We start from the raw sequence: 223410 nt of genomic DNA, 5'->3' as shown, positions 1-223410 counted from the left end.
CGTGGCCATCGAGGTGCCGGACATCATGGCGTACCTCTCGCCCGGAAACGTCGAGAGCACGGCCACGCCGGGGCCGATGAAATCGGTCGACAGCCCGTAGTTGGAGAACTCGGCGACGAATTCCTTCTTGCGGCGGATCTCGCTCTCCTGAAAGCTCTCGGGGCAGTCCGCCGGAAACGTGCCGTCGCGCCCCAGCGCGCCGACTGCCATCGTGTGGCTGTAGCGAGCCGGATAGCGCAGCAGCGGCTGGCCATCGTTGCCGGTGGCGGCGAACACCACCACGCCGGCATCGCGTGCCCGCTGGAGCACGTCCGGCATCTCCGGCATCGGCTCCAGGCTGCCCATGCTGATGTTGACGATGTGGCAGCCGTCGGCGATCGCGCGCTCGAGCGCGCTGGCGATGTCGGTCGACTTCGCGCGGCCACGCTCGCCGGTTTTCGGACACACGCGGTAGGCCAGCAGCCGGCAGGCCGGCGCGAGGCCGTGGATGCCGGTGGCTTCGGCTTTCCTGCCCGCGATGATTCCTGCGACGTGGGTCCCGTGCCCGATGCCGTTGTCCAGGAAATCCGCGGCGTTCTCGCCAGTGACGAAACAGGCGCCGCCCGCCACGGCGATGTCCGCATGCGGCCCGACGCCGCTGTCGATCACGCCGACCGTCACGCCCGCGCCCGCCTCCGGGTCGTAGGGCGCGTAGTTCGCCAGCAGCTGGAAGCGGTCGGGCACCAGCGGCAGCGCCTGCACATTCAATCGTTTCGGTGCCGCGACGCGATCGAACCCCTTGACGAAGACCGACCAGTGCGTGTGCTCGGGCTCGACCAGGATCATTTCCACCCGCGGATAGAGCACAGGAATTCCCAGGTCCGCGATGCCCCGGCTGTCGGTCACCGCGGGCACGTGCGCGCCGTCCCAATTCACGAGCGCCTTGACCCGCACGCCCGCCACGGGTTTGCCCTGCGGGTCCGCAAGGTGCAGTTCAAAGCGCTTGACCTTGGCCCCGGGCGCCACCTGGATCGCACTGGAATCCAGCTCGTCGCCCAGCGGTCGGATGTACTGAAGGTAGGCCCATGCGGCGGGTGCGATCCGCAGCCCGGGCGTGTTCCGGCGCATCGCCAGCAGCGCAGACGAATTGGCCTTCATCACGGACACGTCGTCGATCTGCTTGACCAGCTTCATCCGCGGAACGCCGCGCCCCTCCACCCGCTGGCCGAGCGCCTCCGCCGAGTTGCCCAGGTTGATCGCGCTCAATGTCGCGAGCTCCGCACCGCCGGGCGCGGCACTCCGCGAAGGCCACACGATGACGTCGTCCGAGAACTTCGGCTCCGCCACCATGCGACGCAGACGCAGCATCTGCAGCAGACGCTCGACGTTCTCGCCGTCCGACTTCGAGATCTCGCCCCTCGCCTGCTGTTGCTGCGCGCGCCCGGTCTCACGCGCCATGGGGGTTCGCTTCGGTGCTTCCTGCCGCTTGCTCGCTGCTGCCATGGACTCTCCTTGTTGCCCGGTGGTTTATCGCACGGGCGGCATTTCAGGCCAATGAATGGCCCGCCCCGGTCAACCCACGATCCCGCGCGCATGCAGCGCGGCGATCTGCTCGGCGCTCAGGCCGATCTCCTTCAGCACCGCATCGGTGTCTGCCCCCAGCGCCGGTGCGTTGTGCCGGTGGCTGGCCGGCGTGAGCGACAGCTTGGGCACGAAACCGGGCACCGCGAGCGCGCCGCCGTCGGGCATCTGCACCTGCTGGAGCATGCCGCGCGCGGCGTAATGCGGGTCGGCCGCGATGTCGGCGATGGTGTAGATGCGGCCGGCCGGCACATGCGCCGCATCGAGCGCGGCGAGCACTTCGTCCACGGTGCGCGCGGCCGCCCAGTCACCAATGGCGGCATCGAGCATTTCCACCTGCGCCACGCGGCCCGCGTTGCCTGCCAGCGCGGGATCGGCGGCCAGGTCCGGGCGGCCGATGCATTCCATCAGGCGGCGGAAGATGCCGTCGCCATTGCCGGCAATGATCGCGTAGCCGCCATCCGCGCAGCGGTAGGCGTTGGTCGGCGCGATGCCGGGCAGCGCGCTGCCGGCGGCCTCGCGCACCGCACCGAATGCGCCGTACTCGGGCAGCAGGCTTTCCATGCAATTGAAGACCGCTTCATAAAGCGCCACGTCGATCACCTGTCCCCTGCCCTTCGGGTATTCGGCGCTCACCGTCGCGTGGCGGTGCTGCATCGCCATCAGCACGCCGATCACGCCGTGCAATGACGCCAGCGTGTCGCCGATCGACACGCCCACGCGCACCGGCACGCGGCCGGGCTCGCCTGTGAGGTGGCGCAGCCCGCCCATCGCTTCGGCCACCACGCCGAAGCCGGGGCGGTCGCGGTACGGGCCGGTCTGGCCGTAACCGCTGATGCGCAGCATCACGAGCGCGGGATTGGCGGCCAGCAGCGCGTCGGGGCCGAGGCCCCAGCCTTCCATCGCGCCGGGGCGGAAGTTCTCGATCAGCACGTCGGCCTCGGCCGCGAGCTGCCGCACGATCGCCTGCGCCTCGGGCTCGCGCAGGTCGAGTGCCAGCGAGCGCTTGTTGCGCGACTGCACCTGCCACCAGACCGAAGTGCCGTCCTTCAGCAGCCGCCAGGTGCGCAGCGGATCGCCCGCGCCGGGCGGCTCGATCTTCACCACCTCGGCGCCGAAATCGGCCAGCGTGCGTGCGGCGAAGGGGCCGGCGATCAACTGGCCGAGCTCGACGACCTTGAGACCGGCCAGCGGACCCGCCGCAGTCGGCTCGGCCTGGAAAGAAGAGGTTTTCGTCATGGCGCCAGAGTGTGCCGCGTCGCGGCGAGCGCTCGCCGGGGCGGGAAAACACCTATGAATTCTTGACATCGCATTTCCGGCACTTTCCGCACCGCAGCAATCCCCTGCCGGCAGCCCCTCTCTCCCGAGGAGAAAGGGGTTTGCTGCACCGCAATGCCTTCGCCAACCCGCTTGTGCAAAGGTCAAAAAAGTATCAATTTCGAGCCTCATCTCTGGTTGTTGGCATCCTGGGCGATTCGTACAGTCCGCCCCACGCTGCCACAGGCCACCCACAGAACAAAGAGACAAGGAAAAGGAACCGCTCATGCAACCCGATCTGGAAATCGTCGAAGTCCGTGGAGATGAATCGTTCACTGCCTGGGCGCACGGCTATCCGTACCGCACGGTGCGCTGGCACTTCCATCCCGAGTACGAGATCCAGCTGATCGTCGAGACCCGGGGCGTCTATTTCGTGGGCGACCACGTCGGGCACTTCGAGCCCGGCAACCTCGTGCTGATGGGACCCGACCTGCCGCACAACTGGATCAGCGACGTGCCCGCGGGACAGAGCGTGGAGCGGCGCGGCATCGTGATCCAGTTCCCGGCCGGGCTGATGAAGAACATGGCCGCGGCCTTTCCCGAGTTCGAGCGCATCGCGCCGCTGCTGGCCGAGTCAGGCTCGGGGCTGCTGTTCTCCGCCGAGACGGCCATTGCGGCCAAGCCGATCATGGAATCGCTGCTCGAAGCGCGTGGCCTGCGCCGCGTGATCCTGCTGCTCTCGCTGCTCGAGCTGCTGGTCGACAGCCACGACCGCCAGCGGCTCGCCAGCCCGGCCTTCAAGCCCGACCCGAAGGCATTCATGTCGCACGCCATCAACAACGTGCTCGCGCATATCTCGGCCAACCTCGGCGACGAGCTGCGCGAGCCCATGCTGGCCGAGCTGGTGGGCCAAAGCCCGAGCGCGTTCTCGCGGTCGTTTCGCAAGCACACGGGCCAGTCGTTCGTGCGCTATGTGAACCGGCTGCGCATCAGCCGCGCCTGCGAACTGCTCACCAGCAGCGAGAAGCCGGTGCTCGACGTCTGCATGGACGTGGGCTTCAACAACGTGTCGAACTTCAACCGGCAGTTCCTCCTGCACAAGCGCATGCCGCCGACCAAGTTCCGCAACTTCCATCGCATGCAGGCCGCGGCCTCGCGTGCCGCCAAGTCGCCGTAGCCGGCGCTCACCGTTCCCCCGCGTCATTACCGGCGCGGCGCATCGGGCGCCGCGTGGGGGGCGCCTTTGCCCGCGTTTTCTCGACAGTCAACAACCTCAGGAGACAGCCACCATGAAGAACCTTCTCAAAGCCACCGCCCTCACCGCCGCCCTCGCCTGCGGCGCGACCGCCGCGCAGGCCCAGGCGCCCAAGCAGCCGCTGCGCATCGGCATGACCTTCCAGGAGCTGAACAACCCCTACTTCGTGACGATGAAGCAGGCGCTGGAAGAAGCCGCGGCCACCATCGGCGCGACCGTGGTCACCACCGACGCGCGGCACGACGTGGCCAAGCAGATCGGCGACGTGGAAGACATGATCCAGAAGAAGGTCGACATCCTGCTGCTGAACCCGACCGACTCCACCGGTGTGCAGTCGGCCGTTCGCTCGGCCAAGAAGGCGGGCCTGATCGTGGTGGCCGTGGACGCGAATGCGCAAGGCCCGGTCGACTCCTTCGTCGGCTCCAAGAACACCGACGCCGGGCACCTCGCCTGCGAATACCTCGCCAAGAGCATCGGCGAGAAGGGCGACGTGGCGATCCTCGACGGCATTCCGGTCGTGCCGATCCTGGAGCGGGTGAAGGGCTGCCGCGAAGCGCTCGCCAAGTACCCCGGCGTCAAGGTGGTGAGCACGCAGAACGGCAAGCAGGAGCGCGCCACCGCGCTCACCGTGACCGAGAACATCCTGCAGGCCAACAAGAACCTGAAGGGCATCTTCAGCGTGAACGACGGCGGCTCGATGGGCGCCCTCGCGGCCATCGACGCGAGCGGCAAGGACGTGAAGCTCACCAGCGTGGACGGCGCGCCCGAAGCGATCAAGGCGATGCAGAAGCCCGGCTCCAAGTTCATCGCCACCACCGCGCAGTACCCGCGCGACCAGATCCGCCTGGCCATCGGCATCGCGCTCGCCAAGAAGTGGGGCGCCAACGTGCCCGCCGCCATTCCGGTCGATGTGAAGCTGATCGACGCCGAAGGCGCGAAGACCTTCACCTGGTAAGCCCCGGAACCGCGCCGTGACAACGAACAACACCGCCGAGATGCTGCGGCTCGAGGGCGTCTCCAAGCGCTTTCCGGGCGTGAAGGCACTCTCGGGCATCGACCTCTCGATCCGCAAGGGCGAGGTGCATGCGCTGCTCGGCGAGAACGGCGCGGGCAAGTCGACGCTGATGAAGATCCTCGGCGGCATCTACCAGGCCGACGAGGGCCGCATCTTCATCGAAGGCAGCGAGCGCCAGTTCGCGGGCTACAACGATGCGATCGCGGCGGGCATCGGCATCATCTTCCAGGAGTTCAGCCTCATCCCGTACCTGAACGCGGTGGAGAACATCTTCCTCGGCCGCTACCTGAAGAACCGCTTCGGGCTGATGGACAAGGCGGCGATGAAGCGCTCGGCGCAGCAGCTCTTCGACGAGCTGGGCGTGCAGATCGATCTCGATGTGCCGATCTGCCGGCTCTCGGTCGCGCAGCAGCAGTTCGTGGAGATCGGCAAGGCGCTGTCGCTGAAGGCGCGCCTGCTGGTGCTCGACGAGCCGACCGCCACGCTCACCCCGAACGAGGCCGGGCATCTCTTCAAGATCATGCGGGAGCTGCGCGCCAAGGGCGTCGCGATGATCTTCATCTCGCACCACCTGGACGAAATCTTCGAGGTGTGCGACCGCATCAGCGTGCTGCGCGACGGCGCCAATGCGGGGCACGCGGACGTGGGTGCGACCGATATCGATGCGCTGGTCCGGATGATGGTCGGCCGCAAGATCGAGCACAACTTTCCGCCCAAGCCCGTCCCCGCGCCGCGCGGACGCAAGGTGCTCGAAGTGCCGGAGATCCAGCTCGCCAAGGGCGGACCGGTCAACAGCTTCGACCTGCACGAAGGCGAGATCCTCGGCTTCGCAGGCCTCGTGGGATCGGGCCGCACCGAACTCGCGCTCGGGATGATGGGCGCCGACCGCGTGCACCGCAAGACGGTGCTGCGCAACGGCAAGCCCGTACGGCTGAACGACCCGACCGAGGCGCTCGCGAACGGCATCGGCCTCCTGCCCGAGAGCCGCAAGGTCGAGGGGCTGATCACCGATTTCACGATCCGCTTCAACATCTCGATGAACAACCTGGGCAAGCACAGGAGCGCCGGGCTCGTGAGTCAGAGGTCGGAGAAGCAATCGGCCGCAGAGTTGTCCAAGCGTGTCGGCGTGAAGGCTCCGAGCATCGAGACGCGCGTGGCCACGCTCTCGGGCGGCAACCAGCAGAAGGTGGTGATCGCGCGCTGGCTCGGACATGCGAGCGAGGTGCTGATCTTCGACGAGCCCACGCGCGGCATCGACGTCGGCGCCAAGGCCGAGATCTACAGCCTGATGCGCGAACTCACGCGCCAGGGAAAAGCCATCGTGATGATCTCGAGCGAGCTGCCCGAGATCGTCGGCATGTGCGACCGCGTCGCCGTGTTCTCGGGCGGGTCCATCGTGGCCACGCTGGAGGGCGACTCCATCAACTCGGGCGACATCATGCGCCACGCAACCACAGGGGGTTCGCAATGAATGCCACCGCCAGCCATCCCACGCCGCCGGTTCCCACGGGTGGGTTCTTCACCCAGCTGCGCCGCTCGACGGCCTTCCTGCCACTGGTCGGTCTCGTCGCGATCTCGGTCTTCATGATCGTCGCGACCGACAACTTTCTCTCCTGGGGCAACCTGCAGAACATCGCGCTGCAGTCGTCGATCAACGCGATCATCGCGGTCGGCATGACGGCCGCGATCCTCACCGGCGGCATCGACCTCTCGGTGGGCGCGGTGGTGGCGCTGTCGGGCACGCTGGCCTCGGGAATGATGGTGCAGTTCGGCCTGCCGCCGATGCTCGCCGTGCCGCTGGGCCTGGCTGTCGGCGTGGTGATCGGCCTCTTCAACGGCTACTGCGTGGCCTACCTACGCATGCCGCCGATCATCGTGACGCTGGCCACCATGGGCATCGCGCGCGGCATTGCGCTGATCTACACCGGCGGCTATCCGATCGACGGGCTGCCGGAATCGTTCGCCTTTCTCGGCGGCGGCGTGCTCGCGGGCATCAAGGTGCCGATCCTCATCATGCTGGCGACGTACCTCGTGGCGTATGTGCTACTGAACATGGCGCCGTTCGGGCGGTATGTGTATGCCATCGGCGGCAATGAAGAAGCGACGCGTTTGTCTGGCGTGCGCGTGTCGCGCTACAAGCTGCTCGTGTATGCACTGAGCGGCCTTACTGCAGCCATCGCCGGCATCGTGCAGGCGGCGCGCGTCACGAGCGGGCAGCCCGGTGTGGGCGTTGGCTTCGAGCTGGATGCCATCGCGGCAGTGGTGATGGGCGGCACGTCCATCGCCGGCGGGCGCGGCGCCATCGTTGGCACGCTGGTCGGTGCGCTGCTGCTTGGCGTGCTCAACAACGGTCTCAACATGATCGGCGTGTCGCCGTATCTGCAATTGATCATCAAGGGCGGCATCGTGCTCCTTGCGATCTTCATCAGCCGAGAAGCCAAGCGCTGACCCTTTCCCCGTCTTGCTCCTTCCCCCTCTGGGGGAAGGCTGGGATGGGGGCAGCCAGAGCGTGCCCAGTGGATACGCCGCTTGCCCCCACCCCTGCCCTCCCCCAGAGGGGGAGGGAGAAAAACCAATACCCAACACCCTCTCTGATCACAAGGAACCCATGTCTTATCAAAAGCTCCAGCCCGGCGCCTCGGGCGCCATCGGCGAACTCGCTGCCATGCAGGCTGTCGTGTGCCACGGCCCGAAGGACTACCGGCTCGAAACCGTCGCGATGCCCACCATCGGCCGCAACGAACTGCTGATCTCCATCGCCGCCTGCGGCATCTGCGCCTCCGACTGCAAATGCCACTCGGGCGCGAAGATGTTCTGGGGCGGCGACGGCCAGCCCTCGTGGGTCAAGGCGCCCGTCATCCCGGGCCATGAATTCTTCGGCTACGTCGAAGCACTCGGTGAAGGCGCGGCCGAGCACTTCGGCGTGGAGAAAGGCGACCGCGTGATCGCCGAGCAGATCGTGCCCTGCGGCAAGTGCCGCTTCTGCACCTCGGGCAAGTACTGGATGTGCGAGGTGCACAACATCTTCGGCTTCCAGCGCATCGTGGCCGATGGCGGCATGGCCGACTACATGCGACTGCCGCCGACCTCGCGCGTGCACAAGATCCCCGACGGCATCTCGCTGGAAGACGCGGCCATCATCGAGCCGCTCTCGTGCGCGATCCACACGGTGAACCGCGGCGACCTCCAGCTGGACGACGTGGTGGTGATCGCCGGCGCCGGCCCACTGGGCCTGATGATGGTGCAGGCCGCGCGCCTGAAGACACCGAAGAAGCTCATCGTGATCGACCTCGTGCCCGAGCGCCTCGCCCTGGCGAAGGAGTACGGCGCAGACGTGACGATCAATCCGAAGACCGAGAACGCCGACGCCGTCGTCAAGGGCTTGACCGAAGGCTACGGCTGCGACGTGTACATCGAGACCACCGGCGCGCCCATCGGCGTGACGCAGGGGCTGGAGATGATCCGCAAGCTCGGCCGCTTCGTCGAATTCAGCGTGTTCGGCGCGGAGACCAGTGCCGACTGGTCGATCATCGGCGACCGCAAGGAACTCGACGTGCGTGGCGCGCACCTGGGGCCGTACTGCTACCCGATTGCCATCGACCTGCTGGCGCGCGGTCTCGTCACCTCGAAGGGCATCGTGACACACGACTTCCCGCTGACCGAATGGGAGCGCGCGTTCGCGCTGGCAAACTCGCTGGATTCCATCAAGGTGCTGCTCAAGCCGCAGCCCCGATCCTGAGAGACGGCAACCATGAAATACGTGATCGGCGTCGACATCGGCACGCAGAGCACCAAATGCCTGCTGGTCGGCATCGACGGCAAGGTGCATGCGCAGGCGAGCGTGACCTACCAGCCCGAGACGCCGAAGCCGCTGTGGGCGCAGCAGGATTGCGCCGTGTGGTTCGACGCCGTGTGCGAGAGCGTGCGCGCCTGCGTGGCGAAGAGCGGCATCGCGCCCGCGAACATCGCCGCGATGTGCGTGAGCAGCCTCTACGGCGGCGCGGGCATTCCGGTCGATGAAGCCATGCAGCCGCTGCACCCATGCCTCATCTGGATGGACCGCCGCGCCACCGCCGAGGTCGATGTGGTGAACGCGAACGTCGATGTGGCGCGGCTGCAGGCGATCACCGGCAACGGCGTGGACAGCTACTACGGCTACACCAAGATCCTGTGGTTGCGCGAGCACCTGCCCGAGGTGTGGGCAAAGACGCGCTGGTTCCTGCCGCCCAACAGCTACATCAACTGGCGGCTCACCGGCGAGCTCGCGGTCGACCACAGCTCGGCCGGCAACATCGGCGGTGTGTACGACGCGGCAGAGCGCGGTTGGTCGGAGGAAGCGCTGGCCATGCTCGGCATCCCGGCGCGCATGATGCCGCCGCGCCTGGTCGAGTCGAGCGATGTGGTCGGCGGCTTGAGTGCCGAATGGGCCGCGAAGCTCGGCCTCGCCGAGGGCATGCCGCTGATGGCCGGTGGCGTCGATGCGGCGGTGGCCACCTTCTGCGCGGGCGTGACCGGCAGCGGCGACCACGTCGCGATGATCGGCACCAGCATGTGCTGGGGCTTCGTGAGCCCGACGGTCGATGCGCGCCACAAGCTCATCACGATGCCGCACGTCTACCGCGGCGCAGACCGCAGCTATGTGTTCGGCGGCGCGATCACCGCGGGTGCGGCCGTCACCTGGTTCCGCGACGTCTTCTGCCAGGCCGAGGTGGCCGAGGCGGCGCGCACCGGCGAAGACGCGCATGCGCTGATCGAGCGCAAGGCCGTCGACGTGCCGCCCGGCGCGGAGGGCCTGGTCTTCCTGCCGTACCTGATGGGCGAGCGCAGCCCGATCTGGGATGCGCAGGCCAAGGGCGCGTTCATCGGTCTCTCGCTCGCGCACAGCCGCGCGCATCTCTATCGCGCGGTGCTCGAAGGCGTGAGCTTCGCGCTGCAGCACAACATCGAAGCCGGCCGGCAAAGCGGGCAGCCGCTGGACGACCGCCTCATCGTGGTCGGCGGCGCAGCGCATTCGAACCTGTGGATGCAGATCGTCGCGGACATCACGGGCTACCCGGTGTTCACCATCGAGGAAGAGGTCGAGGCGGCCCTCGGTGCGGCCATGCTCGCGGCGCTCGGCGCGGGGCTGGTCGATGCGACGACGGCCGAGCGCGGCTGGGTCACGCTGGTGGAACGCGCGCGGCCCGAGCCCGCGGCGCAGGCTGTCTATCGCGAACGCTTCGATATCTACAAATCCCTCTACCCGGCATTGCGCGATGCGATGCATCGACTGACATGACGACCTCCTTCGATTTCTCCGGCCGGCGCGCCCTCGTGACCGGCGCGAGCAGCGGCATCGGCCGCGCGGTGGCGGTGCGGCTCGCGCAAGCGGGCGCAGCGGTGACGGCCGTGGGGCGCAACGCGGCGGCGCTCGATGCACTGCGCGCGGAAGCCGGCTGCACGCCATTGGTCACCGACGTCGGCGACGCAGCCGCATTGGGGCGCGCGCTTGCAGCGCTGCCAGCCTTCGACCTTGTGGTGAACTGCGCCGGCATCGCGCTGCTCGAATCCGCACTCGAACTGCAGGCCGAGAGCTTCGACGCCGTGATGGCCGTCAACGCGCGCGCCGCGGCACTGGTCGCCGCGCGCTGCGGCAAGGCGATGATCGCGGCCGGCGTGCGCGGCAGCATCGTCAACGTGTCGAGCCAGGCCGCGCTGGTCGCGCTCGATGCGCATCTTTGCTATTGCGCGTCGAAGGCGGCAATGGACGCGATCACGCGCTCGCTGTGCCTCGAATTCGGGCCGCATGGCATCCGCGTCAACAGCGTGAATCCGACCGTGACGCTCACGCCGATGGCCGAAGAGGCCTGGGCCGATCCGGCCAAGAGCGCGGCGGTCTTGAGGAACATTCCGATGGGACGGTTTGCGCAAGTCGAAGAGGTGGTCGCGCCGATCCTCTTTCTGCTGTCCGATGGCGCGTCGATGGTCAGCGGCGTGGCGCTGCCGGTCGACGGGGGCTACACGATCGTGTGAACCCGATCAGGCGAAACGGGTGCCGCCGTTCGGCGCGTCGAGCAGTTCGTCGAGATTGCGCGAGATCTTCTGCTCGATCTGCTCGCTGAAACTGCTGAACAGGAAACCCAGCGTGGCCTCCAACTTGAAAGTGTCGGCGGTCACCTCGACCGTGCCGTCGATGCCGGGGCGGCTGAACTGCGCGACATCGCAGTCCTTGCCCTCGGTGTAGGTGCACTCCAGGCCGTAGTCCTCTTCGACCTGCTGCACCCATTGGCGCGCGACTTCGCGGGCGCCGGCAATGCCCAGCGTGTGGTTTCTCTCGATATGGATGTCAGGCACCATGATCTCCGTTGTTGTTGTCGCTGGAATGGGTCTGCAGGATGCCCGTGGCGGTCTGCAAGGCACTCCGGCGTTCTTCCGTGGTCGGCAGCGCGGCGATGCGCCGGACCTCAGTGTAGAAGCGCGGCCAGTCGCGGCCCTCGCGCTCGAACAGCGCCTCGAAGGCCGGCACCAGGTCGTCGTACGCCCCCTGCGCACCGAAGGCCGCGTTGTTGGCGCGCGCCACCCAGCCATCGTAGGCGCCCTGGCGCGGGCCGGGCCATCCTTTCCTCAGCTCGGCATAGCGCGCGCGGAAGTCGGCCATCGCGGCCTTCTTCATCGCCTCGACGGCGGGCCAGTCCTTGGCCTTGGCCTTGGCCTCGGGCGACTCGTACACCTGCGTGAGCGCGCGGCGCGTGTTGAGGGCGAGCGCGCGGAATTCCTGGCGCTGGCCGTCGAACTGCGCGTATTCGCGACGCGCCGCCTCTCCGGCTTCGCGCTGCAGCCACATGCCGCCGCCGATGCGCTCGACCGCCGTGGCATAGGACTCGTTGAACACCGTGTCGCCCGGCACGTACAGCACCTGGTGCGCCAGCTCGTGGAACACGAGGCGCGCGAGTTCGCCTTCGGGGTAGCCGATGAAGGTGGAGAGCAGCGGATCGCCGCCGGCCCAGTTCATCCAGCCCAGCGTGGAGTACGCGGGCACGGGGTACACGGCCACTTCGAGATCGAGCGCGCGCTGCGCCTCGGCCTCGCTCCTGGCCGCCTGCTCGCTGTAGTAGCCGCGGTAACCCACGCAGCCGGCCACCGGGAAGCACCAGCTCTTGAGCGTGAGCGAATACGGCGGCGCGGCCACCACGTTCCATACGGCCGCGGGGCGGTGCAGGTCGGCGTACGACTTGTAGCTCGCGTTGTCGGGCAGGCCGAGCTCGGCCGAGGCGAAACGGCGGATGCGCTGGGTGAGTTCGAGCTTGGCCTTCAGAGGCGCCGAGGTGGCCGGGTCCGCGAGCCATTCGGGCACCGGCTTGGCAGCCCGCAGGATGCCGATGTGGCCGCTGGCGGACTGCCAGTAGTAGCCGAGGTCGGCGCAACCCGTGAGGAACAGGGCGCCGGCCAGTGTCAATACCGGGAGCGCCCTCACAAGCGTTCGACTTCGACGAGACAGTCGTAGAAGGTCGGGCCGCGGCCGATGTCGGTCAACCGCTGGCTCGTGAGCTGGTTGACGTTGGTGCCGTCGCCGCCGAACTTGCGCCACCAGATGCCCATGCCGTGCACCACGCCCTGGCGCGCGCGGCGCGACACCTCTGCGCGGCAGCGGTGCTCGCCGCGTTGGTTGAACACGCGCACCATCGCGCCGTCCTCGATGCCACGCGCGGCGGCGTCGGCCGCGTGGATTTCGAGCAGCGGCTCGACCTCGATGGCGCGCAGGCTCGTCACGTTGACGAAGGTGGAGTTGAGGAAGTTGCGCGCGGGCGGCGAGATCATCGCGAGCGGGAATTCGGTCGAGCTGCCGGCTGGCTCCCAATTGGGCACGTGGTCGGGCACGCCGTCCATGCCCATGGCTTCGAGGCGCGCGCTGAAGAACTCGCAACGGCCCGAGGGCGTGGGGAATTTGCCTTCGGCGAACGGCGCCTCGGGCAGCTTCACAGTCGTGAAGCCCTGGGTCAGCATCTGTGCGTAGTCGATGGCGTTCTCGGCGAACGCGGTGCGGCACAGCGCCTGGTCGTCGTCCGAGAAGCAGGGCTCGTCGAAGCCCATGCGGCGCGCCAGCTCGCGGAACACCCAGGCGTTGCTGCGGGCCTCGCCGCGCGGCGCGACCGCGGGGCGGTTCAGCAGCACGTCGGTGTGGCCGTAGCTGCAGTGGATGTCCCAATGCTCCAGCTGCGTGGTGGCGGGCAGCAGGTAGTCGGCGTAGTCGGCGGTGTCGGTGCGGAACTGCTCCAGCACCACGGTGAAGAGGTCTTCGCGCGCGAAGCCCGCCACCACCTTGGCCGAATCGGGCGCAACCGCGACCGGGTTGCTGTTGTAGACCACGATGGCCTTCACCGGCTTGGCCTCATCGAGCAGCGCGTCGCCGATGGTGCTCATGTTGATGGTGCGAGGGCGGCGTCCTTCGAGCAGGTCGGGGCGCTGCAGCGCGGCGCGGTCGACCGGGAAATGGCCCGAGCTGCTCAGCAGCACCCCGCCGGCGCGGTGGCGCCACGCGCCCACCAGCGCCGGCAGGCAGGCGACGGCGCGGGCCGCGTTGCCGCCGCCGCGCACGCGCTGCATGCCGTAGTTCAGGCGAATGGCCGCGGGCTTCGTCGTGCCGTAGGCCTCGGCCAGTGCCACGATCTGCGCCTCGGGAATGCCGCAGACCTCGGCCGCGCGCGAAGGCGGCCACTGCAGCGCGCGCTCGCGCAGCTGCTCCCAGCCCAGCGTGTGGTTCGCGATGTAGTCGTGGTCGAGCCAGTCGTGCACGATCAGTTCATGCATCAGCGCCAGGGCCAATGCGGCGTCGGTGCCGGGCAGCAGCGCGATGTGCTCGTCGCACTTGTCGGCGGTTTCGGTCTTGCGCGGATCGATGCACACCAGCCGTGCGCCCGCACGCTTGGCGGCCTGGGCGTGGCGCCAGAAATGCAGGTTGCTGGCGATGGAGTTGCTGCCCCAGATGAGGATCAGTTTCGCCTCGGCGAAGAACTCGATCCGCATGCCGACCTTGCCGCCCAGCGTGTGGACCATGGCCTCGCCCCCGGCCATCGAGCAGATCGTGCGGTCCAGCAGCGAAGCGCCCAGCTTGTGGAAGAAGCGCCGGTCCATCGATTCGCCCTGCACCAGCCCCATGGTGCCCGCATAAGAGTAGGGGAGAATTGCTTCCGGATCGGCGTGCAATGACCGAAGATGCGCGGCGATGTCGGCCAGTGCGGCATCCCACGAGACCGGCTCGAACTGGCCGCTGCCCTTGGGGCCGACGCGCTTCATGGGCTGCACCAGCCGCTCGGCATGGTCGTTGCGTTCGATGTAGCGCGACACCTTGGTGCAGAGCACGCCGCCGGTGTGCGAATGGGCGGCATTGCCCTGCAGCTTCACGGCCACGCCGTCCTTGACGGTGGTGACGAGCGCGCAGGTGTCGGGGCAGTCGTGCGGGCAGGCGCCCAGCACGGTGGTGGTCTGGGCAGGGGAAGTCGTTGCTTCCAGGGAGTCCGGTGCGTGGGGCATCGGGCAAGTCTAAATTGAGTGCGAGAAAAACGCGCAGCGGGCGCAGAGGGAGTTTTTCACAATGGTGAATCGCAGGCATTTTTCTCTGGCCATCGGGGCTGCCGCCACGCTGGGCAGCTTCCGTATCGCGCAGGCGCAGGCCGAAGCGCCGCTCGTGCTCGGCCAGTCCGCGCCTTTCACCGGTCCGGCCGCGCAGTTGGGCATCCAGTTTCACCAGGGCGCCAAGGTGTTCCTGGACCAGTACAACGCCCAGCCGGGTCGACGCAACGTGGTGATCAAGAACCTGGACGACGGCTACGAACCCGACCGCTGCGCCGCCAACACCCAAAAGCTGATCGAGGAGGACGTGTTCGCCCTCTTCGGCTACATCGGCACCCCGACCAGCCTGGCCGCGTTGCCGCTGGCGGTGAAGGACAAGATCCCGTTCATCGCGCCGTTCACGGGGGCGATGTCGCTGCGGGAGCCCTTCCACAAGAACGTGTTCCACCTGCGCGCCTCGTACAACGACGAGACGGCGCTGATGGTCAAGCAACTCACCCACCTGGGCCTGAAGAAGATCGCGGTCTTCTACCAGAACGACGCCTACGGCAAGGCCGGGCTCGACGGGGTGACGCTGGCGCTGTCGCAGCTGGACCTCAAGCCGGTCGCCATGGCCACGGTGGAGCGCAATTCAGCCGATGTGGCGCAGGCGGTGAAGGCCATCGTGGGCGCGCGGCCCGATGCGGTGGTGCAGGTGGGCGCGTACAAGGCCTGCGCGGCGTTCATCCGCGAGGCGCGCAAGGCGAGCTACGGCGGCACCTTCATCAACCTGTCGTTCGTCGGCACGCAGGCACTGGCCGACGAACTCGGCAAGGAAGCCGCGGGCGTGATGGTGACGCAGGTGGTGCCCTCGCCCTACAACCCGGCCAACGCGATCACGCGCGAATTCGTCGATGCGGTGCGCAAAGCAGGCGGCGGGGCCAGCGCGAACTTCTCGAGCATGGAGGGCTACCTCGCCGCGAAGGTGCTGACCGAGGGGCTGCGGAAGGCCTCGGGCAAGGTCACGCGCGACAGCCTTGTCGCGGGGCTGGAGAGCATCGACCGGCAGCAGTTCGGCGGGTTCGAGGTGTCGTTCTCGGCGAAGAACCACGTGGGATCGAAGTTCGTGGAACTGTCGATGCTGACGGGTGACGGGCGGGTTCGGACCTGAACAGGTCAGCCGCTCAGCCCATCCACCGCCTGGAACATCGCCTGCCGGGCCTGGCTGACGATCTGCCCGCGCCAGGCGTCGGTGTCCGTATAGAACGCCTCGACCATCCGCGCACGGATGCCGTCCGCCAGGTCGGCCGGTGCGTCGGGGTGCTTGTGCAGCCAGTGGTCGGCGCGCAGCGCGCCGGTCACCTCCAGGATCGGCAGCGTCCCGTATTCGAGCGCGATGCCGGTGTATTCGGCCTGCGGGCATTCTTCGTACACGGCGTCCCACATCAGCCCGCGCAGCAGCGCCGAAGTCGATGAGCCGTCGTAGATCGAGGTGACGGGCGCCGCGGGCGTGCCCCACCAGGCGTTCGCGCGGCCATAGGCGACCTTGTCGTCCTTGCCCGCATAGATGCGCTCGCCGAGACCGTTCGGGCCGAGCCCCGTGTGCAGGTCGATCCAGGCGATGCGCTTTGCGCTGCCGGCATGGCGGCGCAACACGCCGCGGATGGTCTTGTTGCTCCAGGTGGGCGCCTTGCCGCCGAAGAAGAGGCCATCGTCGAACTGGTATTGACCGCTGGTGACCGCTGCCTGGTAGGCGGTGGTGCCGTGCTTTTCGATCCACTTCTCGACGGCCGCCTGGTTTTCGGGGGTAGGCGGCCAGGTGTCGGGCAGCAGCAGCGGATGCAGCTTGGCATAGGCCTCGTTGACCGGCACCGGCTGCGAGAAGTCGATGAAGTTGCGGTTCAGGTCGACGTTCTCGTGCGTCACACGACGGCCGTACGAAAAACCGTGCGGGTTGAGCGCATGCACGTAGAGCACCGCCACGCCCTGCGCCTTGGCCTTGTCGCGCCACTCGGCATCGTGCAGCGCGAACACCTGCACGCCGCTGCCGCAATGGCCTTCGGCGCCGTGGCAGGCGCTGGAGACGATCAGCAGGCGCTCGGCGTTCGCATCGCCGTCGAGCGCCACGTCCATCGAGAGGTCTTCGCCGTCGCGCCCCTTGAGCGGGTGCGCATGCGGCTCCACGGTGAGGCCCGCGCTCACGCAGCCTTGCAGGAATTTCTGGCGCGCCTGGGCGTAGCGCGGCGAAAAGGCCTCGCCGATGCCGATCATGAGACGTTGCCGCCCGGCTTGTTCAGGAACTGCTCGGCGATCTGTACCCAGCAGGTGGCGCCGAGCGGGATCAGGTCGTCGTTGAAGTCGTAGCTCGCGTTGTGCAGCGTGCACGGGCCTTCGCCGTGGTGCACGTCGCGGTGCGCGCCGTCGCCGTTGCCGATGAAGGCATAGGCGCCGGGCTTGGCCTGCAGCATGAAGGCGAAGTCTTCCGAGGTCATGGCTGCTTCCTGCTTCAGCACGTTTTCCGCGCCGACGATGCCAGCCATCACGCCGCGCGCGAAGTTGGCTTCGGCCTCGGTGTTGATGGTGGGCGGGTAGTAGCGCTCGAAGCGGAAGTCGCAGGTCGCGTCGTGCGCCGCGCAGATGTGCTCGGCGATCTGCCGCATCTTGGCTTCGATCATGTCGAGCACCTCGATGGAGAAGGTGCGCACCGTGCCCGACAGCTCGCAGTTGTCGGGGATCACGTTGTTGGTTTCGCCTGCATGGATCGTGGTGACCGAGATCACCGCCGAATCCGTCGGCTTCATCTTGCGAGTGAGGATGGTCTGGAAGGCCTGCACGATCTCGCAGGCGATCGGCACCGGGTCGATGCCGGTCTGCGGCAGCGCGGCGTGGCCGCCCTTGCCGATCACGTTGACATGGAACTTGTTGCCCGACGCCATCACCGGGCCGGGGCTCACCGCGAACTGGCCGGCCTTCATGCCGGGCCAGTTGTGCATGCCGAACACGGCGTCCATGGGGAACTGCTCGAAGAGCCCTTCCTTGATCATTTCGCGGGCACCGCCGCCGCCCTCTTCGGCCGGCTGGAAGATCAGGTAGACAGTGCCGTCGAAATTGCGGTTTTTGGCCAGGTGCTGGGCGGCTGCGAGCAGCATCGCGGTGTGGCCGTCGTGGCCGCAGGCGTGCATCTTGCCGTGGTGCTTGCTGGCATGGGCGAAGGTGTTGAGCTCGGTGACGGGCAGTGCGTCCATGTCGGCGCGCAGGCCGACGGCGCGGTTGCTGGTGCCGTTCTTGACGATGCCGACGACGCCGGTGGTGCCAAGGCCCCGGTGAATGGGAATGCCCCATTCGGTGAGCTTGCCTGCCACCACATCGGCGGTGCGGACTTCTTCGAAACAGAGTTCAGGGTGGGCGTGGAGGTCACGTCGGACGGCGGCGATGCCGGCCGCCTGCGTGACGAGCGAATCGATGAGTTTCATGGGGCACAGTCTAGGCTTTGCAGAATGCGCCGCAAAGACCGTGCCGGGCAAACCCTCAGGCTGCGTTCAAGAACCCGGTCAGCGCCCCATGCTCTTGAGGTACTCGCTGCGTGCGGCCAGCGCGGTGTCGGTGAAGTCGGTGAAAACGCCGTCCACGCCGAGCTTGTAATAAATCGCGTACTCGTTCTTGCCGTCCTTGTTGTAGTCCGCTGCCAGGCGGCGCGACTCGTTGCGGAAGGTGAAGGGGTGCACGAAAAGGCCCGCCTTGTGGGCGTCGGCGATCAGCGTGGTGGGCGAGACCGAGGTGGCGTCGGCGTCGTTGATCTTGCCGTCGTTGTTCACGTCCAGCGGCTTGCCGTCGGCGCCGATGCTGCCCTTGATGGTGACGATGTAGCGCTTCCACGGGCCGATGCCGTCGGCATAGGTCTTGATCTCGGCCAGGCCCGCGGGCGTGACCATGACGTCGAAGTTGCGCTTGTCGCCGGCCTTGGTCCACTCGTAGGGGCGGTCGACCGGAATCGCATAGGTCATGGCGCCGGTCTTCATGTCGATGCCGTCACCGTCGATCAGCTGGATCAGCTTGGTGTTCAGGCCCTTGGCCTTCATGTACTTGAGGCTGCCCGGCTCGAACGACTGCACGTAGATGGGCGCGGTCTTGCTGTTCCAGCCGGCCGCGTTGATGGCGGCGATGACCTTGTCTTCCATCGGCAGGCCTAGGTCGCGGAAGTAGGTCGGGTTCTTGGTTTCCGGATAGATCGCGATGGTGCGGCCGGTTTCCTTCGACTTGGCCTTGGCGAAATCGATGATCTCCTGGAAGGTCACGATCTTGAACTTGCCGTTGAATTCCTGCGGGCGCTCGGCGTCGGTGGAGATGCCGCCCAGCGTCTTGATCTCGGCCAGCGTGAAGTCGTTGCTGAACCAGCCGGTCTGGGTTTCGCCGTCGACCTTGATCGTCTTCTTGCGCGAGGCGAAACGGGCGTGCCTGGCCACGTCGGTGCTGATGGCCAGGTTGGGGTCGTGGCGGGCGATGAGCACGCCGTCCTTGGTGGAGACCAGGTCCATCTCGATCACGTCGGCACCCAGTTCGATGGCCTTCGTGTAGGCCTCCAGCGTCTGCTCCGGCAGGTAGCCCGAGGCGCCGCGGTGGGCGATGACCAGCGGCGGGTTGCCGTCCAGCGTCAGGAGCTTGGCGGGGCCCGAGGGGCCGGTGCCGCTGCAAGCCGCAACGCACAGGGCGGCGGTGGCGGTCAGGGCGATCTGAAGGGTGCGCATGGTTTTTTTCTCCATCCAAAAGAGGCGCAGCGTACCCGCTCCGGGTGACAGCCAGAACAACCGCAGACGCCGGGCATCGACTTCTTGGACAATCTGTTGCATGCCCCACACGCTTTCCCCCCAAAGCCTCGCGCTGGCCCAGTCGCTGGTGCGCATGAACACCATCAGCGCGAACAGCAACCTCCAGCTGATCGACCTCGCGCAGAGCCACCTCGCCGCCCTCGGCGTGAAGAGCCGCATCACCTACAACGCCGAGCGCACCAAGGCGAACCTGTTCGCCACCTTGGGCGAAGGCAAGCCGGCCGGGGTGATCATCTCGGGGCACACCGACACGGTGCCCTGGGACGGCCAGGACTGGAGCGTCGACCCGCTCTCCGCCGTGGTGCAGAACGAGCGCCTCTACGGCCGCGGCTCGGCCGACATGAAAAGCTTCATCGCCATCGCCCTCTCCAACGCCAAGCGCTTCCTTGAAAGCGACTCGCCCTTCGCGGTGCATTTCGCCTTCAGCTACGAGGAAGAAATCGGCTGCTTCGGCGTGAAGGAACTCATCGCCGACATGCGCGATGCGGGCATCAAGCCGCTCGCCTGCATCGTGGGTGAGCCCACCAGCATGGTGCCGGCCATCGCGCACAAGGGCGTGTACCGCTACAAGTGCTGCGTGCGCGGCAAGGAGGCGCATTCGTCGCTCACGCCCAAGTCGGTCAATGCCATCGAGATGGCCGCGCGCGTGATCGGCAAGGTGCGCGACATGGCCGAGGACTTCGAGCGCAGCGAGCCCCGCTACGAGGGCTTCGACGTGCCCTTCAGCACCGCGAGCGTGGGCCAGTTCCATGGCGGCATCGCCGACAACGTGGTGCCGCGCGATGCCGAGTTCCGCTATGAATTCCGCGACCTGCCCACGGCCGATGCCAAGCGCATGCAGTCCGACGTGCTGGCCTATGCCGCGAGCATCGAGCCCGCGATGAAGAAGGTGGCGCCCGATGCGGGCTTCACGTTCGAAACGATCTGCGAGATCCCGAGCTTTCTCGGTGCAGCCAACGACCCCATCACGCTGCTCGCGCAGCGCCTCGCGGGCGAGGACCGCACCACCTTGGTGGCCTTCGGCACCGAAGCGGGCTTGTTCAAGAACGCGGGCATCCCCACGGTGGTGTGCGGCCCGGGCAGCATCGAGCAGGCGCACCAGCCCGACGAGTTCGTGAGCCTGGAGCAGTTGGCACGCTGCGAATTGTTCATGGAGCGGCTGGCAACCTCTCACACCATTGGCTGAAGACCAGAGCAGCACTGCGCTGCGGCGCATGAAGCGCGTCGCGCTCGGCCTGCTGTGCGCGGCGGCGCTGCTCTATGCGTTGGCCAGCGCGCTGCACGCGCAGCATCCGGCCTGGGGCTACGTGGCCGCCTTCGCCGAGGCCGCGATGGTCGGCGCGATTGCCGACTGGTTCGCGGTGGTGGCACTGTTCCGCCATCCGCTGGGCCTGCCGATTCCGCACACCGCGATCATCCCGAGCAACAAGGACCGGATCGGCGCCAAGCTCGCGGGCTTCATCTGCAACAACTTCCTGAGCACCGCGCAGGTGCTCGCGAAGCTGCGCGAGTTCGATACCGCCGGCCGCATCGCCGACTGGCTCGCACGGCCCGCGAGTGGCGAGAAGCTGGGCGCATGGGGCGTGGCCGCCACGCGCTATGGGCTCACCGCCTTCGACGACGAACGGGTACGCGACTTCATGGGCCGTGCCGCCGCAGCGGGCCTCGAGAAGATCGACCTCTCGCGCCTCACCGGCCAGGCGCTCGATGCGCTCACCGCGGGCGGGCGCCACCAGGCGCTGCTCGACGACGTGCTGCAGCAGGTGGCGGGCCTGCTCGAAGGCGATGAGGTGCAGGCACACATCACCGAGGCCATCGCGCGCGAGATCAAGACGCTGCGCTACGTGGGTCTCGATCAGGTCGCAGCCAAGCTCGCCACGCGCAAGATCGTCGCCGCCGTCGCGCACACCATCGGCGAACTGGCGGCCGAGCCGGACCACCCGATGCGCAAGCGCTTCGACCACTTCGTCGACGACTTCGTGGTGCGCCTGAAGCTGGACCCCGATTTCCAGCAGCGCGGCGAACAGATCCGCGCCGAGTTGATGGCGCACCCGGCCCTGGGCGACTATCTGCACGGGCTCTGGGGCGAACTGCTGGCGTGGCTGGACGACGACCTGCGCCGCAGCGATTCGACGATCCGCCAGCGCATCGCGTCGATGGCCGGCGCGCTGGGCACGCGGCTGCAGGCCGACGAGGCCATCCGCCACTGGATCAACGAACAGATCGAGGCCGCTGCGCCGCTGGCGATCGAGCGCTACCGCGAGGACATCCGCCGCTACATCGAGGAGCGGGTCGGCGAGTGGAACGCCGAGGAGATGACGGTGGAACTGGAGCGGCACATCGGGCGCGACCTGCAGTTCATCCGCATCAACGGCACGCTGGTGGGCGGGCTGGTGGGCCTCGTGATCCACACCGTCACGCAGCTGCTGCGCGGGTAATCCCGCGGCGGACGAAAGTCCGCATGTCACAGGAAAGACTGCACCACCCCCCCTTCCTCCTTCTAGACTGCGCGCGCACTCACAAGAAGGAGAAGAAGACATGCCCCGTCACCCGTTCCGCGCGACCACCGCGCTGATCGCCACGCTCGCCCTGCTGGGTGCCTGCAGCACGGTCGCACCGCCTGCGTCCACGTCCGTGCCAGCTCCCTCGTCGACACCCGCACCGGTGCTTCCACCGCTCACCACCCGACCCGCCTCGTGGGCCGCGCCCGAGGCGCTGGTACCGCCGTCGTCGTTCTCGGGCGTGCACGGCCTGGCCATCGATGCCAAGGGCCGGCTGCTCGCGGGCTCGGTGCTCGGCAACACGCTGTGGGAGGTCGACCGCACCACCGGCGTGGCCAAGGTGCTGATCGACGCACCCGAAGGCCAGGCCGACGACATCGCGGTCGGTCCCCAGGGCGAGCTGGCCTGGACCAACTACCTCATGGGCATGCTGCGCTACCGCGAGAGCGACACCGCGCCGCTGCGCGTGCTCGCCAAGGACCTGCCCGGCCTCAACTCGCTCGATTTCGACCGCCGGAGCGGCAAGCTCTACGCCTCGCAGGTGTTCCTGGGCGATGCGCTGTGGGAAATCGACCGCACCGGCCAGAAGCCGCCGCGGCTCATCAAGAAGGACATGGGCGGCTTCAACGGCTTCGAGGTCGGGCCCGACGGCCTGCTCTACGGGCCGCTGTGGTTCAAGGGCCAGGTCGTGAAGATCGATCCGGCCAACGGCAACATGACCGTGATCGCGGACGGCTTCAAGATCCCGGCCGCGGCCAATCTCGATGGCAAGGGCAACCTCTGGGTGGTGGATGCGCGCAGCGGCGAGCTGGTGCGGGTGGAGCTGGCCACCGGCAGGAAGACGGTCGCCAAGCAGCTGAGGCCTTCGCTGGACAACCTGGCCATCACCCCGGACGGCACGATCTACGTGTCGAACATGGCCAACAACGAGGTGCAGGCCTTCAACCCCGCCACCGGCGAACTGCGCACCCTCACCAGCGGCAAGTTGGCGGTGCCCGCGGGCCTGAAGATCGATGGCAACGACCTCTGGGTGGCCGACGTCTTCGGCTTCCGGCAGGTGGACGTGCGCACCGGCGAAGTGCGCGACGTGTTCCGCATGCAGCGCGAGCCGGAGCTCGACTATCCCTTCGCAGTCGGCCTCTCGCCCACGCGCTTCGCGCTGACCTCGTGGTTCACCGGCACGGTCCAGCTGGTCGACCGCCAGACGCTCAAGACCGTGGAAACCATCCACGGCCTGAAGGCGCCGTTCGATGCGATCCCCATGCCCGACGGCAGCGTGATCTACGCGGAACTCGCCAGCGGCAGCATCACGCGCGCCAGCGGGCCGAAGTTTGCAGACAAGTCAGTGCTTGCTAGCGGATTGAACGGCCCAGTGCAGATGGTCCTGGGCCAGGACGGTGCGCTCTACGTCACCGAGGCCGCCGGCAAGCTGCTGCGCATTCCGCTCGATGCCAGCGCGCCGCTGCGCACCATCGTCGACGGCCTCGCGCTGCCCGAGGGCGTGGCGCAGACGCCGTGGGGCAGCTTTGTCGTGGCCGAGAGCGCGGCGCGGCGGCTGGTGGAGATCGACCCGGCCAACGGCACCCGCCGGACCATCGCCGAGAACCTGCCGATCGGCCTCGCGCCCGGGCCCGGACTGCCGCCGCCCTACGTGGTGACGGGCGTGGCCGTGGGCACCGATGGCACGGTCTACGTAAGCGCCGACCGGAACAATGCGATATATCGAATCCGTGCCGTAAGGTAGGGTAACGATAAGTACAGATTTCGATTTACTTTTAAAAACAAATATTACAAACTGGCCGGGACGCCGTTTTGGTGCCCCGATCACATCCGGTTTCCGGGGCCCGCAGGCGTTTCTCTGAAAGGAAAAAACGCATGACTCCCCTCGTCGTAGGCCAGTTGCTGTCGCCCGAGTACTCGCTGGGGCTGGTGGCGCTTTCGTTCCTCATCTCGTTCGCGGGATCGCTGGTGGCGTTGATCTGCGCGGGTCGCATGGTCGGCGCGGACGGCAAACCCAACCTCGCCGTCGTGGCCTGCGCGGCGGTGGCGCTGGGCGGCATCGGCATCTGGTCGATGCACTTCATCGGCATGCTGGCGTACCGGCTGCCGGTGGCCATCTCGTACAACATGCCGCTGACGATCGTGTCGCTGGTGGCCGCCATCCTCATTTCCGGCATCGCCCTCTACCTGGCCGGGGGCCGGCGCAAGTTCAGCAAGCCCGGCTGGCTCGCCGGCAGCCTGCTGGCGGGGCTCGGCGTGTGCGTGATGCACTACATGGGCATGTTCGCGATGAACATGCGCGCCTCGATGGAGTTCGACATGGGTACCGTCGCGCTGTCGGTGGCGATCGCCATCACCGCCGCCGCGGCCGCCCTGTGGCTGGCCTTCAACCTGCGCAAGCTCAGCCACCAGATCGCGGCCGCCGCGGTGATGGGCGTGGCGGTCTGCACGATGCACTACGTGGGCATGAGCGCCGCCAGCATGGTCTGCACGGCCGCGGCACCCACGGATGCGCTTGCCATCGGCGGCAGCTACATGGGCCTGTCGGTGTTCGGCACGGCCGGCGCGGTGCTGATCTTCATCTTCTGGGTGGTCACCGGCAGCAGCCTGGACGCACCCACCGCACCGCAGCGCGCCCGCACCAGCTAGTTGGCGCAAGCGGGCGGGAGGCCCGGTCCCTACAGTCTGTGCAGAGCGAAAAAACCAGCGAGCTGCACAGACCCCATGCCCGTCATCGAATCCCGGCTGTCATCGGCCAGCGACACCTTCCAGGCCAACCGCACCGGCATGCTCGCGCTGCTCGGTCAGGTGCGCGCACACGAGGCCCGCGCCGCGGCGGCCTCGGGCGCCTCGGCCGAGCGCTTTGCCAAGCGCGGCCAGCTGCTGCCGCGCGAACGTGTCGCACTGCTGCTGGACACCGGCGCGCCCTTCCTGCCGCTGGCCTCGCTCGCGGGCCTCGGCCATGACAACCCCGATCTCTCGAAGAGCGTGCCCGGCGGCGGGCTGATCTCGGGCATCGGCCAGGTCGCGGGCGTGCGCTGCATGGTGAGCGCCTCCGACTCCGGCATCGACGCCGGCGCGCTTCAGCCCATGGGCCTGGAGAAGCAACTGCGCGTGCAGGAGATCGCACTCGAGAACAAGCTGCCCTACGTGCAGCTGGTCGAAAGCGCCGGTGCCAACCTCATGCAGTACCGCGTGCAGGACTTCGTGCGCGGCGGCAGCATCTTCCGCAACCTCGCGCGCCTCTCGGCCGCGGGGCTGCCGGTGGTGACGGTGACGCACGGCTCCTCCACCGCGGGCGGCGCCTACCAGACGGGCCTGTCGGACTACATCGTGATGGTGCGCGACCGCACGCGGGCCTTTCTCGCCGGACCGCCGCTGCTGAAAGCCGCCACTGGCGAGATCGCCACCGAAGAAGAACTCGGCGGCGCCGTGATGCACACCCACATCTCGGGCCTGGGCGACTACCTTGCCGAAGACGACCGCGACGCCATCCGCATCGCGCGCTCGATCCTCGGCGGCATCGACTGGGCCCGCGACGAAGCACCGCGCGCCTTCACGCCGCCGCGCTACGACGCCGAAGACCTGCTGGGCATCATGCCCAGCGACGGACGCCGGCCGGTCGACATGCGCGAAGTCATCGCGCGCATCGCAGACGGCTCCGAGTTCCTCGAGTTCAGCGAGCACTACGGCAGCGCCACCGTCTGCGGCCACATCCGGCTCGAAGGGCATGCGGTGGGCATTGTCACCAACAACGGCCCCATCGACGCAGGCGGTGCAACAAAGGCCACGCACTTCATCCAGGCGTGCTGCCAGTCGCGCACGCCCATCGTCTACCTGCAGAACATCACCGGCTACATGGTGGGCCGCGCGCACGAGGAGGCCGGCATCATCAAGCACGGCGCGAAAATGATCCAGGCCGTGACCAACGCCACGGTGCCGCAGATCACGCTGTACTGCGGCGCCTCCTACGGCGCGGGCAACTACGGCATGTGCGGGCGCGGCTTCGCGCCGCGCTTCTGCTTCTCGTGGCCCAACGCGCGCACCGCGGTGATGGGCGGCGAACAGGCTGCGAAGACCATGGCCATCGTCATGGAGGCCGGCATGGCGCGCAAGGGCGCGGTCGACACCGCGAAGATCGATGCGATGCAGCAGCAGATCGTCGAGCGCTTCGACCGGCAGATGAGCGTGTTCACCACCAGCGCGATGCTGCTGGACGACGGCGTGATCGATCCGCGCGACACGCGCGCGGTGCTGGCCGAAGTGCTGGCTGTGTGCCGCGATGCAGATGCGCGCGTGCCGCAGGCGATGCAGTTCTCGGTGGCGCGGCCATGAGCGGATTCAACAAGATCCTTGTCGCCAACCGCGGAGAAATCGCGGTCCGCGTGATGCGCACCGCACGCGCCATGGGCTATCGCACGGTGGCCGTGTATTCGAGCGCCGACGCCGATGCGGAGCATGTGCGGCAAGCCGACCAGTCGGTGTGGATCGGCGAATCGCTGCCCGCGCAGAGCTACCTGAACATCGCCGCCATCATCGACGCCGCGCGTTCGAGCGGCGCGCAGGCCGTGCATCCCGGCTACGGCTTTCTCGCCGAGAACGCCGGGTTCGCGCAGGCCTGCCGCGACGCGGGCCTGGTCTTCATCGGTCCCTCTCCCGAAGCCATCCGTGCGATGGGCGACAAGGCCGGCGCGAAGCGATTGATGCAAGCGGCCGGCGTGCCGTGCATTCCCGGCTACCAGGGCGAAGACCAGAGCCAGTCCACGCTGGCAACCGAAGCCGAGCGCATCGGCTGGCCCGTGATGATCAAGGCGACCGCCGGCGGCGGCGGGCGCGGCATGCGGCTCGTGCCATCGGCCCCGGCCTTTGCCGAGCTGCTGCAGAGCGCGCAGTCCGAAGCACTCAACGCCTTCGGCGATGCGACCGTGATCCTGGAGCGCGCGATCGTCGCGCCGCGCCACATCGAGATCCAGGTGTTCGCCGACCGGCACGGCAATGCCATCCACCTCGGCGAGCGCGACTGCTCGGTGCAGCGGCGGCATCAGAAGGTGATCGAAGAGTCGCCCTCGCCGGCCGTGTCGACTGAATTGCGCGAACGCATGGGAGCGACCGCCGTTGCAGCGGCAAAAGCCATCGCATACGAAGGCGCGGGCACGCTCGAATTCCTGCTCGATGCCGAGGGCCAGTACTGGTTCATGGAAATGAACACGCGGCTGCAGGTGGAGCATCCGGTGACCGAGGCGGTGACCGGGCTCGACCTGGTTGAACTGCAGTTGCGCGTCGCCGCCGGTGAATTGCTGCCGCTTGCGCAGCAAGACGTGCGCATGCGCGGCCACGCGATCGAAGTGCGCTTGTGCGCCGAAGACGCGCAGCAAGGCTTCATGCCACAGAGCGGCACGCTCGCAGCGTGGCGGCCGTCGCCGGCCCTGCGCACCGAGCATGCATTGCGCGATGGCGCAGCGGTGCCGCCGTTCTACGATTCGATGATCGCCAAGCTGGTGTCGCACGGCCGCACCCGCGACGAAGCAAGGCAGCGTCTCATCGCAGGCCTGCAGGACACCGTGGCGCTCGGCATCGCGACCAACCAGCAGTTTCTGCAGCGAGCGCTGTCACATCTGGTGTTCGCCGAAGGCGCGACGACGACAGCATTCATCGCGGAGCACGCCAATGCGCTGCTCGCGCTCGACACCGCCACGGAGCGCAGCGCCGCATTGCTCGCCACGCTGCTTTTGCAACTCGGCGAACGCGGCTGGCCTTCAACGCTCGCGCACGCGCTGCCCAATGCCCTGCGCTTCTCCCTCAACGGCAAGGTGCATGCGGCGCGCGTGACGCCGCAGGGCAGAGGCCGTTTCGATGTCGCACTCGATGCAGCTGCGCCTGAGCGCATCGAACTGCTTGCGCTGCCCGGTGACGGTGTTGTGCGCTTCTCGTGCAGCGGTGTTTCCGAGCAAGCCATGTCGGTGCGCGAGTCCGCCACTCGCCTCTGGATTCACTTCCGCGGCCAGTCCTTCGAACTCGAGAATCTCACGCATGTGGCAGTGCCGCGTGCCGGTGCCGCAGGCGGCGACGGCCTGCTGCGCGCCTCGATGAACGGCCGCGTCATCGCGCTGCTGGCCGCCGAGGGCGACACGGTCGCCGCCGGCCAGCCGCTCCTCACGCTCGAAGCGATGAAGATGGAGCACGTGCACTGCGCGCCGCGCGCCGGCCGTGTCGCCGCGCTGCATGTCGCAGTGGGCGCGCAGGTGGCAGCACGCCATGTGGTGGCGGAGATTGCCGACGCATGACGCGATCCACTGTCTTCCCGATTTTCTGAAAGCCTTTCGCATGAACGTCCCCTCTCGCTACCGTTCCGTGTTCTCGCCCGGCCTGTTCGACGGGCAGGTGATCGTCGTCACCGGCGGCGGTTCGGGCATCGGCCGCTGCACCGCGCATGAACTCGCATCGCTCGGCGCGCAGGTCGTGCTCGTCGGGCGCAACACCGAGAAGCTGCAGCAGGTGCAAGCCGAGATCGCAAAGGCCGGCGGCAAAGCGAGCATTCAAGCCTTCGACATCCGCCAGGAAGAAGCCGTGCGCGCGGCGATTGCCGAGGTCGTCGCCGCACACGGCCGCATCGACGGTCTCGTCAACAACGCCGGCGGCCAGTACATCACGCCGCTCGCCGCGATCTCGGCCAAGGGCTGGGAGGCGGTGATCCACACCAACCTCACGGGCGGCTTCCTCGTCGCGCGCGAATGCTTCGTGCAGAGCATGCAGGCCAACGGCGGTGCCATCGTCAACATCGTGGCCGACATGTGGGGCTCGATGCCCAACATGGGCCACAGCGGCGCCGCGCGCGCGGGCATGGTGAGTTTCACCGAGACGGCTGCGCTCGAATGGGCCGCGAGCGGCGTGCGGGTGAACGCCGTGGCGCCGGGCTACATCGCCTCGAGCGGCATGGACCACTACCCGCCCGAGGCCGGCGACATGCTGCGCGCCATGCGCAAGACCGTACCCGCGGGCCGCTTCGGCAACGAGGCCGAGACCTCCGCCGCCATCGCCTTCCTGCTGAGCCCCGCGGCGAGCTTCATCAGCGGCAGCGTGCTGCGCGTGGACGGCGCGCGGCCGCAGGTGCGCATGGGCTGGCCGATGGCGTTGCCGGATGCAGCGGCGCAACAGCGCCCGGCGGTGCGGCCTTTCGACGGCTTCCACCTGGCGCAGACGCCGCGCGTGTTCCAGGACAAAGAAACGAACGACTGATTGTTTGATCGGAGACAAGCGACATGCAGTACACCCATGAACACCTCGAAATCCAGAAGACGCTGCGCCGCTTCATCGACGAGGAAATCAACCCGCACGTCGACGAATGGGAAGAGGCCGAGATCTTCCCCGCGCACGAGGTCTTCAAGAAGCTCGGCAACCTCGGAATGCTGGGTCTGAACAAGCCCGAAGCCTTCGGCGGCGCCGGCCTCGACTACTCGTATGCGATGGCGATGGCCGAGGCGCTCGGCCACATCAGCTGCGGCGGCGTGCCGATGGCGATCGGCGTTCAGACCGACATGTGCACGCCCGCGCTCGCGCGCTTCGGCAGCGACGAACTGCGCCGTGAATTCCTCGCACCCGCCATCGCCGGCGACAGGGTCGGCTGCATCGGCGTGAGCGAGCCCGGCGCGGGCAGCGACGTGGCGGGCCTCAAGAGCCATGCGCGCAAGGACGGCGACGACTACCTCATCAGCGGCCAGAAGATGTGGATCACCAACAGCCTGCAGGCCGACTGGATGTGCATGCTCGTCAACACCAGCGACGGCCCGGTGCACCGCAACAAGTCGCTCGTGATGGTGCCGATGAACCTTCCGGGCATCGAGAAGGCCAAGAAGATCCGCAAGATCGGCATGAACTCGAGCGACACCGGGCTCATCTACTTCGACAACGTGCGCGTGCCGCAGCGCTTTCGCATCGGCGAGGAGGGCCAGGGCTTCGTCTACCAGATGCAGCAGTTCCAGGAAGAGCGCCTCTGGGCGGCCGCCAGCTCGCTCGAGCCGATGGAAGACTGCATCGCGCAGACCATCGAATGGGCGCAGCAGCGCCACATGTTCGGCGGCACGCTGGCCGACCAGCAATGGGTGCAGTTCAAGCTGGCCGAACTCAAGACCGAGGTGGAAGCGCTGCGCGCCCTCACCTACCGCGCTTGCGACCTGCATGTGCAGGGCGAGGACGTGCTCGAACTCGCCTCGATGGCCAAGCTCAAGACCGGGCGGCTCACGCGGCAGGTGTCCGACACCTGCCTCCAGTTCTGGGGCGGCATGGGCTTCACGCTGGAGAACCGCGTGTCGCGTCTGTACCGCGACGGGCGGCTCGGCTCGATCGGCGGCGGCGCGGACGAAGTGATGCTGGGCATCCTCGCGAAGACGATGGGCATCGCCAAGCGGCCGCCGCGCGGCTGAGGAAAGCGGCCTCGCATGGATGCAGAACTTCAAGCCGACCGCGCGGCACTCGCCGACACGGTGCGGCGCTTCGCCGAAAGCGAGATCGCGCCGAACGTGCAGGCGTGGGACGACACGGGCGAATTTCCGCGCGCGCTCTATGCACGCGCCGCCGAACTCGGCCTGCTCGGCCTCGGCTATCCCGAAGCATTTGGCGGCACGCCAGCCTCGTATTCGCTCAAGCTCCCCGCATGGATCGCGCTCGCGCGCCACGGCAAGAGCGGCGGCGTGCTCGCGAGCCTGTTCTCGCACAACATCGGCCTGCCGCCGGTGGTGCTGCATGCGAGCGATGACGTCCGCAACGAGGTCGTGCCCGCGGTGCTGCGCGGCGAGAAGATCGCGGCGCTCGCGATCACCGAGCCCGGCGGTGGCTCCGACGTGGCGGCGTTGCGTACGACAGCAAAACGCGATGGCGACCACTACGTGCTGAACGGCGAGAAGACCTTCATCACCTCGGGCATGCGCGCCGACTGGATCACCGTGGCCGTGCGCACCGGCGAAGGGCGCGGTGCGGGCGGCGTCTCGATGCTGCTCGTGCCCGGCAGTTCGGCCGGCCTCACGCGCACACGCCTCGCGAAGATGGGCTGGCTGTGCTCCGACACCGCGACGCTGCACTTCGACAACGTGCGCGTGCCGACGCGCTATCTGCTCGGGGATGAAGGTGCGGGCTTCCGCATCATCATGAGCAACTTCAACGGCGAGCGCATCGGCCTCGCGGCCGGTGCGCTCGGCTTCGCAGAGGCCTGCCTCGACGAGGCGCTGGCCTGGTCGCGCGAGCGCAAGGCCTTCGGCGCCGCGCTCATCGAGCACCAGGCGGTACGCCACAAGCTGGTGGACATGCAGATGCGCATCGCCTCCACCGAGGCGTGGCTCGAGGCCGTGTCCGCCGAAGGCGACGCGCACGAAGCGGCCGGCCGCTTCAACGCGCCCGAATGGGTCGCGCAGGTCTGCATGCTCAAGAACCATGCGACGCAGACCCTGCAGTTCTGCGCCGACCAGGCGGTGCAGATCCTCGGCGGCATGGGCTTCATGCGCGGCACGGTGAGTGAGCGCATCTACCGCGAGGTGAAGGTGATGATGATTGGCGGCGGGGCCGAGGAGATCATGAAAGAGCTGGCGGCGCGGCAGCTCGGTTGGCTGTAGAGCCCCGCCTTTCCGCCAACGGAAAACTGTTCTTCATCGGCGAGGTGCGCGAAGCATGGCCTTTCGCGCGGGGCCTGCTTACCATCGACCGCACACCGGGGCGGTCGTTCCGGCGCCCCTTCATCTGCATCCGGCAGGAGCCCGCGTGATCTTTGTTTTTCATCTCCTCGACAAGCCTGGTTCCGCCAAATGAGCGAGCGAGCACCATCCATGTTCAAGCACATCGTGATGTGGGACCTGCGCGGCGATTCGTCGGAAGAGAAGGCGAAGGCCACGCAGTTGCTCAAGCGCAAGTTCGAATCGCTGCGTGACCAGATTCCCGGGCTGCTGCACATCGAGGTGGGTGTCGATTCGAGCCGCATCGCCTACGCCTGCGACGTGGTGCTCTACAGCGAGTTCGACAGCCAGGCATCGCTCGACGGCTATGCGACGCATCCTGCGCATCTGCGTGTGCGCGAGGAGTTGGGCGACCTGCGGATCGCGCGGCACCAGGTCGACTACGCGACGGAGTAACTCGGTGGAGTGAAGCAGCGGAATGAGCAATTAGCCGCGGGCCGCTTCCGATTCAGCCTGCGCGAGACTCACGCAGAACGAACGCACCAGCTGCAGCGCAGGCGCTTCGGTTCGCCCTTGGAGCGTGACGAAAGCGAATTGCGCATTCAGCCCCGCGGCCGGCTCCACCTTCAGCTCCACCAGTTCGCCGCTGTCGAGCAGCGCACGCGTGGCGGCGAGCACACCGAGAAACACCGCATCGGTGTTGCGCACGGCTTCGATCAGCGCGCCGATTTCTTCCGACGACACATGCAGCCAGCGCTGCGGGCTCGCCTCGCTGCCGTAGCGCTCGACGAGGAGCCGCGCCACGTCGTCGCTCACCATCGTCGAGATCACCGGATACCGCGTGAGGTCGCCGAAGCGCACCACCGATGCGCCCTGCTGCAGCAACGGATGCCCGCGCCGGCAGACGAAGCCCGAGCGCATCGTCGGCAGCACATCGATGTGCAGGTCTTCCCTGGGTGACACCGCGCGGTAGGTGAGCACCACGGCGTCGATGGCCCGCGCGCGCAGCGCGGCGAGTTGAAGCTCCGGCCCGCCGCCGTGCAACTGCACGCCCACGCGCGGGTGGTTGCGCAGCATGTGGATCAGGAGCGGTGCCGAGAACAACGCGCTCGGCGCCGCGCCGAAACCCAGCCGCACCGAGCCGGCCTGCCCTTCGGCGAGCAGCGCCGCGGCGCGTTTGAGTTCATGCGCCTCTGCCGAGATGCGCTTGGCGCGCGCCAGCACCATCGCGCCGAACGGCGTGAGTTCGTTGCGCTTGCCGACGCGGTCGACCAGCTGCATGCCCAGCTCCTGCTCGAGCATCTGGATGCTGCGGCTCAGGGCCGGCTGCGTGAGGTGCACCCTCTCGGAGGCACGGCTGAATGAGCCCGTTTCGGCGAGCGCCAGCAAGTGGTCGAGTTGTTGGAGGTTCATGAGTCAACCTCATGGTAATGACAAAAACAATGCATTGGACAGATGAAACCCTCATTCCTAGCATCCACCGCGTACTACTTTTGAACCCAGGACACCCCATGAATCGGTTCGGTCAATGGCTCTGTGCAGGCTTTGCAGGGGCGGTTTTCTTCGGTGGCGGCACGGCCGCGATGGCGCAGGTGCCTTACCCCTCGAAGGTGATCGCGATGATGGTCCCCTACCCGGCGGGCGCCGCCAGTGACTTCACCGCGCGGGCGCTCAGCGACCTGGTCGGCAAGGAACTCGGCGGGCAGGTGATCGTGGAGAACCTCGGCGGCGCGAGCGGTGCCATCGCCGCCGGCAAGGTGCTGGCAGCGCCGGCCGACGGCTACTTCCTGTTCCAGGGCTCGCCCAGCGAGCTGATTCTTTCGGGGCTGGTCAACAAGGCCGTCCGGTACAAGCCGGAAGACTTCCAGTGGATCGCGCCGGTGGCCACCTCGCCGCTGGTGATCGTGGTCAGCAGCAAGCTGCCGGTTCATTCGCTCGACGAACTGGTCGAGCTCGCGCGTTCGCGCAAGGAGGCGCCGCTCACCTACGGCTCGACCGGCCCCGGCACGCTGTACCACCTGCTGGGCGAGCTGTTCTCCAAGCGCATCGGCGCACCGGCGACCCATGTGCCCTACAAGGGCGGCGCGCCGCTGATCCAGGACCTGATCGGCGGGCAGATCGACTTCGCCTTCATGCCCTACCAGGCCTTCTATGCGGACTACGCGCGGCAGGGCCGGCTGCGGGTCGTCGGCTCGCTGTCGGGCAAGAACAACCTGCCGCCGCCGTTCGACACGGTGCAGTCGAGCGCCGACAGCAAGGCGCTCAAGGGCTTCGAGTTCGGCATCTGGACCTCGTACATGGTCCGCAAGGGCACATCGCGGCCGATTGCGGAAAAGCTCAACGCTGCGATCGCCGCTTCGCTGCGGAATCCCCATGCGCGTGCGCAGCTCGAGTCGCAGGCCAAGACCGTGTTCGAGCCGATGAGCCTCGAGGCGGGAGAGAAGTTCTATGCGGCCGAAGTCGCCCGGTATCGCGAACTCGTCAAGTCCATCGGCTACGAGTCGCAGTGAACCGACGTTCGATCCCGACAAGAGGTGCATCCATGACAACGACACCATCCACGAGACATTGCCTCGCCCTACTCATCGCGCTGTCGCTGTCCGCCTGCGGCGGTGGTGGCGGCAGCAGCCCGGGCTTCACGCCATTGCCTCCGTCGGCGGCAGGCCCTGCGCCCGCAGCGACGCCGGACCCTGCCATCGCGACGACGACCGAAGGCAAGGTCGCGGGCAACGCCACGGCCGATTTCGTCTCCTTCCTCGGCATCCCCTATGCGCAGCCGCCGGTCGGCACATTGCGCTGGGCGCCGCCGCAAGCGCCATCCACCCATGCCGACACGCTGAAGGCCACGGCATTCGGCAGCGCCTGCGCACAGGCGCCCGGCGCGGAGCCGTCGTCGTCCGAAGACTGCCTCTACCTGAACGTGTGGAAGCCCGCGGGTGCGAAGCCCGGCGACAGGCTGCCGGTGGTCTTCTACATCCACGGCGGCGCCTTCACGCTCGGCTCGGGCGCCATGGGCCCGAGCCCGCTGGCGAAGCAGGGCGTGGTCGTCGTGAGCTTCAACTACCGGCTCGGCGCGCTCGGCTACCTCGCGAACAAGGCGCTGCGCACCGCGAACAGGGACGGCAGCCTCGGCAACTTCGCGGTGATGGACCAGCTCGCCGCGCTCGGCTGGGTGCAGCGGAACATCGCGGCCTTCGGCGGCGATGCCGGCAACGTCACGCTCTGGGGCACTTCGGCGGGCGCGACGCAGAGCTTCTCGTTGCTGCAGTCGCCCAAGGCCAAGGGACTGTTCCACAGGGCCGTGATGCAAAGCGGCGGCGGTGCGGAGTATTCGAACCCGAGCATGGAAAGCGCGCTCGCAGTGGGCGACACCGCCGTGGCGAACCTCGGCTGCAGCAACGCGGCCGACGTGGTCGCCTGCCTGCGGGCATTGCCGGTCTCGGCGTTGCTCGCTCAGGGCACGCTCAAGTGGCGGCCGACGGTGGACGCGCAGATCCTCACGCAAGTGCCATCGCGCGCCTTCCTCACCGGCAACTTCAACCAGGTGCCGGTGATGATTGGCGGCGTCTACGATGAAGGCACGCTCTTCGTCGACACGAAGCTGAGCGCGGCGGTCTACCCCTTCTACCTGCGCGGACTGGCACCGGCCGGCTTCGACACCAGCGCGATCGAAGCGGCGTATCCGATCTCCAATTACGCGGTGCCCGCGCAAGGCGTGGCGCGGGCCATCGGCGATGCGATGTACGCCTGCGGCAACAGCGCCCGCCGCGATGCGCTGTCGGCGTGGGTGCCGGTGTATGGCTGGGAGCTGACCGATCCGCAGCTGTCGTTTCCCGCGAATCCGACGGCCTTCTACTACGGCACCGCGCACGGCATGGACAGCTTCTACCTGACCGGCACGACCGATGCGCTCGACACGTATCCCTACTTCGATCAGGCAGGCGCAACGCCCGATGCGGAGACGGCCGCGCAGCGCAAGGCGCTCTCCACGCAGATGATCGCGTACCTCCTCAACTTCGCGAAGAACGGCGATCCGAATGGTGATGGCCGCAACATCGCGACGCGCTGGCCGCGCTTCATGGGCTCGGCCGACCGCGCCCTGATCGATTTCACCTACCCCGCGATCAAGACATCGAGCAACGCGTTCGAGCACACGCACAGGTGCGACACGCTGTGGGGACCGGACGTGTTCCCCCCGCAGTACTGATACGAGACACGACGGCATCCCATGAACGAATCACAAACAGTCATCGATCACCTCGCATCCCGCCAGGAAGAGATCGTGGCGTGGCTCAAGCGTTTCCTCTGCATTCCGAGCGTCAGCGCGGACGCGTCGTTCGCAGCCGGCATGCACGACGCGCGCAGCTTCCTGGTCGAGAGGCTGCAGCAGATCGGCCTCGCCGACGTTCGCCTGCTGGACGGCGACGGCGAGCCCGCCGTGTACGGCGAATGGCGCGGTGCGCCGGGCAAGCCCACGCTGATGGTCTACGGCCACTACGACGTGCAGCCCGCCGACCCCATCGACCAGTGGCACACGCCGCCCTTCGAGCCGACGGAGGTGGAGGGCCGGCTCTACGGGCGCGGCACCTCGGACGTGAAGGGCTCGACGACCATTGCGCTCGAAGTGGTCGCGGCCTTCCTCGCGGCGCAGGGCGGGTGCCCCGTCAACATCAAGGTGTTCCTCGAAGGGGAAGAGGAGACGGGCAGCCCCTCGCTCCGAACGCTCGTCGAACGCCATCGCGACCTGCTGCAGGCCGATGCGGTGCTGTCGGCCGACGGCGGCCGCGCGAGCGCCAGCGTGCCGACGATCAACACCGGCGCGCGCGGCAACGCGCAGCTCGAAGTGCGCCTGCGGACGGCCGCCAAGGACCTGCACTCCGGCCGCTACGGCGGTGGCGTGCGCAATGCGCTGCACGAGATGGCACGGCTGGTCGCATCGCTGCACCGCGCCGATGGCGGCGTGGCGGTGGAAGGTTTCTACGAGGGCGCGATGCCACTCAGCGCAAGGCAGCGTGCCGACACTGCCGCGTTTCCGTACGACGAAGCTGCGTTCTTTTCAGACGTCGGCGGCAGCGCGCACGGCGAGCCCGAATACACCGCGCGCGAGCGCATCACGCTGCGCCCGGCCCTCGACGTCAACGGCCTGTGGGGCGGCTACACGGGCGACGGCGGCAAGACCATCGTGCCTTGCGAGGCGACAGCCAAGCTCACGACGCGCGTGGTCGCGGGGCAGGATCCGGCCTCGGTCATCCGCGCGGTGCTGCGCCATCTGCAAGCGCAGTGCCCCGCGGGCTGTGCGCTGGACGTGGTGGCGATGAACGACGGCTCGCCTGCCTCGACCTTGGCACCCGGCCACCCGCTGGTGCGCGCTGCCGAAGCCGTGCTCGAACGCGAGACCGGCCGCCAGGCCATTCACGTGCGGCTCGGCGCGAGTGTGCCGATCACATCGATCTTCAAGGAGATGCTGGGCATCGACACGCTGATGTTCGGCTTCAACCTGCCCGATGAAGACGTGCATGCACCGAACGAGTTCTTCAGGCTGGCGTCGATCCAGCAAGGTGCGCGGGCCTGGACGCTGCTGCTGTGCGAGCTGGCGAAGCATCCGCCGGCGTCGTTTCACGGCAGCTAGCTTTCAGCGCTACTCGTCGCCGGCCGCGCCCTTGGCCTGCTGCGCGGCTGCGCGCAGCTTGTCCTTCTTGCTCGGCCGCTTGCCCTTGATGCCACCCGTGCCCGATGCATCGACGAGCGGCACGGCCACCTCGGTCGGCTCGAACCCTTCGATGCGCTCGCGCGGCAGGCTCAGGCCCTGGCGCTTTTCGATCAGGCGGAAGTGCGCCTCGGTCGATGCGCTCACGAAGCTGATCGCCAGTCCGCTCTCGCCCGCCCGGCCCGTTCGGCCGATGCGGTGGATGTAGTCGGTAGGCGAGCGCGGCAGGTCGTAGTTGATGACCACGGGGAGCTGCGCGATGTCGATGCCGCGCGCCGCGAGGTCGGTGGCGATCACCACGTCCCACCGGCTCTCCTTGAACTGCGCGAGGATGCCGGTGCGCGTGCCCTGCGCGATGTCACCGTGGAAGGGCACCGCGTAGACGCCGTTCTTGTAGAGCTTCTCGGCCACGATCTGCGCCGAATGCTGCGTGGCGACGAACACCAGCACGCGCTCCCACTCGTTCTCTTTCAAGAGATGGCGCAGGAGCTGCGTGCGGCGGTTCGCATCGACCTCGATCACGCGCTGCACGATGTTCGGCTCGGCACCCGGCTCACCCTGCACGTCGATGACGGCCGGGTCGCGCAGCATGCCGTCGGCCAGCGACTGGATGGCGGGCGGGAAGGTGGCGGAAAAAAGCAGGTTCTGGCGCTGGGCCGGCAGCAGCGCGAGGATGCGGCCGAGCTCTTCGGCAAAGCCGAGATCGAACAGGCGGTCGGCCTCGTCGAGCACCAGCATCGACACCGCGCCGAGCTTGAGCGCGTTGTGCTCGACCAGGTCGAGCAGCCGGCCGGGCGTGGCGACGACGATGTCGGCGCCGCCGCGCAGGCTCATCATCTGCGGGTTGATCGAGACGCCGCCGAAGGCGATGGCGATCTTGAGGCGTTCGAGCAGGTGCTGCGCGAGGCTACGCATCGTCTCGCCAACTTGCGCTGCGAGTTCGCGCGTGGGCACGAGCACCAAGGCGCGCACGCGGCGCGGCGATGACGCGGATTCGGCGGCCAGGCGCTGCAGCAGCGGCAGGGAAAATGCGGCGGTCTTGCCGGAGCCGGTCTGCGCCGAGCCGCGCACATCGCGGCCCTGCAAAATTGCGGGAATGGCCGCGGCCTGGATGGCGGTCGGCGCGGCATAGCCGCTTTCGGCGGCGGCCTGCACGAGCGCGGGGGCCAGGCCCAGTGAGTCGAATGGCATGTGAGCAGACAGAGAAAAGAGAAACCCGGATACGGAAGAGATGGATCGAATGGCGACGACGAAAAGCAATCAGGCCAGCGCGCTGGTGTATTCCACCGAGGCGGGCGGCCGCATGTGCCCCGATTGCCGTGCGCCGATGGCGCAATGCCGCTGCAAGGAACTCGAGAAGGCGCGTGCGCCGGCCACGGACGGCATTGTGCGTGTATCGCACGAGACCAAGGGCCGCAAAGGCAAGGGCGTGACCGTGGTGAAGGGCCTCGCCCTGGACGCCGCGGCGCTCGCGGCGGTGGGCAAGCAGCTGAAAACGGCCTGCGGCTCGGGTGGCACGGTGAAGGACGGCACCATCGAGATCCAGGGCGATCACCGCGAACTGGTGATCGCGGCCCTCGTGAAGCAGGGCCACACCGTCAAGCGCGCCGGGGGCTGAAGCAACCCATGAAACCCGAAGACCTGCAGCGCCTCGTCACCCTCGAAATGCCTTTTGGCAAGCACAAGGGCACGCTGATCGCCGATTTGCCCGGAAATTACCTGACTTGGTTCGCACGCGAGGGTTTTCCCTCGGGAGAAATCGGCCGGCTGCTCCATTTGATGCATGAAATAGACCACAACGGCCTCTCAGACCTGCTCAAACCGTTGCGAAACCGCCCGTCACGCCAGGATGTTTCTCAATAACACACGATTTCCCACGCTTTTTTGCAAAGGACCGGGATAATTCGCCCCACGTGTCTGTGAGCTTTGTTGTCTCCCGTGCACGTAATTCGGTGATCGGTCAGTTTCGCGCCACAGCGCACTTGTTTGTTGTGATTCTGGGACTCCATCGCTTTGTTTTGTTGGTTTGAATTAGGAGTCCCTCCATGGGCAAGAAACTCTACGTAGGCAACCTCGCCTACTCCGTGCGTGACAACGATCTGGAACAAGCTTTCGGCGAGTTCGGCTCGATCGTCAGCGCCAAGGTCATGATGGAACGCGACACCGGCCGTTCGAAGGGCTTCGGCTTTGTCGAAATGGGTTCGGATGCTGAAGCACTCGCAGCCATTGAAGCCATGAACGGCCATTCGCTCCAGGGCCGCGCCCTGACGGTGAACGAAGCCCGTCCGATGGAAGCTCGTCCTCCCCGCACCGGCGGTGGTGGCGGCTACGGCGGCGGCGCTGGTGGTGGCGGCGGCGGCTACGGTGGTGGTGGCGGCGGCGGTGGTTACGGCGGCGGCGGCGGTGGCCGTAGCGGCGGTGGCGGCGGCGGTTACGGCGGCGGCGGCGGTGGTCGCGGCGGCTACTAAGCCCTCATCCACACTCAGGGAGCCCCGGCTCTCTGAATGAATGAAAAGCTCCTTCGGGAGCTTTTTTCGTTTCCGGGGCACAGAAGAACCGGCTTCGCCGGGCCTCAGACATCGCTCCGGGGAGAACCCTAATCCTGGCGTAAGCATTTGTCCTTACCGAAGCGGTCAGCCAACGGTCAGCCGCGGACGACGACCCTCACTCCTCCAAAACAGAGGGTCGAGGCAATGAAGATCAAGAGTCAGGCGGACTTCTTTTCAGGAGTCATGTTCACCACCGTAGGGGGTGCCTTCGCGATAGGCGCCACCACCTACACCGTCGGGAACGGCGCCCGCATGGGGCCCGGGTACTTCCCGCTCATGCTGGGCATCCTGCTGGCCATCCTCGGGGTGGTCATCATGTTCCAGGCCATGGTGGTGGAAACCACCGATGGCGACAAGATCGGCAAATGGGCCTGGAAGCCGCTGGCCTTCGTGCTCGGTGCCAACCTCGCATTCGGCATCCTGCTGGGCGGCCTGCCCAGCATCGGCCTGCCGGCGATGGGAATGATCATCGCGATCTACGCGCTCACGATCATCTCCAGCATGGCCGGCGAGCAGTTCAAGCTGCGCGACGTGCTCGTGCTCTCCACCATCCTGGCGGCCGGCAGCTACGTGGCCTTCATCTGGGCGCTCAAGCTCCAGATCCAGGTCTGGCCCACTTTCATTTCGGGCTGAGGAGAGAACCCCATGGACCTGATCCACAACCTTTCCATCGGTTTCGGCGTTGCCTTCACCTTCACCAACCTGCTGTATTGCCTGCTGGGCTGCATATTGGGCACGCTGATCGGCGTGCTCCCGGGCATCGGCCCGGTCGCGACCATCGCGATGCTGCTGCCCGCCACGTACGCGCTGCCGCCCGTGTCGGCGCTGATCATGCTGGCCGGCATCTACTACGGCGCGCAGTACGGCGGCTCCACGACCGCCATTTTGGTGAACCTGCCCGGGGAGTCGTCCTCGGTGGTCACCTGCATCGACGGCTACCAGATGGCAAGGCAGGGCCGCGCAGGCCCCGCACTCGCGGCCGCGGGCCTGGGCTCGTTCTTCGCGGGCTGCATCGGCACGCTGATCCTGGCGGCCTTCGCGCCGCCGCTGACCGAACTGGCCTTCAAGTTCGGCCCGGCCGAGTACTTCTCGCTGATGACGCTCGGCCTGATCGGCGCCGTGGTGCTCGCTTCGGGTTCGCTCCTGAAGGCGGTGGCAATGATCGTGCTGGGCCTCCTGCTCGGCATCGTGGGTACCGACGTCAACTCGGGTGTCGCTCGCTTCAGCTTCGACATTCCCGAGCTCACCGACGGCATCGGCTTCGTGGTGATCGCCATGGGCGTGTTCGGCTACGGCGAAATCATCGGCAACCTCTCGCAGCCCGATGACGAGCGCGAAGTCTTCACGCACAAGGTCAAGGGCCTGTGGCCCACCAAGGACGACTTCAAGCGCATGACGCCCGCGGTGCTGCGCGGCACGGCGCTGGGCTCCGCGCTGGGCATCCTGCCCGGCGGCGGTGCGCTGCTGGCGGCCTTCGCGGCCTATGCGCTGGAGAAGAAGATCAAGATGCGCCCCGGCGAAGTGCCCTTCGGCAAGGGCAACATCCGCGGCGTGGCATCGCCCGAGTCGGCCAACAACGCCGGCGCGCAGACTTCCTTCATTCCGCTGCTGACGCTGGGCATTCCGCCCAACGCCGTGATGGCGCTGATGGTGGGCGCGATGACGATCCACAACATCCAGCCCGGCCCGCAGGTGATGACGAGCAATCCGGAGCTCTTCTGGGGCCTGATCGCCTCGATGTGGATCGGCAACGCGATGCTGATCATCCTGAACCTGCCGCTGATCGGCATGTGGATCAAGCTCTTGACGGTGCCCTACAAGTTCCTGTTCCCCGCCATCGTGCTGTTCTGCGCGATCGGCGTGTACTCGACCAACAACAACACCTTCGACGTGTGGATGGTCGCGATCTTCGGCTTCGTCGGCTACCTGTTCCTGAAGCTGCGCACCGAGCCGGCCCCGCTGCTCCTGGGCTTCATCCTCGGGCCGATGATGGAAGAGAACCTCCGGCGCGCGTTGCTGCTCTCGCGCGGTGCGTGGAGCGTGTTCGTCACGCGGCCGCTGTCGGCCGGGTTGCTGGTGGCTGCAGCACTGTTGTTGTGCATCGTGCTGCTGCCGTCCATCAAGGCAAAACGCGAGGAAGCCTTCGTCGAGGAATAGGCAACCGCCCACGTTCCCTGGAACGAGAAAGCCCCTGCATGAAAGTGCGGGGGCTTTTTTATCTGGTGCCGGCTTCCAGTGTCAGGTTGCTACCAAATAAGTAGCACCAATCATCCACTGGGCGTACGCAATCCGCGGATTCAGCCAGGTAGAAATCGACCTTCATCACCCGGCGAGCGGGCATAAAAAAGGCGCCGACCAGCGGCGCCTTTCAAGTTCGAAGTGGCATCTCGTACGGAGCCTTGAAGGATTTTTCTTTTTGAAGGGGAAGTTGTCTCCTCGGACCCTCGGCAGCACGAGCAGGGCCCGTTCGCGAGTGCGCAGACTTTATGTGCTGCACCGCACCAGTGCATTGGGAATTACCCGCTTTGCCTTACTGCGAATGGCCGATTCGCAAACGAAAGTGTTTCTGGTGGTTAACGATGTGGCACGACTCGTGCACGTGGCACCACACCCGACAACTCGAAGAAGCGCACTGCCATGGCCTTGGTCCCGCAAGCCTCCATCAACGCGGCCGACACCGCCTGGATGATGACGTCGACCGCACTGGTGCTGCTGATGACGCTGCCCGGCATCGCGCTCTTCTATGCCGGCATGGTGCGGCGCAAGAACGTGCTGGCCACCATGGCGGCCGTCGTGGCGATCGCCGCGGCGGTCTCGCTCACCTGGTTCGCGCTGGGCTACTCGCTGGCGTTCACTCCGGGCTGGCCGTGGCTCGGCGGCACCGAGCGCTTCTGGTTCTCGGGCTTCGAATACCTGAAGGAGGCCGGGCAGATCGCGGTGAGCCATGTCGCGCCCAACGTGCCCGAGTCGGTCTATGCGATGTTCCAGCTCACCTTCGCGATCATCACCACCGCGCTGGTGCTGGGCGCCTTCGTCGAGCGCATGCGCTTCTCGGCGATTCTGTGGTTCGCGCTGCTGTGGAGCGTGCTGGTCTATGCGCCCATCGCGCACTGGGTCTGGGAGCCGGGCGGCTGGCTCGCGCAGATGGGCGCGCTCGACTTCGCGGGCGGCTCGGTGGTGCACGTCAACGCGGGCATCGCGGGACTGGTGTGCGCCTATGCACTCGGCCCGCGCAAGGGCTATGGGCGAGAGGCCTTCGAGCCCTACAGCCTGGCGATGACGATGATGGGCGCCGGCCTCCTGTGGGTCGGTTGGTTCGGCTTCAATGCGGGCTCGGCGGTCGCGGCCGACGGGCGCGCGGGCCTCGCGATGCTGGTCACGCACATCGCCGCGGCGGCCGGTGCGATGAGCTGGATGATCGGCGAGTGGATCGTGCGGCGCAGCCCTTCGCTGCTGGGGCTCTGCTCGGGTCTCGTGGCCGGGCTGGTGGCGATCACGCCGGCCGCCGGCTTCGTCACGCCGCTCTCGGCGCTGGCCATCGGCGCCATCGCGGGCTTGGCCTGCTACTGGGGTGCCACGGGCCTGAAGCACATGCTGGGCGCGGACGATTCGCTCGACGTGTTCGGCGTGCATGGCATCGGCGGCATCGTGGGCGCGCTGCTCACGGGCGTGTTCGCCGATGCGCGCATCTCGGGCTCGGCCGGCAATGTGTTGACGCAGGCCATCGCCGTCGGCAGCGTGGCGATCTACAGCGCGGCGGGAACGGCGATCGTGCTGTTCCTGGTGCATGTGCTGGTCGGATTGCGCGTCGACCCCGAAAGCGAGCAGCTGGGCCTCGATCTTGCTCAGCATCGTGAACACCTGGGAGCCTGACCACCCGAGGGAGACATCATGCCATCCATGTCCGAAAGCGAACGCATCGCGCTTGCAGCCCGTCTTCACGTGGCACTGCGGCGAAAGCACGGGCGCGTGACCGACACCGAATGGATGGCCACCAATGCCGAGTACGCCGCCGAGATCGTGCGCATGACGCGCGCGCACGCGGCGGAAACGAAGGACGAGGAACTCGACCAGCTGGCCACGCGGCTCGAGCAGGCGATGGAGCCGCTGGCGCGCGCCGCGCGGCTGGCGGCGCGGCAACCCGATGGAACGCCGCCTACGCCGCCACCCCGCTACGTCGGCGGGTTGCGCTGACGCTCAGCCCGCCGCCAGCGCCGCCTTGCGGATCGACTGCAGCGTGCTGGCCGGCGTGATCGCCTCGGGGTCCAGCAGGCAATGCAGGATCGCCGGCTTGCCGCTGGCACGTGCACGCGCCAGCGCGGGGCCGAACTCCTCGGTTGTCGTCACCCGCTCGCCGTGCCCACCGAACACCTCGGCGTAGCCGCGGAAGTCGGGGTTCTTCAGCTGCGTGGCGCTGATGCGGCCGGGGTAGTGCTTTTCCTGGTGCATGCGGATCGTGCCGTACATGCCGTTGTCCAGCAGCACGACGAGGATCGGCAGGCCGTACTGCACGGCGGTGGCGAACTCCTGCCCGTGCATCATGAAATCGCCGTCGCCCGCGAACACGACCACCTCCCGCTCGGGCCACAGGCGCTTCGCACCGACGCCCGCCGGCAGGCCGTAGCCCATCGAGCCGCTGGTCGGCGCAAGCTGGCTCGCGAACGCACGGAACGGCCAGAAGCGGTGCACCCAGGTCGCGAAGTTGCCCGCGCCGTTGCAGAAGATGGTGTCGGCCGGCAGCACCTCGCGCAGGTGCTGCATGACCTCGCCCATCTGCAGCGGGCCGGGGATGCGGATCGGGGCCGGGTCGCTCCAGCGGAGGAAATCTTCGCGTGCGGTCTTCGTTTCGGCCTGCCACACGGGCGGCGACGCCGGACGCAGCGTGGTCACGGCTTCGGCGAAAGCCTGCGGCGTGGCGTGGATGGCCTGCGCCGGACGGTAGAGCTTGCCGAGCTCGTCGGCGTCGGCGTGCACATGCACCAGCGCCTGCTTCGGCTGCGGAATCGCGAACAGCTCATAGCCCTGCGACGGCACTTCCGACAGACGCCCGCCCACCAGCAGAACGAGGTCCGCATCGCGGATGCGCGCCAGCATGCGCGGGTTCGCGCCGAGCCCCAGGTCGCCTGCGTAGCAGGGGTGATCGGCGGACATCAGCATCTGGCGGCGGAACGAGCAGTACACCGGGAGCGCATACGCCTCGGCGAACTTCGCGAACTGCTGCGTCGCGGCTTCGGACCAGCGGCTGCCGCCCAGGATGACGACCGGCCGCTGCGCTTGCGACAGGCGCTGCTGCAGCTCGGCCAGTTGCGCCGCGCCGGGATGAGTTTCGGTCACGGCATAGGGCAGCGCATCGGCCACCACGGCGGCTTCCGTGAGCATGTCTTCCGGCAGCGCGATCACCACCGGACCGGGCCGGCCCGAGGTCGCGACATGGAAAGCGCGCGACACCAGCTCGGGCACGCGCGCCGGATCGTCGATCTGCACCACCCACTTGGCCATGGTGCCGAAGACCGCGCCGTAGTCCAGTTCCTGGAAGGCTTCGCGGCCGAGCGCGTCGCGCGCGACCTGCCCGACGAACAGCAGCAGCGGCGTCGAGTCCTGGTGCGCGATGTGCACGCCCGCCGCCGCGTTGGTGGCACCGGGGCCGCGCGTGACGAAGCAGACGCCCGGCTTGCCGGTGAGCTTGCCCTGCGCCTCGGCCATCATCGTCGCGCCGCCCTCCTGCCGGCACACCGTCACGTCGATCGATGCGTCGTGCAATGCATCGAGCACGGCCAGGAAGCTTTCGCCGGGCACGCAGAAAAGCTGCTGCACGCCGTGGGTGATGAGCTGGTCGACCAGGATCTGGCCGCCGGTGCGGGAGGAAGTCATGAGGGTTCCAGTGGAATGAAGAGGTTCAGGAGAGCGCGGCGCAGGCGGCGGCAATGCGCGCGCACGCCTCTTCGAGTTGCGCCATCGACGTCGCATACGAGATGCGGAAATACGGCGCGAGCCCGAACACGCTGCCCGGCACCACCGCCACGTCGAAGTCCTGCAGCAGGTAGCGGCAGAAGTCGCTGTCGGTCTGCAGCAGCGCGCCGCCGACGGTGCGCCTTCCGAGCACGCCGGCGCAGCTTGCGAATGTGTAGAAGGCGCCCTCGGGCACGCGGCAATGCAGGCCTTGGGTGCGGTTGAGCGCGGCCACGACGAAGTCGCGGCGCTGTTGAAACGATGCACAGCGCTCGGCCACGATGCCCTGCGGTCCGGTGAGCGCCTCGGTGGCTGCGGCCTGGCTCACCGACGACGGACACGAGGTCGACTGGCTCTGCACCACGGCCATCGCGGCGATCAGTGCACGCGGGCCCGCACCGTAGCCGACACGCCAGCCGGTCATCGCATAGGCCTTCGACACGCCGTTCACCGTCAACGTGCGTTCGCGCAGCCGCGGCTCCACGGCCACCGGCGTTGCGAACGCGAGGCCGTCGTAGAGGATATGTTCGTAGATGTCGTCCGCCAGCACCCAGACGCCCGGGTGATCGAGCAGCACGTCGGTGATCGGCTTGAGCTGCGCGGCGCTGTAGGCTGCGCCGCTCGGGTTCGACGGCGAGTTGAGAAACAGCCAGCGCGTGCGCGGCGTGATGGCCGCCTGCAGTTGCGCCGCGCCGATGCGGAAACCGTTCGCCTCGCTGCCCGTCAGATGCACCGGCACGCCGCCGCAGATCTGCACGATGTCCGCGTACGAAGTCCAGTACGGCGCGGGCAGGATCACTTCGTCGCCCGGGTTCAGGCTCGCCATCAGCGCGTTGAAGATCACCTGCTTGGCGCCCGCGCTCACGCTGATCTCGTCGAGCGCGAAGTCCAGCGCGTTGTCGCGCTTGAACTTCAACTGCACGGCAGCCTTCATCGCCGGGCTGCCGTCGAGCACCGTGTAGCGCGTGTCGCCGCGCGCAATCGCCTGCGAGGCCGCATGCCGGATGTTCTCTGGTGTGTCGAAGTCGGGCTCGCCCGCACCCAGCACGATCACCGGGCGGCCGGCGCGCTTGAGCGCCTGGGCATGGTCGGTAATGCGCAGGATCTCCGAGACATTGATGGCGCGCACACGTTGCGCCGGCGAGAACACGGCTGCGTCTGTCACTTGGCGTAGGCTTCCAGTGGCTTGTCGTTGGGTTCGAGGAGCAACTGCTTCAGGGCCGGGCTCATCGGCAGGTTGAGGCTGGTGTTCTTCGGCGGAATCGCGGCCACGAACCACTTGATGTAGATCTTCTCGAGCTCGCCGCTCTTCATGAGCTTGCGCAGCGACTCGTCCACCGCCGTCTTGAAGGCCGGGTCGTCCTTGCGGAACAGCAGCGCGATCGGCTCGGAGCCCAGAGCATCGCCAACGATGCGGTAGGCCGCCGGGTTCTTCGAGTTCGCGATGATCCCGGCGAGCAGGTTGTCGTCGAGCACGAAGGCATCGGCGCGGCCCGATTCCATGAGCAGGAAGCTCTCCAGGTGGTCCTTACCCAGCATCGTGTTGTACGAGACGTTCTGCGCGCGCTCGCGCTTGCGCAGCAGCTGCACGGCGGTGGTGCCGGTCGATGCCGACACGTTGCGGCCCGCGAGCTGGTCCAACGTGGTGATGCCCGAGTCGACCCGGGTCGCCATGCGCACTTCGCTCACGTACGTGGTGAGCGCGAAGGCCACCTGCTGCTGGCGCGCGGTGTTGTTGGTGGTGGGGCCGCAGCCGATGTCCAGCGTGCCGTTCTGCACCAGCGGAATCGTGTTCTGCGCGGTCACCGCCATGTATTCGAGCTTGGCGTTGGGCGTGATGTCTTTCAGCACGCGCTCGCAGAGTTCGACGTGGTAGCCCACGTACTTCTCGCCCGCGCCCAGCATGTAGGCCATGGGCGGCGAGGCTTCGCGCACGCCGAGCACGACCTTGCCGCTTGCCTTGATCTTGTCGAGCGTGCCGCCGGTGGGGGCCTGCTGCGCGGTGGCGTTGCCGAATGCGAGCGCGAGCAGCGCGGCGGTGGCGAGGGTCTTCAGTTGCTTCTTCATCTTCTCTGTCTCCTGGTGGTTTTTCTTGGATGCACGCGGCCGCCGCCTTGCCGCTGCAGCGAAATGCTGCGCGGCAGGAACAACGGGCCGGGGTCGATCAGTCGCCAATATCGAAGGTCACGCCCTGGGCGAGGGGCAATGCCGTCGAGTAGTTGATGGTGTTGGTGGCACGGCGCATGTACGCCTTCCAGCTGTCGGAGCCCGCTTCGCGCCCGCCGCCGGTTTCCTTCTCGCCACCGAAGGCGCCGCCGATCTCGGCACCGCTCGGGCCGATGTTGACGTTGGCAATGCCGCAGTCAGAGCCGGCGCTCGACATGAAGCGCTCGGCCTCGCGCACGTTGAGCGTGAAGATCGACGACGACAGGCCCGCGCCCACCGCGTTGTGCCATTCGATGGCTTCGTCGAGCGTGCTGTAGCGCACCACGTAGAGGATGGGCGCGAAGGTCTCGCGCAGCACCGGGCCATCGTGCGACTTCAGCTCCACCAGCGCGGGGCGCACGTAGTAGGCGTCCTGCGTGCCGATGCCGTCGACGCGGTTGCCACCGTGCACCTTGGCGCCGATCTCGCGGCTTTCGCTGAGCGCCTTCTGCATGCCATCGAAGGCCGCGCGGTCGATCAGCGGACCGACCAGCGTGCCGGCCTCGCGCGGATCGCCCACCTGCACATTGCCGTAGACCTTCGCGAGCTTGGGAACGAGCTGGTCGTACACGCTGTCGTGCACGAACAGGCGCCGCAGCGTGGTGCAGCGCTGGCCGGCCGTGCCCATGGCCGAGAACGCGATGCCGCGCAGCGTGAGGTCGAGGTCGGCCGAAGGCGTAACGATGGCGGCGTTGTTGCCGCCCAGTTCAAGAATCGCGCGGGCAAAGCGCGCAGCCAGCTTCGGCCCGACCTGCCGCCCCATCGCCGTGGAGCCGGTGGCCGAGAGGATCGGCACGCGGTGGTCGTCCACCAGCACCTCGCCGATGTCGCGCTGGCCCAGCAGCAGGCCGAGCAGGCCTTCGGGCGCGTCGCCGAAGCGGGCAATGGCGCGTTCGGCGATGGCATGCACGGCCAGCGCGGTCAGCGGCGTTTTTTCAGACGGCTTCCACACCACCGAGTCGCCGCACACCAGCGCGAGCGCTGCATTCCACGACCACACGGCCACCGGAAAGTTGAAGGCCGAGATCACGCCGCACACGCCCAGCGGATGCCAGGTTTCCATCATCCGGTGCTCGGCGCGCTCGGTGGCCAGCGTGAGGCCGTAGAGCTGGCGCGAGAGGCCGACCGCGAAGTCGCAGATGTCGATCATTTCCTGCACCTCGCCCGCGCCTTCGGACGGGATCTTGCCGGCCTCCAGCGTGACGAGACGGCCCAGGTCGCGCTTGGCGGCGCGCAACTCTTCGCCCAGAAGGCGCACCAGCTCGCCGCGGCGCGGCGCCGGCACATTGCGCCAGGCCTTGAAGGCCTCGTGCGCGCGGCCGATGGCGCCGGTGGCTTCCACCGCCGTGGTCTGCGGCACCTGCGCGATCACCTCGCCGGAAACCGGCGAGCGCACCGTCAGCTCGCCGCCGGTGTAGGCGGTGCGGGGCACGCCCAGGCGCTGCAGCAGTTGTTCGACTTCGGCGGGGAGGGAAACGGGGGATTGGGTTTCGGACATGGGCGCGCTCCGCAAAGGAGGGAAGAAGAAAGGCAACAGAGGGGCGGGAAACCCGGTCAATATCTGCGAATCCCGCGCGCTTGCCTAGTGAAAAAATGGAAGGACTTGATGCGTTTCAGGAAGGAAGTCGTCTGCTAACCATGCTGAAATCGCACGCATCTTGCCAACACCTTCGCTGGAGCCGTCATCCATGAGCTTCGAGTTTCAGAGCAAGCCCACGACTGGCTACACCGAACTCACCGCCGAGCATCAACTGCTTGCCGACTGGGTCGCGCTTCACCCCCGGAGAGGGGTGGCGGAATACCTCGACCACAGAATGGTCGACAGAGAGAACCGAGCCGCCGCCTACTACATCCACGGGGTGGGCATGGGCGATGGCAAGCGGTTTGCACTCGTCCAAGGGCGAGGCATCGTCATCTTCGACGCCGTGGAGTCGCTCACGCCGGAGCGTGAGCGGGTCGTACAGCTGTCGAGCGTCGAAATTCCAGAGATGTTCGATACGCTGCGCGACGATTGTCGAACGCTGATGGTGGAAGCATGCAGGTGCTACGCCCGTTGGGTCGATCGGGATTGGCCCCGCGCACCCATACTGCGATTCGAGTTCGACGAGCGGCCATGGCGCGTCGTTCCGACCAAATACTCCAGGCTTTACTGGCTGGAACAAGCAAAAAAATGGACGGCTGCGGCAAAACCGAAGGCACTTTCTGTCTGGCGCTCACTGACCAGCCCCTTGGCGAGCGCTGTCGCACTTGTCGTCCTCGTGGCGCTGTCGCTCGCGCAGGTGGGGGTCCCCCTCGTGGCTGTCTTGCTCGCTGCCTGCTGGTTTTGGTGGCGACTTTCAAGGTATGACGATGACCTTGTATTCGGTCATTGGCTGATCGGCAGGACAAAGCTAAAGGGCCCTTTCAGTCCTTACAAGACGATTTCGCGTTTGCTGGAGCCCCGGCCGCTGCACGCGTTCAAAGTCACGTTGACCCGCCCGCGATCCTCTCAACCAGATTGCTTCACCTTGAAGGTGCTGAACATCAGCTGGTACCCGGCTTTCTATTTTTCGATATCGGCCAAGGACGTCGCGGACCTTGTCGCGCCAGGATTCAGCGATACGCTGCGCGCTGCCAACAAGGGTGCGATCGACCCGAATGCACTCCACGCCGCCTTCTCCGATCTTCAACGTCGATGGCTGCTTCCCCGTCAAACGGTTGAGTGGCATGTAAAAGCGAAGATCGAATTTCCTATCGAGAAACCCGCGTCCCAAGTCGCGGCCATAGTCGCCATCTCACGACGTGTCTCAGGCGAACCGAAGCATGGGCCGCAGAGTTTTTTGTTGCCCGTGGAGGTCTTGGGCCATTAACGGCGCAGTGATATTTGCCCCAGCCCGACACCTTGGTGCGCATCGATCTTCCGCCCCGCCGACAACTCCACGAGCCTTCCGCGCGCGTTCGATCCGGAGTGTGGAGGTAGACATCTTCTCTGCAAGAACTCGGCCTGCACTCCCCGCGCGACGGCCTGCGCGCCTACGCACGAACCGCCGCATGGCGCCCAAGATTCCGCACCCTCATCACTGCGCACGCGCCATGAAGCTCATCCATTCCCTCTACGCCGCGATCCACGCGCTGATGGCGCTCGCATTCGCCATCGCATCGCTCGTGCTGGTCGTGATCGCGGCGCGGGCCGGCTGGGGCGCGGTGACGCAGGGTCTCGATCTTCCGGCCGCCGAGGCGATCATCGAAGCGGTGGGCCTGCTGGCTGCCGGCGTGGTGGCGCTGCAGATTTCGCAGACCGTGCTCGAAGAAGAAGTGGTGCGCGACGCCCACATCGGCGCGCCGACCCGCGTGCGCCGCTTCCTCTCGCGCTTCATGGTCGTCATCGTGGTGGCCGTCGCGGTCGAAGGGCTGGTGGCGACCTTCAAGGCGCGCGAAGCGCCCGAGCTGATGCTGCACGCCGCCGCCATGCTGGGCGCGGTCGGCCTGCTGATGGCGGGCTGGGGCATCTTCATCCGCCTGAACCGCTATGCCGAAGAGCTGGAGCCCGAGGCGATGGAAGAGGCGAAGAGCGAGGACAAGAAGCTGAAGTGATCAGCCCGGGCCGGGCGCGTCGGGCAACGAGATCCTCTGCCCGGCCGGCGACCCCGCCAGGCTCTGCGCCGGCCTCCTGAGCGTCGCATCGAACGGGTTGATCTTCGGCCCGATGGCCGCGGCCTCTCGCTTGAGCAGCTCCACCACCGTCGGCATGCGGTCCGCATTGAGCCGGTCGGCAATCGTGCCCACGCTCAGCGCGGCCACCGCGCGCCCTTCGCGATCGAGGATCGGCACCGCCACGCCCGCCATGCCTTCGAGCAGCCCGGTGTTGCGCCCCGCATAGCCCTGCTGGCGCACGCGCTCGATCTCGGTGCGCAGATAGACCTCGTCGTACACGCCGTACTCGCGCACGCGAGAGAGGTTGAAGCGGATCACCTCCTCGCGCTCCGCCTCCGGCAGGAAGGCCAGGATCGCGAGCGCCCCCTGTCCCACGCCCAGCGCGATGCGCCCGCCGATGTCGCCGGTGAACGAGCGGATCGGAAACGGCCCTTCGCTGCGGTCGAGGCACACCGCGTCGAAGCCGCTTCTCACCAGCAGGAAGATGCTGTCGCCCAGGCTCGCGCACAGGCGCAGCAGCACGGGCCGGCAGATGGCGCGCAGGTCACCGGGGTTGCCGGCGTTGGCCGCGAGCGCGAAGAAATCGATGCTCAAGCGATAGAGCTTGGTGCGCTCGTCCTGCTCGACCATGCCTTCGGCCATGAGCGCCTGCAGCAAACGGTGCGTGGTGGCTTGCGTGAGGCCCACGGAACGTGCGATCTGGGTCACGCGGCCGCCTTCGGCCTGCACCGCGCCGAGCGCGCGGATCACCGAAAAGACGCGCGGCACGCCGCCGCTGGCAGCGGACGACTGCGAAGACACCTCCGATGTGGTTTCCATACCTTGCTCCTGTGGAATTCTCTGATTCGATTTTATGACTCACATTCCGATGAATGGAATAAATCATAGAAAAATTCTGATTAATGGAATACCCGAGGCATTCTGGCGCAATCGTTGCAATAGAGTGAATCGAAAGTACCCAGCAGTCCATGGCATGCACCAAGGTGTCGCACGCCATCTTTCTGCTCCCACGAAAGGCGCTTCCATGTCATTCCTACGGCTTACCGACGTGACCAAGTTCTACGGCAGCACCCGCGCGGTGTCGGCGATGAACCTCAGCGTCGAGAAGGGCGAGTTCGTCTCGCTGCTCGGCCCCTCGGGCTGCGGCAAGACCACCACGCTGCAGATGATTGCGGGCTTCGAGGCGGTCTCCAGCGGCCGCATCGAACTCGCGGGCAAGGACATCACGAACGCCAAGGCCAACACGCGGGGCCTGGGCATCGTGTTCCAGAGCTACGCACTCTTTCCGCACATGACGGTGGCCGACAACGTGAGCTTCGGCCTCGAGATGCGCAAGATGCCCAAGGCCGAGCGCGCCGAACGCGTGAAGCAGGCGCTCGCGCTGGTGCACCTGGAGGCGCATGCCACGCGCTACCCGCGCGAGCTCTCGGGCGGCCAGCGGCAGCGCGTGGCGCTCGCCCGCGCACTGGTGATCGAGCCGCCGGTGCTGCTGCTCGACGAGCCGCTATCCAACCTCGACGCCAAGCTGCGCGAGGAAATGCAGTTCGAGCTACGCCAGATCCAGCGCAAGGTCGGCACCACCACGGTGATGGTCACGCACGACCAGAGCGAGGCCATGTCGATCAGCGACCGCGTGGTGGTGATGGAAGGCGGCTGCGCCACGCAGATCGACCATCCGCACCGCGTGTACGAGCATCCAAGCACGCGCTTCATCTCCACCTTCGTGGGCAAGGCCAACCTGCTGAACGGACGCGTCACCACCTGCAGCACCGGCAGCTGCAACGTCGAGGTCGGCCCGCTGGCGGTGCAGGTCGACGAAGACGGCTTCAAGGCCGGCGCCGCGGTGCTCATGAGCGTGCGGCCCGAAAAGCTCCAGCTGGTCATGGCCGGCCGCGGGCGGCTCGACGGCACGGTGCAGGAGCGCTTCTTCCTCGGCAGCCAGTGGCTCTACCGCATCGCCACGCCCGCCGGCGACCTGATGGTGCTGAGCCCCAACGACGGCCGCGAGGCGCTGGACGAAGGCAACGCCGTGGGCATCGACTGGCCCGCGCACTGCACGCGCTTGCTGCCGGCCGAGGAGGCGGTCGCGGCATGAGCGGCATCCGGAACAAGGCCGCGCCGTGGTGGCTCTCGGGCCCCGCGCTGCTTCTCTTCACCGCGCTGCTGCTGGTGCCGCTGCTGCTTACCGCGGTGCTGTCGTTCAACGTGTACGACCCGGCCACCGGGCCGAAGGCGGGCGAATTCACGCTCGCGCACTACGCGCACGTGTTCACCGACTCGTACTACCACGGCATCTTCTGGCGCACCTTCTGGATCTCGGCGCTGGTCACGCTGATCTGCGTGGTCATCGGCGCGCCCGAGGCTTACGTGCTCAGCCGCATGCGCAACCCGTGGCGCTCGATCCTGTTGCTGGTGGTGCTCGCGCCGCTCCTGGTGTCGGTGGTGGTGCGCGCCTTCGGCTGGAGCATGCTGCTCGGGCCTGAGGGCGCGGTGAATTCGCTGCTGGGCCTCGTGGGCATCGGGCCGGTGAAGATGCTCTACACCGAGATCGCCGTGATCATCGCGCTGGTCCACGTGATGCTGCCGTTCATGGTGATCCCGGTGTGGACCTCGCTGCAGAAGCTGGACCCCGGTGTCGAGAACGCAGCGCTCTCGCTCAAGGCCTCGCCCTTCACCACGCTGCGGCGCATCGTGCTGCCGCAGGTGATGCCCGGCATCCTCTCGGGCAGCCTGATCGTGTTCGGCCTGGCCGCGAGTTCGTTCGCGATTCCGGGGCTGCTCGGCGGGCGTCGTTTGAAGATGGTTGCGACGGTGGTCTACGACGAGTACCTGAGCGAACTGAACTGGCCCCTGGGCGCCGCCATCGCGCTCACGCTGCTCGCCGCGAACCTGATCGTGATGCTGAGCTACAACCGCCTCGTAGAAGGCCGCTACAAGAAAGCGCTCGGGTGACCCTATGAGCAAGAACGGCCCCTTCGCCCTCGCGTTCAACGCGCTCGTCATCACCTTCATGCTGGCGCCGCTGCTGGTGGTGTGCATCGTCGCGTTCACGCCCGAGAACACGCTGACCATTCCGACCACCAGCTTCTCGCTGCGCTGGTTTGCCGCGGTGTTCGCGCACCCGGACTTCATGCAGTCGTTCTGGAACAGCCTGTGGCTCGCGCTGGCCTCCGCCACCATCGCCACGCTGCTCGCGGTGCCGGCCGGCATGGCGATCACGCGCTACGAGTTTCCGGGGCGCGATTTCCTCAACGCCCTCTTTCTCTCGCCGCTGATCATTCCGCACCTGGTGCTGGGCGTGGCGCTGCTGCGGCTGTTCGCGCTGGTGGGCGGCACGGGCAGCTTCGGCTGGCTGGTGATGGCGCATGCGCTGATCGTCACGCCCTACACGCTGCGTCTTGTGGTGGCCGCGCTCGTGGGCTTCGACCGCAGCGCCGAGCAGGCGGCGCTCTCGCTCGGCGCGAGCCAGGCCACGGTGTTCCGGCGCATCACGCTGCCGATGATCCTGCCGGGCGTCACCGGCGGCTGGATGCTCGCCTTCATCAACAGCTTCGACGAGGTGACGATGTCGATCTTCGTGACCTCGCCGAGCACGGTGACGCTGCCGGTGCGCATGTACATGTATGCGACCGAGTCGATCGATCCGCTGATGGCGGCGGTGTCGGCGCTGATGGTGGCGGTGACCGCCATCGCGATGGTGATCCTCGACCGGCTCTACGGGCTGGATCGCGTGCTGGTGGGGCGCAAGTAGATGACGTCGAACGCATCCCACGCACTGCTGTATCGCGTGGCCGAGACCGGCCGTGCGGCGGTGGCCTTCACGCTCGATGGCGCGCCCGCATCAGCACTCGCCGGAGACACAGTGCTCACGGCCGTGCTCACACAGGGCAGCCAGCTGCGCCGCAATGAATTCAGCGACACGCCGCGCGCCGGCTTCTGCATGATGGGCGCCTGCCAGGACTGCTGGATCGCCACCGCCGAAGGCGAGCGCCTGCGCGCCTGCTCCACCTTCATCGCGCCGGGCATGGCGCTGGTCACCGGGCGGAGCGGCGCATGACGAATGCCGAGCTTCGACCCGTGATCGTCGGCGCCGGGCCGGCCGGCGTGCGTGCGGCACAAGCGCTGGTTGCACACGGACTGCGCCCCCTCGTGATCGACGAGGCCGCGCGTGCCGGCGGCCAGATCTACCGCCGCCCTCCCGCCAACTTCATCCAGCGCACCGCGGCCACGCTCTACGGCTTCGAGGCCTCGCGCGCGAACGCGGTGCACGAGACCTTCGACGCACTGCGCGATCGCATCGACTACCGCCCCGACAGTCTCGTGTGGAACGCGCAGGCCGGCGTGCTCGATGTGCTGCACAACCCGACGCGCACCACGACGCGCGTGCCGCATGGCGCGCTGATCGTCGCGACCGGCGCTACCGACCGCGTGCTGCCCGTGCAGGGCTGGACGCTGCCCGGCGTCTACACGCTCGGCGGCGCGCAGGTCGCGCTCAAGTTCCAAGGCTGCGCCATCGGAGAGCGCGTGGTGTTCATGGGCACGGGGCCGCTGCTGTACCTCGTGGCTTATCAATATGCAAAAGCCGGCGCGAAGATCGCGGCCGTGCTCGACACCGCACGGCTCGCCGATCAGATCGCCGCAACGCCCGCGATGCTGCGCCAACCCGCCGTGTTCGCGAAGGGCGTGTACTTCGTCGCGTGGCTGCGCGCGCACGGCGTGCCGCTGTACAGCGGTGTGCGTCCGCTGCGCGTGATCGGCGATGCCGACGCGCGCCGCGTCACCGGCGTCGCATGGCACGACGGCCGCGAAGAACGCACGCTCGACTGCGATGCGGTCGGCTTCGGCTACGCACTGCGTTCCGAGACCCAACTCGCCGACCTGCTCGGCTGCCGCTTCGAGTTCGCGCCGATGCACCGCGCCCACCTGCCGGTGCGCGATGCGGCGGGGCGCTCCAGCGCCCCGGGCGTGTACCTCGCGGGCGATGGCGCCGGCATCATGGGCGCCGATGCGGCCGAGTGGGCCGGCGAACGCGCCGCGCTCGCGCTGCTGGCGGACCGCGGCATCGCCATCGACACCGCGCGCGCCGAAACGCTGGAACGCAAGCTCGAAGGATTGACGGGTTTCCGTCGCGGGCTGGAGCGCGCCTTTCCGCTGCCGAACGATTGGGCTGCGAACGCGCCCGACGACCTTGTCGTCTGCCGCTGCGAAAACATCACCGCCGGCACGCTGCGCGAGGCCGTCCGCGTCAACGGCGCCGACGAGATGAACCGCCTCAAGGCCCTGTCGCGCATCGGCATGGGCCGCTGCCAGGGCCGCATGTGCGGCGTGGCCGCCGCCGAGATCCTCGCGCACGCGACGGGCCAGCCGCTTCAGCAGGTGGGCCGGCTGCGCGGGCAGGCGCCGATCAAGCCGATTCCGATTCATCTCGCCACGCACGCAGCCGGTGAAGGAGCGGGCGCATGAGCTCCATCCGGACCCTGCGCACCGACGTGGCCATCGTCGGCGGCGGCATCGTCGGCTCGTCGGCCGCGCTCGCGCTGCGGCAGATGGGCATCGGCGTGGTGCTGCTGGAGCGCGACCTCTGCGGCTCGCGATCCAGCGGCGTGAACTTCGGCGGCGTGCGGCGCCAGGGCCGGCCGCTGAGCCAGTTGCCGCTCGCGCAGCGCGCGCACCGGATCTGGGGCGGCCTGCCTTCGCTGATCGGCACCGATGGCGAATACCTGCGCTCGGGCCACTTCAAGATCGCACGCAGCGACTCGGACATGGCCTCGCTCGAACGCTACCGTGCGCAGAGCCTGGACTTCGATCTCGGGCTGGAGCTGATCTCTTCTGCCCGCCTGCGCGAGCGCTGCCCCTGGCTCGGCCCGCGCGCGGTCGGCGGTTCGCTGTGCGTGGAAGACGGGCAGGCCAACCCGCGGCTGGTGTCGCCCGCCTTCGCGCTCGCGGCGCAGCGCGCGGGCGCGCAGATCTTCGAGCGCCACCCAGTCGACGAGGTGATGCACGACGGCGCGATGTTCATGCTGCGCTCGGGCAATGCGCTCGAAGTGCATGCGCCGGTGCTGCTCAACTGCGCAGGCGCATGGGCCGCACCTTTCGCCGCTCAATTCGGGGAGGCGGTGCCGCTGCGCGCGAGCCACCCCGTGATGGCGGTGACCGAGCCGCTGCCGCACTTCATGGTCTGGAGCCTGGGCGTCGAGGGCGGCGGCATCTACGGCCGGCAGGTGGCGCGCGGCAACCTCGTGCTCGGCGGCGGGCGAGGCTATGCGCTCGATGCCGACCGCGCCCGCGTCGACCGCGACGCCATCGCCACGCTCGCGGTGCAGGCCATCGAGCTGCTGCCCGCGCTGCGCCATGCGCACTTCATCCGCACCTGGAGCGGCACCGAGGGCAACTTGCCCGACCGCCAGCCGGTGCTCGGGCCCAGCTGCACCACGCCCGGCCTCTTCCATGGCTTCGGCTTCTCGGGCGCGGGCTTCCAGATCGGCCCAGCCGCGGGCGAAGTGCTGGCCGAGCTGGTGCGCGACGGCCGCAGCAGCACGCCGATCGATGCGTTCGCTGTCGACCGCTCGTTCCCAGAAGAAGAGGGAGAAGCAGCGGATGAAGAACAAACCCTCTCCCCTCCCGATTCAGTCCCCACCCTCCCCTGAAAGGCAACCACCATGTCCCGTATCCAGAAGACCTTCTCCCTTCGCCGGACCCTGCTCGGGGCGGCGGCGGTTTCCCTGCTCGCGGCCACCGGCGCGGCGAGCGCGCAGACCAAGACGCTCTACATCGGCATGAACGGCGGCACCATGGAGAAGGCGTACACGCAGTACGTGTTCCCGGCCTTCGAGAAGCTCTACGGCGCGAAGGTGGTGGTGGTGCCTGGCACCTCGTCGGACATCCTCGCGAAGGCGCAGGCCAACAAGGACCGCCCGCAGATGCATGTGATGTTCCTGGACGACGGCATCATGGTGCGCGCCATCGGCATGGGCCTGTGCCAGAAGCAGAAGCCCAACCCGTCACTCGCCGAGATCTATCCCGCCGCGCGCTTCAAGGACGACATGGCCAGCGGAGTGAGCCTGGGCATGACCGGCCTCGCCTACAACGCCAAGATGTTCAAGGAAAAGGGCTGGGCCGCGCCCACCTCGTGGATGGACCTGGCCGAGCCGAAGTTCAAGGGCAAGGTGGTGTTCCAGTCGATGTCGTCCTCGTCGTTCGGGTTGCACGGCTTTTTGATGTTCAACCGCATCCAGGGCGGCAACGACAAGAACGTGGAGCCCGGCTTCAAGGCCTGGCCCACCACCATCGGCCCCAACGTGCTGGAGTACATCCCGAGTTCCGCCAAGCTCTCGGAGATGGTGCAGACGGGCGAAGCGGCCATCTTCCCGCTCACGCCCACGGCCGTGGCCGCGCTCAAGACCAAGGGCATTCCGGTCGAGTACGCACCGCCCAAGGAAGGCGCGGTGGTGCTGATGGTGGGCCAGTGCGTGATCGCCAACAACAGCGAGCCCGAGCTGTCGCAGAAGCTCGCCGAGTTTTTGCTGAGTCCGCTCGCGCAGGCCAACGTGCTTCAGTACGGCGCGCAGATCCCGACCAACCCGAAGGCACCGGCCGTGGGTGAAGGCGCGACGCAGGTGGCGGACATCAACAAGTGGATGAAGACGGCGATCACCATCGACTGGGAGAGCATCAACGCGAACCGGCCGGCGTGGAATTCGCGCTGGAATAAAACCATCGAGAAGTAATCAAGGCGCGGTCTTGCGTACCAGCACCGGCAGGCACAGCAGATAGAGCACCGCGCCGACCAGCCACACGATGCCCGGGAAGCGCGCGCGGAACGCGAAGTAGAGCGAGCTGATCAAGAGCGGCCCGACCACCGAGGCCAGGCTGGAGATGCTCGCGAGCACGCCTTGCAGCCGGCCCTGGTCGGCCTCGCCCACGCGCCGCGAGAGCATCGCCTGCAGCGCGGGCTGGCCGACGCCGCCCATGCACAGGAACGGCAGCAACGCAAGCGCCATCCAGCCCTGCGAGGCGAAGGCGATCAACGCGTAGGCCGTGCAGTCCGAGAGGGTGCCGACCGCGATCGCCACGCGCTCGCCCCAGCGCTCGACCAGCGGGCCCGCGAGGAAACCTTGCACCACTGCGTGGATCAGGCCGAAGCCCGCGAGCGAGAGGCCGACCGTGGTGCCGTTCCAGGCGTACCGGTCCTCGCCGTGGATCACCCAGGTCGTGCCCGCGACCTCGCCCACCAGCACCAGCACCAGGAACACGCCCAGGATCGGCAGCAGCGCGGGAACGCCCGCGGCCCAGCGCAGCGACGCGAGCGGATGCAGCACGCCGCGGTCGAAGGGCTGTGCCGCGAGCGCCGGCGGGCGCGACTCGCGCAACACCAGCAGGCCCACGAGGAAGGTCAGGCCGTTGAGCACCGCGGCCGCAATGAACGGCAGCCGCACGCCGTGGTCGCCGAGCACGCCGCCGATGGCCGGCCCGGCGATGAAGCCCAGGCCGAAGCAGGCGCCCATGCGGCCGAACCAGCGCGCGCGCTGGTCCTCGGGCGTGAGGTCGGCAATGGCCGCCGAGGCCACCGCGGTGCTCGCGCCCGTCATGCCCGCGATCGCGCGGCCCACGAACAGCATCCAAAGCGAGGGCGCGAAGGCCATGAAGAGCGCATCGATGGCCGCGCCCGCCACCGACACCAGCAGCACCGGCCGGCGACCGAAGCGGTCGCTGAGCGCGCCGAGCACGGGCGCGCAGAGGAACTGCATCAGCGCATACAGCGAGAGAAAGGCGCCGAAGCGCCAGCCGAGATCGCCGGTGTGGCCGACCTCGCGCAGCAGGCTCGGCACGATCGGCATGACCAGGCTGATGCCGATGGCATCGAGCGTGACGATCGCGAGGATCACGGCCTGCGCCTGGTGGCTACGGGTTGAAAAATTGGAAGACATGATGGAATTTATCGATGATAAGGAATTATCAGCGATAAATTCTGGGCTGTGAACCCCCACCATCAAGCCCGACACGGGCACGGACTACGGCATGAAACTGGACAGTGAAGTGATCCTCGAAGCAGCGCTCGCGCTGCTCGACGAGGTCGGCATCGACAAGCTCAGCACCCGGCTGCTGGCCGAGCGGCTCGGCGTACAGCAGCCTGCGCTGTATTGGCACTTCAAGAACAAACGCGCGCTGCTCGATGCGATGAGCGGCGAGATCCTGCGCCGCGCCCACGAGCGCCGGCTGCCGCTGGATGGCGAGACGTGGGAAGACTTCCTGCGCGAGAACGCGCGCAGCTTCCGCCGCGCGCTGCTGGCACGGCGCGACGGCGCGCGCCTGCATGCGGGCACCGAGCCCGACCCGGGCGACCTGGAAATGGTGGAGGCCCAGCTTGCTGCCGTGGTCAACCGGGGCATGGCGGCGACAGACGCCATGGCGTTGATGATCGCGCTGGGCCGCTACACCGTGGGCTGCGTGCTCGAGGAACAGGCGGCACCCGACGACGCGGCGGCGCGCCAGCAGACGCTCGATGCCGCCGCGGCATCGCGCCCCCTGCTGGCCGAGGCCTTCGCCAGCTACCGCAAGGCCGGGCCCGATGCGATGTTCGACATCGGCGTGGACCTCATGATCGAAGGCGCGAAGGCGCGCCTTGCGAACAGGGAAAGCGACGAGCCCAGGAAAGCCGCGCGGCGCAAGCCCGCACCGCGCAGCTGAGGCTCCCTGCTCAGCGGTTGGCTTCGACGATCCAGCCCGCAGCCTTCTCGGCCATCATCAAGGTCGGGCTGTTCGTGTTGCCGCTCGTGATGGTGGGCATCGCGCCCGCATCCACCACCCGCAGGCCCTGGATGCCGCGCACGCGCAGCTTCGCATCGAGCACCGCCATCGGGTCGCCGTCGGCGCCCATCTTGGTGGTGCCGACCGGGTGGAAGATGGTGGTCGCGATGTCGCCGGCCAGGCGCGCGAGGTCTTCGTCGCTCTGGTACTGCACGCCGGGCTTCCATTCCTCGGGCTTGTACTTGGCGAGCGCGGGCTGCGAGGCGATGCGGCGCGTCACGCGCAGCGAATCGGCCGCCACCTTGCGGTCTTCATCGGTGCTCAGGTAATTGGGCGCGATGGCGGGCGCATCTTCGAAACGCTTGCTCTTGATGCGCACCGAGCCCCGGCTCGTCGGATTGAGGTTGCACACGCTCGCGGTGAAGGCCGGAAAGCTGTGCAGCGGATCGCCGAAGGCATCGAGCGAGAGCGGCTGCACGTGGTATTCGAGGTTCGGCCACTCGTAGGCGTCGGAGCTGCGCGTGAAGGCGCCCAGTTGCGAAGGTGCCATGCTCATCGGACCGCTGCGTTTGAGCAGATATTCGAGCCCGATCTTCGCCTTGCCGACCATCGAGGATGCGAGCACGTTGAGCGTGGGCGCGCCGTCGATCTTGTAGACCGCGCGGATCTGCAAATGGTCCTGCAGGTTGGCGCCGACGCCGGGCGCATCGAGCACCACATCGATGCTGTGCTGGCGCAAGAGTTCGGCCGGGCCGACGCCCGAGAGCTGCAAGATCTGCGGCGAGCCGATGGCGCCCGCGCAAAGGATCACTTCGCGCTCGGCATGCGCGGTGCTCATCTCGCTCCCGTTCCACACCTCGGCGCCGGTGCAGCGCTTCGTGCCGTCGGGCTGCGTCTCGAACAGGAGGCGCGAGACCTGCGCGCCGGTCCACAGTTCGAAGTTGGGCCGGCCGTAGCAGGTGGGCCGAAGGAACGCCTTGGCGGTGTTCCAGCGCCAGCCGTTCTTCTGGTTGACCTGGAAGTAGCCCACGCCCTCGTTGCTGCCGCGGTTGAAGTCGGTGGTGTGCGGCACACCGGCCTGCACCGCGGCTTCGGCGAACGCATCGAGGATGTCCCAGCGCAGCCGCTGCTTCTCCACGCGCCACTCGCCGCCCGCGCCGTGCAGCTCGTCGGCACCGAGATAGAAATCTTCGTGCTTCTTGAAGGCCGGCAGCACGTTCTGCCAGCGCCAGTCGTCGTCGCCGGTGAGCTGGGCCCACTGGTCGTAGTCGCGCGACTGGCCGCGCATGTAGATCATCCCGTTGATGCTGGAGCAGCCGCCCAGCGTCTTGCCGCGCGGATAGCGCAGCGCGCGGCCGTTCAGGCCCGCATCGGGCTCGGTGTTGTAGAGCCAGTCGGTGCGCGGGTTGCCGATGCAGTAGAGATAGCCGACTGGAATGTGGATCCAGTGGTAGTCGTCCTTGCGGCCGGCCTCGATGAGCAGCACGCGCTTGGTCTTGTCGGCGCTCAGCCGGTTGGCGATGAGCGAACCGGCCGTGCCGGCGCCGATGATGATGTAGTCGAAGGTGTTGTCGTTGTCTCGCATGGCTCTTCTTTTCTTGGGATCACTGCTCAGGATTTCAGCATCGAAAAAATCTGCGCCCAGTTGCCTTGCGCGCGGTCGACCAGCACGTTCAGGCGGGCCTGCAACGCATGCGCCACGTCGGCGATCTCGCGCCCTGGCGCAAGCGGCTCGCGGCCCCAGACGATGGCGACCTCGGCCTGGATGCCTGCGGCTTCATCGGGCGCTCCGTCGCCCGCGGCTGCGAGCAGCATGAACGGCAATGCGTCGGGCATGAACTCGCGCGCGATGCGGTTCTCCTGCGCGGCAAGGCCGAGCTCCGACATGCTCGCGGCAAGCCGCATGCGCGTCAGCGTGAGCTCCGGCTGGCGGGGCAGGTCGGTGGCGTTCTCCGACCATTCCACCGCCTCGGCCCAGAAGACCTCGTCCCGCGGCCCCGTCTTGCCGAGCAGCCCGAACAGGCGGCCCCTGTAGATCGCCTGCATGTGGCGACTCGCAAAGTGCGCCATCGCCGCCGCATCGTCGATGGCCGGGGACAGCACGAGCCCCCGCTTGTGGTCGAAGCCGAAGTAGTGGCGCCGGCCATCGAGCGTGAACGACTCGATGCCGCCCACATGCCCGACGCGGCCCGCGATCGGCTGCCAGCCGGTCTCTTGCATGCGTGCTTCCGGGCGCGTGAAGTTACTTGGCCGTGGGCATCACGAACTCGGCACCCTTGCCGATGCTCTCGGGCCAGCGCTGCATGATGGACTTCTGCTTGGTATAGAAGCGCACGCCCTCTTCGCCATAGGCGTGCATGTCGCCGAACAGGCTCTTCTTCCAGCCGCCGAAACCGTGCCAGGCCATCGGCACCGGGATCGGCACGTTGATGCCCACCATGCCCACCTGGATGCGCCGGCTGAATTCGCGCGCCACGTTGCCGTCGCGGGTGAAGCAGCTCACGCCGTTGCCGAACTCGTGGGCGTTGATGAGGTCCACGGCGTCCTTGAAGTTCTCCACGCGCACGCAGCTGAGCACCGGGCCGAAGATCTCTTCCTTGTAGATGCGCATCTCGGGTGTGACGTGGTCGAACAGCGTGCCGCCCATCCAGAAACCATCGCCGCAACCTTCGCCGGCCACGCTGCCGTCGAACGAACGGCCATCGACCAGCAGCTTCGCGCCTTCCTTCTCGCCTTGCGCGATGTAGCCGGTGATGCGTTCGTGCGCCGCGCGCGTGACGATCGGGCCCATCTCGGCCGCGAGGTTGGTGCCGTTGAGTACCTTGAGCGTCTTCGTGCGCTCGATGAGCTTGGGAATCACCTTGTCCGCCACATCGCCCACCAGCACCGCGACGCTGATCGCCATGCAGCGCTCGCCGGCCGAGCCGTAGCCCGCGCCGATCAGCGCATCCACCGTCTGGTCGATGTCCGCATCGGGCATGACCACCATGTGGTTCTTCGCGCCGCCCAGGGCCTGCACGCGCTTGCCGTGGTGCGCGCCGGTCTCGTAGATGTAGTTGGCGATCGGCGTGGAGCCGACGAAGCTGATGGCCTTGACGTCCGGGTGCTCGAGCAGCGCATCGACCGCGACCTTGTCGCCCTGCACGACGTTGAACACGCCGTCGGGCAGGCCGGCCTGCTTGAACAGCTCGGCGATCAGCAGCGACGGGCTCGGATCGGTCGGGCTGGGCTTGAGCACGAAGGTGTTGCCCGCGGCAATGGCCACCGGGAACATCCACATCGGCACCATCACCGGGAAGTTGAAGGGCGTGATGCCGGCGACCACGCCCAGGGGCTGGCGCAGCGTCCAGTTGTCGATGCCGGTGCTCACCTGGTCGGTGAAGTCGCCCTTGAGCAGCTGCGGAATGCCGCAGGCGAATTCGACGATGTCGATGCCGCGGCTGACCTCACCCTGCGCGTCGGTGAAGACCTTGCCGTGCTCGGCGGTGATGAGGTGGGCGAGCTCGTCCTTGTGCTCGTTGAGCAGCTGCAGGAACTTGAACATCACGCGCGCCCGGCGGATCGGCGGGGTGTCGGCCCAGGCGGGGAACGCGGCCTGGGCGGCGGCCACGGCGGCCGAGACCTGCGCCGCGTCGGCGAGGCCGACCTTGCCGGTGACGGCGCCGGTGGCGGGGTTCGTCACGTCCTGCGTGCGGCCCGAGGTGTTGGCGGCCGGCAGGCCGGCGATGTGGTGGTCGATATTTCTGGTATTCATGGACATGATGAGGTCTCCGGAAGGCAATTTGGCCAGCTCCTCGAAGGAAAGGCCAATGATTTCGGCGCCATGGGCTTATAAATCGGACTTATATGACTACCGCCGCCATGGACCTCCAGATTTTGCGCGCCTTCGTTCTCGCGGCGAAGGAAGGCAACGTCTCGCGCGCCGCCGAGCGGCTGCATCTCACGCAGCCGGCAGTGAGCCTGCAACTGAAGCGCTTCGCCGAGGAAACCGGGCTCGTGCTCTTCACGCGCACGCCGCACGGCTTGGCGCTCACGGCCGACGGCGCGGCGATGCTGCCGCAGGCCGAGCGGGTGCTGGCCGCCGTGGGCGACCTGCAGCAGGCCGCGCGCAAGCTGCAGGGCACGGTGCGCGGGGCGCTGCGCATCGGCACCATCCTCGATCCGGAGTTCACCCGGCTGGGCGTGTTCCTGCGCGAACTGGTCGAGGCAGCGCCGCAGATCGAGACCGAGCTGCGCCACGGCATGAGCGGCAGCGTGCTGGCGCAGGTGCTGCGCGGCGACCTGGATGTGGGGTTTCATCTCGACCCCGGCGACGACGACCAAGCCGCGACAACGCCCGCGCTCTCGGTCCGCACCCTCACCCGCTTCACCTACCGCGTGGTCGCACCCGCCGGCTGGGGTCCGCAGGTGCAGGGCCGCGACTGGAAGGCGCTGGCCGCGCTGCCCTGGCTCGCGACGCCGCCCGAGTCGGCGCACCACCGGCTGCTGGAACGCGTGTTCGCGCCGCTGGGCCTCTCGCCGCGCCGTGTGGCGATGGTCGACCAGGAAGCGTCGATGCTCGACCTGCTGAAGTCGGGCATTGGCCTCAGCCTCGTGCGCGACTCGATCGCGATCCGCGAATGCCAGGCCCACGGCCTCGCGATGGCCGACCGGGTGCAGCTCGATTGCGCGCTGCGTTTCGTCTCGCTCGCATCGCGCCGCGACGAGCCGGTGGTCGCGAGCGCCTGGGATGCGCTGGGCAAGGCGTGGAGCTGAAGAAAAACTGAAAAAAACGGCGCACCGCCCTACGTTAATGAGGGGTCTGGAGCACATGGGCCGTGGATGCACCCGGTTACGATGCGCGCATCCCTCGAACCCGGTTTTTTGTTTACTTTCCTGCTCATCCGCCCATGCCTTCCGCCTCCCCGACTGCCGACGCCCAAGCCGCCGACAGCGCGTGGCCGCGTGTCGCGCAGCAGGAGCAGAAAGGTCGCCAGTGGACGGTCGCCACCGGCCGCTGGACCGCGCTGGGCATGTCCTCGTTTCCCGCCTGGCAGGCGCTCTCCAAAAGCCTGGAAGCCGCGCCGACCACGGACGACCGTGCCTGGGACCTGCGCCCGATCGAGCAGCTCGACCACATCGGCGCCCAGCTCCTGTGGGAGCACTGGCGCCACGAATGGCCCGCCACGCTGGAGATGGAAGCGCAGCACAAGGCGGTGCTCGACCAGGTGGCGCAGTACACCGTCGCCACGCCGGACGAGCCGCCCAAGACGCTGGCCGACCGCATCCGCACCTTCTCGCACAACGGGCCGCGCGCGATGGTCGTGGCGCGCGACTTCGTCGGTCTGATCGGCCAGCTCGCGCTCGACGTCGGGACACTGATCCGCGCGCCGCACCGCGCGCCGTGGCGCGATTTCTCGGGGCATCTCTATCAGTTCGGCGCCACGGCGCTGCACATCACGGCGCTGGTCGGGTTGCTGATCGGCGTGGTGCTGGCCTACCTGATCTCGCAGCAGCTGCGCAACTACGGCGCCGAGGCCTTCGTGGTGAACATCCTCGGCCTCTCGCTGGTGCGCGAGCTCGGGCCGGTGCTGGCCGCTGTGCTGATCGCCGGGCGCTCGGGCTCGGCCATCACCGCGCAGATCGGCGTGATGCGCGTGACCGAAGAGCTCGACGCGATGCGCGTCATGGGCATCCCGCACGGCTTTCGCCTCGTGATGCCGCGCGTGCTGGCGCTGGCGATCGCAATGCCGCTCATCAGCCTCTGGACCTCGATGGCGGCGCTGCTGGGCGGCATGCTCGCGGCGGATGCGGCGCTCGACATTTCGCCGGCGTACTTCCTGTCTGCACTGCCGCGCGCGGTGCCGATCGCAAACCTCTGGCTCGCGATGGCCAAGTCGGCGGTGTTCGGCATCCTGATCGCGCTGATCGGCTGCTACTTCGGCATGAAGGTCAAGCCCAACACCGAGAGCCTGGGCCGCGGCACGACCTCGTCGGTGGTGACCTCGATCACCGCGGTGATCCTGGTCGATGCGCTGTTCGCGGTGCTGTTCAAAGGCATCGGGTTCCGGGGATGAATACCGCCGTGAACAACAACAGCAACGACGCCACCGTCGTCGACATTCGCAAGCTCTGGACGGTGTTCAAGAACGCCGAAGGCGAGCAGGTGGTGCATCGCAACCTCGACATGCACATCGACCGCGGCGAGGTGTTCTCGCTGGTGGGCGGCTCGGGCACTGGCAAGACGGTGCTGCTGCGCCAGATCCTCGGGCTCGAGAAGCCGACGAAGGGCGTGGTCGAGGTGCTGGGCCAGGAGCCCGGCGAGCTCAGCGCCTCGGGCGCGGCCAACGTCGGCATGCTGTTCCAGCACGGCGCGCTGTTCTCGGCCTTCAGCGTGCTGGAGAACATCGCCTTTCCGCTGCGCGAACTCAAGCTCCTGCCCGACGAACTGATCCGCCACGCCGCGCTCGTGAAGCTGCAGATGGTGGGGCTGGAGCCACAGCATGCGAACAAGAGCCCGTCGGATCTGTCGGGCGGCATGATCAAGCGCGTGGCGCTGGCGCGCGCGCTCATCATGGACCCGCCGCTGCTCTTGCTCGACGAGCCCACGGCGGGCCTGGACCCCGAGGCCTCCGACAGCTTCTGCAATTTGCTGCGCGGCCTGCACCGCGAGCTGGGCCTGACGGTGGTGATGGTCACGCACGACCTGGACACGCTGTTCGACCTGAGCACCCGCATCGCGGTGCTGGCCGACCAGAAGGTCATCGTGAGCGGCACAGCGCGCGAGGTCATCGCCTACCCGCATCCGTTCATCCACGAATACTTTCTCGGGGGGCGCGGCCAGCGCGCCCTGGAGGCGCTGCATGACAAGCCAGCCACAGAACAACCTGCGCCGCGGCCCGAAGCCGCGCCGCGCTGAAAGGTAGGTAGCCACCATGGAAAACAAGGCCCATGCCCTCGCCGCCGGCGCCTTCGTGCTCGGCCTCCTGGCCGTGCTCGTCGGGCTGGTGATCTGGTTCACGCGCGACAACACCGTGCGCAACATCTACGAGCTCTCCACCCGCGACGCGGTCAGCGGCCTGCAGCCGCAGGCGATGGTGCGCTACCGCGGCATCGCGGTCGGCAAGGTGGCGTCGATCGACTTCGACCCCAAGGTGAAGGGCAACGTGCGCGTGCGCATCACCGTCGACGAGCGCGTGCCGCTCACCACCTCCAGCTTTGCCACGCTGAGCTACCAGGGCGTGACGGGCCTGGCCTTCATCGCGCTGGACGACAAGGGCGAATCGCAGGTTGCGCTCAAGCCCAACGACGACGAGCCGCCGCGCATTCCGCTCAAGCCCTCGATGCTCGCGCAGCTGCAGGACCGCGGCGAAGCCATCATCAACCAGGTCGAGGAAGTGACCAAGCGCGCCAACCAGTTGCTGAGCGACCCGAACCAGAAGCGCGCGGCCGATGCGCTGGAGAACATCGCTGCGGCCTCGGCCAGCGCCAACACGCTGCTCAAGACGCTCGACACCACGGTGAAGACCGGCCTGAACCCGACGCTGGCCGCGATGCCCGACACGCTCGGCACGGTGAAAAAGGCGGCCGGCGACGTCTCGCGCGTGGCCAACAACTTCAACACCACCGTGGGCCGGCTGAACGCGCCCGACGGGCCGGTCGAGCGGCTGAGCGACGGCACGAAGGCGCTCGCGCAGGCGGTCGATTCGTTCAATGCGGCGACGCTGCCGCGCGTGAACCGCGTGGCCGACGACACCTCGCACGCGGTGCGCCGGCTGGGCCGCGCGGCGGACAGCATCAACGACAACCCGCAATCGCTGCTGTTCGGCAATGGCGGCGCCGCGGCGGGCCCGGGCGAGCCGGGTTTCTCCGCGCCGGCCGCGCGCCCTTGATCGAAGGTGACGAGCATGAAGACAAACACCCACTCCCTCGCCGCGGTCCTCGCGGGCATCGGCTTTGCGGCAGTGCTTGCCGGCTGCGGCGCGCTGCCCGACAAGCCCGCGCGCGCGACGCTCTACGACTTCGGCCCCGGGCTTGCCGCCGCCGCGGCAACCGCTGCACCGGCCGCCGCGCCGCTTCCGACACTGGCCCTGGCCGAGATCGAGAGCAACACGCGCCTGGACGGCACACAGATCCTCTACCGCCTCGGCTACGCGGACGTCAACGAGCTGCGCCCCTACGGCCAGTCGCGCTGGAGCCAGCCGCCCGCGCAACTGCTGCGCCAGCGGCTGCGCGACAGCCTGGCCGAGCGCCGCATGGTGCTCGGCCCAGAAGAGAGCGCGACCATTTCCCGCAGCAAGGGCGAGGTGCCCGACACGCTGCGCATTTCGCTCGATGAGTTCAGCCACTACTTCGACTCGCCCGCCAGCAGCGTGGGCCTCGTGCGGCTGCGCGCCACGCTGATTCGCGGCACCACCGGCGGCGATCGCGTGCTGGGCCAGAAGACCATCACCGTGCGCCGCCCCGCACCGAGCGCCGACGCGCCCGGCGGCGTGAAGGCACTGGCCGCCGCCAGCGATGCGGCGGTGGCCGAGGTCACGCAGTGGATGGATGCACTGCAACGGCAGCCGCGGCAGTAAGCTGCAGCCCGATCGCCGCAACACCAATCACTGAGGAGACTCGCCCCATGAACGCAACACGCATCGTCGGCATCCTGCTGGTCGTGGCAGGCATCGCGGGGCTGGGCCTCGGCGGCTTCAGCTTCACCAAGGAAACCCACCAGGCCAAGCTCGGCCCGCTGGAGTTTTCGGTGAAGGAGAAGCAGACCGTCAACTTCCCCGCCTGGGCCAGCGTGGCCGCCATCGTGGTGGGCGGCGCGCTGGTGCTGCTGGGCGGCAAGAAGGGCTGAGCGCCCGCGCACTGCGGGGCTGGGGGCGGCAGGCGCGAAGCCAGCCTCCATGCAATCCGTCACGGTGGTCGCACTGCAATGGTGGCCGGAACATGTCTCCCCGTTCCTGGTCCGCGGGCGCGTTCGCACAATGCGCCCCCTCCATCATTTTTCGCGCCCCTTCATGAGATCTCTTCAAATCATCCAGGACCACGACAAATGGCGCAAAGGCGTCGGCGGCGCACCCGCCGGGCTGGCGGGCGAAAGCGATGGCAATGCCTATGCCGGCCTCGATCTCAACCTGGCCACCTTCGCATCCAGCACGTTCAGCGGCAGCAGCTTCACATCGACCAGCTTCATGGATGCGGTCTGGACTTCATGCCAATTCAACGGCTGCACGTTCAGCCTGTGCGACCTGCAACGCATCCGGATCACCGGCTGCACTTTCGTCGATTGCACGTTCAATGCATCTCAGCTGAAAGCCAGCCAGCTCAGCGATTGCACCTTCACCCGATGCCACTGGATCGCGCTGAATTTCGATGCCAGCCATTGGTCGCAAGTGAAGCTGCTGGCGTGCAGCGGCCGGCAAGTGAGCGCCTCCGACCTGCAGGGCGAGCAGGTCGACTTCACGGGCAGCCAGTTCGAAGACATGCAACTCGCCAACGCGCGCATCAACTGACGGCGCACGAAGGCGCGAAGTTAAGCGCTCATCCCCGCCAGCAAACGCGGCAACAGGTCTTCCGAAGCGCCCCGCAACACCACCGCCGCCGCATCGTCGAGGTGCGGCAGCGGCTCCAGGTTCAGCGTGATGAGTCGGCTGCCGCGCGCCATCGCAAGTTCGGGCAGCTCGGCCGCCGGATAGACGATGGTCGTGCTGCCGACCACCATGAAGAGATCCGACTCCTGCGCCACCACCTGCGCCTCGAGCAGCACGCCGGGGTTGAGCATCTCGCCGAACATCACCACGTCGGGCCGCGCATGCGAGCCGCAGCGCAGGCACCGGTGAAAGGGCCACGGGCCGCTGCGGTTGCCGCAGTGGTCGCAGCGCCAACGGCGCAGCGACCCGTGCAGTTCGAGCACGTCGAGCCCGCCCGCCTGGGTCAGGAGGCCGTCGACGTTCTGCGTGACGAGGCGCGTCGCCGGGCGCAGCCGCTGCAGTTGCGCGAGCGCCCGGTGGCCCGGGTTGGGCGCGGCCGATTCGACGACCGACACGCGCTGGCCCCAGAACCTGGTGAAGCCCGAGGGATCGCGCTTCAAGTCTTCGGCGTGGGAGAACTGCAGGGCGTTCTGGTTTTTCCAGAGGCCGTCCGCATCGCGGTAGGTCGGGATACCCGAGGCGCGGGACAAACCGGCGCCCGAGAAGACGACGATGCGCCGGGCGTCGCGCAGCAGCGCGATGGCGGATGCTAGCGGGGAAGAAGAGGTTGTGTCGGTGGCGTCGGGTCGCGTCATCGCTCTGTTTTTCGGATATCGGAAGGCCCCGCAGCGGGCGCGCCGAGCCGCTGCGACACGGCGCCCGCGCAAGCCTTGAGTGCGCGCGAGAGCTCGCCGTCCCACGCCGTGTCGAAAATGCCGGCCGGGCCGATGGCGGTCACGGCGAGCACGATGGCGCCGGTGTGGTCGAACACCGGCGCGGCCATGGCGCTCACGCCCACGATCACTTCGCCGTCGGAGCGGCTGATGCCGTGTTCGCGCACCTCCTTCAACTGGCGCTCGAAGTCGCTCCACGACGGCAGCGGCTGCACGGGCGGCATGCCGGCGGGTGCCGCGGGCTCGGCGGCGCCCTTGCGCGGCTTCTGGCGCTGGCGCTCTTCCTCGAGCAGCTGCCGCACCGCGTCGGCATCGAGGTAGGCCGCGAAGATGCGGCCCGAGGCCGTGTTGGTCAGCGAGAACACCGTGCCGTGCCGCATGTTCACATGCACCGGCGACGGCGACTCGGCCGTGCGCACGATGGTCGCGCCGCGCGCGCCCCACACCGCCAGCGCCACCGTGTGGCCGATCTGCTGCGCCAGCGGGCTGAGCAGCGGGGTGGCGATGTGCACCGGGTCGGCCTGCTGCAGGCTGATGAGCCCCAGTTGCAAGGCCAGCGGACCGAGCAGATAGTGGCCGCTGGCGCGGTCCTGCTCGATGAGCCCGAGCCGCCCGAAGCTCACCATGTAGGGGTGGGCCTTGGCGGGTGTCATGTCGGCCTCGCGCGCCAGGTCTTTCAGCGCCATCGGCCGGCCGTGGTGCACCAGCGCACGCAGCAACTGGCCGCCGACCTCGATGCTCTGGATGCCGCGCTGGGCGGCACGGTCGGTGTCGGGGGGATCGCTGGTATCGCTGGAGTCCTTGGTCACAGGGCTGCCGATCGTTCGTTCATGAAGAAGGGATTAGACATTAACTGATCCTAGGCTTACACTGCGAAAATTCGTTATCCGCGAATTCGTTCGCCTTAAACGAATAACCATACATCCCCCACACACCGGAGACAACCCGATGAGCCAAGCCAAGAAGTTCGCCAGCCAGGCCGACATGGAAGAGAAGAAGATCACCTTCAGCCAGATCTCCGAGCACGCCTGGGCCTACACCGCCGAGGGCGACCCGAACACCGGCATCGTGATCGGCGACGACTGCGTGCTGGTCGCCGACACGCAAGCCACCCCCGCCATGGCCGCCGACGTGGTGCGCCGCATCCGCGAAGTGACCGACAAGCCCATCAAATATGTGGTGCTCACCCACTACCACGCGGTGCGCGTGCTGGGCGCGGCGGGCTACGGCGCCGAGCACATCCTCGCGAGCCAGGACACGCGCGACCTGATCGTCGAGCGCGGCGAGGCCGACAAGGCCAGCGAGATCGGCCGCTTCCCGCGCCTCTTCCAGAACGTGGAAACCGTGCCCCCGGGCCTCACCTGGCCCACCCTGACCTTCACCGGCAAGATGACCCTCTGGCTCGGCAAGCTCGAAGTGCAGCTGATCCAGCTGGGCCGCGGCCACACCAAGGGCGACACGGTCGTCTGGTTGCCAGAGGAGCGCACGCTGCTCTCGGGCGACCTGGTGGAGTTCGGCGCCACGCCGTACGCCGGCGACGCCTACTTCCAGGACTGGCCGCAGACGCTGGACAACATCGCTGCTCTCAAGCCCGCCGCGCTTGTGCCGGGCCGCGGCGCCGCGCTCACCACGCCGGCCGCGGTGGCCGAGGGCCTCACGGGCACGCGCAACTTCATCTCCGACGTGTATGCGAGCGTGCAGGAAGGCGTGAAGGCCGGGCGCGACCTGAACACGGTCTACAAGGACACCTACGCGAAGCTCAAGCCCAAGTACAGCCAGTGGGTGATCTTCGACCACTGCATGCCGTTCGATGTGAGCCGGGCCTATGACGAGGCCTCGGGCCATGCCGATCCGCGTGTGTGGACCGCAGAGCGCGACATCGAGATGTGGAAGGCGCTGGAAGGCTGATTGCGCCTTGCTCTCTCGAAGGAGCAAGAGACCGAAGACACGGAGACAACACGTGATCGACTATCAAAGTCTGCGCTTCGACTACCACCGCCACGCCGACCAGGACGCAGCGTCCCCCGCCCATCACCCCGTGGTGATCGTCGGCGCCGGCCCGGTCGGCCTCACGCTCGCCATCGACCTCGCACTGCGCCAGGTTCCGGTGGTGCTGCTGGACAACGACAACACCCTCTCCAGCGGATCGCGCGCGATCTGCTTTGCCAAGCGCTCGCTCGAGGTGTTCGACCGCCTGGGCTGCGGCGACCGCATGGTCGACAAGGGCGTCTCGTGGAGCGTGGGCAAGGTGTTCTTCCATGACGAGCAGGTCTACCGCTTCGACCTGCTGCCCGAGCCCGGCCACGAGCGGCCCGCCTTCATCAACCTGCAGCAGTACTACGTCGAGGGCTACCTTGTCGAACGGGCCGCTGCGCTGCCGCTCATCGACCTGCGCTGGAACAACAAGGTGACCGGCATCGCACAGCGCGAAGACGGCGCGGTGCTCACCGTGGAAACGCCCGAAGGCGACTACAAGCTGTCGGCCGGCTATGTCGCCGCCTGCGATGGCTCGCGCTCCAACCTGCGTCAGCTGCTCGGCCAGGAGGCCAAGGGCCGCACCTTCCGCGACCGCTTCCTGATCGCCGACATCACGATGGATGCGCCGCTCCCCACCGAGCGCCGCTTCTGGTTCGACCCCTCGTTCCACCCGGGGCAGAGCGTGCTGCTGCACAAGCAGGCCGATGGCATGTGGCGGGTCGACTTCCAGCTCGGCTGGGACGCCGACCCGGTGGAAGAACGCAAGCCCGAGAACATCACGCCGCGCGTGCGCGCGCTGCTCGACAGCATCGGCTTTGCGGAGGTGCAGTTCCAGATCGGCTGGGCCAGCGTCTACACCTTCGCCTGCCAGCGCATGGAGCGCTTTCGCCACGGCCGCGTGCTGTTCGCGGGCGACTCGGCGCACGGCGTGTCGCCCTTCGGCGCGCGCGGCGCCAACTCGGGCGTGCAGGACGCGGACAACCTCGCCTGGAAGCTCGCAGCCGTGCTGAAGGGCGAGGCGCCCGATGCGCTGCTCGACAGCTATGCGAGCGAGCGCGAATACGCGGCCGACGAGAACATCCGCCACTCCACGCGCGCAACCGACTTCATCACGCCCAAGAGCGAGGTGAGCCGCCTGTTCCGCGACGCAGTGCTGGAACTGACCAAGCGCCACGCCTTCGCGCGCACGCTGGTCAACAGCGGGCGGCTTTCGGTGCCGGCGGTGCTGCGCGATTCGCCGCTCAACACGGCCGATGGCGATGCGTTCAACGGCGCGATGGTGCCGGGCGCAGCCGCTGCCGATGCGCCGACCGTGCGGGCCAATGGCAGTGCAGGTTGGCTGCTGCGCGAATGCCACGGGCAGCAGTTCACCGCACTGGTCTTCGGCGCGGGCGAGGCCGCCGACCACAGTGCGCAGGTTCTCAAGGCTTGCGATGCACCACTGCACATCGTGCGCGTGCAAGGCACGACGCCCGAAGGCGAACTCGCCACCCAGCGCTACGACGCGCAACCCGGTACCGTGTATCTCTTGCGGCCCGACCAGCACGTGTGCGCCCGCTGGCGGCAACCCACGGCGGCGAACATCCGTGCAGCCATCGACCGCGCACTGGCAAGGGCATGACATGCAACACCTGAACACCACGCCGAACCTCGAGGCGCCCGACGATTTCTACGAAGCGCTCATCGAGGCGCACCAGGGGCTTTCCACCGAAGAGAGCCATGCCTTCAACGCGCGCCTCGTGCTCGTGCTGGCCAACCACGTCGGCTCGCTCGCGGTGCTGCGCGAGGCCTTCGAGGCCGCGCGCGGCAGCTAGACCGCCCCACGCATTCCAACCTCATCGCGATTTTCGAAAGAGAACACCATGACCCCAGCTTCCGCCAACGACGACCGGCGCTACCTCGGCGGCTTCGGCAACGAATACGCCTCCGAGGCCATCCCGGGCGCCCTGCCGCAGGGCCGCAACAACCCGCAGCGCGGGCCTTTCGACCTCTACACCGAGCTGCTCTCGGGCACCGCCTTCACCGCGCCGCGCCACGAGAACCGCCGCACCTGGCTCTATCGCCGTCAGCCCTCGGTGGTGTCGGGCCGCTACCAGCCTTACGCGCAGCCGCACTGGACCACCGGCGCCGATCGCGAGATCGCGCTGCCGCCCGAGCCCATGCGCTGGCACCCGATGCCACTGGACGGCGCGGCCGAAGCCGACTTCGTCGACGGCATGCACACCGTCGCGGCCAACGGCGATGCCGATTCGCAGGTCGGCGTGGCCTCGCTCATGTACCTGGCGGGCCGCTCGATGGAGCGCCGAGCGTTCGTCAACGCCGACGGCGAAATGCTGGTCGTGCCGCAACAAGGCCGTCTGGTCATCACGACCGAACTCGGCGTGCTCGACGTGAAGCCCGGCGAAATCGCGGTGCTGCCGCGCGGCATGGTCTTCAAGGTCGCGCTGCCCGATGGCCTCTCGCGCGGCTATGTCTGCGAGAACTACGGCGCGCATTTCCGCCTGCCCGAGCTGGGCCCGATCGGCTCGAACGGCCTGGCCAATGCGCGCGACTTCCAGGCGCCGGTGGCGGCCTTCGAAGAAGACGGCGGCGCCTACGAACTGGTCAAGAAATTCGCCGGCCGCTTCTGGAAGGCGCCGACCAAGCAATCGCCTTTCAACGTGGTCGCCTGGCACGGCAACCTCGCGCCGGTGAAGTACGACACGGCGCACTTCATGGCGATCGGCTCGATCAGCTTCGACCATCCCGACCCGTCGATCTTCACCGTGCTGACGTCGCCCAGCGACACGCCCGGCACCGCGAACTGCGACTTCGTGATCTTCCCGCCGCGCTGGATGGTGATGGAGAACACCTTCCGTCCGCCGTGGTTCCACCGCAACCTCATGAGCGAATTCATGGGCCTGGTGCTCGGCGAGTACGACGCCAAGCCGGGCGGCTTCAAGCCCGGCGGCGCGAGCCTGCACAACTGCATGGTGCCGCACGGGCCCGATGAGGAAGCCTTCGACAAGGCGACGAGCGCCGACCTCAAGCCGCACAAGCTGGACAACACGCTGGCCTTCATGTTCGAGAGCCGCTACCGCTTCATTCCGACGAACTTCGCGCTGAAGAGCCCGGCGCTAGACACCGACTACGCCGACTGCTGGGCGGGGCTGAAGGACCAGTTCAAGCCATGAAGAACGCCTTCGCTCTCACGCGCCGCGCGGCGGCTCTCGCACTGCTCGCTGCACCTTTGCTCACGCACGCCGCAGACTTCCCATCGAAGCCGATCCGCTTCATCGTGCCCTACACGCCCGGCGGCACCACCGACCTGGTGGCGCGCACCGTGGGCCAGAAGGTCTCGGAAAAGCTCGGCCAACCGGTGCTGATCGACAACCGTGGCGGCGCGGGCGGCAACATCGGCATGGACGCGGTAGCCAAGGCCGCGCCCGATGGCTACACCATCGGCTTCGGCGCGATCTCGACCAACGCGCTGAACCCGCACATCTACAAGTCGATGGCCTTCGATCCGCGCAAGGACTTCACCGCGATCAGCCTGCTGGGCACCTCGACCATCGTGCTCGAAGTGCCGGCGAGCTCGCCGATCAAGTCGGTGCCGGACCTGATCGCCGCCGCCAAGAAAAACCCGGGCCTGCCCTACGCCACCGCGGGGGCGGGCACCTCGATGAACCTCGCGGGCGTGATGTTCGCGCAGATGACCGGCACCGAGCTCGTGCACGTCGCCTACAAGGGCAGCGGCCCGGCCATCACCGACATGCTGGGCAACAACATCGGCGTGATGTTCGACAACCTGCCGGCGTCGCTGCCGCACATCCAGGCCGGCAAGCTGCGCGCGCTGGCTGTCGCCGGGCCGGCGCGCTCGCCGTCGCTGCCCGACGTGCCGACGATGGCCGAGGCGGGGCTGAAGGGCTATGCGCTCGATCCGTGGTTCGGCGTGTACGGGCCGGCGAACCTGCCGGCGCCCATCGTGAAGGCGCTGAACGAAGCTTTTGTCGAAGCGCTCGCGATGCCCGACGTGAAGGCCAAGCTGCAGCAGGCCGGCTTCTCGCCGCGCGGCTCGACCGCGCAGGAGCTGGCGACGCTCACGCAGACCGAATACCAACGCCTGGGCGAGGTCGCCAAGAAGGCCGGCATGACCGCAGATTGAACAGATCCACAGAAAGACACCCATGACCACCGCACTGAACGCCACCCATGACCCCAAGCTGCGCAGCTGGGTCGCCTCGGCCAACGAGGCCGGCACCGACTTCCCGATCCAGAACCTGCCGTTCGGCCGCTTCCGCACGGCGGGCAGCAGCGAGGCCTTCCGCATCGGCGTCGCCATCGGCGACCAGGTGCTCGACCTGAAGGCCGCGGGCCTCGTCGACACGGACGACATGAACGCGCTGATGGGCGCGAACGTGAAGGACCGCCAGGCCCTGCGCGCCGCGATCTCCGCGGGCCTCGCCGAAGGCAGCGACAAGCAGGCCGCATGGTCGAAGGCGCTGCTGGCGCAGGCCAAGGCCGAACTCACCGTGCCGTGCCGCATCGGCGACTACACCGACTTCTACACGGGCATCCATCACGCGACCACCATCGGCAAGCTGTTCCGCCCCGACCAGCCGTTGATGCCCAACTACAAGTGGGTGCCGATTGGCTACCACGGCCGCGCCTCGTCCATCGGCGTGAGCGGCCAGGTCTTCAAGCGCCCGCAGGGCCAGACCAAGGCGCCCGATGCGGCCGAGCCGAGCTTCGGCCCGTCCAAGCGCCTCGACTACGAACTGGAGCTGGGCTTCCTGGTCGGCCGCGGCAATGCGCTCGGCGAGCCGATCGCCATCGGCGAGGCCGAAGAGCACCTGTTCGGCGTGACGCTGCTCAACGACTGGTCGGCGCGCGACCTGCAGGCCTGGGAATACCAGCCGCTCGGCCCGTTCCTCGCGAAGAACTTCGCAAGCACGCTGTCGCCGTGGATCGTGACGATGGAGGCGCTCGCGCCGTTCCGCGCGAAGTTCGAGCGGCCCGCCGAAGATCCGCAGCCGTTGCCGTACCTCGATGCGCCGTCGAACCGCGAGGCCGGCGCGCTCGACATCACACTCGAAGTGCTGCTGCAGACCGCGAAGATGCGCGCCGAAGGCGTGGCGCCCGCGCGCCTGACGCGCGGCAACACCACCGAGGCGGCCTACTGGACCGCCGCGCAGCTCATCACGCACCACACGGTGAACGGCTGCAATCTGCAGCCAGGCGACCTGCTGGGCTCGGGCACGCTCTCGGGGCCGAAGCCCGACGAGGCCGGTTCGCTCATGGAACTCACGCTGGGCGGCAAGCAGCAGATCACGCTGCCGAACGGCGAGAAGCGCACCTTCCTGGAAGACGGCGACACCCTGGTCATGCGCGGCTGGTGCGAGCGCGCGGGGGCGGTGCGTATCGGTCTGGGTGAAGTCAGCGGCACCGTGGAAACCGCCGCGAAATAGAAGCCTCAGGGGGCCGGTGCGGTCGTGCTGGCCGCCACCGGCCACGCCACTTCGCTCGCCACGCGCGGCTTGCCCATCGGCGCACCCGCCTTGCCGGTCTTGATGGCGGCCATGTCCGCTTCGCTCGGGTACTGGTCCATCAGCCAGTAGTCGAACACCCGGCGCGCGATGGGCGCGGCGGCGCCAGCGCCCCAGCCCGCGTTCTCCACGATCACCGCGACGGCGATCTTCGGGTCGTTCACCGGCGCGAAGGCCATGAAGAGTGCGTGATCGCGCTGATGCTCCTCGAGCGCGCGGGCGTTGTACTTGGTGTTCTGCGCCTGCGTCACCGCCTGCGCCGTGCCGGTCTTGCCGGCCGCCTGGTAGCCCGCGCCCGCGAACACGCCGCGCGCGGTGCCGCTGGTGACCACGCTGGTCAGGCCCTCGCGGATCACCGCCACGTTGGCCGCGGTGAATCCGAGGTTTTCCGCCGGCGGCTGCGGCAGCGGCACGACCTGCCCGCTCACCGTGTTGCGCGTGGCCAGCACGAGGTGCGGCTTGTGCTTGATGCCGCCGTCGGCCACGATGGCCGTGGCCTGCGCAAGCTGCAGCATCGTGAAGGCGTTGTAGCCCTGCCCGATGCCCAGCGAAATGGTCTCGCCCGCATACCACTTCTTCGCCTCGGGCCGCTTGTAGGCGTTGCGCTTCCACTCGGTGCTGGGCAGCACGCCGCGCACCTCGCCGCCCAGGTCGATGCCGGTGATCTGGCCGAAGCCCAGCGGCTTCATGAAGTCGTGGATCAGGTCCACACCCATCTCGTTGGCCAGCGAGTAGTAGTAGATGTTGCTCGACAGCTGGATCGAACGCCGCATGTCGACGCCGCCCAGGTTGCCTTCGGGGCTGCCGAAACGGTGGCCGCCGAAGTTGAAGTAGCCGGGGTCGTTCACCACCACGCTGGCGCCGCGCTTGCCGGTCTGCAGCGCGGCCATGGCCATGAAGGGCTTGTAGGTCGAGCCGGGCGGGTAGGTGCCGCGCAGCGCGCGGTTCAGGAGCGGCTTGTCGAGCGATTCGCTCAGCTCTTTCCAGCTCTCGGTGTCGATGCCTTCGACGAAGAGGTTGGGGTCGAAGGTGGGCTTGCTCACGAAGGCCAGCACCTCGCCGGTCTTGGGGTCGATGGCCACCAGCGCGCCGCGGCGGTCGCCGAACATGTCTTCCACCAGCTTCTGCAGCTTGATGTCGAGCGACAGCATCACGGTGTTGCCCGGCGTCGCCGGATGGCTCGCGAGCCGGCGGATGGCACGGCCGCCCGCGGAGGTTTCCATCTGCTCCACGCCGGTCTGGCCGTGCAGCGTTTTTTCGTAGCTCTGCTCGATGCCGAGCTTGCCGATGTAGTCGGTGCCCTTGTAGTTGGCCTGCTCTTCCTCTTCCCAGTCTTCCATCGCGGTCTTCTCGCGCTGGTTGATGCGGCCGATGTAGCCAAGCACGTGCGAGCCGGTCTCGCCGTTCGGGTAGTTGCGGAACAGCCGCGCCTTGATCTCGACGCCAGGGAAGCGGTAGCGCTGGGCCGCGAAGCGCGCGACCTCCTCGTCGCTCAGGCGGGTGCGGATCGGAATGGAGTCGAAGCTGCGCGAGTCCTCGCGCAGGCGCTTGAAGCGGCGGCGGTCGCGCGGCGAGACCTCGAGCACCTGCGTGAGGTTGTCGATGGTCTCCTCGACATCGTTCACCTTCGACGGCGTGATCTCCAGCGTGTAGGCCGAGTAGTTCGAGGCCAGCACGATGCCGTTGCGGTCGAGGATCAGGCCCCGGTTGGGCACCACCGGCACGATGGCCGTGCGGTTGCTCTCGGCCTGCTCGGCCAGGTCTTCATGCCGCGTGACCTGCAGGTACACCAGCCGCGCGCCCAGCAGGCCGAACGCGAACAGCACGACGAGGCCGATCACGATCACGCGGCGCTTGAAGCGCGCGAGGTCGGCGGCGACGTTGCGGATTTCGGTCATGGCGGGAGGAGCTTAGGCGCGTGCAGGGGCAATGGCAAATGCCGCGGGCAGGGCTTAGAGGGGACGGTTCTCGTCGGGTTCCGGGGTGCGGCGCTGAGGGGCAAGCAAGAGGGCGCTTGCCAGAGGCCACAGCGCGGCCTCCACACCCGGCGAGATCAGCACCGTCCAACCCGGGAACACCCCGCCGCCGATCATCCGCGTGATGACCTCAATGAGTTGCGACAGCGCAAAGAGCGGCAGCACCTGCAGCGCCTGCGACAGCACCGGATACCAGAGCAGGCGCCGGTGGATCATGATCGCGAAGAAGCCCAGCGTCGTGTAGGACAGCGCGTGCTGGCCGAGCATGGAGGCCTGGTGCACGTCCATGCAGAGGCCGAACACGAAGGCCGCGCCGATGCCCACGCGCGAAGGCTGGTGCACGCCCCAGAACACGATCACCAGCGCCAGCAGGTCGGGCATCCAGGCGGCACGGCCGATGGGGATCATGTTGACCAGGAGCGCCACGATGAGGCTGGTCCACATGAAGAGCGGGCTGACGGGCAGCAACAGCTGCTGCTGGCCGGGACGCTTGATCATCGGCCGCCTCCTGCGCCTGCGGGTGCCGCGGGCTTTTTCTCGTTCTTGCCGGCGCCGGGCTTGCCCTCGGCGCGCTTGCGCTGCGTGGTCGTCGGCGCGGCGGGTGGCGGTGCGGTCGGGGCACCGGTCGGCTCGAGCACCAGCACGTAGCGCGCGGCGGTCACGCTGGCGAGCGGCACACAGTAGATGCGGGCAAAGGCCGAGTCGGCGCGGCGCTCGATGCGCTCGATCTTCGCGACCGGCAGGCCCGCCGGATAGATGCCGTCGACACCGCTGGTGGAGAGCAGGTCGCCCTCCTGCAGGTCGGCGTTGGCGGCCATGAAGCGCAGCTCCAGGCCGCCGCCGTGCGCCGAGGCATCGCCGAAGGCCACGCTGCGCACGCCCGTGCGGGTGTTCTGCACGGGAATCGCAAGGTCACGGTCGATCACCAGCGTGACTTCGCTCGTGAGGGGCAGCACTTGCGTGACCTGGCCGAGCACGCCGTGCGCGTCGATCACCGGCGAGCCGGCGGCCACGCCGTGGGCGAGACCCTGGTCGATGACGATCTTGCGGGTGTAGGGATCGGCCGCGTCGTAGAGCACCTCGGCCGCGCGGCCCGGCGTCGTGGTGGTCTGGCGCAGCTCGAGCAGCTCGCGCAGGCGCGCGTTGTCCTGCGCCAGCGTGTCGGCCTGGCTCGCGCGCTGGGCCTGCATCATCAGCGCCTTGCGGGCGTCGGCCTCGTTGCGCTGGGCGGTCTGCAGGTCTTCGAGGTAGCGGCCGCCGCCCATCATGAGCTGCACCGGCTTGAGCGCCACCCATTGCACCGGGTAGAGCACCGCGCCGAGCGTCGCGCGGATCGGCTGCACGATATGAAAACGTGCATCGGCCACCATGAGGAACAGGGAGAGCGCGCCGAAGAAGATCAGCTTGCTGAGTGCCGACTGTCCCTGGTTGAACAGGGGTGGCGCTGTGCGATCGAGCGTGCCCAGAGGCATGAATTCAGACCCGGCGGTGGTGCGGAATCAAATAACAAAAAGCCGGCCTATGCAAGCAGAGGCCGGCCGATGATGGCTTTCGCCTTTTACTCGCTCGTGAAGATGCTGCCCAGACGGTCCATGCGCTCCAGGGCGATGCCGCAGCCGCGCACCACGCAGGTCAGCGGGTCTTCGGCCACGAGCACCGGGAGGCCCGTTTCCTCGGCCAGCAGGCGATCGAGGTCGCGCAGGAGGGCGCCGCCGCCGGTGAGCATCATGCCGCGGTCGGCAATGTCGGCGCCCAGTTCGGGCGGCGTCTGCTCCAGCGCGTTCTTCACGGCCGAGACGATGTTGTTGAGCGGATCGGTCAGGGCCTCCAGCACTTCGTTGCTGCTGATGGTGAAGCTGCGCGGCACGCCTTCGGAGAGGTTGCGGCCCTTGACTTCCATTTCCTTGACTTCGGAGCCCGGGAAGGCCGAGCCGATGGTCTTCTTGATGACTTCGGCCGTCGGCTCGCCGATCAGCATGCCGTAGTTGCGGCGGATGTAGTTGATGATGGCTTCGTCAAAGCGGTCGCCGCCCACGCGGACCGAGCCCTTGTAGACCATGCCGCCCAGCGAGATGACGCCCACTTCGGTGGTGCCGCCGCCGATGTCCACCACCATCGAGCCCGAGGCTTCGCTGACGGGCAGGCCGGCGCCGATGGCCGCGGCCATGGGTTCTTCGATGAGGTAGACGGAGGTGGCGCCGGCGGCTTCGGCCGCGTCCTTGATGGCGCGACGCTCGACCTGGGTCGAGCCGCAGGGCACGCAGATGATGATGCGCGGGCTCGGCGTGAGCAGCGTGCGCGGGTGCACCATCTTGATGAACTGCTTGATCATCTGCTCGGTGATCACGAAGTCGGCAATGACGCCGTCCTTCATCGGGCGGATCGCCTCGATGTTGCCGGGTACCTTGCCCAGCATGGCCTTGGCTTCGCGGCCTACGGCCTGGATCACCTTCTTGCCATGGGGGCCGCCTTCGTGGCGGATCGCGACCACCGAGGGCTCGTCCAGCACGATGCCCTTGTTGCGGGCGAATATCAGGGTGTTGGCGGTGCCGAGGTCGATCGCAAGGTCGGTGGAAAAGTACCGACGGAAAGCTCCAAACATGTGCGGAATCCTCTGAGCACGGCCTGCGCATCGGCAGGTCGTCGCTCTATTTTTGGGTCGTTTGACGGGGTGAATTGATCGTTTTTGGCGCAAAAGCCGGCGCGTTCGCGGGGGTTGCGGCAAAGGCGGGATAATACCCGAATCCCCTCTGATTCCCGTGTTAGCACCCTCTTCGGCGTGCGATTACCTTCGGTTTTTTGACCGGTCCGACCCATGTCCCTTGACGCTTCAGATATCGCACGCATCGCCTCCCTGGCGCGGCTGCAGCTTGCTTCCGACGAAAGCGAGCGCATGCTCAGCCAGATCAATGGCTTCTTTGACCTGGTCGAACGCATGCGTTCGGTCGACACCACCGGCATCGAGCCCCTGGCCCATCCGGTGGCCGCGATCGAGGACATCACGCTGCGCCTGCGCGACGATGTCGTGAGCGAACCCAACAACCGCGAAGCCAACCAGAAGAGCGCACCGGCCGTCGAAGCGGGCCTCTTTCTCGTGCCCAAGGTGATCGAGCAATGAGCGGCGAACAACTGCACCAGATGGGCGTGGTCGCCCTGGCCAAGGCCCTGGCCGCGCGCAAGGTCTCCGCCGTCGAGGCCTCGCAGGCATTCCTCGGCCGCATGAAGGCCCACGAATCGCTCGGCACCTTTGTCGACGTGAATGAAGAAGTCACGTTGGCGCAGGCCCGCAAGGCCGACGCGCTCCTCGCTGGCGGCAACGCTCCGGCGCTGGCCGGCGTGCCGATCGCGCACAAGGACATCTTCGTCACCACCGATTTCGCCACCACCGCCGGCTCCAGGATGCTCGCGGGCTACCGCTCGCCTTTCGACGCCACCGTGGTGCGCCGCCTGGCCGAAGCCGGCGCGGTCACGCTCGGCAAGCTGAGCTGCGACGAGTTCGCGATGGGCTCGGCCAACGAGAACGTCGCCGTGCCCGCCGTCGGCCACGACAAGGCCGTGCCGGTGCAGAACCCGTGGAACCGCGAGCGCATTCCGGGTGGCTCCTCGGGCGCCAGCGCGGCGGCCGTTGCCGCACGCTTGGCCCCCGCGGCCACCGGCACCGACACCGGCGGTTCGATCCGCCAGCCCGCGTCGTTCTGCGGCGTGACCGGCATCAAGCCGACCTACGGCCGCGCCTCGCGTTACGGCATGGTGGCCTTCGCATCGAGCCTCGACCAGGCCGGCCCGATGGCTCGCTCGGCCGAAGACTGTGCGCTGCTGCTCTCCGCCTTCTGCGGCCCGGATCTCGACCGCGATTCGACTTCCATCGACAAGCCCGCCGAAGACTTCGGCCGCTCGCTCAACGACTCGCTCGAGGGCCTGCGCATCGGCGTGCCGAAGGAGTTCTTCGGCGAGGGCGTGGCGCCGGGCGTGCGTGCCGCCATCGACGCAGCGCTCGCTCAGTACGAGAAGCTCGGCGCCAAGCGCGTCGAGGTGTCGCTGCCTCGCACCGAACTGTCGATTCCCGTGTACTACATCCTGGCCGCAGCGGAAGCGTCGAGCAACCTCAGCCGCTTCGACGGCGTGAAGTTCGGGCACCGCGCCAAGCAGTACAAGGACCTGTCCGACATGTACGAGAAGACGCGCGCCGAAGGCTTCGGCGACGAGGTCAAGCGCCGCATCATGATCGGTACCTACGTGCTCTCGCACGGCTACTACGACGCCTACTACCTGCAGGCACAGAAAGTGCGCCGAATGATTGCGGACGACTTCCAGCAGGCACTGAAGCAATGCGACGTGATCGCCGGCCCCGCCGCGCCGACCACCGCATGGAAGATCGGAGAACACGGCGACGACCCCGTGGCCGACTACCTCGCCGACATCTTCACGCTGCCCGCATCGCTGGCCGGCCTGCCGGGCATGAGCGTGCCCGCGGGCTTCGACGGCGGCATGCCCGTGGGCCTGCAGCTGATCGGCAACTACTTCGGCGAAGCGAAGCTGCTGAATGCAGCGCACCGCTTCCAACAAGCCACCGACTGGCACACGCGCACGCCGGAGGGCTTCTGAAATGAGCGAGACCGTGAACACCTTCGAAGCACAGCAACAAGGCCGCCCGACCGGCCCGCTGGTGCGCGGCTATGAAGTCATCATCGGCTTCGAGACGCACGCGCAACTGTCGACCGCGAGCAAGATCTTCAGCCGCGCCTCCACCGCCTTCGGCGCCGAGCCGAACACACAGGCCTGCGCGGTGGACCTGGCGCTTCCCGGCACGCTGCCGGTGATGAACAAGGGCGCCGTCGAACGCGCCATCAAGCTGGGTCTCGCGCTCGGCTCGCACGTCGCGCCGCGCAGCGTGTTCGCGCGCAAGAACTACTTCTATCCCGACCTGCCCAAGGGCTACCAGATCAGCCAGTTCGAGATCCCGGTCGTGCAGGGCGGCTCGGTGTCGTTCTTCCTCGGCGAAGAGAAGAAGACCGTGCGCCTCGTGCGCGCCCACCTCGAGGAAGACGCGGGCAAGTCGCTGCACGAGGACTTCATCGGCCAGAGCGGCATCGACCTGAACCGCGCCGGCACGCCGCTGCTGGAGATCGTGACCGAGCCCGACATGCGCTCCACCGCCGAGGCCGTGGCCTATGCGAAGGAACTGCACAAGATCGTGACGTGGATCGGCATCTGCGACGGCAACATGCAGGAAGGCAGTTTCCGCTGCGACGCCAACGTGTCGGTGCGCAAGCCCGGCGACAAGCTCGGCACGCGGCGCGAGATCAAGAACCTGAACAGCTTCAAGTTCATGCAGCAGGCGATCGACTACGAGATCCGCTGGCAGATCGAGGAGATCGAAGACGGTCGCGAGATCGAGCAGGCCACCGTGCTGTTCAACCCCGACACCGGCGAGACGCGCGCGATGCGCGCCAAGGAAGACTCGGCCGACTACCGCTACTTCCCCGACCCGGACCTGCCGCCGCTGGTGATCGCGGCCGACTGGATCGAGCGCGTGCGCAGCGAGATGCCCGAGCTGCCGCGTGCGATGGCCGATCGCTATGTGAGCGACCATGGCCTGTCGGAATACGACGCGGCGCAGCTCACGCAGAGCCTCGCGCTCGCGCACTACTTCGACGACGCGGTGAAAGCCGGCGCCACGCCGAAGCTCGCGAGCAACTGGATCACCGGCGAGATGGCACGCCGCCTCAATGCACAGGAAATCGGCATCGAGGCCGCGCCGGTCAGCTCGCTGCAACTGGGCCAGTTGATCAAGCGCATCGCCGACGGCACGTTGCCCAACAACGCAGCGCGCCAGGTGTTCGACGCACTCTGGACCGGCGAAGGCAGCGACGTGGACGCGATCATCGAAGCCAAGGACCTGAAGCCGATGGCCGACACCGGCGCGCTCGACGCGATCCTCGACGAAGTCATCGCCAAGAACGCGAAGAACGTCGAGGAATACCGTGGCGGCAAGGAGAAGGCGCTGAACGGCCTCGTGGGTCAGGTGATGAAGGCCAGTGGCGGCAAGGCCAACCCGGCACAGGTCACCGAACTGCTGAAAGCCAAGCTGGGCTGATCGATTGGATCCCGGGGCCATCGCGGCCCCGGCAGATTCAGCGCGGTGCTGCTGCGGCGGCTGGGTTCGGGGCAGGTCCCCAGAGCGGCTTCAACCTCGCACGCTCTTCATCGAAGCGCGCATTCACCCGCTTCTTCTCATCTTCCTGCTCGGCGATGAAGCGGTTCTGCACCGCCATGCTCTGCGTGTTGTCCTCGAGCTTGCGGCGCGTGGCACCCGGCGCCTTGCTCGTGTCCTTCTTGTAGAACTCGAGTTCCTCGTCGATCTTCTTGCGGTCTTCGCTCAGCTCGGCGATGCGCTTCTGCGCCGCCTGGATCACCGCATCGACCTGCGACAGCGCCTCGTTGCGTTCGCGGTCGTGCGAGGCGGCGCTCGGGTAGCGCACCAGCAGCGCGCGCTCGCGGCGGCGCTCGTCGGTGATCCGTGCCGCTTGCACAGCGGCTTCGCGCGCGCGGTCCTCACGCTCGGCCATCTCGCGCGCCGAGTAAGTGGGTTCGATCTTGCGGCGCGTGAGGCCGCTGGGGCTCAGCTCGCGCTGTTCGCGGTCGCTGCAAGCAGGGATCGGGCGGTCCGCCGTGAGCGTGCGGCCGTGCGCATCGGTGCAGGTGTAGATGCTGCCAGCGGGGGCATCCTTGCCCTGCTGCGCATGTGCAGCGCCGAAGGAAGACAAGGCCGCCAGGAAAAACGATGCCACCGCCAGCAGACGGTTGGGCTTGCCGTGATCGCGTGTGCGCATCGTTGCCGGTCCTCAGTTGGCGCCGTAGCGCGTGCGGTAGGCCAGCACGCGCTCGCGGTGCGCGCCCAGGTCGGCAGCAGCATCGCCCGAGAGGTAGCTCAGCAGGTCGTCCAGCGTGGCGATGGCAATCACCGAAAGGCCCAGCTGGTTGCGCACGTACTGCACGGCGCTGTGGTCCACGTCGACGCCGTTCTCGGTGGCTTTTTCCTGCCGGTCGAGCGCGATGGCCACGGCATGCGGCGTGGCGCCGGCGGCTTCGATCGCGGCGATCGACTCGCGCACCGCGGTGCCGGCGGACATCACGTCGTCCACGATCAGCACGCGGCCCTTGAGCGGCGCGCCCACCAGGTTGCCGCCCTCGCCGTGCGCCTTGGCTTCCTTGCGGTTGTAGGCAAAGGGGTAGTTGCGACCGCGCCGGGCCAGCTCGGCGGCCACCGTGGCGCCCAGCGGGATGCCCTTGTAGGCGGGGCCGAAGATCATGTCGAATTCGAGGCCGCTCTCGATGAGCCGGTCTGCATAGAATCCCGCGAGCCGCGCGATCTTGGCGCCGTCGTCGAAGAGCCCCGAATTGAAGAAGTAAGGGCTCATCCGGCCGGCCTTGGTCTTGAACTCGCCGAAGCGGAGCACGCCGGCATCGAGTGCGAACTGGACGAAGTCCTGCGCCACCGCGCTGTTTTTCTCACCATCTACAGCCATTGGAAATTCCTTGTGTTCAAACTGACCAGTCTCAATCTCAATGGCCTGCGTTCGGCCGCCACCAAGGGCGTTGCCGACTGGGTTGCCGAATCGGCGCCGGATTGTATTTGCATGCAGGAGATCCGAGTTCAGGCGAGCGACATCGAGGGCCGCTTCGAGGAAATGGCGGGGCTCAAGGGACACTTCCATTTTGCCGAGAAAAAGGGCTACGCAGGTACAGCTATTTACACAAAACACATCCCGACGCATGTAGTGGTGGGTTGGGGCGACACCGAGTTCGACGCTGAAGGCCGTTATCTGGAGCTGCGCTTCGACACGCCCAAACGAAAGTTCTCGGTCATCAGCTGCTACTTTCCGAGCGGCAGTTCGGGCGAGGAACGGCAGCAGGCCAAGTTCCGCTTCCTCAAGGGCTTCTTTCCGTACCTCATCGCGCTCAAGAAGGAGCGCGAGTTCATCCTTTGCGGCGACATCAACATCGCCCACAAGGAGATCGACCTCAAGAACTGGCGCGGCAACCAGAAGAACAGCGGCTTCCTGCCCGAGGAGCGTGCCTGGATGACGAAGCTGCTGGACGCCGGCGCCGAGGGCGCGGGCCTGGTGGACGTCTACCGCATGCTCAAGCCCGACACCACCGCCGAGGCCTACACCTGGTGGAGCAACCGCGGCCAGGCCTACGCGAACAACGTGGGGTGGCGGCTGGACTACCACCTGGCCACGCCGAAGATCGCCGCGCTCGCGCGCACCGAACAGATCTTCAAGACCATCAAGTTCAGCGACCACGCGCCGATCACGGTGGACTACGACTTCACGCTCTGAACTTGCGAGGCGGGCTGCCTAGCAACAGCCGCCCATCATCTGCCCGCGGCGATAGAACGGCCCGAGGTCGTCCGCCAGCGCCCTGACGGTGTCGCGCCACGAGGTGGCCCCGGCATGGTCTGCAGCCAGAGCGCTGCGCATGCGTGCCAGCAGTTCGGCGCGCAATGCGGGCTCATCGACTCCCTGCACGCGGCCCGCATCGACCACCAGGCGCCCGCCGACCAGCACCTTGGCGATGTGGCCACCGTTGGCACGCGCGAGGAGCAGATCGAGCGGATCGGTATCGGCGAACAGTGCGTCGTCGTCGAGCGCGTCCCAGTCCAGCAACACGAGGTCGGCCGTGGCGCCGGGTGCAATGCGCCCACCCGAGGCCAGGCCACCTCGCATGCCACGCACGCTGCGCGGGCCGTTGCGCGATGCGAAGGCCCAGAGCGCTTCGCGCGTCATCGTGGTGTCGTAGCCCCAGCCGCGATGCAGCGAATACGCCAGTCGCATCTCGTGCAATGCATCGTCGTCTTCGTCGAAGGCCATGCCGTCCAGGCCCATGGCGATGCGGCAGCCATGCTTCAGCATGTCAGGCACCGGCGCGATGCCCGACTTGAGCCCGAGGTTGGAACTCGTGTTGACCGCGATGGTCGCGCCACGCTCGGCGATCAGCGCCAGGTCCTCGGGCCGCGCCCAGGCGCAGTGCGCGAGCGTGAGGCGCGGCGTCAGGAGGCCGATGTCGTCCAGAAAGCGGACGATGCCGCCGGGGTGATTGGCATCGGCCCAGTCTCGCTGGTAGCGCGTCTCGAGCAGGTGCATGTGAACCGGGCGGCCCGTGTCGGCCGATGCCTGCGCAATCGCCTCGAGCAACGGCGTGCTGCACCACTGCACCGCGGTCGGGCCGTACTGCACGGTCACGTGCCCGCCGTGGCCGCCCTCCTCCACCATGCGCGCAACCTCGTCGACCAGTGCCAGTTGCTGCGCGGGCGCCATTGGCTTCACCGCGAGCCGCTCAGCCACCGCATCGCGGATGCCCGGCCGCAACGCCGCGAGCACGCTCGCGTCGTCGCAGTAGGCAATGCCGTGGCGGTCGCGCATCGCGATGGCGAAACCGATGCGCACGCCAACATCGCGCGCCGCGCGCGTCACCGCCTCGGCTTCGTCGACATAGGCCATGCCGCCCTGCACGCGCGTGTAGTGAACCATCAGGTTCGCGACACCGTGCCGCACCGAACGCGCGAACGAGGTCGCCGCGCAAAGGTAGGGGTCCATGCCCGGCACCACCCCCAGGAACGGCAGCCAGCTCTCGAGCGGCTGGCCGAAGGCGCCGAGCGTGGCGCTGCGAAAGGTGCGTGCATGGTCGTGCGCATTGGCCAGCGCCGGCACCGCGAGCAGGCGCGGCCCGCCGGCGCTGCCGCCTTCGTCGGCCAGCGGAACGATCGAGCGGATGCGGTCGCCCTCCAGCGTGATGCGTACATCGGACTGCGCAGGCTGCGCGCCGGGATCGGCCAGCAGCCATGCGCAGTCGAGCGGGCCGTCGTGCATCGGAGCGGGCATGGCGTTTCTTTCGTCGTCGGGTTGCGTATGTCTGTCCCTGGGCCTACGGCGCGGCGATTTTGCGCTCCGCCAGCGGAGGCAGGAAGCGCCGGTCGAAGACCTCGCCAGCCGCAGGTGGGCTCGCCAGCTCGAACGCCTCCTTGACCTGCCCGATGGCGCGCGCCATGCGCGCATCGCTCACGTCGCCCATGCCGTTGGCTGCGACCTCGGGCGTCAGCATCACGGTGCGAAGCGTGTAGAGCAGGCGCCGCTTCTCCAGCGCCGCGTTGAGCAGCGGCTCGCGCTTCATCAGCGCGGCAATCGCCGCATCGGGGTCGGCCACGGTGTCGCGCAATCCCCTGTTGATGGCGCGCACGAGCCCGGCCACGGCCTGCGGCTTGTCCTTCAGGAACTGGCGGGACACCAGCACGCCGTTGCCGTACAGGTCGACGCCGTGGTCGCCGTAGTGAAACCAGCGGATGTCCTTGTCCGGGTCCACGCCCTGCGCCACCAGGTTCATGTAGCTCGTCACGGAGAAGACGGCCGAGCCTTCGACATGGTCCTTGAGCATCATCTGCTCCTGCAGGTTGGGCGCCATGTTCGTCCACTTGACCTTGCTCGCGTCCACGCCGTTGCTGGCCGCCATCAGCGGGAACATGCGCAACGCCGCGCCACCGGCCGGCGAGCCCAGCGTGCGGCCCTGCAGGTCCTTCAGCGTCCTGATGGGGCTGCCGGACTTGACGATGAGGGCGAAGGGCGCGCGGTTGTAGATCATGTAGACCATCACGGGCGCGGCGCCGGGCCTGGCGGCCGCGTTCTGCACGATCGCATTGACGTCGCCGAAGCCCGCGTCGTAGGTGCCGGCCATCACCTTGGTCACGGCGGCCGCGGAGCCGTCGCCCTGGTCGATCGTCACCGCGAGCTTCTCGGCCGCGAAGTAGCCCCGGTCTTCGGCCAGGTAATACCAGGCGTGGATGCCCTGCAGCTTCCAGTCGAGGACGAACTTGATGGGCGTGAGCGGCTGCGCGCGCAATTCGCGCACCGGAAGCGCCGCGAGCGATGCGCCCAATGCGGCGGACACCGCGACGACCGCCGCGCGGCGGGACACTGGAGAGGGCATGCGAGGCTTTCGTGGGTTGAAAATCAGATGGCTTCGAAGAGAACGTCCTGCGCGCCTTCCCACAGCACCTTGGTGCCGAGCGCGCGCAACTGGTCCCGCCCTTCGACGATGGTGAGGAAGTGGTTGCCCGCGAGCGTGCCCATCTTGCTGGCGAAGCTGCAGGCGCCGTAGGCCAGGATGATCTCGGTCTCGCTGTAGCCGCCGGGGTAGAACAGGATGTCGCCCACCGAGGGGTGGCTGGTGTGGTTCTCGAAGCCCACGCCCAGCTGGAAATCGCCCATCGGCACCCAGCAGCCTTCGCCGCTCCAGCGCACGTGGATCAATTTCTGGCGATAAGGCAACAGCTTGCGAAAGGCCGCCACGGTGAGCGGTGCGTCGGGGTGCATCTGCGCCACGAAGCGCAGGCCACCGGCGGTGATCTGGATGAGATCGTTCATGACGTTCATGCCATCGCCATGTCGGTCTTGCGCTGGGCCCAGCCCGTCGTGCGCCGCTCGACCAGCGAAGAGATGGCATACAGCGCCACGCCCATCGCCGCGAGCAGGAAGAGCCCGGCGAACACCATCGGCACGTCGAAGTTGCCGCTGGCAATCATCATCACCGTGCCGATGCCCTGGTTGGCCGCAACCGTCTCGCTCAGCACGGTGCCCACGAAAGCGAGCGTGATCGCGATCTTGAGCGAGGCGAAAAGATAAGGCAGCGCGCGCGGCAGCCCCACGTTCCACAGGATGTCGCGCTTCCTCGCGCCGAGCACGCGCAACACGTCTTCCAGCTCGGGCTCGGTGCTCGCGAGGCCGGTGGCCACGTTCACCACCACCGGGAAGACGCTGATCACCATCGAGGTCAGGATCGCCGGCACGGTGCCCGCGCCGAACCACACCACGAAGAGCGGCACCACCGCCACCTTCGGAATGCTGGAGAAACCCACCAGCAGCGGATAGGTCACGTCGTAGGCCAGCTTCGACGAGCCGATCACCACGCCGATGACGATGCCCGCGCCTACCCCCAGCACGAAGCCGGCCAGCGTGGTGTAGAGCGTCTGCACGGTGTGCGGCCACAGGAGCGGCATCTTCTGCACGAGCACCAGCGCGATCTGGCTCGGACGCGGCAGGATCAGGTCGGACACGCCGAAGGCCAGGCACACCACCTCCCACAGCACGAAGAAGCCGACCAGTGCGCCCGCGGACAGCAGGCGCTGTCGGGTGAGCGGCGCGATCATGCGGCCACCTCTTCGAGCGAGCGCGTCTGAGCATGTGCCGGCGCCACAGGACCTGCATCGCTCTCGCGGCGCGCCTCGGCAATGCGCATGCGCAGCTGCTGCACCAGGCTCGCGAACTCGGGCGCGTAGCTGCTCTCCAGCGTGCGCGGCCGCGCGAAGCCCACGTCGCGCGTTTCGAGAATGCGCCCCGGCCGCGCGCTCATCACGCAGATGCGGTTGGCCAGGTAGGCGGATTCGCGCAGGTCGTGCGTCACCAGCAGCACGGTCGGCCGCTTGGCGATCCACAGCGTCTGCATGATGTCCCACAGCTCTTCGCGCGTGAACTGGTCGAGCGCGCCGAAGGGCTCGTCGAGCAGCAGCAGCTCGGGCTCGTGCACCAGCGCCCGACACAGCGAGGCGCGCTGCAGCATGCCGCCCGACAGCTGCCACGGCCGCTTGTCGCCGAAGCCCTTGAGGCCCACCTGCGCGAGCAACGCGTCGGCGCGCTCGGCGTATTCGCCGCGCTTCTTGCTGCGATAGTGCTGCCGGAAGGGTTCGACGATCTTCAGCGGGATCATCACGTTCTCGCGGATCGTGAGCCACGGCAGCATGGTCGGGTTCTGGAAGGCCAGGCCGATGCGAAGACGCGGCGCCGCCGACGCATGCGCGCCCGCCGCAACCACGGTGCCCGCCGCGCCCACCTCGCGCCCACCGGCGATCACCGCACCCGCGCTCGGCCGCAGCAGGCCCGCCACCAGCTTCAGGATGGTCGACTTGCCGCAGCCGCTCGGGCCCACGAGCGCGACGAAGTCGCCCTTGTCGATGTCCAGCGTCGTGTGGTCCAGGGCGATGGTGCCGCCGCCGTAGCGCAGCATCACGTCGGACAGTTGGATGAATGCGTTGCCCATGAGGTCTTTCAAGAAGAAGAAAAAGCCGTGTCGTCGTCCATCCGCAGGATCGCGGCCACCGGCCCGCCGCCCGCGGGCCCCTGGTGCTCGGCGCCGCCGGACACATACAGCGCGGTGTGGCCGGCCACCGAAGCCAGCACGCCGCCCACCACGGCGCGCGCATGGCGGGTCGAGTGGACGTCGGAGTCGTTGAGCATCGTGTGGCGGGCCTCGCGCACGCGGCCGTCGGGGCTGGCCTCGGCCTTCGCGAGCAGGTTCACGAGGCGCGCGGACAGCGCCTGTGCATCCTGTTCCGCATCGAGGCCGAAGGCATCGCGCAGCAACGCGCGCACGCTCGCGGCGTCGATCGCATCGCGCATCACCGCATGGGCGATGCGAAGCGCCGACGCACTGCCCTCCGCCTCGCCGAGCACGATGACGACGTTGCCCTCCAGCTCGATGCCGGCCGACGCCGAGGCGCGCGCGGAGAACAGCCGCCAGTCGCTCATCACGCTCGCGTCGCCGACCTCTTCCCGTGCGACCTCGCCCAGCGCCACCGCCACGCCGAGCGCCGATGCGCCGCGCGAATAACCCATCGACTCGTAGCTGTCGTGGGTGACCGGCGAGGCGCCGCGCGCCAGCGCAGCCGACACCTTGCCCGACGTGAGCAGCGGACACTTGACCTGCACGAAGTGCACGTCGTCCGCGCTGCGGATGCCGGCATCGCGCATGGCCTCGGCAACGGCTTCGGCGGTGGCGTCGATCTGCGCGGCGCGGCCCATTTCTTCCGGCAGGAAGTCGCGCGTCTGCGCGATGCCGACCACCAGGCGCTTGCCCCCGCCTGCAGGCGCACCGGACACCCAGCGCCGCGCGAACACGGTGAAGTGCGGCGACAGCACACCTTCGGTGCCGCCCGACATCACCAGCGCCACGCGCCCGTGCACCGCTTCGGGCGTGCAGCCAAGCGCGGGGGCGAGCAGATGGCACCACGCCGTCGATGCGTACTCGCGCGTGAAGTCGTTGACGCAGCCGTTGCCTTCGGTCTTGCCCATCACCGCCACGATGTCGGCCGCGACGATCTCGCCCGCATCGATCAGCGCCTTCACGCCACCCAGGTCGCCCGGCCCGCTGCACGGAATGCGCCAGACCTGCACCTGCTGCACGCGTGCGGTGCTCATGCCGCGTCCCAGTCCACAGCGCCGACCGGTACGGCCGTCGCGGGCACGCCGAGCGGCGGCTGCAGGATCGCGCTGCTGTAGTGCTCGGTGTTGCGCGGCTTGGGAGCGGGCATTTTCTGCACGCCCTTCACCGACCGCCCCCAACCGACCGCATCGGTCACCAGCTTGCCCTCGCGCATCACGAAGCGCCCGCGCAGCAGCGTGTGCAGCGGGTAGCCCTGCACCGCGCGGCCGTTCCACGGCGAGATCTTGCTGATGCTCTGCAGCTTGTTCTGCGACAGCGTGCCCGACCGCTGCATGTCGACGATCGCGATGTCGGCGTGCGCGCCGGGTGCGATCACGCCCTTGGTGCCGTACAGGCCCCAGGCCTTGGCCGGGTTCACCGCGCTCCAGCGCACGTAGTCCATCAGGGTGGCGCGCGCGCGATTCACCTCGGTCAGCATCAGCGGCATCTGGGTTTCGACGCCCGGAAAGCCGCAGTCGCAGTCCCAGATGCTCTCGCGGGTTTTCTCCTCTGGCGTGTGCGGCGCGTGGTCGGTGGCGATCATGTCGAGCGTGCCGTCGAGCAGCGCGTCCCACAGCGGCTGGTTGTGGCGTGCCTCGCGGATCGGCGGGTTGAGCCGCATCACGCCACCCAGCTTGAGCATGTGGCCGGTGTTCAGCAGCAGGTACTGCGGGCAGGTCTCGGCCGTCACGTCGACGCCGCGGCGCTTGGCCTCGCGTAGCAGGAAGAGCGAATCGGCCGCGCTGTGGTGCGCGATGTGCACACGCGCGCCGGTCCATTCGGCCAGCGTGAGCACGCGGCCGATGGCCTCGATCTCGGCCACTGCCGGCCGCGCGGCCAGGTGGGCCATGGCATCGATGCGGCCGGCCGCCTGCATCTTCTTCTGGCGGCGCTGCAGGATCGACGAGTTCTCCGCATGCACCACCGTGCGGATACCCAGCGGCGCGAGCGTCTCGAACCCTTCGAGCAGCGCACCGTCGGTGGGCGCAGGCAGGTTGCCGAAGGTGTTGCCGACGAAGGCCTTGAAGCTGGTGACGCCCGCATCGAGCAGTTCCTCGAGCCGATCAACCGTGTCGTCGCCCAGCAGGCCGTGGATGCCGAAGTCGCAGTACGACGACTCGGCCGCCTTCTGCTTGATGCGCAGCGCCTCGACGGTGCCGGTCGACGGGTTGGTGTTGGGCATCTCGAACACGGTGGTCACGCCGCCCATGGCGGCAGCGGCCGAGCCGGTCTTCCAGGTTTCCTTGTTCGGGTAGCCCGGATCGCGAAAGTGCACGTGGCTGTCGATGGCGCCCGGCAGCAGGTACAGCCCGTCGGCGCGCATCTCCTCTCGCGCGGGGGGCATGGTGTCGTCATGGCCGACGGCCACGATGTGCTCGCCGGCGATGGCCACGCTGGCTTCGATGATCTGGTCCGCGGAAACGACGCGCGCGCCGCGAATGACGAGGTCGATTTCTTTCATCGCGGCCTCCTCAGAGCATCGCCCAGCCGCCATCGACGGGCAGGTCGACACCGGTGATCTGGCGCGACACGTCGCTCGCCATGAAGAGGCAGGCGTTGGCCACGTCCGCATCGGTGGAGACGCGGCGCAGCGCGTAGTCGGCCGCGTGCCGCGTCATCGCTTCTTCCAGCGTGATGCCCAGCTTCTCGGCCATGTTGGCGCACACCTTCTCGCGAAAGCGCGGCCCGTCGACCATGCCGGGCGCCACGCAGTTCACGTTGATGCCGTACGGTCCGGCCTCCAGCGCAAAGCTCTTGGTGATGCCGCGCAGGCCCCACTTGGAAGCCGAGTACGCCATGCGGCCGGCGCGCCCGCGCATGCCGAAGGTGCCGCCCACGTTCACCACCTTGCCGCTCCTGCGTTCGATCATCGAGGGCAACACGGCGCGCATGGTGTTGAAGCAGCCGGTCATGTTGAGCTGCACGATCTCGTCGAACTCCGCCGTGGTGGTTTCCCAGCCGGTCTTGCCGATGGGCCCCGAGCCGCCGGCCACGTTCACCAGCACGTCGATGCGGCCGAAGGCCTCCAGCGCATGTGCGGCCAAGGCCTCGGTCTGCGCGCCTGCGGTCAGGTCGCAGGGCACCACCACGGCTTGCACGCCGAGCGCGCGGGCTTCGGTGGCCACGGGTTCGATGGCGCCGGTGTCGCGCCCGGCCAGCACGAGCTTCGCGCCTTCGCGCGCGAAGGCCAGCGTCACGGCGCGTCCCATGCCCTTGGCCGGGCCGGTGATGAGCGCCACCTTGTCTTTGAGTTGCAGGTCCATCTCGTTTCTCGCTTTCAGTTCGATTCGTTCAATGTCTTGGAGGGGCGCTCGGCGCGTGCGGGCAGGAAGCTGCGGTCGAACACCTCGGCCGGTGCCGGCGTGCGCGGCAGCTGGTTGGCGTCCACCACGATGTCGATGGACTTCTTCAGCCGCGCGTCGTCCACGTCGCCCAGGCCGATGCGGGCCACTTCGGGGTGGCTCATGTCGTTGCGCAGCGTGGCGAACAGCTTTTCTTTTTCGACCTCGCGCTTGAGCAGCGGCTCGCGCTTCATGACGTGGTCGATGCCCATGTCCGGGTCGGCGATGACTTCCTTCACCGCCCGGTTCAGCGCCTTCACGAAGCCTTGTACCGCCTTGGGGTTCGACTTGGCGAAGGCGCGCGAGAAGAACACGGCGTTGGAGTACAGGTCCATGCCGTGGTCGCCATAGCGGATGAAGCGCAGGTCCTTGGCCGGATCGAGCCCCATCGCCTTGGCGCTGAAGCTCACGGTGGTCACGTAGCCGAAGGCGGCGTCGATCTGCCCGCGGGTGAGCATCTGCTCGCGCAGGTTGGGCGCCATGTTGGTGATGGTCACCTTGGCGGCGTCGACCTTGGCAAGCTTGGCGAAGGCCGGGAACAGCTTCAGCGCGCCGTCGTTGGCGGGGCCGCCGATGGTCTTGCCTTCCAGGTCCTTGGGCGCCTTGATGGGGCTGTCCTGCTTCACCACGAGCGTGAAGGGTGGCGTGTTGTAGATCATGTAGACCGCCACCGGCGCGTCGGCCGGGCGCTTCGATGCCAGGTCGATCAGCGCGTTGAGGTCGCCGAAGCCCGCCTGGTAGGCCCCGGCCGCGACCTTGGGAATCGAGGCGGCGGAGCCTTCGCCCTGGTCGATCTGGACGTCCAGGCCCTCGGCCTTGAAGTAGCCCTTGTCCTGAGCCACGAAGAACCAGGCCTGCGGGCCTTCGTACTTCCAGTTGAGCACGAGCTTGACGGGCACCTGAGCGGCGACGCAAGTGGCCGCCAGGGCCAGACCGGCGGCGGCGTCCAGCGAAGCGAGCGAGCGCACGAGGCGCGGGCTGGAGAAGAAAGACAGCGGCATGCGAAGGACTCCTAGCGTTTCTTGGAGGGAGAGGAAAAAGAAGAGAGCGAAGCAAGCAGCGACTCGGCGGTCGCCACGAACCCGTGCAGCTGCTGCACGATGAAATGAATGCCGCGCGTGACATACGCGGGCGACGGGGTGCCGCACGCGTCCTTCAGCAGCACGCAGTCGTAGCCGAGGAAGTTCGCGTCCTGCAGCGTCGAAAACACGCAACGGTCGGTGTTGATGCCCGCGAACAGCAGCGTGGTGATGCCTTGCTGGCGCAACACGCTGTCGAGCTCGTTGTCCCAGAAGCCGCTCAGGCGGTGCTTGTGGACGGTGATGTCGCCGGGCTCGACGGCCAGCTCGTCGATCACCTGTGCGCCCCACTCGCCCTGCACCAGCGAGGGGCCGTGGTCGATGGGCGAATGCTCCGCATAGCCGACGCCGTCGGCACTGCGCTTGCCCTTGAATTGCACCGTGGGCGACAGGTTGAGGCGGTCCGCGCGGATGCCCCAGTTGAGCCACACCACGGTGCCGCCGGCCGCGCGCCACGCCGGCAACAGCCGGGCGATGGCCGCGATCGGTTTGCGCGCCGCACGGATGCCGATGCCCTTCTGCGCGAACCAGCCCTCGGGGTGGCAGAAGTCGTTCTGCATATCGACCACGACGAGCACGCTGCGCGCGAGGTCGAACTCGATCGGTTGCGGCTCGGCCGGCATCTGCACGGGCCGCGGCCGCTGGGGCACACGCACCAGACTGATCCGGCCGGCGTCCAGCGTCCAGGCGTTGTGGGGCGCCGGCCCGAAGCGGGCGGGCGCTTGCGCTGCATTGGTGCGCGAAGGTGTGGTTCGGCGTGTCATGCCGCAAAGGCATGCAGCGGCCGTGCCAAAAGGTGCGCCTCATCCGTACCGATTCGCGTGCTGTGCGTTGCCGTTGCGGCAACGGTTGCGGTGACGGCCACGCGTGTTTCTGGCGCGCTTCGTGCAACGGTTGAGGCATGAACCACCTTCGCTTCCTGCGCTATGCAGACGAGGTCGCCCGGGCCGGCTCGATCCGCCAGGCGGCCGAGCGCCTGCACGTCGCGCCCTCCGCCGTCAACCGCCGCATCCAGGACCTCGAGGAGGAACTGGGCACGCCGCTCTTCGAGCGATTGCCGCGCGGCATGCGGCTCACCGCGGCGGGCGAGCTGTTCGTGCGCTACATCCGGGGGCGCGCGTCGGAGCTGGACCGCGTGCGCTCCGAGATCGAGGAGCTGCAGGGCTTGCGGCGCGGCTCGGTGCGGCTGGTGGCGAGCCAGGCGCTCGCGCCGCGCTTCCTGCCGGCCGCCATCAACGACTTCGGCCAGACGCATCCGCTGGTGGCTTTCGATGCGCGCATCGGCGATCACGTGCAGGCCGCCGGCGCGCTGCGCAGCTTCGAGACCGATCTCGCGCTGGTGTTCAACCTCGCGCCGGAGGCCGACATCGAGCGCGTGTGCGCGGTCGAGCAGAAGCTCATGGCGATCATGCACAGGCGCCATCCGCTGGCCAAGGCGAAGGCCCTGCGCCTGCGCGACTGCGCCGACTACCCGGTCGTGCTGCCGAACCGCGACACGGGCGGACGCCAGCTGCTCGAGCGCTTTCTCGCGCGCAGCTCCACCTCGATCCGGGCCATGGTGGAGAGCAACAGCTTCGAGTTCCTGCGCGGCTGCCTGTACGACGGCCAGTCGATCTCGTTCCAGATGGCCATCGGTACCCGGACCGAAGACCCCAACATCGTGGCCCGCGACATCGAGGACCGCGGCTTTCCGCGCGGCGAACTGGTGCTGGCCAGCCTGCGCGGACGGCAGTTGCCGGTGATCGCCTATGCCTTCGCGGAGTTCCTGCGCAAGCGGCTCACCGAGCCTTCCGGAGCGGACTAACGCGAGAGCGCGGGCAGTGCTTTCTCCAGCGTCGCGACGAAAGCCTGCATCGCCTCGGTCTCGTGCGCACCGCGCTTGGCGATGCGGTAGAAATCCAGCCCCACCTTCGGCTTGACCAGCACGTCGGTGCGCACGCGGTGACGGCGGCAGGCCGCGAGCGCGAAGGTCGGCATCACGGCAGTCCCGAAGCCGGCCTCGACCATCGAGATCAGCGTGCCGAAGAAATTGAAGGTGGGCCGCTGCGCGTCGGCGCGGCCGATGGTGGCCACCAAGTGCTGGTCGATCACCTTCTGGATCGGGTTGCCCGGGGGCAGGCCGATGAGTTCGGCGGTGCGCAGCGCGGACCAGGGCGCGGTGCCGACGGCCAGAGCTTCATCGTCTTCTGGAGACGACGCCACGCGCATCAGGTGAAAGCGCCCGACCGGCGTGCGCGCCAGGCCCGCCGCGGCCTTGAAGAAGAAGCCGAGCCCCATGTCGGCATCGCCGGCCGCAACCATCGCTTCCACGTCGCGCAGGTCCGCATCGAAGAGGCGCAGGCTCACTTGCGGATGCGCCTGGCGGAATGTGGTGAACACCTGCGGAAGCAGGTGCGAGGACACCAGCGGCGTAGCCGCGATGCGCAAGGTCTGGCGTGCCTCGTCGCCCTCGGCGCCGAGCTGCGCGGCCACGTCGTCGAGGTCGGTGACGAGCCGTTCCACCACCGGCAGCAGCCGCCGGCCCGATGGTGTGAGGCTCACCACGCGCGTCGTGCGGTCGAAGAGCCGGCAGCCCAGCTGCTTTTCCATCTCGCGGATCAGGATGCTCAGCCCCGCCTGCGTGATGTGCGCCTGCTCGGCCGCGCGCGTGAAGTTGCCGAGGCGCGCCACCTGCAGGAAGGCGCGCATCTGGCGGGTCGAGAGGTTCATAAGGATTCATGATAAATCCATAGCATATCTAAATTTCACAAATGGCGAACTTCCGTTCCCAATACGACCCGAGACAAACGGAAGCCTTTCAAGAGCCATGAACGACAAGCAAGTGATCATCCTGGGCGCCGGCATCGGCGGCCTGACCCTCGCGCTGAGCCTGCACCAGGCCGGCATTCCGTGCCGCGTGTACGAGGCGGTGCCCGAGCTCAAGCCCCTGGGCGTGGGCGTGAACCTGCTGCCTCATGCGGTGCGCGAGCTGACCGAACTCGGCCTGCTGCCGCAACTGGACAAGGTGGGCGTGCGCACGAAGGAGTCGATCTTCTTCACCGAACACGGCCAGCTGATCTTCCAGGAAGCCGCGGGCGAGCACGCGGGCTACGACTGGCCGCAGTTCTCGATCCATCGCGGCGATCTGCAGACGGTGCTGCTCGAAGAAACGCTCAAGCGCCTCGGCGCGGACAGCGTGGTCTGCAACCACCGCTGCACCGGCGTGACGCAGCACGCGGGTGGCGTCACCGTGCACTTCGCCGATGCGCCCGCCGTGCACGGCGCGGTGGCCATCGGCTGCGACGGCATCCACTCCGCATTGCGCAAGCAGCTCTATCCCAACGAAGGCGCGCCGCGCTATTCGGGCGTAAACATGTGGCGCGGCACCGCGCGATGGAAGCCCTTTCTCTCGGGCGCGAGCATGGTGCGCGCGGGCTGGCTCGCGGTCGGCAAGATGGTGATCTATCCGATCCGCAACGACATCGATGCCGAAGGCCACCAGCTCGTGAACTGGGTCGCCGAGATCCACGCGCCGCAGCCCGCAATGCGCGACTGGAGCCGCGCCGGCCGGCTCGAGGACTTTCTTCCCGCCTTCGCCGACTGGCACTTCGACTGGCTCGACGTGCCCGCGCTGATCCGCGCCTCGGACACCATCCTGGAGTACCCGATGGTCGACCAGGACCCGCTGCCGCGCTGGACGCACGGCCGCCTCACGCTCTTGGGCGACGCCGCGCACCCGATGGTGCCGCGCGGCTCCAACGGCGCGGGGCAGGCGATCATCGATGCGCGCTTTCTCGCGGGCGCGCTCAAGGACCTGGGCGTGGGCACCGCGGCGCTGGAAGACTACGACCGCGTACGCGTGAAGGCCACCACCAACGTCGTGCTGACCAACCGCAGCAACCCGCCCGACGCGATCCTGCGCGAGGTGTTCGAGCGCTCGGGCGGCCAGCGCTTCGGGCAGATCGAGGACGTGGTGAGCCAGGCCGAGCTGCAGGCCATCTCGGACAACTACAAGCGCGTAGCCGGCTACGACCCGGTGGCGCTGAAGGCGCGCGCCTCGTACCTCTGAGCCGGCACTTCCTCCACAGAACGAACAAGACGGAGACAACCCATGCGATTCATTGCCAAGACCCTCACCACCCTGCTCGTTGCAGCAAGCGCCGCCGCGGCCCACGCCTGGCCCGACCAGCCGATCACGCTCGTCGTGCCCTACACGCCGGGCACCGGCATCGACCTCGTCGCACGCCAGCTCTCGGCCCGCCTGCCCGCGCTGCTGGGCCAGCCCGTGATCGTGGAGAACCTCGCCGGCGCCAGCGGCAACATCGGCAGCGAAAAGGTCGCGCGCGCCAAGCCCGACGGCTACACGCTGATGGTGCAGGTCAACACGCTGGTGATGAACCGCAGCCTCTACAAGTCGCTGAGCTACGACCCCGTGGCCGACTTCGCGCCGGTATCGCTCACCTCGTGGGGCACGCTGCTGCTGGTAACCAACCCCAATGTGCAGAAGGCGACGTCGGTCGCGCAGATGGTGAGCGTGGCCAAGGCCGAGCCCGCCAAACTGACCTACGCCACGCCGGGCGTGGGCACGCCGCACCACCTGTCGATGGCGCTCCTGATGCAGGGCACCGGCACCGACCTGCTGCACGTGCCGTACAAAGGCACGGCCGGCGCGGTGACCGACCTCCTGGGTGGGCGCATCGACTACATGTTCCTGCCGGTGCACGTGGCGCTGCAGCACATCCAGGTCGGCAAGCTCAAGGCCATCGCCACCGGCAGCAGCAAGCGACTGCCGCAGTTGCCCGACGTGCCGACGCTCGCCGAGGCCGGCGTAACCGCCGACAACGTGGACATGTGGTACGGCGTGCTCGCGCCCAAGGGCACGCCGCCCGACGTGGTGGCGCGGCTCAACAAGGAGATCGCGGCGGTGCTGAAGCAACCCGAGGTGGCGAAGTCGTTCGAGTCGCAGGGCATGGTGCCAGCGGGTTCGACGCCGGGGGAGTTCGGGGCGCTGGTGAAGAAGGATGCGGATCGCTGGGCGACGGTGGTCAAGCGAGGGAACATCACCGCGGACTGAACGCAGCTGCCCCTGTTCCCCTGTCACCGCCGCGTCGCACTGGGTCACGCGGCTCACGAACACGTCGCCCGTCACCCAACAGTCACGACATCCATCTCTCGAAGCTGCGATACTTTTGGCAATAAGTATTAACTGCCGTGCATGCGCCATGCATCGCATCGCTGTACGGCTCCGAGCGAGAGAGATGACGAGGGAAGAGGGACATGACGCTGAAATTCACAGCCATCGTTGGCTTTTGTCTGGCGCTGGCTGCATGTGGTGGGAGTGGGGACGGCGGCGGCGCCGGAGGTTTTTCCAGCCTTGCGGGTGCAGGTGCCGCCGGCACGAACGGCCAGCAGGCCAAGGTCGGGCTCACACCCGAAGTGCCACCTGAGCAGTCGCCGGACAGCACGAAGGCTTTCTCTTTCAAGGAAGCGAACAGTGCGGGTGCAACCGCTCCGCTGCAAGCTTCGGATTCCGAGACGATGGGCGGCCTGGTAGCCAGCACCGCCTCGTCGGGACCGCCTGTCGATCCAGCCTCCCTGGCGGCACGGGCTGCACTGAAACTCAAGCGGCAGCTTCTTCCTTCCGAATGGGGTATCGGCTTTGCAAGCGCACCCGGCGGAGCGGCGCTCACGAGAACGCTGCGGGTCACCGACAGCCGTGGCGGCGCCTTGCCGTGGACCGCCACCTCCAACGCGTCCTGGCTTTCCGTGACAAGCGGCGGAACCACCGGCACCGGCCCGGGCGCGGGCCTGGTGCTCACCGCGAATCCCCAGCTGGCGACGATGGATGCGATCAACTATGCGACGGTCACGCTGAAGACCTCCGATCCGGACGTGACCTCCGCGGTCGTCAAGGTTGGCCTGTGGCGTTCCGGCAGTGCACTGACCGCCGTGACTACATTGCCCACTGGCTACACCAACGTCGTCGCCGACAAGATCCGGCCCTACGTTTACGCGCACAACGGCGGCACGTCCATCGACATCTATAACGCGCATCTCGGCACGAAGGCCGGCACCATCGCGGATGTCGGAACCACCCTGGCGGAAATGACCGTTGCACCCGACGGCAGCAAGCTCTACGTGGGGGATACAAGCAACGACACCGTCGCCGTCATCGATCTGGCGACTGCGTCGAAGACCGGGACCTGGCCGCTGACGGGAAGGTATGTCCACTCGGCCCTGAGCTTGCTGGCGATCCGTACCAATGGCCAGGACATCGTTCTGGTCGGCGACGGCTATGCGTATGTGGATGGCCGGAATGTCGCCACCCTGCCGACATCGAGTTCCTCTGGCACCTGGGTTTTTGCCGCCTCGCCCGATGGCCGACGGCTTTTCGCGCAGAACGAGGGTCTCAGCCCCGCCACCGTGATGGCCTTCGATGTCGACTATCCGGCCACGCCAGGGGCGGTGCTGCGGATAACGTCCACCGCAACGAAATGGAACGCCAACTCCTCGGCGAACGGGCAGGACCTCGCAATGAATGCAGATGGGTCCGCGCTCTATGTGGCATCGGCCAATCCCCCCCGTTGTTACTCTCTTAATCCTGTCAGTCTGGCCTGGATTGCAGACCTTCCCGGCGGAAACTCCTTCCCCAACAATATCGAGATCACCAGCGATGGCCGCGTGATATGCGGCATCGACGACTGGTACACGAACGCCGACCTCTGGATCCATTCGCCCGATGGACGTTTGCTGAAGTCCTTCAAGCTCGCAGGCTATGCGAAAAACATTCTTTCCCGCCAACTGGTAGTCACACCGGACGGAATGATGGCCGTCGGCCTGACGAGCGATCCCCTGATTTCGTTCATTCCTCTCGGCGCTCCGTAACCGCCTTGGCATCGCACCTTCGTGTGCGATGCATCAGCGCGGCGCCGTCTTCCCCGCATGCCGCGCCAGATGCACCTGGTGCAACGTGATCTTGCGCACCTCCGCCTGGCTGGTCTCGATGTGCGCGCGCAGCAGCATCGCGGCCTGATCACCCCGGTTCGCGCGGATCGCCTTCAGGATCTTCGCGTGCTCGTCGTAGGTGGCTTCGATGCGCGGCTGCTGCGTGAAGTCGAGCCGGCGGATGATGCGGATGCGGTCGGTCACGTCGCTGTGCACGCGCGCCATCTCGGCATTGCCCGCGGCGGCCACGAGCGAGCAGTGAAAGGCTTCGTCCCACTGCGCGACCTGCGCCGTGTCGGTGCTGCGCTCGGCCACCGGCACGAGCCAGATGCCGGCCAGCGTGTCGAGCAGGCTGCGATCGACCCGGTGGTCGGCTTCGCAGATGCGGTGCACCGCGGTGGTCTCCAGCACCATGCGCAGGTCGTAGAGCTGCTCGAACTGGTCGAAGTCGAACGGCAGCACGCGCCAGCCGCTGCGGAACAGCACCTCGACGAAGCCCTCCTGCTGCAACCGGAACAGCGCCTGCCGCACCGGCGTGCGCGACACGCCGAGCCGGTCGCTGATCTCGTTCTCGGTGAAGCGGTCGCCGGGCACGAGGATGAACTCGGCCACGTCGCGCTTGAGCTGCGCGTAGACCTCGTCGGCGCGTGTACGAAAAACGGCCGTATCGGCTGCGGGCGCGGGAGTGGCGGAAGCTGGGCGGGGTCGGACGGTAGACACGTGGGGGATGGTAGTCGCTGGCGCCGGCTTCATGTCGCGTGGTTCAGCGCGGCGAGCAACGCCGCGCTCGGCGCGGTCCAGCCGACGATGGCGCCCTGCGCGCGGATCATGTCGAGCGTCGCCGCCTTGAAGGCCGGGAAGTAGCTCTCGGTGCAGTCCTCGAGCAGCAGGCCGTCGTAGCCGCGGTCGTTGGCTTCGCGCATGCTGGTCTGCACGCAGACCTCGGTGGTGACGCCGCCGAACAGCAGGTGCGTGATGCCGCGCTGCTGCAGCAGTTCATGCAGGCCGGTCGAGTGGAACATGCCCTTGCCGGGCTTGTCGATGACGATCTCGCCGTCGACCGGCGCGAGTGCATCGATGATCTGGTTGCCGGGTTCGCCGGCCACGAGGATGCGGCCCATCGGGCCTTCGTCGCCGATGCGCAGGGTCGGGTTGCCGCGGTTGCGCTTGGCCGGCGGACAGTCCGAGAGGTCCGCCTTGTGCGCCTCGCGGGTGTGGACCACCAGGCCGCCAGCTTTGCGCCACGCCGCCAGTGCGGCTTCCGTCGCAGGGACGATCGCTTCGAGCAGCGACACGTTGTTGCCCAGCGTTTCGCCGAAGCCGCCGGGTTCGATGAAATCCCGTTGCATGTCGATGAGGATCAGCGCCGTGCGCGCCAGCTCGAATTCGTAGGCGAAGGGGTTGGCTTCTTCTATGCGCATGCTGGCTCCGGCTCGTGGTGTCCACCACCCATGTGTGCGCCGATCACGTGCCGCTCCGCACCTGCAGCTGAGGTCTCGAACACGATCTGCCCTTCGCTCATCACGACGATGCGGTCGGCCAGCTCCAGCAGTTCATCGAGGTCTTCGCTGATCAGCAGCACCGCCCCGCCCTTCTCGCGCACCTGCACGATGCGTTCGTGGATCTCCGCGACGGCTGCGAAATCGAGGCCGAACACGGGGTTCGCGGCGATCAACACGTTGATGTCGCCGGCCAGTTCGCGCGCGAGCACCGCGCGCTGCACGTTGCCGCCCGAGAGGCTGCGGATCGGTGCGCCCTCGCCCTGCGTCTTGACGCCGTACTCGGCAATCCATTCGCGTGCGCGGCTGCGCCAATACGGGAAGTTCAGCACGCCGCCGCGCGACAGCGGCGGTCTGTCGAAATCGCGCAGTGCCATGTTCTCGGCCACGCTGAGGTCGCCCACGCAGGCGTTGCGCAGCGGCTCTTCGGGCAGGCTGCGGACCTTGAGGCTGCGGTTCTCGGCGCGGCGCGCATTGTAGGGCTGGCCCATCACGGTCACGCGGCCGGCCAGCCGGGGACGCTGCCCGACCAGGGCCTCGACCAGTTCGCGCTGTCCGTTGCCGGAGACGCCCGCCACGCCGAGGATCTCGCCGGCCCGCACGGACAGGCTCAGATCATGCAGCGCGAGCGTGCCGCGGTCGCCTTGCGCCTTGAGGCCCTCGACCTTCAACGCAACGGGCGCCGCATCGGCCACGGGCTTCCTGGCAACTGGCGATGAAGCCGGCGCGGAAACCGCCGACTCTTCGCCCCCCATCATGGCCTGTGCCAGTTGCGCCGGGCTCGTGTCCGCCACGCGGCAGTGATGCACCGCCTTGCCCCTGCGCAGCACCGTCACGCTGTCCGCATACGCCATCACCTCGCGGAACTTGTGCGTGATGATGAGCACGGTGCACAGGCCGCTGCGCGCGAACTCGCGCACATGGCCCAGCACCTCGTCGGCCTCCTGCGGCGTGAGCACCGAGGTGGGCTCGTCGAGGATCAGGAGGCGCGGCTTGAGGTACAGCTGCTTGAGCAGTTCGAGCTTCTGCTTCTCGCCCGCCGCAAGCTCCGAAGGCCGCACATCGAGGTCGAGACTGAAGGGCGTGGTCGCGAGAAACGCCTTCAGCTCCGCGCGTTTCGTTTTCCAGTCGATCAACGCGGGCGTCTTGCCGCCGGCCAGCAGCAGGTTCTCGGCCACCGTCATGCCCGGCGCCAGCGTGAAGTGCTGGTAGACCATGCCGATGCCCAGCGCGCGCGCGACGATGGGGTTGGCGATGTCCTGCTCGCGCCCGTCGATCAGGATGCTGCCCTCCTCCGCGCGCTGGAAGCCGGCGACGCACTTCACCAACGTGCTCTTGCCCGCGCCGTTCTCGCCGAGCAACGCATGCACCGTGCCGGGTTCGACGCGCATGGTCACCTTGTCCATCGCAGTGAAGGTGCCGAATCGCTTGGTCAGTTGGTAGGTATCGAGCGCGAGTGCGCCGCTGCCTGCGGGCAGTGCGCCGATGGCGTGGGGAGCGGCGCTCATTTGTGCATCAGCCCAGCGCGGCCAGCAGCTGCTTCGAGGTGGTGTGCGCGCCGAACACGCCACCCTGCATCGTGATCATCTTCAGCGCAGCGAGATGGTTGCCGTGGTCGGTGGCGGCCGTGCAGTCCGACAGCAACAGGCACTCGAAGCCGCGGTCGTTGGCATCGCGCATCGTGGTGTGCACGCACACGTCGGTGGTGATGCCCGCGAGGATCAGGTTCTCGATGCCGCGCGTGCGCAGGATGAGCTCCAGGTCGGTGGCGTAGAACGAGCCCTTGCCGGGCTTGTCGATCACCACCTCGCCGGGCAGCGGCGCGAGTTCGGGGATGAGCTCCCAGCCCGGCTCGCCGCGAACGAGGATGCGCCCGCACGGGCCGTCGTCGCCGATGCCCACGCCGTTGGCGCCGATCTGCCGCGAGCGCCAGCGCTTGTTGGCCGGCAGGTCCGCAAGGTCGGGGCGATGGCCTTCGCGCGTGTGGATGATGTGAAAGCCCAGCGGCCTCAATGCGGCGAGCGTTCGCGCGATCGGCTGGATAGGTGCCTGCACCAGCGCGAGGTCGTAGCCCATCACGTCGACGTAGCCGCCCTTGCCGCAGAAGTCGGTCTGCATGTCGATGACGATCAGTGCGGTGTTTTCGGGGCGCAGGTCCCCGTTGTAGGGCCAGGCATAGGGCTCGGAAGCGACGGTTTTCATGGCGGTGCTCATCCTCGGTAGTTGCGTTCCGGCGGCGAGAAGCCGCAGCTCGTGCCGTCGGTCACCTTCACGTCGGCGCTCCACGGCAGCCTGTAGATGCCGGCGGCCATGTCGTGCATGTAGGTGTAGGGGCAGTCCTGCGCGCCGCCCTTCACTGCGACATAGCCGCGGTGGTAGAGCTGGTAGATGTTGTTCTCCACGCCCCAGCCGGTGCGCGCCTCGCGCACGAGGTCGGGCCGCAGTTCGGCGGTGATGATCTCGTCGACGCGCCCGCCGCCCTCGACCAGCACCGTGCCGTCGAAGTTGCAGAACATGCCCTCGCCCATCGAGTCGAAGCTGCCGTCGCTGCCGCACAGGCACACGCTCGCGGTGTAGGCGAGGTTGCAGAAGGCGTTCGACTGGTTGGTGATCTTCCACGCGTGGCGGATCGGTGCGGTGTAGCCGGCCGTGCGCAGGATGATGTCGGCGCCCTTGTAAGCGGCCTCGCGCGCCATCTCGGGGAACATGCCGTCGTGGCAGATGATCAGCGAGAGCTTGCAGCCGTTCGGGCCGTCGCACACGGGAATGCCGAGGTTGCCGGGTTCCCACGGCTCGACCGGAACCCACGGGTGCAGCTTGCGGTAGTAGAGCTTGATGGCGCCCTGGTCGTCGATGATGAGCCCGCTGTTGTACGGATTGCCGCCCGGGTTGGCTTCCATGATCGAGAAGCAGCCCCAGATGCGGTGCTCGATACACGCGCGCTTGAAGGCCGCGACCTCGGGGCCGTCGAGCGTGCACATGATCTCGGGGTTCGTGTCCATCGAGAGGCCGTGCAGCGCGTATTCGGGGAACACCACGAGGTCCATCGTCGACTGGTTGCGGCGCGCCTTGCCCACCATCTCGCAGATGCGCTGCGTCTGTGCAGCGAGGTCGGCCGGCGTCTTCACGTTCGGCAACTGCAGTTGCACCAGGCCGACGACGACGCCGTGCGCCGATTTGTTGAGGCCACCCAGACCGCTCATGGTGTTCAATTCCTTGTCGATGAAAGTTCGCCGGGGCTGCCGATGGCGGCGCTCCCCGGCTTGCAGGTGAGCACCAGGATCACCAGCGTGAGCACATAAGGCACGGTGTTGAAGAGGTGGTAGCCCCAGCCGATGCCGATGGACTGCAGCGCAGGCCCGATGGCGCCCGCACCGCCGAAGAGAAAGGCCGCGCCCACGCAGCGCAACGGGCTCCAGCGCGCAAAGATCACGAGCGCGACGGCGATCAGGCCCTGGCCGCTGGAGATGCCTTCGTTCCAGCTGCCCGGATAGAACAGCGTGAGCGATGCGCCGCCGAGCCCGGCGATGAAGCCGCCCGCCGTGGTCGCCGCGATGCGCAGGCCCGAGACCGAGTAGCCGAGCGCGCGCGTGGCCTGCGCCGAATCGCCGGCCATGCGCACCAAGAGGCCGGCGCGCGTGCGCGCGAAGCCCCACCAGAGCAGTACCGCGAGCGCCATGCCGATGGGCACCAGCGCATTGAGTTGCAGCGCCGAGCGCACCACCGTGTTGTCGCTCCAGAAGCCCAGCGGTATCGCGGGGATCTGCGGCGCCTGCGGCTGGATCAGCGGCTTGCCCAGATAGAACGCGAGCCCCGTGCCGAGCAGCATCAATGCGATGCCGGTCGCCACGTCATTGACGCGATCGAGCGAACACAGGAGGCCGTGCAGCAGTGCGAGCACCGCACCCGCCAGCGCACCGATCAGCACGCCGAGCCACGCCGAATCGGTGAGGTAGGCACCGCCGAAGGCCGCCATTGCCGACAGTACCAGCACACCTTCGAGCCCGAGGTTGATGCGGCCCGATTTCTCGGTGAGGCATTCACCCAGGCTCACGAAAAGAAAGGGCACGCCCACCCGCAGCGCGCCGCCGACGATGCCGGCCACGAGCGCGATCCATTGATCGGCGGTCATGCGGGGCTCCCCGAAGCGCGGAACAGGCGCGTGCGCAGCGCCTTCCAGTCGACCATGCGCAGCCCCTCGCTCGCAAGGATCAGCACGAACGCGATGCCCTGCAGCACCAGCACCGAGGCATCGGGCAAGCCGAGCCGCCGCTGCAGCAGGCTGCCCGCCGCGCCGAAGCCGCCGAACAGGATCGCCACCGGCACGATGGCCACCGGGTTGTGCCGCGCGATGAACGACACGAGGATGCCCGCGTAGCCATACCCCGCGATCAGCGAGGCGTTGGCGTTGGTGTGCACCGCCGCCACCTCGACCGCGCCCGCGAGGCCCGCGCAGGCACCACCCAGTGCGCAGCTGCCAAGGATGAGCCGCGTGGCGGGCAGGCCCACGAGCTGCGCGGTGCGTGGGTTGCCGCCGACCACGCGTACCGAGAAGCCCGAGGCGGTCGCGCGCAGCCACCAGCCGAGCCCGAGGCATGCCACGACACCGATCGCCAGGCCCCAATGCACGTCCGATCCGCCGATGCCGCCGATCAGCAGCCCGTCGTTCAGTGCATAGGTCGATGGCTTGTTGAGACTCGCCGGATCGCGCAGCGGCCCCTCGACCAGGTGCTTGAAGATGCCGATGGCGATGTAGGCCAGCAGTAGGCTGCTGATGGTTTCGTTGATGCCGCGGTATTGGCGCAGCCAGCCCGCGAGAACGATCCACAGGGCGCCTGCGAGTGCGCCTGCGATGCAGACAATCGCCGTGCCCACGACGTTGGCAGGCAGCGGCACCGCATGCGCGAGCGCCGCGCAAGCCAGCCCGCCCAGCACCAGCGCGCCTTCGCCGCCGATGACGATCAGCCCCGCGCGCGCCGGCAGCGCCACGCACAGCGCGGTGAGCATCAAGGGCGCCGCGCGCTGCAAGGTGTTCTGCCACGAGAACCAGTCGCCGAACGCGCCCTTGAAGAGCGTCGCCCAGACCTCCACCGGATCGACACCCGCAAAGGCCACGAGCACGCCGAACAGCAGCAGCGCCGCCGCGATGGCGAACACCGGCAGGGCGAATTCCTTGAGCGCGTGACGCATGAGATGGATCTCAGGCGGAACCGATGACGCCTTCGACGAGGTAGTTCATCTTCTCGAGCTCCAGGTCCGTCTGCTTCAGGACCTTGCCGGCCGGCACCACGACCGCGCCCTTGTTGTCCTTGATGCCGTCCTTGAAGATGTCGAAGGTGCCCGCGATCATCTTGGCCTTGATGTCGTCGGCCTGCTTCTTCGCGGCGTCCGGCACCATGGGGCCGTAGGCGGACATCTTCACGTAGCCCTCCTTCAGGCCGCCGCGCAGGAAGTTCGGGTGCGGCTTGCCGGTTTGCGCGGCTTCGATGGCGGTCTTGTAGGCGGTGAGCCAGTTCCACTCGGCACCGGTGAGGTAGGCGTTCGGTGCGAGCTTGGCCTGGCTTGCGTGGTAGCCGCAGACCATCTTGCCGCGCTTGGCTGCGGTCTCGACCACCACCTTCGGGCCATCGACGTGCATGGTGAACACATCGCAGCCCTGGTCGGCCAGGCTGTTGGTGGCCTCGGCCTCCTTCACGGCCATCGACCAGTCGCCGGTGAAGATCACGCTGCAGGTGATGTTCGGCTTGACCGAGCGCGCACCGAGCGTGAAGGCATTGATGTTGCGCAGCACCTGCGGAATGGGCTTGGCGGCGACGAAGGCGATCTTGTTGCTCTTGGTCATGTGCGCGGCGATCACGCCGTTCAGGAACTGGCACTCGTCGATGTAGCCGAAGAAGCTGCCCGCGTTCTTGGGGTGCTTGCCTTCGGTCCAGAGGCCGCCGCAGTGCGAGAAGCGCACGTCGGGGTACTTGGGCGCCACGGCAAGGATGTGCGGATCGAAGTAGCCGAAGGACGTGGGGAACAGCAGCTTCGCGCCGTCCTGCGAAATCATGCCGGCCATGGTCTTCTGCACGGCCGCGGTCTCGGGCACGTTCTCTTCCTCGACCACCTTGATGCCGGGCAGCTTCTTGATTTCGGCGGCGGCCATGGCGTGCGCCTGGTTGTAGCCGTAGTCGTCGCGCGCGCCGACGTAGATCACGCCGACGGTCAGTGGCTTGGCCTGCGCGCTGGCGAACGCGCTCCAGCCTCCGAGGGTGCCGGCGGCGCCGAGCGCGGCCAGGGATTTGAGGGAATCGCGACGATTGAATGGGCTGGTCATGGCGTTCTTTCGGAGGAGTTGAAGGAGTTGCAAAAAATGTGCCGCGCGATGCGCCGAGTTCAGGCCGGCAAGCTCACGTGGGCGGCGGCCACGCGCCAACCGTCGTCGGTGCGTATCCACGTCTGGCTCTGGCGGCCGATCTCGCGGCTGCCTTCGCGGCGGAACTCGACGTTCGCCGTCGCGAAGTCGCGGCCGTAGGTGGTGATGACGGTGCGCAGCAGTTCGCGCGGCGGGCTCTGCACCGGCAGCGAGGCGCGGAAGGCGCGGATGTCGGCGTGGCCGTAGTGGTTCTCGGAGAATCCGTAGCGCAGCGTGTGCGGGCTGTTCCAGAACAGCTCGTCGAGCACGGCGCGCTGGTTGGTCACGAGCGCTTCTTCGTAGCGCGCGAACACTGCGCTGACTTCGGCGTGCACCTCGGGGAGGTTGATCTCCAATGTCATCGGCGCACCTCGCGCTGGAAGATATCGAGGCTCAATTTCTTCATCGCGACGAAGCTCTCGGTGCTCAGCGTCTCGATGGTGCGCGGGCGCGCATCGCCGTAGCGCAGGATCTCGGCCACCTTGGTGGGCCGCTTGGTCAGCAGCAGCACTTCGTCGGCGAGGTACACGGCCTCCTCGAGATCGTGCGACACCAGGAGCATCGTGGTACCGGTCTGCATGAACACCTCCTGCAGCTTCTCGCGGATGAAGAGCGTCATCTCGAAGTCGAGCGCGGAGAAGGGTTCGTCCAGGAACAACACCTCGGGGTTGGGTGCGAGCGCCCGCATGATCGACGCGGTCTGCTGCTGGCCGCCCGAGAGCTCGTACGGAAAGCGCTTCAGGTCGAACTTCACGTCGAACGACGCGACCAGTTCCTCCATGCGCCGGTCCACCTCGGCCTTGCTGCGCCCTTCGAGCTTCAGCGGATAGGCGATGTTGTCGATGGTGCGCATCCACGGGAACATCGCCTCGCGGTAGTTCTGGAACACGTAGCCGATCTTGGTGTCCTTGCGCTGCTTGCCGTCGAACAGGATCTCGCCCGCATCGATGGGAATCAGGCCCGCGATCATGTTGATGAGCGTGGACTTGCCGCAGCCGTTGGGCCCGAACACCGAGACGATGCGGTGCTTGGGAATGTCGAGGTCGAAGTTCTCGTACAGCGGCCAGCCCGCGAAGTACTTGGTGAGGCCGCGAATGGTGATGTGCGTGCCAGCCGGGCCGGGCTTGAAGACCGGCTTGGGCACATCGGCATACACCGGGCCGTTGATGACGATGTCCTGCGTGACTTTCATCGCCCGCTCCAGTGCACGATGCGGCGCTCGGCGACAAGGAAGAGGATGTTGAGCGCATAGCCCAGCGCGCCGGCTGCCAGGATCGCCGCGTACATGCTCTTCACGTTGAGCACCTGCTGCGCATCGATGATGCGGTGCCCCAGGCCCGTGTCGGAGCCGATGAACATCTCGGCCACGATGACGATCACCAGCGCCATCGACACCGCCGAGCGCAGGCCGACGAAGCTGGGCTGCAGGCTCTCCCAGATCAGCACGTCCTTGAAGACCTGCCAGCGCGAGGCGCCCATGACCTTCGCCGCCATCACGCGTTGCTTGCGTGCGTTGATGACACCGTAGGCGCTGTTGAACACCACGATGAGCAGCGCCCCGAATGCCGCGATGGCGATCTTGTTGACGTCGCTCACGCCGAAGATCAAGAGGAACAGCGGAATGAGCGCAGACGACGGCGTGGAGCGAAAGAAGTCGATCAGGAACTCGACGCTGCGGTACGCCTTCTCGTTGCTGCCGAGCAGCACGCCCAGCGGCACACCGACCACCGCCGCGATGAGAAAGGCCTGCAAGGTGCGCCACACGGTCATCGCGAAGTCGGTGAGCAGCGGCCCGCCCGCCAGACCCGTGATCAGCGCGGCGATGGTGTCGGCGGGCGTGGGCAGCAGGATGGGCTTGATGAAGCCCAGGCGCACCACCAAGTCCCATGCGATGAAGAGGACGACCGGGCCGATGAAGGGCAACAGGCGGTCGCGCAGCGGGGGCTTCGGTGCAGCGGCGTTGAGGCTGGCCGGCGGTGTCCACGGCGCGGCCGTGGCCGTGGTCGTGCTTGCGTCGGCCATGGTCATGCCTTGTAGAGCAGGCCGTCCACGAGCACCTTCTTTTCGAAGATGCCTTTCTCGGTGAACAGGTCGTAGAACTTCTGGAAGTACGCGACGTCGCTCGGCTTGAACTCGTTGTAGAGCATGTACGACGCGAGCGGCACCTCGGCCGTGAGCTTGCCTTCAATGGCGGTGTAGCCCTTCATGTGCTGGCGCGCGTCGTCGGGCTTGGTCCGTACCAGCTCCACGCCGCGCGCGTAGGCAGCGATGTATTTCTTCGCGACCTCCGGGTTCTTCTTGATGAACTCGGTGGTGAGGCTCGCTGCACCGCCGTGCCACGGCGCCATCGGATCGCCGAGGATGTACTTCGCCACCACGCCGGCCTCGATCACCCGCGTGGTGCCGTTCATGCGGCCCACGGTGCCGGTGGGCTCGAGCGTGTAGCAGGCATCGACCTGGCCCGCGACGAGCGCGGCCACATGCTGGCCGATGGGCAGTTCGCTCACGACCGCGCCCTTGGCGCCGGCGCGCTCCAGCATGGTCTTGCACAGCGTGACGTTCTGGATGCCGGGGCCCGAGGCGACCTTCTTGCCGGCCAGCTCGGCCATGGTCTTGACCGGGCTGTCCTTGGCGACGATGAACTCGTCGAGCACGAACTTCGCGTTGCTCGGGTTGGTGCAGAAGATCTTGAAGAGGCCCGGCTGCGCGATCTCGCCGATGGCGAGGTTGGCCGAGCCGGTCCCGTTGGCGCTGCCGTCGCAGCGGCCCGCGAGCATGCCCTCCATCACCTGCTGCGCGCCGGCGAACTTCAGCGGTTCGACGTCGAGCCCCGCTTCCTTGAAGTACCCGCGATCCACCGCAGCGAAAAATGGCAAGCCCGCGGCTACGGGCCAGAAGCCGATGCGCAACTTGGGCGCGGCCTGTGCACGCACGATGGCCGGCGCGGCCAGCACGGCCAGGCCCGCTGCACCGATCCCGGCCTGCAGCAGCTGCCGGCGCGATGCGGAAGATTTCTCGAGGGTGCTCATCGGGACTCCTGGATCAGTTGATTAGTTGGAGATGGCGTTGACGCGGCTCGCGACGTAGGCACGCCAGCCGCCGTGGCGGGTTACGTCCTCTGCATCGGCCAGCGCGTGGCCCTCGCAGATGAAGCCGTTGACCCGGCTGCCGTCGGCCAGCTCGACGCTGCCGAGTCCCAGCGGTGGCGGGATCAATGCGAGGAAGCTGCCGACCTGCGCGATCGGCATGGCCCATATCTCCAGCGCGATGGCGGCTCCGCCCTGTGCGCTGCGTTGAAGTCCGGGCTTGGGCGGCGTGGTGCCGGGGAGCGCGAAGAGGCGGTAAGCAGGCGACGTGGTCGTGGTGCGCAGCAGCGTGGCGCCGCGCTCGGTGAGCTGGCCGTTGAGCGGCATGCCCGAGAGGTGCGCGCCGACCACGGCGATGGGGAGCGTCTGCGGCGCCGGTGCCGCAAGACCGGGCACGGGGCGCGGTGCGGGCAGCGGCAGGCCGGTCGCGCCCTGCGGGAGGCCGGTCGCGTGGTGATAGCGCTGGCCGAGGTCGGCCAATGCGAGATCGCTGCCGCTCGGGCCGATCAACGTGATGCCGAACGGCAGGCCGTCGGCACGCAGGCTGCTCGGCACCGAGAGCGCCGCGTAGTCGAGCAGATTGACGAAGTTGGTGTACGCGCCGAGGTTGCGGTTGAGCGCTACCGGGTCGGCGCGCATCTGCTCGCGTGTGTAGTGCGTGGGCGCGGTGGGCACCAGCAGCACGTCGATGTCGCGCCACATCGGTTCGACTTGTTGTGCGATGGCGCGCAGGCGGGTCTGCGCTTCGAACACGTCGGCGGCCACGTAGCCTTTTCCGCTCGCCAAGATACTGCGCACCGGCTCGATCACCTCGTCGGCGTGCGCGTCGAAGAATTCGCGCACCGCAGCATAGCGTTCGGCGACGAGTGCGCTTTCATAAAGCAGCGCGGCGGCCTCGGCGAGCGGCGCGTAGGGGATGGTGACGGCCGTGCCGCCCAGCGCCACGAGCCTGGCCCGTGCATCGCGGAAGGCTTCTTCGGCCGCGGTGTCGCCGAAGAAGCTCAGCGTGTCAGGCACGCCGAAGTTGAACTGTGCGGGCAGCGGCCTGCGACGCATCGCGATGTCGCGCGAGTACGGGTCGCGCGGGTCGTGGCCGGCGGCGGCGAGCATCACATCGACGGCCAGCGCGACGGTGCGCGCGAAGATGGAAACGCAGTCCGCACTCTGCGCCGCCGGCACCACGCCGAAGGTGCTGAGCAGCCCGCGCGAAGGCTTGAGGCCGACGATGTTGTTGAGCCCGGCGGGCACGCGGCCCGAGCCGGCGGTGTCGGTGCCGAGGGCGAAGTCGACCTCGCCCGCGGCCACCACGTACGCCGAGCCGGAGCTGGAGCCGCCGGAGACATAGCGCGCATCGAAGGCGTTGGGCACTTCGCCATACGGCGAGCGCGTGCCGTTCAGGCCGCAGGCGAACTGGTCCAGGTTGGTCTTGCCGACCAGCGATGCACCGGCTTCGAGCAGCCGCTGCACCACGGCTGCATGCACCGTCGGCTTGCGGTCGAAGGCCGGGCAGGCGGCGGTGGTAGGCACGCCGGCCACGTCGATGTTGTCCTTGACCGCGAAGCGCAATCCGGCGAGCGGCAGGGTCACGCCGGGGGTGTCGGCGGTTTCGGCACCGGCCACGGGGGCCGCGAATTTCGCAATCCAGGCAGCGGCGGTCAGCGGGTTAGGTTCATGCACCATCATCAGGCATCCAAACTTGTGTACAAGTCGAGATGCAAGCAATGTGCCAGCCGGCCACGTGCGGGAAGCGGCCGGTCAGTGCATGTCAGTCAGAGGGGCGGATCAGCTCCGCTTGGCGTTCCGGTAAAGGCTTTCGACCTTGGGAATGTTCGCCTCGAGCTTCGCGATCCGGTCGGTGCCGCTCGGATGGGTCGACAGGAAGCTCAACCCGCCCTGGTTCTTCGAGGCGGTTGCCATCTTGTTCCACAGCGACACCGAGGCCTTCGGGTCGTAGCCCGCGCGCGCCGCGAGTTCGAGCCCCACGAGGTCGGCCTCCGTCTCGTCGCTGCGGCTGAACTTGAGGGTGATGAGCTGCGTGCCGGCACGCGCCGCAAGGTCCCCCACCTGGCCGAGGCCGAGCAACTGCGCGCCGATGGACAGCGCCGCGCCGGTGCCAGCGCTCTTCGCCATGCGGGCGCGGGCGTGTTCGCGCAGCGCGTGAGCCATCTCGTGGCCCATCACCATCGCGACCTCGTCGTCACTGAGCTTGAGCTGCTCGAGGATGCCGGTGAAGAAGGCGATCTTGCCGCCGGGCATGCAGAAGGCGTTGATCTGCTTGCTGCCGATCAGGTTGACCTCCCACTTCCATTCGCGCGCCCGCGTGTTCCAGGGCGTGGCAAAGGGAATGAGCCGCTGCGCGATGGCACGCAGCCGCTGCAGTTGCGCGTTGTTGTCGCCGGCGAGCGCGTTCTTGGCGCGGGCCTGCGCAAGCAACTGGCCGTACTGCTGGACGCCGGCCGCCTCGATCTTGTCCGCCGGCACCAGGTTGCGCGCCACCGAGGCGTTGCCGACGTTGACCTGCGAGAGCGCCGGGCGGCTCATTGCCACGCCGGCTGCGATCAACAGGAAGGCCCTGCGCAACTGCCAGGCCGAAGCAGGGGAAGTGGCGGAGATGGGGCGGTCGCAGCGTGTGCACATGGGGTCGGATCATAGGAACAAATGAAGACAAACGGGTGGGCCGATCCCCGTCGCCGCTCATGGACAATCCGGGGTTCATGTCCGCCCCGCCGCTCGAAACCCCCACCGCCCCCAAACCGTCCTGGCGCGACACGCTGAAGGTCTACCTCGAGCCGGCCACGCTGCGCATGCTGGCGCTGGGCTTCTCGGCCGGGCTGCCGCTGCTGCTGGTGCTGGGCACCCTGAGTTTTCGCCTGCGCGAAGCGGGCGTGGACCGCACCACCATCGGCTACCTGAGCTGGGTGGGCCTGGCCTATGGCTTCAAGTGGGTCTGGGCGCCGCTCGTCGACCGGATGCCGCTGCCGCCGCTGACCACGCTGCTCGGGCGGCGCCGCGGTTGGCTGCTGCTGGCGCAGTGCGTGGTCATCGCGGGGCTGATCGGCATGGCCATGAACGACCCGCGCAACGGGCTCGCGCCGCTGGTCTGGTGCGCGCTGCTGGTGGCCTTCGGCTCGGCCACGCAGGACATCGCGCTGGACGCCTTCCGCATCGAATCGGCCGAGACCCGCAAGCAAGCCGCGCTCGCCGCCGCCTACCAGACGGGCTACCGGCTCGCGATGATCTGGGCCGGCGCCGGCGTGCTGTGGGTCGCGGCCTGGGCCGAAGTGACGCCAGCCGTCGCCGCAACCGGTGCGGCGGCCTACCAGAACGGCGCCTGGAAGACCGCCTACCTCGTGATGGCCGCCTCGATGGGCGTCGGCGTGCTCACGGTGCTGCTGTCGCCCGAGCCGGTGCGGCTTGTGCTGCCGAAGGCGAAGAACGCGGCCGAGTGGCTGCAGAACGTGCTGATCGACCCCTTTGCCGACTTCATCCGCCGCTACAAGTGGCAGGCCGCGCTGATCCTCGCGCTGATCGCCATCTACCGCATCAGCGACGTGGTGATGGGCATCATGGCCAACCCGTTCTACGTGGACATGGGCTTCACCAAGGACGAGGTGGCCACGGTCAGCAAGATCTACGGCGTGGTCATGACGCTGGCCGGTGCCTTCGTGGGCGGCGTGCTCTCGATGCGCCTGGGCGTGATGCGCGTGCTGATGCTGGGCGCGGTGCTCAGCGCCGCGAGCAACCTGCTGTTCGCCTGGCTGGCCTCGCGCGGGCATGACCTCACGGCACTCATCGCGGTGGTTTCGGCCGACAACCTGGCCGGCGGCATCGCCTCGGCCGCCTTCATCGCCTACCTGTCGAGCCTGACCAACATCAGCTACTCGGCCACGCAGTACGCCCTGTTCAGTTCGCTGATGCTGCTGCTGCCCAAGTTCATCGCCGGCTATTCGGGCGCCTTCGTCGATGCCTACGGCTACAGCCAGTTCTTCACCGCCACCGCGCTGTTGGGGGTGCCCGTGCTCCTGCTGGTCGCGCTGGCCTCGCGGCTGACGGTCACCACAAGCGCCGCCGACCGTCAATAGGGCCCTGGCCCTAGGCTGCATCCATGGGAAACAGCCGACGCTGAGCGGCGCGCACTGCTGGTAGGCTGCGTGACATTCATTGCGTGAAAATTACGCTTTTGTCCAACGACGCCCTTTCGCCTGCCGCGCGCCCCAAGATTCATCGTGCTCTCCCGTATTTCTCCTCTACAGATCAGCGCTTACACGGCCACATCGGCCGTCGGCGTCGGCAAGGCCCCGCTCGCCGAGGCGCTCGAAAACTCCCGCAGCGGCCTGCGTGCCAATGATTTCGGCGATGCGCCGCTGCCCACATGGATCGGCCGTGTCGATGGGCTCGAAGACATCCGCCTGCCCGAGACGCTGGCTTCCTGGGACTGCCGCAACAACCGGCTGGCCTGGCTGGGCCTGCAGGCCGACGGTTTTCTCGAAGCGGTGGCGGCTGCGCGTGAGAAGTACGGCGCCTCGCGCGTCGCGCTGATCCTGGGCACCTCGACCGCCAGCATCGGCGAGACCGAGCTGGCCTACACCCAGCTCGACGAGCGCGGCATGTTCCAGCCGGACCAGCGCCGCGCCGAGGTGCACACGCCCCATTCGCTGGCGATGTTCGTGCAGCAGGTGCTGGGCCTCCAAGGCCCGAGCGAGACCATCTCGACCGCCTGTTCATCGAGCGCCAAGGTGTTCGCCTCGGCCGAGCGGCTGATCCGCCTGGGCCTGGCCGATGCGGCGGTGGTGGGCGGCGCGGACACGCTCTGCGGCAGCGTGCTGTTCGGCTTCAACTCGCTGGAGCTGGTGTCGAAGGAGCCCTGTCGGCCGTTCGACGCCGGCCGCAACGGCATCAGCCTGGGCGAGGCCGCGGGCTTCGCACTGGTCGAACGCGTGCAGACCGGCGCGGCAGCTTCGCCGCTGCACCTCCTGGGCTACGGCGAGGCGAGCGACGCGCACCACATGTCGACCCCGCACCCCGAGGGCCTGGGCGCCGAGCGCGCGCTCGACGAGGCGCTGGCGCGCGCCGGCCTCGCCCCCGAGGCCATCGACTACATCAACATGCACGGCACCGCGAGCCAGAAGAACGACGAGGTCGAGGGCGCGCTGGTGGCGCGCCGCTTCCCCGCCACCACGCACGCGAGCTCGACCAAGGGCTTCATGGGCCACACACTGGGCGCGGCGGGCATCGTCGAGGCGGTGATCAGCCTGCTGGCGATCGAGCGCGGCCTGAAGCCGGGCACGGTGGGCTCCCGCACGATCGACGAGGGCTTCGGCCCGCAGATCAGGCTCGCGCCCGCGCACGGGGAGGTGCGCTATGCGCTCTCCAACTCCTTCGGCTTCGGCGGCAACAACTGCTCGCTGGTGTTCGGCAAGGCGGCGGCATGAGCAAGACCGTGACGCCTCCCACCCTCTACATCGAAGGCCCGGCCTTCTGGACGCCGACGCTCCCCGGCTGGGACGCTGCGCGCGCGGCCTTCCGCGGCGAAGGCGTGCTGGCCGATCCGCCGGCCAAGCGCCCGTCGCCGCAGGTACTGGCGCCGGCCGAGCGCCGCCGCGCGCCCGACACCGTGGCGCTGGCGCTCGAAGTGGCCGCCGCCGCGATGGCCGCCTCGGGCCGCAATGCGGCCGACGTGCCCTGCGTGTTCGTCTCGGCGCACGGCGATCTCTCGATCAACGACTACATGTGCAGCACGCTCGCGACCGACCCAACGGTGCTCTCGCCCACGCGCTTTCACAACTCGGTGCACAACGCCGCCGTGGGCTACTGGACCATCGGCACCGGCTGCATGGCTGCGAGCAATTCGGTCTCGGCCTTCGAGCACAGCTTCGCGACCGGCCTGCTCGAAGCGGCCGTGCAGTGCGCGGCCGACCACAGCCCGGTGCTGATGGTGGGCTACGACACGCCCACGGTCGGCGCGTTGACCTCGGTGACCGACAGCCGCGGGCTGCTGGCGGTGGCGATGGTGATCGCGCCGGAACGCAGCGAGCGCAGCGTGGCCTCATTGGACTGGTCGGTGGCCGGCAGCGAGGGTGACGCAGCCCCTGCCGACACGCCGCCGCACTCGCAAGCCGCACGGTCGCTGGCCGGGATCAACCCGATGGCCCAGGCGCTCGGCCTGTTCGAATCGCTGGCGCACCTGGACGACGAGGCGGGCGCGCCGGTTTCGCTGCAACTCTCAGCCACGCTGTCGCTGCGGCTGCAATTGCGGCCGCTCTCCCGGGGCTGACGCGCCGCCCGCGGAAGGCCGCCTCGCAGCGGCAACCGCAACAGTCCATACTCGAAGAAAATCCAGGAGCACCACCCGCGGCCCCTGGGCTTGGCGCTATGTTTTTCGCAGCACCTCCGGTTGACACGCACGCCTGAGGTTTACCCAACTTTACGGAGCGTTCAAGCCCGCTTGCTCCCTGTGGACGACCATGAAGCGCATGAGCACCCCCCAACTCCTGATGATCGAAGACGACGCCCGCCTGGCGCAGATGGTGGGCGAGTACCTGACCCAGTCGGGCTTCGCCTTCAACCATGCCGGTGACGGCGCCAGCGGCCTCGAGCAGCTGCAGCAGCACGCCCCCGACCTCGTGATCCTCGACCTGATGCTGCCCGACACCGACGGCCTGGAAGTCTGTCGCCGCATCCGCGCCCTGCCCGGCCCCATCTCCAAGGTCTCGGTGCTGATGCTGACGGCCAAGGGCGACCCGATGGACCGCATCATCGGCCTGGAGATCGGTGCCGACGACTACCTGCCCAAGCCCTTCGAGCCCCGCGAGCTGCTCGCGCGCATCCGCGCCGTGTTGCGCCGGCGCAGCGAGAACGCCACCGAGAGCGAAGCCTCCACCGTGATGCGCTTCGGCACGCTGGAGATCGACCGCAACGCGCGCACCGTGTCGGTGGCCGGCGCGCTGGCCGACCTCACCTCCTACCAGTTCGACCTGCTGGTCGCGATGGCCGAGCGCGCAGGCCGCGTGCTCACGCGCGACCAGATCATGGAAGCCGTGCGCGGCCGCGAGCTCGAAGCCTTCGACCGCTCGATCGACGTGCACATGGGCCGCATCCGCGCCGCGATAGAAGTCGACGCCAAGAACCCCAAACGCATCCTCACCGTGCGCGGCGTTGGCTACGTCTTTGCCAAGCAACAAGACTGACGCTTGATGCTGCGCAAGCTGTACTCCCGCCATCTCTACGTCCGCATCTGGCTTGCGGTGGTGGGCGGCGTGGTCATCCTCACGCTGATGGCCAACTGGATCGTGCGCGAGGCCGCCGAGGCCGAGCGCGAGCGCCTGGCGCCAGTGCCGCGCGAGGTGGTCGTACTCGACGCGCAGGACAAGAAGATCGGCGCTGGCACCGCACTGCGCGTGCCGGGCCAGGGCCTGGAGTTCGACGTGACGCTGAGCGACGGCAAGGCCATCACGCTGCGCGTGGCGCCACGGGAGCGCCCCACCGGCACCGGCGGCTTCGCGCCGTGGCGCACGCCCTTCGGGCTGGGCTGGATGATCGCGCTGGTGGGCGTGGCGGTGGCGCTGGGCGTGTACCCGATCGTGCGGCGCATCACCCAGCGGCTTGAGTCGTTGCAGCGCGGCGTCCAGCGATGGGGCGAGGGGGATCTCTCGGTGCGTGTGACCGAAGAAGGGCAAGACGAAGTGACTGATCTCTCCAAACGATTCAACGCGTCGGCCGAGCGCATCGAACAGCTGGTGCGCTCGCACAAGTCGCTGCTGGCCAATGCATCGCACGAACTGCGCTCGCCGCTCACGCGCATCCGCATGAGCCTCGAACTGATGGGCGACCAGCCGAGCCCCAAGTCGCGCGAGGAAATCTCGCGCAACATCGGCGAGCTCGACCAGTTGATCGACGAGATCCTGCTGGCCAGTCGTCTGGACGCCAGCGAGGCCGACATGGGCACCGTCGAGGCCGTCGACCTGACCGGCCTGGCCGCCGAGGAATGCGCTCAGGTGAATGCCGAGCTCGACCTGGCCGAGGGCACCGACAACGCGACGCTCACCGTGCCCGGCGTGTCGCGCCTCTTGCGCCGCGCGATCCGCAATCTGCTGGAAAACGCCCGCCGCTACGGTGCCGGCGAGATCAGCGTGGAACTGGGCAGCGCCAACGGCTTTGCCACGGTGCGCGTGAACGACCGCGGCCCCGGCGTGCCGCCTGCGCTGCGCGAACGCATCTTCGAGCCCTTCTATCGGCTGCCCGGCGCGAGCGAACGCAACGGCGGCGTGGGCCTCGGGCTGGCGCTGGTCAAGTCGATCGCCGAGCGACACGGCGGCACGGTGCGCTGCGAAGACGCGCCAGAGGGTGGCGCGAGCTTCGTGATCCGCCTGCCGGTCGCAGTACACGCCCACTGAACGCGCCGCGGCGGCGCTCCGCGCAAAGTCAGGTCGGGGGCATTGGCCCCACCTAAAATCCCGCCCCTATGCAGAGATCGCACATCGTTCGGCCCGCGGCCATGTTCTGGGGGCTGGTGGTGTTCATGCCGGTCGGCGTCACCTACCTGTCGGCCATCCTCCTGTTGGTGACGATGCTCATCGCCGGCGGCTACAGCGAACGCTTCGCGCGCCTGCGCGCCAACCCGCTGTGGTGGCCGGTGGTGGCCTACCTGACCTGGACCCTCCTCGTGCTGGCCTTCGGGCCGCACTACCCCGAAACCCCTTCCAACCTGTTCCACGGCCTGCGGATAGGTCTCACGATCCTGATGGCGATGGCGCTCACGCGCGAGGAAGCGATCTGGGCGCTGCGCGGCTTCCTGCTGATCGCGGCGCTGAACATCCTGCTGATCGTGCTTCATTACGCCATCGGCTTTCCGGTCTGGTCGCCGCTGCGCGGGGTGGTCATGGAGGTGGGCAACAAGTCGATCAGCAACGCGCTGCTGTTCAGCGTGGTGGCCACCACGGCCGCCGTGTGGGGCATTGCACAGATCGCCGCGCACAGGCCGCTGCGCGCCATTCCGGCCTTCTTGCTGATGCTGGGGCTGGGCTTCGTGGTCGCGCTGCCGCTGACCTCGCGCACCTCGGTACTCGCACTGCTGCTGGTGGTTCCGGTGGTGTGCATCCATCAGTGGCGCAACCATCTGAAGATGCTGGTGAGTGCGCTGGTGCTGGGAGCGGTCGTGATCGGGGCCGCGCTCTACCAGTTGCCGCAGCTTCAGCACAAAGTCGAGACGGGCGTTCAGGAAATCGAGGAGGCGCAAACCGGCGCGGTCTTCCACGGAAGCTGGGTCATCCGGTACTACATGTACCGCGACACCGGCCTCATGATCGCCGACCGGCCGCTCACCGGCTGGGGCATCGGCGGCTGGACCAGCCAGTGGCACAAGCGCGGCCCGGCCCTGTTCGCGGACTCGAACATGCCGCACAACGACTTTCTCTGGGTGGGCGCGCAGGGCGGATTGCCCGCGCTGCTGAGCCTGCTGGTCATCATGGTGGCGGCGGTATGGCAGGCGTGGAGGCGTCCCGACATTGCCGGCCGCTTTGCGTTGGCCGCAACGCTGATCGCGCTGATCGCATCGAGCGTGAACTCGGCCATGCGCGATGCGCAGATCGGACTTGCGCTGCTCTGGATCGCGATGGTGTACCTGAGGCTCGCGCAAGAAAAGAACGACCCCGCGCCGTGGCGCGACCTGTGGCCTTGGCCCAAGAAGCCGGCTCTCGCCGCGCAAGCCTGAAAGACATCGCATGCGCTTTCCTCGCCTGTGGCTCTGGCAGGGCCTGATCGCCGCGTCACTTGCCTGGACCCTCGGCGGTGCACAGGCTGCCTCGCTGAACGTGCAGACGCTCACGCGGCAGGCTGGCAAAACCGCCGACCAGAAGTTTCCCTTCGTCCAGTCGGAGGACGCCCGAGTCGCAACGCGCATCAACCAGTGGCTCTTCCTGGAGACCTTCGAGATCCCGGCGCCCGTGCGTGCAGCCGACGGTCTGCGCGGGATGGGCGGGCAGCAATGGCAAAACATGCCGGAGCTCGGCTACACGGTGCTGCGCAACGACGCGCGCTTGCTGTCGCTGCGTATCGAGGGCGAGGGTTGCGGCGCCTACTGCGAGCCCTTCACATACGCCCATGCCTTCGATGCGATCACAGGCCGCCACCTCGAGGCCCAGGACCTGTTCACGCCGCAGGGACTGCAAGCGCTCGCCGGCAAGATCGACGCGAACAATGCCGCGACCCTTCGAAAGGAAATTGCGTCGCTGCAAAAAGCGAAGAAGGCACCGCAATCCAGGGATGGCAGATCGGCCAATGACTACGACGCCACGATCGACCTGTATGAGGACTGCCTGTCCCGCAGGGACGCCGAGTACCGGAAGATCGAAGGCGTGGGCCGGATGGAGATCGAAACCGGCGCCGTGCTGTTCGCACAGGGCCGCTGCAGCAACCACGCCATGCGCGCACTCGACGACATCGGCAGTTTCAGCACGCGCTTGCCAGCTTCGCAACTCAAGCCCTGGCTGACAGGCTACGGCCGCACGCTGCTGCTCGGCGAGGGCAACGCCCCGGCGCCCACCTCGCCGTTCGGCCAGGTGCTGCGCGGCAGCATCGACGGGCGGCTGCCGATCACGCTGCGGTTGCCGCTGACCGGTGGCGGCGATGGACAGGTGAACGCGGTGTACTTCTACGACCGCTATCGCAAGCCCATCTCCGTGTCCGGTCAATACCGGAACGGCGTGCTGGAGCTGGAGGAGTCCGAATCCAAGGCGCGACTGCGGCTCAAGCCGGAAGGCACCACGCTGCGCGGCGAATGGCGCAGCGACCAGAAGACACTCCCTGTGGTCCTCGCGCCCTGACTCAGCTGTTCTTGTTGCGCCGGGCTTCAGCCGCCGCGTGCTGCTTGCCGGCAAAGCCAACGAAGAACCAGATCACCAGCGCGTGCAGCACGCCGACGAACAGCAGCACCAGCATCGTCGTCCCGAGCGCAAGGACCGGCGCGCCGGAAAAAAGGCCGGCCGCCGCCGTCACCGCAGCCTGCATGGCCATGTCGATGACCAGCATGCCCACGATGGCGCGCTTTTTTTCGTCGGGGGTGAAGTAGCGGCCATTCTTCTTGGCGAAGTCCATGCACACCCACGTCACCGCGGCGAGCAAGGCGGCCACGTTGCCACTGGTGTGGGAACTGGCACCCGCCAGGTTCAGCACCACGGCGACGACCACCAGCAGGACCAGGTAGGCCGCTGCAAAGCGGCACAGGAGGCCCCGCAGCGTCACGTCAGTGGCGCGCCGAGACGGTTTCGCCGGCCTTCAGCCGGTACACCGTGCCGCAGTACGGGCACTTGGCTTCACCGGTGCGCGCCACGTCGAGGTAGACCTTGGGATGGTTGTCCCAGAGCTGCATATCCGCCTTGGGGCTGGGGCAGAACACGCCGCCCTGGTGGTTGAGCTCCTTGGCCAGGAGTTCGATGACTGCATTGGTAGACATGTGTTTTCTCAGACTTTCGTGAGCCAGTGGGCGTACTTGGGATTCTTGCCGTTCACGATGTCGAAGAAGGCAGACTGGATTTTCTCGGTGATCGGGCCACGCGAGCCGCCGTCGCCACGGTTGCCGATCTCGATGCGGTCGAGTTCGCGGATGGGCGTCACTTCGGCGGCCGTGCCGGTGAAGAAGGCTTCGTCGGAGATGTAGACCTCGTCGCGCGTGATGCGCTTCTGCACGAGCTCGATGCCGAGGTCCTTGCAGATGTGCAGGATCGTGTTGCGGGTGATGCCGTTCAGGGCGCCGGCCGACAGGTCGGGCGTGTAGACCACGCCGCCCTTGACCACGAAGATGTTCTCGCCCGCGCCTTCCGACACGAAACCGCTCGCGTCAAGCAGCAGCGCTTCGTCGTAGCCGTCGTCCAGCGCTTCCATGTTCGCCAGGATCGAGTTCGTGTAGTTGCTCACCGACTTGGCCTGCGTCATCGTGATGTTGACGTGGTGGCGGGTGTAGCTCGATGTCTTCACGCGGATGCCGCGGCGCATGCCTTCTTCGCCGAGGTAGGCACCCCAGGACCAGGCCGCGACCATGGCGTGGATCTTGTTGCCCTTGGGGCTCACGCCGAGCTTTTCGGAGCCGATCCAGATGAGGGGGCGCAGGTAGCAGCTCTCGAGTTTGTTCTCGCGAACCACCTGCTTTTGCGCTTCGTTGAGCTGTTCGTGCGAGAAGGGAATCTTCATGCGCAGGATCTTGGCGCTGTTGAACAGGCGCTCGGTGTGCTCGGCCAGGCGGAAGATGGCCGTGCTGCCGTCCGCCGTCTTGTAGGCGCGCACGCCCTCGAAGGCGCCGCAGCCGTAGTGCAGCGTGTGGCTCAGCACGTGGATCTTGGCGTCGCGCCAGTCCACGAGTTCGCCGTCCATCCAGATCTTGCCGTCACGGTCGTCCAGCGAGGGGGGGATCGAGCTCATTTCCTGATTCCTTTGGGAGCGGTGTGGGGGTGCGACAGAGGGGGCAGTCGCAAAAGCTTTCGATTTTACGGCGGCGCCCGGAACGGGGTGCCCGACAATGGCCGGTTGTGCAAACCAGTGGAAAAAGGGTTTCCGTGTCCGTATTCAAGAACGTCATCGTCTATCGCATCGAACCTGCCTGGTCCCAATCACTGGCCGAGGCAGAAGAGGGGCTGGGCAAGCACCGCTTCGAGCCCTGCGGCCCCTCGCAGGAAAAGTCCGCCGGCTGGGCCGAGCCCCGCGGCGAAGCCGGCGGCCCGCTGGTCGAATCCATCGACGGCCAGTGGCTCGTCGAATACATGATCGAGAGCAAGCAGGTCCCCGGCTCCGTGGTGCGCCGCAAGCTCGACGAGCGCTGCGCGCAGATCGAGGCCACCACCGGCCGCAAGCCCGGCAAGAAGGAAAAGAAGGAGCTCAAGGAAGACATCACCCTGGAGCTGCTGCCGATGGCCTTCACCCGCAGCGCGCGCGTGGCGGTGTGGATCGACAAGGCCGAGAACCGCCTCGTGATCAACAGCGGCAACGCCTCGCGCGCCGACGAAGTGGTCACCAGCCTGGTGAAGTCGCTCGACGGCTTTGCGGTGGCCCTCATCAACACGCAGATCGAGCCAGCCGCCGCCATGGCCAACTGGCTGCTGACGCAGGAGCCGCCGGCCGGCTTCACCATCGACCGCGAGTGCGAGCTCAAGGCCTCGGACGATTCGAAGGCCGTGGTGCGCTACGCCAAGCACCCGCTGGACATCGAGGAAGTGCAAAAGCACATCACCGACGGCAAGCGCCCCACGCGTCTGGCGCTCACCTGGGACGACCGCGTGTCGTTCGAGCTCACGCACGGCATGCTGATCCGCAAGATCGTGTTCCTCGAAGGCACGGGCGACGGCGCGGCCGGCGGCAAGAAGGAAGACAACTACGACGCCGACGTGGCGATCGCCACCGGCGAGCTCGGCCAGCTCGTGCCGGCGCTGCTCGACGCATTGGGCGGCGAAGCGGCGTTCGGTGCTGCGTCAGCGGACGAAGCACCGAAGCCCGCCGCGAAAACGGCGGCACCCACCACCACGACCCCGGCCGATACCGCCGAGGAAGAGGAAGACGCGCCGTTCTGATCGAAGGCGTTCAGGCGACCAGATAGGTCTGCGCGAGCCGCACCCAGCAGGCCGCACCCAGCGGCAGCACCTGGTCGTTGAAGTCGTAGCCGGGGTTGTGCACCATGCAGCCGCCGAACTGGCCCTCCCCGTTGCCGAGCAGCAGATAGCAGCCCGGCAACTCGGCGAGCATCCAGGCGAAGTCCTCGCTGCCCGCAAAACCCTTCGGGGCCTCGGTGACGACGTGTTCCGCGCCGACGAGTTCGGCGCAGACCTGCGCCATCAGCCGGCACTCGGCCGCGGTGTTGACCACCGGCGGCACGAGCTGGCGGTAGTTGATCTCGGCCTCCACGCCATGGGCCTGCGCCGTGAGGCTCACGATCTCGCGGATGCGCTGCTCGACCACCGCACGCGTTTCGGGCCGTGCCGCCCGCACATTGAGGCCGAGCGCCACCGATTGCGGAATCACGTTGTGCGTGGCGCCGCCGCGGATGAAGCCGACCGACACGACGGCCGTGTCGCCCGGCGTCACGTTGCGCGCCACCACGGTCTGCAAGGCCGTCACCACGGCGGCCGCCGCCGGCACCGGATCGCGCGAGAGGTGCGGCATGGCGCCATGCCCGCCCACGCCCTTGATCGTGACGTCCGCCACGTCCGAAGACAGCGTGACCGGCCCCTCGATCACGAGGAAGCTGCCGACCGGCACGCCCGGCGCGTTGTGCAGCGCGTAGACCGCATCGCAGGGAAAACGCTCGAACAGGCCGTCCTGGATCATCGCGCGCGCGCCGCAGAGATTCTCTTCGTCGGGCTGGAAGATCAGGTTCAGCGTGCCATCGAAATCGCGGCGCTTCGCCAGCGCCTTGGCGGCCGCGAGCAGGATGGCGGTGTGGCCGTCGTGGCCGCAGGCATGCATGCGGCCGTGGGTCTTGCTCGCATATGGCAGGCCCGTGGCCTCGACGATGGGCAGCGCGTCCATGTCGGCGCGGATGCCCAGCCGGCGCGTGCCGTTGCCGACCTTGAGCTGCGCCACGATGCCGGTCCTGCCGATGCCCGTGTGCACCTCGTAGCCCCATTCGCGCAGCAGGTTGGCGACGAGCTCGCCGGTGGCGCCCACCTCGAAGCCGAGCTCGGGGTTGGCGTGAATCTGGCGGCGGATGTCGACGAACGCCTGGGTGTCGACGTCGGCCTGAGGCAGCAATCGGGACAAAAGCCGGGTGGTCTGGAGACTGAGTTCGCGGGTCATGGATGTGGTGGTCTGTTGTTCTTGGATGCAGGGGAAGAATTTCAGTCGACCCGGCGTGCGTTCAGGCCCATGACCGCACAGATGCTCAACACGCCACAGGCCATCATGTAGAAGGCCGGCGACATCGGGTTGCCGGTCGTGGCGAGCAGCCAGGTCACGATGAATTGCGAGGAGCCGCCGAACACCGTCACGCCGACGCTGTAGATCACCGAGATGCCGCTGGCGCGCACGCCGATCGGCAGCATCTCAAGCAGCATCAGGAACAGCGGCGTGGTGCCAAGGTTCACGATCGCCGTCAGCAGCACCGACAGGCACAGCACCAGCGGCACGCTCGGGTGGTGGTTGATGAGCCAGAACGCCGGGTACACGGCCAGCACGCCGATCACCAGCGAGCCGATCACCAGGGGCTTGCGGTTCGGCAGCCTGTCGGCCAGGCGCCCGGCCACGAGCGCCACCGCGAACATCGTGATGCCGGTGGCGCAGCCCGACAACAGCGAGAGCGACGGCGGCATGTGCAGCACGCGGATCATGTAGGTCGGCATGAAGAACACGACCAGGTACATGGCGGCCGTGCCCGCCGTGATGGACAAGATGCCCTTGAGCACCGTGCCTGCGTGCTCGCGCAGCAGCCGGCCCATGGGGCTGGATTCGTGGCTGCGGGCCTGGTGCGTTTCCTCGAGGTGGGCGCGGATGTAGAAGCCGACCGGCGCGATCAGCAGGCCGAACAGGAAAGGCAGGCGCCAGCCCCAGCTCTCGAGCGAGGCCTGCGGCAGCGCCGCGTACAGCGCCGCACCGGTGAGCGCGCCCAGCACCGCCGCCACGCCCTGGCTCGCGAGCTGCCAGCTCACGCGAAAGCCGCGGCCCCGGATGCCGCCCGATTCCATCAGCATCGAGGTGGCGGCGCCCACCTCACCGCCGAGCGAAAAGCCTTGCAGCAAACGCCCGGCCAGGATCATCAGCGAGCCGAACACGCCAGCCGACGCGTAAGTGGGCGCGAGCGCGATGCACAGCGTGCCGGCCACCATGAGGCCGATGGTGAGCGTCAACGCGGCCTTGCGCCCCTTGCGGTCGGCGTAGTTGCCGATGATCACGCCGCCCAGCGGCCGCATCACGAAGCCGATGCCGAAAGTGGCCACGGCCAGCAGCAGCGAGCCGTACGGACTGTCCGACGGGAAGAACAGCTTGCCGATCAGGAGCGCGAAGAAGCTGTAGACAGTGAAGTCGTACATCTCGAGCGCATTGCCCAGCGAGCAGGCGGCGATCAGGCGGAACTGGCTTTGCTTGCCCTTGGCTTGCACGGCATCCGTGCCATTTGCAGCATCTGCGGCGTGGGAAGAAGACGGCCAGGCGGCGGCCGGAGGGGCGCGGCGCATCTGGCTTGCGGGCAAAGCGGCTTCACTCATCGAATCGACTCCACGAACAGGATTTGCGGCGGAGTATTCAGGCAAAGCGCGCCAGCGCAGAATCACATATTTTCATGCTGATAACCAAATGGAATCCCCCAAGGGGTTCCCCGGGGATCACGGAGGCACCATGAAGCTGCAACAACTGCGCGTTCTGCTGGCGGTCGCCCAGAACGGAAGCATCCATGAGGCGGCACGCAGCCTGCACATCACACAGCCGGCGCTGTCCAAGACGATTGCCGAACTGGAGCGCGAACTGGGCGTGACGCTGATGCTGCGCACCACGCGCGGCGTGAATCTCACGGCCTATGGCACGGCGCTGGTCAAGCGCGCCAGCCTGGTCGAGCAGGAGCTGCGGCATGCGCTCGAAGACATCGAGGCGATTCGCGGACACGACGAGGCGCAACTCAACATCGGCTTTACCGCCGTGGCCTCGGGCGGGCCGCTGCCCAATACGATGGCGTCGTTCAGGCAGCGCTTTCCCAACGTGGCGCTGCGCGCCTACGAGCAACGGCCGCAGCAGCTCTTCGAAGGGCTGCGCGAAGGCCGGCTCGACCTGGCACTGGTCTCGACCTGCAACGGCCCGGGCACCAACGTCTTTCAGTGGGAGCCGTTGTTCTCGCTGTCGATGCACGTGGCGGTGCGCACCGGCCATCCGTTGCGGCGGGTGCGCAAGCTGCGCACGTTGCTGGAGGCCGACTGGCTGGTGCTGGACCCCGTCGACGAGCCCGGCAGCCCGCTGGTGTCCACGATGCGCGTGAACGGGCTGGAGATGCCCAAGCGCATGGTGCAGAGCGCGTCGAACCTGCTCGGCCTGCAATTGGCCACGCAGACCGACCTGATCAGCATGTGGTCGGACACCGTGTTCCACGACGCGGGGGCGGTGCGAATGCAGCCCGGCCTGCTGGAACGCCTGCCGATCACCGACGAGGTGCCGGACTTCGATGTCTACCTGGTCTATCGCTCGGCCGACCTGATGACCCACATATGCGCCGAATTCGCCAAGGAAGTGCGCCACCACGCGAAGGTGAATCCGCTGTGGCGCCGGCCGCGCCGCAGGGCCGCTGCGGCCTAGGGCCTGTTCACACTATTTCAGGGGAAACCTCGGGCCGCGTCATTTCCCAACTCTGCAGCTTGCCGCCGTTGAACACCGCATCGACGTACGAGCCACCCGTATCGGTCCAGCGGTAGAGCTCGGGCTGCGTGTCCGCGGGGGAGCGCAACTCGCCGAGTGCGCGGGTCATGGCGATGACGTGCATCAGGGTCACGCCCTGCTTGAGCTTGGCGTTGAGCATCACCGCGCTCGCGACATAGCCCACCGGCCGGTCGGCGGCCCGCTTGAGCACCTGCATCGCGCGGTTGAAGTGCAGCAGCAGGAACATCACGATGACCCCGCCGGTCAATGCGACGCCGGCCCAGCCGTAGCTGCGCCACGCCAGGGCGAGAAGGACGATGCCGCCCACGGGCACCAGCAATTTCTGGAAATTCATGGCGCGCATTGTCGCCGCCTGGCTGCTCGCGGCCTGACCACGGGGTTCCCGGTCATGCGGCCGGCGCGTTTGCCGACGGGTCGCGAAGTCGGCGACTCGATCGATACCCGCTCGGCTTCCGGTAGCGCGCGCTGATACCAACGCAGTGCAAGTTCACCGCAGCGACGGGGCAAGGCACGGGTTTCATTCGAAAGTTCGCATATCGGTCGGGGGGCGATTTTGCTGTATCGACCGTGGCTACCACCGGGGGCAAAAAACGGTACTCGCCTCGAAATGCACATGCCATGGTGGCGTCAGGCGGCACATTTCATCCCACGGATCGACAAAGAACAGTTTTCAGGGAGAGGCGATCCAGGTTGTGGATTCGCGAAAAGCCGGTGTGGCGAACGCCAACGGCCATCGCGGCGGCAACCCGGATCGCCAGACATCGATGAACGCGGCCACGCCAGACAGCGGACCGGCGTTCACGAACACATCGGGGGATAGGGAGGGTGGCCCGGCGCGTCAAAGACGCGCCGGGCATTTTTTTGCCCGCGGGATCAATCGATCAGTCAATCGAGGCGGCGAACGATATCCATTGCTTCTTCGATGCGTTCGACGGCGTGGATCGTCAACCCTTCGATCTCCTTGGTGCCTTTGCGCGGCGCGTTCGCCTTGGGCACCACCGCGATGCTGAAGCCCAGCTTGGCGGCTTCGCGCAGGCGCTCCTGACCGCGTGGCGCGGGGCGCACCTCGCCGGCCAAGCCCACTTCGCCGAACGCAATGAACCCCTTGGGCAGCGGCCTCCCGCGCAGGCTCGAGGTGATGGCCAGCATCACGGCCAGGTCGGCCGCGGGTTCGCTGATGCGCACACCGCCCACCGCGTTCACGAACACGTCCTGGTCCATGCAGGCCACGCCCGCGTGGCGGTGCAGCACCGCGAGCAACATCGCGAGGCGGTCGCGGTCCAGGCCCACCGAGAGGCGCCGCGGACTCGGCCCGCCGTTGTCGACCAGCGCCTGGATCTCCACCAGCATCGGCCGTGTGCCCTCGAGCGTGACCAGCACCACGCTGCCGGGCACCGGCTCGGCGTGCTGGCTCAGGAAGATCGCGCTCGGGTTGGCCACGCCCTTGAGGCCCCGCTCGGTCATCGCGAACACGCCGATCTCGTTGACCGCACCGAAGCGGTTCTTGATGGCGCGCACGAGGCGAAAGCTCGAATGCGTGTCGCCCTCGAAATACAGCACCGTGTCGACCATGTGTTCGAGCACACGCGGACCGGCGAGCGCGCCCTCTTTGGTGACGTGGCCCACCAGCACCACGGCCGTGCCGCTGGTCTTGGCAAAGCGCGTGAGATGCGCCGCGCATTCGCGCACCTGCGCCACCGAGCCGGGGGCCGAGGTGAGCTGGTCTGAATACACCGTTTGAATGGAGTCGATCACTGCGATCGCGGGCCGCGTGGCGTCGAGCGTGGCGATGATCTTCTCGAGCTGGATCTCGGCGAGCACCTGCACCTGCGAGTGATCGAGCCCGAGCCGGCGCGAGCGCAGCGCCACCTGCGCGCCGCTCTCTTCGCCCGTCACATAGAGCGCGTTCTGCCCTGCGCGCTGGAGCGCATCGACCGCCTGCAGCAGCAGCGTCGATTTACCGATGCCCGGGTCACCGCCGATCAGCGTGACGCCGCCCGACACGATGCCGCCGCCCAGCACGCGGTCGAGTTCGTCGATGCCGGTGGGCGTGCGCGCGATGTCGGTCGCCTCGATCTCCGAGAGCGTGGCCAATTCGGAGACCCCTGCCAGCGGCGAGAACTGCGTGCCGAAGCGGTTGTTGGCCGGTGCGTTGCTGCCCGCCACCTGTTCGATCAATGTGTTCCAGGCGCCGCAGCTCGGGCATTTGCCGAGCCACTTGGGGCTGGTGCCGCCGCATTCGCTGCAGACGAAAAGAGATTTGTCCTTGGCCATCCGTCGAGTTTAGGTGTCCGCACAAACCCTGATGACCGGCGGCTTGGAAAGAAATCGCCAATCATTTAACATGTTAACTAATTTGATGAGGCACCGCTCTTGAGCACCACGTTCACCCACCGCAATTTGCCGCGCCTGCTGCTGCAGGCCCGCGAAGCCGTGATGGCCCACACGCGGCCGAGCCTGCGCGAGCACGCGCTGTCCGACCAGCAATGGCGCGTGCTGCGCGTGCTCGGCGAGCACGGCGCGGTCGACACTGGCCGCGTCGCGCGCGAGGCCTTCATCCTCGGGCCCAGCCTCACCGGCGTGCTCGCGCGCATGGAGCGCGACAACCTCATCACCCGCGCCCGCGACCCCGCCGACCAGCGCCGCACCGTGGTCGAGGCCACGCCGCACGGCATGAAGCTGGTCAAGCGACTGGGCACCAGCATCGAGGCCCACTACGACTGGATGGAGAAGTCGCTCGGCAAGGCCAAGCTCACGCAGCTCTATGGGCTGCTGGACGAACTGATCGCACTGGAGCAGCCCTCATGAGCACCGCTTCGCATTTCCTTCCGACCGGCACCGTGTACGGCACGCTGCTGAACTTCCGCGCCGAGGTCGCGGCACTCGCGCCGCAGATGACCGAGCCACCCTACAAGGCGCCGCCGAAAGCGCCCGTTCTCTACGTGAAGACCGCCAACACCTGGAGTCCGCACGGCAGCGCCATCACCGTGCCCGCATCGGTTCCCGAAGTGGAGATCGGCGCGAGCATCGGCATGGTGATCGGCGCCGAGGGTGATGTCGAAGGCTTCGTGCTGATGAACGACCTGTCGATTCCGCACGCGAGCTTCTTCCGCCCGCCGGTGAAGTTCAAGTGCCTTGACGGCTTCCTCGGCATCGGCCCCACGCTGCGCGATGCGCAGGAGGTGGCCGACCCCGCGAACTTCCGCGTCGAGGTGCGCATCAACGGCGAACTGAAGCAGTCGATCGATTTCTCACAGCTCGTGCGCCCGGCGCAGCAGCTGCTCGCCGACGTCGGCGACTTCATGACGCTCGCGCACGGCGACGTGCTGATGCTCGGCTGCGACGCAGGTCGACCGCTGGCACGCGCGGGCGACCGCATCGAGATCTCGGCGAACGGTTTCGAGACACTGGCCAACACGCTGGTGCAGGAGACCGCCACATGAAGCACGCACGCGTCATTCACGAAGGCCGCGAGCACACCGGCACCGCGCACGAATTCAACGGCCAGCCGGACGCCGCCGTGCGGCTCGAAGACGGCCGCGTCGTGCCGCAAGAACAACTCATCTGGCTGCCACCGCTCGCGCCCACCACACGCCCGCGCACCATCCTCGCTCTGGGTCTCAACTACGCAGACCACGCGAAGGAACTCGAATTCAAGGCGCCTGAAGAACCGCTGGTGTTCATCAAGGGCCAGAGCACGCTGATCGGCCACCGCCAGCGCACGCGCCGCCCGGCCGGCGTGCAGTTCATGCACTACGAATGCGAGCTCGCCATCGTCATCGGCAAGACCGCTCGCCATGTGAAGCGCGACGACGCCTACGACTTCATCGGCGGCTACACGGTCGCCAACGACTACGCGATCCGCGACTACCTGGAGAACTGGTACCGCCCGAACCTGCGCGTGAAGAACCGCGACACCTGCACGCCGCTGGGCCCCTGGTTCGTCGATGCGGCCGACGTTCCCGACCCGATGGCGCTCGCGCTGCGCACCACCGTCAACGGCACCGTCACGCAGCAGGGCAACACGCGCGACATGATCTTCGACGCGCCCTTCCTCATCGCGTACTTCAGCCGCTTCATGACGCTCTCGCCGGGCGACCTGATCCTCACGGGCACACCCGACGGCGTGGTCGATTGCAAGCCGGGCGACGTCGTCGTCACCGAGATCGAGCACATCGGCGCGCTGGTGAGCACGATCGACGCGGCCTGACATTTTTTCCTGTCCCACACACATACAACCAGCGGAGACAAACGCAATGAACGCCAGAAGGAAAACGCTCGCCCTCGTGGCACTCGCTGCCTCGATGCTCGCGCTCGATGCACCGGCGCAGACAGCGGCCTATCCCACCAAGCCCGTGCGCTGGGTGGTGGGCTACCCGGCCGGCGGCGGCACGGACTTTCTCGCACGCACCGTCGGCGCGCAGGTCTCACAGCAACTGGGCCAGCCGGTGCTGGTCGACAACAAGCCCGGCGCCGGCGCGATCATCGCGTCGGAGAACGTCGCGCGTTCACCCGGCGACGGCTACACCGTGTTCTCGGCCGACAACGGCGTACTGGTCTACAACCCTGCCCTCTACAAGAAGCTGCCCTACGACGCCGAGAAAGACTTCGCGCTCGTCGGCATGATGGGCCGCTCGCCGTTGGTCATCACCGCGGCACCGAATGCCGGCGTGGCCGATGCGAAGGCGCTCATCGCCGCGCTGAAAGCATCGCCCGGCAAGTTCAGCATCGCGACGCCGGGCACCGGCAGTCCGCACCACCTGGCGATGGAACTGTTCCAGCGCGAGGCCGGCGTGTCGATGCTGCACGTGCCCTACAAGGGCGGCGCGCCCGCTTTGCAGGACCTGATGGGCGGACAGGTGCCGCTGATGATGCTCGACCTGCCCAGTGGCGTGAGCGCCGTGAAAGCCGGCAAGGTCGTGCCGCTGCTCGCAATGTCGGCCGAGCGCATTCCGCAACTGCCCAACGTGCCCACCGCCAAGGAACTGGGTTACGCCAACGTCGAGGCCTACACCTGGCAAGGCCTGGTGACGCCCGCGGCCACGCCGAAGGAAGTGCAGGCCAAGCTCGGCACCGAACTGCAGAAAGCCATGGGCGATGCCGGCGTGAAGCAGAAACTCTATGACGCCGGCTGGGAAGCACGCCCCGCCGACGCCACCGAAATGACGCGCTACACCGACGCGGAGCGCAAGAAATGGCATGCCTTGATCAAGGCGCGCGACATCAAGCTCGACTGAAACGGACACACCCTCCATGCAACAGATCAACCACCTCATCGGCGGCAAGTCCGTCACCGGCACGGACTACTTCGAGACCGTCAACCCCGCCACGCAGGAGGTGCTGGCCGAAGTCGCCTCGGGCGGCGAAGCCGAGGTGAACGCGGCTGTCGCCGCCGCCAAGGAAGCCTTTCCGAAGTGGGCCGGCATGCCCGCGCCCGAGCGCGCGAAGCTCATCCGCAAGCTCGGCGACCTGATCGCTGCGAACGTGCCCGAGATCGCGCAGACCGAGACCAACGACTGCGGCCAGGTCATCGCACAAACAGGCAAGCAGCTGGTGCCGCGCGCGGCCGACAACTTCTACTACTTCGCCGAGATGTGCACGCGCGTGGACGGCCACACCTACCCCACGCCCACGCACCTGAACTACACGCTGTTCCACCCGGTGGGCGTGTGCGCGCTGATCAGCCCGTGGAACGTGCCCTTCATGACCGCCACCTGGAAGGTCGCGCCGTGCCTGGCCTTCGGCAACACCGCGGTGCTGAAGATGAGCGAGCTCTCGCCGCTCACGGCCGCGCGCCTGGGCGAACTGGCGCTCGAAGCCGGCATTCCGCCCGGCGTGCTGAACCTCGTGCACGGTTACGGCAAGGAAGCGGGTGAGCCGCTGGTCGCGCACCCCGACGTGCGCGCCATCTCGTTCACCGGTTCCACCGCCACCGGCAACCGCATCGTGAAGAGCGCGGGCCTCAAGAAGTTCAGCATGGAGCTGGGCGGCAAGAGCCCCTTCGTGATCTTCGAAGACGCAGACCTTGACCGCGCGCTCGATGCGGCCGTGTTCATGATCTTCAGCAACAACGGCGAGCGCTGTACGGCCGGCTCGCGCATCCTGGTGCAGCAGTCGATCTATGCGGACTTCGCCGCCAAGTTCGCCGAGCGTGCGAAGCGCATCACCGTGGGCGACCCGCTTGACGAGAAGACCATCGTCGGCCCGATGATTTCGCAGGCGCACCTGGCCAAGGTGCGCAGCTACATCGAACTGGGTCCGAAGGAAGGTGCGACGCTGCTGTGCGGCGGCCTCGATGCGCCGTCGAACCTGCCGGACCGCGTGAAGAAGGGCAACTACGTCTTGCCCACCGTCTTCGCCGACGTCGACAACCGCATGAAGATCGCGCAGGACGAAATCTTCGGCCCGGTCGCGTGCCTGATTCCGTTCAAGGACGAGGCCGATGCGATCCGCCTGGCCAACGACATCCAATACGGCCTCTCGAGCTACGTGTGGACCGAGAACATCGGCAAGGCCCACCGCGTGGCTGCCGCCGTCGAGGCCGGCATGTGCTTCGTCAACAGCCAGAACGTGCGCGACCTGCGCCAACCCTTCGGCGGCACCAAGGCCTCGGGCACCGGCCGCGAGGGCGGCACCTGGAGTTATGAAGTGTTCTGCGAGCCGAAGAACGTGGCGGTGTCGCTGGGCTCGCACCACATTCCGCACTGGGGCGCGGCGTGAACGCCAGCCGCCGCGCGCTGCTGCAGGTTGCCGCCGCACTTGGGGTGCTGCCGTCGTTGGCACATGCACGCGGCGACTGGCCCAACAAGCCGGTGCGCATCGTCGTGCCCTTCACGCCGGGCGGAACCACCGACTTCGTCGCGCGGCTCATGGCGGTCGAACTCGGCAAGACGCTCGATCAGGCCGTGATCGTCGAGAACAAGCCCGGCGCGGGCACGGTGATCGGCGTCGATTCGGTCGCCAAGTCGGCGCCCGATGGCTACAGCTTCGTCTGCGTGGCCAACAGCTTCACAGCCAACCAGACGCTGGTGCGCAAGCTCCCCTACGACACGCAGAAAGACCTGCGCCCGGTCGCGCTCATGGGCATGTCGGAGCACGTGCTCGCCACGCATCCGTCGAGCGGCTTGAAGACGCTGGCCGACCTGCGCAACCAGGCCAAGGCGAAGCCCGGCACGCTGAGCTTCGCCTCCTTCGGCAACGGCACCTCGGCGCACCTGTCGGGCGAAATGCTCAAGCTCCAGATGGGCCTGGACATCGTGCATGTGCCCTACAAAGGCCAGGGCCCCGCGCTCACCGACCTGCTCGGCGGGCAGGTGACGATGATGTTCGGCAACTGGCCCGAGTTCCGCGGCCACATCCAGAGCGGCAAGCTGGTCGCGCTGGGCATGGCGACGGCGCAGCGCTCGCAGTACGCGCCGGCCATACCCACACTGGCAGAACAGGGCGTGGCCATCGAGTCCAATTCGTGGAACGGCCTGCTGGCGCCCGCCGGCACGCCCGATGCCATCGTGCTGCGCATGAACGACGAGGTGAACCGCGCACTCGCGAGCCCTGCTGTGACGGATGCCTTCCGCAAGGGCGGCATCGCGTCGCTGTCGGGCACGCCCGAGCGCTTTGCGGCCTTCATCCAGAGCGAGATCGCGAAGTACGGCGACGTGATCCGCAAAGCCAACATCCAGATCGAGGGCTGAACGATGAGCCTCTATGCGATGCAGAAATTCCTCTTCGCGCTGAACCGCGAAGCCGAAGTGCAGCGCCGGTACGCGGAAGGCGGCGAGGTGCGCACCGCGCTGCTCGCCGACTACGACCTTGACGACGAAGAGCGCGAGGCCATCGCCACCGGTGACATCGGCAAGCTCTATGTGCTCGGCTGCAACGGCCAGCTGCTGATGCATTTCGCGCCGCTGCTCGGCATCGCATGGGCCGACTATCTCGAAGCGATGCGCGAGGGCGTGCGCAAGTACGGCCCGGTCCGCGCGGGCATCTACGCAATGACAACCGGAACAGACGAAAAGGTGGCGGGCGTATGAGTCTCGTATTCGCAGGCGTGTGCAGCCACGCCCCTGGCATCACCGGCCGCGCCCACCTGGCCGACCCGGCGGTGAAGGACGAGTTCCACGCGCAGTTCCATCGCTTCGGCGAGGCGATGCGCGCGACGAAGCCCGATGCGGTGATCGTCATCGCCGCCGAGCACTTCGCCAACTTCTTCATGAACAACATGCCGGCCTACGCCATCGGCATGGCCGACAGCTACGAGGGCCCCATCGAAGACCCGAAGTGGCTCGGCATCGAGAAGACGAAGGTGCCCGGCGACGCAGCGCTGTCGCAGCGCCTGATCCGCGAAGTGATGCAGACGGTGGACGTGGCCTACGCGGAAGAATGGAAATTCGACCACGGCATCATGGTGCCGCTGCACTTCCTCACGCCCGACTTCGACACCAAGGTCATCCCCGTGAACATCAACTGCCAGGGCCCGCCGCTCACGCCGCTGCACCGCGCATGGGCCTTCGGCGAAGCCTTGCGCCGCGCCTGCGACAAGGCGCCCGAGCGCATCGCGCTGGTGGGCACGGGCGGCATCTCGCACTGGCCGGCCACGCCCGATTCGGGCAAGGTGAATGCCGAGTGGGACGCCGAGTTCATGCGCCGCTGGTGCGCCAACGACCGCGAGGCGCTGCTCTCGCAAGACGATTACAACGACGAGGCCACCTACCGCGAAGCGGGCCAGGGCGGCTTCGAGATCCGCACCTTCCTCAGCGTGGCCGCGGCCGCGCGCGGCAAAGGCGAGATCCTTCACATGAAGGCCATCCCGATCTTCGCGGTGACCTGTACGGCCGCCACGATGTCGGTGGCATGAACGGAGAACGCACATGCCGCACCTGGTGATCCTGTACACGCCCAACATCGAAGCCGAGACCGACATGTCAGCCCTGTGCCGCACGCTCGCCGACACGATGCTGAAGCAGCATGACGAGGCGGACAAGCCCGTGTTCCCCATCGGCGGCACGCGCGTTCTGGCCTACCCCGCCGCGCACTACGCGGTGGCCGACGGCAAGGCGGACTACGCCTTCGTGTACCTCAACATCCGCATGGCCGCGGGCCGCTCCGAGGCGGTGAAGAAGAAGGCCGGCGACGAATTGCTCGCCGACGTGCGCGCGCATTTCGCACCGATCTTCGACCAGCGCCACATCGGCATCACGCTGCAGATCGACGAGAGCCCGGGTCAGGTGTACGACGGCAAGCACAGCAACCTGCACCCCCTGTTCAACAAGCCATAAGAAGAAGCGAACCATCATGCTGCCCCAAGCCACCATCGCCCAACTGGCTGCCGAGCTGCACGAGAGCGAGAAATCGCGCGTGCAGGTCGAGCATTTCTCCAAGCGTTTTCCAGAGATGACCGTCGAGGACGGCTACGCCATCTCGCGCGAATGGGTGAAGAAGAAGATCGCCGAAGGCCGCACGGTGAAAGGCCACAAGATCGGTCTCACCTCGCGCGCGATGCAGCAGTCCAGCCAGATCGACGAGCCCGACTACGGCACGCTGCTGGACGACATGTTCTTCGAGCAGGGCGGCGACATTCCCTTCGCGCGTTTCATCGCGCCGCGCATCGAGGTGGAGCTGGCCTTCATCCTCGGCAGGAAGCTGCAGGGCCCGAACGTCACGATCTTCGATGTGCTGGCCGCCACCGACTACGTGGTGCCCGCCATCGAGATCATCGATGCGCGCATCGAGCAGTTCGACCGCCACACCAAGGCCCCGCGCAAGGTGTTCGACACCATCTCCGACAACGCGGCCAACGCCGGCATCGTGATGGGCGGGCGGCCGGTGAAGCCCGATGCGGTCGACCTGCGCTGGGTGAGCGCGCTCCTTTACAAGAACGGCGTGATCGAGGAAACGGGCGTGGCCGCGGGCGTGCTCAACCATCCGGCCACCGGCGTCGCATGGCTCGCGAACAAGCTCGCGCCGTGGGACGAATGCCTCGAAGCTGGCGAAGTGGTGCTGAGCGGCTCGTTCACCCGCCCGACCACCGCGCTGCCGGGCGACACCTTCCACGTCGACTACGGCCCGCTCGGCGCCATTTCATTCCGCCTTGTCTGAAAGAAAGACGTTCATGCAAACCCCCATCAACACCTTCAAGCAAGCCATGCTGGCCGGCGAGCAAAAGATCGGCCTCTGGGTCGGCTTGGCCGACAGCTACGTCGCCGAGATCCTCGCGGGCTGCGGCTACGACTGGCTGCTGGTCGACGGCGAGCACGCGCCCAACGACGTGCGCTCGGTGCTCGGTCAGTTGCAGGGCATTTCGAGTGCATGGTCGGCGCAGCCCGAATCGGAGCGCTCGCATCCTGTCGTGCGCATTCCGACCGGCGACACCACGCTGATCAAGCAGTACCTGGACGTCGGCGCGCAGACGCTGCTGGTACCCATGGTCGATACCGCCGAGCAGGCCGCGCGCATGGTGCAGGGCATGCGCTATCCGCCCGAGGGCATCCGCGGCATGGGCAGTGCGCTCGCGCGCGCCTCGCGCTGGCAGGCCTACCCGCAGTACCTGCACGAAGCGAACGCGCAGACCTGCCTCCTGGTGCAGGCCGAGACGGTCGAGGCGATGAAGAACCTGGACGCCATCGCGGCCACGCCGGGCGTGGACGGCGTGTTCATCGGGCCGGCGGACCTGTCGGCCTCGATGGGCTTCGTGGGCCAGCCCAACCACCCCGAGGTGCAGGCGGTGATCGCCGATGCCATCGCGCGCATCCTGAAAGCCGGCAAGGCACCGGGCATTCTCTCGACCACCGAGGAGCAGGCGCGCAAGTGGCTCGCGGCCGGTGCGCTGTTCGTGGCTGTGGGGGTGGACACCATCGTGCTCACGGCCGCGGCCAAGCAGCTCGCGGCGAAATACAAGAACGCCGCAGGCGCCGCGACGCCCAACGGCTACTGAAGTCCTTTCACACCGGGAGTCCCAGATGAAACGCATGATCCTTGCCGCCGCACTCGCGACGGCCACCCTCTTCCTCGCAGCCTGCGCACAACCGGGCGGCAGCCCGAGCACCCTGGCCCGGCAAGAGGCCAATCGCCAGGCCGTGCTCGCCTTCTACGAGAAGGGCCTGAACCAGAAAGACGCCGAGGCCGCCCTGCAGTACGTGGGCAACCGCTACGTGCAGCACAACCCCACGGCAGCCGACGGCCCCGAGGGTTTTCGCAAGTTCATCGCTTTCCTGCGCGAGAAGTTTCCGAAGTCGCACAGCGAGATCAAGCGCTCCTTCGTCGAAGGCGACTACGTGATCCTGCACGTGCATGCGGTGCGCGAGCCGGGCACGCGCGGCAACGCCATCGTGGACATCTTCAAGCTGGAGAACGGCAAGATCGTCGAGCACTGGGACGTGAACCAGCCCGTGCCCGAAACCGCCGCCAACAAGAACGGAATGTTCTGACAACGAACTCACCGGTGCACTCGCGGATGGAGGAAATCGTGTCGCGGCTTTCAAAACGTGAGGTAAACGCGGGGGTCCCGCGCCACGCCTTGCTGGAAAAATACGCGCTCCCGAACCATCACCACCCGGAGAGAGACCCATCATGAGCTTCACACGCCGCCAGATCCTTCAGACCACCGGCGCCTCGGCGCTGCTTGCGAGCATCGGCCAGCAGGCCTACGCGCAGGCCGGCATCGAGACCGCGACCATCGTCACCGGCTTCGCGGCAGGCGGCACCTCGGACACCATCTGCCGCCGCGTGGCGCAGAAGCTCAGCCCCGAGTACGCCAAGGCTGCCGTGGTGGAGAACCGCACCGGCGCGGGCGGCCAGATCGCGGTCACCTACGTGAAGGGGCGCCCCGCCGACGGCACCACCATCCTGCAGACGCCGACCTCGATCCTCACGATCTATCCGCACATCTACAAGAAGCTGCCGTACGACCCGATGGTGGACCTCACCCCGGTCAGCATCGGGTGCATCTTCGACTTCGGCTTTGCCGTCGGTCCGTCGGTGCCGGCCAGCGTGAAGAGCGTCCCCGAGTTCCTGGCCTGGGCCAAGGCCAACCCGGCCGGCGCCAACTACGGCTCGCCGGCCGCGGGCTCCACGCCGCACTTCATCGGCGCGCTGCTGGGCATGCAGGCCGGCGTCGATCTCAAGCACGCGGGTTACCGCGGCACGCAGCCGGCCATGCTCGACCTGCTGGGCGGGAATATCTCGGCGGTGTCGGGGCCCATCGGCGACATCACGCAGCACCTGCCCTCGGGCAAGGTGCGCATCCTGGGCGTCTCGGGTGCCAAGCGCAGCCGCTTCGCGCCCGATGTGCCGACCTTCGGCGAGCAGGGCATCAAGAACATGGCGCACAGCGAGTGGTTCGCCTTCTTCCTGCCGGCCAAGGCTTCGCCCGAACTGGTCGCGCGCCTGAACACCGCGATGAAGAACTCGCTCGCACAGAAAGACGTGATCGACGGCCTGGGCACCTTCGGGCTGGAAGCCATGTCTTCCACGCCCGCGGAGCTGACCGAGCTGCTCAAGAAAGACACCGCCAAGTGGGCGCCGATCGTCAAAGAGGTCGGCTTCACCGCGGAAGGTTAACCGCATGAAGGAACTGCAATGAACACACTCGCCACCACGCCCTCGGCGCTGGTCCATCCCTCGATCCACCCCGACGAGCGCGCCGCGCGCGAAGAGCTCGCTGCCTGCTATCGCGTTTTCGCGATGCTGGGCTGGGTCGAGATGATCTACAACCACATCACGGTGCGACTGCCCGACAGCGTGACCGGTGGCGAGAAGCAGTTCCTCATCAACCCCTTCGGTCTGCACTACAGCGAAGTGACGGCCAGCAACCTCGTGAAGATCGACCTGCACGGCAAGGTGCTCGACGGATCGTCGTACCCGGTGAACCCCGCCGGCTTCACCGTGCACGCCGCCATCCACGACGGCCTGCCCGGCGCGCACTGCGTGATGCACACCCACACCACGGCCGGCGTGGCCGTGGCCTGCCTGCAGGGCGGCCTGCAGCAGACCAACTTCTATACCGCCCAGCTGCACGGCATGGTGGCGTATCACGACTTCGAGGGCATCACGATCCATGCCGACGAAGGCCCGCGCCTCCTCCAGAGCATCGGCAACCGCAACGCGGTGATCCTGCGCAACCACGGCCTCCTGGCTTGGGGACAGACGCTGCCGCAGACCTTCGCGATCCTGTGGACGCTGCAGCGCGCCTGCGAGATCCAGATGGCGACCTTCTCGATGGGCGCCGCCATCCCGGTGAGCGAGGAGATCGCGCAGCGCTGCACGCGCGATGCGCTGCAGTTCAGCCCCGCGCACGGCGCCGGGCAGGACGTGTTCAATGCGCTGATGCGGCAAGTGGACCGCATCGATCCAGGCTACAGAAACTGAAGAAATCGAGGCGAGCTTCCCCATGAAGATTTGTATTTACGGCGCCGGCGCCATCGGCGGCTGGATCGGTGCCGGCCTCGCGCAGGCCGGCGAGCGGCTCAACGTGGTCGCGCGCGGCGCGACGCTCGAAACCCTGCAACAAGACGGCCTTTCGCTGATGCGCGGCGACGTGCGCACGCGCGTACCCGTCAACGCGGTGGCCGACCTCGAGGCGCTCGGCGTGCAGGACCTGGTGGTGATCGCCGTGAAGGCGCCCGCGCTGGCCGCCGTGGCCGAGCGCATCGGCCCGCTGATCGGGCCCGACACCCTCGTGCTGGTCGCGATGAACGGCGTGCCGTGGTGGTTTCTGGAAGGCGGCTTCGGCGGCGAGATCACGGGCCACCGGCTGGCCGCGGTGGACCCCGACGGCGCCATCGCCAGGGCCATTCCGGCCCGCAACGTGATCGGCTGCGTGGTGCATGCAAGCTGTTCGCTCGACGGACCGGGCGTGGTGCGGCATCACTTCGGCAACGGGCTGATCGTCGGCGAGCCGTCGGGCGAGGCCACGCCGCGCGTGAAGAAGCTGGTCGAGCTCCTGAACCGCGCGGGCATCGACACCACGCTGTCGCCGCAAATCCAGAAGGATGTGTGGTTCAAGCTCTGGGGCAACATGACGGTGAACCCGATCAGTGCACTGACCGGCGCCACCACCGACCTGATCATGGGCGACGACTACGTGCGCGGATTCATCTCGGCCGTGATGCTCGAAGCCAAGGAAATCGGCCGCCGCATCGGCATCGAGATCACCCAGAGCCCCGAAGACCGGCACCAGATCACAAAGAAGCTCGGCGCATTCAAGACCTCGATGCTTCAGGACGTGGAAGCCGGGCGATCGGTGGAACTCGATGCGCTGGTGACGGTGGTGCGCGAGCTGGGTGTGCTGACGGGCGTGGCCACGCCGTTCACCGATGCGCTGCTGGGGCTGGCGCGGTTGAGGACAAGGCAGCTCGGGCTGTACTGAGCGCCGCCCCGCCTACCAAAGCTTTTCGGGCGTGGCGGCCAGCGCCTCGGTGCAGCTGGCCAACGCCTTCGCGCGCTCCTCGCGCAGCCGCTGCCAGTTGTCGACCTGCCACTGCGTCCAGGCGACGGGTTCCGACTGGTAGAAGCACGCAGCCGGCGGGCGCATGAAGCCGGGGCGACCGAGTTGGGCGCCGAACTTCAGACGGAACAGTTCGTCGGTTCCCGTCAGGTTCTCGTAGACCAGGTGCCAGAGGCCCGGGTTCAACGGCGTGTCGGCTTCCTTCTGCACGCGACCCGCTTCCTCGATTTCTTCGGGGGTAGAGCCGTCGGTCAGCGCGAGGGCGTGCGCAGCCTCGGCACGCTTGCGGTAGATGTCGGTGGCGACCTTGCTCAGGGCGTCGGTCAATTCGCCGATGGCCGGGTTGGCGCTTACCGGATCGTCCTTGAGCTCTTCCAGCGTCGTGCCGGCGAGTTCGTCTTTCGAGAAGCCTTGCGCGCCGATGGACACCCCGCCGGCGATCAGCGACAGCGCCACGTTCAGCGCGATCTGCCCCGCCACCTGGTTGCCCGTGTTCTCGCGCCGGATCACGCGAAGCCGTTCGATGCCCGACTTGTAGGCGGCGCGGTTGAAGCGCACGCGGGTCTGCGGTGCGGCTGCCGCTTCAGCGGGCGGCGCAACGGATGGCGGCAAGGGAGCGGGGGTGTCCGCCGCCATCGCGGCGGGTGGGGCTGGTGGCGCCGGTACATCGGGCTCCGCGGCGTATGCCGAGAAGCCGAGGGTTGCCATCGCAATGCCGCAAGCGAATGCGGCGCGGGTCTTGTGCGTCGAGATCATGTGAGCTGTTCTTCCTCCGGCCGGCATTTTCATTGGGCGGAGGGTGCCGTTCGACAACTGCGCGGCTACAAATTCACGGAATTTGCGGCCGTACAACAGGCTTCGCGAGAACAGGAAGCTCAGTGCGTCTTCAGCAGGGCCCGCACCGCCTCGGGCAAGGAATTGACCTGCGGCATGAAGTGGTCGAGCACCGCACCCAGGATCACGGCGGAGAGCACCGCGCCGAGCAACGGCTTCCAGGTCAGCCGAACCGCGGCCATCAACCAGCCCTCGCGCGCCACGCGCACCGCGGCGCGGGCCGAGACGTACGAGAACGCCACCTCGACGGCCACCGCCAGCAATGCGTCCCAACTGAAGTACAGCAGCGCGAGATAGCCGGCGCCGAACAGCACGGCCACGCAGATCGCGAAGATCGCGAGCACCGGCACCACGATGATGGCGCCTTCATCCGCACCGCCCGCCACGTCGAGCACGCCACCGGCCACGTCGGACAGCACGCTGCCGCCATCGGCAGCGTCGGCAACGCTCAGGTGATCACATGCGCTTCCACCGCTGAAGTCCACATCGGGCACATCGGCATCGATATCAACGCTGCGCCCCTCGACCAGCCGCTTCGCCCACCAGCGCAGCACCAGCAGGTAGCCCAGATACCCCACGCCCAGCGTGAGGAAGTAGCGAACCGCGAGCGAGTCCACATGCAGCAGGTGCATCTGCAGCGCCGACACACCCCACATCAGGAGGAGCGTGAACGTGCCGATCAGGATGCCGTGCGTGCGCAGGCTGTAGTTGCGGTGCAGGTCGCGTTCGACCTCCGTTTCCCAAAGGCGCACCGAGCGCCAGTTGGAAAGAATCTTCATTCGTCGGCGGGAGCAGCGAACGGCACGCGTTGCGCCACGGCGCACATGAGCTCGTACCCGACGGTGCCCGCCGCCTGCGCGACCTCGTCGATGGACAGCACCGCATCGGTGACCGTCGAGCGGCCCCACAGCGTGACCTCGGCGCCGAACTTCGCGTCGGGCACGGGCGTGAGGTCGACGGTGATCATGTCCATGCTCACGCGGCCCACCATGCGGGTGCGCACGCCGTTCACCAGCACCGGCGTGCCGGTGTTGCAGTGGCGTGGATAGCCATCGGCGTAGCCGACCGCGGCGATGCCGATGGTGAGCGGCCCCTCGGCCGTGAAGTTGGAGCCGTAGCCGATGGTGTCGCCGGCCTTGAGCGTCTGCACCGAGAGCAGTTGCGTCGACAGCGTCATCGTGGGCTGCAACTGCCAGTGCGCCGCGTCGTTCAACGGAAAGTCGGGGGCGCTGCCGTACAGCACGATGCCGGGGCGCACCCAATCGCCGCGGGTCTGGTCCGGGTGGCGCAGGGTGGCGGCGCTGTTGGCAATGGAGCGCTCGCCCGGCAGGTCGCGCGTTGCGCGCTCGAAGGCATCGACCTGGTGCGCGATGCCGCGGGCACCGTCGGCGTCGCTGAAGTGGGTCATCAGCGAAATCTCGTCGACCTGCGTGAGCGCATTCAGGCGCGTCCAGGCCGAGGCGAAGCGCTCGGGCGTGAAGCCCAGGCGGTTCATGCCCGAGTTCATCTTGAGGAAAACACGTTGGGGCTTGAGGGTCTTGTGCGCTGCGAGCATGTCGATCTGCTCGTCGCAATGCACGGTGTGCCAGAGGTCCAGGCGCGAACACAGTTCCAGGTCGCGCGCATCGAACACGCCTTCGAGCAGCAGCACCGGACCGCGCCAGCCCAGGGCGCGCACGCGCTCGGCTTCGGCCAGGTCGAGCAGCGCGAAGCCGTCGGCACCGCGCAGTCCTTCATAGACCCGCTCGATGCCATGGCCATAGGCATTGGCCTTGACCACTGCCCAGACACGGGCGTCGAGGGCCGAGCGGCGGACCCTGTCGAGGTTGTTACGCAGGGCGGCGGTGTGGACGGTGGCAAGAATGGGGCGCGGCATGGGGTGCTCTGGGCAGGCTGCAGGCGGACTGGGGGGAAGTTCAGACCACGTTTTAGCATTTCCGGGAATGGGGTCGAATCCGGAAGGGATGCCCATTTCCTCGTCGTACCCCCATGCTATAACCGCCCATTCGCACCGGACGCGACACTTTTTCACTACCGCCAGCAGACCCTCTGGCCAGCCAGCCCATCGATGAAGCGCGGTTTCTACACGATCATGTCGGCCCAGTTCTTTTCGTCGCTGGCCGACCAAGCGCTTTTCGTTGTTGCCGTCGATCTCATGCGAAGTTCGGGCGCCCCCGAATGGCAGCGCGCAGCCCTGGTGCCGATCTTCGCGGTCTTCTACGTGGTGCTCGCGCCGCTGGTGGGCGCCTTCGCCGACGCGCTGCCCAAGGGCAAGGTGATGTTCATCAGCAATGCGATCAAGGTGGTCGGCTGCCTGATGATGCTGTTCGGCTCGCACCCTCTGTTGTCGTATTCGATCGTGGGCCTGGGCGCCGCGGCCTACTCGCCCGCCAAGTACGGCATCCTCACCGAGCTGCTGCCGGCTTCGCAGTTGGTCAAGGCCAACGGCTGGATCGAGGGCCTCACCATCGCCTCCATCCTGCTGGGCATCGTGCTCGGCGGCACGCTGGTGGGCCACGTGGTCTCCAGCCACTTGCTGGCCTTCGATTTCCCGGTGATCGACACCGGCATCGACTCGCCGGCCGAAGCCGCGATCTCGGTGCTGATCCTCGTGTACATGCTGGCCGCCTGGTTCAACACGCGCATCCCGCACACCGGCGTCGAGATGCGTCCGCTGCGCTCCAACCCCGAGCACAGCTTCGCGCGCAACATCGCTGCGCTGCTGCCCGACTTCTGGCATTGCAATGCGCGCCTGTGGCGCGACCGCCTCGGCCAGATCTCGCTGGCCACCACCACACTCTTCTGGGGCGCGGGCGGCAACCTCAAGTACATCGTGCTGGCGTGGGCATCGCTGGCGCTGGGCTACAACACGACCCAGGCCTCGGCGCTGACCGGCGTGGTGACCATCGGCACGGCCGTGGGCGCCATCGTGGCCTCGATGCGCATGCGGCTGGACATGGCCACCCGCGTGATCCCGATGGGCATCGCGATGGGGCTGATGGTCATCTGCATGAACTTCATCGGCAACGTGTGGCTGGCGGTGCCGTTCCTCATCATCCTGGGTGGCCTGGGCGGCTTCCTGGTGGTGCCGATGAATGCGCTGCTGCAGCACCGCGGCCACAACCTGATGGGCGCGGGCCGTTCGATCGCGGTGCAGAACTTCAACGAACAGGCCTGCATTCTCTTGCTGGGCGGCTTCTACAGCGTGTGCACGGGGCTGGGCCTGTCGGCCTACGGCGCGATCAGTGCCTTCGGCCTCGTGGTGGCGGGCTGCATGTGGCTCATCAAGCGCTGGCACGAGAACAACCTCAAGAAGTATCCCGAAGAAGTCGAGCATCTGCTGGCTATCGCCCGCAGCGACAAACATCACTGACCTTACGCGACTGCGTTGGTGAGACGGCCGGCGCGCCGAGCGCCGAAGCCTTCATTCTTTCAACGCCACCATGCCCGCGCTCGCACTGATCTTCAACGCCTTCGTATGGGGGCTGTCGTGGTTTCCCTTCCGGCACATCGAGCGCCACGGCCTGCATCCGGTGTGGACCACATGCCTCATCTACCTGGCCATCGCAATCGTGATGGGCATCGTGCGCCGTCACGCGTGGAAGGGTTTTGCGGCCTATCCGATGCTTGCCGTGCTGGGCCTGGCGGCCGGCTTCACCAACGTGGGCTTCAACTGGGCCGTGACACAGGGCGACGTCGTGCGCGTGGTGCTGCTGTTCTACCTGATGCCGCTGTGGAGCGTGCTGCTGGGCTGGGTGCTGCTGGGCGAGCGGCCCACGGGCAGTGCGCTCGCGCGCGTGGCGCTGGCGCTCACTGGCGTGGTGGTAGTGCTCAAGACGCCGGGTACCGACTGGCCCGTGCCCTCGAGCCTGCCCGACTGGCTCGGCCTTGCGGCCGGCTTCGGGTTCGCAGTGACCAACATCGTGCTGCGCCACCTGCGGCAAGCACCGGGCGAATCGCGTGCGCTCGCCATGTTCTGCGGCTGCACGTTCGTGGCGGGCATCGCGGCGCTCGGCGGCACCGCGATCGGTGCCATCACGTCGCCGCTGCAGGCCACGCCGGGCTGGTTCGGCTGGGCTGCGCTGCTGGGCACGGGTTTCGTGATCGCCAACGTGTGCCTGCAGTACGGCGCGGCGCGCCTCGCGGCGAGCGCCACCTCGGTGATCATGCTGTCGGAGGTGCTGTTCGCGAGCGTCTCGTCGGTCGCGCTCGGCGCGTCGACGATGGAGCCGCGCATCCTCGTGGGCGGCGCGCTGATCGTGCTGGGCGCCGTTTGGGCCGCGTTTGCGCGAACGCCCGTGCGGGGCGATGATCGCGCCTCTGCGTCCACCTGAGGAACACCATCATGACCAGCGTCTACGACTTCGAGGCCAACCAGATCGACGGCAAGCCGGTGAAGCTCTCCGCCTTCAAGGGCAAGGTGCTGCTGATCGTCAACACGGCGAGCAAATGCGGCTTCACGCCGCAGTTCGCCGGACTGGAGGCGCTGCACGAGAAATACGCTGACCAGGGCCTCACGGTGCTGGGCTTCCCGTCGAACCAGTTCGGCTCGCAGGACCCGGGCACCAACGAGGAAATCGGCGCCTTCTGCACCAAGAACTACGGCGTGAGTTTTCCGATGATGGAGAAGATCGACGTCAACGGCGGCAACGCCGCGCCGCTGTACCAGTGGCTCACGAAAGAGAAGCCGGGCCTGCTGGGCCTGACGGCCATCAAGTGGAACTTCACCAAGTTCCTCATCGGGCGCGACGGCACGGTGCTCAAGCGCTATGCGCCGCTCGATACACCCGCCTCGCTCACGCGCGATGTCGAGGCGGCGCTGGCGGCCGGATGACAGCTTGCGTCAGAAGCGGAAGCTCGCGGTCTTCGCACCGCCACCCACCGTCACCGTCTGGCTCTTGGCCTGTCCGCCGGGCGCGGTGACGTCGATGGTGTAGCGCCCGTCGGGCAAATCGATCAGGCACACCGGGCCACCGGCGCGAAAGGCCAAGGCAGCGGACGAGTTGGTGTCGCCGCCCTTGATCGCGACGTCCACGCTGGCCATGTAGGCGCCATCGGCGCGTGCGAACAGCAGCGAGAGAGGATGCTCCTTCATGGCCGCGCGCATCGCGTTCGATTCGTCGGAGCCGATGCCGCCGCAGACGTAGCGCGTCGGGCCGGCGCCTTGCCACGCAGGCATGGCGGACTGGGCGTGAGCCGCCAGGGCACCGGCCACGCAAGCGCAGGCCAGCAGAACGCGTCGCAGCGGAAGTTGGGTAACGTGGGACATGGCACAGGCTCCTTGCAGATTCGGTGCCGCCATGATGCGCCGCAGCCGGCCGCCGCGCGAGTCGGACCGGACGCTGCCCTGCTGTGCGATCAGGCCCTACCCTGCGTGCCCGCGATCCAGCGCGGCGTCCAGCAGCTCCACCCAATGCCGCACCGGCGTCTCCCCGCTGCCGCTTTGCAGGTGCGTGATGCAGCCGATGTTGGCCGAGGCGATGGTGTTGGGCTGCAGCTGCTTCAGATGCCCCAGCTTGCGGTCGCGCAGCGGATAGGCCAGCTCGGGTTGCAGCACCGAATACGTGCCCGCCGAGCCGCAGCACAGGTGCGATTCGTTCATGGCCACGCGCACGTCGAAGCCGAGCGCGCGCAGGTGCGCCTCGACGCCGCCGCGCAGCTTCTGGCCATGCTGCAGCGTGCACGGCGGGTGATACGCAACAACGCCTTCGGGCGCACGCACGCGCGCCTTCAATGCGGGCACGAGATCGGGCAGCAGCTCGCTCAGGTCGCGCGTCAGCTCGCTGATGCGCTTGGCCTTCGCCGCGTAGGCCGCATCGTGCTGCAGGATGTGGCCGTACTCCCGCACGGTGACGCCGCAGCCCGACGCGTTCATCACGATGGCTTCGATCTCGTTGCGTTCGACCTGCGGCCACCACGCATCGATGTTTGCGCGCATCTGCGCCTTGCCGCCCTCCTGGTCGTTGAGGTGGAACTTCACCGCGCCGCAGCAGCCGGCCTCCTTCGCGATCACGACCTGGATGCCGGCCGCATCGAGCACGCGCGCGGTGGCGCTGTTGATGTTGGGCATCATCGACGGCTGCACGCAGCCCGCGAGCATCAGCACCTTGCGCGCATGCGTGGCGGTGGGCCAGGCGCCCGCTTCCTGCTTCGCCGGCACCTTGGCCTTGAGCGCATCGGGCAGCAAGCCGCGCACCGACTGACCGAGCTTCATCGCGGGGCCGAAGAGCGGCGACGGCAACCCTTCTTTCAACAGCCAGCGCGTGGCCGATTCCATCGCGGGGCGCGGCACCTTCTCGTCGACGATCCTGCGGCCGATGTCCACGAGGTTGCCGTACTGCACGCCGCTCGGGCAGGTGCTCTCGCAGTTGCGGCAGGTGAGGCACCGGTCCAGGTGCAGCTGCGTGCTGCGCGTCGGCGCCTTGCCTTCGAGCACCTGCTTGATCAGGTAGATGCGTCCGCGCGGGCCATCGAGCTCGTCGCCCAGCAGCTGGTAGGTCGGGCAGGTGGCGGTACAGAAGCCGCAGTGCACGCACTTGCGCAAGATGGCTTCAGCCTCGCGGCCTTCGTCGGTGTCACGGAATTCGGGGGCGAGTTCGGTTTGCATCGCGGGTCTCTTTTTTATTCGTCTGCGAAAAGCCGGCCGCGGTTGAAGATGCGGTGCGGATCGAACTCCTGCATCAGCGCGCGGTGGATGCGGGCGATCGGCGCGCTCATCGCATCGAAGCGGGGGATGTCCGAAGCGGGCGTTCTGAACAGCGTGGCGTGTCCGCCTGCAGCGCGTGCGATCTCGCGGATGCGCGCGGCTTGCCCGGGAGGCGCCTTGCACCAGCGCTGTCCGCCGTGCCATTCGATCAACAGCGCGTCGCCGTCGATGGCAAGCACCGGCGCGGTCTGCGGCACCGACAGGCGCCAGAGCGCATCCGGTCCGTCGGTGGTGTCGAACCACGGCAGTTGCTGATCGCGCAGCGCCTGCCAGTCGGCAGCGGCACGCGCGTTGTCCTTGCGCTCGCCGCCGAGATGCGTGCATGCCGCTTCCACGGCCGCGACGGCACCGCGCAGCCGCAGGTAAAGCGCACCGGCACCGCCGTATTCGAACCAGCAACTCGCGTTCAGCGGCAGCGGCCGGCCACCCCATTCGTTGAGCAGCCGCAGCGCATCGGCCTGGCTGCAGGCGAATTCCAGCGTGGCCTCGGCCGGCGCAACGGGCAGCACCTTGAGGCTCACCTCGGCGATCACGCCCAGCGTGCCGAGCGAACCGGCGAGCACGCGCGAGACGTCGTAGCCCGCGACGTTCTTCATCACCTGTCCGCCGAAGCTGAGGACATCGCCGCGGCCATTGACCAGCGTGGCGCCGAGCACGTAGTCACGCACCGCGCCCACACTGGCACGCGCGGGGCCGCTCAGGCCGGCGGCGACCATGCCGCCCACCGTGCCGTTGCTTCCGAAGTGTGGCGGCTCGAAGGGCAGGCACTGCCCCTTCTCGGCCAATGCGGCTTCGAGCTCGGCGAGCGGCGTGCCGGCGCGCACGGTGACGACCAGTTCACTCGGCTCGTAGCTCGTGATGCCCGCGAGCGCGGTGGTGTCGAGGAGGTCGCCTTGCAGCGCCTCACCGTAGAAATCCTTGGTGCCGCCGCCGCGGATGCAAAGCGGCCTGGCATCGGCGGCTGCAGCGCGGATGCGCTCGACGATCTGGCTGAGTGCTGGATCCATGGGCTCTTTTGTTCTTGTCGTTGTCGTTCTCAGAAGCGCGGCAGGTCGGGATGCGGCAACTGCCCGCCGCGCACCACCTGCTTGCCGTACTCGGCGCAGCGTTGCAGCGTCGGAATCACCTTGCCGGGATTCAGCAGCCCGGCCGGATCGAACGCGCGCTTCACGCCGAACATCTGCTCGTTCTCGCTGGCGGTGAACTGCACGCACATGCTGTTGAGCTTCTCCACGCCCACGCCGTGCTCGCCCGACACCGTGCCGCCCATCGCGACGCTGGTCTCCAGGATGTCGGCGCCGAAGAGTTCGCAGCGGTGCAGTTCGTCGGGGTCGTTCGCATCGAACAGCACCAGCGGATGCAGGTTGCCGTCGCCTGCATGGAACACGTTGCAGCAGCGCAGGTTGTATTTCTTCTCCATCTCCTGGATCGCGAGAAGGATGTCCGCCAGGCGCTTGCGCGGTATGGTCGAGTCGAGGCACATGTAGTCGGGGCTGATGCGGCCCGATGCCGGAAAGGCGTTCTTGCGGCCGCTCCAGAATTTCATGCGCTCGTCCTCGCTGTTGCTCACCGCGATGGCCGTGGCGCCGCAGCCGCGCAGTACGGCGGTCATGCGGCCGATTTCTTCTTCCACTTCTTCAGGCGTGCCATCGGATTCGCACAGCAGGATCGCCGCGGCGTCAAGGTCGTAGCCCGCGCGCACGAAGTCCTCGACGGCGGCGGTCATGGGCTTGTCCATCATCTCGAGCCCTGCGGGAATGATGCCGGCCGCGATCACCGCTGCGACTGCATCGCCAGCCTTTCGCACGTCGTCGAAGCTGGCCATGATGCAGCGCGCGAGCTGCGGCTTGGGCACGAGCTTGACGGTGACCTCGGTGGTCACGGCCAGCATGCCTTCGCTGCCGATGACCAATGCGAGCAGGTCGAGCCCCGGCGCATCGAGCGCCTCGCCGCCGAATTCGATGGCCTCGCCCTCCGCGGTGAAGCCGCGCACGCGCAGCACGTTGTGCAGCGTCAGGCCGTACTTCAGGCAATGTACGCCCCCCGAGTTCTCTGCCACGTTGCCGCCGATGGTGCAGGCGATCTGGCTCGACGGGTCGGGGGCGTAGTAGAGATTGAAGGGCGCGGCCGCCTCGCTGATCGCGAGGTTGCGCACGCCGCACTGCACGGCCGCCGTGCGGCTCACCGGATCGATCTTCAGGATGCGGTTGAACTTGGCCAGAGAGAGCGTCACGCCCAGCGCATGCGGCATCGCGCCACCCGAGAGCCCGGTGCCCGCGCCGCGCGCCACCACGGGCACACCGAGCTGATGACAGGTTTTGAGGACGGCGGCGACCTGCGCCTCGGTCTCGGGCAGGGCCACGACGAGCGGCCGCTGCCGGTACGCGGTAAGGCCGTCGCACTCGTAGGGGGTGGTGTCTTCGGCGTGCCAGATCAGGGCATGCGCGGGCAGGTGCGCTTGCAGCGCTCGCACCACCTGCGACTGGCGCTCCGTTTTCTGTAGCGAATCGTTCTGGACGGCAGTGAGCGGCGCATTCATGCGGCGGGCCTCTTGTCTTGTTTCTGGCGGGATGTCTCGTGGTGTACCGCACTCTACGGAAATGCAGCGGCGCCGGGTTGAAGCTTTTTTGTGCGGCGCTTGAGAGAACTTTGCCGGCAGACCCGGCCGGTCAGCGCAGGCTCTGCGCGAGCCAGTCGACGAAGGCCGCGCATTCCCAGCGCTCGAGCGTGCCGGGATGCCAGCAGATGGTGTGCCGGTGCGGCGACGGCACGGCCTGGTCGGAGAGCGCCACGAGCCGGCCCGATTCGAACCACGCGGCGCCCATCTTCTGGCGCACCAGCGCCACGCCGAAGCCGCTCGCGGCCGCGTCGTAGACGAGCCCCAGGTCGTTGAACTGCGAGCCGACGTGCGGCTCGGGCTGGTCGATGCCGCAGTGCGCGAACCACGTGCCCCAGGGTTCGAGCGGGCTGCGGATGAGCCGTGCGCTCGCGACCTCAGCGGCGGTGCGGAATCCATCGAAAGGACCGAACTCGTTGAGGTAGCTGGGGCTGCAGGCGGGCACCACTTCTTCTTCGAGCAGCAGGCGGTGTTCGCAGTCGGCGTACGCGCCGGTGCCGTAGCGCACTTCGAGGTCGGCCTGTTCGGCCGTCACGTCGAGCAGCGGAATCGACACCTGCAGCACGAGTTCGATGTCCGGGTAGATGTTGCGAAACAGCTCGAGCCGGGGCATCAGGAACTGACGGCTGAAAGTAGGCGTGACGGCAATGCGCAGGCGCGTGGCGCGCGGCGCTGCGTTGGCGAGCGGCGTGGCCTGTAGCGCGGCGAGGCCGGTGCGCACGTTCGCGAGGTAGGCGGCGCCGTCGGCCGTCAGGCTGAAATCGCTGCGGCCGAAGAGCTTGAAGCCGACGTGCGCTTCGAGCTGGCGGATACGGTGGCTGACTGCGCTGGGGGTGACGCACAGCTCTTCGGCTGCACGGCCCGCGTGCCGCAAACGCGCCACGGCCTCGAAGGTGAGCAGGCACTGAATGGGGGGGATGTGCTGGAGGGCCATGGTCTACACGCTCATCGCTTGTTCAGGGCGTGTGCACAGGCCACCGGGTACTCCCCTCCGCGAATGTCCCCCGTCGGCGGGATCGCGCACTGAATGACCCACTTTCAATCCTCAAAGAATGCGACAGGCAACCCCGGCGTATCGACGCGCATCGAAATCACCGTGCCCGATGCCGGCAACCGTTCGATCTCCGCGGCAGGCCGCCCTTTACGGCCGCTGGTGACGAAGAGCGTCTTCAGATCGTCGCCACCGAAGCACGGCATCGTCGGGCATTGAACGGGCACGGGCACCGACGCCACGATCTCGCCCGACGGCGCGAAGCGCAACAGTTGAGCGCCTTCGAACATCGCGACCCAGTAGTGCCCTTCTGCATCGACCGTCGCACCATCGGGGCGGCCTTCGTAGCGAACGGGCGAATCGGGCGTCCAGCCCTCGGGCTTGGCGTCGAACTGGTGGAACACGCGGGCGTGCGAGAGCGAATTGGCCTCGGCGTCCCAGTCCCACGCGCAGACCACGTGCGCGGCGGTGTCGGCCCAGTAGAGGGTGCGGGCGTCGGGGGAGAACGCGAGGCCGTTGGCGGTGGTGGACTCGTTGGCCATCTGCGTGAGCGTGGGCGCGATGTCCGTGCCGGGGCGCGCATCGAAGCAGTAGAGCGCGGCGTTGGCGCGGTCCTTCGCCTCGTTGAGCGAGCCGCCCCAGAAGCGGCCGAGCGGGTCGCACTTGCCGTCGTTGAAACGCATGGTGCGCACGTCGTGCTCCACGCGCGCCATCGCGACCAACTCGCCGCCCCATTCGCGCGCGCGGTAGATGCCGTCGCGCAGCGCGATCACGAGGCCGCCGCTTTGGGCCGGCGCCATGCAGCCGGGTTCGGTGGAGAGCGCCCATCGCTCGACCGTGGCGGATGGCGTTCCGATGTCGCCGCGCGTTCGCAACACGGCGCGGCCCGGAATGTCGAGCCAATAGAGGGCGCGTTCTTCAGGGTGCCAGAACGGCGATTCGCCGAGCGCGCAGAGGCTGTCTTCGAGGGAGGTCCACATGGTGTGGCGATTGTGCCCCTCGCGATGGCGGCGACGGGCAAAAAAAAGCCCGCTGGCGCCGGGGCGCTCGCGGGCTGAACATCCAAAGGAGACCTCGCTTGAAAAACTCGTTACGAAGAACTGTTCTTGTGAAGGAAAAGGATGGTGGTCATCCGGCTGGGGAACCCGGAAGGGCTCCCAGTAGGGAATCAACGGTTGTATGCAGTCTCGCCGTGCGAGGAGATGTCGAGGCCTTCGCGCTCTTCTTCTTCCGATACACGCAGGCCGATGGTGAGGTCGGCGATCTTGAAGGCGATGAACGCCACCACGCCCGACCAGACAATGGTCAGCAGCACGCCCTTCAGCTGGATCCAGACCTGGGCACCGATGCCGTTGGAGACGATGCCGGCCGTGACCCAGTCGCCCACCAGGCCGGGGCCGCCCAGTGCCTGGGTGTTGAACACGCCGGTGAGCAGCGCGCCGACGATACCGCCGACACCGTGCACGCCGAACACGTCGAGCGAGTCGTCCGCGCCGAGCAGCTTCTTCAGGCCGTTGACGCCCCAGAGGCAGGCGAAGCCGGCGACGAAGCCGATGACGATTGCGCCCATCAGGCCGACGTTGCCGGCGGCCGGGGTGATGGCCACCAGGCCCGCCACGGCGCCCGAAGCGGCACCCAGCATCGAGGCCTTGCCGCGCATCAGCGCTTCACCGATGCACCATGCGAGCACGGCGGCGGCGGTGGCCGAGAAGGTGTTCATGAAGGCGAGCACGGCGCTGGTGCCGGCTTCCAGGGCCGAACCTGCGTTGAAGCCGAACCAGCCGACCCACAGCAGCGAAGCACCGACCATGGTGAGCGTGAGCGAGTGCGGCGTGAAGGCTTCCTTGCCGTAGCCGACGCGCTTGCCGATCAGGAAGGCACCCACGAGGCCGGCGACGGCTGCGTTGATGTGCACCACGGTGCCGCCTGCGAAGTCGAGCGCGCCCCATTGCCAGATCAGGCCGGCCTTGGCGTTGTTGGCATCCACCACGTTGGCGGCGGTGTAGGCGTCCGGGCCCATCCAGAACCAGACCATGTGGGCCAGCGGCGCATAGCTGAAGGTGAACCAGATCACCATGAACAGCAGCACGGCCGAGAACTTGGCGCGTTCGGCAAAGGCACCCACGATCAGGCAGCAGGTGATGCCGGCGAACGTGGCCTGGAAGGCGGCGAACAGCAGCTCGGGGATGTAGACGCCCTTGCTGAAGGTCGCTCCGGCTGCGAACACGCCGGTGGCCGGATCGAAGATCCCCTTCATGAAGAGCCGATCGAATCCGCCGAAGAAGGCGTTCCCCTCGGTGAAGGCGATGCTGTAGCCATAGATGAGCCACAGCACCACGATCAGCGAGAAGGTGACCATCACCTGCATCAGCACCGACAGCATGTTCTTGCTGCGCACGAGGCCGCCGTAGAACAGGGCCAGGCCGGGGATGGTCATCATGATGACGAGCAGCGTGGACAGCATCATCCAGGCGGTGTCGCCCTTGTTGAAGGACGGCGCGGGGGCGGCAGCAGGCGCTGCTTCGGCCGCGGCGGGTGCAGCTGCGGCGGCGGCAGGCGCTGCAGCAGCGGGAGCGGCCGCGGGTGCTGCGGCAGCCGGCGCGGAGGCGGCGGGCGCTTCAGCAGGCGCGGCGGGCGTCTGTGCGAAGCCGGTCGTGCCGGCGGCGAGAACGCTCAGGCCGAGCGCAAGAGAGACAAGCAGTTTTTTCATAGTCGTTGTTCTTTCGGGCCAGACTCGATCAGAGGGCTTCGCGGCCCGTTTCGCCGGTGCGGATGCGTACGACCTGCTCGAGGTTGTAGACAAAGATTTTTCCGTCGCCGATCTTGCCGGTGCGGGCGGCACCTTCGACGGCTTCGATCACGCGATCGACCAGGTCGTCGGAGACGGCCGCTTCGATCTTGACCTTGGGCAGGAAGTCGACCACGTACTCCGCGCCGCGATAGAGCTCGGTGTGGCCCTTCTGGCGCCCGAAGCCCTTCACTTCGGTGACGGTGATCCCCTGCACGCCGATCGCCGAGAGTGCTTCACGCACTTCGTCGAGCTTGAACGGTTTGATGATGGCTGTGACCAGCTTCATGTGAACTTCTCCTTTGGATGGAAATGGAATGGTGCGGCAGCTTGGGCCGCACCTCGTTGTTCTATTTAGAGCGTCTTCGTCAGCGTGAGGATGAAGCGCGCCTTGTTCGGCGAGTAGTACGTGGTGCCGAAGGTGCCGAAGTCGGGGATCTCGAAGCCCGGGTTCGCGACGACCTGGTAGTTCGCCTTCTTGTTGGCGCCCTGCACCGAGCCCGTGAGCGTCAGGCCACCGCCGAAGTCGTACGTGGCGCCGATGTTGTAGTCGACGTAGCTCTTGTAGCCCAGGCTGCGGATGTCACTGGACATGTTCGTGAAGCCGACGGCCGCCTTCAGCGTGACCTTGGGCACGATTTCCTTGCTGTACGCCAGGTTCAGGTAACCGGTGTTCCGGCCCTTCAGGCCCGAGCCGAGCTTGTTGCCGGCGTAGCCGAAGTAGTCCTTGGAGACCGTGTGCGAGTACTTGGCGGTGAACGAGCCGAAGGTTTCGTTGGCGTAGGTGGCGCCCAGGTAGAGCTCGGTGGTGTTGCCCACGGAGTTGCCCGGATAGATATAGGTGAGCGCACCGACGTCCATGTCGATCGGGCCGGCCTTGAACTTGTAGCCGCCGTACAGGTCGGCCTCGATGCTGTTGCCCTTGAGCCAGTTGACGCTCGAGTTCCAGTTGCCCACATAGAAGCCGCTGTCGCCGAAGGCGTAGTCGAAACCGCCCTGGATGGCGGGCTTCAGGCCCCGGGTCTTGGCGTAGTCGTTCTTGCCGATCATGTCCTGGTCCTGGCCGCGGAACTTGTAGTTGGTGGTCAGGGAGATGTTGCCAGTCAGCGATGGCGCCGGGGCGGGTGCCGGATCCGCCGGAGCCGTCTGAGCCAGGGCGGCGCCCGACGTGGTCAATGCAGTGGCCAGAACGATCAGCGCCTGAACGGCGGAACGGTGCGTCATCGGGAAACTCCTCGCAAGTAAGTAAGTGTTGTGGGACCTGACACGCTCAAAGCAGGGAGCGTGCCAAAGTGCACGAATACCTTCATCCAGCAGGGAGCGAACGGCTGCCGATGAGCGCCAATTCGTTACAAGCGTTGCTTTGATCGGTTGCAGGCACCAGCGTGCCGCGCGACCGCGGGCCAACGAAAGATGGACGCACCATCTTGGGGAGAGGGAGAGAAATGAGTCTGTCTTTGGTGCAAAGCCGAGCTTTGCTAGGGCTGGAAGCGGCCGATGTCACGGTCGAGGTGCATCTGGCGAATGGTTTGCCCAGTTTCACGTTGGTCGGGCTGGCTGAGACCGAGGTGAAGGAATCGCGCGATCGCGTGCGCTCGGCCATCCAGAACGCGGGGCTGGAGTTTCCAAACAATAAAAAGATCGTGGTCAGCCTCGCGCCGGCCGACCTGCCGAAGGATTCCGGCCGCTTCGATCTGCCGATTGCACTGGGGATCCTCGCAGCCAGCGAACAGATCCAGGGCGCGCGGCTGGCCGGGCACGAGTTCGCGGGCGAGCTGTCGCTGTCGGGCGAACTGCGGCCGGTGCGCGGTGCGCTGGCCATGGCGCTGGCCCTGCACACGCGGGGTGTCGCGACGAAGCTGGTGCTGCCGATGGACAGCGCGCAAGAGGCCGCGCTGGTGCCCGGCGGCGAGGTGTATGGCGCGAGGCACCTGCTGGACGTGGTGTGGCAATTCATTCCCGAGGACGACAAGGCCGCCGCACCCGAGCCGCCCGACGACGGCTGGGCGCGGATCCAGGTCACACCGGCCATCGCCGCAGCGCCATATGCCGACCTGGCCGAGGTCAAGGGCCATGCCGGCGCCAAGCGCGCGCTCGAGATCGCCGCGGCCGGCGGCCACAGCCTCTTGATGGTGGGCGAGCCGGGCTCGGGCAAGTCGATGCTCGCGCAGCGCTTTGCCGGCCTGCTGCCGGCGATGAGCATCGAAGAAGCACTGGAGAGTGCCGCCGTCGCCAGCCTGGGCGGACGCTTCGCGACGGAGCGGTGGATGTGCAGGCCGACGTCAGCGCCGCATCACACATCTTCCGCCGTGGCGCTGGTGGGTGGCGGCTCGCCGCCCCGGCCGGGCGAGATTTCAAGAGCGCATCACGGCGTGCTCTTCCTCGATGAATTTCCTGAATTCGCGCGCTCCGCATTGGAGGCGCTGCGCGAGCCGCTGGAGACCGGCACGATCACGATCGCCCGTGCCGCGCGTCGCGCCGAGTTTCCCGCGCGCTTTCAATTGATCGCGGCGATGAACCCCTGTCCTTGCGGCTACCTCGGCTCGTCCCTGAAGTCCTGTCGCTGCACGCCGGACCAGGTTTCGCGCTACCAAGGCAAGCTCAGCGGGCCGCTGCTGGACCGCATCGACCTGCACATCGAAGTGCCCGCCGTGTCGGCGCAGCAGCTGCTCGATTCACCGCCGGGCGAATCGACAGAAAGCATCCGCAGCCGCGTGGTGGCAGCACGCGAACGCGCGATGCAGCGTCAGGGCCACGCCAACCAGAACCTGCAGGGCAGCGCCATCGACAAGTACGCGGCGCTGGACGCCACCGCCCTCAAGTTCATCTACAACGCCGCCGCCAAGCTCGGCTGGTCGGCGCGCAGCACGCACCGCGCGCTGAAGGTGGCGCGCACGATCGCCGATCTGGCCGCGTCGGAGACGGTGCAGGTGGTGCATGTGGCGGAGGCGGTGCAGTACCGCAGGGGGTTGCACGGCGTGGCGTGAGCTGCGCTGCGAGGCGCCCTGGCTACAGCAACCCGCGCGCGCCCAGATTCCGCATCAGCGCGCCCAGCCCAAACGTCCAGCGCGGCGCCTTGTCCGAATGCACAACCCGGTTGAACAGCGCGCCGAGTTCCGGCGCACCGACGCGCACGTGGTCGCCGACGACATGGGTGAATCCTTGCCCAGGGCCGTGACGGTCTTGCGTCGGCGCAAACATGGTGCCGAGAAACAGCATGAACCCGTCGGGGTAGTCGTGATGAATACCAACGGCCTGCGACACGATGTCCAGCGGATCGCGGCTGATCTTCGTGAGCGAGCTCGATCCTTCGAGCACGAAGCCCTCGGGTCCCGTCACCTCCAGAGCCACAGTGATGCGGCGCAAATCGGCAATGCTGAAGTGCTCGTCGAACAGGCGAATGAACGGGCCGATCGCGCACGAGGCGTTGTTGTCCTTCGCCTTGCCGAGCAGCAGTGCGCTGCGGCCTTCGAAGTCGCGCAGGTTGACGTCGTTGCCGAGCGCGGCGCCCACCGTCTCGCCGCGGCTGTTCACGGCGAGCACGACCTCGGGCTCGGGGTTGTTCCAGACCGAGCCCGAGTGGATGCCCACGTCGGCGCCGGTGCCCACGGCGGCGAGCACGGGGGCCTTGGTGAAGATCTCGGCATCGGGGCCGATGCCCACTTCGAGGTACTGCGACCACACGCCCTGCGCGATCAGCACTTCCTTGACCCGCGCGGCCTCGGGCGAGCCGGGCACGATGTCCGCGAGGTTGTCGCCGAGCACCTTGCCGATGGCCGCGCGCGTGGCCTCGGCCTTCGAGGCATCGCCGCGTGCCTGTTCCTCGATCACGCGTTCGAGCAGGCTCGCCACGAAGGTCACGCCGCTGGCCTTGATGACCTGCAGGTCGCACGGCGCGAGCAGCCAGGGTTTGCCGTTGTCGCGCACGGTCTCGTCGCTGTTGGCGAGCACGGCGTCCAGCGCGGCGATGCGCGGCGCCTTGCCGCTCTTCAATGCTTCGCGCACAGCGGCGGACGGCGAGCCCTTGGCTTCGAGCAGATCGCTCATGGTCGGCGCGAGCTTCGACAGGTCATGCAGGCCGCCTTCGTGCACGGCCACCAGCACCGGGCCCACATCGGGTTGCCAGATGCGGCCGACCAGGGTGGCGCGGTCGGCGTCGCTGGGGAGGCTGGTCGAGGGCGTGAGGTTCAGGGCCATGGTGCGATGTGTCTCCGTTAATGGTGTTCGGTGCGGCGCGCGAACGACGAGGTCGATGCGCGACGACGCATCGTAGCCTCGGCGATGCGCGCGCGGGCGCACCGGGGCACTTCGCTCAATGCCCCGCGCCGTGCGCCTTCGCCGCGCGTGCACGCGCCACCTGCGCGGGCAGGTCGGTCCACGCCGGCTCGTGCGGCGCGAAGCGCGCGCGCATGTAACCGGCCAGCTCGGCGATCTGCCGGTCGTCGAGCGCCTCGCGGAAGGCCGGCATGAAACCGATGTCGCGAGTTGCTGGCTCGCGCACGCCGTCGAGGATGGTGCGCAGCAGGTTGTCGGGGTGCGCGCTCGTGAGGCTGCTGTTGAGCGCGAGCGGCGTGTTCACGCCCAGCAGCGTGGGGCCGTTGCCGTCGTGATGGCACGACGCGCAGGCGCTGTCGAACATGCGCTGCGCCGGGCCGAGCAACTGGCCTTGCGTGCGTGCCGCGTTGGCGATGGCCTGTTGCGCGAGGGCTTGCGGTTCGGCGGCCGGCACAGGGTTGAACGAACCGAGGTAGGTCGCCATCGCGCGCACGTCGGCGTCGGGCACCTGGCCGAGTTCGCGCACCACCTCGGCCATCGGGCCGCCCGCGATGCCGTGGCGTTGCGTGTGGCCGTTGCGCAGGTACCGGTAGAGCTCGTCGGCATCCCACGGCACGGCGGACTTCGAAAGGTGCGTGAGCGCCGGTGCTTCCCAGCCATCGACCATCGCACCGGAGAGGAACGCGCTGCCACCCTGCTCCGCGCCGAGCGCATTGCGCGGCGTGTGGCAGGCGCCGCAGTGGCCGAGGCCGTTGACGAGGTACGCGCCGCGGTTCCACTCCGCGCTTTGCGTGGCGACGGGCTGCAGCGGTGTGGGGTCGTGGAAGAGCGCGTTCCATCCGGCCATCAGCGGCCGCATGCTGAACGGGAACTTGAGCTCTGACTTCGGCGTTTCCGCGCGCACCGCGGGCATCGACATGAAGTACGCATAGAGCGCCTGCAGGTCGTCGTCGCTGGTCTTGGCGAACGCGGTGTAGGGGAATGCCGGGTACAGATGGTGGCCGTCGCGCGAGACGCCTTCGCGCATCGCACGCTGGAATGCGCTGAACGACCAGCGGCCGAGGCCTGTATCGGCATCGGGCGTGAGGTTGGTGGTGTAGAGCGTGCCGAAGGGCGTGTCCATCGCGCGACCGCCCGCGTTCGGCGCGCCGCCGGGTGCGGTGTGGCACACAGCGCAGTCGCCGAGCGCGGCGAGCACGCGGCCGCGTTCGATGGTGGACTGGCTGTAGACCGGTGCGGTGAGCGAGACGGGCGCGATGGCGGAGCGCCAGCCGAGCAGGCCGGCGATGATGCCGATGCCGCCGATGAAGAGCGCGGCGCCTGTGGCCCACACACCCTTGCGCCGGGGCCAGGGCGCATCCGTCTTGCTCCTTCCCCTTTTGGGGGAAGGTTGGGATGGGGGCACAGCGGCGTCACCATTCGAGCGCCGCATGCCCCCACCCCCGCCCTCCCCCAGAGGGGGAGGGAGCAAACCCCGGTTCAGTTCAGCCAGCACCGTCTCCGGCGTGAACGGCGGCGCCCTGAACCGCACCCCCGTCGCATCGAAGATCGCATTCGCGATCGCCGCCGTCCCCGGCACCGACGACGACTCGCCCGCCCCCAGCGACGGCTCGCCCGGCCGCGGCATGTGCATCACCTCGATCACCGGCACGTCGCGGAAGTTGATGATCGGGTAGCTGCCCCACTCGCGGCTCGCCACCACGCCGGTCGGCAGCACGCCCGGCAACTGCGCGCCGCCGGTTGCGGCACCCTGCTGCGGCGCGAACTTCACCTCTTCCATCAGCGCGCGGCTCGTGGTCTGGATCACGTTGCCATGCACCTGGTGCTCGACACCCGCGGGGTTGACCATCAGCCCCGCGTCGTGCCCCACCACCACGCGGCGCACATGCACTTCGCCGGTCTTGCGGTTGACCTCGACGTCGGCCACCCACGCGGCCCATGCGGCGCCGAAGCCCGGCCACTTGCTGTGGATGTAGCGCGCGTACGCAAAGCCCTGGCCGAAGAGGATGTCGCCGCCCTCGCCCAGTCCGCCGTCCGCGTTCTCCTGTGGCCCCGTGCGCATGCGCCAGCCGGCCTTCTGCGCGGTGGCCTCCACGAGCTCGACCGCACGCGGATCGTTCAGATGACGCAGGCGAAATTGCACCGGATCGACACCCGCTGCCGTCGCGAGTTCATCGATGTACGACTCGTGCGCGAACGAACTCGGCAGCGCTGACACGCCGCGCAGCCACGAGGCGCGCACGATCGGCGCCATGTCGTTGACCTTCACGCGCAGGTTGTCGTAGCTGTAGGGCGGCCGCGCAGTGCGGTCGCCCATCTCGTAGGCCTGCGCGACCGGCTCGATGGTGCGCGTGAGCAGCAGCGCGAGCGTGGGTGCGCCGTTCGATGGATAAGAAGTTTCGAAGTCGTAGGCGGCGATGCGGCCGTCGGCCATCAGCCCGCCGTCGACCTCCATCAACTGCGCCGCGCCCTTGGGCTCCCATGCATGCTCCTGTTCGCGCGTGAGCTGCACGCGCACCGGCATGCCGACGGCGCGCGCGAGCAATGCCGCGTCGGCCGCCACATCGTCGGCGCCATTGCGGCCGTAGCAGCCCGCGGCTTCCATGCGGACCACGTCGACCTGCACGTCGTCCATGCCCATGAGCTTCGCGAGATCGGCCCGCAACACGTGCGGGTTCTGCGAGCCGGCCCACACACGCAACTGCATGCCGCTGCCGTCGGCCGGCTGCCAGTCGGCCAGCGCGCACGACGGGCCGATGGAAGCGTGCATCTGGTACGGCCAGATGTAGGTGCGCTGCATCGGCTGTGCTGCGGAAGCGATGGCGCCGTCGACATCGCCTTCGTCGACCAGCAGGCGCTGCGTCGAAGGGTTGTCGCGCAGGGCCTGCGCGAGATTGCCGAGGTCGGGCATGCCGGGCCACGGCTTCCACGTGACGCGCAACTCGCGCAGCGCCTGCTCCGCATGCTCTTCGCGCTCGGCCACGATGCCGACGAAATCGCGGACCACGACCACGGCGCGGATGCCGGGGATGTGCGCGATCGACGATTCATCGACCGACTCGAGCGTGTTGCCGATGAACTCGCCATGGTCTGCGCCCGCATACGGCGGGCGCACCACGCGGCCGTGCAGCATGCCGGGTACGCGCATGTCGTGCACGAACACGAGCTCGCCCGCGAGCTTGGCGGGAATGTCCACGCGCGCCTGGCGCGTGCCGACGATGCGGTAGTCGGCCGGGTCCTTGGGCTTCGCAGCGGGGTCGAGGCGCAGCACCGTGCGCTGGTGCGCCACGAGGTCCGCGTAGTTGACGTGGCGGTCCGGCGTCTCGACGAGGCGCACCACGCCGTTGCGCACCTGCAGCGCATCTACCGCGACGTCCAACCGTTCGGCCGCGCGCGCCAGCAGCCAGGCGCGCGCCTGCGCGGCGGCAAGGCGCAGCGGCTGCGCATGGATCTGGATCGACGCGCTCGCGATCGTCGCGCCCTGGTTGGGCACGCGCGCCGTGTCGCCCAACATCATGCGAACACAAGGCATGCCGAGATCGAGCTCCTCGGCCACGATCTGCGACAGCGCGGTCTGGATGCCGGTGCCGAGATCGACGTGGCCGTTGAGCGCAGAGACGCTGCCGTCGTCCCACACCGCGATCAGGACCTCGTCGCCTTCGATGGGGTTGCCGGCAATCACAGCGGGCTGGCCCTTCGCGGGCGCCGGCGCAGGGGGCGTCTCGCGCACCACGAGCAGCACGCCATCGGCGGCAAGAAACTCCGCGCGGGTCTGCGGCAGGTCGGCGCGGCGTGTCATGCGGCTTTATCTTCGTGCGATGCGCTCATGCGCGCGGCCGCGCGCTGCACGGCGTCGAGGATTTCAATGTGCGTGCCGCAGCGGCACAGATTGCCCGACAGCTCGCTGCGGATGCGCGCCTCGCTGGCATGCGGATCGCGCGCGAGCAGCGCCGCGGCCTGCATCACCATGCCGTTGAGGCAATAGCCGCACTGCGCGGCCTGCGCGTCTTCGAAGGCCGCCTGTACCGGATGCCAGCGGCCGCGCGAGCCCAGCCCTTCGAGCGTGGTGATGTCGCGGCCCTTCACGCCGTGCACGGGAATCACGCACGAACGTGCAGCCACGCCATCGACATGCACCGTGCATGCGCCGCACTGCCCCAGCCCGCATCCGTACTTCGGCCCGTTGAGCTTGAGGTCGTTGCGCAGGAACTGCAGCAGCGACGCCTCGCGAGGCACGCCCGCGAGCGACTGCGCCTGGCCGTTGACCTGCAGGTGCAGCGGCTCAGCGCCGCAACTGGCCGTCACGGGTGTACATCTCCAGGTCCACGAAGGTCGAGCCGTTGTGGTTCTTCGCGCTGTAGTCGATGGGGAAGTCACCGAAGCGCGTGCTGCCGATGCTCTCGAGCCCCGCGATGAAGCTGTCGCGTGTGAGCGTCTTGCCCGCGCGGCGCAGGCCCTCGACCATCACGCGCGCGACGATGTAGCCCTCCAGCGTGGTGTAGCTGTCGATCTTCTCGCCGAACTCGGCGCGGTCGCGCTGGTAGTCGGCCACGATGGGCACGCGCTGCGCGGTCGGCGGCGGCACGATGCTGGCCGTGACCAGGCCCGCGAGCTTGCCGTCCAGCCGCTTGGCCGAACCGGCCGCGTCGGTGATGCCGACCGACAGCGTGTACAGCGGCGCACCCACGCCGCCCGTGCGGTAGTCGCGGATGAAGGTTTCGACCATGCGGCCGGCCATGATCATCACGACCGCGCCGGGCTTGGCCGCGGAGATCTCGGTGGCGACCTGTTTCGCATCTTCCGCGGTGATGGCCAACGGCAGCGTCTTCACCACCTGCACCTTGTACTCGGCCGCAAGCTGCTCGCAGGTGGCGAGGTTCGACTTGCCGAAGGGGCTGTCCTGGAACACCACCGCGATCGACGAGATGCCGATGGTCGAGAGGTGGCTGATGATTTTGCGCAGCTCCAGGTCGTAGCCCGCGCGCACATGGAACAGGTAGCGGTTGACCTTGGTGCGGAACGAGGTGGTGCCCACCAGCGGCGCGAACATCGGCACGCCCGCCTTCTCGGCGAGCGGCATCGCCGCCGCGAGATTGCCGGTGGCGACGAAGCCGGTGAGGGCAAAGACCTTGTCCTCGTCGATCAGCTTGGCCGTATTGACGGCCGTCTTCGCCGGGTCGTAGGCATCGTCGTAGGTGACGAGTTCGATCTTGCGGCCGTTGATGCCGCCCGATTTGTTGACGCGGTCGAAGTAGAGCTTGATGCCTGCGCGGTAGTCGACGCCGAAGTCTTTCGCCGGCCCGCTGAACACGGCCGACTGGCCGATGCGGATGGTGGTGTCGGTCACGCCGTTCTCCGCGCGTGCCGATCGGAGAAGGCCCGGGCCCAGTGCCAGGGCTGCGCCGCCCGCCACCATGGCGCGCCTTGAAATCGAAAGCTTCATGCGTCGTTTACTTTGGAGTTGTTGTGGTGTGCTTGTGGTTGTCGCAGCGGCGCGTTCAGGCGGTCTGGATGTCCGCCGACTGGATGCGCTTGACGCCCTTGGCTGTCATCTGCTTCCATGCGGCGGCGAGCGAGCCGTTCAGGTCGATGCCGCGCGTCGCGTCTTCGATCACGTAGGCCTCGAAGCCGGCCTTGCGTGCATCCATCGCAGTCCAGGCCACGCAGAAGTCGGTGGCGAGACCGGTGACGAACACGGTCTTGATGCCGCGCGCCTTGAGGTACCCCGCCAGGCCCGTGGCCGTCTTGTGGTCGGCTTCCTCGAACGCCGAGTAGCTGTCCATCTCCTTGTGGAAGCCCTTGCGAATGATGAGTTGCGCGGTCGGCACCTTCAGGTCCTTGCCGAGCGCGGCGTCGTCGGTGCCCTGCACGCAGTGGTCGGGCCACAGCACCTGCGTGCCGTAGTTGAGCTTGGTGGTCTCGAAAGGCTTCTTGCCCGAGTAGGTGCTCGCGAAGGACGCATGGCCTGCCGTGTGCCAGTCCTGCGTGACGACGATGTTCTCGAACGCAGGCGCCAGCGCGTTGATGACCGGGATCACCTCGTTGCCGCTCTTCACCGCGAGCGTGCCGCCATCGAGAAAGCAGTTCTGCACATCGACCACGATCAGCGCGGCCTTGCTGCCGGGCTTGATCTTGCCGGCCGCGAAGGCCGAGAGGCCGAAGCTGCCGAGGCCACTCATGAGCCCGAGGGCAGCGGCGGACTTCAATACGGTTCTGCGATGCATGGTGTGGACTCCGGTGAGGTTGAGAGAATCGATCAGACGCTGAGATAGGCGCGGCGCACCTCTTCGTTGGCCGCCAGTTCGGCCATCGTGGCGTGGTAGCGGATCTGGCCCTTCTCGAGCACATAGGCGCGGTCGGACACGAGTTCGGCGAAGTGCATGTTCTGCTCCGAGAGCAGGATGCTCACGCCCTGCGCCTTGAGCTCCAGGATCATGTTGGCCATCTGCTCGACGATGACGGGCGCGACGCCTTCGGAAGGTTCGTCGAGCAGCACGAGGTACGGGTTGCCCATGAGCGTGCGCGCGACGGTGAGCATCTGCTGCTCGCCGCCGCTCATGCGGCCACCGGGGCGGTTGGGCATTTCGCCGAGGTTGGGAAAGAGCTTGAACAGGCGCTCGGGCGTCCACAGCGGCGCCTCGGTGCCGTCGGCCCATTGGCGCGCAGGCTGCTTGCCGACTTCCAGGTTCTCCATCACCGTGAGGTCGGTGAACACGCGCCGGTCTTCGGGCACGAAGCCCAGACCCAGGCGTGCCGCGTGGTGCGGCTCGCTCTTCGAAATGTCGTGGCCGAGGAAACGCACCGCCCCTCGGCGCTTGGCGAGCATGCCGATCAGTGCCTTCAGCGTGGTCGACTTGCCCGCGCCGTTGCGGCCCATGAGCGCGACGACTTCGCCGCGGCGCACGTCGAGGTCGACGTCATAAAGGATCTGCGCGGCGCCGTACCAAGCGCACAGCGCCTTGGCTTGCAAGAGAGGTTCGTGCGTGCTCATGCGGTTGTCACTCCAAGCGCTGCGGCTTTCTCTGCGATCTTCTCGAATGTCTTGCCGCTGCCGAAGTACACCTCCTGCACCTTCGGATGGTCGCGGATCTCCAGCGGCTTGCCCTGCGCGATGAGGCGCCCGCGCGCGAGCACGATCATGCGGTCGGCGTACGCGAACACCACGTCCATGCTGTGTTCGGTGAAAAGCACGGCCATGCCGCGCTGGATCACCAGGTCCTTGGTCAGCGCCATGAGCGAGTTGCGCTCCTTGGGCGCCATGCCAGCGGTGGGCTCGTCCATCAGGAGCAGCTTGGGCGAGTTGGCCATCGCGATGGCGAGCTCGACGCGCTTCACGTCGCCATAGGCCAGCACGCTGCAGGGCCGGTCGGCCTGCGACTTCATGCCGACCTGGTCGAGCAGCGCGAGCGCTTCGGCGCGCTTGTGGTCGGCCGCGCGGCGCCACATCGAGAACAGCTTGTGGTCGTGCGAGAGCAAGGCCATCTGCACGTTCTCGACGACGGTGAGCGAGGCGAAGGTTTCGGCGATCTGGAAGGTGCGTCCCACGCCCTTGCGCCAGATTTCGCGGGGCTTGCGGCCCACGAGTTCATGGCCATCAAGCGTGATCGAGCCCTGGTCGGCCTTCAGCTGGCCGTTGACCATGTTGAAGGTGGTGGACTTGCCCGCGCCGTTGGGGCCGATGAGCGCGAGCAGTTCGCCCGCGGGCAGCTCGAAGCTGATGCCGTCCACGGCCTTCACGCCGCCGAAGGACTTGCCGAGGTTCTCTACCTTGAGGAGGCTCATGCTTTCACCTCCTTGAGCTTTGCGTCTGCTTCTGCTGTTTCATTCTTCGGTGCACGCCAGCGGTCGGCGAGTTGCTTGACGGAGCCGGCAATGCCCTGCGGGAACAGCAGCACCAGGATCAGGATGATGGCGCCGAGCATCGCGCGCCAGTAGTCGGTGTTGCGCGCCACGGTGTCGTGCAGCCAGGTGAAGGTGACGGCGCCGACCACCGGACCCGCGAGCGTCTGGATGCCGCCGAGCAGCACCATCACGAGGCCATCGACCGACTTGCCGACCGACAGGCTTTCCGGCGAGATGCTGCCCTTCGAGAACGCGTAGAGCGCACCCGCAAGACCGGCCACGGTGCCGGCGATGACGAAGGCCATCCATTGCATGCGCTTCACGTCGATGCCGATGGCGTCGGCGCGCAGCACCGAATCGCGGCCCGCGCGCAGCGCATAGCCGAAGGGCGAGAACAGCACGCGGCGCAGCCACCACACGCCGGCGCCCACGAGCACCAGCGTAAGCCAGTAATAGGCCTGCTTGTTCGAGAGCCACTCGGACGGCCACACGCCGGTCAGCCCGTTGCTGCCGCCGGTGAAGCTGTCCCACTGGTAGGTGATGGCCCAGGTGATCTGCGCGAAGGCCAGCGTGAGCATCGCGAGGTACACGCCCGAGAGCCGCACCGCGAACCAGCCGTAGACCAACGCACCGAGCGCGGCCACGACGGGCGCGACGATCAACGCGAGTTCCATCGGCAGGTGCAGCGAGCGCACCAGCAATGCGGCGCCATAAGCACCCAGGCCGAAGTACGCGGCGTGGCCGAAGGAGTGCATGCCCGCCGGGCCCATGATGAAGTGCAGGCTGGTGGCGAAGAGCGCAGCGATCAGCAGGTCGATCATCAGCACCATCGTGTAAGGCGAATTCACCGTGAGCAACGGCAGCACCGCGAGCATCAGCGCGAGCACAGCGGCTGCAACGAGGTAGGCATTGCTCGGGCGGCGCAGCGGCTCTTCCTGCATGCCCACGTAGCGGCTGGGCGCCTGCGGCCGGCCGAACAGGCCCCACGGACGCCAGACCAGCACGATCGCCATCACGAGGAAGTCGACCATCAGCGTGAGCTTGGAGAAGGACACATCCACGCCGAAGATCTGCACCACGCCGAGCCAGATGCACACGGCCTTGATTTCGGCGATGAGCAATGCGGCCACATAGGCACCGGGCAGCGAGCCCATGCCGCCGACCACCACCACCACGAACGCGGCGCCGATGGTGTTCAGGTCCATCTCCAGCGTGGCGGGTTCGCGCGGCAACTGCAGCGCACCGCCGAGGCCCGCGAGCAATGCGCCGAGCGCGAACACCGCGGTGAACAGCCAGGCCTGGTTGACGCCGAGCGCACTGACCATTTCACGGTCTTGCGTGGCGGCGCGCACCAGCGTGCCGAAGCGTGTGCGGGTGAGCAGCAGCCAGACGAGGCCGAGCACCAATGGGCCGACGACGATCAGGAACAGGTCGTAGGACGGAAACTGTCGGCCGAGGATTTCGATCGAGCCCTTCAGGCCCGGCGCGCGCGGGCCGAGCAGTTCGTCGGGCCCCCAGAGCCACAGCACCGCGTCCTTGATGACGAGCACCAGCGCGAAGGTGGCGAGCAGCTGGAAAAGCTCAGGCGCCTTGTAGATGCGGCGCAGCAGCAGCACCTCGATCAGCGCACCGAGCACGCCGACCGCCAGCGCCGCGATCAGCAGCGCAGGCCAGAAGCCCAGGCTCGAACCCAGCTTCTCGACGAGCGTGTACGCGACATAGATGCCGACCATGAAAAATGATCCATGGGCGAAGTTGACGATGCGCGTCACGCCGAAGATCAACGAGAGACCGGCCGCCACGAGGAAAAGCGAGGACGCGCCGGCCAACCCGTTGAGCAACTGAACAACGAAGCCTGAAAAGCTCATAAGGACCCTGAGGAAACTGGAGACACCGCGCCCTGCCCCGCTCGATCAGCGGCGGCAGGCGCGCTGCAGGAGCCGCGCAATCAGTCTGCGGGGCGCATCTTTTTCACTTCGTCATCGGTGGGCTGGAACTTGGCACCGTCGAGGTACACGTAGTCGACCATCACGCCCTTGCCACCGTCGTTCTTGGTCTTGCCGACATACGCGCCCATGGTGGACTGGTTGTCCTGCGCGCGGTAGTTGATCTTGCCGAAGGGCGTGTCGACCTGCAGGCCCTTGAAGGCCGCGACCAGCTTCTCGGTGTCGGTGCCGCCGGCCTTCTTGATACCCGCCGCGATCGAATGGATCGCGCTGTAGCCGACCACCGAGCCGAGGCGCGGGTAGTCCTTGAACTTGGCCTGGTAGGCGTCGAGGAAGGCCTTGTGCTCGGGCGTCTTCACACCGTTCCACGGGTAGCCCGTCACGATCCAGCCGTTGGGCGCTTCGTCCTTCAGCGGGTCGAGGTACTCGGGCTCGCCGGTCAGCACGCTCACCACTTCACGGTCCTTGAAGAGGCCGCGCGTGTTGCCTTCGCGCACGAACTTGGAAAGGTCGGCGCCGAACAGCACGTTGAAGATCGCGTCGGGCTTGGCATCGGCCAGCGCCTGCACCACGCTGCCCGAATCGACCTTGCCCAGCGGCGGCGCCTGCTCGGCGACGAACTCGACATCAGGTTGCGCGGCTTTCAGCAGTGTCTTGAAGGTGGCGACCGACGACTGGCCGTATTCGTAGTTGGGGTACACGATCGCCCAGCGCTTCTTCTTGAGCTTGGCGGCCTCGGGCACCAGCATCGCGACCTGCATGTAGGTCGAGGGGCGCAGGCGGTAGGTGTACTTGTTGCCGTTGCTCCAGACGATCTTGTCGGTGAGCGGTTCGGCGGCCAGGTAGAAGAACTTCTTTTGCTTGGCGAAGTCGGTGAGCGCCAGGCCCGTGTTCGAGAGGAATGCGCCGGCCAGCACGTCGATCTTCTCGCGCGAGATGAGTTCTTCGGCCACGCGCACGGCGTCGCCGGGGTTGGCGTTGTCGTCGCGGCTGATGAGCTCGATCTTCTTGCCGTTGATGCCGCCCTTGGCGTTGATCTCGTCGACGGCGAGCTCCATGCCCTTCTTGTAGGGCTCCAGGAAGGCGGGTTGCGCCTTGTAGCTGTTGATTTCGCCGATCTTGATCACGCCCTGCGCATGCGCGGGGACGAGGGCTGTGGCCAGCGTGACGACGGAAGCGGCGCAGAAGGCAAGGCGCAATGGATTCATCGGGAAGCTCCTAGGGTTCGAACAGAAAACACGTGTGCGGTGATGACGAAAAGACGGATCAACGGAGACCGTCTTCGCCCTTGATCTCGCTGGCCTGCAGCCCGCCGATGCGCGGCAGCGGACGGCCGCTGTCGGTGACGGCCACGGCCACAACGATCTCGTTGGCGCGCGGCGCATCGGGCACGCGGGCCTCGATGGCGTCGAAGTGGCTGCGCACGAACGCGGCGTCTTTATGGCCGAGCGGCACGTCGATGGCGGTGCCCAGCGTGCCCTGCTTCTTGGCCGAAGGCACGAGCGCCGCGCCCTTCTCGACCGCCACGCGCAGCGGCGCGCCGAGCTTGGGATGCAGGATGGCGGCCGCATGTTCGAGCTCGCCGCGCTCGCCGACGATGGCGGCCTTGCCGTAGCTCTGCGCCTGGCCGGGCTCGATACCGAGCGCCTTCACGGCTTTCTGGCCGAGCAGCGCACCGAGTTCCTCGCCGATGGCGATGAGCTCGTCGAGGTTCTCGCTGTAGCGGCCGGCGTAGGGGTTCTCGATCACAGCGATGGCGACGGCGCGGCGCGTCGGCGGCGTCACGTCTTGCCCCATTTCCTTGCGGACTTCATCGACCTGGATGACGAGCTTGCGGATGTTGGCGGTCATGTTCTGTGTGTTCCTTGTCTTGTCTCTGTGTGCGTGGGATCAGCGCAGGCCGTCCCACTTGCTGATGTCTTTCGCGAGCAGGCCGCCGACGCGGGCGTGCACGCGGTAGCCGGTGCTCATCGCGAGGATGAAGACGATCTCGTCGGCCGCGGGTGCGCCGGGCACACGCACCTCGATGGCATCGAACTGGCCGCGCACGTAGCTCGCGTTGATGTTGGTCAGCGGCACGTCGAGTGCGGCACCGGGCGGGCCGACTTTCTTGGTCGAGGGCACGATGGAGAGCGCGTTGCCGGGCTGGCCTTTCTTCTCTTCGGCGATGCCCGCGGTGTAGGCGACGCGGCTGCCCTTCCAGCCGAGCAGCTCGCGCATCGCGTAGCCGCCGGGCACATGCCAGAGCGCGCCGTGCTCCAGCTCGCCGTCGGCGCCGACGATGGCACCCTTGCCGTAGGTGGCGATCTGCTCGAGCGGCACGTCCATCGCGGCGTGCAGCTTGTGCGCCATGTCCACGCCCACGGGGTCGAGCAGCGCCATCATCGGCAGGATGTCGGGCTCGTAGCGGCCCGCGAAAGGATTGGTCAGCACCGCGCCGATGGCACCGCGCACCAACGGGGTGTCGGCACGCGGTCCGAACTCGTGGTGGATGTGCTCGACATGGGTGAAGACGCGGCGGATATCGATCATGAAAAAGAACCTTGCTTTCGTTAAGCAAATACTGAACCAACTGATTTCGGCAGCACGGTCTGCAGCGACTTCGAGCATAAGGGCTCGACAAGTCGAAACTGCCCCTGGCAAACGAGTAGAACGGCCCAGACGAGCCCCCCTTTTTGCAGGACCTTGGCGCAGATCGCGCCCGTATCGAGTGCGCTTTTCACCTGCGATGGTGCAAGCGGCGGCACGTCGACGGTGACCAGGGTGTCGCCCAGGTCGCTGTCGTCCTTGCATTCGCTGGCGGGCTTGCGCTGGATGAGGGCGTCGTCGACATCGACGGCGTTGGCGATCACTGTCGCCGCCGCATCGGCCTGTGCTGCCGTGGCGGCCAGGACCGTCACGCTGTCGGCGATGCCCAGCGAGAAGCTGCGCCCACGCCAGCCGCTGGTGGCGATGCCGCGCACGAGTTGGTCGGCGTGCACTTCGAATTGGCCATCGGTGGTGAGAACGCTGTTGTCGCGCCAGTCGAAGCGCGCAATGTCGGCGAACACGCCCACGCGCGCCGAGTGGCCGGGCGCGAGGTGCAACGCGATGTCGCCGCCGTTGTTGATCCAGGCGCGCTCGATGCCGGGACGGTCATAGAACGCGATGAGTTCCTGCGCCACCGAGCCCGCCACCGACGCCATCGGCGTGATGAACATCGGCGAGAACGCGGCGCACGCATCCCACATGCGCTGCCCGACGACGCCACGCGGGCGCATCTTTTCAACCACCGGCAAACGCAGGAGCGGCAGCTCGCGCACCAGCTCGTCGAGCACATGGCCGAAGCGCGCCCACGCCGCGTCGTGCGCGGCCGCGACGGCGTAGGGATCGCCATGCGCCTCGGCCACGATGTCGATCGGGCCGTGGTTGAAGTGCCAGCGGCCGCCGTCGAGCGGGCTGCGTTGGGCGGACATGGTTCAGCCCAGCATGGGTGCGTGGCCGAGCGGCCACGGGTTGGCATCGTCCATGACGAGCCATTGACGTGCGAGCGGTGCGCCATCTTCCTGCCACGCACCGCGCGCGAGCGCCTGTTCGAGCGAGAAGATGTGTTCCATGTGGCCGCCAAGCGCTTCATAGTCGGCGCGCCGCATGCTGAATTCGATGGGCGCCACGATGGCCGGCGTGGGCACGGTGCCGAAGCTGTTGTCGGGCATGCGCATGACATCGGCCATCACGGTGATGCCGCCGCCGGGCCACACATAGGCCGGCGCGCCGCCGCAGGTGACGTTGACCAGCGCGCGCTTGATGGCGCGTGTCAGCAGCACCGGGTTTTCGGTGACGCCGGCACGCAGGCTACCGCCGGCGCCGCCGAGGAACAGCACGGTGCACAGCGACGGCTCGCAGTTCTCGCCGATGCGATCGACGATGCGTCTCACCTCGGCGGGCATCGGCTGCTCGATGGGCTTGAGCGCCTCGTCGAGCACGTACCACTGCGCGTGTTCGCCGGTGGTCGAGGTCATCAGGAGGCGCAGGCCGGGGCGCGCAACGCCCTCTTCCCAGCCTTCGATGATCGCCAGCGGATCGGCGATGTCGGTGCCGCCCCAGCCGTTGCCCGGGTTCGCCACCTGGAAGTAGCGTCCCGGCGTGGACTTACGGCCCAGCATCTGGATGCCCGAGGGCGCCATGTCCAGGCATCGGCCGGCCTGGTGCTCGGTGAGCACGCCGGTGATGTGGTCGTCGACCACCACCACCTCGTCGGCCACGCCGGCGAACTGGCGCGCGAAGATGCCGACCGCCGCGGAGCCGCAGCCCACGCGCATGCGCTGCTCTTCCACGCCGTTGACGATGGGCGCCTTGCCGGCCTGTATCACGAGCGTGGAGCCACCGTCGATGGTGCACTCCACCGCCTTCTTGTTGCCCAGGAACTGCATGAGCTCGGCCGTCATGCGGCCTTCCTTCTTGCTGCCGCCGGTGAGGTGATGCACACCGCCGAGCGACAGCATCTGCGAGCCGTATTCGGCCGTGGTGACGTGGCCCACGACCTCGCCGCGGTAGCGCACGTTGGCCTGCTCGGAGCCGAGGAACCGATCGGTGTCGATCTTCACCTTGAAGCTGCAGTAGCTAAAGATGCCTTCGGTGACGACGGTGACCATGTCCACGCCCTGGGCCTTGGAGGCCACGATGAAGGGAGCGGGCTTGTAGTCGGGATAAGTGGTGGAGGAGCCCACGCCGGTGACGAAGACTTCGTCGGCGTGCAGCAGGTCGCCATTCCAGTCGGGCGTGCCCGCTTCGATCACTTCGCTCTTGTCGGCGGCCGGGCGGTCGAAGGGCACCAGCGTCGGCGCCTCGCTTGCGATCGCACGGCGCAGCAGCACGACGGGGTCGACGCGCACCAGCACGCCTTCGCGATTGGCATAGCGGTCGCAGGCGCCGGTGCGGCCATCGGAGATCTGGCACAGCACCGGGCAGGCGTTGCACTCGACCTTGGCGGTGCTCATCTTCTCGTTGCGCGGCGGCGCCTTGCCGAAGGCGCTGGCGCCCGCTTCGGCGACCACCGGCATGTCCATGCCGGGCAATCCGTCTGTCTTGGTGTGTTCGGTCATCGGGGCGATCTCGTGGGCGGTATGTGTATGGGCAATCCGGTCCGGTGGGGTTTGCAACAAACGTGCCGTCTGCCCGCTTGTGCGTCGCCTGCCGTTTGTGTAGCATTCCCTACACTTTCATGTTGCATTCACTACATTGAAGATCAATGTAGCAAACAGGCCCGATGCTTGCAATGGTGTTTTCTCGCGATGTTCATCGGGGTTTTTCCGACCAACGACAATGGAGGGTTCGGAGCCGGCCGACGTCTCGCGCCCCAAGGGTGTGCATCTCGGCTCAGCCAACCTCCTCTGTTACCAACCAACTCTTGAGTTCCGTATGAGTGCATTCAGCGAAGAACGCGTCCTGAGCGTCCACCACTGGACCGACCGCCTGTTCACCTTCACCACCACGCGCGACCCGGCGCTGCGCTTCTCGAACGGTCATTTCACGATGATCGGCTTGAAGGTCAACAACAAGCCCCTGCTGCGCGCCTACAGCATCGTGAGCCCGAACTACGAGGAGCATCTCGAGTTCCTGAGCATCAAGGTGGAAGACGGCCCGCTCACCTCGAAGCTGCAGCACATCCAGGTGGGCGACACCATCATCGTGGGCCGCAAGCCCACCGGCACGCTGCTGATCGACTACACGCTGCCCGCCAAGCGCCTGTACCTGTTCGGCACGGGCACCGGCCTCGCACCGTTCATGAGCATCATCCGCGACCCGGAGACGTATGAGAAGTTCGAGCAGGTCATCCTGGTGCACGGCGTGCGCCAGGTCGACGAGCTGGCCTATCACGACCTCGTGACCGACCACCTGCCCAAGCACGAGATCCTGGGCGAGATGATCGAGAAGCAGTTGCTCTACTACCCGACCGTCACGCGCGAAGAGTTTCGCAACCAGGGCCGCATCACCGACCTGATCGAGAGCAACAAGCTCACCGACGACCTGGGCCTGCCGCCGCTGAACGTCGAGGAAGACCGCGTCATGCTGTGCGGCAGCCCCGGCCTGCTGGTGGACCTGAAGCACATCCTGGAGAAGCGCGGCTTCAAGGAAGGCAACACCTCGACGCCCGGCGACTTCGTCGTCGAACGCGCCTTCGCAGAAAAGTAAGCCAGGAACGCCGCGCGCACGATGGCCGACAGCCGCACCGCCACGAAGTCCAAGCCCCAGCGCCGCACCGGCGTGCGCGAGGCGGCCGCCCAGGCCACGCGCGACAGCATCCTGAAGTCGGCGACCAAAGTGTTCGCCAGGTATGGCTACGACGGCGGCAGCGTGGAGAAGATCTCCAAAGCCGCCAAGTCGTACGACCGGATGATCTACTACTACTTCGGCAGCAAAGAGGGCCTGTTCATCGCGGTGCTCGAAGGCATCTACCAGCGCATGGACGATGCCGAGGCCGCCATCGCACTCGATGCGAGCCGCCCCGTGGAAGCGCTCACCGAAGTCATCCGCTTCGTGCTCGGCTACTACCGCAAGAACCCCGAGTTCGTGACGCTGCTGAACACCGAGAACCTGCACAAGGGCCGGCACATCTCCAAGTCGCTGCGGGCGCGCGAGTACTCGTCGCGGGCGGTGGCGATCATTGCGGAGATCCTCGCGAGCGGCTCGGCGCAGGGCCTGTTCCGCAAAGACCTCGTGGCGCGCGACATCTATCTCCTGATCGCGTCCACCGGCTATTTCTACACCTCCAACCGCCACACGCTCACCGCCTTCCTCGGCGAGCCGCTGGAGTCGCCGGAGGCGGTCACGCACTGGGAGGACTTCGTGATCGAGACCCTGCTGCGCACCGTGCGCGCGGACGACATACAAGACAACACCCCACCCCACGACGAGGACACCACGAAATGGCAGAAATCGCAGCCGGCACAAAGTCGGGCAAGGTCGTCATAAAGAACATCGGGCTCTTGCTCTCGGGCGACATCGACAAGCCCATCCTGGACGCCGACACCATCGTGGTGAACGATGGTCTGATCGTCGCGGTCGGCAAGGAAAAGGACTGCGACCTCGAAGGCGCGAGGACCGTCATCGACGCGAAGAAGACCTGCGTCGCACCCGGCCTCATCGACAGCCACGTGCACCCCGTGTTCGGCGACTGGACGCCGCGCCAGGGTCAGATCGGCTGGATCGACTCGACGATGAACGGCGGCGTGACCACCATGATCTCGGCGGGCGAAGTGCACCTGCCGGGGCGCCCCAAGGACATCGTCGGCCTGAAGGCATTGGCCATCACCGCGCAGCGCGCCTTCGACAACTTCCGCCCCGGCGGTGTGAAGGTGCTGGCCGGCGCACCGGTCATCGAGAAAGGCATGGTCGAGAGCGACTTCAAGGAACTCGCCGAAGCCGGCGTGGGCCTCCTGGGCGAAGTGGGCCTCGGCTCGGTCAAGGCCGGCTATGAAGCGAAAGAAATGGTGGCGTGGGCGCGCAAGTACGGCATCCAGAGCACGATCCACACGGGCGGCCCGTCGATCCCAGGCTCGGGCCTGATCGACAAGGACGTGGTGCTCGAAGCCGACGCCGACATCATCGGCCACATCAACGGCGGCCACACCTCGCTGCCCGAGGCGCATGTGTGCGAGCTGTGCGAGAAGAGCTCGCGCGCGATCGAGATCGTGCACAACGGCAACGAGAAGGTCGCCATCGCGGCCGCCAAGGCCGCGCTCGAATTGAAGTGCCCGCACCGCGTGATCCTGGGCACCGACGGGCCCGCAGGCTCGGGCGTGCAGCCGCTGGGCATCCTGCGCATGGTGGCGATGCTGTCGTCCATCGCGAACATCCCGGCCGAGCTGGTGTTCTGCTTCGCCACGGGCAACACGGCGAAGATCCGCAAGCTCAACTGCGGCCTGATCGAAGTGGGCCGCGACGCCGACTTCGTCTTCATGGACCGCGCGCAGCACTCGCCCGCGCCGGGCCTGCTCGAAAGCGTGCAGCTGGGCGACATCCCGGGCGTGGGCATGGTGATGATCGACGGCATCGTGCGCTGCGGCCGCAGCCGCAACACGCCGCCTGCAACTGAGATTCCAGTGGTGGTTTCAGGCGCGCATTGAGGCGCTCAAGACCCGGGCTTCGACTTGAAGATCAGGTAGCGCGCGGACAGGAAGTTCACCACCAGCCCCGCGCAGCTGCCCAGCGCCACGCCGGCCGCCGGCGCCCAGGCGCCCGAGACCCAATGCAGCACCAGCACATAGGCGCCATAGTTGACAACGGCGCCGCCCAGCATCGTCACGAGATAGCCGAGGTACTCGCGCAGCACGGAGGCATTGGCGCTCCGGGCGCTGAAGGTGTAGCGGCGGTTCAGCGCCCAGGTGGCCGTGGCGGCCGCGAGGAAAGACAACACCCGCGCGCCATACCAGCCCAACACCGGCGCCAGCAGGTACAGCACCACCACATCGACCACGAAGCCCGCCACGCCGACCACGGCGAACGACAGGAACTCCCGCCCCAGCTTCATCGTGTGCTGCAGTTGCGCACGCCCGGAATCGCCAGGTAGCGCAGCCGCTTGGCCTCCCTGCGACCGAGCGTCACGGCGTGCATCACCACGCCGCAGACCATCGACAGCATCGCGGCGAGCATCGCGCCGGTGGCCAGCACCGCCGTGGGGAGCCGCGGCACCAGGCCGGTGTGCATGTAGGTGACCAGCAGCGGAATGACCAGCGCGACCGCGCCCGCCGCGAGCAACGCCGCAATGATCGAGAAGAACTGCAGCGGCCGCTCGCTCACGAAGAGCTTGCAGATGGTCTTCAGGATGCGCCAACCGTCGCGGTAGGTCGAGAGCTTGCTGTGCGAGCCCTCGGGGCGCGTGCTGTAGGCGGTGCTTTCCTCGGCCCAGGGCATGCGCAGCTCCAGCGCATGCACCGTGAGCTCGGTCTCGATCTCGAAGCCGCGCGACAGCGCCGGGAACGACTTCGCATAGCGCCGCGAGAACACGCGGTAGCCCGAGAGCATGTCGGTGAGCCCGCCGCCGAACAGCTGCACCACCGCGCCGGTGAGCATGCGGTTGCCCAGGCGATGGCCGGCGCGATAGGTGAGCGCGTTCTGCCCGTCGTCCACGCGGTTGCCCACCACCATGTCGAGGTTGCCGTCGACCAGGCGCTGGATGAGGCGCGGCGCGGCGGCGGTCTCGTAGGTTGCGTCGCCATCGACCATCACGTAGATGTCGGCCTCCACGTCGGCGAACATGCGCCGCACCACGTTGCCCTTACCCGGTGCCGCCACGTGCGTGACGATGGCGCCGGCCGCGCGCGCGACCGCGGCGGTATCGTCGGTCGAGTTGTTGTCGAAGACGTGGATCTCGGCGTCGGCCGGCAGGGATGCGCGAAAGCCCTCGATCACCTGGCGGATGGCCAGCGCTTCGTTGAAGCACGGAATGACCGCGGCAATGCGCGGTGCGGCGCTTCGTCGGCTCACGGTGTCGTCTGCGTCAGTCATGGTGCGGTGGGGAGGATACGGTAGGCCCGGCTGCCATCTTGCGCGAACAGCGGGGCGAAGTGGGTGTCGAAGCCTGCGCGGGTCGCCAGCGTCGGCGCCAAGTGGTCCGGCATCACGATGGCGGTGAAGCCCAGCTTGGCGAGCTTGTTCGCCATGTCGCCGGGCGTGAGGAGCAGAAAGTCGGCATAGCGCCATGGGCCGAGCGTGTCGCCCCAGATCGGATTCGGGCCGTAGTAGATCGCCTCGTTCAGCGCGATCTGGTAGACGCGGCCGGTCGGATGCTGGCGCAGGTAATCCATGACGGCATAGCCCGGCACATGCTTGCGCAGGAAGGCCTCCCGGGTTTCGGGCGTGGGCGAGATCATCGCGACCTTGCCCGCGGTCTGTCGCACCGACACCGCCGCCAGCACGGCCAGCAGCAGCACGGCCACCCAGTCGCCGATACGCGCCGCGCTGCGCCGGTTGGTGAGCTCGGGCACGCCTTCCGCTGTCGGCTTCATGCCGAACAGGCGGCGCACGCCCGCTGCGATCCAGCCGAACAGCACCTGCCAGCCGACGGCCGCCGTCATCGCGAGCAGCGGGAACGAGGCCGTCAGATACCGCGGATAGCGCGAGGTCACAACCCACACCGCCAGCGAATAGAAGCAGAACCAGCCCGCGGCACGCACCGCGGCGGAGCGCTTCCACAAGGCGCCGAAAGGCGCGAGAAACACCGACCAGATCAGCGCGTTGGGCATTTCGGCGTGGTCGCGCACGTCGGCCAGCTGCTGCACATAGTCGGCCGGGATCCACTCGCTGAAGCCGAACACGCGCGCGCCGATCGGGTTGAACGGGTCGCCGGTCATGACGGCGTTGCGCGCATACCAGTAGATGCATGGGATCAGGAAGCACACGAGTGCCAGCGCCCAGGCCTTGGGCCGGCGCTCGTGCCATACGACGAAGAGCGCCACCAGTGGCATGAAGACCAGTGCCTGGTACTTCGAGCCCGCGGCCACGCCGAGGCAGAAGGCAGCGAGGCCGAGCCAGCGCATGCCGCTGTGCACGGGTTGCGATTCGCGCCACCACCACAGCGACACGCAGGCCGTGAGCGCGAAGAGCGCCACGCCCATGTCGATCAGCGCATTCGAGTAGTCGCCGAGCCCCAGCCAGATGGCCGCGCCAATGCAGGCGGTGAGCCGGTTGGCATGCAGCATGCCAAGGCGAAAGATCATCACCACCGACAAGCCGCCCGCCAGCGCGTTCAGGAAGTGCGGAAGCACGTCGTCGCCCACCTGCAGGGCGGCGGCGTAGAGCAGGTTGTAGTTGTACGGAAACCAGGGGTAGCGCAGCCACTCGTGGATGCCGAGCGAGCCCTGCTGCGCGACTTCGCGCGCATAGGGCAGGTGGTACATCAGCTCGTCGAAGGCGGCGGGCGGCGCGAGCGGTGCGACCAGTGCCGGCAGTGCGACCAGCACCAGCGCGACCACGGCGATCCGCTCGAAATAGGTCCACGGCGCGGCGACGGCGTCCGCACGCAAGGCACGCCGCTCACGCAGCCACGACGGCAACTGCAGCGCGGCGACCACGACGCCCGCTGCAATCACCGCCAGTGTGGCGCCGAGCTTGAACACACCGAAGATCGCCAACACCTGAAACGCGCAGATGAAGAGGCCCACACCGAGCGCGACGGCCACCGCGGCTTCGAGCCATGCATCGCGGCGCGGCGGAGCGACCAGGCGCGCCAGCACGCCGCGCCCCCACCCCCAGCAGCTGACGACGAAAACCACGAGTGCCGCGTAGTGCGCGGCTGCAAACATCAGCTTCTGAATAACAACTCCCGGTGCCGGTCGGCCAGGCCGGCCGGCAGGTTCAAAGGTTGGGCGCGAGGAGCCGCTCGAGATCGGACTCGCTCTCCTTGCGCCGCGCGGCCTGGTCCTGCAACTGGTCGTGCCCGATCTTGCCGACGTTGAAGTACGTCGCATCGGGGTGGCTCAGATAGAAACCACTGACGCTGGCGGCGGGCATCATAGCGAGGCTTTCCGTCAGGGTCATGCCAATGTCCGCGCAGGCCAGAAGGTCGAACATCGGGCCCTTCACGCTGTGGTCCGGGCAGGCCGGATAGCCGGGCGCGGGGCGGATGCCGCGGTATTTCTCGCCGATCATGTCCTCGTTGCTCAAGCCCTCGTCGGGCGCGTAGCCCCAGAGGTCGGTGCGCGCGCGGTGGTGCAGCGATTCGGCAAAGGCCTCGGCCAGCCGGTCGGCCAGGGCCTTGAGCATGATGGCCGAGTAGTCGTCCAGGTCGTCGATGAAGTACTTCTCCTTCTTCTCGACGCCCAGGCCGGCGGTGACCGCGAACACGCCCACGTAGTCTTTCAGGCCGCTGTCCTTCGGCGCGACGAAGTCGGCCAGGCACCGGCTCGGGCGCGTCACGCCGTCGATCACCTGCTTCTCGGTCTGCTGGCGCATGCCGTACCAGGTGAGCGCGACTTCGCTGCGCGTCTCGTCGGTGTAGAGCTCGATGTCGTCGTCGTTCACCGTGTTGGCGGGCCAGAAGCCGACGACGCCGCTCGCGCTGAGCCAGCGGCCTTCGATCAGGCGCTTCAGCATGCGCTGGCCGTCCGCGTACACGCGCACGGCCTCGGTGCCGACGACTTCGTCCTTCAGGATCGCGGGGAACGGGCCGGCCAGATCCCAGGTCTGGAAGAACGGGCCCCAGTCGATGTACTTGGCGAGCTCGGTGAGGTCGAAGTTCTTGAACACGCGCCGGCCGATGAACTTGGGCACGGGCGGCACGTAGTTCGACCAGTCGATCGGCGTCTTGTTGGCACGCGCCTTCGCGAGCGGCCACATCGGCACCTGCTTCTTGTTGGCGTGCTGCGTGCGCACCTTCTCGTAGTCGGCGTTGATCTCGTCGATGTACGCAGTGGCCTGGTCGCTCAAGAGCGACTGCGCCACGCTCACGCTGCGCGACGCATCGGGCACGTAGACCACGGGGCCTTCGTAGTGCGGCGCGATCTTCACGGCCGTGTGCACGCGGCTGGTGGTGGCGCCGCCGATCATCAGCGGAATCTTCTTGATGCGGAAATGGTCGTCGCGCTGCATTTCGCCGGCCACGTACTGCATCTCTTCCAGGCTTGGCGTGATGAGGCCCGAGAGGCCCACGATGTCCGCGCCCTCGACCTTGGCACGCGCCAGAATTTCGTGGCACGGGACCATCACGCCCATGTTCACCACTTCGAAGTTGTTGCACTGGAGCACGACGGTGACGATGTTCTTGCCGATGTCGTGCACGTCGCCTTTCACCGTGGCGATGATGATCTTGCCCTTGGTGCGCACGTCGCGGCCGGCGGCCTCGTCGCGCAGCTTTTCTTCCTCGATGTAGGGCAGGAGGTGGGCCACGGCGGACTTCATCACGCGCGCCGACTTCACCACCTGCGGCAGGAACATCTTGCCGGCGCCGAACAGGTCGCCCACGATGTTCATGCCGTCCATGAGCGGCCCTTCAATCACGTGCAGCGGGCGGCCGCCCGTCGCCAGGATCTGCTGGTAGGCCTCTTCGGTGTCTTCCACGATGAAGTCGGTGATGCCGTGCACCATCGCGTGCGAGAGACGCTGGTTGACGTGCACCGGCTGCTCGGGCGTGCCGCGCCATTCGAGGCGCTTGCTCTCGTCCTTGGCGCCGCTCTTGGCGGTCTCGGCGATCTCGACAAGGCGCTCGCCGGCGTCGGGGCGGCGATTGAGCACCACGTCTTCCACGCGCTCGCGCAGCGTGGGCTCCAGGTCGTCGTACACGCCCACCATGCCGGCGTTGACGATGCCCATGTCCATGCCCGCCTTGATCGCGTGGTACAGGAACACGGTGTGGATGGCTTCGCGCATCGGATCGTTGCCGCGGAAGCTGAAGCTCACGTTGCTCACGCCGCCCGACACCTTGGCACCCGGCAGGTTCTCCTTGATCCAGCGCACCGCGTTGATGAAGTCGACCGCGTAGTTGTCGTGCTCCTCGATGCCTGTGGCGATGGCGAAGATGTTCGGGTCGAAGATGATGTCCTCGGGCGGAAATCCCACCTCGTCCACCAGGATCCGGTAGGCGCGCTCGCAGATCTCGACCTTGCGCGCGTAGGTGTCGGCCTGGCCCTTCTCGTCGAAGGCCATGACCACGGCGGCGGCGCCGTAGCGCTTGACCAGCTTGGCCTCGTGCTTGAACTTGTCCACGCCCTCCTTCATGGAGATGGAGTTGACGATGCCCTTGCCCTGGATGCAGCGCAGGCCCGCTTCGATCACGTCCCACTTGGAGCTGTCGACCATCACCGGCACGCGCGCGATGTCGGGCTCGCTGGCAATGAGGTTCAGGAACCGGACCATCGCGACCTTGCTGTCGAGCATGGCCTCGTCCATGTTGATGTCGATCACCTGGGCGCCGTTCTCGACCTGCTGGCGCGCAACGGCCAGGGCTTCTTCGAACTGGCCGTTCAGGATCATCCGCGCGAAGGCCTTGGAACCGGTGACGTTGGTGCGTTCGCCGATGTTGACGAACAGCGTGCCCTCGCCGATGGCGACCGGCTCGAGGCCGGACAACTTCATGGGGGGAACGGAAATCTGTGGGGTCTGCGCCATGGGCTCACCTGCGAAAGGAACGGACAGGCGAGCGTCGTTTTGAGATCCCAAGCCTGACGGCCCGCCGGGCGGACCGCTGCAACGCTCCTTGGGAGGGGATGCATTTTAAGGGCGTTCGCCTGAGAAGGCGTAAGTGCATCCGGCATGCCCGCTCATCCCGCCCCCGCGCGCCCACTCGGCGTTGCAAATACTCGCCATAGCCCGAGCTATGGCTGCGCTTTGCGCCTTGATTGGCCGCACGGGGGCGGGCTGCTCGGGCACGCCGGATGCACTCATGCCTTCTGAGCCCGCGGGAAAGCCCTAGTCAGGCCCCACAGGCACCCCCCACAGAATGCGGGCGCGCAATTCGTCGAAGAACGAACGTTCGTGTTTTTATTTGAAAACAAAGGAATGAACATATGCCAAGAAAGAGGAATTCGAGGCTGCTGCGCCTCGCCGCCCGCCCGGTCTGCGCCGCATTGCTTCTCGGCCTGGTGGGGACGACAACCCTGAGCCAGGCGGCCATCACCGACACCCCCACGCAGGTCCAGGCCCGGGTGACATCCAGCGAAGCGAAGACCAAGAACCCGATCGTGCTGGTGCACGGCCTCTTCGGCTTCGACAACGTGCTGGGCATCGACTACTTCTATCGCATCCCCGAAAGCCTGGCCGGCGCGGGCGCGAAGGTGTACGTGGCCCAGGTCTCGGGCGCCAACAGCTCGGAGATCCGTGGCGAGCAGCTGATCCAGGAGCTGAAGAACCTGCGAGCGCTCTCGGGCAACCCGTCGCTCAAGTTCAACCTCATCGGCCATTCGCAGGGCGCGCCCACCGCGCGCTACGTGGCGGCGGTGGAACCCGGGCTGGTCGCCTCGGTCACGTCCGTGGGTGGAGCCAACGGCGGATCGAAGGTGGCGGACCTCTTGCGCAAGATTCCCGAGGGCAGCGTCTCCGAGGCGGTGGTCGCGGAGACACTGCGGCTCGCGATGCTCCTGCTGGGCGCCATCTCCGGCAAGGACCCGAGCCAGCTGCCCGAAGTGCCGCTGAACGCGCTGAATTCGCTCACCACCGTGGGCGGCGCGGCCTTCGACAAGAAGTTTCCCCAAGGCCGCCCGGCCCCGGGTTCCTCGTGCGACGTGAAGAGCGGACCGGCCGAGGCGAACGGCGTGCGCTACTACTCGTGGTCCGGCGTGCAGCCGCTCACCAACGCGTTCGATGCGAGCGACGTGGCCATGGGCGGGCTGAGCCTCGTCGCGTTCGGGAGCGAGACCAACGACGGCCTGCTGGCCGTGTGCTCCACACGCCTGGGCACGCACCTGGGCGACTACCGCCAGAACCACCTGGACGAGGTCAACCAGCTCTTCGGCCTGACCTACATCGGGCTGTGGACACTGTTCGAGAAGAAGCCGATGCAGCTCTACCAGGAGCAGGCCGCCCGGTTGAAGAGCGCGGGCCTCTGACGATGCGACGCGTCCTGCTGTGAAAAAGGCGAGACCGCTGCAGCTCGGTGCGATGGCGGGCGCCGCGGTGCTCGCCATCCTCGCCGGATGGTGGCTGGTGGACGGGCTGCCTCCGGCCGACGTCCCGGAGCCGGTGGTGTCGACTTCCGCCGGCACCGCCCCCGGCGGTGCGGTGCCGGCAACGGCACAACCCATCGGCGACGCCCGCCCCGCCCCCGACGCGATGCTGAACCCGTCGCTGATCCTCATCTTCGAGAGCGCACTTGCCGAAGCGCAGGCCACCGGCAAGGCCGCCTTCATGGCGATGGCTCCCGGCCTGCTCGCCAAGCGCCTGCCGGCCGAGCTGGTCGCGCGCGCGATGGGCCTGCTCGAGCGCTACATCGACATGCAGGAAGCCATGCAGACCCTGCCGCCGCCCGACGCCGGCGACCCCGCCTCGCTGCGCAAGACCATCGAGGCGCGCGCCGAAGTGCGGCGCAGGTACTTTGCGCCCGAGGAAATCGAAGGTCTCTTCGGCGACGAGATCCGCCAGGACGCTCTCATGGCCGACAAGATGGCGCTCGCCCGCGATGCCAACCTCACGCCCGAAGAGCGCGAGGCCGCCGCCAAGCGCAGCGAGGAGGCCCTGCTCACGCCGGAGCAGCGCGAGCAGCGGCGCGCCTTCACCGCGCAGGTCGACGTGCAGCGCCAGACCGACGCCATGAACGCGCGCGGCGCCAGCGCCCAGGAGCGTTTTGCCGAACGCAGCGCCGCCTACGGCTACGAGGCGGCCCGACAACTGGCCGCGCTGGACCAGGAAAACCAGGACTGGAACAGCCGCTTGGACCAGTACGCCAACGCGCCCCCGGAGCAGCAGGAGCAGTTGCGCGAGTCGCTCTTCAATGAGCGGGAGCGCTTGCGCCTGAGTGGGGCGCTGGCGCTGCGGGGATCGCGACCTACGCCGTCTGGGCAGCCATCGCCGAACGCGGCAGGCCAAACACCCGGTCGAAGCCCCAGTTGAAGACGAAGGTGTAGACCAGGAAGAACAGCACCAGGCCCAGGTCCATCACCAGCGCCTGCCAGAGCGACACGCCCAGGCCCCAGGCGAACATGGGCACCAGGAACGCGATCAGCCCGCCCTCGAAGCCGATGGCGTGGGCGATGCGGCGGCGCAGGCTGCGTCCGCGCACGGCTTGGCGCGATTCCCAGCGCTCGAACAGCGCGTTGAAGATCAGGTTCCAGATCACCGCGACGACCGACGCGGCCACCGCCAGCACGCCGGAATGGCCGAGCCCGGCGTCCGTCATCAGGGCCAGGCCGGCGCTGGCGCAGACGATGGCGATCCCTTCGTACAGGGAGATGTAGACGACACGACGCTGGAGCCCTTGCATGACTTTTCCTCTTGAACTTGAATGCGATGGGTGGACTTTATTTGCTATTTGCTGATATAAAAAGTCATGCTATTTCAATTAAATTGATAGATCGGACGCCATGGCCTTCTCCAGCGACAACGTCGAGGTGTTCCTGGCCGTGATCGACCACGGCTCCTTCTCGGCCGCCGCGCGGGCGCTGCACAAGGTGCCTTCGGCCGTCAGCATGGCCATCGCGGGCCTGGAGGCCGAGCTCGCCCTGCCCCTGTTCGACCGCAAGGGCCGCGAGCCCCAGCCCACCGCCGCCGCGCGTTCGCTGGAGCCGCAGGCGCGCATGCTCGCAGCACAGTTGAAGCAATTGCAGGTGCAGGCGCTCGCGCTCACCCAGGGGCTGGAAAACCGCCTGACGCTCGCCATTGCGCCTGAACTCCTGGCCGCGCCCTGGAGCGGACCGCTTGCCGAGCTGGCGCAGGAATACCCGCTGCTGCAGGTCGAGGTGCTGGCCGCGCCGCAGGCCGACGCGCTGGCACTGCTGCACAGCGGCCGCGCGCAACTCGCGCTGGTGTTCGAACGCCCGAGCCTCGACGGCCGCGAAGGCTTTCAGGAGGTGGGTAGCGACACGATGGTGGCCGTGATGGCGCCCGACCACCCGGCGCTCGTCGCAGCGGCCGGCGAGCGGCTGCGGGAAGAACACCTCACGAACACCCGGCAGATCGTCGTCGCCGGGCGCGACCTGGCCACCAGCGACCCGCGCTTCGTGTTCGCGCGCCACGTCTGGCGCACCGACAACGCGCTGGCGGCGCTGAGCCTGATCACCGCCGGGCTGGGCTGGGGCTGGCTGCCGCGCAACTTCGCGCGGCCGCATGTGGCGGCGGGCGCACTGGTCGAGATTCCGTTCGAGAACCTCAGCAACGGGCTCGACCTGTGGGTCGATGTGGTGTGGTCGAGGGAGCGCCCGCTGGGGCTGGGCGCGCAGCGCTTTGTGGCGCTGATCGCGCGGGATCGGCAGGCGGCCCATGCGCCGAAAAACGTGCATCCCTGATGCGTTACGCCGTCGGGTGAACAGCCGGTTCGGGCTGGGCGCACAGGACACCGGGTGCTCCCCCGACGGATCGCTCTCAAGGCGCCGGGGACGGCGGCGGCAACATCAACACCATCTGCGCAACCGCGAACTCGCAATCGCGCGGCCCGCGTTGGCAGTAGGCGGCCGTGGGTGCGACGTCGAAGATGGCCGGCTTCAGACCGGGGCAGGCCACCGCGATCTTGCCGGGCAGGGGCACGCTCACCTTGCAGTCGGGGCGCGCATCAGCAATGCGGCCGGACAGCAGCGTGTCCCACGAAGGCGGCTTGCCGGTGTCGTTGCAACCCGCCGCGAGCGCCGACATCACGAGCGCGAGCCCTGCAAAGCGAAGCCCGGCAGCGCCCACGCGTTGCACTGGCTCAGGCGGCTTCGCTGTAGAAGCCGGCGGTGTTGTTCAGCAGGCGTCCTGGCACCGGCGCCACCGCACGGCCGATCGCCGCGATGTGGTCCGGCGTGGTGCCGCAGCACCCGCCCACGATGTTCACCAGTCCCTCGGCCGCGAACTCGTGCAGGAGGCGCGAGGTGACATCGGGCGTCTCGTCGAAGCCGGTGTCGCTCATCGGGTTGGGCAGGCCCGCATTCGGGTAGCAGCTGATGAAGGTGTCGCCCGCCACGCGCGCCAGCTCCTGGATGTAGGGGCGCATCAGCGCCGCGCCCAGCGCGCAGTTGAGGCCGATGGCCAGCGGGCGCGCATGCCGCACGCTGTGCCAGAACGCGGTGACGGTCTGGCCGCTCAGGATGCGGCCCGAGGCGTCGGTGACCGTGCCGCTGATGATCAGCGGCAAGCGCTCGCCGCTGTTGTCGAAATACTCGTCCACCGCGAACAGCGCGGCCTTGGCGTTGAGCGTGTCGAAGATGGTCTCGACCAGGATCACGTCGGCGCCGCCTTCGACCAGCGCTTCGGTCTGCTCGTAGTAAGCGGCGCGCAACGATTCGAAATCGACATTGCGCGCGCCCGGGTCGTTCACGTCGGGGCTGATGCTCGCCGTCTTGGGTGTCGGGCCGAGGGCGCCGGCCACGAAACGGGGCTTGTCGGGCGTGCTGAACTTGTCGCAGGCCGCGCGCGCGAGCTTGGCGGATTCGAGGTTCATCTCGCGCGCCAGGTGGGCCATCTTGTAGTCCTCCTGCGCGATGGTGGTCGCGCCGAAGGTGTTGGTCTCGATGAGGTCGGCGCCGGCCGCGAGGTAGCCCTCATGGATGTCGGAGATCACGTCGGGCCGGGTGAGCGAGAGCAGTTCGTTGTTGCCCTTCACGTCGCGCTCGAAGTCCTTGAAGCGCTCGCCGCGGTACTGCTCCTCGGTGAGCTTGAAGCGCTGGATCATCGTGCCCATGGCGCCATCGAGGATGGCGATGCGCTTTTCGAGGATGCCGGCAAGTGCCTGGCCGCGGGTGTAGACGAGGGGCTTCATGTCCTGAATTGTAGAAAGCCGTGCATCGCCCTGCGCGCGGGCGGGCTTGGCGCAGCGGCGCGCGCATGCCCGCCGGCGGGCCCGGGGCTTGCCTTGCCCGCCACTTCGCACTCTGGCAATGTGGGCGTTCCCAAGGAGCGCGTTTCGCCATGCAGGACATCTTCCAGGTGGGCAATGCCCATTTCGCCTTCGCCCCCGAAACCTCGGCGCAATTCGTCGATGGCGGGATGCAGTTCGAACTGCACACGCTGCCCGTCGAGTTCGACAAGGCGCTGCATGCACCGGCCTTCCAGCCCGACGACGTGGACAACCCCTCGGAAGGCATGATCGCGCCGCGCTTCGGCACGTACGGCCCGTTCTTCTTCTACGACAAGACCGGCGAGGCGCATCGCGTGGTGCGCGAGCCGCAAACGAGACCGGCCACGTTCGACTTCCGCCTGTACGAACGCGGCTTCGCCTGGGACAGGTTCCAGGGCGAGGTGACGCTCACGCCATCGCTCGTCGAGATCCGCGGCGTCATGAAGTTCTACTCGGGCGAGGGCGCGGACAGCGTCCCGATCCACGTGCGCAAGTCCTTCGAACCCGGCGAGGTGGCATTGAAGCCGCACACGTACACCAGCCTGGCCGAAGCGGCCGAAGTACCGCCCGAGCGCGTGCAACGGCTTCTCATCGAGCAGCCCTGGGAGCGTGGCACGCCGAAGTTCGACGTGTTTCCGCCGGAGATCCTGCGCTTCTCCAGGCTGGAGTTCCTGTCGCTGCAATTCGCGTATCCCGAGTACGCGTCCTTCACCGCGCTGCCCGATGGCTTCTGCGCGCTCGGCGAGTTGAAGGAGCTGTACATCCGCTGTTCGAGCATCGTGCAGTTGCCCGACAACTTCGGCGCGCTCGCGAAGCTCGAAGTGCTCTCGATGGAATACGGCAAGCTCGAGCGCCTGCCCGACAGCATCTGCCGCCTGACGCGCCTGCAGCGGCTGCTGCTCAACGGCAACGCGCTCGAAAGCCTGCCGGAATGCATCGGCGACCTGCCGGCCCTGCGCCTCCTGGCCGTCGAGAAGAACCCGTTCGTGTCGCTGCCCGCGTCGCTGAAGAAGATCGAGAAGGTCAACCTCGAGCGGAAGCTGCAGGCGCTCTACCAGGACATCGCGTACCGCAAGGACGTCGACGTGCCCGTGGCGCCCGCGCAGTTTCTCGCGCAGGGCGACGACCTGTACGCGCAGCTGCTGGCGGACGCCTGCGGCAAGCACAAGCTCAAGCGCTACCTGCCCGCGCTGCTGCGGGTGGCCCGCCGCACGGTGCGCTACCGGACCACCGAACCCGAGGACTATGTGCAGAAGGGCAACACCCGCTTCGGCGGGGCGCCCGACCTGCCGCCGGGCATGGCATTTCCGCTGTCCGACGGCGACAGCCACTGGCGCTTCTACGCGCAGCTGAACCTGGCCGAAGTCGCGCCGCTGCAGCCCTACTTGCCGCGCGAGGGCATGCTGTATTTCTTCGGCGAAGACCAGCAGTCGCTGGAGAGATCGCTGGTGGTCCATTCCACCGCGCCGCTGGAATCGCTCGTCACCTACGCGTACCCGGAAGACGTCCAGTTCGAAAACGGATTTGCCGACGACCTGTACCCAGGCGTCAAGGCCGTCGCCGACGCCACGGTGTCCGTGCCCAATCTGTATGGCGCCCAGGATCGCTGGACCGGCCGCGATGCGGTGCTGATGAAGATCGAAGAGGACGAGAAGCTGCAGAAGGCCTACTGGGCGCTCGACGAGGGACTCTCCGGCAAGAACGAGCGCTGCCACCTCGTCAATGCGCACGTGTTCACGCAGCACAAGACGCCCGAGGAGCAGGCCTCCGATGCGAAGGGCGGCCTGCCCGGCGAATGGATCAACCTGCTGACGCTCGAATCGGACAGGCGCCCGAACGGGTTCTGCTTCTGGGATGCGGGCACGCTGACCTACAGCATCCACATGAAGGACCTCGCGTTGGGCGATTTCTCGCGGGTCTTCGTGAGCCTGGAAAGCAGCTGAGGCGCCGCCCGGCGGCTCAGCGCGGCGCGCGGCCCTCGACGAAGGCCAGCACCGCCTCGATCATCCGTCGCACATGCGGCTGCACGCCGGCCGCCACCTCGGGCAGGTAGTCGAAGGGCAACTTCTCCTGCATGTAGCTCGACTGCGTCATCTCCAGCTGCACCGCATGCACGCCACCGGCCGGGTTGCCGTACTGGCGCGTGATGTGGCCGCCCTTGAAACGGCCATTGAGCACGCCCGTGTAGCCCGTGGCCGATTCGGCGATTTCCAGCAGCGTGGCGGCCAGCGCCGGATCGCAGGTGGTGCCGTTGCCCGTGCCCAGGTTCAGGTCGGGCAGCTTGCCTTCGAAGAAGCGCGGCAGCACCGAGCGGATCGAGTGCGCGTCCCAGAGCGCGATGGTGCCGTGCGCGGCCTTCAGGCGGTCGAGCTCGGCCTGCAGCTGGCGGTGGTACGGCACCCAGATCGCATCGCGGCGCGCGGCGATTTCCTCATCGCCCGGCACGTCGGCGGCGTTCGCATAGACCGGCGTGTCGTCGAAGGTGTCGACCGGGCACAGGCCGGTGACGCTCTGGCCCGGGTAGAGGCTCGCGCCGTCCGGCGGACGGTTCAGGTCGATCACGTAGCGCGAGTGCGTGGCCACGAGCACCGAGGCGCCGAGTTCGTCGGCGAAGTCGTAGAGCCGTTCGAGGTGCCAGTCGGTGTCGGGCACATGGCGCGCCTCGTCGGTGAGGCGCGCGGCCAGCGCGGGCGGCACGTGGGTGCCGACGTGCGGCATCGAGATCAGCAGCGGGCGTGTGCCCTGGCGGAAGCGGAACGCCGGTTCGGCGGTGGTGAAGGTCATGGATTCAATCCCTGAGAAGTTGGGTGCGCGCCGCCACGAAGGCGGACGCGGATTCTTCATGCAGCGCATGGCGCCCGCGCGAGACGCGCTCGCGGCCGCCCACCCAGACCGCATCGATGGCGGAGGTGCGATGGCTCGCGAAGACGTGGGCCGAGAGCATGTCAGGCGCGGGCAGTCCCTGCAGCGCGACATGCGCCGCATCGAGCACGATGAAGTCGGCCTGCTGCCCCACGGCAAGCCCGCCGACCGCGCGGCCCGAGGCCTGCGCCCCGCCCTGCACCGCTTCGAGCGTGAGCGCGGTGGCGACATGCGGCTGCGCCGCGCTCGCGCCGACGTTGCGCTGGCGTTTGGCAAAGCGCTGGCTGTATTCGAGCATCAGCAGTTCTTCGGCCGCGTTGACGCTGGCGTGGCTGTCGGAGCCCACGCCCCATGCGCCGCCATGGCCGCGCCACTTGGAGAAATCGAAGATGCCGTCGCCGAGGTTCGCCTCGGTCGTCGGACACAGGCCCGCGACCGCACCGCTCTTGGCGGCGTATTCGTACTCGGCGTCGTTCATGTGCGTCGCGTGAACGAGGCACCAGCGCGCATCGACCGGCGCGTGGTCGAGCAGCCACTCGACCGGGCGAAGGCCGCTCCACTCGACGCAGTCGTCGACTTCCTTCGTCTGCTCGGCGATGTGGATGTGAATGGGTGCCGTGCGGTCGATGGCTTCGAGCCCCGCGACCGCATCCCGCAATGCCTCGGGCGGCACGGCACGCAGCGAATGCGGCGCCATGCCCAGCCGCGCACCCTGCACATCGCACGCGGGCTTGAGCGCTTCGAGCAAACGCAGCATCGATTCGGTCGATCGCACGAAACGGCGCTGGCCTTCGTTGGGCGGCTGGTCGCCGAAGCCGCTGGTCTGGTAGAGCACCGGCAGCAGCGTGAAGCCGATGCCGGTCTTCTGGGCTGCGCGCAGCAGCGCAAGGCTCAGCGTCGCGTCGTCGACATAGGGGCGGCCGTCGGCGTCGTGGTGCACGTACTGGAATTCGCACACGCTCGTGTAGCCGGCTTCGAGCATCTCGGCGTAGAGCCAGGTCGCGATGGCTTCCATGTGCTGCGGGCCGAGGCGCGCGGCGAAGCGGTACATCAACGTGCGCCAGCTCCAGAAGCTGTCGTGCTGTTCGGCGCGGTGTTCGGTGAGGCCCGCGAAGGCGCGCTGGAAGGCGTGCGAGTGCAGGTTAGGCATGCCGGGGATCACCGGGCCGGCCGCCACCTGCGCGCCTGCGGGCGGTTGCGTGGCGGGCTGAACTTGCGTGAGCTGGCCGGCGTCGCTCCACGACAGCAGGACGTTCTTCGTCCAGCCCGCGGGCAGCAGCGCATCGGCTGTAAAAAGCGTGCGCGTCGTCGTCATGCCGCGTTCTCCACCGCAATGCGGCCTTGGCGCACTGCGGTACGCAGCGGACGTTGACCGAACCAGTACGCGAGTTCGGCTGCATCGCGCACGTTCCACAGCACGAAGTTGGCGGGCATGCCCACGGCGATCGCGCCGTGCGTGGCCTCGAGGCCCAGCGCGCGCGCCGCATGCACGGTAACGCCGGCCAGCGCCTCGGGCACCGTCAGGCGGAACAGCGTGCACGCCATGTTCACCATCAGCAGCAGGCTCAGCGCCGGCGAGGTGCCAGGGTTGTGATCGGTGGACACGGCCATCGGCACGCCGGCTGCGCGCAGCGCCTCGATGGGCGGCAGGTGCGTGTCGCGCAGCGTGTAGTACGCCCCGGGCAGCAGCACGGCCACGGTGCCCGACTGGCGCATCGCCTCGATGCCATCGGCCGACAGGTGCTCGATGTGGTCGCACGACAGCGCACCGTAGCGCGCGGCAAGCGCGGCACCGCCCATGTCCGAGAGTTGCTCGGCATGCAGCTTCACCGGCAGGCCCAGCGCCTTCGCGGCCTGGAAGACCTGTTCGGTTTCCGCGAGCGAAAAGGCGATGCGTTCGCAGAACACGTCCACCGCATCGACCAGCCCTTCGGCTGCGAGCGCGGGCAGCATCTCGCGGCACACGAGGTCGATGTAGTCGCCGCTGCGGCCGGTGTACTCCGGCGGCAGTGCATGCGCGCCGAGGAAGGTGGTGCGCAAGGTGACGCCATACGCTTCGCCGAGCCGGCGCGCCACGCGCAACTGCTTGCGCTCATGTTCGAGCGAGAGGCCGTAGCCCGACTTGATCTCGATGGCGCAGACGCCATCGGCCAGCAGCTGTTCAAGGCGCGGCGCGGCCTGCGCGAAGAGCGTGTCTTCATCGGCCTCGCGCGTGGCGCGCACCGACGAGACGATGCCGCCGCCGGCCTTCGCCACTTCTTCGTACGTCGCACCCGCGAGCCGCATCGCGAATTCGTTCGCGCGCTGGCCGCCGTAGACGAGGTGCGTGTGGCAATCGACGAGGCCGGGCGTGACGAGTGCATCACCGCCGTCGTGCACAGCGAGCCCCGCGAACTCGGCGGGCAATGCGCTGCGTGCGCCGACCCAGCGGATCGCGCCTTGCGCGACCACGATGGCGGCTTCGACGCCGGCATCGGTCGCAAGGCGCAGGCCGGTCCAGAGGCCGTCGGCCGATGGATATTCGTTCGCAGGTTTCATCGTCTTGTTCTCTTTCTGCAGGTTAGGCCGGCAAGATGCGCACCGCCACCAGCCGCGCATCCTCGTTCTCCGGCACCGCGTGCCAGGCCTGCGCTGCGTCGGCCCATTGCAAGCCCTCGCCTTCTGCGCAGGCCTCGTCGTTCAAGCGCCATGCGCCGCGCAAGGCCAGCAACACACCATGTGGTGCGGCCTCGATGGCCGCCGCGTGATCCAGCACGCGCACATCGGCGCGCCACTGTCCACGTCGCGTCATCACGTTGAAGTCGTTCGATGCGCCGCCGAGCAGCGTGCAATCGATCGCGTCGTCGCCGCTGAAGGCAAAGGGCTGCCGCGGCACATCGAGCCGGCGGTCGATGCGCCCGTCGTGCGTGAAGAGCCGCACCCCGTCGCCTTCGAGCAGCATGATGCTGCGGTCGATGCCCGCGAACACCGAGAACGGCCCGGCCGCCGCGATGGTCGCGATGCTCACGCGCCAGCCGAAGCTGTCGAGCCCCGCGCCTTGCGGCCAGCTCGCGATCTCCTGCGTGGTGCCGCCGCCGTTCTTCCACGGCATGGCGGGCAGCGTGGCGCGAGAAAAACGAAGCACGCTCATCGCATCAACCCGCCTTGCCGCAGCTTCTGCTCGAAGTGCCGCAGCACCAGCGTCATCGTCCCGGTCAACACGAAGTACACGAGCGCGATGGCCAGGTACACCTCCAGCGACCGGTACGACACGCTGATGATCTTCTGTCCCTCGTGCATCACGTCGTGGATGGTCAGCAGCGACACCAGCGCCGAGTTCTTGATCAGCGCGATGAACTCGTTGCCCAGCGGCGGAATCATCCGCACCACCGCCTGCGGCAGCACGATCTGGCGCATCGCCACGCCGGGCGTCATGCCGAGCGACTGCGCGGCCATCGTCTGGCCCTTGTCGATCGACTGGATCGCGCCGCGCACGATCTCCGACACATAGGCGCCGGAGTAAACGCCGAGCCCCAGCACGCCGCACAGGAAAGCCGGCAGCAGGATGCCGAAGTGCGGCAGGCCGAAGAACAGGATGAACAGCTGCACCAAGAGCGGCGTGCCGCGAATCGCCGCCACATACGCGGTGCACACGCCGTAGATCCAGCGCCGCTTCGGGTTCAGCCGGCCGATGCCGACGATGAGGCCGAGCACGCAGCCCAGCGCGAGCGCGCAGGCGGTGATCTCCACCGTGACGAGCGCACCGCGCAAGAGGTCGGGCCAGCCCTGCCAGACCGGTGAGAAATCGAGATCCATCGCGCGCTTACTTGGCGTTGGCGCTGAACCACTTCTTCACGATCTGGTCGTAGGTGCCGTCGGCCTTGAGCTTCTCGATTGCGCCGTTCACCGCCTTGGTGAGCTCGGGCGTGTCCTTGCGGATGGCCATGCCGTATTCCTCGGTGGTGATCTGCTCGGGCAGCACCTTCAGGCCGCCGCGCGTGCGCACGTATTGGTAGGCAGCGGGCTTGCCGGTGACGGCGGCGTCGGCACGGCCGATGTCCACGAGGTTGAACATCTCCTGGTTCTTCTCGACTTCCATCAGCTGCACCTGCGGAAACTTCTCCTTGGTGTACGACACCGACTTGGTGCCCACCTGCACGCTGACCTTCTTGCCGTTGATGTCGGCCGGCGTCTTGATGGCGGTATTGCCGTCCTTCACCATCACGACGAGGCCGCCCGCGTAGTACGGCACGGTGAAGTCGACGACCTTCTTGCGCTCGTCGGTGATGTAGATGCCCGAGACGGCCATGTCGAAGCGCTTGGAGATCAGGCCCGGCACGAGTCCCTTGAAGTCGATGTCGATCCATTCGATCTTGCGGCCCAGCGTCTTGCCGATGGCCTCGACCAGTTCCACGTCGAAGCCGGTGCGCTTGCCGTTCTCCACGAACTCCATCGGCGGGAAGGTGGCGTCGGTGGCCACGCGCAGCGGCTCGCCTTGCGCCTGGGCGGCGCCGACGAAGCCGAAGAGAGCGAGGCCTGAGAGTGCGGCGGCAACAAGGGTGCGACGGGTGTTCATGGTGAAGGCTTTCGTGGGTTTGAAAAAGGTAGGAGCGACTGGCTACTGGAGCGCGCGCGAGATGCGGGCCGCCGTGACGACGGTCATGTGGAGCAATGCAGCTTCCATGCCCTCCACGCGCGTGATCGGCGCCATGAGCGTGATCGCGCCGCGCAGCCGCCGGCCCGAAGCCAGCACCGGGGCGCTCGCGCCCCAGACGCCGGCATCGACCTCGCCCTGCGTCACGGCATGGCCGGCCTCGCGGATCGCATCGAGTTCGGCAGCGCGTTCGGCGCGGCGTTCCGGGCTCTCGCCCAGGCCGTCGAGCAACGCATCGCGCTGGTCGAGGGGCATGTGCGCGAGCAGGCACTTGGCGCTCGCGCCATCGCTGGCCGGGACGCTGCGGCCCCGGTCGAACGAGCAGCGCAGCGAATGTTCGCTGTCGATCATCTCCAGGCACACCACGCGGTCGTTCACCGCGGTGACCAGCGCCACGCTCTCGTGGCTCTGCTGCACCAGCGCGCGCATGTCGGCGCGGGCGGCCATCACGAGGTCGGAGTTGCCGTCGAAACCGCTCGCGAGCTGCACGCTCACCGGGCCCGGCGAGTAGCGCCCATCCGACTCCATCACGAAGCCCCAGCGGCGCAGCGTGGCGATCTGGCGGTACAGCGTGCTCTTGACGAGGCCGGTGGCCTGCCCGAGCTCGGCCGCCGTCATCGCCACCTTGCTCTGCGCCAGCACCGACAGCACCTGCAGGGCGCGGTCGTTGTGGGCGGGGGCGTCGGTCGGGGGCGTCATCTTGCTGGGGCTGTCGCTGGATGTCGTGAAGTGGGGAGCCGGCGTGCAGTATCTTGCCCGCGGTTCCCACATCCAAGCCTTGATTCCCATTCGGTGGGAATCGGGCCGTTTTTTCTTCCTACCTTCGTCTTACCTTCGTTCAGCCCACCAGCAGCGGAAAGCGTGCGTCGTCCATCGGCGCGCCGGCCGGCAACGTCTCGGCCAGACCGGGGAAATCGGGCGAGGTCTTCCAGCTGCGCGGTGCATGGCGGATGTCGTCGCCCAGGAAGCGCACCGAGAACACGCGGCGCCGGTTCGGCCCTTCGACCCCGGCCGCCGCATGCAGCGTGAGCATGTGGAAGCAGACGAAATCGCCGGGCTCGATGTTCCAGCCCACGATGGGAAAGCGCTCGCGCGCGCCCTCGATGTCGGGCAGGTCTTCGAGGCTGCCTTCGGGGAACCACTTGGCGTGGTTGTCCATGAAGGTGCGCGGCATCAGCCACGGCCCCTTGTGGGAGCCGGCCACGAATTCGAGCGTGGCGGTGCGAGACACCGGATCGACCGGGATCCACATGCTGACGTTCTGCTCACCCTCGATGTTGTAGTAGGGCTGGTCCTGGTGCCAGGGCGTGCGCTGCCGCGTGCCAGGCTCCTTCACGAGCAGGTGGTCGTGGTAGAGCCGCACGGTCTGCGAGCCCATCAGCCGCTGCGCGAGCTGCGCCAACGGCGCCTCGAAGATGAAGCGGCGGAAGGCGTCGATCTCCTGCCAGTTGCAGAAGTCCTCGAAGAAGCGGCCTGGATCGTCGGGCCGGCTCGCCACCTTGGCGCGCGGGCTGGGCGCCGCGAGGTTGGCCTCGATGCCATCGCGCAGCAGCGCCAGTTCGTCTTGCGTGAGCAGCTGGCGGATGCAGACTGCGCCGTCACGCTGGAACTGCGCGACCACCGCGTCGTCCACGCGCGCCTGCACGCGGCGCTGCAACTCCCGGGCATCAGGCAGGGCCGCGCCCGCCATCACTTCACCATCGGCAGCTTGAGGCCCTGCTTCTTCGCGGTGGCCACGGCGATGTCGTAGCCGGCATCGGCGTGGCGCATCACGCCGGTGGCCGGGTCGTTGAAGAGCACGCGCTCGATGCGCTTGGCCGCCGCGTCGGTGCCATCGCACACGATCACCACGCCCGAGTGCTGCGAGTAACCCATGCCCACGCCACCGCCGTGGTGCAGGCTGACCCAGGTGGCGCCGCCCGCTGTGTTGAGCAGCGCGTTGAGCAGCGGCCAGTCGGAGACGGCATCGGTGCCGTCCTTCATGGCTTCGGTCTCGCGGTTCGGGCTGGCGACCGAGCCGGTGTCCAGGTGGTCGCGGCCGATGACGATGGGCGCCTTCAGTTCGCCGTTCTTCACCATCTCGTTGAAGGCCAGGCCCGCGATGTGGCGCTCGCCCAGGCCCAGCCAGCAGATGCGCGCGGGCAGGCCCTGGAAGGCGATGCGCTCGCGCGCCATGTCGAGCCAGCGGTGGGTGTGGGTGTTCTCGGGGAACAGCTCCTTGATCTTGGCGTCGGTCTTGTAGATGTCTTCCGGGTCGCCCGAGAGCGCCACCCAGCGGAAGGGGCCCTTGCCTTCGCAGAAGAGTGGACGGATGTAGGCAGGCACGAAGCCGGGGAAGTCGAACGCGTTCTTCACGCCTTCATCGAAGGCGACCTGGCGGATGTTGTTGCCGTAGTCGACGGTCGGGATGCCCATGGACTGGAAGTCGAGCATGGCCTGCACATGCACGGCGCACGACTTCGCGGCCGCCTTCTTCAGCGCATCGTGCTGCGAAGCGTCCTTCATCGCGGCCTGCCATTGCGGCACGCTCCAGCCCGAGGGCAGGTAGCCGTTGATCAGGTCGTGCGCGGAGGTCTGATCGGTCACGAGGTCGGGCTTCAGGCCGCCGGCCTTCGCGCGCTTCACCAGTTCCGGAAGGATGTCCGCCGCGTTGCCGAGCAGCGCGATCGACACGGCTTCCTTCGCGTCGCAGTGCTGCTTGATAAGTTCGAACGCATGGTCGATGTCGCGCGCCTGCTTGTCGACGTAGCGCGTGCGCAGGCGAAAGTCGATGCTCGACTGCTGGCATTCGATGTTGAGCGACACGGCACCTGCGAGCGTGGCAGCGAGCGGCTGCGCGCCGCCCATGCCGCCCAGGCCCGCCGTCAGGATCCACTTGCCCGCGAGGCTGTTGTTGTAGTGCTGGCGGCCGGCTTCAACAAAGGTCTCGAAGGTGCCTTGCACGATGCCCTGGCTGCCGATGTAGATCCAGCTGCCCGCGGTCATCTGGCCGTACATGAAGAGGCCCTGGCGGTCGAGCTCGTTGAAGTGTTCCCAGTTGGCCCACTTCGGCACGAGGTTCGAATTGGCGAGCAGCACGCGAGGCGCATTCTCATGCGTCTTGAACACGCCCACGGGCTTGCCCGACTGGATGAGCAGCGTCTCGTCGTCGTTCAGTTCCTTGAGCGACGCGAGGATCTGGTCGTAGCAGGCCCAGTTGCGCGCGGCGCGGCCGATGCCGCCGTACACCACCAAGTCTTGCGGGCGCTCGGCCACCTCGGCGTCGAGGTTGTTCTGCAGCATGCGGAACGGGGCTTCGGTGAGCCAGCTCTTGCAGTTGAGCGTGCTGCCGCGCGGGGCGCGGATCACGCGCGTCGGGTCGTGGCGCGGATCGGCGACGTCGGGGTTGTTCAGGGCGAATTTTTCGGGAGCGTTCATGGCGTGGTTCTCCTATCGGGCGATGTTCAAGAGTGACTGGGCAGGATGTTCAGCAGCGCGGCCGGCAGCTCGGCCTTCAGCGCCCACTGGCGCATGGCTTCGATGTCCGGGGCGAGGTAACGGTCGCGTTCGAGGAAGGCGACGTTCTGGCGGATGCGAGCGAATTCAGCTTCGACCAGCGGCGAGCTCTTGAGCTTGCGCTTGAGCTCGATGCCTTGCGCGGCCGCCATCGCTTCGATGCCGACGACCACCGCGGTGTTGTTGACCATGTCGCCCAACCGGCGCGCCGCAAAGGTGGCCATCGAGACATGGTCTTCCTGGTTGGCCGAGGTCGGCAGGCTGTCGACGCTCGCGGGATGCGCGAGCGACTTGTTCTCGGAAGCGAGTGCGGCGGCCGTGACCTGCGCGATCATGAAGCCGGAGTTCAGACCCCCATCGCGCACCAGGAACGGCGGCAAGCCCGAAAGGCCGGTGTCGAGCAGCAGCGCGATGCGGCGCTCGGCGATCGCGCCGACTTCGCTCACGGCCAGCGCAATGATGTCGGCCGCGAAGGCGACCGGCTCGGCGTGGAAGTTACCGCCCGAGATCACTTCGCCGGTGTCGCAGAACACCAGCGGGTTGTCCGATGCGGCATTGGCTTCGATGACCAGCACGCGCGATGCATGCGCGAGGTTGTCGAGGCAGGCGCCCATCACCTGCGGGATGCAGCGCACGGAGTACGGATCTTGCACGCGACCGCAGTCGGCGTGCGAAGGGACGATCTCGCTGCCTTCGAGCAGCGTGCGCACGGCGCCGGCGACTGCCATCTGGCCGGGCTGGCCGCGTGCGGCATGGATGCGCGCGTCGAAGGGCTTGATCGAACCCTGGATCGCTTCGAGCGACAACGCGCCCGACATCAGAGCGGCGGCGAACACGTCTTCCGCTCCGAAGAGGCCGGCGAGCGCCAGCGCGGTCGACACCTGCGTGCCGTTGAGCAGCGCGAGGCCTTCCTTCGGCCCGAGCACGAAGGGTTCGAGGCCAATGCTGCGCATCGCTTCGGCGCCGCTGACCGTCCTGCCGTCGGCCAGCGTCGCCTCGCCCTCGCCGATCAGCACGCAGGCCATGTGCGCGAGCGGCGCAAGGTCGCCCGATGCGCCGACCGAACCCTTGCACGGAATGCTCGGCGTGACGCCCGCATTGAACAGCGCCAGCAGCGCATCGACCAGCGCAGGCCGCACGCCCGAGTGCCCGCGCGCCAGGCTCACAGCCTTGGTCGCGAGGATCATGCGCACGACCGGCGCGGCCAGCGGCTCGCCCGTGCCCACGCTGTGCGAGAGCACCAGGTTGCGCTGCAGCTCGGCCAGGTGGTCATTGCCGATGCGCGTGCTCGCGAGCTTGCCGAAGCCGGTGTTGATGCCGTAGACCACCTGGTCGTTCTCGACGATGTGGCGCACCGCCGCCTCGGCCTTCGTCATGCCGTCGAGCACCGCCGGATCGAGCGCGAGCCGCACGCCGCCGGCCTGGATGCGTCGCAGCATCGCAAGGTCGACCTTGCCGGGCGTGAGGGTCAGGGTGGCATCGGATGAAGCTTGGTGATTGCTTGGCATGTGAACCTGTCTATACAAGTAGTTGCGAGAGATAACCGGATCGATAACGACGTTTAAAAAACTACGCCCCTTCGCGGAACACCGCGGAACCGGCTTTGCCGGGCCGCTGGTGTTGCCCCCGGTGAGGGGGTTGGCGAAGCGACACGAAGTGCGCGAAGACTGGGGGAGAGTTCATTGCTCTAGCCGAAGCTCGGGTTGCCGTCGGCTTTGAAACGACTGCCCAGGCTGTAGCGCGACGCGGGATGCAGGCAGCGCACCCAGGTCACGGGCGTGTTGCGCGTCCAGGTGCGGCGCGTGAGCAGGAGGCAGGGGTCTGTCACTTCCATTGCGAGCCGCTCGGCCTGTTCGGCGTTGGGCAGCACGGCATCGACGACGTGTTCGATCTGGTCGAAGGGCACGTTGCGCACCAGGTATTCGCTGGGCGGCATCGCGGTGAAGTCCTGCTCGAGGTAATCGGGCACGACCTGCGGGTTGACGTAGCGCTCTTCCAGTTGCACCGGCGTGTCGTTCTCCAGGTGCAGGCAGGCGCTGTGGAACACCGAGTCGCCGGCGCGCAGGTCGAGCCATGCGGCCACATCGGGCGAGGCGGCGATGCGTTCGACCGCGAGCATCTCGCAGCGGTAGTCGTGGCCGCGCTGGCGGATCTCGCTCGCGATGTTGGCGATCTGCAGCAGCGTCGATTGCGGCTTGTTCTCGGCCACGAAGCTGCCGACGCCGGCCACGCGCACGATGCGGCCCTGCTCCACCAGTTCGCGCAGTGCGCGGTTCACCGTCATGCGCGCCATGCCGAACTGCGCGACCAGCTCGTGCTCCGAAGGCAGGCGGTGGCCGGGCGGCCAGGTGCCGTCCTGGATCTTGCGGGAGATGTGATCCTTGACTTGCGCGTAGAGCGCGAGGGTCGGCAGGTCGCGTTTCATCGGGTGATCAATGCTCCGCGGCGGCCATCGACTCGGCGCGGATTTCTTCGGTCAGGCGCGCCTTGATGTCCATGAACTCGGGCGAGGTCTTGATCGTGTAGCTGCGCGGATGCGGGAAGTCGACCGCGATCTCGGTCTTGATGCGCCCCGGCCGTGCGCTGAACACCGCCACGCGGTTGGCCATGAAGATCGCCTCGTCGATGTCGTGCGTGACGAAGAGCACCGTCTTCTGCGCCGATTCCCAGATCCCGAGCAACAGCTCCTGCATCAGCACGCGCGTCTGGTTGTCCAGCGCGCCGAAGGGTTCGTCGAGCAGGAGCATCTTGGGGTCGTTGGCGAGCGCGCGCGCAATCGCGGTGCGCTGCTGCATGCCGCCCGAGAGCTGCTTCGGAAAGTGATGCTCGAAGCCGCGCAGGCCCACCTTGGCGATGAAGAACTCGCTGCGTTCCTTCTGGTCGGCTTCGCTCATGCCGCGCTCGCGCAGGCCGAAGCGGATGTTCTGCGCCACCGTGAGCCACGGGAACAGCGTGTAGCTCTGGAACACCACGCCGCGGTCGGCACCCGGGCCTTCGATGCGCTCGCCGTCGAGCATCACCTGGCCGGTGGTCGGGAAGTCGAGCCCCGCCACGATGCGCAGCAGCGTCGACTTGCCGCAGCCCGAAGGGCCGAGGATGGTGACGAAGTCGTTCTCCTTCACCTCGAAGTCGATGGGCAGGAGCGCCTGCGTGCTCTGGCCCTTGGTGCCGGTGAAGACACGCGACACGCCTTGAATGGAAAGCTGGTTCTTCACAGTGCGGCCCATGCGAACAGACGGCGGTTGAGCGCCTTGAAAGCGAAGTCGGACAGAAGGCCGATGACGCCGATCACGATGATCCCGAAGATGATCTGCCCGGTGTTCAGGAGCGCCTGGCTGTCGGTGATCATGTGGCCGATGCCCGAGGACGAGCCGATCAGCTCCGCCACGATCACGTAGGTCCACGCCCAGCCGAGCACGAGGCGCAGCGTTTCGGCGATGCCCGGCGCGGCGCCCGGAATGAGCACCCGCGCCACGATGCCGCGGCTGTTCGCGCCGAGCGTGTAGGCGGCCTCGACGAGGTCGCGCCGCGCGCCGCCCACGGTGACGGCCACCATCAGCACGATCTGGAAGAAGGAGCCGATGAAGATCACCAGCAGCTTCTGCATTTCGCCCAGGCCCGCCCACAGGATGAGCAGCGGAATGAACGCCGAGGCCGGCAGGTAGCGGCAGAACGAGACGAAGGGCTCGAAGAAGGCCTCGACGGTTTTCCAGGTGCCCATCGCGATGCCCAGCGGCACCGCGAACACCGCCGCCAGCAGGAAGCCGCCGAACACGCGCCACACGGTCATGCCGATGTCGCCGATGAAGCCGTACTCGGTGAAGAGCAGCCAGCCTTCCTTGACCATGGTCGGCGGGCTCGCGAGGAAGGTCGGCGACACGAAGCCGCCGAGCGTGGCGAGCGACCACACGAGCACGAAGACGACGAAGAAGCCGAGTCCCAGCAACACGCGCGCACGGGCGCCGATGGGTTCGAGCGGCGCGAACGCGCGGCGGCGCACGGGCACCACCACGGGTTGAGGTGAAACGGCGCCCGTCGTCGATGCCGCGCGGGGCGGCACCTGCGGCAGCGCCTTACTTGACGTAGCTTGCATCGAAGGTGACTGCATAGTCTTCAGGCGCCTTGCGGATCACGCCGGCCTCCAAGAGGATCGCCGCGGCTTCCTTCATGAAGGTGGTGAGTTCGCCCGCGAAGAACTTCTGGTTGGCGGCCTTGTCCTGCCAGCGCAGGTACGCCGACGACTTGGCGAACTGCTCGCCGCTCTGCTTGACGGCCGAGCCCATGAGTTCGTTCGACTTGGCCGGATCGGCCTTGATCATGTCCAGCGCATCGAAATACGACTTGGTGAGCGCGGCGGCGGCCTTGGGGTTGGCCTTGAGCCAGGTGGGCGCGCAGCCGACGGTGTCCATCACCATCGGGTAGTCGAGCGTGGTGGCCAGGATCTTGCCGGCCGCCGGGTTGGCGCGCACGGTCGAGAGGTACGGCTCGTAGGTCATGGCGGCGTCGTTCTGGCCGGCCACGAACGCCTGGGCGGCGGGCTGCGGCTCGAGCGAGACGACCTTCACGTCCTTCAGGCTCATGCCGTTCTTGCTGAGCATCCAGGCCAGGCCGAAGTACGGCGCGGTGCCGGGGGCGCTCACGCCGATGGACTTGCCCTTGAGATCGGCAAAGGTCTTCACGTCGTTGCGCACCGCGATGCCGTCGGCGCCGTAGGACTTGTCCATCTGGAAGATCTGCACGATCGGCACGCCGTTGGCGTTCCATGCCACATGCGTTTCCACGGTGGTGGCGGCGCACTGGATGGCGCCGGAGGCCAGGGCCAGGTGACGGTCCTTCTGCGGAATCATCTTCAGTTCGACGTCCAGGCCGTTCTTCTTGAAGATGCCGGCCTTGTCGGCCAGCGAGAGCGGCGCGAAGCCGGTCCAGCCGGACATGCCGAGCGCGATCTTGGTGTCCTGGGCGGCGGCCGTTCCGGCCATGCCCGCTGCACATGCACCTGCTGCCAGCAGCGAAGCGACTTTCACAACTACCGTCTTGACCATGGGTACTCCTGGTTCCGTTTCTTGAGAGATGGCTCGGCGATGCGCCCCGGGGCCGGGCTGCGCGCGCCTCGCATTGTTGTCAAGCGCCCCAACTTGTATATACAGGATAACCCGTGAGGGCCGTTCCGGTGCATTTCGGAAGGAAGATGCACCAGATTGCTGTCTAGACAAATAGGGCGGCGGGACGGAGGTCTCCATTGCAAAGCTCGTGCCACAGTCATAACCCGGTGGCTGGGGGACAATCGACCGCCCCGCCCTTCCTCCCCTTTCGACGTCCGCCTCCGCAGCCTGTGTCCTCCCTCGCACCCCACCCCCTCGACGCCCCCGGCAGCAGCACCTCGCCGGCCGAAATCCTCCACGAAGTCTTCGGCTATTCGCAGTTCCGCGGCGCCCAGCAGGACATCGTCGATCACGTGGTGGGCGGCGGCGATGCGCTGGTGCTGATGCCGACCGGTGGCGGCAAGTCGCTGTGCTATCAGATCCCGGCCATCGCCCGGCAGCGCGCGGGGCGCGGCGTCGCGGTGGTGGTGTCGCCGCTGATCGCGCTGATGCACGACCAGGTCGGCGCGCTGCACGAGGCGGGGGTGAATGCGGCGTTCCTCAATTCGACGCTCGACTGGGAACAGACGCAGGACGTGGAGCGCCGCATGCTGCGCGGCGAGATCACGCTGCTCTACGCGGCGCCCGAGCGCGTCAACACGCCGCGCTTCCTGTCGCAACTCGATTCGCTGAAGGAACGCGGCAAGCTCTCGCTGTTCGCGATCGACGAGGCGCATTGCGTGAGCCAGTGGGGCCACGACTTCCGTCCCGAATACCGCGCACTCACCGTGCTGCACGAGCGCTATGCGGGCGTGCCGCGCATCGCGCTCACCGCCACGGCCGATGCGCTCACGCGCGCCGACATCGTCGAGCGGTTGCAACTCGAAGAAGCGCGCCAGTTCGTCTCCAGCTTCGACCGGCCGAACATCCGCTACACCATCGTCGAGAAGAAGGACGCGACCACGCAGCTTTTGCGCTTCATCGAGCGCGAGCACGAGGGCGATGCGGGCGTGGTCTATTGCCAGTCGCGCAAGCGCGTGGAAGACCTCGCGACGACGCTGCAGGGCGCCGGCATCAACGCACTGCCGTACCACGCGGGCCTGGACGCGGCGGTGCGCCAGAAGCACCAGGACCGGTTCCTGCGCGAGGAAGGCATCGTGATGGTCGCGACCATCGCCTTCGGCATGGGCATCGACAAGCCCGATGTGCGCTTCGTCGGCCACCTGGACATGCCCAAAAACATCGAGGGCTACTACCAGGAAACCGGCCGCGCGGGCCGCGACGGCGCCCCCGCCGATGCCTGGATGACCTACGGCCTGAACGACGTGGTGAACCAGCGCCGCATGATTGACGAGAGCCCAGCCGGCGAAGAGTTCAAGCAGGTGATGCGCGGCAAGCTCGACGCCCTGCTCTCGCTGGCCGAGGCGAGCGACTGCCGGCGCGTGCGACTCCTCGGCTACTTCGGCGAGAAGAGCACGCCTTGCGGCAACTGCGACAACTGCCTGAACCCGCCGCAGGTGTGGGACGGCACCGATGCCGCGCGCAAGCTGCTGAGCACCATCTACCGCGTGCAGCAGCTGAGCGGCATCAGCTTCGGCGCGGGGCACATCATGGACATCCTGCGCGGCAAGGAGACCGAGAAGGTCAAGCAGTTCGGGCACGAGCGCATCAGCACCTTCGGGCTGGGCGCGGAGTTCAGCGAGGTGCAACTGCGCGGCGTGCTGCGCCAGCTGATCGCCACGGGCGCACTGGCGGTCGATGCGGAGGCCTTCAACACACTGAAGCTCACCGAGGGATCGCGTGCGGTGCTCAAGGGCGAGGCGAACGTGACGCTGCGCGAATCCATCTCGGCACCGGCGGAGCGCAAGCCACGCCGCGAGAAGGCCGCCAAGGGTGCGCCCTCGCCGGCGGCCGCCAAGCTCGACGACACCGGCAAGAAGCGCTTCGAGGCGCTCAAGGCCTGGCGCGCGGAGGTGGCCAAGGAGCACAACCTGCCGGCCTATGTGATCTTCCACGACGCCACGCTGGCGTCGATCGCCGAGCGCGCACCGGCGACGCTCGAGGACCTGCAGGGCATCAGCGGCATCGGTACCAAGAAGCTCGAGGCCTACGGGGCCGAGGTGCTGCGCGTGTGCTCGGCGTTTTAGCCGGGCACTCCGACTTCATCAGTTCGCCGGCGGCAGCGTGATCGGCACCGGCCGCGTGAGCAGGTCGACGAAGAGTTCGAAGAAGCGCGCGTTGTCGAAGCGCTGCACCACCGTCATCTTCTGCAGCGTTGGGCCTTCCGGCTGCAAGGCGTAGCCGATGGAGCGGCCGTTGTCGGCGGCGCCCGGCTTGGCGACCACGTCGACATAGCGCTCCACTGTCTTGGTCGCGTAGGTCGGATCGATCAGGTAGGCCATCGTCAGCGTGTCCCAGATGTTCTGCGTGTAGTCGGGGTTGTTCTCGAAGCCGTTCGTGCCGCTGAAACCGTAGCCGTTGAGCTTGCGGAACACCTCGGTCACCGCGGTCGGCTTGGCCGGATGGGCGATGCGGTCGTAGATCGGCTTGGTGAGGAACACGGTGTCGGTCACGTCGAGTGGCACGATCACTTGCGGGATCGGCAGGCGCACCACGAACTGCGCGGCATCGGGATCGAACCACCAGTTGAATTCGGCCGCCTTGGTGGTGTTGCCGGGCACGTCGATGGCGCCGCCCATGTAGATGATCTTCTTGATCAGCGGCACGATGTCCGGGCTCTTCTTCACCGCGAGCGCGATGTTGGTGAGCGGGCCGATGGCCAGGATGGTGATCTCGTTCGGGTTGGCCTTCACCGTGTCGATGATGAAGTCGACCGCACTCTTGCGCTGCACCAGCGTGCGCGTGGCAAAGCCGTCGGGCGAGGGCTTCAGGTCCGCGTCGGTCTTGGGCTCGGGGCCGCTCCAGGCGCCCAGGTAGCCGTCGCCGCCCGCACCGGCGGCCATTTCGGCCTCGACGTCGGCGAAGGTGTGGTTGAGCGCGTAGTTCTCGCCCACGTACACGCCGATGCGGTCGCCCACGCCGAGGCGCTCGACCGACATCAGCGCGTCGGCCACGCCCTGCTTGAGCCACTGGTTGCCCGAGACCACGCTGATGCCCATGACCTGGACCTTGCCCTGCGCCTGCAGCTGCGCGGCCATGACGCCGAGCTGGCCGTCGTCGCTCATGGTGTTGTAGTCGCTGTCGATGATGATCTTCTGCGCGGCCGGCGGCGGAGCGCCGAAGCCAGGGCCCAGCCCGATGCCGCCATTGCCGTCGCCGCCTCCGCCGCAGCCCGCCACCACGGTCACGACCACGAGGGCGAGCACCGTCCCTAACCATTTGCGCATGTTCCGCATCCTGCTTCTCCTAAGTGTTTGGTTTTCAGTCGAGGGAACTGAAATACAAACGTTTGCGCAAAGCTTTGCGCAAACGTTTGCCAAACTCTAAATGGCAAAGCACGCGCATGGCAAGCGCTGTGGCTAGGTGTTTTCCGCGAGGCCGCGCGAAGCGGCCCGGGCGCTTGTCGATGTCTGTCAGCCCGCGTTGGGCGGGGGATCGATCAAGCGGTTCTCGCGCAGCGGCGAGCGGTTGAGGAGGGCGGGCTGCTCTTCCGGAGGCGCGACCTCGGCCTTGTCCAGGCCAATGCCTGGCACGGCCTTGGACGACGACGCGGGCACCGGGCACGAACCGGAGCTGCGCAGCGTGAGCGCCGCAGCCAGCCGCGCCTCGGCGGGGTCGCCGAGCTGGTGGCTGAAATCGTCGGCCACGGCGCAATTGGCGTTGGGCGCAAAGCCGTCGCCGTAGTCGCCGAAACCCGCCTGGTTCACGCCCTTGAACTGGATCGCGAAGTAGGTCGTGCCGCAGTTGTCCTGCGGATAGAAGCCGTAGGGCTTGCCGCAGGTGGTGCCGCCCACCAAGTTGACGGTGACGCCGATGCCGCGCAGGCTGTTGATCACCGACTCGCTGGCCGAGCAGGTGTCGGGGCTGGTCAGCACGGTGACGCGCGAGAGGCCGAGCGTGGGCAGCGGCTGGTTGGTGCGGCTGGTGCTGATGAACGGGGTCAGGGCCTGTGCGAGCGTGAGATGGAACGGGTTCTTGTCGTTGAAGCTCAACAGCTCGAAGGTCTTTCCGGCCGTCTGGCCGGGCCCGGCCACCATGTAGGCCAGCCGGCTCGCGATGTTGAGCTGGCCGCCTCCGTTGTAGCGCATGTCGAGCACCAGGTCCTGGATGCCACCGTTCTCCTTGAGCTTGTTCACCGCCGCGATGAGCTGCGCCTCGGAGGTGGTGATGTGGTCGTTGAACAGCAGGTAGCCGACGCGGTTGCCCGCATCGCCGATGGTCTTGACGTTCTGCACCGGCGTGCGCGTCACCTGCGCGGCCGTGAGGTCGATGGTTCGCGTCGCGCCGCCTTCCTGCAGCTTGAAGGTGTGCGTCTCGCCGGCCGCCTGCGGCGAGATGCCGCGGTTGATGACCGCCGTGTTGGTGCCATTGAGCACGTCGATGCCGTCGATCTCGAGGATCTTTGCCCCGCGCGCGATGCCGGCGGCTGCGGCGGGCGAGCTCGAGTGCGGCTCGACGAACGCCACACGCAAATCGCGGTTGGGGCGGGAACTGCGCACGAACGCGAACTCGATCCCGTAGCTCGGCGAGACGCCGGCGTTGGACAGCTGGCGGTACGCCTCGGTGTCGTAGATGTAATGAAAGCGGTCCTTGGCGCGGCCCGAGGGCGAGGTGGTGGCCGGCGTCTTGAGCACGTTGAAGAACGCGACGGGCGTCGCGTAGTCGGCCGCCACCAGGTTGGTCGGCACTTCGTTGTACCAAAGGTAGGTTTCGTCGATCCAGCTGCGGACCCAGCTCTTCTCGTTGTCGACCGTACCGGCGGTGTCGGGATAGGCGGTGCCGGTTTCGGGGTTGATGCCGCGGCGCGGCGCGGCGCACTGGCCAGCGACCTCCGACGATGGAACAAGGCCACCGCCGCCGTTGGTGGGCGGATTGCCGCCAGGTGGTGGCAGCCCACCGATCGGAAAGCCACCGCCTCCTCCCCCCCCGCCGCCGCCACCACCGCAACCCGCCAGCAGACTTGCCACGGCCAGTGCCGCCGCGGCGGCCCATGCACCGGGGCGCGGCGAGTGCCGCAGGTCTGTATTGCGAAAGCCCATGGATTTCCTCCCCGTGCCCACGACCGCGGACACGCCCGCTTGTTGATCTTTACTGGACGAAGCCCATGCCGCGCGATTCGCGGACCTCGGGCTTGATGCGATGCTCGGCCTCGAGCTGGTCGAGAAACTCCGCCGCCGAGAACTCGACCGCGAGGATATCGGTCTGGCGTTTCACCGCCGCGAAATCCCCCGGGCACAGCTGTGCCAGTTGCGAGAGACGCGTTTTCACCTCGCCGGTCAGGAGCGCCGCGTCGCCCGCCAGCGCCTCGGTCACGAACATGCGCTCGCGTTGCACGGCCGTGAGCGGCTTGAACTTGATCTTGAAGGTGAAGCGCCGCAGCGCCGCCTGGTCGAGCCGGTCGAGCAGGTTGGTGGTGCAGATGAATACGCCGTTGAAGCGCTCCATGCCCTGCAGCATCTCGTTGACCTCGGTGACCTCGTAGGTGCGCTGCGCGCTGCGCCGGTCCTGCAGGAAGGAGTCGGCCTCGTCGAGCAGCAGCACGGCTTTTTCGGCCTCCGCTTCCTTGAACATGGCGGCCATGTTCTGCTCGGTCTCGCCGACGTACTTGCTCATGAGGTCGCTGGCCTGCTTGATGATCAGCGGCCGGCCCACGGCGCGGGCGATGTGCTCGGCCAGCGCGGTCTTGCCGGTGCCCGGCGCGCCGTAGAAGCACAGCGTGCCGTGACCGCGCGCCTTGAGCGCCTCGACGATGCGCGGGATCTCGAAGCGGGTCTCGACGTTGAGCATGTCGAGGTCGTACGTGGTGACGTTGCGGCGCTCGCCGCGGCCGGTGTCGAGCGTGCCCAGCGCGAGGTCGGCGTTGCGCAGTTGCCGCTCGATGAGGCCTTCCATCGAGGCGTCGTCGGTCTTTGCCAAACCCGCGAAGCGCACCGCGGTGCGGATCTGCGCAGGGGTGAGGCCCTTGCGCTCGGCCAGCTTGGCGGTGAAGGCCTCGGACACCACGACGCCTTCGAGCGTCTTCTTCACGAGCTGCTCGCGCGCGCCGGGCGGCGGCGACTTGAGCTCGAGGTGGTAGGCGAAACGACGACGGAACGCCGGGTCGATCTGCTCGATGCGGTTGGTAACCCACAACGTCGGCACCGGGTTGGCCTCGAGGATCTGGTTGACCCAGGCCTTGCCGCTCACGCTGCCGCTGGTGGGCGCGGGGATCTGCTCGGCACGCGCCATGAACTGCGCGGCCTCGGTGCTGATCGGCGGGAAGACGTCCTCGACCTCGTCGAACAGTAATGCGGCCTGCGCGCTGCCCTTGAGGAACACCTGCGCGATCTGCAGCGAGCGGTAGCGGTCGCGGCCGCTCAATGAATTGCCGTCCCGGTCGGCGTATTCGACTTCGAAGAGTTCGAGCCCTGCGGCTTGCGCGACCACTTTCGCGAGCTCGGTCTTGCCGGTGCCGGGCGGGCCGTAGAGCAGCACGTTGACGCCGGGCTCCTTGCGCGCGACGGCGGCGCGCAGCAGCGTGACGAGCATCTGTGCGTCTTCCTCAACGAATGAAAAATCGTGCGGCGTGAGCGCGCTCTTGGCCGAAGGCCGCGTGAACACCGCCATCAATTCGTTGTGGTCGCGATATTCGCGCATCAGCACCGGCGGCAGTTTCTCGCTGACCTTCATGAGGTCGGCGAGGTCTGTGATGTTGTGTTCGGAGATCAGGTTCTCGACGAGGCCGATGCGCTCCAGCCGCGAGCCCGCGCGCAGTGCTTCGCCCACCTCGCTCGCATTCACGCCCGCGATGTCGGCGATGGCGGCATAGGCCTCGGGCGCGTTGTTGACCTTGAACTCGACCAGCAGCGAACGCAGGTCGCGCTGGTAGCGTGCGAGCGTGCCGTAGAGCAGCAGCGCGCGCTCTGCCTTGTTGAGTTGCAAGAGGCCCGCGAGTGCGTCGATGTTCTTCTCGACCAGCGTCGATTGCTTGCGCAATGCATGCGTGAGCCAGTCGCGCGTGACGGCGAGCACCGAGAGCAGGTCCTTGGGCTGGTCCTTCGCGTACTCGTCCAGATAGAAGAAGAGCGTGCCTTCTTCATACGGACCGCGCCACACGCCATGGCGTTCGAGCAGTGTGCGGCCATCGAGATTCTCGACGCCCTTCCACGCTTCGTTGCCTGCGCAGCGGCGTCCGAGGAACTCGCGCAATCGCTGCAATACCGCAGCGGGCCACACGAGATGGCGCCCCGTGAGCGAGAGCAATCCGTTGATATCGCGCCGCACATTGAAGCGCGGCCCCTGCTTGGCTGCGAGCGTGAGCACGAAGTGCGAGCACATGAGCTCGAGCACCGGCGCTTCCTTGAGGCCAGGCGAAGGCAATGCCTGCCCGCGTACCGCAGCAGCCACTACATCGACACCCGCACGCTTGACCATCAGGAAACCTCCAATGAGGAAATTCGTGGAGAGACCATAACGCAGACTTTTGGCTTCGGGAAGACGCCGAAAGGGTAAAAACCCTGATCTGGCGATTCCAGCCACAATGCGCGCCATGGTCGGAATCGAAGAAATCCAGCGCGCCGCAGTGCGCCTCCAGGGGCAGGTGCTCAATACGCCCTGTGTCGAATCACGCACGCTCTCCGAAATCGTCGGCGCGCAGGTGTTCCTGAAATTCGAGAACCTGCAGTTCACATCCTCGTTCAAGGAGCGGGGTGCGTGCAACAAGCTGGTCGATCTTTCGGAAGCCGGCACACGCGGCGTGATCGCCATGTCGGCCGGCAACCATGCCCAGGGTGTGGCCTATCACGCGCAGCGGCTTGGCCTTCGGGCGCTGATCGTGATGCCGCGCTTCACGCCCGGCGTGAAGATCGAGCGCACCCGCGGCTTCGGCGCCGAGGTGGTGCTGCACGGCGACACGCTCGACGCGGCGCGTGCGCATGCGCTGGAGCTTGCCGAGCGCGAAGGGCTGACCTTCGTGCATCCGTATGACGACGAGGCCATCATCGCCGGGCAAGGCACCGTGGCGCTCGAGATGCTCGACGTGGTGCCCGACCTCGACACGCTGGTCGTGGCGGTCGGTGGCGGCGGGCTGATCGCCGGCATGGCGGTGGCGGCGCGCGATCGCAAGCCCGGCATCGAGATCGTCGGGGTGCAGACCACGCGCTTTCCGGGCATGGTCAACGCCATCAAGGGCACGCACCACGTGCAGGGCAAGAGCACGATCGCCGAAGGCATCGCGGTCGGCACGCCCGGTGTGCTGACGCAGGAGATCATCGCGAGCAAGGTCGACGACTTGGTGCTGGTGGACGAAGGCGACATCGAACAGGGCGTGCTGATGCTGCTCGAGATCGAAAAGACCCTTGTGGAAGGTGCGGGTGCCGCCGGTCTTGCGGCGCTGATCCGGCATCCGGAGCGCTTCAAGGGCAAGCGTGTGGGGCTGGTGCTTTCGGGCGGGAACATCGATCCGCTGCTGCTCGCGGCCATCATCGAACGCGGCATGGTCAGGGCCGGCCGGCTCGCGCGGGTGCGGGTGAGTGCGCGCGACGTGCCTGGCTCGCTGGCCGAGATCACGGCGACTGTGGCCGAAGCGGGCGCTAACGTCGACGAAGTGCACCACCAGCGCGCGTTCACGATGCTGGCGGCGCAGAACGTCGACATCGAGTTGGTCCTGCAGACCCGCGGCCGGGCCCACCTGGCCAGCGTGTTGACGGCCCTGAAGGACGCCGGTTTCGAAGCCGAGGAGCAACATTGAGAGAGGGGCTCGCAACCCCCTAGACCGCTCCGCAGGGCCCCGCCGGTAAAATGCCGCCAGTTTTGTCATTTGTGTATTCGAGGTACTTCCCGATGTCCAATCCCACTCCCGTCGAGCCCGGCCACGCCGCAGCCGCCGAACATGACGCCGTCGAATCGGTCGTTCACCTGATGCCCATCGTGCTCCCGCTTGCTGGCGGCGTGCTGATGCTTCTGCTGGCATCCATCGCTGTCTACTTGGCCTGACAGCCTGTTGGGCTGTCGTCCGCGGGCGGTGCGGCCCGCGCTGACGCAATCTCCCTGAGCGAAACGTTTTCTCAAACGGACCTCCGCGCCATTGAAGGCACGGCGTCCCGTTCGGAAAGACGATTTTTCAACTTAGGAGATTTCCGATGAACGCACCCACGATGAAGGGCCTCACCATTCAGGCGCCCTCATACGTCAAGAACGCGAAACTGATTGCCTGGGTGGCCGACATGGCCGCGCTTTGCAAACCCGAGGCCGTCTACTGGTGCGACGGCAGCAAGGAAGAGTACGACCGCCTCTGCCAGCAGCTGGTCGACGGGGGCACCTTCAAGAAGCTCAACCCCGCCAAGCGGCCCAACTCGTTCCTCGCGGTGTCCGATCCGACCGACGTCGCGCGCGTCGAAGATCGCACTTTCATCTGCTCCAACGAGAAGGAAAGCGCCGGCCCCACCAACAACTGGATGGCTCCGGCCGAAATGCGTGCGACGCTGCAGCCGCTCTTCGACGGCTGCATGAAGGGCCGCACGATGTACGTGGTGCCGTTCAGCATGGGCCCGCTGGGCTCGCCGATCGCGCACATCGGCATCGAACTCTCCGACAGCCCTTATGTGGCGGTCAACATGCGCATCATGACCCGCATGGGCAAGGCGGTGTACGAGGTGCTGGGCGCCGACGGCGAATTCGTGCCCTGCGTGCACACCGTGGGCGCGCCGCTCGAGGGCGGGCAGAAGGATGTGTCCTGGCCCTGCAACAAGACCAAGTACATCGTTCACTACCCCGAGACACGCGAGATCTGGAGCTACGGCTCGGGCTACGGCGGCAACGCGCTGCTGGGCAAGAAGTGCTTTGCGCTGCGCATCGCCTCGAACATGGGCCGTGACGAGGGCTGGCTGGCCGAGCACATGCTGATCCTGGGCGTGACGAATCCCGAGGGCAAGAAGCACCACGTGGCCGCCGCCTTCCCGAGCGCCTGCGGCAAGACGAATTTCTCGATGCTGGTGCCGCCGGCCGGCTTCGAAGGCTGGAAGGTCACGACCATCGGCGACGACATCGCCTGGATCAAGCCCGGCAAGGACGGCCGCCTGTACGCGATCAACCCCGAAGCGGGTTACTTCGGCGTGGCGCCCGGCACCAACATGCTGACCAATCCGAACTGCATGGACAGCCTGAACAACGACGTGATCTTCACGAACGTCGCGCTGACCGACGACGGCGACGTCTGGTGGGAGGGCATGGAGCAGGACACCAAGACCCTGCCCGCGCACCTGACTGACTGGCAGGGCAAGGACTGGACGCCGCAGATCGCCAAGGAAACCGGCGCGAAAGCGGCGCACCCGAACTCGCGCTTCACTGTTGCCGCAACCAACAACCCGGCGCTGGACGACGCCTGGGACGATCCGAAGGGCGTGGCCATCGACGCCTTCATCTTCGGCGGCCGCCGCTCGACGACGGTCCCGCTGGTGACCGAGGCGCGCAACTGGGTCGAGGGCGTCTACATGGCCGCGACGATGGGTTCTGAAACCACCGCCGCCGCTGGCGGCCAGCAAGGCGTGGTGCGCCGTGACCCGTTCGCGATGCTGCCGTTCGCCGGCTACAACATGGCCGACTACTTCCAGCATTGGCTCAACGTCGGCAAGAAGCTCGAGGCCTCGGGCGCCAAGCTGCCGAAGATCTATACGACCAACTGGTTCCGCAAGGGTGCCGACGGCAAGTTCGTCTGGCCTGGTTATGGCGAGAACATGCGCGTGCTGAAGTGGATGATCGATCGCGTCGAAGGCAAGAAGACCGAAGGCGTCGAGCACATCACCGGTGTGAGCCCGCGGTATGAGGATCTGAATTGGACGGGGCTGGAATTCAGTGCGGAGCAGTTCGCCACGGTAACCAGCATCGACAAGGCTGCTTGGCAAGCCGAGCTGAAGTTGCATGCGGAACTGTTCCAACAGCTCTCGCATCACCTGCCGAAGGAGCTACCGGAAACCAAGGCAGCCATTGAGCAACGTCTGGCCGCCTGATTCTCAGCGGCTCTAAATAGCAAAAGCCCGGTGGAGCAATCCACCGGGCTTTTTTATTGGCGCTTGCTTGCTGCATTTGTCATTCTTTTCACCCTGGTATTGGGATCAAGCGCATTCGTGCAAAGCAAAAAACCCCAGTCAGTAATCTGACTGGGGTTTTCTGGGCTGTAAGAGCCTGACGATGACCTACTTTCACACGGGAACCCGCACTATCATCGGCGCTGAGTCGTTTCACTGT

The 223410-nt window shown here is 67.4% G+C and carries 206 protein-coding genes and 1 riboswitch (1 of these 207 only partly in view); of the genes, 98 read left to right on the top strand and 108 right to left on the bottom strand.

Annotation, left to right across the window (positions count from 1 at the left end):
* Together ACSFA7_RS16695 and ACSFA7_RS16690 are read right to left on the bottom strand one after the other, a co-directional pair.
* Nucleotides 1-1482, bottom strand: the 5' portion of a protein-coding gene (locus tag ACSFA7_RS16695; RefSeq protein WP_435500414.1) for a S8 family peptidase. The gene continues 168 nt to the left of window position 1, outside the view; 1482 of the gene's 1650 nt are visible here — the first part of the coding sequence; the start codon lies at nt 1480-1482; its stop codon lies off the left edge, out of view.
* Nucleotides 1483-1551: 69 nt separating this feature from the next.
* Nucleotides 1552-2799 carry a CaiB/BaiF CoA transferase family protein gene (locus ACSFA7_RS16690; protein WP_435500413.1) on the bottom strand — a complete coding sequence of 416 codons (1248 nt, stop codon included), beginning with the start codon at nt 2797-2799 and terminating at the stop codon, nt 1552-1554.
* Nucleotides 2800-3103: 304 nt separating this feature from the next.
* Here ACSFA7_RS16690 and ACSFA7_RS16685 point away from each other — a divergent pair, with 304 nt between their 5' ends.
* From ACSFA7_RS16685 to ACSFA7_RS16655, 7 genes are all read left to right on the top strand, one after another.
* A complete protein-coding gene (locus ACSFA7_RS16685) occupies nt 3104-3994 on the top strand; it encodes a helix-turn-helix domain-containing protein (RefSeq protein ID WP_435500412.1) in 891 nt (296 codons plus the stop codon).
* A 112-nt stretch (nt 3995-4106) separates the two neighbouring features.
* Nucleotides 4107-5027, top strand: a complete 921-nt coding sequence (locus ACSFA7_RS16680) for an ABC transporter substrate-binding protein (RefSeq protein WP_435500411.1) — start codon at nt 4107-4109, stop codon at nt 5025-5027.
* A 40-nt stretch (nt 5028-5067) separates the two neighbouring features.
* Complete coding sequence (locus ACSFA7_RS16675; protein ID WP_435500787.1) at nt 5068-6558, top strand: sugar ABC transporter ATP-binding protein; 1491 nt, start codon at nt 5068-5070, stop codon at nt 6556-6558.
* Nucleotides 6555-7535 carry an ABC transporter permease gene (locus ACSFA7_RS16670; RefSeq protein ID WP_435500410.1) on the top strand — a complete coding sequence of 327 codons (981 nt, stop codon included), beginning with the start codon at nt 6555-6557 and terminating at the stop codon, nt 7533-7535. The genes ACSFA7_RS16675 and ACSFA7_RS16670 overlap by 4 nt, the downstream gene beginning before the upstream one ends.
* Before the next feature lie 160 nt (nt 7536-7695).
* Nucleotides 7696-8826, top strand: coding sequence for an alcohol dehydrogenase catalytic domain-containing protein (locus ACSFA7_RS16665; RefSeq protein WP_435500409.1), 1131 nt, complete (start codon nt 7696-7698; stop codon nt 8824-8826).
* A 12-nt stretch (nt 8827-8838) separates the two neighbouring features.
* A complete protein-coding gene (locus ACSFA7_RS16660; protein WP_435500408.1) occupies nt 8839-10365 on the top strand; it encodes an FGGY-family carbohydrate kinase in 1527 nt (508 codons plus the stop codon).
* Nucleotides 10362-11099 (top strand): SDR family oxidoreductase, encoded by a 738-nt coding sequence (locus ACSFA7_RS16655; RefSeq protein WP_435500407.1) that lies wholly within the window; start codon nt 10362-10364, stop codon nt 11097-11099. The genes ACSFA7_RS16660 and ACSFA7_RS16655 overlap by 4 nt, the downstream gene beginning before the upstream one ends.
* A gap of 6 nt (nt 11100-11105) precedes the next feature.
* On the opposite strand, the gene ACSFA7_RS16650 is transcribed toward ACSFA7_RS16655, so the two are convergent.
* The 3 genes from ACSFA7_RS16650 to ACSFA7_RS16640 are packed head-to-tail and all read right to left on the bottom strand — an operon-like array spanning nt 11106 to nt 14597.
* Nucleotides 11106-11423, bottom strand: a complete 318-nt coding sequence (locus ACSFA7_RS16650) for a polyhydroxyalkanoic acid system family protein (protein ID WP_435500406.1) — start codon at nt 11421-11423, stop codon at nt 11106-11108.
* On the bottom strand, nt 11413-12540 hold the full coding sequence (locus ACSFA7_RS16645; protein ID WP_435500405.1) for an aminopeptidase: 1128 nt from the start codon (nt 12538-12540) through the stop codon (nt 11413-11415). Before ACSFA7_RS16645 ends, ACSFA7_RS16650 begins: the two co-directional genes overlap by 11 nt.
* Nucleotides 12537-14597 carry a molybdopterin-containing oxidoreductase family protein gene (locus ACSFA7_RS16640; RefSeq protein ID WP_435500404.1) on the bottom strand — a complete coding sequence of 687 codons (2061 nt, stop codon included), beginning with the start codon at nt 14595-14597 and terminating at the stop codon, nt 12537-12539. Before ACSFA7_RS16640 ends, ACSFA7_RS16645 begins: the two co-directional genes overlap by 4 nt.
* A 61-nt stretch (nt 14598-14658) precedes the next feature.
* Between ACSFA7_RS16640 and ACSFA7_RS16635 the strand changes: the two genes are divergently transcribed.
* The gene (locus ACSFA7_RS16635; protein ID WP_435500403.1) at nt 14659-15786 is read left to right on the top strand and encodes an ABC transporter substrate-binding protein; all 1128 of its coding nucleotides are present in this window, start codon (nt 14659-14661) and stop codon (nt 15784-15786) included.
* A 5-nt stretch (nt 15787-15791) separates the two neighbouring features.
* Here ACSFA7_RS16635 and ACSFA7_RS16630 read toward each other — a convergent pair whose 3' ends face one another.
* From ACSFA7_RS16630 to ACSFA7_RS16620, 3 genes are all read right to left on the bottom strand, one after another.
* Entirely contained in the window at nt 15792-16886 is a 1095-nt protein-coding gene (locus tag ACSFA7_RS16630; protein ID WP_435500402.1) for a M14 family metallopeptidase, read from the bottom strand.
* Nucleotides 16883-18088, bottom strand: a complete 1206-nt coding sequence (locus ACSFA7_RS16625; RefSeq protein ID WP_435500401.1) for a M20 aminoacylase family protein — start codon at nt 18086-18088, stop codon at nt 16883-16885. Before ACSFA7_RS16625 ends, ACSFA7_RS16630 begins: the two co-directional genes overlap by 4 nt.
* A gap of 78 nt (nt 18089-18166) precedes the next feature.
* Nucleotides 18167-19360, bottom strand: a complete 1194-nt coding sequence (locus ACSFA7_RS16620; RefSeq protein WP_435500400.1) for a glycerophosphodiester phosphodiesterase — start codon at nt 19358-19360, stop codon at nt 18167-18169.
* 100 nt (nt 19361-19460) lie between these two features.
* Here ACSFA7_RS16620 and argE point away from each other — a divergent pair, with 100 nt between their 5' ends.
* The 10 genes from argE (at nt 19461) to ACSFA7_RS16570 (ending at nt 32057) form a co-directional block, all read left to right on the top strand.
* The gene (gene argE, locus ACSFA7_RS16615) at nt 19461-20627 is read left to right on the top strand and encodes an acetylornithine deacetylase (RefSeq protein ID WP_435500399.1); all 1167 of its coding nucleotides are present in this window, start codon (nt 19461-19463) and stop codon (nt 20625-20627) included.
* Nucleotides 20620-21879: a DUF445 domain-containing protein gene (locus ACSFA7_RS16610; RefSeq protein ID WP_435500398.1), complete on the top strand. Its 1260-nt coding sequence runs from the start codon at nt 20620-20622 to the stop codon at nt 21877-21879. Before argE ends, ACSFA7_RS16610 begins: the two co-directional genes overlap by 8 nt.
* A 100-nt stretch (nt 21880-21979) precedes the next feature.
* Nucleotides 21980-23686 carry a Vgb family protein gene (locus ACSFA7_RS16605; protein WP_435500397.1) on the top strand — a complete coding sequence of 569 codons (1707 nt, stop codon included), beginning with the start codon at nt 21980-21982 and terminating at the stop codon, nt 23684-23686.
* A gap of 131 nt (nt 23687-23817) precedes the next feature.
* Nucleotides 23818-24591, top strand: coding sequence for an MHYT domain-containing protein (locus ACSFA7_RS16600; protein WP_206176767.1), 774 nt, complete (start codon nt 23818-23820; stop codon nt 24589-24591).
* A 75-nt stretch (nt 24592-24666) separates the two neighbouring features.
* Nucleotides 24667-26277, top strand: a complete 1611-nt coding sequence (locus tag ACSFA7_RS16595; RefSeq protein ID WP_435500396.1) for an acyl-CoA carboxylase subunit beta — start codon at nt 24667-24669, stop codon at nt 26275-26277.
* Entirely contained in the window at nt 26274-28226 is a 1953-nt protein-coding gene (locus ACSFA7_RS16590) for an acetyl/propionyl/methylcrotonyl-CoA carboxylase subunit alpha (protein ID WP_435500395.1), read from the top strand. Before ACSFA7_RS16595 ends, ACSFA7_RS16590 begins: the two co-directional genes overlap by 4 nt.
* Before the next feature lie 40 nt (nt 28227-28266).
* Complete coding sequence (locus ACSFA7_RS16585) at nt 28267-29178, top strand: SDR family oxidoreductase (RefSeq protein WP_435500394.1); 912 nt, start codon at nt 28267-28269, stop codon at nt 29176-29178.
* Between the two features lie 23 nt (nt 29179-29201).
* Entirely contained in the window at nt 29202-30362 is a 1161-nt protein-coding gene (locus tag ACSFA7_RS16580) for an acyl-CoA dehydrogenase family protein (RefSeq protein WP_435500393.1), read from the top strand.
* Nucleotides 30363-30377: 15 nt separating this feature from the next.
* Nucleotides 30378-31544, top strand: coding sequence for an acyl-CoA dehydrogenase family protein (locus tag ACSFA7_RS16575; RefSeq protein WP_435500392.1), 1167 nt, complete (start codon nt 30378-30380; stop codon nt 31542-31544).
* Between the two features lie 210 nt (nt 31545-31754).
* A complete protein-coding gene (locus ACSFA7_RS16570; protein ID WP_435500391.1) occupies nt 31755-32057 on the top strand; it encodes a Dabb family protein in 303 nt (100 codons plus the stop codon).
* 30 nt (nt 32058-32087) lie between these two features.
* Here ACSFA7_RS16570 and ACSFA7_RS16565 read toward each other — a convergent pair whose 3' ends face one another.
* The gene (locus tag ACSFA7_RS16565; protein WP_435500390.1) at nt 32088-33014 is read right to left on the bottom strand and encodes a LysR family transcriptional regulator; all 927 of its coding nucleotides are present in this window, start codon (nt 33012-33014) and stop codon (nt 32088-32090) included.
* A gap of 98 nt (nt 33015-33112) precedes the next feature.
* On the opposite strand from ACSFA7_RS16565, the gene ACSFA7_RS16560 reads away from it, so the two are divergent.
* From ACSFA7_RS16560 to ACSFA7_RS16550, 3 genes are read left to right on the top strand one after another with little or no spacing between them, the layout of a single operon-like run.
* Complete coding sequence (locus tag ACSFA7_RS16560) at nt 33113-34111, top strand: tripartite tricarboxylate transporter substrate binding protein (protein WP_435500389.1); 999 nt, start codon at nt 33113-33115, stop codon at nt 34109-34111.
* Nucleotides 34112-34143: 32 nt separating this feature from the next.
* Entirely contained in the window at nt 34144-35808 is a 1665-nt protein-coding gene (locus tag ACSFA7_RS16555) for a carboxylesterase/lipase family protein (RefSeq protein ID WP_435500388.1), read from the top strand.
* Between the two features lie 21 nt (nt 35809-35829).
* Nucleotides 35830-37230, top strand: coding sequence for a dipeptidase (locus ACSFA7_RS16550; protein ID WP_435500387.1), 1401 nt, complete (start codon nt 35830-35832; stop codon nt 37228-37230).
* Between the two features lie 9 nt (nt 37231-37239).
* On the opposite strand, the gene ACSFA7_RS16545 is transcribed toward ACSFA7_RS16550, so the two are convergent.
* On the bottom strand, nt 37240-38499 hold the full coding sequence (locus ACSFA7_RS16545) for a DEAD/DEAH box helicase (RefSeq protein WP_435500386.1): 1260 nt from the start codon (nt 38497-38499) through the stop codon (nt 37240-37242).
* Nucleotides 38500-38548: 49 nt separating this feature from the next.
* On the opposite strand from ACSFA7_RS16545, the gene ACSFA7_RS16540 reads away from it, so the two are divergent.
* From ACSFA7_RS16540 to ACSFA7_RS16510, 7 genes are all read left to right on the top strand, one after another.
* On the top strand, nt 38549-38926 hold the full coding sequence (locus ACSFA7_RS16540; RefSeq protein ID WP_435500385.1) for a translation initiation factor Sui1: 378 nt from the start codon (nt 38549-38551) through the stop codon (nt 38924-38926).
* Nucleotides 38927-38934: 8 nt separating this feature from the next.
* Nucleotides 38935-39171 carry a DUF3820 family protein gene (locus ACSFA7_RS16535; RefSeq protein ID WP_435500384.1) on the top strand — a complete coding sequence of 79 codons (237 nt, stop codon included), beginning with the start codon at nt 38935-38937 and terminating at the stop codon, nt 39169-39171.
* A gap of 182 nt (nt 39172-39353) precedes the next feature.
* Complete coding sequence (locus ACSFA7_RS16530; protein WP_206176754.1) at nt 39354-39776, top strand: RNA recognition motif domain-containing protein; 423 nt, start codon at nt 39354-39356, stop codon at nt 39774-39776.
* Between the two features lie 225 nt (nt 39777-40001).
* Nucleotides 40002-40490: a tripartite tricarboxylate transporter TctB family protein gene (locus tag ACSFA7_RS16525; protein WP_206176753.1), complete on the top strand. Its 489-nt coding sequence runs from the start codon at nt 40002-40004 to the stop codon at nt 40488-40490.
* Nucleotides 40491-40502: 12 nt separating this feature from the next.
* A complete protein-coding gene (locus ACSFA7_RS16520; RefSeq protein WP_435500383.1) occupies nt 40503-42014 on the top strand; it encodes a tripartite tricarboxylate transporter permease in 1512 nt (503 codons plus the stop codon).
* Nucleotides 42015-42494: 480 nt separating this feature from the next.
* Nucleotides 42495-43730, top strand: a complete 1236-nt coding sequence (locus ACSFA7_RS16515; protein ID WP_435500382.1) for an ammonium transporter — start codon at nt 42495-42497, stop codon at nt 43728-43730.
* Between the two features lie 18 nt (nt 43731-43748).
* On the top strand, nt 43749-44051 hold the full coding sequence (locus ACSFA7_RS16510) for a hypothetical protein (RefSeq protein WP_206176751.1): 303 nt from the start codon (nt 43749-43751) through the stop codon (nt 44049-44051).
* A 3-nt stretch (nt 44052-44054) separates the two neighbouring features.
* Here ACSFA7_RS16510 and ACSFA7_RS16505 read toward each other — a convergent pair whose 3' ends face one another.
* From ACSFA7_RS16505 to amaB, 4 genes are all read right to left on the bottom strand, one after another.
* On the bottom strand, nt 44055-45728 hold the full coding sequence (locus tag ACSFA7_RS16505; protein WP_435500381.1) for a thiamine pyrophosphate-binding protein: 1674 nt from the start codon (nt 45726-45728) through the stop codon (nt 44055-44057).
* 25 nt (nt 45729-45753) lie between these two features.
* The gene (locus ACSFA7_RS16500) at nt 45754-46971 is read right to left on the bottom strand and encodes a pyridoxal phosphate-dependent aminotransferase (protein WP_435500380.1); all 1218 of its coding nucleotides are present in this window, start codon (nt 46969-46971) and stop codon (nt 45754-45756) included.
* Nucleotides 46968-47873 (bottom strand): amino acid ABC transporter substrate-binding protein, encoded by a 906-nt coding sequence (locus tag ACSFA7_RS16495; RefSeq protein ID WP_435500379.1) that lies wholly within the window; start codon nt 47871-47873, stop codon nt 46968-46970. The genes ACSFA7_RS16500 and ACSFA7_RS16495 overlap by 4 nt, the downstream gene beginning before the upstream one ends.
* 97 nt (nt 47874-47970) lie before the next feature.
* Nucleotides 47971-49509 carry an L-piperidine-6-carboxylate dehydrogenase gene (gene amaB, locus ACSFA7_RS16490; protein WP_435500378.1) on the bottom strand — a complete coding sequence of 513 codons (1539 nt, stop codon included), beginning with the start codon at nt 49507-49509 and terminating at the stop codon, nt 47971-47973.
* 190 nt (nt 49510-49699) lie between these two features.
* Between amaB and ACSFA7_RS16485 the strand changes: the two genes are divergently transcribed.
* Both ACSFA7_RS16485 and ACSFA7_RS16480 read left to right on the top strand, forming a co-directional pair.
* Complete coding sequence (locus ACSFA7_RS16485; protein WP_435500377.1) at nt 49700-50860, top strand: hypothetical protein; 1161 nt, start codon at nt 49700-49702, stop codon at nt 50858-50860.
* A gap of 223 nt (nt 50861-51083) precedes the next feature.
* Nucleotides 51084-51584, top strand: coding sequence for a hypothetical protein (locus ACSFA7_RS16480; protein WP_435500376.1), 501 nt, complete (start codon nt 51084-51086; stop codon nt 51582-51584).
* On the opposite strand, the gene ACSFA7_RS16475 is transcribed toward ACSFA7_RS16480, so the two are convergent.
* A complete protein-coding gene (locus ACSFA7_RS16475; protein ID WP_435500375.1) occupies nt 51585-52463 on the bottom strand; it encodes an IclR family transcriptional regulator in 879 nt (292 codons plus the stop codon). It lies immediately after the preceding gene.
* A gap of 205 nt (nt 52464-52668) precedes the next feature.
* Between ACSFA7_RS16475 and ACSFA7_RS16470 the strand changes: the two genes are divergently transcribed.
* Genes ACSFA7_RS16470 through ACSFA7_RS16440 form a run of 7 tightly spaced genes read left to right on the top strand, consistent with a single transcriptional unit; the run spans nt 52669 to nt 59371 of the window.
* Nucleotides 52669-53739, top strand: coding sequence for an ABC transporter ATP-binding protein (locus tag ACSFA7_RS16470; protein WP_435500374.1), 1071 nt, complete (start codon nt 52669-52671; stop codon nt 53737-53739).
* A complete protein-coding gene (locus tag ACSFA7_RS16465) occupies nt 53736-54596 on the top strand; it encodes an ABC transporter permease (RefSeq protein WP_435500373.1) in 861 nt (286 codons plus the stop codon). The genes ACSFA7_RS16470 and ACSFA7_RS16465 overlap by 4 nt, the downstream gene beginning before the upstream one ends.
* 4 nt (nt 54597-54600) lie before the next feature.
* Entirely contained in the window at nt 54601-55395 is a 795-nt protein-coding gene (locus ACSFA7_RS16460; protein WP_013538787.1) for an ABC transporter permease, read from the top strand.
* On the top strand, nt 55396-55701 hold the full coding sequence (locus tag ACSFA7_RS16455; protein ID WP_435500372.1) for a (2Fe-2S)-binding protein: 306 nt from the start codon (nt 55396-55398) through the stop codon (nt 55699-55701). It begins immediately after the preceding gene.
* Nucleotides 55698-57107: an FAD/NAD(P)-dependent oxidoreductase gene (locus ACSFA7_RS16450; protein WP_435500371.1), complete on the top strand. Its 1410-nt coding sequence runs from the start codon at nt 55698-55700 to the stop codon at nt 57105-57107. Before ACSFA7_RS16455 ends, ACSFA7_RS16450 begins: the two co-directional genes overlap by 4 nt.
* Nucleotides 57104-58291 carry an NAD(P)/FAD-dependent oxidoreductase gene (locus ACSFA7_RS16445; RefSeq protein ID WP_435500370.1) on the top strand — a complete coding sequence of 396 codons (1188 nt, stop codon included), beginning with the start codon at nt 57104-57106 and terminating at the stop codon, nt 58289-58291. Before ACSFA7_RS16450 ends, ACSFA7_RS16445 begins: the two co-directional genes overlap by 4 nt.
* Before the next feature lie 12 nt (nt 58292-58303).
* On the top strand, nt 58304-59371 hold the full coding sequence (locus tag ACSFA7_RS16440) for an ABC transporter substrate-binding protein (RefSeq protein ID WP_435500369.1): 1068 nt from the start codon (nt 58304-58306) through the stop codon (nt 59369-59371).
* Here the strand turns inward: ACSFA7_RS16440 and tet are convergent, their stop codons facing one another.
* Complete coding sequence (tet, locus tag ACSFA7_RS16435; protein ID WP_435500368.1) at nt 59372-60571, bottom strand: Tet(A)/Tet(B)/Tet(C) family tetracycline efflux MFS transporter; 1200 nt, start codon at nt 60569-60571, stop codon at nt 59372-59374.
* Nucleotides 60572-60662: 91 nt separating this feature from the next.
* Between tet and tetR the strand changes: the two genes are divergently transcribed.
* Nucleotides 60663-61331, top strand: a complete 669-nt coding sequence (gene tetR, locus ACSFA7_RS16430) for a tetracycline resistance transcriptional repressor TetR (protein ID WP_435500367.1) — start codon at nt 60663-60665, stop codon at nt 61329-61331.
* 10 nt (nt 61332-61341) lie between these two features.
* On the opposite strand, the gene ACSFA7_RS16425 is transcribed toward tetR, so the two are convergent.
* From ACSFA7_RS16425 to ACSFA7_RS16415, 3 genes are read right to left on the bottom strand one after another with little or no spacing between them, the layout of a single operon-like run.
* Nucleotides 61342-62976, bottom strand: a complete 1635-nt coding sequence (locus tag ACSFA7_RS16425) for a GMC family oxidoreductase (RefSeq protein WP_435500366.1) — start codon at nt 62974-62976, stop codon at nt 61342-61344.
* 26 nt (nt 62977-63002) lie between these two features.
* Nucleotides 63003-63611 carry a hypothetical protein gene (locus ACSFA7_RS16420; RefSeq protein WP_435500365.1) on the bottom strand — a complete coding sequence of 203 codons (609 nt, stop codon included), beginning with the start codon at nt 63609-63611 and terminating at the stop codon, nt 63003-63005.
* A gap of 22 nt (nt 63612-63633) precedes the next feature.
* The gene (locus ACSFA7_RS16415) at nt 63634-65151 is read right to left on the bottom strand and encodes a CoA-acylating methylmalonate-semialdehyde dehydrogenase (protein ID WP_435500364.1); all 1518 of its coding nucleotides are present in this window, start codon (nt 65149-65151) and stop codon (nt 63634-63636) included.
* Between the two features lie 86 nt (nt 65152-65237).
* Between ACSFA7_RS16415 and ACSFA7_RS16410 the strand changes: the two genes are divergently transcribed.
* From ACSFA7_RS16410 to ACSFA7_RS16380, 7 genes are all read left to right on the top strand, one after another.
* On the top strand, nt 65238-66146 hold the full coding sequence (locus ACSFA7_RS16410; RefSeq protein ID WP_435500363.1) for a LysR family transcriptional regulator: 909 nt from the start codon (nt 65238-65240) through the stop codon (nt 66144-66146).
* 134 nt (nt 66147-66280) lie between these two features.
* Nucleotides 66281-67447, top strand: coding sequence for an MlaE family ABC transporter permease (locus tag ACSFA7_RS16405; protein ID WP_435500362.1), 1167 nt, complete (start codon nt 66281-66283; stop codon nt 67445-67447).
* On the top strand, nt 67444-68289 hold the full coding sequence (locus tag ACSFA7_RS16400) for an ABC transporter ATP-binding protein (protein WP_435500361.1): 846 nt from the start codon (nt 67444-67446) through the stop codon (nt 68287-68289). The genes ACSFA7_RS16405 and ACSFA7_RS16400 overlap by 4 nt, the downstream gene beginning before the upstream one ends.
* 16 nt (nt 68290-68305) lie before the next feature.
* The gene (locus ACSFA7_RS16395) at nt 68306-69262 is read left to right on the top strand and encodes an MlaD family protein (RefSeq protein ID WP_435500360.1); all 957 of its coding nucleotides are present in this window, start codon (nt 68306-68308) and stop codon (nt 69260-69262) included.
* Nucleotides 69263-69277: 15 nt separating this feature from the next.
* Nucleotides 69278-69949 carry an ABC-type transport auxiliary lipoprotein family protein gene (locus tag ACSFA7_RS16390; protein ID WP_435500359.1) on the top strand — a complete coding sequence of 224 codons (672 nt, stop codon included), beginning with the start codon at nt 69278-69280 and terminating at the stop codon, nt 69947-69949.
* Between the two features lie 47 nt (nt 69950-69996).
* On the top strand, nt 69997-70218 hold the full coding sequence (locus ACSFA7_RS16385; protein WP_435500358.1) for a hypothetical protein: 222 nt from the start codon (nt 69997-69999) through the stop codon (nt 70216-70218).
* Between the two features lie 49 nt (nt 70219-70267).
* Complete coding sequence (locus ACSFA7_RS16380) at nt 70268-70876, top strand: pentapeptide repeat-containing protein (protein WP_435500357.1); 609 nt, start codon at nt 70268-70270, stop codon at nt 70874-70876.
* A gap of 20 nt (nt 70877-70896) precedes the next feature.
* Here the strand turns inward: ACSFA7_RS16380 and ACSFA7_RS16375 are convergent, their stop codons facing one another.
* Nucleotides 70897-71649: an SIR2 family NAD-dependent protein deacylase gene (locus ACSFA7_RS16375; protein ID WP_435500356.1), complete on the bottom strand. Its 753-nt coding sequence runs from the start codon at nt 71647-71649 to the stop codon at nt 70897-70899.
* Complete coding sequence (locus tag ACSFA7_RS16370; protein WP_435500355.1) at nt 71646-72536, bottom strand: IclR family transcriptional regulator; 891 nt, start codon at nt 72534-72536, stop codon at nt 71646-71648. Before ACSFA7_RS16370 ends, ACSFA7_RS16375 begins: the two co-directional genes overlap by 4 nt.
* Before the next feature lie 139 nt (nt 72537-72675).
* Here ACSFA7_RS16370 and ACSFA7_RS16365 point away from each other — a divergent pair, with 139 nt between their 5' ends.
* From ACSFA7_RS16365 to fahA, 6 genes are read left to right on the top strand one after another with little or no spacing between them, the layout of a single operon-like run.
* Entirely contained in the window at nt 72676-73635 is a 960-nt protein-coding gene (locus tag ACSFA7_RS16365; protein ID WP_435500354.1) for an MBL fold metallo-hydrolase, read from the top strand.
* A 52-nt stretch (nt 73636-73687) separates the two neighbouring features.
* Nucleotides 73688-75325: an FAD-dependent oxidoreductase gene (locus tag ACSFA7_RS16360; protein WP_435500353.1), complete on the top strand. Its 1638-nt coding sequence runs from the start codon at nt 73688-73690 to the stop codon at nt 75323-75325.
* A 1-nt stretch (nt 75326) separates the two neighbouring features.
* Complete coding sequence (locus ACSFA7_RS16355) at nt 75327-75518, top strand: DUF2783 domain-containing protein (protein ID WP_435500352.1); 192 nt, start codon at nt 75327-75329, stop codon at nt 75516-75518.
* A gap of 48 nt (nt 75519-75566) precedes the next feature.
* On the top strand, nt 75567-76877 hold the full coding sequence (gene hmgA, locus ACSFA7_RS16350; RefSeq protein ID WP_435500351.1) for a homogentisate 1,2-dioxygenase: 1311 nt from the start codon (nt 75567-75569) through the stop codon (nt 76875-76877).
* Complete coding sequence (locus ACSFA7_RS16345; protein WP_435500350.1) at nt 76874-77848, top strand: Bug family tripartite tricarboxylate transporter substrate binding protein; 975 nt, start codon at nt 76874-76876, stop codon at nt 77846-77848. The genes hmgA and ACSFA7_RS16345 overlap by 4 nt, the downstream gene beginning before the upstream one ends.
* A 22-nt stretch (nt 77849-77870) precedes the next feature.
* Complete coding sequence (fahA, locus tag ACSFA7_RS16340) at nt 77871-79151, top strand: fumarylacetoacetase (protein WP_435500349.1); 1281 nt, start codon at nt 77871-77873, stop codon at nt 79149-79151.
* Nucleotides 79152-79156: 5 nt separating this feature from the next.
* On the opposite strand, the gene mrdA is transcribed toward fahA, so the two are convergent.
* The 4 genes from mrdA to ACSFA7_RS16320 form a co-directional block, all read right to left on the bottom strand.
* The gene (mrdA, locus tag ACSFA7_RS16335) at nt 79157-81127 is read right to left on the bottom strand and encodes a penicillin-binding protein 2 (RefSeq protein WP_435500348.1); all 1971 of its coding nucleotides are present in this window, start codon (nt 81125-81127) and stop codon (nt 79157-79159) included.
* Between the two features lie 54 nt (nt 81128-81181).
* A complete protein-coding gene (mreD, locus tag ACSFA7_RS16330) occupies nt 81182-81703 on the bottom strand; it encodes a rod shape-determining protein MreD (RefSeq protein ID WP_435500347.1) in 522 nt (173 codons plus the stop codon).
* On the bottom strand, nt 81700-82677 hold the full coding sequence (mreC, locus tag ACSFA7_RS16325; protein ID WP_435500346.1) for a rod shape-determining protein MreC: 978 nt from the start codon (nt 82675-82677) through the stop codon (nt 81700-81702). Before mreC ends, mreD begins: the two co-directional genes overlap by 4 nt.
* An 86-nt stretch (nt 82678-82763) precedes the next feature.
* The gene (locus tag ACSFA7_RS16320; protein WP_013538761.1) at nt 82764-83807 is read right to left on the bottom strand and encodes a rod shape-determining protein; all 1044 of its coding nucleotides are present in this window, start codon (nt 83805-83807) and stop codon (nt 82764-82766) included.
* A gap of 213 nt (nt 83808-84020) precedes the next feature.
* Between ACSFA7_RS16320 and gatC the strand changes: the two genes are divergently transcribed.
* The 3 genes from gatC to gatB are packed head-to-tail and all read left to right on the top strand — an operon-like array spanning nt 84021 to nt 87302.
* On the top strand, nt 84021-84323 hold the full coding sequence (gene gatC, locus ACSFA7_RS16315; RefSeq protein ID WP_198786977.1) for an Asp-tRNA(Asn)/Glu-tRNA(Gln) amidotransferase subunit GatC: 303 nt from the start codon (nt 84021-84023) through the stop codon (nt 84321-84323).
* Entirely contained in the window at nt 84320-85810 is a 1491-nt protein-coding gene (gatA, locus tag ACSFA7_RS16310; protein WP_435500345.1) for an Asp-tRNA(Asn)/Glu-tRNA(Gln) amidotransferase subunit GatA, read from the top strand. Before gatC ends, gatA begins: the two co-directional genes overlap by 4 nt.
* A gap of 1 nt (nt 85811) precedes the next feature.
* On the top strand, nt 85812-87302 hold the full coding sequence (gene gatB, locus ACSFA7_RS16305; protein ID WP_435500344.1) for an Asp-tRNA(Asn)/Glu-tRNA(Gln) amidotransferase subunit GatB: 1491 nt from the start codon (nt 85812-85814) through the stop codon (nt 87300-87302).
* Nucleotides 87303-87339: 37 nt separating this feature from the next.
* Here the strand turns inward: gatB and ACSFA7_RS16300 are convergent, their stop codons facing one another.
* Both ACSFA7_RS16300 and pyrE read right to left on the bottom strand, forming a co-directional pair.
* The gene (locus ACSFA7_RS16300) at nt 87340-88038 is read right to left on the bottom strand and encodes a DUF4124 domain-containing protein (protein WP_435500343.1); all 699 of its coding nucleotides are present in this window, start codon (nt 88036-88038) and stop codon (nt 87340-87342) included.
* 12 nt (nt 88039-88050) lie between these two features.
* A complete protein-coding gene (gene pyrE / locus ACSFA7_RS16295; protein WP_435500342.1) occupies nt 88051-88734 on the bottom strand; it encodes an orotate phosphoribosyltransferase in 684 nt (227 codons plus the stop codon).
* A 12-nt stretch (nt 88735-88746) separates the two neighbouring features.
* On the opposite strand from pyrE, the gene ACSFA7_RS16290 reads away from it, so the two are divergent.
* Nucleotides 88747-89550, top strand: a complete 804-nt coding sequence (locus ACSFA7_RS16290; protein WP_435500341.1) for an exodeoxyribonuclease III — start codon at nt 88747-88749, stop codon at nt 89548-89550.
* Nucleotides 89551-89568: 18 nt separating this feature from the next.
* Here the strand turns inward: ACSFA7_RS16290 and ACSFA7_RS16285 are convergent, their stop codons facing one another.
* The 10 genes from ACSFA7_RS16285 to ACSFA7_RS16240 are packed head-to-tail and all read right to left on the bottom strand — an operon-like array spanning nt 89569 to nt 99643.
* Entirely contained in the window at nt 89569-91092 is a 1524-nt protein-coding gene (locus ACSFA7_RS16285) for an amidohydrolase family protein (protein ID WP_435500340.1), read from the bottom strand.
* Nucleotides 91093-91135: 43 nt separating this feature from the next.
* Nucleotides 91136-92191: an ABC transporter substrate-binding protein gene (locus ACSFA7_RS16280; protein ID WP_435500339.1), complete on the bottom strand. Its 1056-nt coding sequence runs from the start codon at nt 92189-92191 to the stop codon at nt 91136-91138.
* A gap of 23 nt (nt 92192-92214) precedes the next feature.
* Nucleotides 92215-92628 carry a DUF3830 family protein gene (locus ACSFA7_RS16275; protein ID WP_435500338.1) on the bottom strand — a complete coding sequence of 138 codons (414 nt, stop codon included), beginning with the start codon at nt 92626-92628 and terminating at the stop codon, nt 92215-92217.
* A gap of 5 nt (nt 92629-92633) precedes the next feature.
* Entirely contained in the window at nt 92634-93410 is a 777-nt protein-coding gene (locus tag ACSFA7_RS16270) for an ABC transporter permease (protein WP_435500337.1), read from the bottom strand.
* A complete protein-coding gene (locus ACSFA7_RS16265) occupies nt 93407-94297 on the bottom strand; it encodes an ABC transporter ATP-binding protein (RefSeq protein WP_435500336.1) in 891 nt (296 codons plus the stop codon). The genes ACSFA7_RS16270 and ACSFA7_RS16265 overlap by 4 nt, the downstream gene beginning before the upstream one ends.
* A gap of 8 nt (nt 94298-94305) precedes the next feature.
* Nucleotides 94306-95454, bottom strand: coding sequence for a cyanuric acid amidohydrolase (atzD, locus tag ACSFA7_RS16260; protein WP_435500335.1), 1149 nt, complete (start codon nt 95452-95454; stop codon nt 94306-94308).
* Nucleotides 95451-96920, bottom strand: a complete 1470-nt coding sequence (gene allB / locus ACSFA7_RS16255) for an allantoinase AllB (RefSeq protein ID WP_435500334.1) — start codon at nt 96918-96920, stop codon at nt 95451-95453. The genes atzD and allB overlap by 4 nt, the downstream gene beginning before the upstream one ends.
* Nucleotides 96921-96930: 10 nt before the next feature.
* The gene (locus ACSFA7_RS16250; RefSeq protein ID WP_435500333.1) at nt 96931-97722 is read right to left on the bottom strand and encodes an SDR family NAD(P)-dependent oxidoreductase; all 792 of its coding nucleotides are present in this window, start codon (nt 97720-97722) and stop codon (nt 96931-96933) included.
* A 14-nt stretch (nt 97723-97736) separates the two neighbouring features.
* Nucleotides 97737-98801, bottom strand: a complete 1065-nt coding sequence (locus ACSFA7_RS16245; protein ID WP_435500332.1) for an ABC transporter substrate-binding protein — start codon at nt 98799-98801, stop codon at nt 97737-97739.
* A gap of 11 nt (nt 98802-98812) precedes the next feature.
* The gene (locus tag ACSFA7_RS16240; RefSeq protein WP_435500331.1) at nt 98813-99643 is read right to left on the bottom strand and encodes a cysteine hydrolase family protein; all 831 of its coding nucleotides are present in this window, start codon (nt 99641-99643) and stop codon (nt 98813-98815) included.
* Nucleotides 99644-99780: 137 nt separating this feature from the next.
* Here ACSFA7_RS16240 and ACSFA7_RS16235 point away from each other — a divergent pair, with 137 nt between their 5' ends.
* Nucleotides 99781-100683, top strand: coding sequence for a LysR family transcriptional regulator (locus ACSFA7_RS16235; RefSeq protein ID WP_206176704.1), 903 nt, complete (start codon nt 99781-99783; stop codon nt 100681-100683).
* Here the strand turns inward: ACSFA7_RS16235 and ACSFA7_RS16230 are convergent.
* Complete coding sequence (locus tag ACSFA7_RS16230; protein ID WP_435500330.1) at nt 100680-101588, bottom strand: LysR family transcriptional regulator; 909 nt, start codon at nt 101586-101588, stop codon at nt 100680-100682. The genes ACSFA7_RS16235 and ACSFA7_RS16230 overlap by 4 nt on opposite strands.
* 97 nt (nt 101589-101685) lie before the next feature.
* Between ACSFA7_RS16230 and ACSFA7_RS16225 the strand changes: the two genes are divergently transcribed.
* From ACSFA7_RS16225 to ACSFA7_RS16215, 3 genes are all read left to right on the top strand, one after another.
* Nucleotides 101686-102927 (top strand): flavin-dependent oxidoreductase, encoded by a 1242-nt coding sequence (locus ACSFA7_RS16225; RefSeq protein WP_435500329.1) that lies wholly within the window; start codon nt 101686-101688, stop codon nt 102925-102927.
* Nucleotides 102928-102969: 42 nt separating this feature from the next.
* Complete coding sequence (locus tag ACSFA7_RS16220; RefSeq protein WP_435500328.1) at nt 102970-103932, top strand: tripartite tricarboxylate transporter substrate binding protein; 963 nt, start codon at nt 102970-102972, stop codon at nt 103930-103932.
* A gap of 203 nt (nt 103933-104135) precedes the next feature.
* Nucleotides 104136-105743: a YncE family protein gene (locus ACSFA7_RS16215; protein ID WP_435500327.1), complete on the top strand. Its 1608-nt coding sequence runs from the start codon at nt 104136-104138 to the stop codon at nt 105741-105743.
* 33 nt (nt 105744-105776) lie between these two features.
* Here the strand turns inward: ACSFA7_RS16215 and ACSFA7_RS16210 are convergent, their stop codons facing one another.
* The 14 genes from ACSFA7_RS16210 to ACSFA7_RS16145 form a co-directional block, all read right to left on the bottom strand.
* Nucleotides 105777-106523, bottom strand: a complete 747-nt coding sequence (locus ACSFA7_RS16210; RefSeq protein ID WP_435500326.1) for a GntR family transcriptional regulator — start codon at nt 106521-106523, stop codon at nt 105777-105779.
* Between the two features lie 29 nt (nt 106524-106552).
* A complete protein-coding gene (locus ACSFA7_RS16205) occupies nt 106553-107224 on the bottom strand; it encodes a cysteine hydrolase family protein (protein WP_435500325.1) in 672 nt (223 codons plus the stop codon).
* On the bottom strand, nt 107215-108810 hold the full coding sequence (locus tag ACSFA7_RS16200; RefSeq protein WP_435500324.1) for an ABC transporter ATP-binding protein: 1596 nt from the start codon (nt 108808-108810) through the stop codon (nt 107215-107217). The genes ACSFA7_RS16205 and ACSFA7_RS16200 overlap by 10 nt, the downstream gene beginning before the upstream one ends.
* Nucleotides 108811-108817: 7 nt before the next feature.
* A complete protein-coding gene (biuH, locus tag ACSFA7_RS16195) occupies nt 108818-109504 on the bottom strand; it encodes a biuret amidohydrolase (RefSeq protein ID WP_435500323.1) in 687 nt (228 codons plus the stop codon).
* Nucleotides 109505-109512: 8 nt separating this feature from the next.
* A complete protein-coding gene (locus tag ACSFA7_RS16190; RefSeq protein ID WP_435500322.1) occupies nt 109513-110505 on the bottom strand; it encodes a formamidase in 993 nt (330 codons plus the stop codon).
* 5 nt (nt 110506-110510) lie between these two features.
* Nucleotides 110511-111434: an ABC transporter permease gene (locus tag ACSFA7_RS16185; protein WP_435500321.1), complete on the bottom strand. Its 924-nt coding sequence runs from the start codon at nt 111432-111434 to the stop codon at nt 110511-110513.
* On the bottom strand, nt 111431-112492 hold the full coding sequence (locus tag ACSFA7_RS16180) for an ABC transporter permease (protein ID WP_435500320.1): 1062 nt from the start codon (nt 112490-112492) through the stop codon (nt 111431-111433). Before ACSFA7_RS16180 ends, ACSFA7_RS16185 begins: the two co-directional genes overlap by 4 nt.
* A gap of 10 nt (nt 112493-112502) precedes the next feature.
* A complete protein-coding gene (locus tag ACSFA7_RS16175; RefSeq protein ID WP_435500319.1) occupies nt 112503-113621 on the bottom strand; it encodes a BMP family ABC transporter substrate-binding protein in 1119 nt (372 codons plus the stop codon).
* 59 nt (nt 113622-113680) lie between these two features.
* Nucleotides 113681-114061, bottom strand: a complete 381-nt coding sequence (gene hpxZ, locus ACSFA7_RS16170) for an oxalurate catabolism protein HpxZ (protein ID WP_435500318.1) — start codon at nt 114059-114061, stop codon at nt 113681-113683.
* Complete coding sequence (locus ACSFA7_RS16165; protein WP_435500317.1) at nt 114058-114891, bottom strand: ABC transporter ATP-binding protein; 834 nt, start codon at nt 114889-114891, stop codon at nt 114058-114060. The genes hpxZ and ACSFA7_RS16165 overlap by 4 nt, the downstream gene beginning before the upstream one ends.
* Nucleotides 114888-115721 (bottom strand): ABC transporter permease, encoded by an 834-nt coding sequence (locus ACSFA7_RS16160; RefSeq protein ID WP_435500316.1) that lies wholly within the window; start codon nt 115719-115721, stop codon nt 114888-114890. The genes ACSFA7_RS16165 and ACSFA7_RS16160 overlap by 4 nt, the downstream gene beginning before the upstream one ends.
* Before the next feature lie 2 nt (nt 115722-115723).
* On the bottom strand, nt 115724-116728 hold the full coding sequence (locus ACSFA7_RS16155) for an ABC transporter substrate-binding protein (RefSeq protein ID WP_435500315.1): 1005 nt from the start codon (nt 116726-116728) through the stop codon (nt 115724-115726).
* Between the two features lie 21 nt (nt 116729-116749).
* A complete protein-coding gene (atzF, locus tag ACSFA7_RS16150; RefSeq protein WP_435500314.1) occupies nt 116750-118468 on the bottom strand; it encodes an allophanate hydrolase in 1719 nt (572 codons plus the stop codon).
* A gap of 99 nt (nt 118469-118567) precedes the next feature.
* Entirely contained in the window at nt 118568-119422 is an 855-nt protein-coding gene (locus ACSFA7_RS16145; RefSeq protein ID WP_435500313.1) for a M48 family metallopeptidase, read from the bottom strand.
* A gap of 59 nt (nt 119423-119481) precedes the next feature.
* Here ACSFA7_RS16145 and ACSFA7_RS16140 point away from each other — a divergent pair, with 59 nt between their 5' ends.
* The 7 genes from ACSFA7_RS16140 (at nt 119482) to ACSFA7_RS16110 (ending at nt 127605) form a co-directional block, all read left to right on the top strand.
* Nucleotides 119482-120867 (top strand): AmpG family muropeptide MFS transporter, encoded by a 1386-nt coding sequence (locus ACSFA7_RS16140; RefSeq protein ID WP_435500312.1) that lies wholly within the window; start codon nt 119482-119484, stop codon nt 120865-120867.
* A 144-nt stretch (nt 120868-121011) separates the two neighbouring features.
* Nucleotides 121012-122217: a beta-ketoacyl-[acyl-carrier-protein] synthase family protein gene (locus ACSFA7_RS16135; protein WP_435500311.1), complete on the top strand. Its 1206-nt coding sequence runs from the start codon at nt 121012-121014 to the stop codon at nt 122215-122217.
* Entirely contained in the window at nt 122214-123059 is an 846-nt protein-coding gene (locus ACSFA7_RS16130) for a beta-ketoacyl synthase chain length factor (RefSeq protein WP_435500310.1), read from the top strand. Before ACSFA7_RS16135 ends, ACSFA7_RS16130 begins: the two co-directional genes overlap by 4 nt.
* Nucleotides 123060-123249: 190 nt before the next feature.
* The gene (locus tag ACSFA7_RS16125; RefSeq protein WP_013538733.1) at nt 123250-123972 is read left to right on the top strand and encodes a response regulator transcription factor; all 723 of its coding nucleotides are present in this window, start codon (nt 123250-123252) and stop codon (nt 123970-123972) included.
* Between the two features lie 6 nt (nt 123973-123978).
* Nucleotides 123979-125178 (top strand): ATP-binding protein, encoded by a 1200-nt coding sequence (locus ACSFA7_RS16120; RefSeq protein ID WP_435500309.1) that lies wholly within the window; start codon nt 123979-123981, stop codon nt 125176-125178.
* Nucleotides 125179-125246: 68 nt separating this feature from the next.
* Nucleotides 125247-126494, top strand: a complete 1248-nt coding sequence (locus tag ACSFA7_RS16115; protein WP_435500308.1) for an O-antigen ligase family protein — start codon at nt 125247-125249, stop codon at nt 126492-126494.
* Between the two features lie 100 nt (nt 126495-126594).
* Nucleotides 126595-127605, top strand: a complete 1011-nt coding sequence (locus ACSFA7_RS16110) for a hypothetical protein (protein ID WP_435500307.1) — start codon at nt 126595-126597, stop codon at nt 127603-127605.
* A 1-nt stretch (nt 127606) separates the two neighbouring features.
* On the opposite strand, the gene ACSFA7_RS16105 is transcribed toward ACSFA7_RS16110, so the two are convergent.
* Genes ACSFA7_RS16105 through ACSFA7_RS16095 form a run of 3 tightly spaced genes read right to left on the bottom strand, consistent with a single transcriptional unit; the run spans nt 127607 to nt 129196 of the window.
* On the bottom strand, nt 127607-128023 hold the full coding sequence (locus ACSFA7_RS16105) for an ABZJ_00895 family protein (protein WP_435500306.1): 417 nt from the start codon (nt 128021-128023) through the stop codon (nt 127607-127609).
* Between the two features lies 1 nt (nt 128024).
* Nucleotides 128025-128234 carry a zinc-finger domain-containing protein gene (locus ACSFA7_RS16100; RefSeq protein ID WP_435500305.1) on the bottom strand — a complete coding sequence of 70 codons (210 nt, stop codon included), beginning with the start codon at nt 128232-128234 and terminating at the stop codon, nt 128025-128027.
* Between the two features lie 8 nt (nt 128235-128242).
* Entirely contained in the window at nt 128243-129196 is a 954-nt protein-coding gene (locus tag ACSFA7_RS16095; RefSeq protein WP_435500304.1) for a branched-chain amino acid transaminase, read from the bottom strand.
* 134 nt (nt 129197-129330) lie between these two features.
* Between ACSFA7_RS16095 and ACSFA7_RS16090 the strand changes: the two genes are divergently transcribed.
* The gene (locus ACSFA7_RS16090) at nt 129331-130338 is read left to right on the top strand and encodes a recombination-associated protein RdgC (protein ID WP_435500303.1); all 1008 of its coding nucleotides are present in this window, start codon (nt 129331-129333) and stop codon (nt 130336-130338) included.
* A gap of 10 nt (nt 130339-130348) precedes the next feature.
* Here ACSFA7_RS16090 and ACSFA7_RS16085 read toward each other — a convergent pair whose 3' ends face one another.
* The gene (locus ACSFA7_RS16085) at nt 130349-131560 is read right to left on the bottom strand and encodes a M20 aminoacylase family protein (protein ID WP_435500302.1); all 1212 of its coding nucleotides are present in this window, start codon (nt 131558-131560) and stop codon (nt 130349-130351) included.
* A gap of 41 nt (nt 131561-131601) precedes the next feature.
* Nucleotides 131602-132963, bottom strand: a complete 1362-nt coding sequence (locus ACSFA7_RS16080; RefSeq protein WP_435500301.1) for an MFS transporter — start codon at nt 132961-132963, stop codon at nt 131602-131604.
* 130 nt (nt 132964-133093) lie between these two features.
* Between ACSFA7_RS16080 and ACSFA7_RS16075 the strand changes: the two genes are divergently transcribed.
* Entirely contained in the window at nt 133094-134038 is a 945-nt protein-coding gene (locus ACSFA7_RS16075; protein WP_435500300.1) for a LysR family transcriptional regulator, read from the top strand.
* Nucleotides 134039-134045: 7 nt separating this feature from the next.
* Here ACSFA7_RS16075 and ACSFA7_RS16070 read toward each other — a convergent pair whose 3' ends face one another.
* Nucleotides 134046-134462, bottom strand: coding sequence for a glycerate kinase (locus ACSFA7_RS16070; protein WP_435500299.1), 417 nt, complete (start codon nt 134460-134462; stop codon nt 134046-134048).
* Nucleotides 134463-135004: 542 nt separating this feature from the next.
* Nucleotides 135005-136393, bottom strand: a complete 1389-nt coding sequence (gene radA, locus ACSFA7_RS16065; protein WP_435500298.1) for a DNA repair protein RadA — start codon at nt 136391-136393, stop codon at nt 135005-135007.
* A gap of 99 nt (nt 136394-136492) precedes the next feature.
* Here radA and hpaR point away from each other — a divergent pair, with 99 nt between their 5' ends.
* The 15 genes from hpaR (at nt 136493) to ACSFA7_RS15990 (ending at nt 148481) form a co-directional block, all read left to right on the top strand.
* Nucleotides 136493-136927 (top strand): homoprotocatechuate degradation operon regulator HpaR, encoded by a 435-nt coding sequence (gene hpaR / locus ACSFA7_RS16060; RefSeq protein ID WP_013538719.1) that lies wholly within the window; start codon nt 136493-136495, stop codon nt 136925-136927.
* Nucleotides 136924-137562 carry a fumarylacetoacetate hydrolase family protein gene (locus ACSFA7_RS16055; protein WP_435500297.1) on the top strand — a complete coding sequence of 213 codons (639 nt, stop codon included), beginning with the start codon at nt 136924-136926 and terminating at the stop codon, nt 137560-137562. Before hpaR ends, ACSFA7_RS16055 begins: the two co-directional genes overlap by 4 nt.
* Nucleotides 137559-138329 carry a fumarylacetoacetate hydrolase family protein gene (locus ACSFA7_RS16050; protein WP_435500296.1) on the top strand — a complete coding sequence of 257 codons (771 nt, stop codon included), beginning with the start codon at nt 137559-137561 and terminating at the stop codon, nt 138327-138329. The genes ACSFA7_RS16055 and ACSFA7_RS16050 overlap by 4 nt, the downstream gene beginning before the upstream one ends.
* Before the next feature lie 46 nt (nt 138330-138375).
* Nucleotides 138376-139356, top strand: a complete 981-nt coding sequence (locus tag ACSFA7_RS16045; protein WP_435500295.1) for a Bug family tripartite tricarboxylate transporter substrate binding protein — start codon at nt 138376-138378, stop codon at nt 139354-139356.
* Between the two features lie 16 nt (nt 139357-139372).
* Nucleotides 139373-140839: a 5-carboxymethyl-2-hydroxymuconate semialdehyde dehydrogenase gene (hpaE, locus tag ACSFA7_RS16040; protein WP_435500294.1), complete on the top strand. Its 1467-nt coding sequence runs from the start codon at nt 139373-139375 to the stop codon at nt 140837-140839.
* Nucleotides 140836-141810 (top strand): tripartite tricarboxylate transporter substrate binding protein, encoded by a 975-nt coding sequence (locus ACSFA7_RS16035; RefSeq protein WP_435500293.1) that lies wholly within the window; start codon nt 140836-140838, stop codon nt 141808-141810. Before hpaE ends, ACSFA7_RS16035 begins: the two co-directional genes overlap by 4 nt.
* A 3-nt stretch (nt 141811-141813) precedes the next feature.
* Nucleotides 141814-142149, top strand: a complete 336-nt coding sequence (locus ACSFA7_RS16030; RefSeq protein ID WP_435500292.1) for an aromatic ring-opening dioxygenase subunit LigA — start codon at nt 141814-141816, stop codon at nt 142147-142149.
* On the top strand, nt 142146-142973 hold the full coding sequence (locus tag ACSFA7_RS16025; RefSeq protein WP_435500291.1) for a DODA-type extradiol aromatic ring-opening family dioxygenase: 828 nt from the start codon (nt 142146-142148) through the stop codon (nt 142971-142973). Before ACSFA7_RS16030 ends, ACSFA7_RS16025 begins: the two co-directional genes overlap by 4 nt.
* A 13-nt stretch (nt 142974-142986) precedes the next feature.
* Entirely contained in the window at nt 142987-143394 is a 408-nt protein-coding gene (locus tag ACSFA7_RS16020; RefSeq protein WP_435500290.1) for a 5-carboxymethyl-2-hydroxymuconate Delta-isomerase, read from the top strand.
* Between the two features lie 16 nt (nt 143395-143410).
* Entirely contained in the window at nt 143411-144214 is an 804-nt protein-coding gene (gene hpaH, locus ACSFA7_RS16015) for a 2-oxo-hept-4-ene-1,7-dioate hydratase (RefSeq protein ID WP_435500289.1), read from the top strand.
* Between the two features lie 13 nt (nt 144215-144227).
* Nucleotides 144228-145049, top strand: coding sequence for a 4-hydroxy-2-oxoheptanedioate aldolase (gene hpaI / locus ACSFA7_RS16010; protein ID WP_435500288.1), 822 nt, complete (start codon nt 144228-144230; stop codon nt 145047-145049).
* A 25-nt stretch (nt 145050-145074) separates the two neighbouring features.
* Nucleotides 145075-145542, top strand: a complete 468-nt coding sequence (locus ACSFA7_RS16005; RefSeq protein ID WP_435500287.1) for a nuclear transport factor 2 family protein — start codon at nt 145075-145077, stop codon at nt 145540-145542.
* Nucleotides 145543-145684: 142 nt separating this feature from the next.
* On the top strand, nt 145685-146674 hold the full coding sequence (locus ACSFA7_RS16000) for a Bug family tripartite tricarboxylate transporter substrate binding protein (RefSeq protein ID WP_435500286.1): 990 nt from the start codon (nt 145685-145687) through the stop codon (nt 146672-146674).
* Nucleotides 146675-146692: 18 nt separating this feature from the next.
* On the top strand, nt 146693-147481 hold the full coding sequence (locus tag ACSFA7_RS15995; protein WP_435500285.1) for a class II aldolase/adducin family protein: 789 nt from the start codon (nt 146693-146695) through the stop codon (nt 147479-147481).
* A gap of 22 nt (nt 147482-147503) precedes the next feature.
* A complete protein-coding gene (locus tag ACSFA7_RS15990; RefSeq protein ID WP_435500284.1) occupies nt 147504-148481 on the top strand; it encodes a 2-dehydropantoate 2-reductase in 978 nt (325 codons plus the stop codon).
* Nucleotides 148482-148493: 12 nt separating this feature from the next.
* Here the strand turns inward: ACSFA7_RS15990 and ACSFA7_RS15985 are convergent, their stop codons facing one another.
* The 3 genes from ACSFA7_RS15985 to alr all read right to left on the bottom strand — a co-directional run bounded on the left by ACSFA7_RS15985 (nt 148494) and on the right by alr (nt 151269).
* Entirely contained in the window at nt 148494-149315 is an 822-nt protein-coding gene (locus tag ACSFA7_RS15985) for a hypothetical protein (RefSeq protein WP_435500283.1), read from the bottom strand.
* Between the two features lie 119 nt (nt 149316-149434).
* Nucleotides 149435-150172 carry a hypothetical protein gene (locus tag ACSFA7_RS15980; RefSeq protein ID WP_435500282.1) on the bottom strand — a complete coding sequence of 246 codons (738 nt, stop codon included), beginning with the start codon at nt 150170-150172 and terminating at the stop codon, nt 149435-149437.
* The gene (gene alr / locus ACSFA7_RS15975; RefSeq protein ID WP_435500281.1) at nt 150169-151269 is read right to left on the bottom strand and encodes an alanine racemase; all 1101 of its coding nucleotides are present in this window, start codon (nt 151267-151269) and stop codon (nt 150169-150171) included. The genes ACSFA7_RS15980 and alr overlap by 4 nt, the downstream gene beginning before the upstream one ends.
* 192 nt (nt 151270-151461) lie before the next feature.
* Here alr and lplT point away from each other — a divergent pair, with 192 nt between their 5' ends.
* The 3 genes from lplT (at nt 151462) to ACSFA7_RS15960 (ending at nt 154227) form a co-directional block, all read left to right on the top strand.
* Nucleotides 151462-152766, top strand: coding sequence for a lysophospholipid transporter LplT (gene lplT / locus ACSFA7_RS15970; RefSeq protein ID WP_435500280.1), 1305 nt, complete (start codon nt 151462-151464; stop codon nt 152764-152766).
* A 70-nt stretch (nt 152767-152836) separates the two neighbouring features.
* On the top strand, nt 152837-153727 hold the full coding sequence (locus tag ACSFA7_RS15965; RefSeq protein ID WP_435500279.1) for a DMT family transporter: 891 nt from the start codon (nt 152837-152839) through the stop codon (nt 153725-153727).
* Between the two features lie 11 nt (nt 153728-153738).
* Nucleotides 153739-154227, top strand: coding sequence for a glutathione peroxidase (locus ACSFA7_RS15960; RefSeq protein ID WP_435500278.1), 489 nt, complete (start codon nt 153739-153741; stop codon nt 154225-154227).
* Between the two features lie 9 nt (nt 154228-154236).
* Here ACSFA7_RS15960 and ACSFA7_RS15955 read toward each other — a convergent pair whose 3' ends face one another.
* The 9 genes from ACSFA7_RS15955 to ACSFA7_RS15915 form a co-directional block, all read right to left on the bottom strand.
* Entirely contained in the window at nt 154237-154662 is a 426-nt protein-coding gene (locus ACSFA7_RS15955) for a carboxypeptidase regulatory-like domain-containing protein (RefSeq protein ID WP_435500277.1), read from the bottom strand.
* A 96-nt stretch (nt 154663-154758) separates the two neighbouring features.
* Nucleotides 154759-156000 carry a glycolate oxidase subunit GlcF gene (gene glcF, locus ACSFA7_RS15950; RefSeq protein WP_435500276.1) on the bottom strand — a complete coding sequence of 414 codons (1242 nt, stop codon included), beginning with the start codon at nt 155998-156000 and terminating at the stop codon, nt 154759-154761.
* Between the two features lie 14 nt (nt 156001-156014).
* Nucleotides 156015-157106 carry a glycolate oxidase subunit GlcE gene (glcE, locus tag ACSFA7_RS15945; RefSeq protein WP_435500275.1) on the bottom strand — a complete coding sequence of 364 codons (1092 nt, stop codon included), beginning with the start codon at nt 157104-157106 and terminating at the stop codon, nt 156015-156017.
* 29 nt (nt 157107-157135) lie between these two features.
* The gene (locus ACSFA7_RS15940; protein WP_435500274.1) at nt 157136-158638 is read right to left on the bottom strand and encodes an FAD-linked oxidase C-terminal domain-containing protein; all 1503 of its coding nucleotides are present in this window, start codon (nt 158636-158638) and stop codon (nt 157136-157138) included.
* Nucleotides 158639-158768: 130 nt separating this feature from the next.
* On the bottom strand, nt 158769-159650 hold the full coding sequence (locus ACSFA7_RS15935; RefSeq protein ID WP_435500273.1) for a LysR substrate-binding domain-containing protein: 882 nt from the start codon (nt 159648-159650) through the stop codon (nt 158769-158771).
* A gap of 104 nt (nt 159651-159754) precedes the next feature.
* Nucleotides 159755-160687, bottom strand: coding sequence for an SMP-30/gluconolactonase/LRE family protein (locus tag ACSFA7_RS15930; protein WP_435500272.1), 933 nt, complete (start codon nt 160685-160687; stop codon nt 159755-159757).
* Between the two features lie 188 nt (nt 160688-160875).
* Complete coding sequence (amt, locus tag ACSFA7_RS15925) at nt 160876-162417, bottom strand: ammonium transporter (protein WP_435500271.1); 1542 nt, start codon at nt 162415-162417, stop codon at nt 160876-160878.
* A gap of 28 nt (nt 162418-162445) precedes the next feature.
* A complete protein-coding gene (glnK, locus tag ACSFA7_RS15920) occupies nt 162446-162784 on the bottom strand; it encodes a P-II family nitrogen regulator (RefSeq protein ID WP_007833403.1) in 339 nt (112 codons plus the stop codon).
* Nucleotides 162785-162849: 65 nt separating this feature from the next.
* Nucleotides 162850-163719, bottom strand: a complete 870-nt coding sequence (locus ACSFA7_RS15915; protein ID WP_435500270.1) for a TorF family putative porin — start codon at nt 163717-163719, stop codon at nt 162850-162852.
* Nucleotides 163720-163940: 221 nt separating this feature from the next.
* Between ACSFA7_RS15915 and ACSFA7_RS15910 the strand changes: the two genes are divergently transcribed.
* Entirely contained in the window at nt 163941-165482 is a 1542-nt protein-coding gene (locus ACSFA7_RS15910) for a YifB family Mg chelatase-like AAA ATPase (RefSeq protein WP_435500269.1), read from the top strand.
* 22 nt (nt 165483-165504) lie between these two features.
* Here the strand turns inward: ACSFA7_RS15910 and ACSFA7_RS15905 are convergent, their stop codons facing one another.
* From ACSFA7_RS15905 to ACSFA7_RS15845, 13 genes are all read right to left on the bottom strand, one after another.
* Complete coding sequence (locus tag ACSFA7_RS15905; RefSeq protein ID WP_435500268.1) at nt 165505-166692, bottom strand: fumarylacetoacetate hydrolase family protein; 1188 nt, start codon at nt 166690-166692, stop codon at nt 165505-165507.
* Between the two features lie 115 nt (nt 166693-166807).
* Complete coding sequence (locus tag ACSFA7_RS15900; RefSeq protein ID WP_435500267.1) at nt 166808-170569, bottom strand: molybdopterin cofactor-binding domain-containing protein; 3762 nt, start codon at nt 170567-170569, stop codon at nt 166808-166810.
* Nucleotides 170566-171075, bottom strand: a complete 510-nt coding sequence (locus ACSFA7_RS15895; protein WP_435500266.1) for a (2Fe-2S)-binding protein — start codon at nt 171073-171075, stop codon at nt 170566-170568. The genes ACSFA7_RS15900 and ACSFA7_RS15895 overlap by 4 nt, the downstream gene beginning before the upstream one ends.
* A complete protein-coding gene (locus tag ACSFA7_RS15890; RefSeq protein WP_435500265.1) occupies nt 171053-172213 on the bottom strand; it encodes an ABC transporter substrate-binding protein in 1161 nt (386 codons plus the stop codon). The genes ACSFA7_RS15895 and ACSFA7_RS15890 overlap by 23 nt, the downstream gene beginning before the upstream one ends.
* A 55-nt stretch (nt 172214-172268) precedes the next feature.
* A complete protein-coding gene (pncA, locus tag ACSFA7_RS15885; protein ID WP_435500264.1) occupies nt 172269-172994 on the bottom strand; it encodes a bifunctional nicotinamidase/pyrazinamidase in 726 nt (241 codons plus the stop codon).
* 32 nt (nt 172995-173026) lie between these two features.
* Nucleotides 173027-173761: an ABC transporter ATP-binding protein gene (locus ACSFA7_RS15880; RefSeq protein ID WP_042576919.1), complete on the bottom strand. Its 735-nt coding sequence runs from the start codon at nt 173759-173761 to the stop codon at nt 173027-173029.
* Complete coding sequence (locus ACSFA7_RS15875; RefSeq protein ID WP_435500263.1) at nt 173758-174552, bottom strand: ABC transporter ATP-binding protein; 795 nt, start codon at nt 174550-174552, stop codon at nt 173758-173760. The genes ACSFA7_RS15880 and ACSFA7_RS15875 overlap by 4 nt, the downstream gene beginning before the upstream one ends.
* The gene (locus tag ACSFA7_RS15870; protein WP_435500262.1) at nt 174549-176480 is read right to left on the bottom strand and encodes an ABC transporter permease; all 1932 of its coding nucleotides are present in this window, start codon (nt 176478-176480) and stop codon (nt 174549-174551) included. The genes ACSFA7_RS15875 and ACSFA7_RS15870 overlap by 4 nt, the downstream gene beginning before the upstream one ends.
* A gap of 80 nt (nt 176481-176560) precedes the next feature.
* The gene (locus ACSFA7_RS15865) at nt 176561-177766 is read right to left on the bottom strand and encodes an ABC transporter substrate-binding protein (RefSeq protein ID WP_435500261.1); all 1206 of its coding nucleotides are present in this window, start codon (nt 177764-177766) and stop codon (nt 176561-176563) included.
* Between the two features lie 58 nt (nt 177767-177824).
* Complete coding sequence (locus ACSFA7_RS15860; protein WP_435500260.1) at nt 177825-178409, bottom strand: amino acid synthesis family protein; 585 nt, start codon at nt 178407-178409, stop codon at nt 177825-177827.
* A 39-nt stretch (nt 178410-178448) separates the two neighbouring features.
* On the bottom strand, nt 178449-179090 hold the full coding sequence (locus tag ACSFA7_RS15855) for an amino acid synthesis family protein (RefSeq protein WP_435500259.1): 642 nt from the start codon (nt 179088-179090) through the stop codon (nt 178449-178451).
* A 20-nt stretch (nt 179091-179110) separates the two neighbouring features.
* Nucleotides 179111-180013, bottom strand: a complete 903-nt coding sequence (locus ACSFA7_RS15850; protein WP_435500258.1) for a UPF0280 family protein — start codon at nt 180011-180013, stop codon at nt 179111-179113.
* Nucleotides 180014-180016: 3 nt separating this feature from the next.
* On the bottom strand, nt 180017-181642 hold the full coding sequence (locus ACSFA7_RS15845; RefSeq protein WP_435500257.1) for a 6-hydroxynicotinate reductase: 1626 nt from the start codon (nt 181640-181642) through the stop codon (nt 180017-180019).
* A gap of 316 nt (nt 181643-181958) precedes the next feature.
* Here ACSFA7_RS15845 and ACSFA7_RS15840 point away from each other — a divergent pair, with 316 nt between their 5' ends.
* The 3 genes from ACSFA7_RS15840 to ACSFA7_RS15830 are packed head-to-tail and all read left to right on the top strand — an operon-like array spanning nt 181959 to nt 184666.
* Nucleotides 181959-182732 carry a ferredoxin--NADP reductase gene (locus ACSFA7_RS15840; RefSeq protein ID WP_206176629.1) on the top strand — a complete coding sequence of 258 codons (774 nt, stop codon included), beginning with the start codon at nt 181959-181961 and terminating at the stop codon, nt 182730-182732.
* A gap of 21 nt (nt 182733-182753) precedes the next feature.
* The gene (locus ACSFA7_RS15835; protein ID WP_435500256.1) at nt 182754-183512 is read left to right on the top strand and encodes a TetR/AcrR family transcriptional regulator; all 759 of its coding nucleotides are present in this window, start codon (nt 182754-182756) and stop codon (nt 183510-183512) included.
* Entirely contained in the window at nt 183467-184666 is a 1200-nt protein-coding gene (locus ACSFA7_RS15830) for an amidohydrolase family protein (protein ID WP_435500255.1), read from the top strand. The genes ACSFA7_RS15835 and ACSFA7_RS15830 overlap by 46 nt, the downstream gene beginning before the upstream one ends.
* Before the next feature lie 5 nt (nt 184667-184671).
* Here the strand turns inward: ACSFA7_RS15830 and ACSFA7_RS15825 are convergent, their stop codons facing one another.
* From ACSFA7_RS15825 to metH, 4 genes are read right to left on the bottom strand one after another with little or no spacing between them, the layout of a single operon-like run.
* Nucleotides 184672-185070, bottom strand: a complete 399-nt coding sequence (locus ACSFA7_RS15825; protein WP_435500254.1) for a GtrA family protein — start codon at nt 185068-185070, stop codon at nt 184672-184674.
* Entirely contained in the window at nt 185067-186047 is a 981-nt protein-coding gene (locus ACSFA7_RS15820; RefSeq protein ID WP_435500253.1) for a glycosyltransferase, read from the bottom strand. Before ACSFA7_RS15820 ends, ACSFA7_RS15825 begins: the two co-directional genes overlap by 4 nt.
* Complete coding sequence (locus tag ACSFA7_RS15815) at nt 186044-187843, bottom strand: ArnT family glycosyltransferase (protein WP_435500252.1); 1800 nt, start codon at nt 187841-187843, stop codon at nt 186044-186046. Before ACSFA7_RS15815 ends, ACSFA7_RS15820 begins: the two co-directional genes overlap by 4 nt.
* 52 nt (nt 187844-187895) lie before the next feature.
* Nucleotides 187896-190610 (bottom strand): methionine synthase, encoded by a 2715-nt coding sequence (gene metH / locus ACSFA7_RS15810; protein ID WP_435500251.1) that lies wholly within the window; start codon nt 190608-190610, stop codon nt 187896-187898.
* A 55-nt stretch (nt 190611-190665) separates the two neighbouring features.
* Nucleotides 190666-190739: riboswitch (S-adenosyl-L-homocysteine riboswitch) on the bottom strand.
* A gap of 302 nt (nt 190740-191041) precedes the next feature.
* Here metH and ACSFA7_RS15805 point away from each other — a divergent pair.
* Both ACSFA7_RS15805 and ACSFA7_RS15800 read left to right on the top strand, forming a co-directional pair.
* On the top strand, nt 191042-192079 hold the full coding sequence (locus tag ACSFA7_RS15805) for a lipase family alpha/beta hydrolase (RefSeq protein WP_435500250.1): 1038 nt from the start codon (nt 191042-191044) through the stop codon (nt 192077-192079).
* Nucleotides 192080-192098: 19 nt separating this feature from the next.
* Nucleotides 192099-193079: a lipase secretion chaperone gene (locus ACSFA7_RS15800; protein ID WP_435500249.1), complete on the top strand. Its 981-nt coding sequence runs from the start codon at nt 192099-192101 to the stop codon at nt 193077-193079.
* On the opposite strand, the gene ACSFA7_RS15795 is transcribed toward ACSFA7_RS15800, so the two are convergent.
* Nucleotides 193015-193449 (bottom strand): PACE efflux transporter, encoded by a 435-nt coding sequence (locus ACSFA7_RS15795; protein WP_435500248.1) that lies wholly within the window; start codon nt 193447-193449, stop codon nt 193015-193017. The two genes, ACSFA7_RS15800 and ACSFA7_RS15795, sit on opposite strands and share 65 nt — an antisense overlap.
* 100 nt (nt 193450-193549) lie before the next feature.
* Here ACSFA7_RS15795 and ACSFA7_RS15790 point away from each other — a divergent pair, with 100 nt between their 5' ends.
* Nucleotides 193550-194470 (top strand): LysR family transcriptional regulator, encoded by a 921-nt coding sequence (locus tag ACSFA7_RS15790; RefSeq protein WP_206176620.1) that lies wholly within the window; start codon nt 193550-193552, stop codon nt 194468-194470.
* Between the two features lie 76 nt (nt 194471-194546).
* Here the strand turns inward: ACSFA7_RS15790 and ACSFA7_RS15785 are convergent, their stop codons facing one another.
* Nucleotides 194547-194864: a hypothetical protein gene (locus tag ACSFA7_RS15785; protein ID WP_435500247.1), complete on the bottom strand. Its 318-nt coding sequence runs from the start codon at nt 194862-194864 to the stop codon at nt 194547-194549.
* A 4-nt stretch (nt 194865-194868) separates the two neighbouring features.
* Nucleotides 194869-195918 carry a homocysteine S-methyltransferase family protein gene (locus tag ACSFA7_RS15780; protein WP_435500246.1) on the bottom strand — a complete coding sequence of 350 codons (1050 nt, stop codon included), beginning with the start codon at nt 195916-195918 and terminating at the stop codon, nt 194869-194871.
* 149 nt (nt 195919-196067) lie between these two features.
* Between ACSFA7_RS15780 and ACSFA7_RS15775 the strand changes: the two genes are divergently transcribed.
* Nucleotides 196068-197939 carry a DUF1963 domain-containing protein gene (locus tag ACSFA7_RS15775; RefSeq protein ID WP_435500245.1) on the top strand — a complete coding sequence of 624 codons (1872 nt, stop codon included), beginning with the start codon at nt 196068-196070 and terminating at the stop codon, nt 197937-197939.
* A 16-nt stretch (nt 197940-197955) separates the two neighbouring features.
* On the opposite strand, the gene hutG is transcribed toward ACSFA7_RS15775, so the two are convergent.
* The 14 genes from hutG to ACSFA7_RS15705 all read right to left on the bottom strand — a co-directional run bounded on the left by hutG (nt 197956) and on the right by ACSFA7_RS15705 (nt 212028).
* Nucleotides 197956-198780 (bottom strand): N-formylglutamate deformylase, encoded by an 825-nt coding sequence (gene hutG / locus ACSFA7_RS15770; protein ID WP_435500244.1) that lies wholly within the window; start codon nt 198778-198780, stop codon nt 197956-197958.
* Between the two features lie 4 nt (nt 198781-198784).
* A complete protein-coding gene (locus ACSFA7_RS15765; protein ID WP_435500243.1) occupies nt 198785-200173 on the bottom strand; it encodes a formimidoylglutamate deiminase in 1389 nt (462 codons plus the stop codon).
* On the bottom strand, nt 200170-201396 hold the full coding sequence (hutI, locus tag ACSFA7_RS15760) for an imidazolonepropionase (protein WP_435500242.1): 1227 nt from the start codon (nt 201394-201396) through the stop codon (nt 200170-200172). The genes ACSFA7_RS15765 and hutI overlap by 4 nt, the downstream gene beginning before the upstream one ends.
* Nucleotides 201397-201418: 22 nt before the next feature.
* Complete coding sequence (locus tag ACSFA7_RS15755; RefSeq protein WP_435500241.1) at nt 201419-201988, bottom strand: HutD/Ves family protein; 570 nt, start codon at nt 201986-201988, stop codon at nt 201419-201421.
* Entirely contained in the window at nt 201985-202653 is a 669-nt protein-coding gene (locus ACSFA7_RS15750; protein WP_042576940.1) for an amino acid ABC transporter permease, read from the bottom strand. The genes ACSFA7_RS15755 and ACSFA7_RS15750 overlap by 4 nt, the downstream gene beginning before the upstream one ends.
* A gap of 7 nt (nt 202654-202660) precedes the next feature.
* Nucleotides 202661-203413 carry a transporter substrate-binding domain-containing protein gene (locus tag ACSFA7_RS15745; protein ID WP_206176613.1) on the bottom strand — a complete coding sequence of 251 codons (753 nt, stop codon included), beginning with the start codon at nt 203411-203413 and terminating at the stop codon, nt 202661-202663.
* A 42-nt stretch (nt 203414-203455) separates the two neighbouring features.
* Entirely contained in the window at nt 203456-204190 is a 735-nt protein-coding gene (locus ACSFA7_RS15740; protein ID WP_435500240.1) for an IclR family transcriptional regulator, read from the bottom strand.
* A gap of 139 nt (nt 204191-204329) precedes the next feature.
* Nucleotides 204330-205181, bottom strand: coding sequence for a phytanoyl-CoA dioxygenase family protein (locus tag ACSFA7_RS15735; RefSeq protein WP_435500239.1), 852 nt, complete (start codon nt 205179-205181; stop codon nt 204330-204332).
* A complete protein-coding gene (hutU, locus tag ACSFA7_RS15730) occupies nt 205181-206908 on the bottom strand; it encodes a urocanate hydratase (RefSeq protein ID WP_435500238.1) in 1728 nt (575 codons plus the stop codon). Before hutU ends, ACSFA7_RS15735 begins: the two co-directional genes overlap by 1 nt.
* 26 nt (nt 206909-206934) lie before the next feature.
* Nucleotides 206935-208494 carry a histidine ammonia-lyase gene (gene hutH / locus ACSFA7_RS15725; protein WP_435500237.1) on the bottom strand — a complete coding sequence of 520 codons (1560 nt, stop codon included), beginning with the start codon at nt 208492-208494 and terminating at the stop codon, nt 206935-206937.
* Between the two features lie 179 nt (nt 208495-208673).
* Complete coding sequence (gene hutC, locus ACSFA7_RS15720; RefSeq protein WP_307604044.1) at nt 208674-209411, bottom strand: histidine utilization repressor; 738 nt, start codon at nt 209409-209411, stop codon at nt 208674-208676.
* Between the two features lie 7 nt (nt 209412-209418).
* Nucleotides 209419-210213: an ABC transporter ATP-binding protein gene (locus tag ACSFA7_RS15715; protein ID WP_093441183.1), complete on the bottom strand. Its 795-nt coding sequence runs from the start codon at nt 210211-210213 to the stop codon at nt 209419-209421.
* Entirely contained in the window at nt 210198-211079 is an 882-nt protein-coding gene (locus ACSFA7_RS15710) for an ABC transporter permease (protein ID WP_435500236.1), read from the bottom strand. The genes ACSFA7_RS15715 and ACSFA7_RS15710 overlap by 16 nt, the downstream gene beginning before the upstream one ends.
* Nucleotides 211060-212028, bottom strand: coding sequence for an ABC transporter substrate-binding protein (locus ACSFA7_RS15705; protein ID WP_307644562.1), 969 nt, complete (start codon nt 212026-212028; stop codon nt 211060-211062). The genes ACSFA7_RS15710 and ACSFA7_RS15705 overlap by 20 nt, the downstream gene beginning before the upstream one ends.
* Before the next feature lie 290 nt (nt 212029-212318).
* Between ACSFA7_RS15705 and recQ the strand changes: the two genes are divergently transcribed.
* Complete coding sequence (gene recQ, locus ACSFA7_RS15700) at nt 212319-214214, top strand: DNA helicase RecQ (RefSeq protein WP_435500235.1); 1896 nt, start codon at nt 212319-212321, stop codon at nt 214212-214214.
* An 18-nt stretch (nt 214215-214232) separates the two neighbouring features.
* On the opposite strand, the gene ACSFA7_RS15695 is transcribed toward recQ, so the two are convergent.
* The 3 genes from ACSFA7_RS15695 to ACSFA7_RS15685 all read right to left on the bottom strand — a co-directional run bounded on the left by ACSFA7_RS15695 (nt 214233) and on the right by ACSFA7_RS15685 (nt 219600).
* Entirely contained in the window at nt 214233-215423 is a 1191-nt protein-coding gene (locus tag ACSFA7_RS15695) for a nucleoside hydrolase (protein WP_435500234.1), read from the bottom strand.
* A gap of 177 nt (nt 215424-215600) precedes the next feature.
* A complete protein-coding gene (locus ACSFA7_RS15690) occupies nt 215601-217226 on the bottom strand; it encodes a S41 family peptidase (protein ID WP_435500233.1) in 1626 nt (541 codons plus the stop codon).
* Nucleotides 217227-217275: 49 nt separating this feature from the next.
* Nucleotides 217276-219600 carry an ATP-binding protein gene (locus ACSFA7_RS15685; protein ID WP_435500232.1) on the bottom strand — a complete coding sequence of 775 codons (2325 nt, stop codon included), beginning with the start codon at nt 219598-219600 and terminating at the stop codon, nt 217276-217278.
* 115 nt (nt 219601-219715) lie between these two features.
* On the opposite strand from ACSFA7_RS15685, the gene ACSFA7_RS15680 reads away from it, so the two are divergent.
* From ACSFA7_RS15680 to ACSFA7_RS15670, 3 genes are all read left to right on the top strand, one after another.
* Complete coding sequence (locus tag ACSFA7_RS15680; protein WP_435500231.1) at nt 219716-220915, top strand: threonine ammonia-lyase; 1200 nt, start codon at nt 219716-219718, stop codon at nt 220913-220915.
* Between the two features lie 92 nt (nt 220916-221007).
* Nucleotides 221008-221160 carry a hypothetical protein gene (locus ACSFA7_RS15675; RefSeq protein WP_172672136.1) on the top strand — a complete coding sequence of 51 codons (153 nt, stop codon included), beginning with the start codon at nt 221008-221010 and terminating at the stop codon, nt 221158-221160.
* Nucleotides 221161-221306: 146 nt separating this feature from the next.
* Nucleotides 221307-223172 carry a phosphoenolpyruvate carboxykinase (GTP) gene (locus ACSFA7_RS15670; RefSeq protein WP_435500230.1) on the top strand — a complete coding sequence of 622 codons (1866 nt, stop codon included), beginning with the start codon at nt 221307-221309 and terminating at the stop codon, nt 223170-223172.
* Nucleotides 223173-223410: the final 238 nt, after the last annotated feature.

Origin of the sequence: Variovorax trehalosi (assembly GCF_051216415.1) — a bacterium.
Taxonomy (GTDB): Bacteria; Pseudomonadota; Gammaproteobacteria; order Burkholderiales; family Burkholderiaceae_C; genus Variovorax.
The sequence above is the reverse complement of the archived record's forward strand: the minus strand, read 5'-3'. Positions and strand labels throughout refer to the sequence as shown.

What these genes read in the sequence shown, in the direction of transcription:
- tetR (WP_435500367.1), top strand. Translation starts at nt 60,663, where the DNA reads ATGAAACTGGACAGTGAAGTGATCCTCGAAGCAGCGCTCGCGCTGCTC.
- ACSFA7_RS16145 (WP_435500313.1), bottom strand. Translation starts at nt 119,422, where the DNA reads ATGTGCACACGCTGCGACCGCCCCATCTCCGCCACTTCCCCTGCTTCG.
- ACSFA7_RS16410 (WP_435500363.1), top strand. Translation starts at nt 65,238, where the DNA reads ATGACTACCGCCGCCATGGACCTCCAGATTTTGCGCGCCTTCGTTCTC.
- ACSFA7_RS16205 (WP_435500325.1), bottom strand. Translation starts at nt 107,224, where the DNA reads ATGCGCATAGAAGAAGCCAACCCCTTCGCCTACGAATTCGAGCTGGCG.
- ACSFA7_RS16420 (WP_435500365.1), bottom strand. Translation starts at nt 63,611, where the DNA reads ATGCAAGAGACCGGCTGGCAGCCGATCGCGGGCCGCGTCGGGCATGTG.
- ACSFA7_RS16050 (WP_435500296.1), top strand. Translation starts at nt 137,559, where the DNA reads ATGAAGCACGCACGCGTCATTCACGAAGGCCGCGAGCACACCGGCACC.
- ACSFA7_RS15845 (WP_435500257.1), bottom strand. Translation starts at nt 181,642, where the DNA reads ATGACCGAACACACCAAGACAGACGGATTGCCCGGCATGGACATGCCG.
- ACSFA7_RS16630 (WP_435500402.1), bottom strand. Translation starts at nt 16,886, where the DNA reads ATGATCGGCATCGGCGAGGCCTTTTCGCCGCGCTACGCCCAGGCGCGC.
- radA (WP_435500298.1), bottom strand. Translation starts at nt 136,393, where the DNA reads ATGGCCAAGGACAAATCTCTTTTCGTCTGCAGCGAATGCGGCGGCACC.
- ACSFA7_RS16075 (WP_435500300.1), top strand. Translation starts at nt 133,094, where the DNA reads ATGAAGCTGCAACAACTGCGCGTTCTGCTGGCGGTCGCCCAGAACGGA.
- ACSFA7_RS16550 (WP_435500387.1), top strand. Translation starts at nt 35,830, where the DNA reads ATGAACGAATCACAAACAGTCATCGATCACCTCGCATCCCGCCAGGAA.
- ACSFA7_RS16175 (WP_435500319.1), bottom strand. Translation starts at nt 113,621, where the DNA reads ATGACCAGCCCATTCAATCGTCGCGATTCCCTCAAATCCCTGGCCGCG.
- ACSFA7_RS16395 (WP_435500360.1), top strand. Translation starts at nt 68,306, where the DNA reads ATGGAAAACAAGGCCCATGCCCTCGCCGCCGGCGCCTTCGTGCTCGGC.
- ACSFA7_RS16005 (WP_435500287.1), top strand. Translation starts at nt 145,075, where the DNA reads ATGAAACGCATGATCCTTGCCGCCGCACTCGCGACGGCCACCCTCTTC.
- ACSFA7_RS16390 (WP_435500359.1), top strand. Translation starts at nt 69,278, where the DNA reads ATGAAGACAAACACCCACTCCCTCGCCGCGGTCCTCGCGGGCATCGGC.
- ACSFA7_RS15820 (WP_435500253.1), bottom strand. Translation starts at nt 186,047, where the DNA reads ATGACTGACGCAGACGACACCGTGAGCCGACGAAGCGCCGCACCGCGC.
- ACSFA7_RS16115 (WP_435500308.1), top strand. Translation starts at nt 125,247, where the DNA reads ATGCAGAGATCGCACATCGTTCGGCCCGCGGCCATGTTCTGGGGGCTG.
- ACSFA7_RS15900 (WP_435500267.1), bottom strand. Translation starts at nt 170,569, where the DNA reads ATGACACGCCGCGCCGACCTGCCGCAGACCCGCGCGGAGTTTCTTGCC.
- ACSFA7_RS16480 (WP_435500376.1), top strand. Translation starts at nt 51,084, where the DNA reads ATGAAGCTCATCCATTCCCTCTACGCCGCGATCCACGCGCTGATGGCG.
- pyrE (WP_435500342.1), bottom strand. Translation starts at nt 88,734, where the DNA reads ATGGCTGTAGATGGTGAGAAAAACAGCGCGGTGGCGCAGGACTTCGTC.
- ACSFA7_RS16535 (WP_435500384.1), top strand. Translation starts at nt 38,935, where the DNA reads ATGAAACCCGAAGACCTGCAGCGCCTCGTCACCCTCGAAATGCCTTTT.
- ACSFA7_RS16475 (WP_435500375.1), bottom strand. Translation starts at nt 52,463, where the DNA reads ATGGAAACCACATCGGAGGTGTCTTCGCAGTCGTCCGCTGCCAGCGGC.
- ACSFA7_RS15990 (WP_435500284.1), top strand. Translation starts at nt 147,504, where the DNA reads ATGAAGATTTGTATTTACGGCGCCGGCGCCATCGGCGGCTGGATCGGT.
- ACSFA7_RS16525 (WP_206176753.1), top strand. Translation starts at nt 40,002, where the DNA reads ATGAAGATCAAGAGTCAGGCGGACTTCTTTTCAGGAGTCATGTTCACC.
- ACSFA7_RS16365 (WP_435500354.1), top strand. Translation starts at nt 72,676, where the DNA reads ATGAGCCAAGCCAAGAAGTTCGCCAGCCAGGCCGACATGGAAGAGAAG.
- hpaE (WP_435500294.1), top strand. Translation starts at nt 139,373, where the DNA reads ATGCAACAGATCAACCACCTCATCGGCGGCAAGTCCGTCACCGGCACG.
- ACSFA7_RS16675 (WP_435500787.1), top strand. Translation starts at nt 5,068, where the DNA reads ATGCTGCGGCTCGAGGGCGTCTCCAAGCGCTTTCCGGGCGTGAAGGCA.
- hmgA (WP_435500351.1), top strand. Translation starts at nt 75,567, where the DNA reads ATGACCCCAGCTTCCGCCAACGACGACCGGCGCTACCTCGGCGGCTTC.
- hpxZ (WP_435500318.1), bottom strand. Translation starts at nt 114,061, where the DNA reads ATGACATTGGAGATCAACCTCCCCGAGGTGCACGCCGAAGTCAGCGCA.
- ACSFA7_RS16130 (WP_435500310.1), top strand. Translation starts at nt 122,214, where the DNA reads ATGAGCAAGACCGTGACGCCTCCCACCCTCTACATCGAAGGCCCGGCC.
- ACSFA7_RS15680 (WP_435500231.1), top strand. Translation starts at nt 219,716, where the DNA reads ATGGTCGGAATCGAAGAAATCCAGCGCGCCGCAGTGCGCCTCCAGGGG.
- hpaI (WP_435500288.1), top strand. Translation starts at nt 144,228, where the DNA reads ATGCAAACCCCCATCAACACCTTCAAGCAAGCCATGCTGGCCGGCGAG.
- ACSFA7_RS15915 (WP_435500270.1), bottom strand. Translation starts at nt 163,719, where the DNA reads ATGACGCACCGTTCCGCCGTTCAGGCGCTGATCGTTCTGGCCACTGCA.
- ACSFA7_RS16225 (WP_435500329.1), top strand. Translation starts at nt 101,686, where the DNA reads ATGAACGACAAGCAAGTGATCATCCTGGGCGCCGGCATCGGCGGCCTG.
- glcF (WP_435500276.1), bottom strand. Translation starts at nt 156,000, where the DNA reads ATGCAAACCGAACTCGCCCCCGAATTCCGTGACACCGACGAAGGCCGC.
- lplT (WP_435500280.1), top strand. Translation starts at nt 151,462, where the DNA reads ATGAAGCGCGGTTTCTACACGATCATGTCGGCCCAGTTCTTTTCGTCG.
- ACSFA7_RS15775 (WP_435500245.1), top strand. Translation starts at nt 196,068, where the DNA reads ATGCAGGACATCTTCCAGGTGGGCAATGCCCATTTCGCCTTCGCCCCC.
- ACSFA7_RS16415 (WP_435500364.1), bottom strand. Translation starts at nt 65,151, where the DNA reads ATGTCCATGAATACCAGAAATATCGACCACCACATCGCCGGCCTGCCG.
- amt (WP_435500271.1), bottom strand. Translation starts at nt 162,417, where the DNA reads ATGAAAAAACTGCTTGTCTCTCTTGCGCTCGGCCTGAGCGTTCTCGCC.
- ACSFA7_RS15980 (WP_435500282.1), bottom strand. Translation starts at nt 150,172, where the DNA reads ATGAAGATTCTTTCCAACTGGCGCTCGGTGCGCCTTTGGGAAACGGAG.
- ACSFA7_RS16590 (WP_435500395.1), top strand. Translation starts at nt 26,274, where the DNA reads ATGAGCGGATTCAACAAGATCCTTGTCGCCAACCGCGGAGAAATCGCG.
- ACSFA7_RS16470 (WP_435500374.1), top strand. Translation starts at nt 52,669, where the DNA reads ATGTCATTCCTACGGCTTACCGACGTGACCAAGTTCTACGGCAGCACC.
- ACSFA7_RS16660 (WP_435500408.1), top strand. Translation starts at nt 8,839, where the DNA reads ATGAAATACGTGATCGGCGTCGACATCGGCACGCAGAGCACCAAATGC.
- ACSFA7_RS15860 (WP_435500260.1), bottom strand. Translation starts at nt 178,409, where the DNA reads ATGACCGCCAACATCCGCAAGCTCGTCATCCAGGTCGATGAAGTCCGC.
- fahA (WP_435500349.1), top strand. Translation starts at nt 77,871, where the DNA reads ATGACCACCGCACTGAACGCCACCCATGACCCCAAGCTGCGCAGCTGG.
- ACSFA7_RS16160 (WP_435500316.1), bottom strand. Translation starts at nt 115,721, where the DNA reads ATGGCCGACGCAAGCACGACCACGGCCACGGCCGCGCCGTGGACACCG.
- ACSFA7_RS16400 (WP_435500361.1), top strand. Translation starts at nt 67,444, where the DNA reads ATGAATACCGCCGTGAACAACAACAGCAACGACGCCACCGTCGTCGAC.
- ACSFA7_RS15865 (WP_435500261.1), bottom strand. Translation starts at nt 177,766, where the DNA reads ATGAATCCATTGCGCCTTGCCTTCTGCGCCGCTTCCGTCGTCACGCTG.
- ACSFA7_RS16450 (WP_435500371.1), top strand. Translation starts at nt 55,698, where the DNA reads ATGACGAATGCCGAGCTTCGACCCGTGATCGTCGGCGCCGGGCCGGCC.
- ACSFA7_RS15690 (WP_435500233.1), bottom strand. Translation starts at nt 217,226, where the DNA reads ATGGGCTTTCGCAATACAGACCTGCGGCACTCGCCGCGCCCCGGTGCA.
- ACSFA7_RS15910 (WP_435500269.1), top strand. Translation starts at nt 163,941, where the DNA reads ATGAGTCTGTCTTTGGTGCAAAGCCGAGCTTTGCTAGGGCTGGAAGCG.
- ACSFA7_RS16165 (WP_435500317.1), bottom strand. Translation starts at nt 114,891, where the DNA reads ATGAAAGTCACGCAGGACATCGTCATCAACGGCCCGGTGTATGCCGAT.
- gatA (WP_435500345.1), top strand. Translation starts at nt 84,320, where the DNA reads ATGAGCGGCGAACAACTGCACCAGATGGGCGTGGTCGCCCTGGCCAAG.
- ACSFA7_RS15825 (WP_435500254.1), bottom strand. Translation starts at nt 185,070, where the DNA reads ATGAAGCTGGGGCGGGAGTTCCTGTCGTTCGCCGTGGTCGGCGTGGCG.
- ACSFA7_RS15765 (WP_435500243.1), bottom strand. Translation starts at nt 200,173, where the DNA reads ATGACGACGACGCGCACGCTTTTTACAGCCGATGCGCTGCTGCCCGCG.
- ACSFA7_RS15840 (WP_206176629.1), top strand. Translation starts at nt 181,959, where the DNA reads ATGAGTGCATTCAGCGAAGAACGCGTCCTGAGCGTCCACCACTGGACC.
- ACSFA7_RS16585 (WP_435500394.1), top strand. Translation starts at nt 28,267, where the DNA reads ATGAACGTCCCCTCTCGCTACCGTTCCGTGTTCTCGCCCGGCCTGTTC.
- ACSFA7_RS15855 (WP_435500259.1), bottom strand. Translation starts at nt 179,090, where the DNA reads ATGATCGATATCCGCCGCGTCTTCACCCATGTCGAGCACATCCACCAC.
- glcE (WP_435500275.1), bottom strand. Translation starts at nt 157,106, where the DNA reads ATGGATCCAGCACTCAGCCAGATCGTCGAGCGCATCCGCGCTGCAGCC.
- ACSFA7_RS16030 (WP_435500292.1), top strand. Translation starts at nt 141,814, where the DNA reads ATGAGCCTCTATGCGATGCAGAAATTCCTCTTCGCGCTGAACCGCGAA.
- ACSFA7_RS15965 (WP_435500279.1), top strand. Translation starts at nt 152,837, where the DNA reads ATGCCCGCGCTCGCACTGATCTTCAACGCCTTCGTATGGGGGCTGTCG.
- ACSFA7_RS15695 (WP_435500234.1), bottom strand. Translation starts at nt 215,423, where the DNA reads ATGCGGAACATGCGCAAATGGTTAGGGACGGTGCTCGCCCTCGTGGTC.
- ACSFA7_RS15905 (WP_435500268.1), bottom strand. Translation starts at nt 166,692, where the DNA reads ATGGCCCTGAACCTCACGCCCTCGACCAGCCTCCCCAGCGACGCCGAC.
- ACSFA7_RS16245 (WP_435500332.1), bottom strand. Translation starts at nt 98,801, where the DNA reads ATGCCGCTGTCTTTCTTCTCCAGCCCGCGCCTCGTGCGCTCGCTCGCT.
- ACSFA7_RS16120 (WP_435500309.1), top strand. Translation starts at nt 123,979, where the DNA reads ATGCTGCGCAAGCTGTACTCCCGCCATCTCTACGTCCGCATCTGGCTT.
- ACSFA7_RS16595 (WP_435500396.1), top strand. Translation starts at nt 24,667, where the DNA reads ATGCCCGTCATCGAATCCCGGCTGTCATCGGCCAGCGACACCTTCCAG.
- ACSFA7_RS15780 (WP_435500246.1), bottom strand. Translation starts at nt 195,918, where the DNA reads ATGAAGCCCCTCGTCTACACCCGCGGCCAGGCACTTGCCGGCATCCTC.
- ACSFA7_RS16280 (WP_435500339.1), bottom strand. Translation starts at nt 92,191, where the DNA reads ATGCCCTCTCCAGTGTCCCGCCGCGCGGCGGTCGTCGCGGTGTCCGCC.
- ACSFA7_RS16690 (WP_435500413.1), bottom strand. Translation starts at nt 2,799, where the DNA reads ATGACGAAAACCTCTTCTTTCCAGGCCGAGCCGACTGCGGCGGGTCCG.
- ACSFA7_RS16155 (WP_435500315.1), bottom strand. Translation starts at nt 116,728, where the DNA reads ATGAGCACCCTCGAGAAATCTTCCGCATCGCGCCGGCAGCTGCTGCAG.
- ACSFA7_RS15880 (WP_042576919.1), bottom strand. Translation starts at nt 173,761, where the DNA reads ATGAGCACGCACGAACCTCTCTTGCAAGCCAAGGCGCTGTGCGCTTGG.
- ACSFA7_RS15710 (WP_435500236.1), bottom strand. Translation starts at nt 211,079, where the DNA reads ATGCAAGCTACGTCAAGTAAGGCGCTGCCGCAGGTGCCGCCCCGCGCG.
- hutC (WP_307604044.1), bottom strand. Translation starts at nt 209,411, where the DNA reads ATGAAACGCGACCTGCCGACCCTCGCGCTCTACGCGCAAGTCAAGGAT.
- amaB (WP_435500378.1), bottom strand. Translation starts at nt 49,509, where the DNA reads ATGTCCGAAACCCAATCCCCCGTTTCCCTCCCCGCCGAAGTCGAACAA.
- ACSFA7_RS16085 (WP_435500302.1), bottom strand. Translation starts at nt 131,560, where the DNA reads ATGACCCGCGAACTCAGTCTCCAGACCACCCGGCTTTTGTCCCGATTG.
- ACSFA7_RS16180 (WP_435500320.1), bottom strand. Translation starts at nt 112,492, where the DNA reads ATGCGTCACGCGCTCAAGGAATTCGCCCTGCCGGTGTTCGCCATCGCG.
- ACSFA7_RS15955 (WP_435500277.1), bottom strand. Translation starts at nt 154,662, where the DNA reads ATGTCCCACGTTACCCAACTTCCGCTGCGACGCGTTCTGCTGGCCTGC.
- ACSFA7_RS15930 (WP_435500272.1), bottom strand. Translation starts at nt 160,687, where the DNA reads ATGTGGACCTCCCTCGAAGACAGCCTCTGCGCGCTCGGCGAATCGCCG.
- argE (WP_435500399.1), top strand. Translation starts at nt 19,461, where the DNA reads ATGCCCCACACGCTTTCCCCCCAAAGCCTCGCGCTGGCCCAGTCGCTG.
- ACSFA7_RS16640 (WP_435500404.1), bottom strand. Translation starts at nt 14,597, where the DNA reads ATGCCCCACGCACCGGACTCCCTGGAAGCAACGACTTCCCCTGCCCAG.
- ACSFA7_RS16355 (WP_435500352.1), top strand. Translation starts at nt 75,327, where the DNA reads ATGCAACACCTGAACACCACGCCGAACCTCGAGGCGCCCGACGATTTC.
- ACSFA7_RS16625 (WP_435500401.1), bottom strand. Translation starts at nt 18,088, where the DNA reads ATGAAACTCATCGATTCGCTCGTCACGCAGGCGGCCGGCATCGCCGCC.
- ACSFA7_RS16580 (WP_435500393.1), top strand. Translation starts at nt 29,202, where the DNA reads ATGCAGTACACCCATGAACACCTCGAAATCCAGAAGACGCTGCGCCGC.
- ACSFA7_RS15805 (WP_435500250.1), top strand. Translation starts at nt 191,042, where the DNA reads ATGCCAAGAAAGAGGAATTCGAGGCTGCTGCGCCTCGCCGCCCGCCCG.
- ACSFA7_RS16530 (WP_206176754.1), top strand. Translation starts at nt 39,354, where the DNA reads ATGGGCAAGAAACTCTACGTAGGCAACCTCGCCTACTCCGTGCGTGAC.
- ACSFA7_RS15685 (WP_435500232.1), bottom strand. Translation starts at nt 219,600, where the DNA reads ATGGTCAAGCGTGCGGGTGTCGATGTAGTGGCTGCTGCGGTACGCGGG.
- ACSFA7_RS15735 (WP_435500239.1), bottom strand. Translation starts at nt 205,181, where the DNA reads ATGGCGGGCGCGGCCCTGCCTGATGCCCGGGAGTTGCAGCGCCGCGTG.
- ACSFA7_RS16520 (WP_435500383.1), top strand. Translation starts at nt 40,503, where the DNA reads ATGGACCTGATCCACAACCTTTCCATCGGTTTCGGCGTTGCCTTCACC.
- ACSFA7_RS16405 (WP_435500362.1), top strand. Translation starts at nt 66,281, where the DNA reads ATGCCTTCCGCCTCCCCGACTGCCGACGCCCAAGCCGCCGACAGCGCG.
- ACSFA7_RS15850 (WP_435500258.1), bottom strand. Translation starts at nt 180,013, where the DNA reads ATGTCCGCCCAACGCAGCCCGCTCGACGGCGGCCGCTGGCACTTCAAC.
- hutH (WP_435500237.1), bottom strand. Translation starts at nt 208,494, where the DNA reads ATGCCAAGCAATCACCAAGCTTCATCCGATGCCACCCTGACCCTCACG.
- ACSFA7_RS16635 (WP_435500403.1), top strand. Translation starts at nt 14,659, where the DNA reads ATGGTGAATCGCAGGCATTTTTCTCTGGCCATCGGGGCTGCCGCCACG.
- ACSFA7_RS16425 (WP_435500366.1), bottom strand. Translation starts at nt 62,976, where the DNA reads ATGCGAGACAACGACAACACCTTCGACTACATCATCATCGGCGCCGGC.
- ACSFA7_RS16380 (WP_435500357.1), top strand. Translation starts at nt 70,268, where the DNA reads ATGCAATCCGTCACGGTGGTCGCACTGCAATGGTGGCCGGAACATGTC.
- ACSFA7_RS16320 (WP_013538761.1), bottom strand. Translation starts at nt 83,807, where the DNA reads ATGTTTGGAGCTTTCCGTCGGTACTTTTCCACCGACCTTGCGATCGAC.
- ACSFA7_RS16375 (WP_435500356.1), bottom strand. Translation starts at nt 71,649, where the DNA reads ATGACGCGACCCGACGCCACCGACACAACCTCTTCTTCCCCGCTAGCA.
- ACSFA7_RS15870 (WP_435500262.1), bottom strand. Translation starts at nt 176,480, where the DNA reads ATGAGCTTTTCAGGCTTCGTTGTTCAGTTGCTCAACGGGTTGGCCGGC.
- mreC (WP_435500346.1), bottom strand. Translation starts at nt 82,677, where the DNA reads ATGCCTCTGGGCACGCTCGATCGCACAGCGCCACCCCTGTTCAACCAG.
- ACSFA7_RS16190 (WP_435500322.1), bottom strand. Translation starts at nt 110,505, where the DNA reads ATGAGCGGTCTGGGTGGCCTCAACAAATCGGCGCACGGCGTCGTCGTC.
- ACSFA7_RS16140 (WP_435500312.1), top strand. Translation starts at nt 119,482, where the DNA reads ATGGACAATCCGGGGTTCATGTCCGCCCCGCCGCTCGAAACCCCCACC.
- ACSFA7_RS15960 (WP_435500278.1), top strand. Translation starts at nt 153,739, where the DNA reads ATGACCAGCGTCTACGACTTCGAGGCCAACCAGATCGACGGCAAGCCG.
- ACSFA7_RS16235 (WP_206176704.1), top strand. Translation starts at nt 99,781, where the DNA reads ATGAACCACCTTCGCTTCCTGCGCTATGCAGACGAGGTCGCCCGGGCC.
- ACSFA7_RS16680 (WP_435500411.1), top strand. Translation starts at nt 4,107, where the DNA reads ATGAAGAACCTTCTCAAAGCCACCGCCCTCACCGCCGCCCTCGCCTGC.
- alr (WP_435500281.1), bottom strand. Translation starts at nt 151,269, where the DNA reads ATGCCGCGCCCCATTCTTGCCACCGTCCACACCGCCGCCCTGCGTAAC.
- ACSFA7_RS15750 (WP_042576940.1), bottom strand. Translation starts at nt 202,653, where the DNA reads ATGGATCTCGATTTCTCACCGGTCTGGCAGGGCTGGCCCGACCTCTTG.
- ACSFA7_RS16620 (WP_435500400.1), bottom strand. Translation starts at nt 19,360, where the DNA reads ATGCGCACCCTTCAGATCGCCCTGACCGCCACCGCCGCCCTGTGCGTT.
- ACSFA7_RS15890 (WP_435500265.1), bottom strand. Translation starts at nt 172,213, where the DNA reads ATGAAGCTTTCGATTTCAAGGCGCGCCATGGTGGCGGGCGGCGCAGCC.
- gatB (WP_435500344.1), top strand. Translation starts at nt 85,812, where the DNA reads ATGAGCGAGACCGTGAACACCTTCGAAGCACAGCAACAAGGCCGCCCG.
- ACSFA7_RS15705 (WP_307644562.1), bottom strand. Translation starts at nt 212,028, where the DNA reads ATGGTCAAGACGGTAGTTGTGAAAGTCGCTTCGCTGCTGGCAGCAGGT.
- glnK (WP_007833403.1), bottom strand. Translation starts at nt 162,784, where the DNA reads ATGAAGCTGGTCACAGCCATCATCAAACCGTTCAAGCTCGACGAAGTG.
- ACSFA7_RS16185 (WP_435500321.1), bottom strand. Translation starts at nt 111,434, where the DNA reads ATGACCGCCGATCAATGGATCGCGCTCGTGGCCGGCATCGTCGGCGGC.
- ACSFA7_RS16600 (WP_206176767.1), top strand. Translation starts at nt 23,818, where the DNA reads ATGACTCCCCTCGTCGTAGGCCAGTTGCTGTCGCCCGAGTACTCGCTG.
- ACSFA7_RS16540 (WP_435500385.1), top strand. Translation starts at nt 38,549, where the DNA reads ATGGCGACGACGAAAAGCAATCAGGCCAGCGCGCTGGTGTATTCCACC.
- ACSFA7_RS16555 (WP_435500388.1), top strand. Translation starts at nt 34,144, where the DNA reads ATGACAACGACACCATCCACGAGACATTGCCTCGCCCTACTCATCGCG.
- ACSFA7_RS16650 (WP_435500406.1), bottom strand. Translation starts at nt 11,423, where the DNA reads ATGGTGCCTGACATCCATATCGAGAGAAACCACACGCTGGGCATTGCC.
- ACSFA7_RS15830 (WP_435500255.1), top strand. Translation starts at nt 183,467, where the DNA reads ATGGCAGAAATCGCAGCCGGCACAAAGTCGGGCAAGGTCGTCATAAAG.
- ACSFA7_RS16440 (WP_435500369.1), top strand. Translation starts at nt 58,304, where the DNA reads ATGTCCCGTATCCAGAAGACCTTCTCCCTTCGCCGGACCCTGCTCGGG.
- hutU (WP_435500238.1), bottom strand. Translation starts at nt 206,908, where the DNA reads ATGAACGCTCCCGAAAAATTCGCCCTGAACAACCCCGACGTCGCCGAT.
- pncA (WP_435500264.1), bottom strand. Translation starts at nt 172,994, where the DNA reads ATGCATCGCAGAACCGTATTGAAGTCCGCCGCTGCCCTCGGGCTCATG.
- ACSFA7_RS16095 (WP_435500304.1), bottom strand. Translation starts at nt 129,196, where the DNA reads ATGAGCTCGATCCCCCCCTCGCTGGACGACCGTGACGGCAAGATCTGG.
- ACSFA7_RS16215 (WP_435500327.1), top strand. Translation starts at nt 104,136, where the DNA reads ATGACGCTGAAATTCACAGCCATCGTTGGCTTTTGTCTGGCGCTGGCT.
- atzD (WP_435500335.1), bottom strand. Translation starts at nt 95,454, where the DNA reads ATGAGCACCGCACGCGTGCAGCAGGTGCAGGTCTGGCGCATTCCGTGC.
- hutI (WP_435500242.1), bottom strand. Translation starts at nt 201,396, where the DNA reads ATGAAACCTGCGAACGAATATCCATCGGCCGACGGCCTCTGGACCGGC.
- ACSFA7_RS16045 (WP_435500295.1), top strand. Translation starts at nt 138,376, where the DNA reads ATGAACGCCAGAAGGAAAACGCTCGCCCTCGTGGCACTCGCTGCCTCG.
- ACSFA7_RS16605 (WP_435500397.1), top strand. Translation starts at nt 21,980, where the DNA reads ATGCCCCGTCACCCGTTCCGCGCGACCACCGCGCTGATCGCCACGCTC.
- ACSFA7_RS15740 (WP_435500240.1), bottom strand. Translation starts at nt 204,190, where the DNA reads ATGACGCCCCCGACCGACGCCCCCGCCCACAACGACCGCGCCCTGCAG.
- ACSFA7_RS15755 (WP_435500241.1), bottom strand. Translation starts at nt 201,988, where the DNA reads ATGAGCGTGCTTCGTTTTTCTCGCGCCACGCTGCCCGCCATGCCGTGG.
- ACSFA7_RS16270 (WP_435500337.1), bottom strand. Translation starts at nt 93,410, where the DNA reads ATGATCGCGCCGCTCACCCGACAGCGCCTGCTGTCCGCGGGCGCACTG.
- mrdA (WP_435500348.1), bottom strand. Translation starts at nt 81,127, where the DNA reads ATGACCGAAATCCGCAACGTCGCCGCCGACCTCGCGCGCTTCAAGCGC.
- ACSFA7_RS16080 (WP_435500301.1), bottom strand. Translation starts at nt 132,963, where the DNA reads ATGAGTGAAGCCGCTTTGCCCGCAAGCCAGATGCGCCGCGCCCCTCCG.
- ACSFA7_RS16545 (WP_435500386.1), bottom strand. Translation starts at nt 38,499, where the DNA reads ATGCCATTCGACTCACTGGGCCTGGCCCCCGCGCTCGTGCAGGCCGCC.
- ACSFA7_RS16510 (WP_206176751.1), top strand. Translation starts at nt 43,749, where the DNA reads ATGCCATCCATGTCCGAAAGCGAACGCATCGCGCTTGCAGCCCGTCTT.
- ACSFA7_RS16670 (WP_435500410.1), top strand. Translation starts at nt 6,555, where the DNA reads ATGAATGCCACCGCCAGCCATCCCACGCCGCCGGTTCCCACGGGTGGG.
- ACSFA7_RS16445 (WP_435500370.1), top strand. Translation starts at nt 57,104, where the DNA reads ATGAGCTCCATCCGGACCCTGCGCACCGACGTGGCCATCGTCGGCGGC.
- ACSFA7_RS16345 (WP_435500350.1), top strand. Translation starts at nt 76,874, where the DNA reads ATGAAGAACGCCTTCGCTCTCACGCGCCGCGCGGCGGCTCTCGCACTG.
- ACSFA7_RS16300 (WP_435500343.1), bottom strand. Translation starts at nt 88,038, where the DNA reads ATGCGCACACGCGATCACGGCAAGCCCAACCGTCTGCTGGCGGTGGCA.
- tet (WP_435500368.1), bottom strand. Translation starts at nt 60,571, where the DNA reads ATGTCTTCCAATTTTTCAACCCGTAGCCACCAGGCGCAGGCCGTGATC.
- ACSFA7_RS15985 (WP_435500283.1), bottom strand. Translation starts at nt 149,315, where the DNA reads ATGATCTCGACGCACAAGACCCGCGCCGCATTCGCTTGCGGCATTGCG.
- ACSFA7_RS16250 (WP_435500333.1), bottom strand. Translation starts at nt 97,722, where the DNA reads ATGGACCTGCAACTCAAAGACAAGGTGGCGCTCATCACCGGCCCGGCC.
- ACSFA7_RS15790 (WP_206176620.1), top strand. Translation starts at nt 193,550, where the DNA reads ATGGCCTTCTCCAGCGACAACGTCGAGGTGTTCCTGGCCGTGATCGAC.
- ACSFA7_RS16025 (WP_435500291.1), top strand. Translation starts at nt 142,146, where the DNA reads ATGAGTCTCGTATTCGCAGGCGTGTGCAGCCACGCCCCTGGCATCACC.
- allB (WP_435500334.1), bottom strand. Translation starts at nt 96,920, where the DNA reads ATGAAAGAAATCGACCTCGTCATTCGCGGCGCGCGCGTCGTTTCCGCG.
- ACSFA7_RS16125 (WP_013538733.1), top strand. Translation starts at nt 123,250, where the DNA reads ATGAAGCGCATGAGCACCCCCCAACTCCTGATGATCGAAGACGACGCC.
- ACSFA7_RS15875 (WP_435500263.1), bottom strand. Translation starts at nt 174,552, where the DNA reads ATGAGCCTCCTCAAGGTAGAGAACCTCGGCAAGTCCTTCGGCGGCGTG.
- ACSFA7_RS16285 (WP_435500340.1), bottom strand. Translation starts at nt 91,092, where the DNA reads ATGCCCGCTCCGATGCACGACGGCCCGCTCGACTGCGCATGGCTGCTG.
- ACSFA7_RS16565 (WP_435500390.1), bottom strand. Translation starts at nt 33,014, where the DNA reads ATGAACCTCCAACAACTCGACCACTTGCTGGCGCTCGCCGAAACGGGC.
- ACSFA7_RS16515 (WP_435500382.1), top strand. Translation starts at nt 42,495, where the DNA reads ATGGCCTTGGTCCCGCAAGCCTCCATCAACGCGGCCGACACCGCCTGG.
- ACSFA7_RS16200 (WP_435500324.1), bottom strand. Translation starts at nt 108,810, where the DNA reads ATGAGCGCCGCTCCCCACGCCATCGGCGCACTGCCCGCAGGCAGCGGC.
- ACSFA7_RS15670 (WP_435500230.1), top strand. Translation starts at nt 221,307, where the DNA reads ATGAACGCACCCACGATGAAGGGCCTCACCATTCAGGCGCCCTCATAC.
- ACSFA7_RS16655 (WP_435500407.1), top strand. Translation starts at nt 10,362, where the DNA reads ATGACGACCTCCTTCGATTTCTCCGGCCGGCGCGCCCTCGTGACCGGC.
- ACSFA7_RS16465 (WP_435500373.1), top strand. Translation starts at nt 53,736, where the DNA reads ATGAGCGGCATCCGGAACAAGGCCGCGCCGTGGTGGCTCTCGGGCCCC.
- ACSFA7_RS15815 (WP_435500252.1), bottom strand. Translation starts at nt 187,843, where the DNA reads ATGTTTGCAGCCGCGCACTACGCGGCACTCGTGGTTTTCGTCGTCAGC.
- ACSFA7_RS16100 (WP_435500305.1), bottom strand. Translation starts at nt 128,234, where the DNA reads ATGTCTACCAATGCAGTCATCGAACTCCTGGCCAAGGAGCTCAACCAC.
- ACSFA7_RS15795 (WP_435500248.1), bottom strand. Translation starts at nt 193,449, where the DNA reads ATGCAAGGGCTCCAGCGTCGTGTCGTCTACATCTCCCTGTACGAAGGG.
- ACSFA7_RS15935 (WP_435500273.1), bottom strand. Translation starts at nt 159,650, where the DNA reads ATGGCCCTCCAGCACATCCCCCCCATTCAGTGCCTGCTCACCTTCGAG.
- mreD (WP_435500347.1), bottom strand. Translation starts at nt 81,703, where the DNA reads ATGATCAAGCGTCCCGGCCAGCAGCAGCTGTTGCTGCCCGTCAGCCCG.
- ACSFA7_RS15995 (WP_435500285.1), top strand. Translation starts at nt 146,693, where the DNA reads ATGAACACACTCGCCACCACGCCCTCGGCGCTGGTCCATCCCTCGATC.
- ACSFA7_RS16240 (WP_435500331.1), bottom strand. Translation starts at nt 99,643, where the DNA reads ATGACACGCCGAACCACACCTTCGCGCACCAATGCAGCGCAAGCGCCC.
- ACSFA7_RS16505 (WP_435500381.1), bottom strand. Translation starts at nt 45,728, where the DNA reads ATGACTTCCTCCCGCACCGGCGGCCAGATCCTGGTCGACCAGCTCATC.
- ACSFA7_RS16460 (WP_013538787.1), top strand. Translation starts at nt 54,601, where the DNA reads ATGAGCAAGAACGGCCCCTTCGCCCTCGCGTTCAACGCGCTCGTCATC.
- ACSFA7_RS16275 (WP_435500338.1), bottom strand. Translation starts at nt 92,628, where the DNA reads ATGAACGATCTCATCCAGATCACCGCCGGTGGCCTGCGCTTCGTGGCG.
- ACSFA7_RS16485 (WP_435500377.1), top strand. Translation starts at nt 49,700, where the DNA reads ATGAGCTTCGAGTTTCAGAGCAAGCCCACGACTGGCTACACCGAACTC.
- ACSFA7_RS16000 (WP_435500286.1), top strand. Translation starts at nt 145,685, where the DNA reads ATGAGCTTCACACGCCGCCAGATCCTTCAGACCACCGGCGCCTCGGCG.
- ACSFA7_RS16265 (WP_435500336.1), bottom strand. Translation starts at nt 94,297, where the DNA reads ATGGGCAACGCATTCATCCAACTGTCCGACGTGATGCTGCGCTACGGC.
- metH (WP_435500251.1), bottom strand. Translation starts at nt 190,610, where the DNA reads ATGAAGTTGTCCGGCCTCGAGCCGGTCGCCATCGGCGAGGGCACGCTG.
- ACSFA7_RS16070 (WP_435500299.1), bottom strand. Translation starts at nt 134,462, where the DNA reads ATGCGCGCCATGAATTTCCAGAAATTGCTGGTGCCCGTGGGCGGCATC.
- ACSFA7_RS16570 (WP_435500391.1), top strand. Translation starts at nt 31,755, where the DNA reads ATGTTCAAGCACATCGTGATGTGGGACCTGCGCGGCGATTCGTCGGAA.
- ACSFA7_RS16495 (WP_435500379.1), bottom strand. Translation starts at nt 47,873, where the DNA reads ATGAAGAAGCAACTGAAGACCCTCGCCACCGCCGCGCTGCTCGCGCTC.
- ACSFA7_RS15715 (WP_093441183.1), bottom strand. Translation starts at nt 210,213, where the DNA reads ATGGGCCGCACTGTGAAGAACCAGCTTTCCATTCAAGGCGTGTCGCGT.
- gatC (WP_198786977.1), top strand. Translation starts at nt 84,021, where the DNA reads ATGTCCCTTGACGCTTCAGATATCGCACGCATCGCCTCCCTGGCGCGG.
- ACSFA7_RS16230 (WP_435500330.1), bottom strand. Translation starts at nt 101,588, where the DNA reads ATGAACCTCTCGACCCGCCAGATGCGCGCCTTCCTGCAGGTGGCGCGC.
- ACSFA7_RS15940 (WP_435500274.1), bottom strand. Translation starts at nt 158,638, where the DNA reads ATGAATGCGCCGCTCACTGCCGTCCAGAACGATTCGCTACAGAAAACG.
- biuH (WP_435500323.1), bottom strand. Translation starts at nt 109,504, where the DNA reads ATGAAAACCGTCGCTTCCGAGCCCTATGCCTGGCCCTACAACGGGGAC.
- ACSFA7_RS16220 (WP_435500328.1), top strand. Translation starts at nt 102,970, where the DNA reads ATGCGATTCATTGCCAAGACCCTCACCACCCTGCTCGTTGCAGCAAGC.
- atzF (WP_435500314.1), bottom strand. Translation starts at nt 118,468, where the DNA reads ATGATGGTGCATGAACCTAACCCGCTGACCGCCGCTGCCTGGATTGCG.
- ACSFA7_RS15835 (WP_435500256.1), top strand. Translation starts at nt 182,754, where the DNA reads ATGGCCGACAGCCGCACCGCCACGAAGTCCAAGCCCCAGCGCCGCACC.
- ACSFA7_RS16685 (WP_435500412.1), top strand. Translation starts at nt 3,104, where the DNA reads ATGCAACCCGATCTGGAAATCGTCGAAGTCCGTGGAGATGAATCGTTC.
- ACSFA7_RS16055 (WP_435500297.1), top strand. Translation starts at nt 136,924, where the DNA reads ATGAGCACCGCTTCGCATTTCCTTCCGACCGGCACCGTGTACGGCACG.
- ACSFA7_RS16455 (WP_435500372.1), top strand. Translation starts at nt 55,396, where the DNA reads ATGACGTCGAACGCATCCCACGCACTGCTGTATCGCGTGGCCGAGACC.
- ACSFA7_RS15675 (WP_172672136.1), top strand. Translation starts at nt 221,008, where the DNA reads ATGTCCAATCCCACTCCCGTCGAGCCCGGCCACGCCGCAGCCGCCGAA.
- ACSFA7_RS15745 (WP_206176613.1), bottom strand. Translation starts at nt 203,413, where the DNA reads ATGAACACCCGTCGCACCCTTGTTGCCGCCGCACTCTCAGGCCTCGCT.
- ACSFA7_RS16575 (WP_435500392.1), top strand. Translation starts at nt 30,378, where the DNA reads ATGGATGCAGAACTTCAAGCCGACCGCGCGGCACTCGCCGACACGGTG.
- hpaH (WP_435500289.1), top strand. Translation starts at nt 143,411, where the DNA reads ATGCTGCCCCAAGCCACCATCGCCCAACTGGCTGCCGAGCTGCACGAG.
- ACSFA7_RS16385 (WP_435500358.1), top strand. Translation starts at nt 69,997, where the DNA reads ATGAACGCAACACGCATCGTCGGCATCCTGCTGGTCGTGGCAGGCATC.
- ACSFA7_RS16560 (WP_435500389.1), top strand. Translation starts at nt 33,113, where the DNA reads ATGAATCGGTTCGGTCAATGGCTCTGTGCAGGCTTTGCAGGGGCGGTT.
- ACSFA7_RS16665 (WP_435500409.1), top strand. Translation starts at nt 7,696, where the DNA reads ATGTCTTATCAAAAGCTCCAGCCCGGCGCCTCGGGCGCCATCGGCGAA.
- ACSFA7_RS16020 (WP_435500290.1), top strand. Translation starts at nt 142,987, where the DNA reads ATGCCGCACCTGGTGATCCTGTACACGCCCAACATCGAAGCCGAGACC.
- hutG (WP_435500244.1), bottom strand. Translation starts at nt 198,780, where the DNA reads ATGACCTTCACCACCGCCGAACCGGCGTTCCGCTTCCGCCAGGGCACA.